Annotated in this window: 149 protein-coding genes, 2 tRNA genes and 1 pseudogene; 94 read left to right on the top strand and 58 right to left on the bottom strand. The window is 59.5% G+C overall.

What is annotated here, in order from left to right; translation table 11 throughout:
* Positions 1-98, top strand: a 98-nt coding sequence (locus JNB91_RS31705; protein ID WP_220326603.1) for an integrase core domain-containing protein, incomplete at its 5' end; no start/stop codon positions are given.
* Here the strand turns inward: JNB91_RS31705 and JNB91_RS19810 are convergent.
* Genes JNB91_RS19810 through JNB91_RS19820 form a run of 3 tightly spaced genes read right to left on the bottom strand, consistent with a single transcriptional unit; the run spans position 75 to position 2,127 of the window.
* Positions 75-1,235, bottom strand: coding sequence for a hypothetical protein (locus JNB91_RS19810; RefSeq protein WP_220327208.1), 1,161 nt, complete (start codon positions 1,233-1,235; stop codon positions 75-77). The two genes, JNB91_RS31705 and JNB91_RS19810, sit on opposite strands and share 24 nt — an antisense overlap.
* Complete coding sequence (locus tag JNB91_RS19815) at positions 1,232-1,612, bottom strand: hypothetical protein (protein WP_220327209.1); 381 nt, start codon at positions 1,610-1,612, stop codon at positions 1,232-1,234. Before JNB91_RS19815 ends, JNB91_RS19810 begins: the two co-directional genes overlap by 4 nt.
* Positions 1,609-2,127 (bottom strand): DUF805 domain-containing protein, encoded by a 519-nt coding sequence (locus tag JNB91_RS19820; RefSeq protein WP_220327210.1) that lies wholly within the window; start codon positions 2,125-2,127, stop codon positions 1,609-1,611. Before JNB91_RS19820 ends, JNB91_RS19815 begins: the two co-directional genes overlap by 4 nt.
* A 3-nt stretch (positions 2,128-2,130) precedes the next feature.
* Here JNB91_RS19820 and JNB91_RS19825 point away from each other — a divergent pair, with 3 nt between their 5' ends.
* Entirely contained in the window at positions 2,131-2,520 is a 390-nt protein-coding gene (locus JNB91_RS19825; RefSeq protein WP_430736326.1) for a helix-turn-helix domain-containing protein, read from the top strand.
* A gap of 59 nt (positions 2,521-2,579) precedes the next feature.
* Here JNB91_RS19825 and JNB91_RS19830 read toward each other — a convergent pair whose 3' ends face one another.
* The 7 genes from JNB91_RS19830 to JNB91_RS19855 all read right to left on the bottom strand — a co-directional run bounded on the left by JNB91_RS19830 (position 2,580) and on the right by JNB91_RS19855 (position 10,488).
* Entirely contained in the window at positions 2,580-2,981 is a 402-nt protein-coding gene (locus JNB91_RS19830) for a DUF3768 domain-containing protein (protein WP_220327211.1), read from the bottom strand.
* Positions 2,981-3,673, bottom strand: coding sequence for a hypothetical protein (locus JNB91_RS19835; protein WP_220327212.1), 693 nt, complete (start codon positions 3,671-3,673; stop codon positions 2,981-2,983). The genes JNB91_RS19830 and JNB91_RS19835 overlap by 1 nt, the downstream gene beginning before the upstream one ends.
* Positions 3,674-3,858: 185 nt before the next feature.
* Positions 3,859-4,641 carry a hypothetical protein gene (locus JNB91_RS19840; RefSeq protein WP_220327213.1) on the bottom strand — a complete coding sequence of 261 codons (783 nt, stop codon included), beginning with the start codon at positions 4,639-4,641 and terminating at the stop codon, positions 3,859-3,861.
* Between the two features lie 27 nt (positions 4,642-4,668).
* A complete protein-coding gene (locus tag JNB91_RS31210; RefSeq protein ID WP_262928018.1) occupies positions 4,669-4,797 on the bottom strand; it encodes a hypothetical protein in 129 nt (42 codons plus the stop codon).
* A 34-nt stretch (positions 4,798-4,831) separates the two neighbouring features.
* The gene (locus JNB91_RS19845) at positions 4,832-6,913 is read right to left on the bottom strand and encodes a phage/plasmid primase, P4 family (RefSeq protein WP_220327214.1); all 2,082 of its coding nucleotides are present in this window, start codon (positions 6,911-6,913) and stop codon (positions 4,832-4,834) included.
* A 421-nt stretch (positions 6,914-7,334) separates the two neighbouring features.
* Positions 7,335-8,045, bottom strand: coding sequence for a hypothetical protein (locus JNB91_RS19850; RefSeq protein ID WP_220327215.1), 711 nt, complete (start codon positions 8,043-8,045; stop codon positions 7,335-7,337).
* 493 nt (positions 8,046-8,538) lie between these two features.
* Positions 8,539-10,488: a glycosyltransferase family 2 protein gene (locus tag JNB91_RS19855; protein ID WP_220327216.1), complete on the bottom strand. Its 1,950-nt coding sequence runs from the start codon at positions 10,486-10,488 to the stop codon at positions 8,539-8,541.
* A gap of 80 nt (positions 10,489-10,568) precedes the next feature.
* On the opposite strand from JNB91_RS19855, the gene JNB91_RS19860 reads away from it, so the two are divergent.
* Positions 10,569-11,444 (top strand): transporter substrate-binding domain-containing protein, encoded by an 876-nt coding sequence (locus JNB91_RS19860; protein ID WP_220327217.1) that lies wholly within the window; start codon positions 10,569-10,571, stop codon positions 11,442-11,444.
* 46 nt (positions 11,445-11,490) lie between these two features.
* Here the strand turns inward: JNB91_RS19860 and JNB91_RS19865 are convergent, their stop codons facing one another.
* The 4 genes from JNB91_RS19865 to JNB91_RS31715 form a co-directional block, all read right to left on the bottom strand.
* On the bottom strand, positions 11,491-12,153 hold the full coding sequence (locus JNB91_RS19865) for a S24 family peptidase (protein ID WP_220327218.1): 663 nt from the start codon (positions 12,151-12,153) through the stop codon (positions 11,491-11,493).
* A gap of 194 nt (positions 12,154-12,347) precedes the next feature.
* Positions 12,348-12,995: a response regulator transcription factor gene (locus JNB91_RS19870; protein WP_220327219.1), complete on the bottom strand. Its 648-nt coding sequence runs from the start codon at positions 12,993-12,995 to the stop codon at positions 12,348-12,350.
* A gap of 208 nt (positions 12,996-13,203) precedes the next feature.
* A complete protein-coding gene (locus JNB91_RS31710; protein WP_430736327.1) occupies positions 13,204-13,374 on the bottom strand; it encodes a hypothetical protein in 171 nt (56 codons plus the stop codon).
* Complete coding sequence (locus JNB91_RS31715) at positions 13,371-13,613, bottom strand: hypothetical protein (protein ID WP_430736328.1); 243 nt, start codon at positions 13,611-13,613, stop codon at positions 13,371-13,373. The genes JNB91_RS31710 and JNB91_RS31715 overlap by 4 nt, the downstream gene beginning before the upstream one ends.
* A gap of 130 nt (positions 13,614-13,743) precedes the next feature.
* On the opposite strand from JNB91_RS31715, the gene JNB91_RS19880 reads away from it, so the two are divergent.
* Together JNB91_RS19880 and JNB91_RS19885 are read left to right on the top strand one after the other, a co-directional pair.
* Complete coding sequence (locus JNB91_RS19880) at positions 13,744-14,091, top strand: DUF952 domain-containing protein (protein ID WP_220327220.1); 348 nt, start codon at positions 13,744-13,746, stop codon at positions 14,089-14,091.
* Positions 14,088-15,191 (top strand): quinone-dependent dihydroorotate dehydrogenase, encoded by a 1,104-nt coding sequence (locus JNB91_RS19885; RefSeq protein ID WP_220327221.1) that lies wholly within the window; start codon positions 14,088-14,090, stop codon positions 15,189-15,191. Before JNB91_RS19880 ends, JNB91_RS19885 begins: the two co-directional genes overlap by 4 nt.
* Here JNB91_RS19885 and JNB91_RS19890 read toward each other — a convergent pair whose 3' ends face one another.
* Both JNB91_RS19890 and JNB91_RS19895 read right to left on the bottom strand, forming a co-directional pair.
* Entirely contained in the window at positions 15,192-15,677 is a 486-nt protein-coding gene (locus JNB91_RS19890; protein ID WP_220327222.1) for a CAP domain-containing protein, read from the bottom strand.
* 1 nt (position 15,678) lies between these two features.
* Positions 15,679-15,945: a DUF6460 domain-containing protein gene (locus JNB91_RS19895; protein ID WP_220327223.1), complete on the bottom strand. Its 267-nt coding sequence runs from the start codon at positions 15,943-15,945 to the stop codon at positions 15,679-15,681.
* Between the two features lie 142 nt (positions 15,946-16,087).
* Here JNB91_RS19895 and JNB91_RS19900 point away from each other — a divergent pair, with 142 nt between their 5' ends.
* From JNB91_RS19900 to pdeM, 5 genes are all read left to right on the top strand, one after another.
* Positions 16,088-17,017, top strand: a complete 930-nt coding sequence (locus tag JNB91_RS19900) for a class I SAM-dependent DNA methyltransferase (protein ID WP_220327338.1) — start codon at positions 16,088-16,090, stop codon at positions 17,015-17,017.
* 218 nt (positions 17,018-17,235) lie between these two features.
* Complete coding sequence (locus JNB91_RS19905; protein WP_183993127.1) at positions 17,236-17,796, top strand: YitT family protein; 561 nt, start codon at positions 17,236-17,238, stop codon at positions 17,794-17,796.
* A 1-nt stretch (position 17,797) separates the two neighbouring features.
* A complete protein-coding gene (locus JNB91_RS19910) occupies positions 17,798-18,442 on the top strand; it encodes a YitT family protein (RefSeq protein ID WP_220327225.1) in 645 nt (214 codons plus the stop codon).
* A 99-nt stretch (positions 18,443-18,541) separates the two neighbouring features.
* Positions 18,542-21,064 (top strand): ligase-associated DNA damage response DEXH box helicase, encoded by a 2,523-nt coding sequence (locus tag JNB91_RS19915; protein ID WP_220327226.1) that lies wholly within the window; start codon positions 18,542-18,544, stop codon positions 21,062-21,064.
* Between the two features lie 181 nt (positions 21,065-21,245).
* Positions 21,246-21,986: a ligase-associated DNA damage response endonuclease PdeM gene (gene pdeM, locus JNB91_RS19920; RefSeq protein ID WP_220327339.1), complete on the top strand. Its 741-nt coding sequence runs from the start codon at positions 21,246-21,248 to the stop codon at positions 21,984-21,986.
* Here the strand turns inward: pdeM and JNB91_RS19925 are convergent.
* The 5 genes from JNB91_RS19925 to JNB91_RS19945 all read right to left on the bottom strand — a co-directional run bounded on the left by JNB91_RS19925 (position 21,976) and on the right by JNB91_RS19945 (position 25,206).
* A complete protein-coding gene (locus JNB91_RS19925; protein WP_220327227.1) occupies positions 21,976-22,257 on the bottom strand; it encodes a hypothetical protein in 282 nt (93 codons plus the stop codon). The genes pdeM and JNB91_RS19925 overlap by 11 nt on opposite strands.
* A 42-nt stretch (positions 22,258-22,299) precedes the next feature.
* Positions 22,300-22,737, bottom strand: a complete 438-nt coding sequence (locus JNB91_RS19930; protein WP_220327228.1) for a universal stress protein — start codon at positions 22,735-22,737, stop codon at positions 22,300-22,302.
* Between the two features lie 76 nt (positions 22,738-22,813).
* Positions 22,814-23,752 carry an alpha/beta hydrolase family protein gene (locus JNB91_RS19935; RefSeq protein WP_346269372.1) on the bottom strand — a complete coding sequence of 313 codons (939 nt, stop codon included), beginning with the start codon at positions 23,750-23,752 and terminating at the stop codon, positions 22,814-22,816.
* 102 nt (positions 23,753-23,854) lie between these two features.
* Entirely contained in the window at positions 23,855-24,580 is a 726-nt protein-coding gene (locus JNB91_RS19940; RefSeq protein ID WP_220327230.1) for an anti-sigma factor, read from the bottom strand.
* Positions 24,577-25,206, bottom strand: coding sequence for a sigma-70 family RNA polymerase sigma factor (locus tag JNB91_RS19945; protein WP_223218288.1), 630 nt, complete (start codon positions 25,204-25,206; stop codon positions 24,577-24,579). Before JNB91_RS19945 ends, JNB91_RS19940 begins: the two co-directional genes overlap by 4 nt.
* A gap of 207 nt (positions 25,207-25,413) precedes the next feature.
* Between JNB91_RS19945 and JNB91_RS19950 the strand changes: the two genes are divergently transcribed.
* Positions 25,414-26,202, top strand: coding sequence for a DUF4394 domain-containing protein (locus tag JNB91_RS19950; RefSeq protein ID WP_220327231.1), 789 nt, complete (start codon positions 25,414-25,416; stop codon positions 26,200-26,202).
* A gap of 42 nt (positions 26,203-26,244) precedes the next feature.
* Here JNB91_RS19950 and JNB91_RS19955 read toward each other — a convergent pair whose 3' ends face one another.
* The 4 genes from JNB91_RS19955 to JNB91_RS19970 all read right to left on the bottom strand — a co-directional run bounded on the left by JNB91_RS19955 (position 26,245) and on the right by JNB91_RS19970 (position 34,133).
* Positions 26,245-28,074 (bottom strand): chloride channel protein, encoded by a 1,830-nt coding sequence (locus tag JNB91_RS19955; protein ID WP_223218289.1) that lies wholly within the window; start codon positions 28,072-28,074, stop codon positions 26,245-26,247.
* 81 nt (positions 28,075-28,155) lie between these two features.
* Positions 28,156-28,956, bottom strand: a complete 801-nt coding sequence (locus JNB91_RS19960) for a TIGR02186 family protein (protein WP_220327232.1) — start codon at positions 28,954-28,956, stop codon at positions 28,156-28,158.
* Positions 28,956-29,882 carry a sulfite exporter TauE/SafE family protein gene (locus JNB91_RS19965; protein ID WP_220327342.1) on the bottom strand — a complete coding sequence of 309 codons (927 nt, stop codon included), beginning with the start codon at positions 29,880-29,882 and terminating at the stop codon, positions 28,956-28,958. Before JNB91_RS19965 ends, JNB91_RS19960 begins: the two co-directional genes overlap by 1 nt.
* 333 nt (positions 29,883-30,215) lie before the next feature.
* Positions 30,216-34,133 carry a peptidoglycan-binding protein gene (locus JNB91_RS19970; RefSeq protein WP_220327233.1) on the bottom strand — a complete coding sequence of 1,306 codons (3,918 nt, stop codon included), beginning with the start codon at positions 34,131-34,133 and terminating at the stop codon, positions 30,216-30,218.
* 413 nt (positions 34,134-34,546) lie between these two features.
* Here JNB91_RS19970 and JNB91_RS19975 point away from each other — a divergent pair, with 413 nt between their 5' ends.
* The 8 genes from JNB91_RS19975 to JNB91_RS20010 all read left to right on the top strand — a co-directional run bounded on the left by JNB91_RS19975 (position 34,547) and on the right by JNB91_RS20010 (position 45,071).
* Positions 34,547-36,340, top strand: coding sequence for an acyl-CoA dehydrogenase C-terminal domain-containing protein (locus tag JNB91_RS19975; protein WP_220327234.1), 1,794 nt, complete (start codon positions 34,547-34,549; stop codon positions 36,338-36,340).
* Positions 36,341-36,540: 200 nt separating this feature from the next.
* Entirely contained in the window at positions 36,541-37,749 is a 1,209-nt protein-coding gene (locus JNB91_RS19980) for an acetyl-CoA C-acetyltransferase (protein ID WP_220327235.1), read from the top strand.
* Positions 37,750-37,892: 143 nt separating this feature from the next.
* Positions 37,893-40,109, top strand: coding sequence for an FAD-dependent oxidoreductase (locus JNB91_RS19985; protein WP_220327236.1), 2,217 nt, complete (start codon positions 37,893-37,895; stop codon positions 40,107-40,109).
* 64 nt (positions 40,110-40,173) lie between these two features.
* Positions 40,174-40,746 (top strand): DUF6680 family protein, encoded by a 573-nt coding sequence (locus JNB91_RS19990; RefSeq protein WP_220327237.1) that lies wholly within the window; start codon positions 40,174-40,176, stop codon positions 40,744-40,746.
* Between the two features lie 886 nt (positions 40,747-41,632).
* Entirely contained in the window at positions 41,633-42,418 is a 786-nt protein-coding gene (locus JNB91_RS19995) for an amino acid ABC transporter substrate-binding protein (RefSeq protein WP_220327238.1), read from the top strand.
* Positions 42,419-42,559: 141 nt separating this feature from the next.
* Positions 42,560-43,240 (top strand): amino acid ABC transporter permease, encoded by a 681-nt coding sequence (locus JNB91_RS20000; RefSeq protein ID WP_220327239.1) that lies wholly within the window; start codon positions 42,560-42,562, stop codon positions 43,238-43,240.
* Positions 43,237-44,010 carry an amino acid ABC transporter ATP-binding protein gene (locus JNB91_RS20005; protein ID WP_220327240.1) on the top strand — a complete coding sequence of 258 codons (774 nt, stop codon included), beginning with the start codon at positions 43,237-43,239 and terminating at the stop codon, positions 44,008-44,010. The genes JNB91_RS20000 and JNB91_RS20005 overlap by 4 nt, the downstream gene beginning before the upstream one ends.
* Positions 44,011-44,111: 101 nt before the next feature.
* The gene (locus JNB91_RS20010; protein WP_220327241.1) at positions 44,112-45,071 is read left to right on the top strand and encodes a bile acid:sodium symporter family protein; all 960 of its coding nucleotides are present in this window, start codon (positions 44,112-44,114) and stop codon (positions 45,069-45,071) included.
* 74 nt (positions 45,072-45,145) lie between these two features.
* On the opposite strand, the gene JNB91_RS20015 is transcribed toward JNB91_RS20010, so the two are convergent.
* Together JNB91_RS20015 and JNB91_RS20020 are read right to left on the bottom strand one after the other, a co-directional pair.
* Positions 45,146-46,387 carry an OpgC family protein gene (locus JNB91_RS20015; RefSeq protein WP_220327242.1) on the bottom strand — a complete coding sequence of 414 codons (1,242 nt, stop codon included), beginning with the start codon at positions 46,385-46,387 and terminating at the stop codon, positions 45,146-45,148.
* Between the two features lie 208 nt (positions 46,388-46,595).
* Complete coding sequence (locus tag JNB91_RS20020) at positions 46,596-50,108, bottom strand: hybrid sensor histidine kinase/response regulator (RefSeq protein WP_220327243.1); 3,513 nt, start codon at positions 50,106-50,108, stop codon at positions 46,596-46,598.
* A 209-nt stretch (positions 50,109-50,317) separates the two neighbouring features.
* On the opposite strand from JNB91_RS20020, the gene mscL reads away from it, so the two are divergent.
* From mscL to JNB91_RS20070, 10 genes are all read left to right on the top strand, one after another.
* Positions 50,318-50,749: a large conductance mechanosensitive channel protein MscL gene (mscL, locus tag JNB91_RS20025; protein WP_220327244.1), complete on the top strand. Its 432-nt coding sequence runs from the start codon at positions 50,318-50,320 to the stop codon at positions 50,747-50,749.
* A 115-nt stretch (positions 50,750-50,864) separates the two neighbouring features.
* Positions 50,865-52,040, top strand: a complete 1,176-nt coding sequence (locus tag JNB91_RS20030; protein ID WP_220327245.1) for a pyridoxal phosphate-dependent aminotransferase — start codon at positions 50,865-50,867, stop codon at positions 52,038-52,040.
* Between the two features lie 156 nt (positions 52,041-52,196).
* Positions 52,197-53,231, top strand: a complete 1,035-nt coding sequence (gene galE, locus JNB91_RS20035) for a UDP-glucose 4-epimerase GalE (protein WP_220327246.1) — start codon at positions 52,197-52,199, stop codon at positions 53,229-53,231.
* A gap of 99 nt (positions 53,232-53,330) precedes the next feature.
* Positions 53,331-54,137 carry a polysaccharide deacetylase family protein gene (locus JNB91_RS20040; RefSeq protein ID WP_220327247.1) on the top strand — a complete coding sequence of 269 codons (807 nt, stop codon included), beginning with the start codon at positions 53,331-53,333 and terminating at the stop codon, positions 54,135-54,137.
* Between the two features lie 132 nt (positions 54,138-54,269).
* Complete coding sequence (hutW, locus tag JNB91_RS20045) at positions 54,270-55,625, top strand: heme anaerobic degradation radical SAM methyltransferase ChuW/HutW (RefSeq protein WP_220327248.1); 1,356 nt, start codon at positions 54,270-54,272, stop codon at positions 55,623-55,625.
* Positions 55,626-55,652: 27 nt separating this feature from the next.
* Positions 55,653-56,183: a heme utilization cystosolic carrier protein HutX gene (gene hutX, locus JNB91_RS20050; protein WP_220327249.1), complete on the top strand. Its 531-nt coding sequence runs from the start codon at positions 55,653-55,655 to the stop codon at positions 56,181-56,183.
* Positions 56,176-56,856 (top strand): SDR family oxidoreductase, encoded by a 681-nt coding sequence (locus tag JNB91_RS20055; protein ID WP_223218290.1) that lies wholly within the window; start codon positions 56,176-56,178, stop codon positions 56,854-56,856. The genes hutX and JNB91_RS20055 overlap by 8 nt, the downstream gene beginning before the upstream one ends.
* 84 nt (positions 56,857-56,940) lie before the next feature.
* Positions 56,941-57,186 (top strand): hypothetical protein, encoded by a 246-nt coding sequence (locus JNB91_RS20060; protein ID WP_220327250.1) that lies wholly within the window; start codon positions 56,941-56,943, stop codon positions 57,184-57,186.
* A gap of 105 nt (positions 57,187-57,291) precedes the next feature.
* Entirely contained in the window at positions 57,292-58,584 is a 1,293-nt protein-coding gene (gene murA / locus JNB91_RS20065; protein ID WP_220327251.1) for a UDP-N-acetylglucosamine 1-carboxyvinyltransferase, read from the top strand.
* A 201-nt stretch (positions 58,585-58,785) separates the two neighbouring features.
* A complete protein-coding gene (locus JNB91_RS20070; protein ID WP_220327252.1) occupies positions 58,786-59,628 on the top strand; it encodes an oxidoreductase in 843 nt (280 codons plus the stop codon).
* A 54-nt stretch (positions 59,629-59,682) separates the two neighbouring features.
* On the opposite strand, the gene JNB91_RS20075 is transcribed toward JNB91_RS20070, so the two are convergent.
* Positions 59,683-61,500, bottom strand: a complete 1,818-nt coding sequence (locus tag JNB91_RS20075; RefSeq protein ID WP_220327253.1) for a putative bifunctional diguanylate cyclase/phosphodiesterase — start codon at positions 61,498-61,500, stop codon at positions 59,683-59,685.
* 212 nt (positions 61,501-61,712) lie between these two features.
* On the opposite strand from JNB91_RS20075, the gene JNB91_RS20080 reads away from it, so the two are divergent.
* Positions 61,713-62,288 (top strand): hypothetical protein, encoded by a 576-nt coding sequence (locus JNB91_RS20080; protein ID WP_220327254.1) that lies wholly within the window; start codon positions 61,713-61,715, stop codon positions 62,286-62,288.
* Here the strand turns inward: JNB91_RS20080 and JNB91_RS20085 are convergent.
* The 3 genes from JNB91_RS20085 to JNB91_RS20095 form a co-directional block, all read right to left on the bottom strand.
* Positions 62,285-63,538: an NAD(P)/FAD-dependent oxidoreductase gene (locus JNB91_RS20085; protein WP_346269373.1), complete on the bottom strand. Its 1,254-nt coding sequence runs from the start codon at positions 63,536-63,538 to the stop codon at positions 62,285-62,287. The two genes, JNB91_RS20080 and JNB91_RS20085, sit on opposite strands and share 4 nt — an antisense overlap.
* 99 nt (positions 63,539-63,637) lie before the next feature.
* On the bottom strand, positions 63,638-64,600 hold the full coding sequence (locus JNB91_RS20090) for a dihydrodipicolinate synthase family protein (protein ID WP_220327256.1): 963 nt from the start codon (positions 64,598-64,600) through the stop codon (positions 63,638-63,640).
* Positions 64,601-64,705: 105 nt separating this feature from the next.
* Positions 64,706-65,410 carry a GntR family transcriptional regulator gene (locus tag JNB91_RS20095; RefSeq protein ID WP_220327257.1) on the bottom strand — a complete coding sequence of 235 codons (705 nt, stop codon included), beginning with the start codon at positions 65,408-65,410 and terminating at the stop codon, positions 64,706-64,708.
* A 357-nt stretch (positions 65,411-65,767) separates the two neighbouring features.
* On the opposite strand from JNB91_RS20095, the gene JNB91_RS20100 reads away from it, so the two are divergent.
* The 3 genes and pseudogenes from JNB91_RS20100 (at position 65,768) to JNB91_RS20110 (ending at position 68,738) form a co-directional block, all read left to right on the top strand.
* Positions 65,768-65,856, top strand: a tRNA-Ser gene (locus JNB91_RS20100).
* A 105-nt stretch (positions 65,857-65,961) separates the two neighbouring features.
* Positions 65,962-67,160: pseudogene (locus JNB91_RS20105) on the top strand (DDE-type integrase/transposase/recombinase).
* A 675-nt stretch (positions 67,161-67,835) separates the two neighbouring features.
* Positions 67,836-68,738, top strand: coding sequence for a hypothetical protein (locus JNB91_RS20110; RefSeq protein WP_220327258.1), 903 nt, complete (start codon positions 67,836-67,838; stop codon positions 68,736-68,738).
* A gap of 144 nt (positions 68,739-68,882) precedes the next feature.
* Here the strand turns inward: JNB91_RS20110 and JNB91_RS20115 are convergent, their stop codons facing one another.
* Complete coding sequence (locus JNB91_RS20115; protein WP_220327259.1) at positions 68,883-69,608, bottom strand: invasion associated locus B family protein; 726 nt, start codon at positions 69,606-69,608, stop codon at positions 68,883-68,885.
* 134 nt (positions 69,609-69,742) lie between these two features.
* Here JNB91_RS20115 and JNB91_RS20120 point away from each other — a divergent pair, with 134 nt between their 5' ends.
* The 6 genes from JNB91_RS20120 to JNB91_RS20145 all read left to right on the top strand — a co-directional run bounded on the left by JNB91_RS20120 (position 69,743) and on the right by JNB91_RS20145 (position 76,185).
* Complete coding sequence (locus tag JNB91_RS20120; protein ID WP_220327260.1) at positions 69,743-70,090, top strand: hypothetical protein; 348 nt, start codon at positions 69,743-69,745, stop codon at positions 70,088-70,090.
* A gap of 244 nt (positions 70,091-70,334) precedes the next feature.
* Complete coding sequence (locus tag JNB91_RS20125; protein WP_220327261.1) at positions 70,335-71,183, top strand: CsgG/HfaB family protein; 849 nt, start codon at positions 70,335-70,337, stop codon at positions 71,181-71,183.
* Positions 71,184-71,439: 256 nt separating this feature from the next.
* Positions 71,440-74,799 (top strand): beta strand repeat-containing protein, encoded by a 3,360-nt coding sequence (locus JNB91_RS20130; protein ID WP_220327262.1) that lies wholly within the window; start codon positions 71,440-71,442, stop codon positions 74,797-74,799.
* A gap of 55 nt (positions 74,800-74,854) precedes the next feature.
* On the top strand, positions 74,855-75,277 hold the full coding sequence (csgH, locus tag JNB91_RS20135) for a curli-like amyloid fiber formation chaperone CsgH (RefSeq protein ID WP_220327263.1): 423 nt from the start codon (positions 74,855-74,857) through the stop codon (positions 75,275-75,277).
* A gap of 23 nt (positions 75,278-75,300) precedes the next feature.
* Positions 75,301-75,900, top strand: coding sequence for a hypothetical protein (locus JNB91_RS20140; protein ID WP_220327264.1), 600 nt, complete (start codon positions 75,301-75,303; stop codon positions 75,898-75,900).
* A 24-nt stretch (positions 75,901-75,924) separates the two neighbouring features.
* Positions 75,925-76,185, top strand: a complete 261-nt coding sequence (locus tag JNB91_RS20145) for a curli assembly protein CsgF (RefSeq protein ID WP_220327265.1) — start codon at positions 75,925-75,927, stop codon at positions 76,183-76,185.
* A gap of 87 nt (positions 76,186-76,272) precedes the next feature.
* On the opposite strand, the gene JNB91_RS20150 is transcribed toward JNB91_RS20145, so the two are convergent.
* The 10 genes from JNB91_RS20150 to JNB91_RS20195 all read right to left on the bottom strand — a co-directional run bounded on the left by JNB91_RS20150 (position 76,273) and on the right by JNB91_RS20195 (position 82,376).
* Positions 76,273-76,674 (bottom strand): hypothetical protein, encoded by a 402-nt coding sequence (locus tag JNB91_RS20150; protein WP_220327266.1) that lies wholly within the window; start codon positions 76,672-76,674, stop codon positions 76,273-76,275.
* Between the two features lie 325 nt (positions 76,675-76,999).
* Positions 77,000-77,075 (bottom strand) — tRNA-Phe (locus tag JNB91_RS20155).
* Between the two features lie 546 nt (positions 77,076-77,621).
* Positions 77,622-77,840 (bottom strand): DNA gyrase inhibitor YacG, encoded by a 219-nt coding sequence (gene yacG, locus JNB91_RS20160; RefSeq protein ID WP_220327267.1) that lies wholly within the window; start codon positions 77,838-77,840, stop codon positions 77,622-77,624.
* Positions 77,841-78,015: 175 nt separating this feature from the next.
* Positions 78,016-78,636, bottom strand: coding sequence for a Maf-like protein (locus JNB91_RS20165; RefSeq protein ID WP_220327268.1), 621 nt, complete (start codon positions 78,634-78,636; stop codon positions 78,016-78,018).
* A 25-nt stretch (positions 78,637-78,661) separates the two neighbouring features.
* Complete coding sequence (infA, locus tag JNB91_RS20170; RefSeq protein WP_004435948.1) at positions 78,662-78,880, bottom strand: translation initiation factor IF-1; 219 nt, start codon at positions 78,878-78,880, stop codon at positions 78,662-78,664.
* A gap of 142 nt (positions 78,881-79,022) precedes the next feature.
* Positions 79,023-79,514, bottom strand: coding sequence for an arsenate-mycothiol transferase ArsC (locus JNB91_RS20175; RefSeq protein ID WP_430736329.1), 492 nt, complete (start codon positions 79,512-79,514; stop codon positions 79,023-79,025).
* Between the two features lies 1 nt (position 79,515).
* The gene (locus JNB91_RS20180; protein ID WP_220327269.1) at positions 79,516-79,989 is read right to left on the bottom strand and encodes a UPF0262 family protein; all 474 of its coding nucleotides are present in this window, start codon (positions 79,987-79,989) and stop codon (positions 79,516-79,518) included.
* Positions 79,990-79,992: 3 nt separating this feature from the next.
* Positions 79,993-81,291 carry a histidinol dehydrogenase gene (gene hisD, locus JNB91_RS20185; protein ID WP_220327270.1) on the bottom strand — a complete coding sequence of 433 codons (1,299 nt, stop codon included), beginning with the start codon at positions 81,289-81,291 and terminating at the stop codon, positions 79,993-79,995.
* A 55-nt stretch (positions 81,292-81,346) separates the two neighbouring features.
* A complete protein-coding gene (locus JNB91_RS20190) occupies positions 81,347-81,778 on the bottom strand; it encodes a DUF2948 family protein (protein ID WP_220327271.1) in 432 nt (143 codons plus the stop codon).
* A 337-nt stretch (positions 81,779-82,115) separates the two neighbouring features.
* A complete protein-coding gene (locus JNB91_RS20195) occupies positions 82,116-82,376 on the bottom strand; it encodes a hypothetical protein (protein WP_220327272.1) in 261 nt (86 codons plus the stop codon).
* A 184-nt stretch (positions 82,377-82,560) separates the two neighbouring features.
* Between JNB91_RS20195 and JNB91_RS20200 the strand changes: the two genes are divergently transcribed.
* Positions 82,561-83,109 carry a DNA-3-methyladenine glycosylase gene (locus tag JNB91_RS20200; protein ID WP_220327273.1) on the top strand — a complete coding sequence of 183 codons (549 nt, stop codon included), beginning with the start codon at positions 82,561-82,563 and terminating at the stop codon, positions 83,107-83,109.
* Between the two features lie 5 nt (positions 83,110-83,114).
* Here the strand turns inward: JNB91_RS20200 and JNB91_RS20205 are convergent, their stop codons facing one another.
* The 3 genes from JNB91_RS20205 to bcsN are packed head-to-tail and all read right to left on the bottom strand — an operon-like array spanning position 83,115 to position 88,860.
* Complete coding sequence (locus tag JNB91_RS20205; protein ID WP_220327274.1) at positions 83,115-85,604, bottom strand: cellulose biosynthesis cyclic di-GMP-binding regulatory protein BcsB; 2,490 nt, start codon at positions 85,602-85,604, stop codon at positions 83,115-83,117.
* 9 nt (positions 85,605-85,613) lie between these two features.
* The gene (gene bcsA, locus JNB91_RS20210) at positions 85,614-87,791 is read right to left on the bottom strand and encodes a UDP-forming cellulose synthase catalytic subunit (protein WP_220327275.1); all 2,178 of its coding nucleotides are present in this window, start codon (positions 87,789-87,791) and stop codon (positions 85,614-85,616) included.
* 40 nt (positions 87,792-87,831) lie between these two features.
* Complete coding sequence (gene bcsN / locus JNB91_RS20215; RefSeq protein WP_220327276.1) at positions 87,832-88,860, bottom strand: cellulose biosynthesis protein BcsN; 1,029 nt, start codon at positions 88,858-88,860, stop codon at positions 87,832-87,834.
* Positions 88,861-89,120: 260 nt separating this feature from the next.
* Here bcsN and JNB91_RS20220 point away from each other — a divergent pair, with 260 nt between their 5' ends.
* From JNB91_RS20220 to visR, 14 genes are all read left to right on the top strand, one after another.
* On the top strand, positions 89,121-91,484 hold the full coding sequence (locus JNB91_RS20220) for a cellulose synthase (protein WP_220327277.1): 2,364 nt from the start codon (positions 89,121-89,123) through the stop codon (positions 91,482-91,484).
* A 368-nt stretch (positions 91,485-91,852) separates the two neighbouring features.
* Positions 91,853-93,469, top strand: coding sequence for a globin-coupled sensor protein (locus JNB91_RS20225; RefSeq protein ID WP_220327278.1), 1,617 nt, complete (start codon positions 91,853-91,855; stop codon positions 93,467-93,469).
* On the top strand, positions 93,469-93,762 hold the full coding sequence (locus JNB91_RS20230) for an STAS domain-containing protein (protein ID WP_220327279.1): 294 nt from the start codon (positions 93,469-93,471) through the stop codon (positions 93,760-93,762). Before JNB91_RS20225 ends, JNB91_RS20230 begins: the two co-directional genes overlap by 1 nt.
* Positions 93,763-93,764: 2 nt before the next feature.
* A complete protein-coding gene (gene cheY1 / locus JNB91_RS20235; protein ID WP_007753206.1) occupies positions 93,765-94,130 on the top strand; it encodes a chemotaxis response regulator CheY1 in 366 nt (121 codons plus the stop codon).
* Between the two features lie 16 nt (positions 94,131-94,146).
* Complete coding sequence (locus tag JNB91_RS20240) at positions 94,147-96,384, top strand: chemotaxis protein CheA (protein ID WP_220327280.1); 2,238 nt, start codon at positions 94,147-94,149, stop codon at positions 96,382-96,384.
* Between the two features lie 8 nt (positions 96,385-96,392).
* Positions 96,393-96,878 (top strand): chemotaxis protein CheW, encoded by a 486-nt coding sequence (locus JNB91_RS20245; protein WP_220327281.1) that lies wholly within the window; start codon positions 96,393-96,395, stop codon positions 96,876-96,878.
* Positions 96,875-97,783, top strand: coding sequence for a protein-glutamate O-methyltransferase CheR (cheR, locus tag JNB91_RS20250; protein WP_220327282.1), 909 nt, complete (start codon positions 96,875-96,877; stop codon positions 97,781-97,783). Before JNB91_RS20245 ends, cheR begins: the two co-directional genes overlap by 4 nt.
* Positions 97,780-98,829, top strand: a complete 1,050-nt coding sequence (gene cheB, locus JNB91_RS20255) for a protein-glutamate O-methylesterase CheB (protein ID WP_220327283.1) — start codon at positions 97,780-97,782, stop codon at positions 98,827-98,829. The genes cheR and cheB overlap by 4 nt, the downstream gene beginning before the upstream one ends.
* Positions 98,830-99,219 (top strand): response regulator, encoded by a 390-nt coding sequence (locus JNB91_RS20260; RefSeq protein ID WP_220327284.1) that lies wholly within the window; start codon positions 98,830-98,832, stop codon positions 99,217-99,219. It begins immediately after the preceding gene.
* On the top strand, positions 99,216-99,773 hold the full coding sequence (gene cheD / locus JNB91_RS20265; RefSeq protein WP_220327285.1) for a chemoreceptor glutamine deamidase CheD: 558 nt from the start codon (positions 99,216-99,218) through the stop codon (positions 99,771-99,773). The genes JNB91_RS20260 and cheD overlap by 4 nt, the downstream gene beginning before the upstream one ends.
* A gap of 31 nt (positions 99,774-99,804) precedes the next feature.
* Positions 99,805-100,194, top strand: a complete 390-nt coding sequence (gene cheT, locus JNB91_RS20270) for a chemotaxis protein CheT (protein ID WP_220327286.1) — start codon at positions 99,805-99,807, stop codon at positions 100,192-100,194.
* Positions 100,195-100,334: 140 nt separating this feature from the next.
* Entirely contained in the window at positions 100,335-102,008 is a 1,674-nt protein-coding gene (fliF, locus tag JNB91_RS20275) for a flagellar basal-body MS-ring/collar protein FliF (protein ID WP_220327287.1), read from the top strand.
* Positions 102,009-102,302: 294 nt separating this feature from the next.
* Complete coding sequence (visN, locus tag JNB91_RS20280; protein WP_220327288.1) at positions 102,303-103,040, top strand: transcriptional regulator VisN; 738 nt, start codon at positions 102,303-102,305, stop codon at positions 103,038-103,040.
* A 12-nt stretch (positions 103,041-103,052) separates the two neighbouring features.
* Positions 103,053-103,799 carry a transcriptional regulator VisR gene (visR, locus tag JNB91_RS20285; protein ID WP_220327289.1) on the top strand — a complete coding sequence of 249 codons (747 nt, stop codon included), beginning with the start codon at positions 103,053-103,055 and terminating at the stop codon, positions 103,797-103,799.
* Between the two features lie 11 nt (positions 103,800-103,810).
* Here the strand turns inward: visR and flhB are convergent, their stop codons facing one another.
* The 8 genes from flhB to flgF all read right to left on the bottom strand — a co-directional run bounded on the left by flhB (position 103,811) and on the right by flgF (position 111,625).
* Positions 103,811-104,893: a flagellar biosynthesis protein FlhB gene (gene flhB / locus JNB91_RS20290; protein ID WP_220327290.1), complete on the bottom strand. Its 1,083-nt coding sequence runs from the start codon at positions 104,891-104,893 to the stop codon at positions 103,811-103,813.
* A 271-nt stretch (positions 104,894-105,164) separates the two neighbouring features.
* Positions 105,165-106,208, bottom strand: a complete 1,044-nt coding sequence (fliG, locus tag JNB91_RS20295) for a flagellar motor switch protein FliG (RefSeq protein ID WP_220327291.1) — start codon at positions 106,206-106,208, stop codon at positions 105,165-105,167.
* 32 nt (positions 106,209-106,240) lie between these two features.
* Positions 106,241-106,837, bottom strand: a complete 597-nt coding sequence (gene fliN / locus JNB91_RS20300) for a flagellar motor switch protein FliN (protein WP_220327292.1) — start codon at positions 106,835-106,837, stop codon at positions 106,241-106,243.
* Between the two features lie 70 nt (positions 106,838-106,907).
* Complete coding sequence (locus JNB91_RS20305; RefSeq protein WP_220327293.1) at positions 106,908-107,861, bottom strand: FliM/FliN family flagellar motor switch protein; 954 nt, start codon at positions 107,859-107,861, stop codon at positions 106,908-106,910.
* A gap of 5 nt (positions 107,862-107,866) precedes the next feature.
* Positions 107,867-108,739 carry a flagellar motor stator protein MotA gene (motA, locus tag JNB91_RS20310; protein ID WP_220327294.1) on the bottom strand — a complete coding sequence of 291 codons (873 nt, stop codon included), beginning with the start codon at positions 108,737-108,739 and terminating at the stop codon, positions 107,867-107,869.
* A gap of 128 nt (positions 108,740-108,867) precedes the next feature.
* Positions 108,868-109,437, bottom strand: a complete 570-nt coding sequence (locus JNB91_RS20315) for a hypothetical protein (protein ID WP_220327295.1) — start codon at positions 109,435-109,437, stop codon at positions 108,868-108,870.
* Positions 109,438-109,439: 2 nt separating this feature from the next.
* Complete coding sequence (fliI, locus tag JNB91_RS20320; protein WP_262928019.1) at positions 109,440-110,777, bottom strand: flagellar protein export ATPase FliI; 1,338 nt, start codon at positions 110,775-110,777, stop codon at positions 109,440-109,442.
* Positions 110,778-110,890: 113 nt separating this feature from the next.
* Positions 110,891-111,625, bottom strand: a complete 735-nt coding sequence (gene flgF / locus JNB91_RS20325) for a flagellar basal-body rod protein FlgF (RefSeq protein ID WP_220327296.1) — start codon at positions 111,623-111,625, stop codon at positions 110,891-110,893.
* A 221-nt stretch (positions 111,626-111,846) separates the two neighbouring features.
* Between flgF and JNB91_RS20330 the strand changes: the two genes are divergently transcribed.
* The 10 genes from JNB91_RS20330 to fliP are packed head-to-tail and all read left to right on the top strand — an operon-like array spanning position 111,847 to position 117,980.
* Positions 111,847-112,248 (top strand): flagellar basal body rod C-terminal domain-containing protein, encoded by a 402-nt coding sequence (locus JNB91_RS20330; RefSeq protein WP_220327346.1) that lies wholly within the window; start codon positions 111,847-111,849, stop codon positions 112,246-112,248.
* 1 nt (position 112,249) lies between these two features.
* Complete coding sequence (gene flgC / locus JNB91_RS20335) at positions 112,250-112,663, top strand: flagellar basal body rod protein FlgC (RefSeq protein ID WP_220327297.1); 414 nt, start codon at positions 112,250-112,252, stop codon at positions 112,661-112,663.
* Between the two features lie 2 nt (positions 112,664-112,665).
* Positions 112,666-113,013 carry a flagellar hook-basal body complex protein FliE gene (fliE, locus tag JNB91_RS20340; RefSeq protein ID WP_220327298.1) on the top strand — a complete coding sequence of 116 codons (348 nt, stop codon included), beginning with the start codon at positions 112,666-112,668 and terminating at the stop codon, positions 113,011-113,013.
* A gap of 20 nt (positions 113,014-113,033) precedes the next feature.
* Complete coding sequence (gene flgG, locus JNB91_RS20345) at positions 113,034-113,822, top strand: flagellar basal-body rod protein FlgG (RefSeq protein WP_220327299.1); 789 nt, start codon at positions 113,034-113,036, stop codon at positions 113,820-113,822.
* Between the two features lie 21 nt (positions 113,823-113,843).
* A complete protein-coding gene (gene flgA, locus JNB91_RS20350) occupies positions 113,844-114,332 on the top strand; it encodes a flagellar basal body P-ring formation chaperone FlgA (RefSeq protein WP_220327300.1) in 489 nt (162 codons plus the stop codon).
* Entirely contained in the window at positions 114,329-115,450 is a 1,122-nt protein-coding gene (locus JNB91_RS20355) for a flagellar basal body P-ring protein FlgI (RefSeq protein WP_220327301.1), read from the top strand. The genes flgA and JNB91_RS20355 overlap by 4 nt, the downstream gene beginning before the upstream one ends.
* Entirely contained in the window at positions 115,447-116,004 is a 558-nt protein-coding gene (locus JNB91_RS20360) for a MotE family protein (protein ID WP_220327302.1), read from the top strand. Before JNB91_RS20355 ends, JNB91_RS20360 begins: the two co-directional genes overlap by 4 nt.
* Positions 116,001-116,720, top strand: coding sequence for a flagellar basal body L-ring protein FlgH (gene flgH, locus JNB91_RS20365; protein WP_220327303.1), 720 nt, complete (start codon positions 116,001-116,003; stop codon positions 116,718-116,720). The genes JNB91_RS20360 and flgH overlap by 4 nt, the downstream gene beginning before the upstream one ends.
* A 37-nt stretch (positions 116,721-116,757) precedes the next feature.
* Entirely contained in the window at positions 116,758-117,249 is a 492-nt protein-coding gene (locus JNB91_RS20370; protein ID WP_220327347.1) for a flagellar basal body-associated FliL family protein, read from the top strand.
* Positions 117,246-117,980, top strand: a complete 735-nt coding sequence (gene fliP, locus JNB91_RS20375; protein ID WP_220327304.1) for a flagellar type III secretion system pore protein FliP — start codon at positions 117,246-117,248, stop codon at positions 117,978-117,980. The genes JNB91_RS20370 and fliP overlap by 4 nt, the downstream gene beginning before the upstream one ends.
* Before the next feature lie 510 nt (positions 117,981-118,490).
* Here fliP and JNB91_RS20380 read toward each other — a convergent pair.
* Together JNB91_RS20380 and JNB91_RS20385 are read right to left on the bottom strand one after the other, a co-directional pair.
* Positions 118,491-118,952, bottom strand: a complete 462-nt coding sequence (locus JNB91_RS20380) for a hypothetical protein (RefSeq protein ID WP_220327305.1) — start codon at positions 118,950-118,952, stop codon at positions 118,491-118,493.
* A gap of 383 nt (positions 118,953-119,335) precedes the next feature.
* Positions 119,336-121,261, bottom strand: a complete 1,926-nt coding sequence (locus JNB91_RS20385; RefSeq protein ID WP_220327306.1) for an O-linked N-acetylglucosamine transferase, SPINDLY family protein — start codon at positions 121,259-121,261, stop codon at positions 119,336-119,338.
* Between the two features lie 388 nt (positions 121,262-121,649).
* Here JNB91_RS20385 and JNB91_RS20390 point away from each other — a divergent pair, with 388 nt between their 5' ends.
* The 3 genes from JNB91_RS20390 (at position 121,650) to JNB91_RS20400 (ending at position 124,924) form a co-directional block, all read left to right on the top strand.
* Positions 121,650-122,534, top strand: coding sequence for a flagellin N-terminal helical domain-containing protein (locus JNB91_RS20390; protein WP_220327307.1), 885 nt, complete (start codon positions 121,650-121,652; stop codon positions 122,532-122,534).
* Positions 122,535-122,857: 323 nt separating this feature from the next.
* Positions 122,858-123,742, top strand: coding sequence for a flagellin N-terminal helical domain-containing protein (locus JNB91_RS20395; RefSeq protein WP_220327308.1), 885 nt, complete (start codon positions 122,858-122,860; stop codon positions 123,740-123,742).
* A gap of 300 nt (positions 123,743-124,042) precedes the next feature.
* Positions 124,043-124,924, top strand: coding sequence for a flagellin N-terminal helical domain-containing protein (locus JNB91_RS20400; RefSeq protein ID WP_220327309.1), 882 nt, complete (start codon positions 124,043-124,045; stop codon positions 124,922-124,924).
* Between the two features lie 11 nt (positions 124,925-124,935).
* On the opposite strand, the gene JNB91_RS20405 is transcribed toward JNB91_RS20400, so the two are convergent.
* Positions 124,936-125,169, bottom strand: coding sequence for a hypothetical protein (locus JNB91_RS20405; RefSeq protein WP_220327310.1), 234 nt, complete (start codon positions 125,167-125,169; stop codon positions 124,936-124,938).
* Positions 125,170-125,236: 67 nt separating this feature from the next.
* Here JNB91_RS20405 and JNB91_RS20410 point away from each other — a divergent pair, with 67 nt between their 5' ends.
* From JNB91_RS20410 to JNB91_RS20440, 7 genes are all read left to right on the top strand, one after another.
* Positions 125,237-126,202 carry a flagellin N-terminal helical domain-containing protein gene (locus tag JNB91_RS20410; protein ID WP_220327311.1) on the top strand — a complete coding sequence of 322 codons (966 nt, stop codon included), beginning with the start codon at positions 125,237-125,239 and terminating at the stop codon, positions 126,200-126,202.
* 196 nt (positions 126,203-126,398) lie between these two features.
* Positions 126,399-127,046 carry a hypothetical protein gene (locus JNB91_RS20415; protein WP_220327312.1) on the top strand — a complete coding sequence of 216 codons (648 nt, stop codon included), beginning with the start codon at positions 126,399-126,401 and terminating at the stop codon, positions 127,044-127,046.
* On the top strand, positions 127,039-128,385 hold the full coding sequence (locus JNB91_RS20420) for a MotB family protein (protein WP_220327313.1): 1,347 nt from the start codon (positions 127,039-127,041) through the stop codon (positions 128,383-128,385). Before JNB91_RS20415 ends, JNB91_RS20420 begins: the two co-directional genes overlap by 8 nt.
* A gap of 12 nt (positions 128,386-128,397) precedes the next feature.
* Complete coding sequence (locus tag JNB91_RS20425) at positions 128,398-129,648, top strand: chemotaxis protein (RefSeq protein WP_220327314.1); 1,251 nt, start codon at positions 128,398-128,400, stop codon at positions 129,646-129,648.
* A gap of 6 nt (positions 129,649-129,654) precedes the next feature.
* Positions 129,655-131,130 (top strand): flagellar hook-length control protein FliK, encoded by a 1,476-nt coding sequence (fliK, locus tag JNB91_RS20430; RefSeq protein WP_220327315.1) that lies wholly within the window; start codon positions 129,655-129,657, stop codon positions 131,128-131,130.
* A complete protein-coding gene (locus JNB91_RS20435) occupies positions 131,063-131,659 on the top strand; it encodes a lytic transglycosylase domain-containing protein (protein WP_220327316.1) in 597 nt (198 codons plus the stop codon). The genes fliK and JNB91_RS20435 overlap by 68 nt, the downstream gene beginning before the upstream one ends.
* A gap of 267 nt (positions 131,660-131,926) precedes the next feature.
* Entirely contained in the window at positions 131,927-132,598 is a 672-nt protein-coding gene (locus JNB91_RS20440) for a response regulator transcription factor (protein WP_183992561.1), read from the top strand.
* A gap of 103 nt (positions 132,599-132,701) precedes the next feature.
* On the opposite strand, the gene JNB91_RS20445 is transcribed toward JNB91_RS20440, so the two are convergent.
* On the bottom strand, positions 132,702-134,948 hold the full coding sequence (locus JNB91_RS20445) for a DUF1217 domain-containing protein (protein ID WP_223218291.1): 2,247 nt from the start codon (positions 134,946-134,948) through the stop codon (positions 132,702-132,704).
* Between the two features lie 277 nt (positions 134,949-135,225).
* Here JNB91_RS20445 and flhA point away from each other — a divergent pair, with 277 nt between their 5' ends.
* From flhA to JNB91_RS20525, 16 genes are all read left to right on the top strand, one after another.
* A complete protein-coding gene (gene flhA, locus JNB91_RS20450; protein WP_220327317.1) occupies positions 135,226-137,316 on the top strand; it encodes a flagellar biosynthesis protein FlhA in 2,091 nt (696 codons plus the stop codon).
* Entirely contained in the window at positions 137,313-138,065 is a 753-nt protein-coding gene (fliR, locus tag JNB91_RS20455) for a flagellar biosynthetic protein FliR (protein ID WP_220327318.1), read from the top strand. Before flhA ends, fliR begins: the two co-directional genes overlap by 4 nt.
* 9 nt (positions 138,066-138,074) lie before the next feature.
* Entirely contained in the window at positions 138,075-138,485 is a 411-nt protein-coding gene (locus JNB91_RS20460; RefSeq protein WP_220327319.1) for a hypothetical protein, read from the top strand.
* Between the two features lie 139 nt (positions 138,486-138,624).
* A complete protein-coding gene (locus JNB91_RS31465) occupies positions 138,625-139,191 on the top strand; it encodes a rod-binding protein (protein ID WP_220327320.1) in 567 nt (188 codons plus the stop codon).
* Positions 139,192-139,217: 26 nt separating this feature from the next.
* Positions 139,218-139,586 carry a hypothetical protein gene (locus JNB91_RS20470; RefSeq protein ID WP_220327321.1) on the top strand — a complete coding sequence of 123 codons (369 nt, stop codon included), beginning with the start codon at positions 139,218-139,220 and terminating at the stop codon, positions 139,584-139,586.
* Positions 139,583-140,113 carry a hypothetical protein gene (locus JNB91_RS20475; protein ID WP_220327322.1) on the top strand — a complete coding sequence of 177 codons (531 nt, stop codon included), beginning with the start codon at positions 139,583-139,585 and terminating at the stop codon, positions 140,111-140,113. The genes JNB91_RS20470 and JNB91_RS20475 overlap by 4 nt, the downstream gene beginning before the upstream one ends.
* Positions 140,114-140,143: 30 nt before the next feature.
* Positions 140,144-141,292, top strand: a complete 1,149-nt coding sequence (locus JNB91_RS20480) for a UDP-galactopyranose/dTDP-fucopyranose mutase family protein (RefSeq protein WP_220327323.1) — start codon at positions 140,144-140,146, stop codon at positions 141,290-141,292.
* A 317-nt stretch (positions 141,293-141,609) separates the two neighbouring features.
* Entirely contained in the window at positions 141,610-142,281 is a 672-nt protein-coding gene (locus JNB91_RS20485; RefSeq protein WP_220327324.1) for a response regulator transcription factor, read from the top strand.
* Positions 142,282-142,503: 222 nt separating this feature from the next.
* Entirely contained in the window at positions 142,504-143,778 is a 1,275-nt protein-coding gene (locus JNB91_RS20490; protein WP_220327325.1) for a flagellar hook protein FlgE, read from the top strand.
* A gap of 18 nt (positions 143,779-143,796) precedes the next feature.
* Positions 143,797-145,257 carry a flagellar hook-associated protein FlgK gene (flgK, locus tag JNB91_RS20495; RefSeq protein ID WP_220327326.1) on the top strand — a complete coding sequence of 487 codons (1,461 nt, stop codon included), beginning with the start codon at positions 143,797-143,799 and terminating at the stop codon, positions 145,255-145,257.
* A 2-nt stretch (positions 145,258-145,259) separates the two neighbouring features.
* On the top strand, positions 145,260-146,294 hold the full coding sequence (locus JNB91_RS20500) for a flagellar hook-associated family protein (RefSeq protein ID WP_220327327.1): 1,035 nt from the start codon (positions 145,260-145,262) through the stop codon (positions 146,292-146,294).
* Between the two features lie 48 nt (positions 146,295-146,342).
* Positions 146,343-146,690 carry a flagellar biosynthesis regulator FlaF gene (gene flaF, locus JNB91_RS20505; protein ID WP_112456095.1) on the top strand — a complete coding sequence of 116 codons (348 nt, stop codon included), beginning with the start codon at positions 146,343-146,345 and terminating at the stop codon, positions 146,688-146,690.
* The gene (gene flbT, locus JNB91_RS20510) at positions 146,687-147,133 is read left to right on the top strand and encodes a flagellar biosynthesis repressor FlbT (RefSeq protein ID WP_220327328.1); all 447 of its coding nucleotides are present in this window, start codon (positions 146,687-146,689) and stop codon (positions 147,131-147,133) included. Before flaF ends, flbT begins: the two co-directional genes overlap by 4 nt.
* Positions 147,130-147,585 carry a flagellar hook assembly protein FlgD gene (gene flgD, locus JNB91_RS20515; protein ID WP_220327349.1) on the top strand — a complete coding sequence of 152 codons (456 nt, stop codon included), beginning with the start codon at positions 147,130-147,132 and terminating at the stop codon, positions 147,583-147,585. The genes flbT and flgD overlap by 4 nt, the downstream gene beginning before the upstream one ends.
* A gap of 49 nt (positions 147,586-147,634) precedes the next feature.
* Positions 147,635-147,901, top strand: a complete 267-nt coding sequence (locus JNB91_RS20520; protein WP_220327329.1) for a flagellar biosynthetic protein FliQ — start codon at positions 147,635-147,637, stop codon at positions 147,899-147,901.
* Positions 147,902-148,268: 367 nt separating this feature from the next.
* Positions 148,269-155,588: a beta strand repeat-containing protein gene (locus JNB91_RS20525; protein ID WP_220327330.1), complete on the top strand. Its 7,320-nt coding sequence runs from the start codon at positions 148,269-148,271 to the stop codon at positions 155,586-155,588.
* 68 nt (positions 155,589-155,656) lie between these two features.
* On the opposite strand, the gene JNB91_RS20530 is transcribed toward JNB91_RS20525, so the two are convergent.
* A complete protein-coding gene (locus JNB91_RS20530) occupies positions 155,657-157,705 on the bottom strand; it encodes an O-linked N-acetylglucosamine transferase, SPINDLY family protein (protein ID WP_220327331.1) in 2,049 nt (682 codons plus the stop codon).
* A gap of 289 nt (positions 157,706-157,994) precedes the next feature.
* On the opposite strand from JNB91_RS20530, the gene JNB91_RS20535 reads away from it, so the two are divergent.
* From JNB91_RS20535 to JNB91_RS20550, 4 genes are all read left to right on the top strand, one after another.
* Entirely contained in the window at positions 157,995-158,627 is a 633-nt protein-coding gene (locus JNB91_RS20535; RefSeq protein WP_220327332.1) for a hypothetical protein, read from the top strand.
* Positions 158,628-158,715: 88 nt separating this feature from the next.
* Positions 158,716-160,461: a GumC domain-containing protein gene (locus tag JNB91_RS20540; RefSeq protein ID WP_220327333.1), complete on the top strand. Its 1,746-nt coding sequence runs from the start codon at positions 158,716-158,718 to the stop codon at positions 160,459-160,461.
* A gap of 110 nt (positions 160,462-160,571) precedes the next feature.
* Complete coding sequence (folD, locus tag JNB91_RS20545; protein WP_220327334.1) at positions 160,572-161,471, top strand: bifunctional methylenetetrahydrofolate dehydrogenase/methenyltetrahydrofolate cyclohydrolase FolD; 900 nt, start codon at positions 160,572-160,574, stop codon at positions 161,469-161,471.
* 145 nt (positions 161,472-161,616) lie between these two features.
* A complete protein-coding gene (locus JNB91_RS20550; RefSeq protein ID WP_220327335.1) occupies positions 161,617-162,978 on the top strand; it encodes an ABC transporter substrate-binding protein in 1,362 nt (453 codons plus the stop codon).
* Positions 162,979-163,151 lie beyond the last annotated feature (173 nt).

Genomic DNA, 163,151 nt, shown 5'->3' on the forward strand with positions numbered 1-163,151 from the left:
TGCCATTGTGGTTCGAGCATTACAACATGCTTCACCCGCACAAAGCTTTGGGATATCGCTCACCGCGCGAGTTCTTAAACCGTCAAACAGAAAACTGATCCTGTCCGGTTTTTATGGGGCAACTCCACTCGGGCCATCGCCGCTGACGACGCAAGACCAATCGCCGTGGCGAAATCGCTATAGGTCATTGCCGCAGATCCTTCTGCGAAGCTACGGCTTGGCGGTGATACCTCCGCGCCCTCTACCGCGCGGTCACCAATGAAAAACTGCTTGTTATCGGCGTTAAAGGTGATGGCGACGCGGGTAACCTCGAAGCTGCGCATATAGGCCCGGTCGCTCATCATGCCGCGTGGTACGTTGGCCCCATCCACATCGCGGGCACGAAATGCACAGGCGTAATGCCTGCTGCCCGCCTGCTGCGGCATATCCGTAGCAGTTGGTGCGCCCGTGGACCGCTGTCTTCCGCTGACATCGGGCTGGCCACCGGTGCGACAAACATTGAAGCTTTCAATTGCATCGGCCGCGTTATTGAGGCTCAGCACAATCCGCTCTCCATCGGCACTGGTGACTGCCAACTTTCCGCCAGCGGCGACATCGGACAAAAACCCGGCCCGTAACGGCTGGGTCAGCCAAGCCCCGCCGCCTCCTATGTCGCCATCGACAGCGTACGGCAGGTTGTCATCGACACGCCACGCTGCGCGTTTCGATTTTTTGATAAGCCCGACGGCAAAGCCTCGGTATTCGCTGGTATCTACGGCAGTGAAACCGACGACGACCTCTCCGCTTCGAATGCCGACGGTGCACAAAGTGCCGCCCTCCACACTGTTGGAATGAAACCGCCATCCGTTTTCGGCAGGTGCGTCGGAATGTCGTGCCTGCCCGGCAGGCTCAAAAGGACCGCTTTCTTCGTTGCCGCAGTACGCATTCTTGACGACGCGGCAATCTACTAAAAGCTCATCCAGTTCGGGGTTGTACGCCGGATCTTGTTGATCATTCGTGCCGAGCGGACCGTAAAAGAATTCGCCGCGCTTTGTGACCCCCGCCTTGCGGCAGGCCGAAGAGTCCCAAGTCATGTCGGTGTAGCAATCGAGGATCTTCCAGCGCTGCTCGTTCGTCAGCTTGGGGTCGCCCTGTGCGGTCGCTGGCACGGCCATAGACGCCGACGCTAGTATCGCGCCGAGTGCTATCCCCATAAGCCGGTTGATGCTTCTCTCGTAATTGGCAACCACTCTCATTGCCCTGCCTCCCGCTGACCAGCTTCGATGTTAGCCGCCGATGAGGCTTGCCGTCTTTTTCGATCCGAGCGCCACGCGAACAGGGACATAGCTGCAAGCACCAGTGCGAGTACGGCCCAGACCTGAAGGTCGGGAAATTGATCGACGCCGGTGAAGGCGACCAGCGCGGCCACAAGCAACACCATCCCGCCGATCATTGGCAGGCCGAACGAAAAGGCCCCGCCGACAAACAGGAAGAAACCGGCTGTGATGCCAAAGGCACCGGCGTCAGCGGTTGCCTGATCTCCGAGCAAGCTTGAGCCTGCGCCGATGGCGCAGGATTGAAGCAGAACCAACAGGCCGAGCATGATGGCGATAATGCCTGTGGCGGTCTTCATTGACGGGCACACTTGATAGCATCGGCCTTGAGCCGGTCATATTCGGCAGCATCAATCGCCCCTGCGGCGCGCAGTGACGCGAGCTTTTCGAGTTGCTCGACCGTTGATGCACCCGAAGTGGCGTCTCGCATTACCGGTGCACCTGTGGCCTGCTGTGAGCCTTTGACGCCGACCGGCGCGCCGAACCGGTTTGCATCGGGCGTGGAAGCGAGGCAGCCGAACACGACGTAGCAAACCAAGTTCACCAACGGCACGAGCAAGAGCAGCACCAGCCAGCCTGATTTGTCGGCGTCATGCAGGCGGCGAACAGTGACGGCTAGGCTGGGGATCAAATGGGCAACGTAGACAAGCGCCGTGAACGCCGCCGGTTTGGGTGAGCCAAGGACGGCGGCGTCGAGCACCACGGCGATGATGCCGAGTACGACGACGGTGAGAGAGAAGAGCCAATACTGCGATCTGGTCGATCTGCCGCTGAAGCTGAAATAGCGGCGCATTCCATCGAAATAGGCGTTCATAAATTGTTCCTAAAATTCCCGTGGGCCGATGCGAGCGGTTTACACGTCGATTCACTGCAAGTTGTGGAATATGGGACTGACAGTCCGTCGATTGTCAAGCGCTCTATATGGCCTTTTCGCGTCATCATGGATGCACGCAAACTCATCGGCTGGAACGTTCGTAAGCTTCGAGTGGAACTCGGGCTCTCGCAGGAAAGGGTCGCCCACGAGGCGGATATCGACCGCTCGTATGTCGGTCGTATCGAGCGCGGCGAGGAGAACATGACCATCAGCGTTTTGGAGGCAATCGCGGCGGCCTTGAAGGTGCCGGTAAGTGCGCTTTTCCAAGAGTTCGAAACTGGTTCTGGGAAACCGCCACCCTTGCGGTCGGGCCGAAAGCCAAGCTCGAAATAAAAAAAGGCTGCGAGAGTATCGCAGCCTTGGAGGTGAGTTGGGCTTCACGGCGAGCATGATCAATACTCATCATCGCGCATGACGGTGATGACCCGGCGGGTTAGTGTTTCATCGGCGGGGTCCGGCGAGCCATGGACGAGATCGGCGTCATAGTAGTCGATCTTCCAGTAGTAGCTTGCGCCGCCGACATCGACACGACCGAAGTCGTGCTCACCAAAGGGGTCGTTATCGGTATCGAACTCTTGGTAGGCCTGCACTCGCCGCAATAGCTCAGCGCGGTCGGCCTCATCCAGCGCTTGGACACCCGCCGTGATGACGATACGCCCGCCGACGAAGTTCCGGCGTAACGTGTCATTGAGGGCACGAACGTGACGAGCGGCGGCAGTTTGATTAGCCTCCGGCGGGTTGCCGGTGACGCCGCTGGCGCCCGGTCCGGCGGGGCGATGAGTGGCCGCCGGCATCATTCCGGCGCCTCTGTCGCGAGCTCAGGGTGCAGAAGGCCGATGTCGGTGACGTAGCGCGTAAAGGATTCAACTTCCGGCCAGTCGCGCCATTGCAGCAAATAGTGACTGTCGGCCTGCACCTTGATCACCTTGCACTCGTACCAGCCTTCAGAGGGGCCGTCCGAAGCCAACACGACGTCGCCAACCGCTATCTTGCGCCAATCGAATAGCTTACGCGGCGGCGCTTCGCCCTTGCTGGCTTCCGCGTAGTCTGCGCTGGCGCCAGCTGCGTCGTGAACACGTTGGGCGGCGGCTGTCAGGTAGTCGTCGCTCAGGTGGGCCGCCAACACGTCGTATGTCGAGCGCTTCACGAACGGTACGAACGCCTTGCCGCTTTCGAACAATTTGCCCTGTGGCAACGTTACGGCGATCGCGGCAAGGTCGTCGGCGACCTCTACGAGGGCCATGCCCATGAGCTCGGCGGCGGCGGCGGCGGCGTCTGCATGGTCTGCGGCGAACCATGACGCGTGAGGTTTTCCCTTGTCATCAAGCCCTACCATGATGAAAGCTGGCGCACGGGTGCCAGACTCGGCAACAAGCTCGGAAACCTTGACGGCGTCTGAAGCGGGTAGTGGCGGTTGCCCGAGGATGGAAAGCGAAGGTAGCGAAATGCCAGGCTTCGTAGGTGAAGGGTACGAGGTGAGGTTCATGTTGCATCCTTAAACAAAAAAGAGCGCCACGAGGGCGCCCTAAGCGATTCAAAACGATAGTCGTTCAGCTGACCGACAGCCCAGCATCAGCCTTTGATTGACCGGTCGAACGATGTTGTTGTATGCAAAATATCGTTCTATGTCAATATCTTAGGTTGTGTTTGGACGCAGTGCTGAACTCGCGGTTAGCTTGATATCATCCGTTCGCCTTCACCCTCGACGAAGAGAAGTTGCTCGAAACTCCACTTTTTCAGGATTTCCTTCAACTCCATCTCCGCGCAGAAATCCAAGGCTATCGGATAGCACGTTGAGTATTCATGTTCGGTGTTGAGCTGGCGGTCCGGGACACTGAATGTTTCGAACAATGTTTCGATGAAATCCTCTGGGTTCACCTTCTGAAAGCGCATGACCGGCACGTTTCCCACCACCCGCTCGTACTCTCGTGCCAGCTTCAGCTCGAGGGCTTCCAGCTCTTTCCTGCCGCAGCCCCAGATCAGGAAATCCGCCTTGATAAGGAACATACCGCCTGAATTGAGAAATCTGTACGGCCTGAAGCTACCAGCGATATGCGCCTTCGGAAGCCTTCGGCGGACAGCTCCAGCGATAGCTACAAGGTCAGTTTCGTCGTCGAAGTTGTCGAACGGTTCCGCGACGAGCACATCAGCAGAGATGAAGACCCGGTATACCTGCTCCTCAGGCGGCTGTGCCTCCGAAGCCTTCAGGACGAACGGCAGGCGCTGGAGGAGCTGAGTGGGGTCCGGCCCGGAGGCGGCAACGGCTGTACGCCGATACCACTCGAGATCTGTCGCAGCGTCGCCTGGATGGACGTGGTCTGGCGCAAACCTCATACGATTCGCATGACGCTGATGGTTATCGATGAACTGCATGACCAGTTGTGATGTGTTCACTTCCTTGATCCTTTTGGACTTTCTGTCGATGAGGTGAAACCGGCGTGATGGCATGTACATGCCAGCCCAGCTAGTGAGGTCGTTCGATCAGTCCGGCGTGCCAATTCCGACAGTTGCTGTCGTCAGGTCGGTGGTGGTGACGGTAGTGAAGGCAAGGTTCAAAGGGTGATCAATAAACCCCATACCCAACTCGTAATTACCGAAATTCATCGTCACTTTTGACACCACCACCGCCGCCTAGTGGCTGGCGCTAGAGCGAGACGGATAGGCCGAGGAAGACCATGCCCTTGTTGCGCTTAACGGCCTTATGGCCGCACGACTCGACGTTACGCTGGAAGCTCTGGCGTTGCTGCGCCATGGTGATGCCCTGCTGACGGCACCAGGTCTCATACCGGCTATACAGATCGGCGACCAAAACGCTGCCACCAGCCTTCGTAGTCTCTTGAAGGAAGGCAGGAATGGGATTTGCGTCCATCAAGAAGCGCTCGGTCGCGCGCTTCACCGCAATCGGTTTGCTCAGCCGCCAACCAGCACGGATCAAACGACCGTAGCCTGAGATGGCGTGGTTCAGCACGCCAGAAAGCTCCGTCTGCTTGATCCGCTCGAACAACGTTCGGTCCTGTTGGCCCTCATCAAAATGGACAGTGAACGGCACGACCTGAAGACGGCGGCGCATCCCCTCGCTCAGGTCGATGATGGTGGGCGGATTGTTGCAGAGTAGCAGTGGAAACGCGCGGTTCAGGAAGTTGTACGGGTCGCCAAATTTTTTCTCTGCTGACAGGAGCTTTTCTTCGCTGATCTTCTTTAATTCACCGTCAGGCAGTCGGGTACCCGTGGGCACGTCATCATCAAGAAAAAGAAGACGACCGAACAGTGCATTCATGGAGAATTGGTTGTGGCCAAGGTTCTTGACGCTCATCGACGCTACGGCCTCGGTGCCGAGCATATGCGCGAGGAGCCCAGCCAGGGCTGACTTGCCGTTGCTGCCGAAACCTTTCCATATCATGACCAGGGCGATTGGGCGTCTTGGCTGCAGGACGTAGGCAAACACCTCGTGAAGGTAAGAAATCACGTCGGCGGTCTCAGCCGGAAACATCTCCTCGAGGGTTTTGTCGAACAACGGCGAGGTCGCCTTCGGATCGTAATCGATATCGAGATAGTGCCGAAGGTAAGACGCCGCCTGATGAGGCTTCAGTTCCACCGTGCCATCAGAGTTGAGCCATAACTCACCGTTACGAAGATTGAGTGCCGATAGTGGAGGGCTATTGAAACGTAGCGGGTCACCTGCAACGGTAGTCATCGCCACCAAGAGTTCTAACACCTGCTTCAGCAGCGACACTGTCGGCACACGGGCACGGTCGTTGCTTCTTTTGTATACCTCGTAGATTTTTTGCTTCAGGACAGCAGGCGGTAGAATGCACCATTTCTTGCCATCGAATTGCCAGAAGGAGCCGTTTGCTGCATGAAGCAAATGTTTGCCGCCCGCAAATTCTGTCTCGAGCACCAGTGATGCGTATGCCTCCCCTGGATCAGCGTCCCTGTCAACAGGCGAATAGCGCATGACGCTCTGGACGATCCTGATAACCTCCTGAGTGTCGAGAGGCGGATGGTATTTGCCGTTCTCAGCATTTGCCAAAAGAAGGAGTTCGCCCTCTTTCATGCCATTGCGGACGTGAAGGCCCAAATATTGCGTAAGCGCATCGTTGCGGCCGCCTTCAACCACCGATATCTCGGAAGGTGTAAGGCTGACGGCCTGTTCTACTCTAGCCGTACGTGTAACAAAGGCATCTCTCAACCAAGTAGAAGGCGGCAAGGCAACTGCCTCCATGGTGCGCCCCTTGAAGAAAATATAGCGTTGGCCACTTGGGTGTATGCTCTCTGGCCCGACGGCATAACCACCGTCCCCGCGGATATCCAGACCGGGCCCTAGCTTGCTTGCCGAATTACGGAAAAAGCCGTCTTCATCTCGAAAGTAGCGGTGGTAGCCATCAGCGGTTTTGACGGTTGGCATCATCGGAAAACCCGACACTTCCAGTCTAAGGCGCTTTAACGACTCTATGCCTACCTTGCCGTCCACGTCCAGGACTACCAGCTTCGATGGAGGTCCGGTTACTAAACCATAATTTGCGTCAGGGTTCTGGTTAAAGAACGCACGGAGCTCGCTTTCTTCTGTGATGAATTTGCGCGAACTGTAGCCGGGATAGGGCTGCTTCGAGCGAGGCTTCAGTGGAACGATAGCGATGCCCATAAGCAAGAATTTCAAAGCCATATCGAGGATCGGCACGATTTTTTTGTAAGCGTCGGGTAGGATCAGGCGAGGTTTTTCACTCACGGTTTTCTCCATTAAATTGGACGCAGTTTCACACTCGGAGAAGCGATGGCTCCGGCGGTTGCGGCTGCGATGAGGGGTTGGGAAATCGGGTGACGCCGTCGTTTACGAGGCAGCGTCACCCCTTTACTGCAGTCGTTTACTTCTGTTCAGGCTCGTAAAGAGCTCTGATAGCGCGCGCATCATAGCAAGTCGTTCGCGGTCCAAGGCGGATCGGTTGCGGATATACTCCCGCCTTGACCCCCAAATGCCACGCACTCTTACTTACCGGGATTGGACCATCAGGTCCGAGGACTTGGCTCAGTCGAACCAGACCTTCCTTCGGAAATGCCTTCATCGGCGTCGTCACTCCTTTCGTTTGACAAGGAGAGACGTAGATTGACAATTAGCTCAATAAAATTGGTGGGGAGACGAATGTGCCGAATTATGAATTCCGCTTACGAGGGCGGCCGCGTTTCTTCTTCTGGAAAGTCTCGATTATTTGCTCGACTTGTGATGTAGAGTAGTCGTGCTCAGGAGAAAATGGGACAGGAGTTACTCCGCTTGGTATCCGACGACCATTGAGCGAAGACAGCGATACTGGGTTCGAGAAATCATCCCAGTTAACAGGGCATCGATCAAGTACGGCTAACGCGAACGAAGCCATTCCTAACCAAGTTAGTAGGTGCTCTTCGCACAATTCCAGTCTTGGGTAATATCTCTCCATCTCCTCGAGTAAAGTTCTGTCATCGTCAATTTTCAAACTGTTCGCGGCGTACAACAATGCAATCCGATTCTTGTAGAATTGCCAATGTCTCTCAAGTTGGTCTGCGGCAACTCCCTGACCGCGCTTCAAAACGGATTGAACGACATAGGCAGCTTTGCCTAGGCTGAGTTCAGACCTGTCGCTCTCGAGCAGTCTCTCATGCGCGACGTGGAGACTTCTCATCATTTCCAAGCTGTTGGACAGCGTCTTTTTTCTCGAGAGTTCTCTGCCGTGTTCGGCGGTTGAGTGGGATCGTGCAAGGGTCGCCAGTCCACCTATGGGCCAGTAAGCGCACTCAAAAAACTCAGCCCCTGTGATTACCGGCACAGCCATATTCGCCGCCATGCTGTCTAAAAATGGGGATGCGGCCGCAAGCTGCAAGGTGCTCAATGTTTGTGATGATTTCGCAGAGGTTTGAGCGACTGCAGCGGCTTTCCTTTCGGCGGCTACGAGAGCAGACGTGATGCCAATGCAGATAGCGTGCTGAATTACCCCGGTCGCGCCTCCCCTAACCAACCATGCTGATACAGCACAAAACGAGATCTGCTTTTGACGGTAAAATAAGTCCTTACTATCGGTGAGTAGGAGCTTTAAGTTTCGTCGTGGCCTGAATCTCGTCCACGTATTCTCGTAAAAGAAAGTTCTGTCGTAAGCCATGAACACGATACTATTTGATATCACATGCGGTGGCGAGATCGTTGGCGTTCAGGGCTCTAACATCGTCCTGAAGTCATGATAATACGGTATCGATCTCGGTATTTTTTTACGTCGGAAAAATTTATCAATATTTATCAGTGTCATAGGGAGATAGGTGGATTCCCTTCACCCGCTCCAGCAACTTTCCTTCATGCAAGGCTTTCACGGCCCCCCGACTTCGCGCATCTCAGCTTTTTGACGTGGGTACATGCGGGGTCTTGTTCCAGTGGAACGGCTTGGTCTTGAGTTCGATCGCGGCTCGCCAGGCTGCAGCCGAGATCATTAGCCAATAGAAGGGCACCAATACCCATCGCCAGCCGATAAGCCGTTTTTCATGGTCGATCATCGAGCCGACCCCCAATCCGAGGAAGATCAGGTAGCTTCCGAGGATATTGACGAAATCCACGACGAACAGCGAGACGACGCCGAGCGGCAGATCGTCTTTCGGCGCGTCCAGCATCGCCGATAAGCCCATCCAGAGGAAGACGAAGATCAGCGGGTGAAGCAGTGCCGAGATCAGCATGCCTCCGACCAGCAACTGGAATGTCACGAAGGAGGCAAGCCCGATCTCTCGCAAAAGCCGGGTCGGGTCACGCATCAGCACCAGCCACGTCTGCAGCCAGCCTTTGTACCAGCGCGCCCGCTGTGCCATCCACACGGGGATACTGACCGGTGCATCCTCCAGCGTCTGGCGCGTCAGCACGCCAGATCGATAGCCAAGCCGGTGCAGCCGGAGCCCCATATCCGCATCCTCCGTCACGTTGAACGGGTCCCAGCCGCCCACCTCTTTCAGAATGGCGGTCTTGAAATGATTGGATGTTCCCCCGAGCGGCAGAGGCAGCCGTCTTTCGGCAAGCATAGGCAGAAGACCGCGAAACAGGGCGGAATATTCGAGCGAGAACAGCGCGCTGACGGAGGACTGCCGCATGTTCGCGATGATCAGCGGCGCCTGCAGGCAGGCAAGCTCGGCCGGTTCCCGTCGAAATCTCGCATGTGCCTCGCGCAATTGCTGCGGATGCGGCCTGTCCTCAGCGTCATAGATCGCCAAGAATTCTCCGCGTGCCGAGGCAAGTGCATAGGTCAGCGCCTTCGGTTTCGTCCGCGGCCCGATTGGCGGCACGGCGATGATCTCGTAATGCGGGCCGGGTGCGAGCGCTGAAATTGCAGCAATGGTCTCCACATCGTCCGCCTCGCAGACGAGTTTTATGTCGATCCTGCTTTTCGGCCAGTCCAGCCGGTCGAGGCTGGCAATCAGTTCTTGAACGACCGGCGCTTCCCTGTAAAGCGCCACCATCACCGTATAACGCGGCAACGGCGCGCACTGCGGGGCCTGTGGTTCGGCGACTACCGGCCGGTGGATTTTCACGACGAGCGCCGTCAGCCGCAGCATCAGCGATGCGAGATAGGTGAGCGACAAAGTAACGTGCAGGAAGACAAGCGTGTCGATCGGCGCCGCCAGAAATGCCGCGATCATGGCGCTGACAAGCGCACCGAAAAAGACGCCCTGGCTTCCCGTCAGCACGGTTCTTGCGGAAAAGGCAGGCTGCCGCTCGAAAAGTCCGTGCACCACGTCCCGGCTGCGGCGTTCAGCTCCGCTTGCCCACACCGCCTTGGCGATCGCGCCGGGCGTAGCGATTGCAAGGTCGCGGCCAAGCGGCGGCAGGGTTGCGAGCGCAGCTGCAAGTTCCGCCAATCGCCCCGCTTCCGGCGCGATCACCGTTTCCGGCGCCCGGTTGCGATGAACAAGCCGTACCATGGTCGGCCTTGTAAGCTGGATGTCCAGCGTCATTGCGTCCTGCACGAGACAGGCGTCGATCGTGTCGATGAAAGGCAGCCGTAAAAGCCGGGCGATCGCGCCGTAATAGGCCTCCTCGCGCACGTCGCCGGAACGCAGCAACTCCGCCTCGATCGATGTGCCATGACAGAGTGCCCGTTCGCGCATCCGCGCGATCAGCGGCTTCGAAAATCCGAGCGCGGCAAGCGCCTTGGCCTCTGCCTCCGGAAAATCCGGGTCGGCACCATCCCATGGCTCTCCGCTGCCGAGCCGGTGGTCCGGCAGGTTCTGGCCTTGCCCGCCATTGGCAGGCTCATCGTCACAAATCGCCGATCCCTGCGGCGGATATTCCCCGATGCGCATGGTTCTGTTACACCGTCCCCAAGGAGCGAACCGATAGGGGCGCCCCGCCTGTCCCGCAGATGATCATAATGAGGCACCGGATGATTACATCCCCAGTTTGGCGGGGGGCGCGCGATCTCTTTGCGGCCTTGATGATGATGACGGCTGCATTTGCAGCACCTGGAAAGGCGGTTGCCGCGGATGAAGGAGACAGCCTGCCGCTGATGTTCGATGCCCGCGAGCGTCTGGCTCGTCCCGATCTTTCGACGATCGTGCGCCTGCGTATTCTCACGACGGTCGATTTTCCACCCTTCAACTTCACCGATCAGACCGGCCGCATTTCGGGTTTCAATGTCGATCTGGCGCGGGAAATCTGCGCCGAGCTGAAGCTGGAGGCCAAATGCCAGATCCAGGCGCTTCCCTTCGATGAGCTGGAAAAGACGCTCGAGGCCAATGGCGGTGAAGCGGTCATGGCGGGCATCGCGGTCAGCCCCGAGAAGCGGGAGCGTTTCCTGTTCACGCGCCCCTATATCGGCATTCCGGCGCGCTTTGCGAAAAACCGCTCTGTCGACATCCCGGGAGATACCGCCGCAGCCCTTGCCGGCCGCAAGGTCGGCGTGATCAAGGAAACCGCGCATGAGGCGATGCTGAAGGCATTTTTCCCCAGAATTACCGCAGTCCCGTTCGAAACCGATGCCGAGATGACGACGGCTCTAAAGGACAAAAAGGTCGATGCGGTGTTTTCCGATGGCCTCAGATTGCCCTTCTGGGTCGCAAGCGAAGCCTCGCAAAAATGCTGCACGCTTTTCGATGGCCCCTATCTTTCGGAAAAATTTCTAGGCGAGGGCCTGTCGATCATGGTCCGCCGCACCGATCCGATCCTGGTCGCAGCCTTCGATCAGGCGCTTGCCGAATTGTCGCGTAACGGCAGGCTGCAGGATCTCTACCTCCGCTACTTTCCAAACGGGCTCTACTGATTACTTGGGAATTTGTTCCTGCGATCGTTACGCCAGGACGTGAAGCTTATTGGCTCGCCCAGATGATCCGGGCCATCCACTCCACATCGGCAAGGTCGAAAGCCCGGTTGGGATGTTCCGGATTGAGCGACATCACCTCGACGCTTTTCGGGCTCTGGCGTGCCAGAACCTTGGCCATCACTTCGCCCTCGCGGGTTTTTAGCACGATGCGGTCACCGCGTCTCACCTGCGCCCCCGGCTCGACGATCAAAACGTCGCCGTCGCGATAGAGCGGCATCATCGATTCACCCTGCACTTCAAGCGCATAGACGCCCGCCTTGCGTGATGGATCGGCGGGAAATTCGACCACGTCCCAGCCCTGACCGGCAGGAAAACCGCCATCGTCGAAAAAACCGCCCGCACCCGCCTGGGCAAAGCCAAGCAGCGGAATATTGCTGGCCTGCGGCGGAAAATTGCCGTCGGGAATCTGGTTGCCGCTTGTGGCCGGCAGATAGCTCATGAACTGATCGATCGTCGCGCCCGTCGCTTCGAGCACTTTAGAGATCGATTCCGTCGAGGGCCAGCGCAGCCGCCCGTCAGGTCCCAGCCGCTTGGAGCGGTTGAACGAGGTCGGATCCAGTCCTGCCCGTCTCGCAAGCCCGGAAGGCGTCAACTGGTGACGTTCGGCAAGCCTGTCGATCGCGTTCCATATGGCGTCATGTGACAGCATCGTCGCCCGTGCCCCGGTCTTTGCCCGGTTCCAATCCGCACCCCGCAGCAACGGGACGATAGGAAACCTTCGATCAGAGGTAATGCGCCTGGGCTTTTGAGCCTTGGCGCCAAGGCCGGAAAAAATATCCCCGGCTCAGATGATTTTAGCCGAAGGTCAAGAGCGCGTAAAGGAATAAAATCCTCTCGAAAGGCCTACGCCACCATGGCCATGTTGATCTTTCCGAGCTTGATGACCGCCTGCGTCCGGCTGTCGACATTGAGCTTCAGAAGGATTGCCGAGACATGCGCCTTGATGGTGGCTTCGGATACACCGAGCTCATAGGCGATCTGCTTGTTGAGAAGCCCCTCGGCGAGCATGGTCAGCACCCGGTTCTGCTGCGGCGTCAGCGTCTTCAGCCGGTCGAGGATCTCGACCAGTACCGGATCGTCCTCCGCCTTGCCGCTATCGTTGCCGGGCACGAAGACGTCGCCGTCGAGCACGGTTTTGACGGCGTTGCGGATGTCGTCGAGCCCGGATGATTTCGGGATGAAGCCCGAAGCGCCGAGTTCGAGGGACCGGCGCACGGTGCCACTGTCGTCGGTCGCCGAGACGATGACGACCGGAAGCGCCGCAAACTGCGCCCTGAGCGTCATCAACCCCGAAAACCCGCTGACCCCCGGCATGGCGAGGTCGAGCAGCATCAGGTCGGCATCGGGATGCTCGTCAGCGGCCTTGAGTGCGGCGGAAAACTCGCCACACTCGATGATGGCGACATCGGTCGCCATGGTCTGAAGCGTCTGGACCAGCGCGCCGCGAAACAGCGGATGATCGTCTGCGATAATGATTTTGAGTGTCTGCATTCCCACGCCTCCTCCCAAAGGCATAGTGGTGCTGGGACGCAAATCCCGGGCCCTCCTCAAGGCCTGCGTCAATTTGTAACGCCGTTGGCGGTGTGAAACAAGGGTGTCGTTCGCTCGGCCCACATCTTGAGCGAGCGGAATGTTCCGTGACTTGTATCGTTTATGCGACAGAGCGGCTTGGGGCCGGGCATGTTTTGCGGTGCCTGCCTCAGGTTCGGTCCGGCTGCGGTGCCGGATTGGGTTCACCGGTAAACTCGCGCACGATACCCATGAAAGTCCGCATGAAGCGCTCCATGATCGACAGTGAACGGTCGACTTCCGCATCGCTCGGTAGCCGTCCAGGCGGTGTCTGGCTCAGGCGTTCTTCCAGCGCAGTCACCCGTTTTCCAGAAGGTCGAGTTCCGTTTCGTAGGCCGCGCGCTCGTCCGGCGCCATTCGGCAGGTCAGTTCGTTGTTTTCCTGGGTGCAGGTGGTGATTGCCCCGGTCTCGGTATCCAGCCGCACAATGCCCTGATCCGTCCGCTCCAGCTGAAACCTCTGCTGCGCTTTTGCTCCCTCCGCAACGAGAAAGCCGCTGGCAAGAGACGCGGCGGCAATGACGATTGCAAAATTGCGCATTTTGTCTCCTCCGATAGTGATGGACATTTGATCGCCTTTGCGGCAAACGATCCGCAACGCCGCTTATCGGCATTAACGGTTCGCAGGCCCCACAGTTCTCACAAACTCGAAATCTCACTGGAGATGTGTGATGACGGATACCGTTTACAAGATCGTGCCCGAAACCATCTGGCGTCAAGCCAGGGCGAAGGGGGTCTTTGAAGGGGCCGAGATCGATCACCGCGATGGTTACATCCATTTCTCCACCGGTCCCCAGGCCCGCGAGACCGCAAGATTGCATTTCGCCGGCGTGACCGGGCTGATGTTGGTCGCGGTCGATCCGCGTCCGCTCGGCGAAGACCTGAAATTCGAGCCGTCGCGTGGCGGCGATCTCTTCCCTCATCTTTATGCCAACCTGCCGCTTTCGGCCGTGATCTGGGAGATGCCACTCCTGATCGGTGTTGATGGCCAGCATGCCTTTCCGGAGAAAATGCCATGATCGGCCGTCTCGCGGGGATTGCCTCCCGCAGCCTCTTCGTCTTTGATCCCGAAATCGCCCATAATCTGTCGATCACCGCGCTGAAAACCGGCATCTCGCCGGTCTGTCCGCCAAGGCCCGATCCGCGCCTGGCGCAGACGATCGCCGGCATCCGCTTCGAAAACCCGGTCGGCCTTGCGGCGGGATACGACAAGAATGCCGAAGTGCCGGATACATTGCTGAAGCTCGGCTTCGGCCATGTCGAGGTCGGCACGCTGACGCCGAAACCCCAGGCTGGCAACGACAAGCCGCGCCTCTTCCGTCTGGTCGAGGATCGCGCCGTCATCAACCGCTTCGGTTTCAACAATCAGGGTCATGAAGCCGTGTTTGCCCGCCTTAATGCCCGCGGCAACGCGAAGGGCATTGCCAAAGGGATTATTGGCGTCAATATCGGAGCCAACAAGGACAGCGCCGATCGCATCGCCGATTACGTCCTCGGCATCCGCAAGTTCTATTCCGTCGCAACCTATTTTACCGTCAACATTTCCTCGCCCAACACGCCTGGCCTACGCGATCTGCAGGCGCGTGAAAGCCTTGCCGCTCTTCTGTCCGTCGTGCTTGCCACCCGCAATGAAGAGGCCGACCGGGCCGGCAAGCGCCTGCCGGTTTTCCTGAAAATCGCGCCGGACCTGACCGAAGAAGGCCTCGATGATGTCGCCGCCGAAGCGCTGGTCCATGATCTGGATGGCCTGATTGTCTCCAACACGACCCTGTCGCGCGAAGGCCTGAAGGATCAGGTTCAGGCAAAACAGGCCGGCGGCATGTCCGGTGCTCCGTTATTCGCCAAGTCGACTGCGGTGCTTGCCCGCATGCGCAAGCGCGTCGGCCCTGATCTGCCGATCATCGGTGTGGGTGGTGTGGGAAGCGCCGAAAACGCACTGGAAAAGATCCGCGCCGGTGCTGATCTCGTGCAGGTCTATTCCTGCATGGTCTATGAGGGGCCGGCCCTTCCGGGCGATATCAACCGCGGCTTGTCAAAGCTTCTGGACCGCGATGGCGTGGCGTCGATCCGCGACCTGCGCGATACCCGCGTCGATCACTGGGCCACGCAGCCGATTTAATCAGCCGGAAAGGACCATGGCCCAATAGGGCCTGCCGTCTTTGGCCGGCGCCATGGCGACGCCGAGACCGCGATAGTTGCCGAGCATGTTCTCCAGATGCCTCGGGCTGTCGATCCAGGCCTGCACGGCGGCCTCCACCGATTTCTGGCCGGCCGCAATGTTCTCCGCAGCCGGCAGCGCCACATCGCTCTTTTTCATCCGTGCGCCGAAATCGTCGCCGAAGCCGATCAGGTGCTTCATCTCCTGCGCCTTCGCCATCCTGATCGCCTGAATGCCCGCCGCCTTGCGCGCCGACGTATCGAGCGTCAGCGCCGAAAGACCTTTGGACGCGCGCAGCGTGTTGACCATCGGCAGCGCTGCGACCGTATCGTCCTCAGAACCCGGCGTTGGCGTCATGACGGCAGTCGTCGAACAGCCGGCGAGGAACAGGCTGACGCCTGAGAGGACGAGAAAACCCCGTCGCGAAGGAATGGAAAACTCGGTCATATCAGCGACGATAGCTTATCAGGCGAAGAACCACGAAGACCGGGATGACCACGATCGCACCGAGAAGCAGGTAATTGCCGATATCGCCCAGCGCATCGAAGCCGTTATGCAGGATATCGTAGAAATGGTAGCGCAGGCTGCCGATGATATTGTTCGGCGTATAGCCGAAAAAGGCGAGCACGAAACCGACGATCAGGCAGACCACGATCAGCTTGACGATCGTCCGGCCGATCGAGTCGCCGAGAAACCTGTTCACACCATCCGCCATTCTTGACCGTCTCCGTTGCTTCAAAATGCCATAGCTGCGGTAAGCGCCGCCTGCAACTGTCAGATAGGCATTGACGTTCGCCTCTCAAATAGAACTTGAGTTTTTTTGTGGCTTCGGCGATGAGCGACGAGATTTCAGGACAATATCGATGAGCCAGTTCTCTTCCGGCGACGTGATCGCCGACCGCCGTGCCGATTATGCTCGCATGCTGGCGGAAGGCCGCGACTTCGCAGCAGCTGCCGAGCTCATGGAGCAGGCGCTCGAACTCGCGCCCGGCTGGGCCGCAGGCTGGTTTCGCCTCGGCGAATATCGCGAGAAGGCGGAACTCGAGACGGCGGAGGATGCCTATCGCCGCGCACTGGAACTCGAACCCGAAGACGTCTTCGGTGCGACGCTGAGACTGGCCGTCATCGGTGCGGAGGAAATTCCGGACCAGCCGCCGAGCCGGTATGTCGAAAGCCTGTTTGACGATTATGCCGAACGCTTCGATACGGCGCTGGTCGAGAAGCTCGATTACTCCGTCCCCGGAAAGCTGGCCGCACTCGTATCTCCCCATGCGCCTTTTGCCCTGACTGTCGACCTCGGCTGCGGCACAGGCCTTTTCGGCGCGGAGATAAGGGAGCATACACGACGTCTGGAGGGTTTTGACCTCTCCACCAACATGCTCGCCAAGGCGGACGAGAAGGGCCTCTACCAACATCTCGGCCAGTCCGACCTCAGCCTGCCAGCGGAAGAAAGCGGCCTGTTCGCCCCCGATCTCCCAAAATATCGCGCCGACCTCGTCTCGGCCGCTGATGTGCTGATGTATCTCGGTTCGCTGGAAACCGTCTTCCCGCTTGTGGACGATCTTCTGGCGCCCCAGGGGCTGTTCGCCTTCTCGGTGGAAGATGCCGGCGAAGAGGAGGGCTTCGTCCTGCGCGATAGCCTCCGTTATGCCCATTCGGAAGCCCATATTCGGCTGCTTCTTGCCCATCACCATTTCGAGCTTCTGGAAATCGAGCGCACCACCATTCGCATGGATGCCGGAAAACCGGTGAAAGGCATCTTGTTTCTGTCGCGTAAAACCGCCTGAACCGGCGTTTTCTTGCGATTTTGTTTGGGGCCTTCACGCGCTGTTGAAGAGGCTTGATGAAGCCGCTATCGCAATGCACAATCGCTGAAAAACGGCGCGAAAACCCGCAACGGACCAAGGGGAACAATTTGGCTGACGAACAGAGCGCGCAGAAGCGACGGCTGGGCTTTTACAGCCTCGATCCGGCCCGACACACCAAGCTGGAAGATGCGCAGGGCATGTTCATCAGCGCCATGGTCGCAGCCCTAGGCCTCTATTTCCTCAGTCAGGCCGGTTTTTTGACCAGCGGCACCGCCGGCGTCGCCTTCCTGCTTCACTACGCCTTCGACATCCCCTTCGGCGTCCTGTTCTTCGTCGTCAACCTGCCTTTCTACTATCTGTCGTTCAAACGCCTTGGCATAGGCTTTTCCTTCAAGACCTTCGTCGCCATCTTGATGGTCTCCTTCATCACCGAGCTGGAGCGAAAGTTTATCGTCATCCAGCATCTCGATCCGTTCTGGGCAGCGCTTCTTGGCGGCATCCTGATCGGCTTCGGTCTGCTCGGCCTCTATCGCCACCGCGCCTCGCTCGGCGGCATCGGCATTCTTGCGATCTATATCCAGGATCGTTTCAAGATCCCGGCAGGTCTCGTCCAGCTCGGTTTCGATCTCTGCGTCATGGCCGCCGCCTTCTTCGTCGTCAGCCCGATGACTGTCCTCTGGTCGCTGCTGAGTGCGGTTGTGCTCAATCTGCTTCTCACCATCAACCACCGGTCCGACCGGTATATCGCGGTGCGCTGACATGGCGGATGCGGCGGATAAGAAAAGCCCGATCGGTTTCTGGGCTTCGTCCACGGAAAAGCATTCGATCGTCGAGGATATCCAGGGCGTCGTTGCCGGTTCCATGCTGGCCGCACTCGGCGTTATCATGCTTTCCGCCGCTCACCTGATGATCGGCGGCACGGCTGGCCTCGGTTTCCTGCTGCGCTATTCGATCGACGTCAGTTTCGGCACAGCCTTCTTTATTTTGAATCTGCCCTTCTACTGGCTGGCCTATAAGCGACTCGGCCTTGTCTTCACGATCAAGACCTTTTCCGCTGTCGGGCTCACCTCGCTTCTGTCGGGCCTCCTACCCAAACTCATCGCCTTCGACAGCATCGAGCCGATCACCGCAGCCCTCTTCGGCGGCCTTCTGATCGGCTGCGGCATGCTGGTCCTCTTCCGCCACCGCGCTTCGCTCGGCGGCTTCGGCATTCTGGCGCTCTACCTGCAGGACAGGTTCGGCTGGCGCGCCGGCTTCGTCCAGCTTGGGCTGGATTGCGTCGTGCTCTTCCTGTCCTTCTTCGTCGCCAGCCCCTTTGTCATCGCCTGCTCTATTCTGGCGGCGGTGGCGCTGAACCTGACGCTTGCCATCAACCACCGCACCGATCGCTATATCGTCCGATAAGCCGTTCCAGGAAAAGTGTTGCGCGGTTTTCTCCATCCGGAATTGCGCATAAGGAAAGCCACTCTTCATTTCCGTCGATGAAAGCTTATCTTTCATCCCGTGGATCTCGTCGAAACCAAACCCCACGGCAATCAGGCCGCCACATTACCCACGCCGTTCCTCAAATGGTTCGGCGAAAAGGGCTGGCAGCCCCGCGCCCACCAGCTTGAACTCTTGGCGCGGGCGCAGGCCGGCGAGAACATGCTGCTGATCGCGCCGACCGGTGCCGGCAAGACGCTCGCCGGTTTCCTGCCCTCACTCACCGATCTCGTCGCCCGCGGAAAAATCCCGCCCGGTTCCGCCTTCACCGGCATCCACACGCTCTACATTTCGCCGCTCAAGGCGCTGACCGTCGATATCGAGCGCAACCTGATGAAGCCCGTCACCGAGATGGGCCTTTCCGTCACCGTTGAAAACCGCACCGGCGACACGCCGCAATCCAAGCGCCAGCGCCAGAAGCTCAAGCCGCCCGATATCCTGCTGACCACCCCGGAACAGGTGGCTCTTCTCCTCGCCAACAAGGAAGCCGGGCGCTTCTTCAAGGACCTGAAATACGTCGTCCTAGACGAGCTGCATTCGCTCGTAACTTCCAAGCGCGGCCATCTCCTCTCGCTCGGCCTTGCTCGTCTTCGCAAACACGCGCCCAAAATGCAGACGATCGGCCTCTCCGCCACCGTCGCCGACCCGATGGACCTGCAGCGTTGGCTGGTCCCGCAAGGTGAAGCCCCGGCACCTCCCGCAGGCCTCGTGCATGTGACGGGCGGTGCCGCCCCCGATATCACCATTCTGGGCACCGATACGCGCATCCCCTGGTCCGGCCACGTCTCCACCTATGCGATCCCTGAGGTCTACGAGGAGATCAAGCGCCACAAGACCACGCTGATCTTCGTCAACACCCGCTTCCAGGCCGAACTCCTCTTCCAGTCGCTCTGGACCATCAACGAAGACAATCTGCCGATTGCGCTGCATCATGGCTCGCTCGATGCCGGCCAGCGCCGCAAGGTGGAGGCCGCGATGGCGGATAACAAACTCCGCGCCGTCGTCGCCACCTCGACGCTCGACATGGGTATCGACTGGGGCGATATCGATCTCGTCGTCCATGTCGGTGCGCCGAAGGGCGCCTCACGGCTTGCCCAGCGCATCGGCCGCGCCAATCACCGCATGGATGAACCGTCGAAGGCCATCCTCGTTCCCGCCAACCGTTTCGAGGTGATGGAGTGCCAGGCTGCGCTGGATGCCAATTATCTCGGCGCGCAGGATACGCCGCCGGTGGGCGAGGGGGCTCTCGATGTTCTCGCCCAGCACGTGCTCGGCATGGCCTGCGCCGAACCCTTCGATCCGCTCGAGCTTTATGACGAAATCACCTCCGCCTCGCCCTATGCCGGGCTCTCCTGGGAGATGTTCGAACGCATCGTCGATTTCGTCGCCACCGGCGGCTACGCCCTGCGCTCCTATGAGCGCTACGCAAAGATCCGCAGACAGGAGGACGGACGCTGGCGTGTCTCCAACCCGCAGATCGCCCAGCAATACCGCATGAACCTCGGCACGATCGTCGAAGCCGCCGAACTCAATGTCCGCCTCGTCAAGCGCAATGCCAAAGGCACATTGGGGCGAGGAGGGATGTCGCTCGGCAAGGTCGAGGAATACTTTTTGGAACAGCTCGTCCAGGGCGACACGTTCCTGTTTGCCGGAAAAGTCCTGCGTTTCGAAGGCATCCGCGAAAACGAATGCCTCGTCTCCAACGCCTTCTCGCTCGATCCGAAAATTCCCGCCTATGCCGGCGGCAAGTTTCCGCTCACCACCTATCTGGCCGACCAGGTCCGCGCCATGCTCGCCGAACCCGAACGCCGCGCAAACCTGCCCGATCAGGTCCGCGACTGGCTTAACATCCAGCTCGAACGCTCCATGCTGCCCAAACAGGACGAACTCCTGATCGAGACTTTTCCGCGCGGCAAACGCTTCTTCCTGATCGCCTACTGCTTTGAAGGCCGTCTCGCGCACCAGACGCTCGGCATGCTGCTGACCCGCCGTCTCGAACGCCTCGGCGCCCGCCCGCTCGGCTTCGTCGCCACCGATTATTCGCTCGCCATCTGGGGCCTGAACGATATCGGCGCAATGATCGCCGATGGCGCCCTGAACCTCTCCGATCTCTTCGATGAGGACATGCTGGGCGATGATCTCGAGGCCTGGCTCGATGAAAGCTACATGCTCAAGCGCACCTTCCGCAATTGCGCCGTGATTTCCGGTTTGATCGAACGCCGTCATCCGGGCAAGGAAAAGACCGGCCGCCAGGTCACCGTCTCGACCGATCTTGTCTATGATGTCCTGCGCTCGCACGAGCCGGACCATATCCTTCTCGAAGCGACCAGACGCGATGCCGCGACCGGGCTTCTGGATATCGGCCGGCTTGGCGATATGCTGAAACGGATCCGAGGCCACATCACCCACCGCCCACTTGATCGTGTCTCGCCGCTGGCAGTGCCGATCATGCTGGAAATCGGCAAGGAACCGGTGCCGGGCGAAGCGCAGGATGCCGTGCTGCAGGAGGCGGCCGATGAATTGATTGCGGAGGCCGGGTTGTAGGACGACGATACGGGGCAGGGGCGGCAATATGGAACTCCCTCATCCCTGTGCTTGTCACAGGGATCCAGCCAGCCCAAGTCCTTGGGCTGAAAAGACTCTCTAACCGCGCAGACGCGCGGTTGCTGGATTCCTGTGACAAGCACAGGAATGAGGAATGATACAGAAAGACGAACCAACCGTGATGCACCGCCTGGGGCTCAATCCCCGCACCATAATCGCAGGACAAGCAACCGGAGCCGAGGAAATCCTCGTCCACGGCACCGCCGCCGTCTGCGATCCGCTTGGAGCCCTCTACCTGCCGGAAACGCAGACCATCATCGTCTCCGACCTGCATCTGGAAAAGGGCGCGGCCTTTGCCCGCCGCGGCATGCTGCTGCCGCCCTATGACACGCTTGCCACTCTCAACATCCTCAAAACTGTCATCACCCGCTACGAGCCAAAGTTAGTTATCTCGCTCGGCGACAATTTCCATGATCGCCGTGGCTCGGAGTTCCTGCCGGAAGACCTGAGGAAAATGATCGCCGACATGGCACGCGGCCGCGACTGGATCTGGATCAACGGCAACCATGATCCGGATGGCACGACGAATCTTCCGGGCATCTCGACCGACGAACTCGCGCATGGCGGTCTCGTGTTTCGCCACGAGCCGAGCCTCATCTTAGCTCATCAGAAATCGATGGGCGAGATCGCCGGTCACCTCCACCCGGCAGCAACAGTCCGCCGTCGCGAAAAATCAGTCCGTCGTCCATGTTTCGCCAGTGATGGCCACCGTCTCTTGATGCCGGCCTTCGGCGTCCTGACCGGAGGCCTCGACCTGCGTCACAAGGCAATCCAGGGCCTGTTCCGACAGGAAACCCTGGTCGCCCATCTGCTCGGCCGCGATCGCATCTATTCGGTGCGTTACGGCAGTCTCATGGGGTGAGGAGCGTCTGCCGCAGCTCCAGAGCCGTCTGCGTGGCCCGCTCTTCCGAGTCAGGCGACATACCAAGCGCCATGTGTTCGCTTTCGATGTCTACAAGCATGGCGATCACGTCCTGCAGCGATCTGCCGTTTCGAAGCATCCCAACCGCTTCAAGAAGATAGCTGTCATATTCGTCCATGGCTTCCGGTGGCGGACCGTCCGGCCCGCTGAGGCCGATCGGATCCCACAGACGCCAGCCGATGTCTCTCAAGATATTCAGGTCTTCGCTCATGCCGGGCATCTGCAGCGAAAACGCCCGGCTGATCAAGCCCTGTCAGCGATAAACCAGCACCGGCAGTTTTGATCCGGCCAGCACCTTGATCGTCACACTGCCAAGCATGAAAGCCTTGAAGCCCGAGCGACCATGCGAAGCCATGACGATCGCGTCGCAGCCCTGCTTTTCGGCCGTCTTGACGATGCAGCCGGCCGGGTCGACGCTCTGGACTTTCAGTGCCTCGCAGGCAAGCTCACGCCGCTCGGCCGCCGCTTTCGCATCGGCCAGAATACCGTCCGCCTGCTCGTTCGCGCGCTGTTCGTACTCGGCATAGGCGATATCCATGCCGACGGGATAGACGGTGAAGACCTGAAGCGGCTCGATCACCGCCAGCACCGTCACCTTCGCATTGCTTTCGCGTGCGAAGTCGAGCGCCTTTTCCAGCGCCTGGGTCGATAGCGGCGAACCATCGGTGGGAATGAGGATATGTTTGAACATTTTATTGACCTCTCTTGGGTGACCTCCCTGGTCGAGATCATCTTCGCACGGGCGCATTGTCGCACATTGACCTGTCTCAAAGAGAAATGCTTCCCCGATCGGCATTCGCCGTTTTGCACCAAGGGTTTACGCCATGCTTCAGCCAGCACAGCGTGTCTTGCCAGAAGCCACCTTCATGGCGGGAATGAAACAGGCTGAAATGCCCGATTGCATCAAGCCCGTAATGTGCTGGTGACAGGCTGGCCTCGATCCGCCCGGCGTTGCGGTAATAGGCAAGTGTGCGCCGCACCGCCGCAGCCGAGCCGATGTCGTCGTCAGTGACGGAAACGGCAAGGATCGGCGCCGTGACGGCGGCAAAACGCGCAAGCACAGCCTCGCGCTCATGCTTGGGATGCGTCCGCTCCATCCACGGCCCGCGAAAACTCCATTCATTGGCAACACCTGCCGGCAGATCTTCCAGCCAGCCCAGTTTCTTGCCGGGAAAATAGCCGTAGATCGCGGTCAGAACCGGCATCACCACATGCCAGCGCCAGAACAACCTCGATCGATGCCCTGCCACATAATCTCCCCACCAGGCATATTGCGCGCCCATCGTCAGCATCCGGTCGATCCGGTGTGCCTCTGCAGAAAGCCCCGGCAAATAGCCGCCGATACTGTGCCCCACCACCATCAACGGAAGTTCCGGCTCTTGCGCGTCCAGGAACCGCAGCGCCGCATCGAAATCCTGCTCGCCCCAATCCCGCCAGCGATACCCGCAGCCGGGCAGAGTTTCCGGTCGTGACAGGCCGATGCCGCGATAATCGTAGGTCAGCACCTCGAACCCTTCGCCGGCGAGGAAATCCGCATAATAGTGATAATAACGGGCAAGCACGCCGGTGGCCGGGTTGATGATCACACGCCCGATCGGCTGCTTTCGGGCAGGCCAGATATGGCCGTGCAGTTGCACGCCATCGCGGCAGATCAGGCTTGTCGCAATCCCGATCGGGCGCGATACCGGTTGCACGATCTCGTCCACGCACTCCTCCCCGACCACGCTTTAGACGTGGCAGAGAATAGTCGAGCATCGCGTCCATGCAATTATCCCAAGGCAGGGGTTGCACCCATTGCCGGACTGCCGTCAACGCGCCAGTTTTGCAAATCCCTTGGCGAGGATTGGCCCGGTTGGTCGCCCTGTCGGAGATCCGCCTGCCTGTTCCAGCGTGATTTCGTAAAGCTGCGCATCCTGTGGCTTCGGCAATGTCGATCCGCTTAGCCGCGCCGAATGCGCATCCTCCAGCAGGCCGAGCGACATCGGCCCCATCTCGCGGGAGGGAAGGGTCCACACCTGCATTGTCCTGTCCGCAGGCACATTGAAATCGGTCAGCAGCCGGATGCTGGCCGTGTCATTGCCGAAATCCTCGACCACGGCCTGCACTTCGCCAGCCTCGTTGAGAAGCACGGCCACCACCAGCGGCTCGGCCACCCGCGCCATGCTCCACACCAGCCCCACGGCAAGCATCAGCGAGGCGGCAACCGCCGAAATCGCCGTCGCCCGCCAGCCGGTGCGGGCATTGTCATTCCCGGCCATCGGAACTCTCGGAGAAACCGAGGCGATTGATGGTTCTGCCGCCGTCGCCTGTTCCGGTAGCCGCGTTGCAATGGAGTCCCACAGGTCCGGTGAAACCGCAGCCGGGTCGATATTGGTGTCGAGCGGCAGAAACCGTTCGCGCGCTTCCGCCACCGCATTGGCCAGTGCAGAATTGCGCTCGATCTCGTTTTCCACCTCGGCTGCCTCTGCTTCGCTGAGAAGGCCAAGTACATATTCATCAGCAATATGCGAAAGATTGTCGGCGCTCAGCTTCATGCCATGCACTCCCGCAATGTCAGAAGCCCGCGCCTGATCCAGGATTTTGCCGTGCCGAGCGGAAGCCGTAATCGCCCGGCGATTTCGCCATGGGTATAACCGCCGACATAGGCCATCAATATGCCGCGCCGTCTGGCCTCGTCGAGACGGCCCAGGCACTCTTTCAGCCGGCTGTTATGGTCGAGCCGATGCCAGGCCGCCATGATCTGTTCCAGCTGTTCGCCGTCCTGCATCGTCTCCAGCCGATCTTCCGCAACAAGGTCTTCGCGGCTGCCGTCCCGCAGCATGTTCAGCGCACGGTTGCGTACGATCGCATAGATCCAGCCGCGCGCCGATCCGCGTTCCGGCCTGTATTGATGCGCATGTGTCCAGATGCGGATGAAGGCTTCCTGCACCACTTCCTCGGCGAGTTCCCGTCGCTTGAGGATCCGCTGCGCCACCGCCACCAGCCTGCCGGCCTCCGCATCGAATATGTCACGCAACCCACTGCGGTCGCCCTTGGCGCAGGCGGCAAGCGCCGCCTCGAAATCCGTCGATTGGTCTGTCACCAAGGTCAGGCTGTCCTCTCTCCCCGAATACTCGCGCAGTTGCGAATATTCCATCTCTGCAGTTTTAGCGGCGGACATGCGCTCGTCCAGTGTTTCAGGTTTCCCGCAGCCATCCTGAGACTGCATATGGAAGACACGCCGGATGCGGAAATGGATGCGAGGCAAATAAATATTTTAGCCGGCTGCATCCAAAGGCGCCCTGCCATGTGTCTACACATCGGGAGTGCTTGAGGCCGTGCGCCCTGTCGCTCCCGATAATGCTGGAAACACCATGGGAGTAGACACATGAAAATCGCTCGCACCGCACTCGTCGCATCCACAATGCTCGTTGCCTCTGCCGCCGCAGCCTTCGCCGCCCCGGTCCTCGGCCTCACCGGCGACAAGACGCTCGTCATGTTCGACACCGCAAAACCTGAGGTGACGAAGACGATGGAAGTGACCGGCGTCGACAAGCTGGTCGGCATCGATTTCCGTCCCGGCACCAAGACCGTGATCGGCGTCACGCCCGATCACGCAATCGTCTCCATCAATCTCGAAACCGGTGCAGCCACCGAAGTCGCCAAGATGGACAAGATGCTGACCATGACGGAAGCCCCGGTCGTGGTGGATTTCAACCCGATGGCCGACCGTCTGCGCTTCATGACCGGCACCACCAATCACCGTGTCCACCCGGATACGGGCGCCGTCACGGTCGATGGCGTTCTGGCCTTTGAAGAGGGCGACATGCACAAGGGTGAGACCCCCAACATCGTCGCGGCCGCCTATACAAATTCCATCGGCAAGCCGGAAAAGACGGCCATGTACAATATCGATGCCACGATCGGTGCGCTGATCCAGCAGACCAAGCCGAACGACGGCACGCTGAAGGCGATCGGCAAGCTCGGCATCAAGGAAATGCCGGCGACCTACGCCTTCGATATCCAGGGTGAAGAGGGCGGCAAGAACACCGCCTATCTCGCCGCAAACAAGATGCTCTACACGGTCAACCTGGAAACCGGCGCGGCAACCGAAGTCGGCCCGATTTCAGGCGTTGAAAATGAAGTCCGCGACATCGCCATTCTTCCGGCCATGTAATGCTGGGGAAGGGGCGGAGCGTCCGGCTTTGCCCCTACCATCCTAGATTTCGCCCGAAACCTCGCGCCGCCGCCGGTCCAGTTCTTCCGTGTAGCGCCTCAGCGTATGGCTCTCCGAGAGCTGCCCCACCACCTTGCGCTCGATCTGGTTGTTGACCACCGCAAGCGCTTCCGCCTCCGTCCGGTCGAACATCGCGGCCGCCTGCTTGGCATTCATGCTTCGAAGCAGCACATCGTTCTTGTAGCGGATGAAGGAGGAAAGTTCCGGCTCCTCCTCGCCGCCTTCGGTCGGCGCGGCATAGACTTCCGGTGTCAGGATAATGCCGACATATTTTTCGTTCTCGTCGATCACGATCACCCGCTGCGTCGAGCCGATCGGAAAATCCTTGCGGAATTGATCGAGTGTCATGTCTGCCTTCGCCGTCTTCACGTCTGAGCGCATCAGCTTATCGACGGTCAGGTTGCGGATCCAGCCGATATCATGCGCGCTCCTGATCCCTTCACCGCGCAGGTGAAAACGCCATGTCGCGAACGAGTAGCCGAAGCTGGTCCGCACCACGACCGAGGAGGTGATGACGGCCGCCAACGCCAGTGCCGTGATTGGAAAGTCGCCGGTCACTTCGAGCGCCAGAAACGTCATCGTCAACGGCCCGCCGATTACGGCGACTGCCATCGCACTCATGCCGACGACCGCATAAATGACCGGCGTCAGTGTTGCATGCGCAAACAGGAACGGCGTCGCATAGGCAAACAGCTTGCCGAGCAGCGCACCGAGAAACAGCGAGGCGAAGAACAGGCCGCCACGGAAACCGGCGCCGATGGTGATCGCAGAGGCGACCGACTTGAGCAGCAAGAGCCCGACCACCGCGCCGATCGCCATATGCTGGTTGAGGCTTTCATGCAGCGCGCCGTGCCCCGCCGAAAGCACCCGTGTGTCGATCAACGCCAGCACTCCGACAATCAACCCTCCAAGCGCCGGGCGGAAGACGGGAGAGATCGAGCTTTTCCGCGCCTGTTCCTCCACCTGCGAGACGCCTTTCATCAGCAGGATACCGGCGCCCGCGCACAGAACCCCGAGCATGACGGCCGGCAGATAGTCGGCCGGGACGACCGTGCCGATCTCACCGATATCGATCATGAACTCCTCGCCGACGAAGAGCCGCGTCACGAAGGTCGCGGAGAGCGCTGCAACCACGACCGGCGCAAGGCTGACGATCGTATAGGTGCCGATGATCAGCTCGAAAGCATAGAAGGATCCCGTCAGCGGCGCATTGAAGGCCGATGCGATCGCACCCGCCGCACCGCAGCCGACGAGAATGCGCATGTCCGAGCGGCGCAATTGCAGAATGAGGCCGATCTTCGAGGCGATACCGGATGAAAGCTGCGTATAGCCGGCCTCCAGTCCGATAGAGGCGCCGAAACCGTTGGAAATCAGGTTCTGCACGGCAACCACGATACTGTCTGTCAGCGACAGCCGCCCGCCATGCAGCGCATTGGCCTCGATCGGGTCGACCATCGGCTTCTTGCGCCACTTCTTCAGGATCAGAAATACGGCCCCCATCAGCACGCCGCCCGCCGCCGGTGCCCAGAGCACCACCATCGGATTAAGCGTCGTGGCTGCGCTCAGCCTCTCATCCGGGCCGATCCCGAAGATCAGCACCTGGATCTCGTGCGCAATGAAACTCATCGCCGAAACCGCGAGGCCGGCGAGCACACCGATCACCGCCGCCATCGCGATCAGGCCGAATTCGCTGCGCCGGATTAATATGCGCAATTGCGTCGGATGCAGCAGGTGGCGCCAATCCGGCAATCGGGCGGGCAATCGTTCGGACAGGCGGGCTGGCAGGCGGTCGAGGAAGCGTTTCAACATCATGGCAGTCTGGGTTTGCGATACCTGTCGCTAACTAGAGTAGGGATCGCCGAAGCAAAGGCGTTGGGGATGGATCGGCAGGGATCAATCCTTGCGGAAGACGATGCTGGCACCCCAGCCGGTAACGAGCGCGATCAGCACGCAGAGCAGGCCATAGGCAAACGGCTGGTTATGCGCCGTGTCGGTAATCGCCTGTTCAAGGCCGGTCTTCACCACCCTGAGCGGGATCTCACGCTGGGTGATCAGCGTGCCGCTCTTGAACAGATAGGCGCGCACGATATGCACCCCGTCCGGCACATTGGCCGGCAGGCGCAGCGAGGCGCGGAACAGGCTGGAGGACACGAAGCGAACGCCGCTCGCTTCCTTCTGGTAAAGCCCGCCCGCCAGTTTCAGCCGCCGGTAAGCTTCACGAAAATCCGAAAGCTCGCCGACATCGCGGATATAACCGATCGGGTTGAGCGCCAGATGTTCGATCCCCACACCCGCCGTATTGATCGGCGGCAATTGCGTCGGGTCGTCGAGCTGGCGGGTGCTGGCGATCGAATAGCTTTCCGGCACCTGCTCGAAAATCATCGAATCCGTATTCACCCAGACCCCGAAGATCCGCTCCTTCTTGCGCACAGTGGCATAGTCGCGCGGGCCTTCGAGCGTGACGATGATGTCGTAATTGCCGATCGCCAAGAGCAGGTCGTCGGCATTGGTCATCGCCCCGAAAACGGTCAGGTCCGCCCCGCGGAAATCCGAGGTAATCGCGATCTCGTTTGTCGAAACCCCGATATCGAGCCCCTCCTTGCCGGTCGATGCCTCGCCCATCGGGATCTGCGCCACCGAATTGCCGACGGGCAGGAGAAGAAGCGAGAGGAGAAGGGCAAGCCGGGAAAACATCAGTAACCGATCCCCCCGACTGCCACCGAATAGAGATCCTGCGGCCGGATGAACAGACCGACAGCAAGACGGATGCCGACCGCCAGAACCAAAAGCGCCAGAAGCGCGCGCAACTGCTCGCCGCGCAGCTTCTGCCCCACACGCACGCCGTATTGCGCCCCGATAACGCCCGCCACCATCAGTATGAAGGCAAGCACGATATCGACGGAATAGTTGGTCGCCGCCTGCACCATGGTCGTATAGGCGGTAACGAAGATGATCTGGAACAGCGACGTCCCGACGACGACATTGGTTGGAATGCGCAACAGATAGATCATCGCCGGCACCATGATGAAGCCGCCGCCGACACCCATGATCGAAGTCAGGATGCCGATCAGGAAACCGAGCGTCACCACAGGAATGGCCGAAAGATAGATCTTCGACTTCTTGAACCGCATCTTCAAGGGCAGCCGGTGCACCCAGTTATGCTGGCCGGGACGCTTCAACGGAAGCGGCTGGTTGAGCTTCGCCTTGCGCATGGCGCGCAGGCTTTCCTGCAGCATCAGCACGCCGATCGTCGTTAAAAGCACGACATAGAGAAGCGAGATGAACAGGTCGAGCTGGCCGATGCGTCTCAGCCAGGAAAAGATCCACACACCGACCGTCGCCCCGACAAGGCCGCCGACAAGCAGCACCGTCCCGAGCTTCATGTCCAGCGTACCGCGCCGGAAATGCGTGATCGCACCGGAAACCGAGGAAGCGACCACCTGGTTCGCCCCGGTTGCCACCGCCACGACGGGCGGGATGTTGTAGAAAATCAGAAGCGGCGTGATCAGAAATCCGCCGCCGACGCCGAACATGCCGGACAGGAAACCGACGGCCGCACCCATGCCGAGGATGATGAAAATATTCACCGAAAGCTCTGCTATGGGCAGGTAGATCGTCACGGTTGACCCCGACAAGGCGAAACAGAACGACCTCGTCCGGCAGGCGATCTCTCGCTTGTCTGATGAGGTAGTGGGAAAGTGTCTCACATGCCGGGTGAACAAGGCATGAAGATGTCTGAGCCACATGCCCGCGCAGGCCTTGGGCTGTCAAACCCATGAAGCCGCGTCAGGGTACCGCAAGCCTTTGATTCGCCCGTTTTCTTCGCGGCGTGGCCAATATGCCGCGTCACCGTAAACCCGGTCGGTTTAGTCGTGATTGGAGATATGCTGAAGGCTCACCAAAAAAAGCCGGGCCGGAGACGAATGGATCGTCTTCGGCCCGGCGACTGGAGCTCATCCATTCCGCTTGAGAAGTTCGCGCACCATCGCGTCGTCCACCTTGCCGGTCGGCTCCTGGCCGATCGAGCTCTGGAAAGACTTGATCGCGGCAATGGTCTTTGCACCCATCTTGCCGTCCGGAGTGCCGGCATCGAAACCGTTCTTGTTGAGAATGGCCTGGATGTTGCGGATCGCCTTGGTCATGTCGATCGAAGCGGTCGTCAGCTTCTTGCCGGAAGCCCATTCGTCGGGAATGTTGACGGCATTGGCATTCGGGTCGAGCGGCTTGGCGGTCCAGGAGTTCAGCTTGGCGCGGGCGCTGTCCAGCTGCTCCTTGCGCATCGCCTTGCCCACTTCTTCCTGCTTCGTTGCGGCATCCGTGTCACCGCCCTTGGCAGCCACACCGAACCACTTGTAGCTCTCTTCGAGGTCCTGCTTCACCCCGTTGCCGCGGGCATAAAGGATCGCGAGGTTGAACTGGCTGTCGGCAACACCGAGTTCGCTTGCCTTGCGGAACCATTCGACGGCGGCCGCATAATCCGGCTGGCCGGCTGCACCCGAAGCAAAAAGAACCGCCAGATTGTGCATGGCGCTGGCGTTACCGGCCTGCGCGGCCTGACGATAATAGGAGATCGCCTCACCGAGATTGCGGTCGACGCCGGTTCCCTTTTCGAGCAGGTTGCCCATGCGGTACTGAGCCGGTGCAAGGCCGCGATCGGCCGCAAGCTTGTACCACTTGGCAGCTTCGCCCGGATCGGCGGAAACACCGCGGCCGTCGCTGAAGCGCGCACCGATTTCAAACAGCGCATTGGCGTCACCGGCTGCAGCCGCATCGGCCATCGACTGCGGCTCGATACCGGCCGGAACGACGATCGAAGCCTGTTCGACCGGCGCGATCGGAGTTGCGGGCAGGTCTTCCGCTGGTGCTTCTGCAACTGCTTCCGTGTCAGTCGTCTGTGGTGCGGCACCCTCCGGTGAATTTGCAGTTTCTTCTGCAGCCGGTGGAGCCGTCATCTCAGGCGCAGCGCTCTGCGGCGAGACCGGAGCCTCGGAAGCTACGGGTGTCTGCGGAACAAGCGCTGCAGGCGTCGGCGCGCTCGCCTCAGGAGCAGCCGCAATCACCGGCTGTTCCACGGAAGCGACCTGCGGAGCAGGGCTTCCGCTCGTCACGGTCTTGATCAGCGGCATTGCCATCAGCGCCAGAAGCACGGCGCCGACTGCCATCAGAATCGGGCGGCGATGGCGCGAAAATGCGGATGCACCCTTCGCCGTCTCGGTCTTGCCGACCGCAGGCTTGACCTTGCCCGGCTTCGCCTGGCTCTTGGCCATCGAACCCATCAGCGAAGGATCGACTTCCTGTGCCGCGGCCTTCGCGGCGCGGCGTGCGGCGGCAATATAGTCGGCCCGGTCGCCGGTGCGGTCGCTGCCTCTCTCGTTGCCAAACTCTCCGGCCGCCTGGCTTGCCCGAACTCTTTCAAGGATTTTCCGAACGTCCGGCGCGCCGGAACCCGGCTCCAGAAGGTCGTTTTCGCTTTCGCTCTCCAGCATGTCGCGTGCAACCACCGTATCGTCCGCCGAAGGATCGATCGAAGGGGTCGGGTCGACAAAGGTGCGCGTGCTCGCTGCCTTGTCCTGCTTCGAACCGGGGCGCAGCCGCTTGGCCAGCCCGCCGAGCAGGCTTTTCTTCGCGGGTTTTGGCTCGTCTTCGAGTTCCTGCTCCAAAGGCTGCAGAATTGCCGGAACGTGATCCGCCATGGTCGAGCCGATCGCGCTGGTCTCCCTCAATCGGGCTTCCGTGCGCGGCATGTCCATGCTGGCAAGTTCGTGTGCAACCTCGGCCGAAAGCGCCGGTACTGCGGCCGGTGCCGCCTCACGCGCAACCGGCATGTCGCGCTGCATCGGCGCGGCCGCAAAGGCGGGCTGGCGCACCGGCTCTTCGCTACGGTAGCTTGCAGCAAAAGAAGGGGCAGGAGCCTGAACCGACTGGCCTTCCAGCTGGTCCAGCCGCTCGGCGATCTGCACCAGTGTGCCGTGCAGCGCCTCGAAGGTCTGGTGCGTCCGGCTTTCCGAACCACGGGTCAGTTCTTCCAGATGCTTCAGGTCGTCGGCAAGGGCGGCAAGTGCTGCCATGTCGCTGCTGGTGCCGGGGGCGCCGGCGCTCAGATTGCGGGAATAGGCCTCGATCACGGCTTCAGCGGCCTGTCGTGCGGCCTCGACGATATATTCGTCATTGGTCGCCATATAGCCTTCGATCGCCGCCATCCGGCTGTCGAATTCCGGCGGCCATGCGGCAGGTGCGCTGCTCGGCTGCGAAATCAGCGTCGAAAGATTGGCGATCTGCGCTTCCAGTCCGCGCAGGGCCTCATCGTCATTGCGTGGAGCGGATGACGCTTCATCAAGTCGCGCCGCGATGTCGCTCAGCCGGTCCTCGATCCGTACGAAGGCAGCGCCGTCATCGGCATGCTGCGGCCGCGGCTGCTGTTCCATTTCCTCGATCCGGCGCGACAGATAATCGAGCCGCTCGCCAAGCCCTTCGGCGCCGAAACTCGTATCCAGCGCGTCGATCTTGCGGGAAATGTCGGAGAGATAATTGGTGACATCTTCCTGCTGGCCGGGCGCATGCATCTGCTGCACCAGCGCTGAAAGCTGTTCGATCCGTTCCTGAAGCTGGGCTGTTGCCTGCTCCTCGGCCATGTCCTCGATCCTGCCGGCAAGCAGTTCGATCCGTGCCGAAAGACCGTCGGTCGCGCTCTGGTCGGCGGTGTAGCGGCCGATCGTCTCGACCTGCTCCATCAGCCCGGCCAACCGGTCTGCTAGCCGATCTTCCAGCCGCTGCATTGCAAGCTCGTCCTGCGCATTGGCAGCGCTGGCGCGAGTATTGGCGGCAATCGCACGGCTGATCTCGTCCAGCCTGTGATCCAGCTGGCTGAACTGTTCGGTGATTGCCGCATCATTCGGCTTCATGCGAGAGCCGAGCTGTTCCATCATGCCGGCAAGCGCCAGCAGCTTCTGTTCCAGCGCGCGAATGGTCGGGCTGTCCGCCATCACGCCAAGCTGGTTGCGAATTTCGTCGACCCGGTAGGCGAGCGCCACCAGTTCCTCGCGCAATGCGCTCGTATCGGCGTCCTGAAGCCGTTCTTCAAGGCCAACCCACTGGTCCTGCATCTGCCGCAGCGATTCCTGCCGGGCAAGCCCGTCCATCACGGCGCGCATGTCTTCGAATTCCGAACGCAGGCCGGACGCACCGGGGGCGGATTGCATCGCAAGCTGGTCGATACCCTGCGCAAGCCGCGCAAGGTCTGACTGCACATCCTGGCTGAAGCGGGTGTCTTCGGCCTGTGCCCTGATCGCCCGCACTTCCTCGCGCAGCGCCCGCATTTCCTGCGAAACGCCTTCGGAAATATCGCGCTTCAGGTCGTGCCTCAGGCCGGAAAGCGTTTCGGTAAATTCGCGGATGTCGGCGCGGCGCTGGTTGGCCTCGGCCACGCGCGTGGAAACAGCCGGCTGGCGAATATCCTCGCGACGTGTTCCAGTCCGTTGTTCAAGACGCGGATCATTGCGCAAGTCCGGTCGTAGTTCCGCACGGGCCACGGGCGCAGCCGGCATCGCGGCGCTGCTCTCGTAACGGCGGTTGTTCTGTCCCGACTGCTCCAGCATGCGCTGACGCTCGCGGATTTCGCTCAGCGGGTCGCGCGGGCGTTCGGAATAGGCGGCAGCACCTGTTCTGGCGCGCGGATCCTGTACGGGCGGCATGCGTTGCGGCCGGCTGTCTTCGGTCGGTCTCTGCGCTGCGGCTGCCGGGGGTGGCGTGCGGCCGCCTGCCATCAGGCCCTGAATGCGTGCTTCCAGCCCCTCGATGGTGCGGCTCAGCGCATCCAGCGACGAGCGGTCTCGGTCGCCGTGACGGGGATGTGCCGATCGTGATCCGTTCATGTGCTCGCTCGTTTCGACGTTGATCCTGCCGGTCCGACTCTGAACGTTTCCCCCGGAGGCATTCCTCCATGAGTAAATCCGAATATTAGAGTAACCTTACGCAAGGCTTGCCATTGTGAAGGTTTGAGCCGCTTTCGCCTAAACGCTTCGCACCGTCACACCGTCCAATATGTCTGCAAACATGGTAAACAAGCCGTTAAGTTTGTCGCAAATTTTAACTATTTCATAACGTTCTAATATTGATTATCCGCCTGACGTCCCCAAAACCCGCCCTATCTTCGATCTAGAAGGCACCGAAATTTGAATCCGCTCGATGATTGACGTTTACGCGCACGTCAATTAAATGACGAGACAGGAGCGCGAGGAGCTGAGGAGCGGCGCCACGCGGATGATGACAGGGAGGATGCTCATCGATGCCAGTCTACAAGGCCCCAACCGCCGACACGCTTTTCATTCTGAACGATGTTCTGGGCCTTGAGCGCTACGGCAACCTTCCCGGTTTCGCCGATGCGTCGCCCGACATGATCGAGGCGATTGTCGGTGAAGCGTCGAAACTGGCCGAGACCACGCTCTTCCCGCTCAATCTCTCCGGCGATCAGGAGGGCTGCACCCGCCATGATGACGGTACCGTTTCCGTGCCGAAAGGCTTCAAGCAGGCTTACGACCAGTATTGCCAAGGCGGCTGGATCGGCCTCGCCGTGCCGAAAGAATTCGGCGGGCAGGGGCTTCCCTATACGCTGCATGCCGCCGTCGGCGAATACATGTCGTCTTCCAACATGTCGTTGATGATGTATCCGGGCCTGACGCAGGGCGCCATCGCCGCCATCCTCGTCCACGGCTCGGATGAGCAGAAAGCCACCTACCTGCCGAAAATGGTCGAAGGCACATGGTCAGGCACCATGAACCTCACCGAACCCCATTGCGGCACCGATCTAGGCCTCTTGCGCACCAAGGCCGTGCCGCAGGGCGATGGCAGCTACAAGATCTCCGGCCAGAAAATCTTCATCTCCGCCGGTGAACACGGCATGACCGACAACATCATCCATCTGGTTCTTGCCCGTATAGAAGGCGCACCGGAAGGCACCAAGGGCATCTCGCTCTTCATCGTGCCGAAATTCACGGTGGGCGAAGATGGCGCGCTCGGCGCCCGCAACGGTGTGACCTGCGGTGCGCTCGAAGAAAAGATGGGTATCCACGGCAATTCCACCTGCGTCATGAACTATGACGATGCGACCGGCTATCTCATCGGCGCGGAAAACAAGGGCCTCTCGGCCATGTTCGTGATGATGAACGAGGCCCGCCTCGGTGTCGGCCTGCAAGGCCTGTCGATCGCCGAGACCGCCTATCAGAACGCCGTTGCCTACGCCAACGAGCGCATCCAGGGCCGTTCGCTCTCCGGCGCCAAGGCACCGGATAAAAAGGCCGATCCGATCATCGTCCACCCCGACATCCGCCGCACGCTGATGACCATCAGGTCCTTCAACGAGGCAGGCCGCGCCTTCCTTCTCTGGACGGCGCTGAAATCCGACATCGCCCACCGCTCGCCGGATGAGGCGGAGCGCCAGAACGCCGACGATCTTCTCGGCCTCGCCACCCCGATCCTGAAGGGCGTGCTGACGGACAAGGGTTTCGACCACGCCGTCATGGCCCAGCAGGTTTTCGGTGGTCACGGTTATATCGAGGAACACGGCATGAGCCAGTATGTCCGCGATGCCCGCATCACCATGATCTATGAGGGCGCTAACGGCATCCAGGCACTCGATCTGGTCGGCCGCAAACTGGCTCTCAACGGCGGCCGCGCCGTGATGGCCATGTTCAAGGAAATCGGCGATTTCTGCGAGGAAAATCGCGCCGACGAAACCATGGCCCCCTACACCAAGGCCCTGAAAAAGGGCCTCAACGACCTGCAGGCCTCCACCATGTGGTTCATGCAGAACGCCATGGCCAAGCCGGACAACGCCGGCGCCGGCTCCACCGACTACATGCACCTCTTCGGCCTCGTGACGCTCGGCTACATGTGGGCGAAAATGGCAAAGGCGGCTCAAGGTAAGCTTGCCAGCGGTGATGCCCGCGAGGAGTATTTGAAGACGAAGCTCACGACCGCGCGCTTCTACATGGAGAAGATCATGCCGGAAACCACGCTGCGCAAGGTTCGTATAGAGGCGGGTGCAGATAGCGTGATGGAACTGGCGGCCGAGGCGTTCTGAGGAGAACACCCTCTCTGGCCTGCCGGCCATCTCCCCCACAAGGGGGGAGAAACCAAGCGTAAGTCGCGCCGCCTCGATTAAGCGTTGGCGGATGCGGCTGGGTTAAGCCCTCCCCCTTGTGGGGAGGGTTGGGAGGGGTCTTCTCTCCCGCATTGTTATTGAGGCAAGGTGAGTTGCCACCTAGGGAGAGAGACAACACCATGACCGAAGTCTTCATTTACGACCACGTGCGCACCCCGCGCGGTCGCGGCAAGAAGGATGGATCACTGCACGAGGTCCCCTCCGTCCGCCTCGCCGCGAAAACGCTGGAAGCCATCCGCGACCGCAACAATCTCGACACGGAAACCGTCGACGACATCGTCATGGGCTGCGTCGACCCGGTGATGGATAGTGGCGCCGTCATCCCCAAGGCCGCCGCCTTCGAAGCCGGTTATTCCACCAAAGCCCCCGGCATGCAGATCTCCCGTTTCTGCGCCTCCGGCCTCGACGCCATCAATTTCGGCGCAGGCAAGATAGCAGCCGGTTCCGACGACATCGTCATCGCCGGCGGTATCGAGAGTATGTCTCGCGTCGGCATGGGCATGTCCGGCGGCGCCTGGTACATGGACCCCTCGGTCAATTTCCCGGCCTATTTCATGCCCCAGGGCGTCTCCGCCGATCTCATCGCCACAAAGTACGGCTTCTCCCGCGATGACGTCGATGCCTATGCGGTGGAAAGCCAGAAACGCGCCGGCAAGGCCTGGGATGCCGGCTATTTCAACAACTCCGTCATCCCGGTAAAAGACCAGAACGGCCTGATCATCCTCGACCGCGACGAACACATGCGTCCGGGAACCGACATGCAGGCGCTGGCCTCCCTCAACGCCTCCTTCCAGATGCCGGGCGAAATGGGCGGCTTCGAAGCCGTCGGCATCCAGGCCCATCCGGAAATCGAGAAGATCAACTATGTCCACCACGCCGGCAATTCCTCTGGAATAGTCGATGGAGCCGCAGCGGTGCTGATCGGCTCGAAAGCGGGCGGCGAGAGCATGGGCATCAAGCCCCGCGCCCGTATCAAGGCCTTCGCCAATATCGGCTCCGACCCGGCCCTGATGCTGACCGGCCCCGTCGACGTCACCGAAAAGCTTCTCGCCCGCACCGGCATGAAGATTTCCGACATCGATCTCTTCGAACTCAATGAAGCCTTCGCCGCCGTTGTGCTGCGCTACATGCAGGCTTTCGACATCTCCCACGACATCATGAACGTCAACGGCGGCGCCATCGCCATGGGCCACCCCCTCGGCGCCACCGGCGCGATGATTTTGGGCACCGTGCTGGACGAACTCGAACGCCGCGACCTGAACACCGCGCTCGTCACGCTCTGCATCGGCGCCGGTATGGGCACGGCGACGGTGATCGAGCGGGTTTGAGGGGGTCTTAACCCTCCCCCTTGTGGGGAGGGTGGCCGGCAGGCGGGAGGGGTTTTCGCCCGGAACGAAGTCCCCTCCCCAACCCCTCCCCACAAGGGGGAGGGGCTTAACCGCCAGAATTTCAGGGAAGAGGAAATCCCACCATGAGCACCTACAAGAACTTCACCGTCGAAACCGACGCGGACGGCATCGCTCTCGTCACCTGGGACATGCCCGACAAGTCGATGAACGTCTTCACCGTCGAAGTGATGGACGAACTCGAAGCCATTCTGAAGGCCACCACCGGAGATACCGCCATCAAGGGCGTCGTCTTCACCTCAGGCAAATCCTCCTTCTCCGGCGGCGCCGATCTCACCATGATCCGCGGCATGTTCTCCATGCTTGCCGATGAGCGCGCGAAAGATCCCGCCGCTGCCGCGCAAAAGCTGTTCGAAGTCGCCGGCCGCATGACCTGGCTGTTCCGCGCCATAGAGACCAGCGGCAAGCCCTGGGTGTCCGCCATCAACGGCACCTGCATGGGCGGCGCATTCGAACTGTCGCTCGCCTGCCACGGCCGCGTCGTCTCCAATGCCAAGTCGGTCAAACTGGCGCTGCCCGAGGTCAAGGTCGGCATCTTCCCTGGTGCCGGCGGCACCCAGCGCGTCTCGCGCCTCACCGATGCCCAGTCCGCCCTGCAGATGATGACCACCGGCCAATCTCTCGCCCCGGCCCGCGCGAAAGCCATGGGCCTCGTCCATCAGGTCGTCGAACCGGACCAGCTCGTCACCGCCGCAAAGCAGATGATCAAGGATGGCCTCAAACCCGTCGCCCCCTGGGATGAAAAAGGTTTCAAGGCCCCCGGCGGCGGCATCTGGACGCCGCAGGCCGCCCAGCTCTGGCCCGCAGCCCCGGCGATCCTGCGCCGCGAAACCGCCGGCAATTATCCCGGCGCGCTCGCCATCTTGAAATGCGTCTATGAGGGCCTGCAATTGCCCTTCGATACGGCATTGAAGGTCGAGCAGCGCTATTTCACGGAAGTTTTGCAGACCACCGAAGCCTTCTCGATGATCCGCTCGCTGTTCATCTCCATGCAGGAGCTGGGCAAGGGTGCCCGCCGTCCGGCCGGTGTGGAGAAGAGCGAGTTCAGAAAAGTCGGCGTCGTCGGCGCGGGCTTCATGGGCGCCTCCATCGCCTATGTCACGGCCGCCGCCGGTATCCCGGTCGTCCTGATTGACCGCGATCAGGAAGCCGCGAATAAGGGCAAGTCCGTCTCCGAAAAACTGGTGGCAGACAGCATTGCCAAGGGCCGCATGACCAAGGAAGAGGGCGAAAAGCTGCTCTCCCTCGTCACCCCGACGCCCGATTACGCGACGCTGTCGGATGCCGATCTCGTCATCGAAGCCGTGTTCGAAGACCGCAAGGTAAAGAAGGCCGTCATCGAACAGATCGAGGCGGTCATTCCCGCCACCACCGTCTTTGCCTCCAACACCTCCACCCTGCCGATCACGGGCCTTGCGGAAAATTCGAAGCGCCCGGACCAGTTCATCGGCGTGCATTTCTTCTCGCCGGTCGAAAAGATGATGCTCACCGAAGTCATCCTCGGCAAGAACACCGGCGACAAGGCGCTCGCCGTCGCGCTCGATTTTGTCGCGAAAATCAAGAAGACCCCGATCGTCGTCAACGATACCCGCGGTTTCTTCGTTAACCGCTGCGTCTTCCGTTACATCAACGAGGCCTATGACATGCTCACTGAGGGCGTGCCGGCCGCGATGATCGAGAATGCCGCAAAAATGGCCGGCATGCCCGTCGGCCCGCTTTCCCTGAATGACGAGGTCGCCGTCGATCTCAGCCAGAAGATCATGAAGGCCTCGATTGCCGATCTCGGCCCCAATTCGGTCAAGCCGGAACACATGGCCCTCATCGACAAGATGGTGGATGTGCTGGACCGTCGCGGCCGCAAGAACGGCCAGGGCTTTTACGATTACCCGGCCAAGCCTGCCAAAAAATCCCTCTGGCCCGGCCTCAAGGATCTCTACCCGCAGAAGCCGGCCTCCGAAATCGACGTCGAAACCCTCAAGCAGCGGTTTCTCGTCACGATCGCGCTGGAAGCGGCCCGCACCGTGGAAGAAGGCATCGTCAGCGACCCGAGAGAAGCCGATGTCGGCTCCATCCTCGGCTTCGGCTTCGCCCCTTATACGGGCGGCACGCTGAGTTATATCGACGGCATGGGCGTGAAGAATTTCGTCGCATTGGCAGAAAAGCTGGCGGCCAAATACGGCGACCATTTTGCACCGACCCCGCTCTTGAAGGACATGGCCGCCAAGGGCGAAACCTTCTACGGCCGGTTTGATCCCTATGGAGAAGGCAGGGAGGCGGCGTGAGGCCGCCTTTCCATCACTGTAGTTTCGGGTAATAACTCTGCCCAACACCAACTCGGGATCTGTGATGAGTTTTGACTGGTCGAAAGTTGACTGGGCTGTCGTTTTGGCAACTTTCGTTGGCCCAATCGTGGCCGTTGGAATCACGCTCTGGTATCAGGAACGTTCATCAAGGAATAAATCTCGGGAAGATCTGTTCGTATCAATGATGCGAACTCGGCGAATGCCAACCAATATCGAATTTGTCGGTGCATTGAACTTGGTTCCGGTTCACTTCTGGAAAGACAAGCTCGTTATGCAGCGCTATTCCGAACTTATGGCCGTTTTCTCCGACCCCTCGTGGAACGTGATCGATGCGCGTTTGCGTCTGATTGAACAGGTTGAACTAAAAGTGGCCTATTTGTTATCTGAGCTTTCTAAAGCTGTTGGCCGCCCGGTTGAGCAGCTAGAAATTCTGCGTGGCGCTTACGCGCCGCAAGGCTGGAAAGATGAGGAGCAGGCGCAAGCTGATTTGCGTAGCGCACTTGCGCAACTCCTCAGTGGAGCTAGAGCCTTGCCCGTCTTTGTTTTATCTGGCACGCCATCCGTGGCTGTAGGCGCAGATGACGATGGTGTCTTCTCAGATAAATCGGATCAATAGTTCGCTGGCATTTGTATCTGAATCCTCGGGCTTGACCCGAGGATCCAGATACAAGCATTCCATCGTTTCCGTTCTCTATCCTCAAGCGCATCACCGCGGGGACGAATTCGACCTCTCCTTCAACAAAACCAATCCCTTACACATGTCTTCATCCCCGCCCTCCAATCTCATGCCTACAATCTTCCCGTTCCGTCACGGATACACCGGCAGTCGTGCCGGCGAGGCGGGATCGGTTCCGGTGGTGGAGGGAGGACGTAAACCGTCACCTCCGGGGTCCGTGTGAAAATGGTTGCCCTCCGGCGACGAGAGGCGTGGCATGGTGTCGGACCGACATGCCACATCCCCTCCCACTTAAGCGTCGGACGTGCCTGTGAGGCATTATAGGGTGACGGGATGGCGTCATGCGGCGTTCGCGGGCAGGCATCGGCTTGTCCGGAAAGCATGGCGCAGGTGGATGACGTCGTCCAAGGGTCGCCATGGCCTGGGCGGGGTTCCGAAAAAGGGCGGGCATGGCACTTCCTTGATAGAAGCCCCGCCCCCTGGCCCACCGTCCCGCCATCGCAGAGCAACCGGAGTCACGGATAAAAACTGCCGAACGGGGCGCTGAGAGGTGTCACCTATAAACTAACTTACGAGGCAGCTTTCAGCGCCCCGTCCGAACTCGAGAATTCCCGAGGATCGCCAAGGGCGCATTGCGTCCTCGTCCAGGATGTATCAGCCCCCGTCAACCACCTGATCCCCTGCGACAAATCGGCATTTCGAGCACCTGCCCGTGGATGGAGCAAAAAATATTCGCATTTGCTGCTTTCGACGGCAGTTTTCTTTCCTCACAACGCGCCTATTTTCTGCGATCTAAACGCCAACTCATTCGTTGGAGAATACCGAAATGAACCTCGTCAAAACCACTCTCAAGGCTGTTGCCGCCGCCCTGCTCGTGCAAGCCGCTTTTGCCGCTCCGGTCTTCGCCGGTGAAAACCTCGACAAGATCAAAAAGGCCGGTGTCATCCGCATCGGCACCGAAGGCACCTACGCGCCCTTCACCTTCCATGATGCGTCCAACAAGCTCGTCGGCTTCGACGTCGAGATCGGTGAAGCGGTTGCCAAGAAGCTCGGCGTCAAGGCGCAGTTCGTCGAGGGCAAGTGGGATGGCCTGATTGCCGGCATCGATGCGGACCGTTATGACGCCGTCATCAACCAGGTCGGCATCACCGATGCCCGCAAGCAGAAATACGCCTTCTCCGAGCCCTATATCGCTTCGAAAGCCGTGCTGATCGTCCGTGACGACAACACCGATATCAAGGGCTTTGCCGACCTGAAGGGCAAGAAGGCCGCCCAGTCGCTCACCAGCAATTACGGCAAGATGGCAGAAACCGCAGGCGCCGAACTCGTCGGCACCGATGGTTTCGACCAGTCGATCCAGCTGGTTCTCACCCGCCGCGCCGATGCGACGCTGAACGACAGCCTCTCTTTCTTCGATTTCAAGAAGCAGAAGGCCGACGCACCGGTCAAGATCGTCGCCGAACAGGCAGAAGCCAGCTATTCCGGCATCCTGTTGCGCAAGGGTGATGACGAGCTGGTCGCCGAGGTCAACAAGGCTCTGGCCGATATCAAGGCCGACGGCACCTACAAGACGATCTCCGACAAGTATTTCGGCCAGGACGTCTCCAAGTAAGAGATAGGAAAGAGATATTCGTCCGATCCTCGCGTGGCTAAACCGTGCTAGGATTTGGCGAAAGCTGAACCAGAACGTCCGGCCTTGGCCGGGCGTTTTCTCGTTCCTTGGATTGCAATCGAGAGAGTAAGGACTTCGCCCGTGCCGCATTGGCTTCAATTGATGATGGATTCATTCCCGACCCTGCTCTGGGCCGGCGTGAAATTCACTGTGCCGCTGACACTGCTCTCCTTCGCCTTCGGCCTGGCGCTCGGCCTCATCACCGCCGTCACCCGCCTGTTCGGCCCGGCTCCGCTGGTGCTGATCGCAAGGTTCTATGTCTGGGTCATCCGCGGCACGCCGCTGCTCGTCCAGCTCTTCGTCATCTTTTATGGCCTGCCCAGCGTCGGCATCCTGCTCGATGCGTTTCCGGCAGCACTGATCGGCTTCACGTTGAATATCGGCGCCTATTCGTCGGAAATCATCCGCGCCGTCATCGCCTCGGTGCCCAAGGGCCAGTGGGAAGCGGCCTATTCGATCGGCATGAACTGGCGTCAGGCCATGGCCCGCACCATCCTGCCGCAGGCGGCGCGTGTTGCCGTGCCGCCGCTCTCCAACACCTTCATATCGCTGGTCAAGGATACCTCGCTTGCCGCCGCCATCACCGTGCCGGAACTGTTTCAAGCTGCCCAGCGCATCGTCGCCACCACCTATGAACCGCTGATCCTCTATATCCAGGCGGCGATCATCTATCTGGCGCTAAGTTCTGTCCTGTCGGCGCTGCAGGTCAGATTGGAAAGGCGCTTTTCTAGATATGGCGGCATGCTGGAGGCCAACCGATGATCGAGCTCTCCCATATCCGCAAGAACTTCGGCGATCTTCAGGTCATTGATGATGTCAGCCTCAAGGTGAATGAAGGCAGCGTCACCGCACTTGTCGGCCCGTCTGGCGGTGGCAAGAGCACGCTGCTCCGCTGCATCAACCTGCTTGAAACTCCGACCTCCGGCACCATCCGCCTCGGTGATGCGGTCATCGATTTCGCTCCCGGCAAAAAAGTCGGCTGGGACGCAATTCAAAAAGTCCGCCGCCAGACTGGCATGGTTTTCCAGAATTTCCAGCTTTTCCCCCATCGCACGGCGCTCGAAAACGTCATGGAAGGTCTGGTCACGGTGCTGAAATGGCCGCGTGAAAAAGCCGATGCGCGGGCGCGCGAACTGCTCGCCAAGGTCGGCATGGCCCATAAGGTCGACGCATGGCCGGCAACGCTGTCCGGCGGCCAGCAGCAGCGCGTGGCGATTGCCCGCGCGCTCGCCATGTCGCCGCGCGTTCTGCTCTGTGACGAACCCACTTCGGCGCTTGATCCGGAACTGGCGACCGAAGTCGTCGAAGTGCTGAGCAAGCTTGCGGCCGAGGGCACGACCATGGTCATCGCCACCCACGACCTGCGCCTCGCATCCCGCGTCGCCGATCATGCGGTCTTCCTCGAGGCAGGCAAGGTCGTCGAGCAGGGGGCCGCCGACCGCGTCTTCGGCGCGCCGGAACACGAGCGCACCCGCCGCTTCGTCTCCTCCATCAGCGCCGCCGTACAGTCGGGTTATGGCGAAGGGATTTGATAGAGAGGTCAAGGCCGAACTGATATCCGTCAATTCGGCCTTGACAGAAAATTCTTGAGGACTAGACCGCGCGACACATTATTTCGTTCGGGAGTGAGTTCTTGAAATCCTTGGCAACCTTTTCCGCTTTTGTCGGGAAGACCTTCGCAATCTGGGTCATCGTCTTCGCCGTCCTCGGCTTCTTCTTTCCGGAAACCTTCAAGCAGGTGGCGCCGTGGATCGTCACGCTTCTGTCGATCATCATGTTCGGCATGGGTCTGACCCTGTCGGTCGATGACTTTCGCGAAGTGGTAAAACGCCCCTTCGACGTCACCATCGGCGTGCTCGGCCAGTTCATCATCATGCCGCTTCTGGCCGTCATCCTGACCATGCTCATCCCCATGCCGCCGGAAGTCGCCGCCGGCGTCATCCTCGTCGGCTGCTGCCCGGGCGGCACCTCGTCCAACGTCATGACCTACCTGTCGAAGGGTGACGTGGCGCTTTCGGTTGCCTGCACCTCGGTCACCACGCTGGCAGCCCCGATCGTTACCCCGTTCCTCGTCTGGATGTTCGCCAGCCAGTATCTGCCGGTTGATGGCTGGGCGATGTTCATGTCGATCGTCAAGGTCGTGCTGGTTCCGCTGGCGCTCGGTGCCCTGCTGCAGAAGATCGTGCCTTCGCTGGTCAAGGCCGCCGTTCCGGCCCTGCCGCTCGTCAGCGTTATCGGCATCGTTCTGATCGTCTCGGCCGTCGTCGCCGCATCGAAGGGCGCAATCGCGCAGTCCGGCCTGCTCATCTTCGCCGTTGTCGTCCTGCACAATGGCCTCGGCTACCTGCTCGGCTTCTTCGCCGCCAAGGCGTCCGGCCTGTCGCTTGCCAAGCGCAAGGCGATCGCCATCGAAGTCGGCATGCAGAATTCCGGTCTCGGCGCAGCATTGGCAACCGCCTATTTCTCCCCGCTCGCCGCAGTCCCGAGCGCCATCTTCTCCGTCTGGCACAACATTTCCGGCGCGCTCCTCTCCAACTGGTTCTCGGGCCGTCTGGACGAGGAAGACAAGGAAAAGCTCAGCCAGACCGCCTGAGATCCGAAGAAATCACGCAAACAAAAGGGCGGCTCTCGGGCCGCCCTTTGCAATTCATAAGTCCACTTGGGTCTTTACCGAACCACCATCTGCTGCTGGCCGGTGGAAGCGGCAGGCTTCGGATCGCGGGTCTTTGCCGGTGCAGGCTCCGCGGTGCCGAGATACTTGTCGCGTTCCCGCCAGATCGCCGGGATGGCAAGCAGCGCAACCGCCACGACTGCAATCGCCGTCTTGGTAAGCTCGTCCAGCTCCGGCGAACGACCGTCGAAATAATAGACGAAGTAAACGATCGCGACGTGCCACACATAAACATGCAGCGAATGGCGGCCGAGCAGGCGCAGGAAGCGTAGGGTGAACACCCAGGTCAGCGCTGCGGCAACATTGCGAACCCACGCAGCCTTGTGCTTGGGACCGGCAACCAGCAGCCAGGTGACCAGCAGGCCCATCGCCGCGAAGTTCAACAGATAGACCGGGCCGAAATCGGCGCGGATTTCCATCGATGCGAACTTGCCGATCATGTGCGGCGGCATCAGCTCATTGGCGGTGATCAGGCGCAGCGGCAGGAAGAACAGTACCAGCACCAGCGCCACCTTCGGGATGAAGGTGTTGTCGGGCGACAATACCTTGCCCCAGTCGATCTTGCCGGAAGAAGTCAGAGCGCCGAGTACCAGGCCCGAGAAGAACACGATCTGCCAACCGAACAGGTTGAACGACACGCGCAGGCCCTGATCGTCGGCACCCATGACCATTTCGTTGAGCGGAATGGTGAGCAACTGGTGCAGGCCAAGCTGACCGGCCATCCACAGCATGATCGAGGCAGCCACGACATAATGCCATTTGTCGTCCAGCACCAGCTTGATCAGCATCGGCGCAAACAGCATGTAGATGATGTATTGCGGCAGGATGTCCATGAAGGTCGGCTGGTACAGGAAAGTCGCGATCGCAGCGAGACGCAGCGGATCGTCGAAGGTCGTGTAACCCAGCCAGTTGAACCAGATCGAATAGGCGCCCGGCAGGATCATCTGCGCCACCATGACGGCGATCACGATACCCATCGCATAGCGATAAAGCTCGAAGGCGCGGCTATAGACCGCCGAACGGCCGGCCGCATAACCCGCCTTCATCATCTTGCGGGCATAGACCATGCCGATCATCAGGCCGGACAGGAATACGAAGCCCTGTGCGTCTTCCACGAAGGCGAGCTGGTTATGATTTATTTTTACAAGCAGGTATCCACCAGCAAAGATAAGGTGGTTGAGTACCATGAAGACGAGGAAGTACCCTCGCATTCCGTCAATGATTTCAAAGCGCTTCATCGGTCGCGGTCTCCGTCTCTGCCGGGTCCGATGGTGGGAGCCCCTCGGTCCGTAAGGCCTCTGCGGGCCAGGAAGTCACGCGCCTAAACGTCGCGAGAAGCCGGAGAGTTCCGGCCAGAATCGGTATTAGCCGACGTTCAGACATTTCAACCGTAAACAGTCCGTGATGACTGTCACATGAACGAGATTTGACGATGGGTGTGGAAAACTACTCGGCTGCGACCCGGCGCAAACCGGCGCTTTGCGTCAGATAGGCGCGGATTGCCGCAGGTTTTACCGGCTTGTGCTGCACGGCGATGCCGTGCCGTTCGGCTTCCGCCCGAACCTCCGGCGTCCGGTCGGCCGTGATCATCATCGCCGGTATTGCGGCCTGATAATGGGATCTCAGCGCAAGGATCGCTTCGATTCCGTAACCGTCGTCGAGATGATAGTCGGCAATCACGACATCCGGCGGCGGCTCGCGCCCCTTGATGATCGTGTCGATCTCGGCAAGCGAGCGGGCCTGTCCGACGGTGCAGCCCCAGCCGGTGATCAGCAGGCCCATGCCTTCAAGGATCTGCGGTTCGTTGTCGATGCAGAGCACCCGCAATCCGTTCAGCACATTGGCCGGTTTTGTCCGCTCGCGGCGAATTCTTGCCGAAGCGGCACTCGCGGCGACAAGGTCGCGCGGGATTTCGACACGAAACGTCGTGCCGCGTCCGGGTTGCGAGGCAAGCTGCACCGGATGGCTCAGCATCCGCGACAGCCGGTCGACGATGGAAAGGCCAAGCCCCAGTCCGCTCGCCGTCCGCGCGCCATCCTCCAACCGGGCGAATTCCTTGAACACGGTGCGAAACTTCGACGACGGAATGCCGATGCCGCTGTCCAGCACCTCGATGATCACCTTGTCGCCGCGCCGGCGCGCGCCGACGATCACCTTGCCGGAGACCGTATATTTGATCGCGTTGGAAACAAGGTTCTGAACCAGTCGCCGCAAAAGGTTGGCGTCGGACACGACTTTCAGCGAGGTCGGCATGACGACGAATTTGAGATCCTTCTCCCGCGCCATAGGCGAAAAATCCGTGTCGATCCGCTTGAACAGATCGTCCAGTTCGATCGAGCCGAAACGGGGCTTCATCGTACCGGTATCGAGCCGGGAAATATCGAGCACCGCACCGAGGATCGTTTCGACCGATTCCAGTGAACTGTCGATATTGCGGGCGATCGCGGCATTCTTGTCCGCGCCGGCCAGCCGTTCGACCAGCGTCGAGGAGTAAAGCCGGGCGGCATTGAGCGGCTGCAGGATGTCGTGGCCGGCGGCGGCAAAGAAGCGGGTCTTGCTGACATTCGCCTCGTCGGCCGAAGCCCGGGCCTCACCGAGCGCGCGGTTGACGCGGGTAAGCTCCGCCGTGCGCTCCCCGACCCGCTGCTCCAGCGTCTCGTTCGCCTGTTTCAGCGCCTGATCCGCGGCCACCCGCGCCGTGATATCGGTAAAGGTCGCAACGAAACCCGCATCCGGCATCGGGTTGCTGCGCACTTCGATGATCCGCCCGCCGCCCTGCAGCATGAGCGAAAAGGTCGTCCCGAGATCCTTGAACTGGTTGGTAATCGCTTGCTTTTCGTTCTCCTCCACATCGCCGCGTTCGGCCAAAAGCGCCACGATATCGGAAAGCTGGAAGCCCACCTGACCCGCCTGTTCGGGAAGATCCAGCAACTGACGGAACCGCCGGTTCCAAACGGTCAGCCGGTCGGAACTGTCGAACACGGCGATCCCCTGGTCCATGTGGGAAAGCGCCGTCTGCATCATGTCCTGGTTATATTGCAGCGCCTCGCTCGCCTGATCGAGCAGCCAGGCAGTGTCGGAATTGGTGTCCTCCACCTTCTGCAGCAGCAGCGAAAGCACCAGCCGCGCCGAAGACGAGCCGATTGCGCTTCCAAGCAACTGTTCGGAAAAATGGATCATCGCCATGTCGGCCTGCTGGTCGTCCCGGAAACGCCGCCCGGCGGTTTTCTCGTAATTGGAGAAGGAGCGCAGCATCCGCTCCTCGCCGAGATAACGGGCAATCACGGTCTTCAGGTCCCCGACGCTGATGCGGGTCTTCCAGCCGCGCGTGGCAAATTGCGAACGGGGCTGGCGCTTGACGAATATCCCCGCCTGCAGCCGCTCCACTGGCCGCGGATTGCGCGACAGGGAACCGAGCACGAAGGCGATGGTGTTGAGCGCCAGGCTGAAGATCGTCGTCGTGACGAAGGGATCGATCGCCACTCCGGAAAAGATTGTCGCGCCGGGAAAAATGAAATGCAGAACGGCCGCCGCGATATGCGAATTGTCCGGCCCGCCAAGGCTCGGCAGGAACAGCAGATAGGCCCAGGACAGGAAGCCGAAGGACAGGCCTAAAATGGCGCCGCGCGCATTGGCCCGCCGCCAGATCAGCCCGCCGAGCAGGGCAGGGGCAATCTGCGCGATGGCGGCGAAGGCGAGAAGGCCGATCGACGCCAGCCCCGACTGGCTGTCGGCCATCCGATAATAACCGTAGCCGAGCAGCATCACGGCAAAGATCGCCGCGCGGCGGATATTGAGAAGCGTGCGGGTAAGGTCCTGTTGTGCGCCGGCATGCGAGGCGAGCTTGCGGCGCAGGAAAAGCGGCAGCACGATATCGTTGGAAATCATGATCGACAGCGCCACCGATTCCACGATCACCATCGCCGTTGCCGCTGAAAACCCGCCGATGAAGGTCATCAGCGTCACGAAGGGAAGCCCGGCTTCGAGCGGCAGGGTCAGAACATAAAGATCGGCATCGCCCATGCCGCCGAAGGTGATGAGCCCCGCGGCTGCGACCGGGATCACGAATATATTGATAGCGATGAGATAGACCGGCAGCAGGAAAGCGGCAGCGCGGCGTTCCCGTGGCGTGCGGTTCTCCACCACCGTCACATGGAACTGCCGCGGCAGGATGACGATTGCAAATGCCGACAGAAGGATGATCAGCACCCATCGGCTGACCGGCGTCTCATAGGATGCGGCGGATGCGACGAGCAGGCTCTCGGATGCCTTGGCGGCCAGATCCGACCACCCGTCGAACATGAAGAACACGACGGCGATGCCGACTGTCGCAAAAGCTAAGAGTTTCACCAGCGATTCCATCGCCACGGCAAGAATGAGGCCGTCCTGATGCTCGGTGGCGTCGGTATGGCGGGTGCCGAACACGACGGCGAAACAGGCCATCAGCAGCGTGACGATCAAGGCGAGATCGATGAAATGCAGGTTACCACTGCCGATGCCGAAGTCGGACGGATTGACCATCACCGCGACGGAGCTGGAAACCGCTTTCAGCTGCAGCGCGATATAGGGCACCGTGCCGACCAACGCGAGCACGGCGACGATCGCCGCCACCGTGGCGTTCTTCCCGTAACGGGCGGCAATGAAATCGGCGATCGAGGTGAGTTTTTCCGCCTTGGCCAGTTCGACGATGCGGCGGATGATCGGCATGCCGAGCGTGAAAGCCAGGATCGGCCCGATATAGATGGCAGCAAATTCCAGCCCGCGCTGCGAGGCGAGGCCGACGCCGCCGAAATAGGTCCAGGAAGTGCAGTAGACGGCAAGGCTCAAGGCATAGACCAGCGGTCGCCCGCCTTTGGGAACACCCGAAAGCCGGCTCTTTCTGTCGCCGTAACTCGCCACTGCAAAAAGCAGCAGGATATAGGCAAATGCCGAGACAAGAATGACCCAGCCTTGAAGCATGTTTCCTCCCCCGCAGGCAGGCGCGGACAGGAGATGAGATTAAGCGAAAGACGAGGCGTTGGAAATCGGCGCGGCATCGTCAAAAAGTTCAATGCAGCCGAAGTGTCTCCGACGGGTTGTCATGTTTAAACCCTTGGCGTTTTGCACCTTTTCAGTATCTGATGAAACGCTATGTTAAGCACGACGGCAACCGAGAGAGGGGTCAAGTCATGTCTGTAGTCAGCGAGTTTCGTTCATTCATTGCAAAGGGCAATGTCATCGATCTGGCGGTCGGTATCATCATCGGCGGCGCCTTTACCGGCATCGTAAATTCATTGGTCAACGATATCGTCATGCCGGTCGTTGGCGCCATCACCGGCGGTGGCTTCGATTTTTCCAATTACTTCCTGCCGCTATCCAGCGCCGTGACCGCATCGAGCCTTGCCCAGGCGCGAGAACAGGGGGCCGTTTTCGCCTATGGCAGCTTCATCACAGTGATGATCAACTTCCTGATCCTCGCCTGGATCATCTTCCTCATGGTCAAGGGCGTGAACAGGCTGCGCGCCATGGAAGAAAAGAAGCCCGTCGACGAGGCACCGGCCCCGCCGCCGGCCGATATCGCGCTTCTGTCGGAAATCCGCGATATCCTGAAGACGAAGTAACGAGACGCCCTGAGCCTGCAACTCATCAGAACAATGAATTGCAGGCTCAAGGAAACTCATGGGATTTCCGGATTTTTCTGCGCTATGAAAGGTGCACGAAAAACAGGAAATCCGCATGTCTCTGCTTGCCTCGCTCAGCTCCCGCGCCCTTGCTGCTCCTGAAAGCGGCATTGTCGAGATCATCAACCACGCCCGCATCGGCGGCCGCGACGATCTCATCCCGCTCTGGGCGGGCGAGGGCGATCTGCCGAGCCCGGATTTCATCAACCGCGCCGCATCCGATGCGTTGCTCGGCGGCGAGACCTTCTACACCTGGCAGCGCGGCATTCCCGAACTACGCCAGGCGCTTGCCGATTACTACACCCGCCATTTCGCGGTTAACCTGCCGCCCGAGCATTTCTACGTCACCGGCTCCGGCATGCATGCCATCATGATGGCCGTGCAGGCGATCTGTGGACCGGGTGACGAGATGATCTATCTGTCGCCCACATGGCCGAACATCGTGTCGGCAATCGAGCTTTCAGGTGCTGTCGCAACCGGCCTGCCGCTGGAATTCATCGGCGGTAAATGGTCGCTTGACCTCAACAAGCTCGAAGCGATGATTACGCCGAAGACCAAGGGCCTTTTCGTCAACACCCCGTCCAACCCGACCGGCTGGACCGCGACGAAGGAAGATCTGGCCGCCATCCTCGGGCTTGCCCGTAAACATGGCCTCTGGATCATCGCCGACGAGATCTATTCCCGCTATTATTACGGTGGCGCGCTGCGTGCTCCGTCCTTCCTCGATTTGGCCGAGCAGAGCGACCGCATCATCTATGCGAACTCGTTTTCGAAGAACTGGTCGATGACCGGCTGGCGCGTCGGCTGGCTCGTCGCTCCGCCGGAATTGGGCCAGGTGATCGAAAACCTCATCCAGTATTCCAACTCGGGCGTTGCCCAGTTCATGCAGCGCGGCGCAGTCGTCGCACTCAATGACGGTGACGGCTTCGTTGAGGAAAACATCGAGCGTGCCCGCGTCTCCCGCGACATTCTCTGCGACATGCTGATCGCCACCAACCGCGTCCAGACATTGAAGCCGGAAGGGGCTATCTACGCCTTCCTGAAGGTCGACGGCATTACCGACAGTCGGGCTGCGGCACTCGATATCGTCGACAAGATCGGCGTGGCGCTGGCGCCGGGATCGGCCTTCGGTAAGGGCGGCGAGAACTTCCTGCGCGCTTGCTTCCTGCGCAATCCGAAACATGTCGAAGAGGCCGCCGACCGGCTCGCGGGTTATATCAAGGCACTCTGAGACCCGCCTCGGGGATATTCGCTAAAATTCGCAATATCCCCGAAAGCCTCCGTTAGGCACGTTTCCCGATATAGTTGATCTCTGGCTTCATAAGTAACCTGTGATCAAGCGCCGCAATGCTTTCCTGCAAAAAAACAAAAGTCAGGAAAGTAGATCATGGCAGTCCTGGTAACGGGCGGTGCAGGATATATCGGCAGCCATATGACCTGGGCATTGCTGGATGCCGGGGAAGACGTGGTTGTGCTCGATCGGCTGTCGACCGGCTTCCGCTGGGCGGTGCCGGATGCGGCGCGCTTCTATCTCGGCGATGTCGGCGATCAGGCGCTGCTTTCCCAGATCTTTGCGGAAAACCAGATCGAGGCGATCCTGCATTTCGCCGGCTCGATCGTCGTGCCACAGTCCGTCGCCCATCCGCTCGATTATTACGAGAACAATACCAGCAAGACCCGGCTTCTGGCGGCCGCCGCAATCGAGGCCGGTATCCGGCATTTCGTCTTCTCGTCGACTGCCGCCGTCTATGGCGACCAGAAGGACGACACGCCGGTGCTGGAATGTGCGCCGACGCTGCCGAGAAACCCATACGGCCAGTCCAAGCTGATGTCGGAACTGATGCTGCGCGATGCCGCCGCCGCTTACGACTTCCGCTTCGTCGCCCTTCGTTATTTCAATGTTGCGGGTGCCGATCCGCTCGGCCGCACCGGCCTGTCGACTGTCGGCGCGACGCATCTGATCAAGCTCGCCTGCGAGGCGGCCCTCGGCGAGCGGCCGGGCGTCGATATCTACGGCACCGACTATCCGAGACCGGATGGCACCGGTGTGCGCGACTATATTCACGTCACCGATCTGGTCGAGGCGCATCTGAAGGCTCTGAGCTATCTGCGCCGTGGCGGCGAGCCGCTGATTGCCAATTGCGGTTATGGCCGCGGTTACTCGGTGCTGGAAGTGCTGAACGCGGTAAAGCGCGTCAGCGGCCACTCGTTCGAGGTTCATTACGGCCCGCGCCGTCCGGGCGATGCCGCAAGCGTCGTTGCCAATTCGACGCTCGCTCGCAGGCTTCTCGAATGGCAACCCCGCCATGATGATCTCGACCTGATCGTCGAAACCGCGATTGCCTGGGAAGGGCAGTTGGCGAACCGGCGGATGGAAGATCTTCAATCGCTGCATCAGCGGCTGGCGGCTGCAAGCTTCTGAGCCGAGCGGCTTGGGCACGTTTGTCATGCCGAAATGAGGATGGATAAGCGATTGCTCAAGGAGTAAGAGGGGCGCACCCAATCGGATCCGACGGATATCATGCGCCTTTCTTTCACAGCCGGTCTCGTTCTTCTCAGTTGCGCTATCGCCGCCTTGCCGGCCCATGCATCGGACATCCCAAAGGCTCAGGCGCAATTGGCGGCAGGTCCCGAGGTGAAACTGGTCGAGCCGCGCCTGCATCTTGCCAAGAGCGAGGTGGCCAGCCGACCACGTGTCGCGCTGACCTTCGATGCCTGCATGGGCGCGGTGGACGAGCGTATTCTCTCGACGCTTCTCAAGGAGCGTATTCCGGCCACGGTTTTCGTCACCGCCCGCTGGCTGAGAAAGAACCCGCAGACCGTGGCTATTTTTCTCGCCAATCCGGACCTGTTCGAGATCGAGAACCACGGCGAGAACCACATTCCGGCAATCGATGTCGTCGTGCCCGTCTATGGCATCCCGTCCGCCGGATCGCCCGAGGCCGTATCGCGCGAAGTCGGCAAGGGTGCCGAGGCGGTGATCGCGGCGGGCTTTTCAGCACCGCGCTGGTTCCGCGGGGCGACGGCGAAATACGATGCGACGTCGATCGATGAAATCCGCAAGATGGGCTATCGCGTTGCCGGCTATTCGCTGAACGGCGATGACGGCTCGCTGCTAGGTGCCGGCGCTGCCGAAAAGCGCATTGCGGCGGCGAAGGATGGCGACGTGGTGATCTCTCACATCAACCAGCCGACCCATGCGGCAGGGCAGGGCGTCGCCAATGCCATCCTCAAGCTCAAGGCCCGCGGCGTCGAATTCGTCCGCCTGGCCGATGTCGAGACCATCGGCGACAACGATACGACCGCGCAGCGCCCCGGCCTGTTTTGAGCGTCGATGTCCTCCCGCCTGAAAACATGAGTTAAACTCTCAAGTCACTTGATCTGCAGCAAGTGGCCCGATCTCTCCAGCATCTAGATTGCCGTCATATTGACGATCGGTAATCAGCGGAGAAGTTTGGGCATGGCATCGAGTGAGGACTTGGCGCGCTATTTTGCGGCCGGAACCGGGCTCGATCCGCTGAGTGAGGCTTTCAGCCGGCGCGGCGCTGTCATGCCGTTTCGCGGCAAGCGGCGTCTGCCGTCGGAAGAGATGCAGGATGTCTGGCTTGAACTGCAGTCGCAGCAGGCAAAACCGGGCAAGCGGCTCGCCTATATCCATGTCCCCTTCTGTGCCAACCACTGCCTGTTCTGCGGCTTTTACCGCAATGCCTATGTGCCGCAGACGGGGGCGGATTATACCGAACTGGTGATCGAGGAGATCAGGCGCGAGGCGCAGACCAAAGCGCTGCGCTACAACCCGATCCACGCCGTCTATCTTGGCGGCGGCACTCCGACGGCGCTGAGCGCGGAGGAACTGTCGCGGATCATCACCACCGCCCGCACCGAGCTGCCGCTCGCGCCCGATTGCGAGATCACCGTCGAAGGCCGGATCATCCATTTCACCCCCGACAAGATCGATGCTTGTCTGGAGGCAGGCGCAAACCGGTTCTCGATCGGCGTCCAGACCTTCGATACCGATGTGAGGAAGCGGCAGGGCCGTCGCTCCAGCCGCGAGGAGGCCATCCGCTTCCTCGAATATCTGCGCGATCAGGATCGCGCCGCCGTGGTGATCGATCTCATCTACGGGTTGCCGGGGCAGACGCTGGAAGTGTGGCAGCGGGATCTGGAGACGGCGGTGGATATTGGCCCGGATGGGCTGGACCTCTACGGATTGAACCTCATTCCGACCACGCCGCTCTTCAAGGCGATCGAAGCCGGGAAATTTCCGGCAACCCCGAGCCTGAACCAGATCGGCGCGTTCTACCGAACCGGAGCGGATTTCTTCCGGCGCAGGAACTGGCGCCAGATCAGCAACAATCATTGGGCCCGCACCACGCGGGAGCGAAATCTCTATAACCTGCTGATCAAGGAAGGGGCCGATTGCATCGCCTTCGGTTCCGGCGCTGGCGGCTCCATCGGCTCGGTCGGTTACGGCTTGAATGGCGATCTGGCGGCCTATGGCGACGACATAAGGGCCGGTCGGAAATCGCTCGGCATGATGATGATTTCCGATGAACTTTCCGCCCTGCGCACCCTCGTGACCGCGGGTTTCGAAGTCGGGCATCTCGATCTCGGCCAGCTGGACCGCAGTTCCGGGCACGCCATGACGCCGGTGCTGGAACCGCTTCTCGCCCAATGGCAGGGAGCGGGCCTCCTGTCGTTTGCCGGCGGTGTCGTTGAACTCACCACTGCGGGCCGCTTCTGGTACTCGAACCTGATCGCTGCCCTCCACGACATTCTGACCCTTGAACTGGGCCCGTCACGGGATGCGGCCTGAACGAACTCATTGAAACGGAGCAGGGACATGTCCGATCTCGACCAAGCCGAAGCCATCACAAAGATCAAGCAGGCCATCGCCGAAAAGCCGGATGGCGTGCTGGAAGCGCTCTCGGCCCAATATGGCGTTCCGTTTCAGACGGTGCTCGAATGTCTGCCGGAAGGTGTCACCCGCATTGACGGGCGCCATTTCATCGATGTGCTGACGGATATCGCCAACTGGGGCGACGTGATGTTCATCTGCCATTCGAAGGACGCCATCATCGAGTTTTCCGGCCCATTGCCGAAGGGAGAGATGGGCCACGGCATGTATAATCTGCGTGGCGGTCCCGGCGGTCTTTCCGGCCATCTGCGCCCGGAAAACTGTGCCGCGATCTTCTTCGTCCGCCGCCTTTTCATGGGCATGGAAACCAGATCGATCCAGTTCTTCAATGCCGAAGGCGAAACCATCTTCAAGATTTATGTCGGCCGTGACAGGGAACGCAAGCTGAAGGCCGTACAGGTCGAGCGCTTCGAACGTCTTGCCATTCAGTTTGCAAAGCCGGCGGGCAATGCCTGACATGCGCCCGCTTCTGATCTTCGGCGCAAGCCGCGGCGTCGGCCTCGAACTGGCGCGGCTCGAGCGCGCCACCGGTCGTCCCGTTGCTGCGATGTTGAGGCCGCAATCGGATGCCGGGCATCTGCAGCAGATCGGCGTCGAGATCCTGCGCGGTGATGCCCTGTCGCGGCCGGATATAGAGCAGGCGCTGGCGCAGCTGTCCGGTCCGTTCGATACCGTCTCGACCTTGAGCGGGCGCGGTGAGGATGGCCGGCTCGCCGATGACGAGGGCAATATCAACGTCATCGAGACGGTCGCGGCGAGCGGCAGCGCGGGGCGTTTCGTCCTCATAACCTCCATGGGCTGCGGAGACATGGCACCCTATCGATCGGAAAGAGCGATCGCCGCCTTCGGTGCCGTCGTTGATGCCAAGACGCTTGCCGAAGACAGGTTGAGAAAGACCGGCCTCGACTGGACGATCCTGCGTCCGGGCGGACTTCTCTCCGAACCCGCCACGGGCAATGGGCTGCTGACGCAAAACCCGCAAGTCCACGGTTTCATTCACCGCGCAGACGTTGCGCTGCTTGCCTCCCGGGTTCTTCGTGACCCCGCGACATCCCGCCATGCGTTTGCCGCGGTCGATCGCAACCGGATGAGTTGCGACACGCCGGTCGAACCCTTTTCGCTCGCATGAGGCAGTCGGTCTGGGAATTATGCAGCCGGTGATAAAAGCACCGGCTGCGCTTTTGTTTTCCGGGCTTTTTGGTTATGGACATCCATGGCCGAAAATGACGACGTAAATAACGATGATAGCCCTGCAACGGGCGAAAGCCGGGGCGATCGCGCCCGCAAGGCTCAGGCGGCGCGAGAGGCCGATCGCAAGGCAAAGGCTGCTGCCAAACTTCGCGAAAACCTGATGCGTCGCAAGGGACAGGCCCGTGCCCGCCGCGCCGGCGAAGCGGACGATACACAGGGACTTCCGGCATCCACACCATCTGCCGCAAAATCGGACGAATCATCCTGACTATAGCTGTCACGGGACGTCACGAGATTTCAGAAACATTGAAGCGCCAGGGGTTTTCGTCTAAGGACGCGACCTTCCAAGCGTGAGAGGGAAAGTTTTTCAACCATGGATCGCATTCGCATTACCGGCGGCAACAAGCTGAACGGCATCATTCCGATTTCCGGCGCCAAGAACGCCGCCCTGCCGCTGATGATCGCCTCGCTTCTGACCAGCGACACCCTGACGCTTGAAAACGTGCCGCATCTGGCAGACGTCGAGCAGCTTCTGCGCATTCTCGGCAACCACGGCGTCGATATTTCTGTCAACGGCCGCCGCGAAGGCCAGACCGATACCTACGCCCGCACCATCCAGTTCACCTGCCGTACGATCGTCGATACCACCGCTCCTTACGAGCTGGTCTCGAAGATGCGCGCCTCCTTCTGGGTCATCGGCCCGCTTCTCGCGCGTGAAGGCAAGGCCCGCGTCTCGCTGCCCGGCGGTTGCGCCATCGGCACGCGTCCGGTCGACCTCTTCCTCGAAAGCCTTGCGGCGCTTGGTGCGGAGATCGAGATCGACGGTGGTTACGTTAATGTTTCGGCTCCCAAGGGCGGCCTCGTCGGAGCGCATTACACCTTCCCCAAGGTCTCTGTCGGCGCGACCCACGTTTTGCTGATGGCGGCGACGCTTGCCAAGGGCACGACCGTCATCGACAACGCCGCGCGCGAGCCGGAAATCGTCGATCTGGCGGATTGCCTGATCGCCATGGGCGCCAAGATCAACGGCGCCGGCACCAAGACGATCACCATCGAAGGCGTCTCCTCCCTGCATGGCGCGCGCCACCGCGTGCTGCCTGACCGTATCGAGACCGGCACCTATGCCATGGCCGTCGCCATGACCGGTGGTGACGTGACTTTGACCGGTACGCGCGCCTCGCTGCTCGATAACGCACTCGACACTCTGAAGCTCGCCGGTGCCGAAATCACCGAAACCGAAAGCGGCCTGCGCGTCGTCAGGAACGGCAACGGCATCCAGCCGGTCGATATCGTCACCGAACCCTTCCCGGGCTTCCCGACAGACCTGCAGGCGCAGTTCATGGCGCTGATGACCCGCTCGTCGGGCATTTCGCATGTCACCGAAACCATTTTCGAAAACCGCTTCATGCACGTGCAGGAACTGGCCCGCCTCGGCGCCAAGATCTCGCTCTCGGGCCAGATGGCGCGCATCGAAGGCGTTTCCAAGCTGAAGGGTGCCCCGGTCATGGCGACCGACCTGCGTGCCTCGGTGTCGCTCGTCATCGCCGGTCTTGCCGCCGAAGGCGACACGATGGTCAGCCGCGTCTACCATCTCGACCGCGGTTTCGAGCGCCTGGAAGAAAAGCTCACCCGCTGCGGCGCAATCGTCGAGCGCGTCAGCGACTGATCGTCGCCCAAATCACGAAGTCTTTGAAAGGACGGCAGGGAAACCCTTGCCGTCCTTTTTCGTATCCCTATGTTGAAGCGGCATCCCATTTATCTCCCGCCTCATATTTCATGATCCGGCTCTGTATCTTTCTTCCAACGCAATTCCGGGCGCAAAATCCGCGCCCACTTTTGCTGGAATTGCTTTCATCGGAGATTTCCCATGGCTGATACTTCTTCCCCCGTCTGGTTCATCACCGGCTGCTCGACCGGTTTCGGTCGCGACCTTGCCAAGCTGACGCTCGACCGCGGCTGGCCGACCGTCGTCACCGCCCGCGACAAGAGCCGGCTTGCCGATCTGGTTGCCGGTTACGACAATGCGTTGGCACTTGATCTGGACGTGACGGATCAGGGGCAGATCGATGCCGCCGTAAAGGCTGCCGAGGAAAAGTTCGGCCGCATCGATGTGTTGGTGAATAATGCCGGCTACGGATATCAGGCCTCGATCGAGGAAGGCGAGGAGAGTGAAATCCGCGCCATGTTCGACGCCAATGTCTTCGGCCTTTTCGCCATGACCCGCGCCGTCCTGCCCGGCATGCGCGCTCGCCGCAAGGGCCACGTCCTCAACCTTACCTCGCTTGCCGGCTTTATCGGCTTCCCCGGCTCAGGCTACTACGCCGCCACCAAACATGCGGTCGAAGGATTCTCCGATGCGCTTCTCGCCGAAGTCGCCCCGCTCGGCATCAAGGTGACCTGCGTGGCACCTGGCCCGTTCCGCACCGATTGGGCCGGCCGCTCGTTGAAACAGACGCCGGTCAGGATCGCCGACTATCAGGATACAGCGGGAGCCCGGATGACGACGACCGCCGGTTACAGCGGCAAGCAACCGGGCGATCCGGTCCGCGCCGGCGAAGCGATGATCAAGGCGACCGAAGCGGAAAAATCACCGCGCCATCTGGTTCTCGGCGAATTTGCCTATAACGGCGTGACCGGCAAGCTCGCAGACCGCCTGACCGAGATCGAAAGCTGGAAGGATGTCAGCCTCTCGGCCGACTTCCCGAAGTAAAGCTCGTAGATCCGATGTTGAAAGCCGGGGCTCAACCGTCCCGGCTTGTTGCCTTCAAGCTGAACGCTGACGGGCCTGACGGCGAAGGATTTCCGTTGTGATGTTGCGGTCTGCCGGTCGCCCGAACAGATAACCTTGCGCAAAGCCGCAACCGAGGCGCTGCAAGCGAAGCGCCTGATCAGTGGTCTCTACACCTTCCGCCACCATACGGACGCCGAGCCCGCTTGCCATGCCGAGCAGCGCCTTGATGATCACCTCGCCGGGGCCGCCCGACATGCGGTCGACGAAGGTCTTGTCGATCTTGACGATATCGACCGGGAAATTCAGAAGATGGGTGAGCGAGGCATAACCGGTGCCGAAATCGTCAAGCGCTACGAGCAGACCATCGGCCCGCATGCCTTCGATCGTCTGGCCGACCTTGCTGTCACGCTCGTCCATATAGACCGTCTCGGTGACCTCGACGACGACCTGTCCGGGCGGGACATCTTCCTGCGAGAAGACCTGTCCGATCCGCGCCCGTAGATCTCCCTGATCGAAATCCGCCATCGACACATTCACGCTGACATAGGAAAGCGGAATATCCTGATCGCGCCATGAGCGCATGTCACGGGCAACCTGCTTCAGCATGAGGTTGGTCAACTGATGGCCAAGCGAGGCATCCTGCAAGGCTTCTGCAAACATCCCTGCGGAGATAACCTGACCTTCCACCGTGCGTATGCGGCAAAGCGCTTCCAGCCCGACGATCTCCTTGGTGTCGAGCCGGACTATCGGCTGGTAATACGGCTCGATACGTCCTTTGATAAGTGCGCTTGTCACGGTTTGAAGCACACGAAAACGCTCCGTCACCGCACCGGCAAGCGCGTCACTGTAAAGAATGAAACTGCCGCGCGCGGTCTGCTTCGCATGATGAAGCGCAAGATTGGCATGCTGCAGATAGGATGGAACGCCGGAAGACTGTGACGGGTCGCAAATGGCGCCGCCGCAGCTTGCCGAGAGGCGTAGTGTGTGGCTGTTCTCCTGCAGGCTGCGCTCTGCCATCGCCTTCAGCATGTCTGAGCAGATCGTTGCCAAATCCGATGGGTCATTGTCGATCAATACCGCAAATTCATCGGCATCGACCCTGAAGCTTTTCTCGGATCCGACGATCTGCGTGATGGCATCCGACGCCTCCAGGATCAGCCTGTCGCCGACCGTATGACCGAAGGCCTCGTTGATCCGCCCGAGATGGTCGAGATCGATCAGCAGGATACCGAACGGCTCGGATTTTGTAGCCCGTTCCTCGACTGTCCGGATGAAATTTGCGCGGTTGCCGAGCCCGGTCAGAATATCGAAATAGGCAAGCCGCTGGTTCTCCGCCTTCACCTCTTCACGCTCAAGCACCAGCGAGCAGAGATCGACGCATTCGGAAACGATCATGCGCTCTTCTTCGGTCGGCCCGCGGTTTTCCTTGTAGTAGAAACCGAATGCACCGAGCACCCTGCCGTCGCTCTGCAGGATCGGACTGGACCAGCAGGCCTTCACCTCATGATCGCGTGCCAGAATGTCGGCGAGCGCCCGATAAGGCAGCCAGTAGGGATCGGTGAAGATATTCTCGACGGCGATTGCCTGACCGAGAAAGGCGGCCGTACCGCAGGACCCTACACCCGGCCCGATCGCGATACCGTCAAGCGCTGCCGAATATTCCTTAGAAATGGTGGGGCCGGCCAAGGGATGCAGATGGCCGCTGCGATCGACGGTGACCAGCGAGCAGACCACGCCGTCGGCCATCTGTTCTGCATGGGTGCAGATATGGTTGCCGGCCTCCTCAAGCGAGCAGCCGCGGGCAAGCATATCCAGTATTTCCTGTTGAAGTCGTCCCCTCGCGACTGCCATCCGTCAAAATTTCCCGGTTCTAAATGACTTTGATATTGAATGTTTCGATGATGTCCGTTCAAAGGTAAGTATAAGGTTATTCGGGCGGGCGTAATTCTTATAAAACTTCGAGATCGTTGAGAAATATGGTTGCGAAGGTGACGCAGGTCAATGTTTCGCACCTCTGCTCGCCCTAGCGTTCGGCGCAGCTCTCGGGGGAAACCTATCTGCTCATGACATATTTCGCCTTTCTCTCCGCGGTCCTGGCTCTTCTCCTGGCGCCGGGTCCGACGAATACGTTGATGGGCATTGCCGGCGCGCGCGGCGGCCTTGGTGCATCAGCGAGGCTTCTGCCTGCGGAACTTGCCGGTTACCTGACGATGATCCTGCCGCTGACATGGCTGGGTGCTGAGCTTCTCGCCCGTTTTCCCTCTGCTTCCGTCTCATTGAAGGTGGTTGCTGCCATCTGGGTCATGGCTCTCGCCGTCAGACTGTGGCGCATGCCGGCCGATCCGCAAAACGGCAGCGGGGTCACCTCGGGCCGCGTCTACCTCACCACCGTGCTCAACCCCAAGGCCCTGATTTTCGGCCTGGTGCTTTTGCCCGCACCCGCTGACAGCCAGTTCCTGCCGCGCCTTGCCGCATTCTGTGTCATGGTCGTCGCTGTAGCCATGCTGTGGGGCGGGTTCGGCCGGCTGACTCAGGCGGGGGATGGCGGCGATAGGCGGCTGCTTATGGTCCAGCGTGCCGCCTCCATCTGGCTGGCTGTCGTCTCCGTGACGCTGATTACCGGAGTCTTGCGCGCCTAGCCGAAGCGACCGGGCGAAAACGACTTGAGATCGATGGCGGGCGACTGATCCTGCAACAGATCCGCCACCAGTCGCGCCGTGCCGGCCGATTGGGTGAGGCCCAGATGACCATGGCCGAAGGCGTAGACGACATTTGCCGTCGCCTTTGCCCGGCCGATTGCCGGCAGGCTGTCCGGCATGGACGGCCGAAAGCCCATCCACTTTACGCCGCCTTCTGTCTTAAGCCCCGGCAGAAAACTCTTCGCCTTTTTCAGCATCGCTTCGGAGCGCGCATAATTGGGCGGCAGTGACAGGCCGCCGAGCTCCACCGCCCCGCCGACACGGATGCCGCTCGTCAGCCTTGTGACGACAAAGCCATGGCCGCCGAATGTGACCTGCGTGCGCAGATCGAGTGCATCGGAGGGGAGGGTGGTGTTGTAGCCCCGCTCGGTTTCGAGCGGAATGTTTTCACCGAGCGTGCGGGCAATCCGATGCGAGAATGCGCCGGCCGACAGAACGACCTTGCCGGCCGAGCGCGCCACGTTGCCGGCAAGCACGATCTCGACGCCATCCGAAACCGAGCGCAAAGCCTTGACCTCGGCAATCTCGATGACGCCACCGCGGGCGCGAAAATTCTCGGCGAGCGCCAGTGTGTAGAGTTTCGGATCGGCGATCGAATACCAACCCGGCGTGAACGTGCCGCGGATGAAGCGGGGGGCAATACCCGGCTGGATACCGGCCATCTCGGCGGCATCCATGTGCCGAAACTCGATACCGTGCTCTTCGCGCGCTTCCCAGCCGGGCAGCGAGGCGCGGAACTCGGCGTGGCTTTCATAGACCTGCAGATTGCCTTCCTTGCGCAGCATGGAGAGCGTGTCGGTGGCCGACAGGAAAGGCTCGAGCTCGGCCTTGGAAAGATCCATCAGCGCCGTCTGGGCGCTGGTCGAATGTGCCACGCGCGAAGCCGAACAGGCGCGCCAGAAGCGGAACATCCACGGTGCGATGTTGAGCGCGTAGGCCGGCGGAATGGAGAGCGGCCCAAGCGGATCGAGCAGCCATTTCGGCGCTTTTTTCAGAATGCCGGGCGAGGCGAGCGGCAGGATATCGGTAAAGGCAAAGGCGCCGGCATTGCCCGCCGAAGCGCCCGCCGCCGGGCCTTCACGGTCGATGACCGTAACGTTGAAACCGCGCATCTGTGCAGCGATGGCGACGGAAAGGCCGACGACCCCCGCCCCGATGACGACTATATCCGACCTTGCCATTTCCCTGATCGTCCCAACCTCACGCGGCCGTTTGCGGCTTCGCGCATATTCCCCTTATTCTGATGTGACAAAGCCCTCCGTGTCGGGAGGGCTTTGTGTGTTCGAATATCAGGCCTTGCAGGTCTGAACTGCGCCGGGCAGCTTGCTCCAATCGGCATACCAGCTGTCGAATAGCTGCAGCTGCGCCTCGACATAACCGCGCTGGCTGTCGGAAAGCACGTCGGTCTCGATGAAGTTCAGGGTAAACTCCTTGTTCCCCTTCAAGACCATCATATGCTTGAAATAGAGCACCAGATCCGGGCCTTCATCGAAGGAGGAGAGCACGCCGAGCGCCTCTTCCAGTTCCTTGGCGCGGACGCGTGCATCCGCATCGCCCTTGGCGGCTGCCTGGGCAAGATTGCACAGATGCAGCACTTCCTTCGGCAGAACATTGCCGATGCCGGTAATGGCGCCGGTTGCGCCGCAATTGATGTAACCATGGGTGACGGCGGTATCGACGCCGATCATCAGCGTCACGTCGTCGTCACGGCTGGTGATGTTTTCGGCCGCATAACGCATGTCTTCCGGGCCGCCGAATTCCTTGAAGCCGACCAGGTTGGGATGTTCTGCGCGCAGCGCGAAGAACAGGTCGGCGCGGGTGGCAAAGCCATAATAGGGGCTGTTGTAGATGACCGCCGGAAGATCCGGAGCCGCCGACAGGATCGCCTTGAAATGGGCCTTCTGGGCGGAGATCACCGAACCACGCGACAGCACGCGCGGGATAACCATCAGGCCCTGAGCGCCGACCTTCTGGGCGTGCGCGGCAAGCGCCACGGCCGAAGCGGAGTTGATCGCGCCGGTGCCGACGATGACCGGAATGCCGGCCCTCACCAGGCGCTCGACGCCTTCCATGCGCTGCGTGTCGGTCAGAAGCGGCCAGTCACCCATCGAGCCGCAATAGACGACCGCCGACATGCCGGCTTCGATCAGTTCCTTACCCTTGGCAACCAGCGCGTCGAAATCCGGCGTGCGGTCGCTTTTGCAGGGGGTCATCAGTGCCGGTACGACGCCGGAGAAAATCTTCGATTTCATCTTGCAAGTCCTCGATATCAAAACGGCCGGCGGAGACGATCCCTAGCCCTTAGATAAGGAGAATACTCCTTCCATTTTCTTTGTCGACAAAAAAAATACAAGATATCAAAGATCAATATCGAGGCGGTCGTTGCGGGTCAGAAGCCGGCCGATCTGTTCGACGATCTGCTCGCCATGCGCCTTTCCGAGACGGTCTGCCTCGGCAACATTGCGCGCCTCGACGGCAGCGATGATCTCCTCATGCTCGTCGACATAACGCGGCGGCAGGCGATCCTCGTAGGACTGGTAATAGAGCCGCAGCATGCGGCGCCCTTCTCCGAGGAGCCGGTCGAAGAAGCTGGCGTAATAGGCATTGCGGCCGGCAGCAGCGATCGCCGAATGAAAATCGGCATTGGTGGCGATCATCGCCAGCGCATCCTGCGCCGCCACCGCCGCGCTGAATTCCGCCTGTCGCTCGCGGATGAGAAGAAGATCGTCCGCCCTGTGATGCTGTGCCGCCAGCCGGGTGGTGACGCGGTACATCAGGACCAGCGCATCGAAATAGGCGGGCATACCGAGAAAATCGATATTCGACACCATGGTCGAGCGGTTCGGCAGGGTCTCGATCAGCCCTTCGCCGGCAAGCCGCACCAAGGCCTCGCGGATCGGCGTGCGCGACATGCCGAAACGCGCCGCAAGCTGCACCTCGTCGATGGCGCTGCCGGGCGAAAGCTTCAGGTCGAGAATTTCGTCGCGCAACAGATCATAGACCAGTTTGACCCCGGAGCCGCGCTTGCGTTCGGTGATCTGGCTCGAATCGTCATTGGTCATTTGTGCCTCGTTTGTCGACATGATGTCTTTTCCTACTAGCGCACGGGAAGGGATGCGTTAAGCCAAAGGCCAGCGATCTCTTCTGTTCGTTCGATCAGGAAGGTGATGGCGAGGTACGAAACCCCTGCGCAGGGCAGGGATACGGTGACTGGACGTGAAAGGACGGCAATTTCCGTCGCAATCCGAGGGCGGCCAGGCCTGTTTTACGGCCCGCTCGAAATCGAGAGGCATCTAATTTCGGATAAATGTCATTATCTCTTCATTTTTCTCAGATTGAGGTTGATCCTGCAAAATTCATCGGTATATATCGCGCCGTTCCAACGTTTTTGGGTCCGCAGCGACACAGAACATCCTGATGGACAGGTGGCCGAGTGGTTTAAGGCGCACGCCTGGAACGCGTGTGTACGTGAAAGCGTACCGTGGGTTCGAATCCACCTTGTCTGCCATTTTTCTCGCTAGGTTATTGCTTTTCGAGGTCGTGATCTGTCGTGGCTCTTATGTCTCTGGGCGCGATCTCCCGCTTGTTAGGTATGAGGAGTGATGTGTCCATTATGATCAGTCGCATCTCTAAGATTGGCGTGCTGTGCGGCTCTGTGTGTCGCCGTCGCTCGTCGACAGAGGAAAAGCTTGCGATAGTCCAGGAGATCTACGAGCCCTAATGTCACAGTCAGCTTCGTAGCCCGACGGTGTGGCATTCAGTCGGACTAGGTCTCGCCTGCGCAGGCTTGCGGCGCAGGGTATGCTGACGGCCACAGGATCGCAGGAGGAGGTCGCCCGGCATCCGAATACAGAGCGTTTCAGAACCAGATGAAAGAGCTAGCGCCTCCTCGGCAAGAAGACGATGGAAGGCGAATTCCTCAAAGAAGCAATTGAGATAGCATCGGGGGCAAAAACACCTGGTGTGCTCGCTCTCGTTGCCGAAGGATGGTTCGCGTTGACGGCGATGTGCGAGACCCTGGGGGGGGCGCCGCTCGACGAGCAGGAACTGTTGGAATAGATCAAGTCGAGCATCGACGATATGCCGACCTAAGGATATCGCCGGGTCTCGCGATCCTGGGCCATAAAGCCTGCAGCGCAAACCGCCCATGGCCGAATGCCAAGCCCGTCTACCGGGTGATGAGGATTCACGGCATGCTCCTTCAGCACCACGCCGGGGCAATCGATATAAGCCGTCAGAATGGCCGCGTGTCTGTCGAGCAACGGAACCTACGTTGGTGTTCAGGCGGCCTCTAAATCGGCTGCGGCAACAAGGAGAAGGTGCGTCGCCTTCGCTCTCGATTGCTGTGATCGCGAGGCCATCGCCCGTCGCGATAACCGAGGGCATCAAGAGCTAGGACGTCCAGGATCTTCTCATCACGGCTGTTGAGAACCGCTTCGATCTCGTCAACACTCTTCCAAAGCCAATCGAATGGCTGACGGACAACGGCTCCTGCTTCATCGCTAAGGAAACCAATCGCCTGCTCATCGATATCGGCATGGAGTCGTTTTCAATGCCCGTTCGCAGCCCACAGTCTAACGGAATGGCCGAAGCCTTCGTCAAAGCCTTCAAGTGCGATTGCGTCTCGGTGAACCCCTTGCCGGACGCCATAACTGTTATCGCGCAACTGCCCACATGGTTCGAACACGACAATACCCTTCATTCGCAAAAGCGTCGGGCTATTGGTCGCCTCATGAGTTCTTAAATCGTCGAACAGAAACCTTATCCTGTCCGGTTTTAAAGGAGCCGTTTCACGTCCGTTTGCGCTCCTGATATCAATGGGTGACGGTGCGCTCGCGTTATCCGGCTTTGTTACCGGGGGGAGGCGTGTTGGGCGGCCGACGTTTACGATCCATGGGGTCAATTGGCGGCAAAACAGTATGGCGCCCGGGTGGCAGATATTTCTGAACTTACCGCCTCGGATGGATTTCGGCGTTCCCGTTTTATGGCGATAGTCGCGCTCTATTCCAGGTTCCGCACCCAGATCGGCGCCCCTTCGGCGGCGCATTATGCCGGGCCGGACACCTTTGAGCTTCGAGCCGCAACAGCAACTTTGTAACTCATGGCTCGCTAAGGGTATTGCGAAGGGATCACGGCGCATCGAAGGCGCGCGATAAATAGATCTCATCGGTCGAGTTCTGGCCGCAGGATTTCGGTTTCAGCCATGCCACAGCGCGAGCTGGCGTCGCAGCCTCTATTCATAACCGAGAAAATAGCCGTTCTATTGGCAAGCAATTGTTGTTCGAGCTGCGCATCCGATAGTTCTATTCGATAAATGGAGGGTGATATTCCGATCGATAACCCAGTAAATAATGCTGATGATAAAATTGTGTGGCGAATTATGACGTGAAATTCATCGATTTTAGATCGGTTATATAATTGTATATTTCAGGATTTATGATATTTCGCGATAGTTAACCTTGTTGAATTTCGGATGACATTTGGACGATGTGTGATTACTTGTCAAATATATCGTCATCGCAGCATATCAGGCAGAATCCGGGGTTTTTATCCTTAATAAAGGGGCAGTCGGCATCCCTGCTGGGTGTGCATCGTGAGCAGCCGAGATTGGCGACGATATTTTCAAGCCAGGATCGTTGGCTCATGGGGCATGTCGGTCTGGCATTGCATTTTCGGAAGCTGACGGGATTGTCGGAAGAGGGGTTGAGTGCGGCGAGCTTCATAAGAGACGTCACGAAATATGCGATAACCAGCAAAAATACTGCCGCCGCCTTTCTTAATGAGATGACTCAGTATGGTGTGATCTCGCAACAGCCACACCCGAGTGACAAACGAGTGCGCGTGATCATTCCCGCGCCGGCGACGCTCGAGGCGATCGGTGGGTGGATGGCGCTCCATCTGAGAACCCTGGATGCGCTCGATGGGGGAGGGCGTGTTGCCTGGTATTTGGAGTCGCGTCCTTCTGTACTCGGCCTTTTGCAGCCGGAAATCGCAAATGGGCTCCTGCATGACGAGACGATCCGTAATCCGCATCATGCCTTTGCTCACTTCATGTGGATGAATAGCGGGTTTCTGGTGACCGAGCGGCTGATAGCCTCACTGGAGAGTGATCTTGAGGCAGGGGGGCGTCTTCCGACCAGCCTTGTTTCGGCCGCCGAGCTGACGGCCAGCTTCAATCTGTCACGCTCGCATTCCGCCAGGAAAATCAGCGAGGCAGAAGAGCTCGGAATAGTTGGCTGGAGTGGAGCCAAGGGGCGCTCGAAAATGTGGGTGTCGCGCGAATTCGTCTCCGGTTTCCTCGATATTCAGGCGGCAAAGCTTTCAATTATCGATCATGTTGTCGCGGTGCATCGCTCGGCAACGTCCTTGAAGCAGTTCGACCGGGTATAAGGATCATCCGATCCCATGTTGGGGCAAAGGCTGAACTGTCGGTATCATGCTTGAAAATGCCTGACGCGCGCATATGCGCTACTATCCGTCTGATGTGATGCCTGGATGGCGCGGGATGATGCAGGTATCCCGTCCTTCGAGGGGTTAGCGGACCGCGGTCTCGCTGGCCTTCAGCGCATCAAGGGCCTCAGAAAAGCCTTTCAGCCCCAATGCGATCGGGATGCGCTTTCCTTCGGGCGTGGCAACTGAGACGATCGCCTGCTCTCCCTCGCGCATGGCGGTGGTCAGAGCTGGCTCGACAACGCCTTCCACCAGGCATCCCTGCGGCGTGCAGCGGCTGACGGAGAGCGAGGTCTCGTAGTTCGGCGCAATGGCGACATTGACCTTCTCGGCAAGGGCTATGCCCAGCGGCACCGCCATCTGCATGCGGGTGACGTTGGCGCCGGCATCGTTTGCGATGCTCATCACCAGAATGATCTGGCTGCCGTCCGGAGATGTCACGCGGCTGGAGACCTGGCAGACACGGCTCGAAGCGGCAATGGCTTCGCACTGCAATTCCCAGCTGCCGAACCGGTCTGCAGCGGCCACCGCTTCGGGGGGGGCTGTTTTGTTCGCTGGAGCTTCTGCCCGGGCCGCAGGTTTTGCCGCGGGTGCTCCGGCGCTCGTGCCGCCGCCGGCGGAGTTGATGATGCCGCCGTTCGGGGCGGCCGAAGGATTGTTGAGAATCGGGGCGCCGGTCGTGGACCGTGACGCCGGCGTCGAGAACATCGGTCCGGATGCGTTGGACTGAGCCTGTGCCGCCGTAACGACTGCGGAACTCATGCCGGCAATCAAAAATACCGCGGCAGCGGATGAGACACGACGCGCCATGATATCCTCCAGACTCAATACACGTTTTCTCCTTCATGCTCTTAAAACACAAATAAAGTAAAGATGCCGGTTGAAATTTCCGTTCCCTTTATTTCTAGTGTCGATGAAAGAAAAACGGCATAGAGGTGGAAAATATGCGCTCTTGGATAGTAGCAGCTGCCTGCGGATACATTTGCAGCCTCGGGGCAGCTTTGTCCGGTGAGGCGCATGCGCAAGCTTTCGTCAATCAGGCGACACCGCCCAATGGCAGGTCGGTCTATGTCGACCAGGTTCCTCCGGGCGCAAAGCCGCGTGCGCCGCGGCCGCCGGCAAGGGCGCGTGCTGCGCAGCAAAGCAATGCAAAAACAAAAGCTTCGGTCGTCGAGGAGGTCTCTTCGGTGGCGCGGCTCATTCCGACCGTCGGTGCCGGCTCCAGTGCCGTCATCAGATCCGGCGAAGCGCGCGAGTGGCCTTCCGTCGGCAGCGGCACGGTTCGAAGGTAAGGTGAGCGGCATCCCAAGAACAGGTGATGCATTCCTGATACAGAAGTAACCATACAAATATTCACCCAGAAATGAGACATTGCGAAGAGTTGTTTGTTGTGTAGACAATCTTCGCAACGCCGCAATGAATTGTGGTCTGTATTAAGGGGTGTTGCTGCAGTATTTCTTTGTTGATCTTTATTGAGGTCGACGGGAAATTCCGCGCAGTGAAAGTGCATCTTCATGGGTGCCCGGGTGGGGAAAGATGAAAATTAAGATTGCTGCGCTATCTGTGGTGGCTGTTGTTCTTGCCGGCTGCCAGACCGGGCAGCAACTCGACACGCCGGCGGCGACATTGACGGCGCCGACGAAGACGACGTCGAGTGTCAAGCGGCTTCCCTTGCCGGCTGCTCCGGTTGATGTTGCCGTCTATGATTTTCCGGACCTGACGGGCCAGGCCAAGCCGAACGAGAGCTTTGCCGAATATAGCCGCGCCGTTACCCAGGGCGGTGGCGCCATGCTGATCGACGTGCTGAAAAAGACCGGTGGCGGGAACTGGTTCCGGGTTGTCGAGCGCACCGGGCTGAAGAACCTCGTCCAGGAGCGCACCCTGATCGAGAACACGCAGAAATCCTATGGCCGCCCGAGTGGTCTTCCTCCCGTTCGTTTTGCCGGGCTTATCCTCGAAGGTGGTATCGTCGGATATGATTCCAACGAACTGACCGGCGGCGCGGGCGCGAAATATCTCGGTATCGGCGGCGACATGCAGTATCGATCCGACGTCGTAACGGTAAACCTGCGCGCCGTCAGCGTGCAGACCGGCGAAATTCTTGCGTCCACAACCACGACCAAGCAGGTTTATTCCGTTCAGATACGCGGTGGTGCCTACAAGTTCGTGACGGCAGGGGAATTGCTGGAAGTCGAACTCGGCCAGTCGCGCAATGACCCTGGTTCTCTTGCTGTACGTGAGGGGATCGAGCTTGCGGTTTATTCGCTGGTTGTCGAGGGCGTGCGGCAGGGATTGTGGGGCTTGCAGGACAAGTCCCAGGAGAAGAGGTTGATTCAGGATTTCGATGTAAAATATAAAAATCCTGCAGTATCTTCGGCATCGTGATTCGAAGTTCAGAATAATAATCACTAAAAATTACGTAAATGTGATGGCTCGCAACTGACGTTGCGGGCCATTTTCATTTTTATTCTATTTTTTATTGTCTCATTTTTGGGTGTTTATCTTATCTGAATTAACTATTACTTAGTAATTGGCTTTGTCTGTCTTGATTGGCGACATTCGATAGTGGTATTAAATTTTTGTTAATCAATCTTAGCTTGGGGCTACCGTGTCCACGGAGCAGGCTAATGGGGAGACACTTATGAAATACTCAAGTAGACAGACCCTGCTGCTGACCGGCGTTGCGGTCGCAGCTCTGGCGGGCTCGGCGTTCGCGCAGGAAGGTAATTTCGGTTACATCGGCCAGCGCGACACCAGCAACTTCGCTTACCTCTCGCAGGTTGCGGCAACGGGCGGCGACGGCAATGCTGCGTTCATCTACCAGCACGGTGTCAACAACCACTTCCTGCCGCTGACCGGAGCAGGTGCTCCTGCCGATGCGCAGATTGGCACCAACTTCCTCGGCGTAGAGCAGCTCGGCTGGAACAACTTCATCGGTAACGACTTCCTGCAGGATGGCGGAAACATTGCCGGCCTCGCCCAGTTCGGTGGCAGCAACTTCATCGACCAGTTCCGCCAGACCGGCGTGAACCGCGCCGCAATCTTCCAGGGCGGCTTCAACAACCTTGCCCGCAACGTTCAGGATGGAACTGGCGCTGCTGGCGGCGGATTGAACGATACCGGCATCATCCAGCTGAATGGTGATCAGACCGCGGTCGGCAACTTTGCCTTCAGCCAGCAGGTCGCAGGAAGCAGTGAATCCTTCTCCGGCACCTTCCAGGCCGGATCGGGTAACTCGGCGCTGACCACGCAGGAGCGTGCCATCGGCTCTGATGCCAACATCCTTCAAGTCGGCAAGGGCAACTTCGCCTCCAACTCTCAGGTCGTCGATACCTATACCGATCCGGCAGTCATTGCACAGTATTCAATCGGTCTTGGAAACGAAGCCGGCATCGCCCAGTTCGGAACCGGCAACGGTGCGTTGAACAGCCAGGATTCCAGCACGCAGAGCTCGGTCGGCATCATCCAGGGCGGCGATAGCAACAGTGCCAGCAACCTCTATGTCGGCGGCACCAGCCATGAAGCCGTGATCGGTCAGTTCGGTGACAACAACTATGGTGTGAACACCAGCCGCGACGGCACGAACAATGCGGCCGGCATCCTTCAGGTCGGCAATGGTAACGAAGCTGCCAACGCCGTCGTTAACGGTTTCGGCAACACGGCGACGATCGGCCAGTTCGGCGAAGACAACGTTGCCAGCAACACGCAGCAGGGCAATTCCAACCTCGTGCAGCCGGATTCGGCGACCGTCGCAACGACGATCCAGATCGGCAAGGGCAACCGCGCTGCCAACACCCAGCTCGCACAAGGCCCGTCCAGCGAAAACCGCGCCGGCATCCTGCAGATCGGATCCGACAACGCTGCCGTCAACGGCCAGACGGCCGGCAAGGACCAGAACGCTCTGATCGTCCAGGGCGGCTCGGGCAGCACCGGCTACAACACGCAGTCGGCATCGACCAATTCCGATGCAGGCGTCATCCAGTACGGTAACGGCACAAGCCAGAACCTCGGCGCCAACACCCAGACGGCGACGCTCGACAGCAATGCCCTCATCATCCAGGGCAACAATGGCGGCGACCAGAACAGCGCCTACAACCTGCAGGACGGCGTGACCGGGGCCAACGGCCTGATCGCCCAGTTCGGCGCAGGCAACGTTGCCGGCAACGTCCAGCAGGCCGGCAGCTCAAACGTCAATGCCGCAATCCTTCAGGTCGGCAATGGCAACGAGGCCAGCAACACGCAGGGTGCGGATCATTCCTACGCTGCGGTCAATCTTCCTGGTCGTACCGAATATTCGGGTTTCCTTGGCAGGATCAAAACCGAATATCTTCCATTGAGCATTCCGGGTGGCACCGTTAGTGCGTCTGCGGTTGATAGCCAGGCCGCTATTGCACAGGTAGGCGATGGTAACACAGCCTCGAATATCCAGGTGGGCTCTTACGTAGCTGGAACGCCGGCAAAGCAGGGATACAAGGTATCCGAGTACAAGCTGTTCCAGGGCTGGAAGGAAGTTGAGAGTGTCGCAGCGGTTGCACCAGGCGCCGGTTCAGCACAGTCTGCAATTGCCTCCAACGCCATCATCGGCCAATTCGGTGACGACAACATTGCCGCCAATCAGCAGATCGCGACTTCGGGTGCGGATGCTGCTTCGGTTCAGATCGGTGACGACAACAAGGCGTTCAACATCCAGACGCTCGCTGGCAACAGCGCCGCTGCAAACCTGCAGATCGGTGACAACAACACCGCAAGCGTCCAGCAGAATGCTCTGACCGTCGGCTCCAATGCTGCAAACGTTCAGGTCGGCGACGACAACATCGCCGGTGCCGTTCAGACTGCGGCAGTCGACTCCAACGCGCTGAACATCCAGATCGGTGACGGCAACGAAGCCGCCAACATCCAGACCGCAACGCTGGAAGCCGACGCTGCGACCCTACAGGTTGGTGACGGTAACAACGCCGCCAACGTCCAGAGCGAATCCAACGGTGTTTCTGCTGCCATTGCCCAGTTCGGCGATGACAACGAGGCCGGCAACACCCAGGCTGGTGTCAGTGATGCTCTTGCCGGCATCGTCCAGGTCGGCTCCGGCAACACCGCATCGAACGTCCAGAAGTTCGGCAGCTCGCAGGTTGCAGCTCTGACCTTCCAGAACGGTAACGACAACAATGCCGTCAACGTTCAGGGTGCGGAAGCTGTCAGCACGGTATTTGGAGCGCCGGTCTCGGCAGAAAACGCCCCAGCAAGCCTTTCTGCTGCTGCGATCGTCCAGTCGGGTGATGACAACACCGCGATGAACGTCCAGGGTGGCTCTGTCAACGTGGTTGACCTCGGCATCATCACTCAGGTCAACGCACCGGCTCCTGCGGTTGCTTCCGTTGCTGGTATCGCTCAGTTCGGCGATAACAACGAAGCTGCAAACTTCCAGGTCGGTACCGCAGGTGCAATCGCCGGAACGGTTCAGATCGGTGACTTCAACGCCGCCGGAACCGCGCAGACTGCAGTGATCGGTGCGCTTGCCGCCACCGTTCAGGACGGAACCAGCAACACGGCCACAACCGTCCAGAAGAATGGCGCCCTGCTTGCAGCCGCCACCTTCCAGACCGGTGAACGCAACATGGCGGTAACGACACAGGGCGGTAGCAATATCCTGGCTCCGTCCACGCTCAACTCGTCGCTGATCGTTCAGGCTGGCGCGGACAATGGCGCTTACGTCACCCAGTCGGGCAGCACCAGCACCTCGCTGATCGTGCAGACCGCAAGCAACAGCATTGCAGTCGTGGGCCAGACGGGTGCCGACCATAACTCCGCGGTAATGCAGGCCGGAAACTATTCCAATGCCTGGATCTCGCAGAGCGGCAGCGGTTCGAACTCCGTCGTGCTCCAGATCGGTGTCGGCGAAGGTTCTGCGACCAACCAGGCGTTCGTCGACCAGCGCAACGCCAACCAGAACTCGCTGGTTACCCAGATCGGCCGTGGCAACGTGGCCTTCGTAACCCAGCAGTAAAATACCGGGTCGGGGCGCCTTACGGCGCCCCGCTCACAACCGGCGGAGCAAGGACATGTCTCTCTTCAAGACCCGAGTTGTTCTGCTGATCTCGTCCATGCTTCTGGGCGGCCTTCCTGTGGGGGGCGTTTCAGCCGAAGACAGGCAAATCTATCCGGGAACCCCTGCCGACGAACGGGTCGCAAGCTGCGGCATTATCGTTTCAGGAGATGAAATCGCCCGGATCGAGCCGTTTGTCGAAGCTGATGGCGACCTTGCGGGACGCCTGGAACTCGACGTGACGAAACGGAGCCCTTCAGGGCAAAGTCAGTCCCGGCAGGCCGCAAACTTCGTCAACGGAAGGCTGGGGACGACGATGATTTCGATGGAAGGACCGGCTGAGGTGGCAATCGTGCTCTCGGTAAAAGACCGGTCAGGAAAGACACTGTGTGCAATGCGCCGTTCGATCGTGCTCGGCAGCATCCCTTTGAAAATCTGACCCGATGGCGGTGTAGCATGACAATGACAGCAAGAATTCTGAAGACCCTCAAGGCGGCAGTCCTCGCCAGCGCAATGATCGCGGCGCCGGGCATCGCTGCCGCGGAAAACCTTCTGGTTTCGGATTACGATACGAATCCCGCCGCCGTGCAGGGCCTGATGCAGCCGATCATGCCTCTGCTTGGCGGCTCCACCGGTTCCAATACCGGCATCATCCAGATCGGCATCAACAACCATGCCAATTCCGGGATCGACGGCACGGGAAGCCTGGCGCTGATCCAGCAGGCGGGAAGCAACAACCGCGCCGTACAGGCGATTGAGGGCAGCAATTCCGCGCTTCTTCTGGTTCAGGGCGGCACCAACAATTCAGTGCTCCAGGCAAGTGTTGGCGACAATAATTTCCAGCTGGTTGGCGCCTCCGGCAGCAATAACCAGATCGCCTATATTCAAAAAGGCGACAATCTCGCCGGCGCACTTGATGTCCGGGACTCGGTAAACTCTACTGTTGTTGCAATCCAGACACCACAGAGCGGAAACTACATGATGCCGACCGGTTTGCGTGGCCTTGAAAACAAAACGGTTGTTGTCGTGCCCGGCCGGATGTACGTTCTTCCCAAACGCTAAACTGTGCTAACGCAGGAGTTTTACATGAATTTCACCAAAACTGTTCTTGTTGCCGCAGCCCTGATGATCTGCGGCAGTGCGCAGGCTTCGCAGCTCGTCTATCGCCCGACCAACCCTTCGCTCGGCGGTGATCCGCTCAACGGCAACTGGCTCCTGTCGCAGGCCAGCGCCCAGGGCGAAGGTGCAAGCCAGAGCCCGGGCTTCTCGATCGACTTTCCCGATTTCGGTGGCGTGGATCAGCCGACCCCGGATCCGACGGATCTGCCAGATGTCGACGCACCATAAGAGATAAAATCGGTTAGCAGGGGGCGGGGGCGCCAGACGCAGAGGCAGTGATTGCCTCTGCGTTTTTTTGTGCTGTCTCGGATGAGGTCAGCGCTGGCGGATGATCGCGACGTTGTTGCGACCTTGCTGCGAGACGAAAGCCTGGTGCCCGGTACCTGTCTGGGTGATGGTTGCCGAGTTGAAGTAGCCGATCTGCGAGATCAGGCCGACATTCCGGCTGCCGGTCTGTTCGATCGAGGCGGTATTGAAATCACCGCTCTGGTAGACGAAGGACAGGTTGCCTGTGAGGTTCGACGTGTCCACGCGCGGGACCGCCGCCATGATGTCCATCGACGGCTTGAAGATTGCGGCCGTATCGAGCGCACCGGCGCTGGCGCCGCTGCCCGAGGCCTGCTGGACATAGGCGGGCGACAGGAGAGAACCTGCCGTCGCGCCTGTTGCAAAAGTATTAATGATTACGACTGCCAGTGCGATTGCTTTGTTGTTCATTTTTTTCTCCCCGTTTGTCGGTGTGAGGGGAGTTATACATACGCATTCCTAAGTATCGGCTTATGGCGATAGTAAATTAATCTGAAATTTTCGAGGTTGAATTCTAGTTGTTTAGTCTGGGGGATGGGGCGGGATCTGTAATTTGCGGAGCTTGGTGGCATTGTCCCTTGTGGGGCTCAAGGATCTGTCCGCACTCATGGCTGCTGAACCGCCCTGGGTTTCTGGACCAGCGGAGGCTGGGATTTGCCGGCGTCATGCTCTGAGCCCCATCCTTCGAGCGCGGGAACCACCCAAAATCACATACTATTGATTTTCTTAAGGTAAATGGTGCCCGGAGGCGGATTTGAACCACCGACACGCGGATTTTCAATCCGCTGCTCTACCAACTGAGCTATCCGGGCATCCGAGGCTTATCTGAAGCCTGCCGGTCGTTTGAGACCGTCCGGAGGATGTAACCCCCGGGAGCGAGCGGGGTTATAACATCTTGTTCGGCCATGTCCAGCACCCCCAGGCGACTTTTTTGACAGGTTTACGAAAAATCCGAATTTCCCTGCGAAATCAGTCGGAAACCTGCGGTGTGGCGAGGCAGGAATCGGCCGCTGCTGTGGATAATTGCCAAGTTTTGCCGGGACGGCACGATCCGTGGGGAGCGTATTGCCGGAAGGCGGTTGCCGGTTTTGGGAGACAGCACGGAAACGAGACGTCAAAGCCTCATGAGCGTGTCTTGACGATGGTGATGCGTTTGGTCGTCAGCAGGGCGCGCTTCTGCCAGTCTTGGAAAGACGGATCACGCGATAACAGCAGGTGCTGAAGCCAGTCGGCGGTCGGAGGCGAAAAGGCTCAGGAAGAACAGACGCCGCTGTTGTGGGGCAGGGGGCGCGGGCGGCAGAGGCAGGCGTCGAGGCACCGGCACTGCAATCCACGTTCCTGATCTTAATGGAGAGCGATTACTCGCGCCCATCCCGATCGTCATCCGCCTTGCTCTCATCGTCGGCCACCGGAATGGCGTAGGAGCCTTTCAGCCAGCGTGAAAGATCGAGCGTGCGGCAGCGCTCGGAGCAGAACGGATAGTCTTCGCGGGAAGAGGGTTTGCCGCATTCCGGGCAGGGCCGGGCTTTCCTGAGCGGCTCGACCTTGCCGCCCGTCTTGATCGGTTCGGATGTCATGGGAGCAACTCCTTTTTTTCAAATCATTCGAGCAATGCGCGCAGAACGCCTTTAGGGCAATTCCAGCAAAAGTGGGAACCGGTTTTGCGTCCGGAATTGCGTTAAGGCAAAGAGATAGAGCGGTTTCGCGTTTCGAAGAAAGGCGGAAATGCTCTAGCGCCGTCGAAGCCTGATATCAGGCCTCGGGCCAGCCCTGCGCCACATCGAACCCTTCGCCAGCCAGCAGTGTCGTCACGTCATAAAGCGGCAGCCCGACGACATTGGTGTAGGAGCCGGAAAGTTTTTGCACGAAGGCGCCGGCAATGCCCTGGATGGCATAGGCGCCCGCCTTGCCGCGCCATTGGCCCGACGCAATGTAATTGTCGATCTCGCGGGTCGAAAGCCGTTTGAAGCGCACTTTCGTCTCGACCACCTTCTGGCGGAATTGCCCGCCGGGGGTAACGAGGCAGATGCCTGTATAGACCCAGTGGCCGCGGCCCGAAAGCAGATGCAGCGCGGAGAACGCTTCTTCCGTATATTCGGTCTTTTCAAGGATTCGGCGGCCGACGGCAACGACCGTATCGGCGGACAGAATATAGCTGTGCCGCCAGGTCGGGTCGTCCTTGATGGCGCGATAGGCGGCCTCGGCCTTTTCGCTCGACAGCCGACGGGCGAGCGAGCGGGGATGCTCGGCACGCTTCGGCGTCTCGTCGATATCCATCGGCATCAGCCGGGCAGGCTCTATGCCGATCTGGTTGAGAAGATCCAGACGGCGTGGCGAACCGGATGCCAGTATCAGCTTTTGCTCAAGCGCCATTTCAGGCCTTATCCCGCCGAAAAAACTACTTGAAGCGATAGGTGATACGGCCCTTTGTCAGGTCGTAAGGCGTCATTTCGACCAGAACCTTGTCGCCGGCGAGAACGCGGATACGGTTCTTGCGCATGCGGCCAGCCGTATGGGCAATGATTTCATGTTCGTTTTCGAGCTTCACCCGAAACGTCGCATTCGGCAGCAGTTCCGTGACAACGCCCGGAAATTCAAGGACTTCTTCTTTAGCCATTTTATCGGTTTTCTTTCTGTCTAAGGTCGGGCAGGCAGGAATTTTCGTCCGCCGCCTCGAAATTTGCGCGGAAACTACACAATCACGTCCGGTTTGTGAACCACGCCTAATAGCTATTCTTTTGCATGCACAATTTCGCCGTTCAGCCGCTTGCCGGCGGCGCGCGCCTGATAGGTTTCATTCTCTTGTCGATCAGCTTCCAAAGATGGTCTCTGACCTGGCGATAGGCATCCAGCCGCTGCTCCCGCGTTCCCGTCACCACTGTCGGGTCCATGGTCGGCCAGTAGACGACATCGACGGAATGCGAACGGGTCAGTTCCAGTGCCGTATGATGTGCCTCGGGCGCAAGCGTGACGATCAGATCGAAGAAGTCGTCTTCGATCTCCTCCAACGTGCGCGGCTTGTGCGGACGCTTCTGGCTGAGCGAAAGCCCCACTTCTTCCAGCACGACATCGACAAAGGGATCAGGCTCGCCCGAACGGACACCGGCTGACTGTATATAGATATCGGGTTGCAGCAGGCTTTTTGCAATGGCCTCGGCCATCGGCGAGCGGATCGAGTTCTGCCCGCACATGAACAGGATCGCCGTCGGAATGCCGATTTCCTGTTTCCGGTTCGGTGCGTCGGCGGTCATCTCAGCCACGCCAGTAGAGGACGCAGACAAGCGTGAACAGCCGCCTTGCGGTATCGAAATCGACGCCGATCTTGCCGTCCAGCCGGTCCATCAGGGTTTGCGAACCTTCGTTGTGAATGCCGCGACGGCCCATGTCGATCGCTTCGATCCGGCTCGGAGTGGCGGTCTTGATCGCCTCGTAATAGCTCTCGCAGACCATGAAATAGTCCTTGATGATCCGGCGGAACGGCGTCAGCGACAGGATATGGGTGGCGACATCCTGATCCGCTTCGGTCGTGATCGTCAGCACCAGCCGTGCATTGACCAGCGAGAGCCTAAGCTTGTAGGGCCCGCCCGCATGGCCGAGCGGGGTAAACGAGTTTTCCTCGACCAGATCGAAGATCGCGACCGCGCGCTCATGCTCCACGTCGGGGGTGGAACGCCCGATCGAGTCGTCCAGAACGACATCGCAAAGACGAAACTCCCCCTGAGCCATCCGTCATTCTCCGGGGTTGAGGCGAATGGAAACGGAACGGGCATGCCCGTCCAGCCCTTCGGATTTCGCGAGCGTGATCGCCGCCGGCGCAAGCTGGCGAAGCTGTTCGGCACCCAGACGCAGGATCGACGAGCGCTTGACGAAATCGAGCACGCCAAGGCCGGACGAGAAGCGAGCCGAACGCGCCGTCGGCAGAACGTGGTTCGAGCCGCCGACATAATCGCCGATCACTTCCGGCGTATGGCGGCCGATGAAGATCGCGCCTGCATTGATAATGCCGGGCATCAGCGCATCCGGATCGGCAACCGCAAGCTCCAGATGTTCGGCGGCAATGCGGTTGGCAAGCGGCAATGCGCTTTCGAAATTTTCCACCAGGATCACCGCGCCGAAATCACGCCAGCTGGCGGTGGCAATCTCGCTGCGCGACAATGTCTTAAGCTGCCGTTCGACGGCGGCTTCCACCGCGCGGCCAAAATCGGCATCATCGGTCATCAGGATCGACTGCGCACCTGCATCGTGTTCGGCCTGGGCCAGAAGATCGGCGGCGATCCAGTCCGGATCATTGTCCTTGTCGGCAATGACCAGAACTTCCGATGGGCCGGCGATCATGTCGATGCCGACCGTGCCGAAAACCTGGCGCTTGGCGGCGGCCACATAGGCATTGCCGGGGCCGACGATTTTTGCGACCGGCGCGATCGTATCGGTGCCATAGGCGAGTGCTGCAACCGCCTGCGCGCCGCCGACACGGTAGATTTCGGTAACGCCGGCAATCCGTGCCGCAGCCAGAACCGCGGGATTGATCTTGCCGCCGCCGGCCGGCACGACCATGACGAGACGCGGAACGCCTGCGACCTTGGCCGGCACGGCATTCATCAGCACCGAGCTCGGATAGCTCGCCGTACCGCCTGGCACGTAGAGGCCGACCGCTTCGATTGCCGTCCAGCGAGACCCGAGACCGACGCCGATCGCATCCTCGTAGATATCGTCCTTCGGCATCTGCCGGGCATGGTGTTTTTCGATACGCTCTGCCGCAAGCTTCAGCGCGTCGATGACGGCGGGATCGGTCTGCGCAATCGCGGCGTCCACTTCCGCTTCCGAGATACGAATGCCGTCTTTCGCAAGATCAACGCGGTCGAAACGCGAGGAATAGTCGATCAGCGCCGCATCGCCGCGGGCGCGCACGTCGTCGATAATGGCCTTGACCACGGCATTGACGTCTTCCGAGACCTCGCGTTTGGTCGACAGAAACGCCTTGAACTGCGCTTCGAAATCGTCGGATGTCTGTTCAAGCCAGAGTGCCACGCGGGTCGTCCTTCTTATGTCCTGCCATCATCGGGCCGGACACACCCAGGATTGGTCAGGGATGGCGCGGCCTTGTTGGGGTTTCCCACGCGCCGCCGATATCCGCAAGTGCGACTTCGATGCATTCGACATCCAATTCGATCGCGGCATTGCCGGAAAGCACCAGTTCGACCGTCCCTTCGGGGCCTTCGCCCTTCTGGGCAAAGCGGATAGCGAGAAGCGACATCACGTCCTCCTTGCGCGCGCGGTTGATGCCGTTCGAGCGCACGGCCTCGACGCGCTTCAAAACGAGGGCGGCGCGATGGCGCTCGAAACCCTTGCGCTTGCCTTCCGCCGCGGCCCAGTCGAACCGGTTGGCGGCGAGCGAAAACGCCTTCTCCGAAGCGGACCAGTGCAGATCGCCCACCTTGAAAACTGCATCCTGCATATGGGCGGATATTACATCCAGATCATCCGTATCGAGAGCCAGAAGCTTCAACTCGGTCATGCGTCTCGTCCATCCTTGCGGCACCGCCTTGCGCGGCTGTTGTTCCATGATCAGCAGATAGGATGACGGCTTGCCGTAAACAACCGTACTTGTCTATGTCTTGCTCAAGAATGATGCGGACGAAAGGTATCGCGGGATTTGAAGAATGGTCTGTGCCGGCAGCACGTAGGGTTGGATTTTTCCCATGACGTTCGTGCCATTGTCTTCGTAACGCCTCGGATACAGATTTTCGAGGTCGTGGCGGACGTGCTGGAGATTGATGAGAGCTGAGTGCGGTGGAAGCACTCTAGATACAATACGCTTACGCGCTTTAGGGTTGGTTTAAACGGGCTACCTGTCAGGTTGGGTTCACAACCACCTGTTCCCATCCGGGCGACCGCAGAGCCCTGTTGGTTTTGACGATCGTATGGATGAGCGCATCATCATCGCGAATGCCAAGTTGATAGAAACGGATAGCCATTGCCGCGAGCCGTTCGGCGGCCGGATCATGACGTGACATGCAGGCGATATAGCGCGCCGTCTCGAAAATCGTCTGCAGCCGCTCCAGTTCGTCGGGGCCGATCGGTTCGTAAGCTGCCGCCGTGTTGGACAATCCCATCCCTTGTCTCCTTCAAGGAGATTTTTTAGCTTGACCTAATAAATGTATTTTTCTCCGCGATGGGAAAGCCTGAATGCAAGATGGCGTTAGCAGAGGGTAAATATCTGCTCCCCCCGGAGCTTGTCTGAAAGACGAATGCTCTCCTATATCGGCGCTTTGCAGTCTCAAGCGACGGCGGGGGAAGATGGATCCGGTTTTCTTCGAACGCGATGCGGCGATCGTCGCACCGGAGCTGATCGGCGCGGAACTCTATCTCGATGGATCCGGTGGCATCATCGTGGAGACCGAGGCTTACGAGCCCGATGATCCCGCATCTCACAGTTTTCGCGGCCAGAATGCCCGAAACGCGAGCATGTTCGGCCCGGCCGGCCATGCCTATGTCTATCGTTCCTACGGCATCCACTGGTGCCTGAATTTCGTCTGCCGGCCGGGCAGCGCGGTTCTGATCCGCGCCCTACAGCCGCTTGCGGGTCTGGCGGATATGGAAGCCCGTCGCGGCACCGGCGATCCGCGCCTTTTGTGTTCAGGCCCCGGCCGGCTTTGTCAGGCACTCGGCGTCACCATCGAACATGACGGAATGTCTCTGCTGGAACATCCGTTCGGTCTGAGAGCGCCGGCAGAGCCGGTACGTGTCGTGATCGGCCCGCGCATTGGAATTTCCAAAGCCGTGGACAATCCCTGGCGCTTCGGCCTTGATGGCTCCGACTATATGAGCAAGCGTTTTCCCGGCTGAAGCCGTCACCGCCGGCCGAGCAGGCTGAGCAATCCACCTGTCGCAAGACCGAGCAGAACACTTCCGGCCGCAAGCAGCAGGGCGTAGGACATGATGTTGTCCGACAGCCAGTTTGCCGTGATCAGCCTTGCATTGGCGAAGCTCAGCTCCTGTGTCGGCATGAAGCGGAACCAGCTGACCGGGACGCTGCCCATCTCTTCCTCCGCACCGCTGTAGATTGCGATGCGTCCGCTCATTTTCTCCCACTCTTCGCGCGTGGAAATGTCCTTCATGCCGTCATTGAGCTGCGCGCTGTCCGGTGCCAGGACGGCAGTCCAGGTTCCCTGTCCTGTCGGATCGCTTTCCTGCGCCACGAGAAGATGGGCCGTTTTCGGCGGCTTGTAGAGCTCGTCCGTGGGAGGTGCGAAGCGGAGCGCCGAAAGTGAGAGATCGTAATTGTCCTTCGCCCAGCCGCTCAGCTCTTCGAATTGCCGGCTGAAGAAATTGCCGTCGGCGCGCTGCTGCCAGTCCTGCAGGCTGATGCTGGGCTGTGTCACGGTCTGTGGCGTGATGTCCGGGCTCCAGCTGTTGCGGCTGTCCTGATCGATCTTCAGTTGGGAAAGAACGTTGAGCGGCATCTCCGAGATCCCACCGACGAAGATCGCGTTACGCTCCGCCATCCGCGCAGCCGACATCGTCACATTGAGCGGGATCACCCGATGCGATGCGCTGGCGATCTTACCGGCAAAGGTGGCGGCAGCCGAAAGTGTCGGCTCGTCGATGCGGCCGAGGAACAGCGAAACCGGTTCCTGGCCCATGAAATAGGGAAAGCCGATGCCGGCCGTGGCCGCGACATTGGGAACCTGGGCTATGCGGGCAAAATCCGGCATGTGGAACTGCGATGTGCCGAAGATTGCAAAGCGCGGCTTTTCCTCGCTGCTCGCGCCGGGCGCGCAGGACGCGTCGGCTGCCGTGCGCAATGCGGCTTCGACGGTGATCGTGTTTACGCCCGGCCGGAAATGCCGGAGTGTCAGCTTGATCGGAAGCTGCCGAAGGATTGCACCGCCCGCAGACGTGATCGGTACTGTGGACGCGATATTGCCATTGACGAAAATGTCGAGATGGCTGCCCGGCAGAACGTCCGGTGTATAGGCGGCATCCAGCAGGATTCGCGCCTCGCCATAGGCATTGGCGTAGAAATCAGCCGGCACGCCGATGGTGAAGCTGGTCCTGAACAGTCTGCCGGTAAATTCCTGGCTGCCGACGCCGAGCGCTGCGAAGTCCAGTACGGTATCGGAAAACAGAAGCGGCGTATCCATGCCGCGCCAGCTTTCCGTCGAAAGCACGTTGAGCCTTTGTGTCGAACGGCCGTCGAGAGAGGCGACGAAGCTGTCGACAAGCCCATCGATCGAGGGCCAGTTCGGGCCGGAAAGCACGAGAGAAGAGACACCGTTGCTGCGCGGATAATCGACGAAGCTTGCGGCCGCCGAATTGCTGGAGGCCGCAAGATTGGGAACGACAGTCCTCAATTCATCGGTCGTCCCGATGAAGACTGCGACTTCACCGGGCTGGATTTCGCCATCAGCCTGTCTGCTGAAGGTGAACGACTGGTTCGGCATTCCGGCAAGCAAAGCAAGCCCCTGGGAAAGGCGCATCAAGGTGTCGGTCGCGCCAAGCTGGTCGAGGGCCGGGGCGATGATCCGGAAGCGGGTATTGCCCTTGCCGTCCACGCCGATTGCCCGCAGGTCGTCGAGCGTGCCAAGACGCCGGTCATTGGCGCCGTCGAAGGACAGATAGGTCTTGGAAGGATCGACATCCGTCCACAGTTCATAGGTGGATTCGACCGTGCAGTCGGTACGATGGCGCTGGTTGGTGCCGAAGCGAACCATGTTGCCGCCCGCCTTGAGCAGTCCGGCAGGTATCTCGAAGACCCGCTCGGCAGGTTGCTCGGCGGAGGCGATCGTTTCGGCGGCAACGACCACATCGTTGATCGTGATCGTCAGTTTCGAGGTTTCGGGCGCGACGAAGATCGAGTTTTGATAGGCGACATGCAGCTTTGCGGTGCGCCCGGCCTGATCGGCCGTCAGGTAGAAGGACCACGAGCGCTGCTCGATCTCGCCATTCAGCCGCATATCACCAAACGGAAGCAGATAACGCCGTGTCTGATCGACAGCGCCTGACACAGGGGCCGCCTGCGAGGACGCCGGAGCAAGGCCCGGTATTGGCGGCTGGGCGCTCCACTGTGCCGGCGTGTTCTGCTGTACAGGCGGTGTGGCCGGCCTTGCGAGCGGTGGCGTTGAAGCCGGCGCAGGAGCCTGACTGGTCGGTGCCGGCCGAACCGGAGCAACCGGCACGGGATTGACAGGCACAGGCGCAGCAGCAGGCGGGGAGGGCTGCGTATCCTGAATACCACGATCCCGGCGTTCTGTTCCCATATCGAACGGTGATGCACCCTGTTGGGCGAAAGCCGGAGCGGCCGTGCAGGCGACCAGTGCGAGGACGAGGAGCTTGTTCATGTCGATCTCCTAGCCTTTCTCTGCGCTGCGCGATTTGCTGAGATCCCGCATCAGATAACCGAGGCCGCGGCTTGTCTGGTAGACGGAGAGCCACAGGAACCACAACGTACCGCGGAACAGGCCAGGATTGTTGCGACGAGCCGTCTGGAACTGGGTCCACTGGGCGGAGTTGGCGAACATCAGGTCGGCGATCAGGCGGTGATCGAGCGTCTTCTGCGGCTGATAGCGGCAACCGATCGACGTGACATCGCCGGTGCGGTCGAAATTGCGGATATCGACCGGCAACTCGCTCACCGGCAGGTCGCTGAACGGCTGGAACCGGATATGGCCGATCGTATCCTTGGCAATACCCGTCGCGCCTTCGGTGTAGACCTCGAGCTGGGCGCCGTGGACCGAAACGTTGTTGATCGTAGCCGTGTACCACTTCCCATCGATGCCGAATTCGCAGCGTCGGCTGATCTTGACGCGACGAGACGCCTGACGTTCGCCGCGCTCGGAAACGACACCCAGCGCACAGCCGGCGATGATGATGTTGAGCACGTTCCAGCCGGCGACGACCAGCGTCACATCCGCCTTGAACGGCTCGGTATAGAGCTTGTAGATGCTCATTGCGAAGGCGATGATCAGGATGAAGAAGATCACGAAGAACGGCCGGCTGACTTCCGAAAGGCGGCTGACCGACACGGATTCGTCTTTCGCCGTCACCTTGAAGGTCGGCTTGCGCGGGTTGAGCATGACCGAGATGACCGCAGGCAGCAGATGCACCGTCTGCACATATTCATAAAGCTCGGAAATCCACGGCCAGCGGAATGATCCGTAGAGATAGTTCTGCATCATCATGTTCACCGCCATGTAGGTCAGCGAATAGACGAGAAACTCGCCGCCCGACGAGGTGAAGATTTCCAGATCGAAGAAGATGTAAAACAAGGGCGCGAACAGGAAGATCGTTCGCGGGAAGGGGAACAGCCAGAACAGCGTTGACGACATGTAGCAGAAACGCTGGGCAAGCGAGAGACCGCGTTTGAGCGGCGGGAAACGGAAGCGCAGGATCTGCATCATGCCCTGCGCCCAGCGAGAGCGCTGGCCGATGAAGCTGGCGAATGTCGCGGGCTGCAGGCCAGCGATCAGCGGGCGATCGACATAGATGCTGTTCCAGCCGAGCCCGTGCAGGTCGAGCGCGGTTTCGCAGTCCTCGGTAATGCTGACACCGGAAAAGCCGTTGGAAACTTCCAGCGCCTTGCGATTGAGCACGGCAGCCGAGCCGCAGAAGAAGGACGCATTCCATTTGTCCAGACCGCGCTGGATGATGCCGTAGAACATCTCGTTCTCGCTCGGCATCTTCTCGAATGTCTGCAGGTTGCGTTCGACCGGGTCCGGGTTGAGGAAGAAGTGCGGCGTCTGCACGAGAAAGAGCTTTTCGTCTTTCTCGAAGTAATGGACAGTCTCCAGAAGGAAGTCGCGCGTCGGAGCATGGTCGGCATCGAAGACTGCAATAAGGTCGCCGGTCGAATGCGCAAGCCCGTTGTTGAGATTACCGGCCTTGGCATGTTCGTTGCGCTCGCGGGTGAGATAGTTGACGCCCATTTCTTCGCAAAGCTGCTTCAGCTTCGCGTGGCGAGCTTCGGCCGCGCGCGCATCGGCAACATTGCTCGCCCTGCGCTTCTGCACGGTGCCGCCGTCATCGAGCAGCCACACGGTCAGCTTTTCCGGCGGATAATCCATGTTGCGGGCAGCGGCCAGCGTATTGGCCAGAAGCTGTTCGTCCTCGTTATAGCTCGGCACGAAGACATCAACGGTCGGAAGGTTCTCGTCGCTGCTGGAGCGGCTGCTGGGACGCGCCGGCGGCAGCGGCATGGCGACGACGAACAGGCTGAGCGACAGCATCAGCACGCTGTACATTTCGGCCAGATAGACGAGCATGCCGGGAATGAAATTTTCCAGCTGGTTGACCGGCGGCAGTGTGCTTGTCGTGCGCCAATAGACATAGCGCAGCACCATGCCGGTACCGAAGGCCAGCGCCACCAGGCGCCATTTCCCGCCGACATCCAGAAGCTTGATGATCGCCATGACGGTGACGATCAGAATGCTGGCGATCAGCTGCGTGCGCGTATTGATCGGCAAGGTCACCAGAAGGATGATCATGACCGTGGCAACGGCCCAGATGACGCCTGAATATAGTGTCCTCATGGCGGACTACCTCGATGAGAGCCGAATACGGGCAACAGGATCAGCGGCAGACAACGTCTGCTCCGTCGGTTGCCATGGTGCATGATGGAGACGGTACGGCAACCCGCTGGGCGGCCGGTACCGAGGCGCCGGAGGAAGATGCCCGCGCGGCATCGCCGCCGGACGGCTGGCCGGTGACCGCCGAATAGCCGCTGCCGAAAGGTGAGGGCACGCGCGGACCGCGCGGCTCAAGCTGTGGCGGAGCGACCGGTTGCGGCGCCACGGCCTGAGGGGCCGGTTGAACGCGACGCACCTGCACCCGCGGCGCATAGGATGTCGTCTGGCGCGGCGGCAGGGTCTGGACGATCGGCTCGGAAGAGGCCGGACGCGGATAGATCGGCGCGCCGGTGGTGCCGACTGCGGAGTTGAATTCTCGGTTGGAGCCATAAGGGTTCCAGCCGAGCGCATCGACCGAGGCGTTGATGGTGAAATTGTACATCACCGAAAGAAGCTTGGCTTCCGTCGCATTCGCCTCACAGGTCCTGAGCCTGATCTGGATCACGCCGTAATTCGCAAACGGCGTCCCCTGGTCGCGCGTGCGGATCTGCTGCCAGGCGTAAAGGCAAAGGTCGGAACCTCTGCCACGCCCGAAAGCATAACCGAACGGGCCATAGGCGTTCTGGACATAAAATTGCGACTTGGCCATCGCGACGCGCGGCAGCGACTGACGCATTTCAGACGAGATGCGCCCCTCGGTAATCGAGGACATGCCGAGACTGTTGTCTGCATGACGATAGGCGCTCTCGGTGCCGAACAGCTGCACCTTCAGCATGTTCTGGCCGGGGGTCGATGCGTCGGTCGCCAGATGAATGTCCTGGGAGATGGCGTTGTTGAAGCGCCGCTCAATGATGCTGACCACGGAAGGGCCTCCCGGTGGCGGCATGATCATCGCCTGCTCCGGCGGAACATTCTTTATGAAAGGTTCGGATTGGATCGGCTTTCCGCCGCATCCGGCAAGGGTCAGTGCGGCAAGCCCGACAAGAGCCAGCAGTGTCGTCTGGCCGCTCCGACGTCCTGGCTGCAAAGTCAAGAAGTGTCTGTCCGTCATCGAAATCCAGTCCTGGGGCAGACACTCACTACTCATTGCCCGCTTTCTGCGAGGGTCACCGGACGGGCATTCGCGGACGCCTGCCGGTTCGAGTCACCTTTGTGTATTTGTGATTTCTTAATAACTGACCAAATCTAAATTGTTCGTTAACCATATGCCCTCATTCTTTAACCAATTGCTGTCGAATGTGGGCTTGTGTGCACGGGCCGAAACGATCTGGATGGACAGGGACCGGGGTGCAAATGCGGTTTTCGCTGATCTCTTTAGCCGCTTTCGGCATGGCCGCGGTGGCATTGATCGCTTACAAACGAACGTCTGATGTCGATTTCAGCGAGATCACCGGCTCGTTGGCTGCCGTTGATTCGGACGTGCAGGGCACAGATGCCAACCGCACGAACCGGCTGCAGTCGTCATCGCCATCCGCAATACCGTCCGAACAGAGGGTAGGGCGCCCGTCGCTCGTCGTTTCCCAGGCACAGCCGGCATCTAAGGCCCCTCAGGAAAGCGCCCAGATCTCGCAGCAGTTCCAGAACCAGCCGGCTGCACAGAGTCAGACAAGACCGGCTGCACAAGCTTCCACTGCTGCTCCACAGGTAGATGAAAGCGCCCTTCGGTATTTTGCCGCACGTGGCGATACCGCCCGCCTGCAGGCCGAAATCTCCCGCCTGCGTGCACTCTATCCCAACTGGACGCCCCCGGCCGATCCGCTTGCCGCGCGCCCGACCACCGATCCGCAGCTGGAAAACATGTGGGCCCTTTATGCGCAGGCGCGTTATGCCGATGTGCGTAAGGCAATCTCCGATCGCCAGGCTGCCGAGCCCAGCTGGCAGCCGCCTGCCGATCTTCTTGACCGGCTGAAACTTGCCGAGGCGCGTAGCCGGCTGGCGGCTGCATCCGATGCCAAGACCTACGACGAGGTCATCCGCATTGCCGCTGAAAACCCGACGCTTCTGACATGCAGCGAAGTCGACGTCCTCTGGCGTCTTGCGGAGGCTTTTGCCGCTACCGACCGCAAGCCGCGGGCGCGCGATGCCTATCTCTACGTGCTCAGCAATTGCGAAAATCCGCCGGAGCGGCTGGCCACGGTGCAGAAGGCGAGCGAATTGCTGTCGCCTGATATGATCGAGGAATTGCTGTCGAAGGAGCGCACAGGCCCGGATGGCCAGCCCGAATTCGAAAGCCTGCGTGATGATCTCGCTCGCCGTCTGGTGGGAGAGGGCAATACCGACCCGAAGCTCGTCGTTGCCGACAAGTATCTGACCCGCCTGGAAAGACTGGCCGAGACGGATGAGCTGGCCTCCGACGCGCTGCTGCTCGGCTGGTATTATTATCGCCGTGACAATCTCGGCGGTGCCGAGCGCTGGTTCCGCAAGGCTTTCACCAAGGAAGAAACCGCGTCTGCGGCCGAAGGTCTGGCTCTGACCCTGACGCGGCAGAACTCGCCGCTCGAAGCTGAAAACGTACTCTACAAGTGGCGGGATACCTCGCCCGGCTCGAAGGCGGCCTATATGGCAGCCGTCGCAAACCTTCTGGCCCTCGATCCGCCGCCGATCCTGCAGGAAGAAGTTCTGGCGCGCATGGCGCCGGTTGTGATCGAGGCAAAGGATGCCGCCGCCGCCCAGCAGTTCGGTTGGTACGCACGTTATATGCGCCAGCCGGCAACGGCCGCTCAATGGTTCGCCGCAGCCCTGACCTGGAAACCGGATGACGAGCCCTCTGCCTATGGTCTGGTTTTGAGCCGTAATGATCTGGGCGACAGGGCAGGTGTTTCCGCAATCCAGCGCGCCTGGGCGGGCCGGTCAGATCGTATCGCCAATCTGGGCGAAGACGACCGCCGCCGTCTACAGGGGCAGGATTATCTGTCGCAGCTGACACCGCCGCAGCCGCAGACGCGGCAGTATTCGGCTCAACAGTCGCAGCAGATGCAAGCACCGCAATATCCGGTTCCGCAGCAAATCCAGCCGCAACCGCAGGCTCCCTACCAGCAGGCTTATGTCCGTCAGCCGGAACCCGTTGCTCAAACCTATCGCCCCGTGCCGGTTGAGAGGGCAGCACCACGTGTCGCGCGCGCAGCACCTGCCCGCACGGCTCCCGTTCACAGAGGATGCGCCTCCACGGTCGATCCGCGTCAGCTTTCGCCGGATCAGGCGCTGTCTCGTGGCTGGTGCCTGATGGATCTCAATCGTCCGCTGGAAGCGGCGCAGGCATTCGATGTCGCAACGATGGCCTCGTCGCAGGCAGCCCGCTCGGATGCAGCCTATGGCAAGAGCCTTGCCTATCTGCGGGTCGGGCTTACCGACAAGGCGGCAGCCGCCGCCACTCTCGCACCGCAGAACAACACGCGCGCTGTTGAACTTCAGGCCTCCATTCTCGCTGACCGCGCCGTGACCTCCTTCAAGTCGGCTCGCTATCGGGAAGCACTGATCGCACTCGACCAGCGCGCGCAGATTGTCCCGGAACAGACAGACCTGATGAGCCTGCGCGGATATGCCCTCATGAATATCGGTCGGCAGGCCGAAGCCATGCGTATATTCCAGGCCTTGGCCGATCTCGGTAACAAGGACGGGTTGAGAGCAATCGCCGATTACACCAGCCGCAATAATTGACAGGTTAAAACCCTGGCTTGCAGTTGCTTGGCGCGGTGCTCGGATACCGTCTTAATCTACTGCTGTTGTGTCGCAAATCGGCTGAGATCCACTGTCCATTAACCTTCGGGCAAGGAATTAACCATACAAATTGGACATACGGCGAAATGGGACGACTGCGGTCTGCTCACCAAGGCATGAAGCCGCCAAGCCCGTACCGGTTTGAATCCGGTATCCACTCTTGAAAAGTCAGAAAACTGCGATGACCGCTTTTGCACGGCACGGATAATTTTTCGTGGTCGAGGCAATCGTTGTTCATCTCCAGTCTCTGATCCGCATGGCTTCTCTCACGGCCAGTTTTCGGTTCGTGTGGTTTTTGGGGACGATTTTTGGTGCAGGACACGCCAAGCGAACAGGTACGACGTCGCCAGGCAGGCAGCCTTGGCGAGAGACTGGCTTTTGCCGGTCTCGACGGCGATCTGTGCGATCTGCTCCGCCGTTGTCGCCCCCAGCTTGAAGGTCATCTGAAGAACGGTCTGCGCGATCTCTTTACCCGCTTGCAGTCCTCTCCCGAAGCTTCCAGTCATTTCGAAACCGAACAGCAGGTCGTCCGCCTGAACGATCTTCAGGCGTCCCACTGGGCGGTGCTCACCGACGCGCGTTTCGACGCGCTTTATGCCGATCGCGTCAAGGTTCTGTCGGACACCGAGAGCCGCATGGGGCTTGATCCGCGCTGGCACATTGCCGGCCACTCTGTGATGCTCGAACATCTTGTTCTCGGTGCTGTCGAAGATTTCGCTCCGCGCTCTTTCCTTCCCGGTGCCCGCAGGCGCGAACAGGAACTGCGCGACCTGCTCGCCGCCATCCTGCGCCTGGTCATGGTCGACGTCGAAATCGCCGTCTCCATCCGCTTCAACGAACTGAGGCAGAAGCACCAGCGCGCGCTTGCCGATCAGCGTAGTGCGGATCAGGCCGAAGCCGTCGATACCTTTGCCGCCGTCATCGGCGCGCTCGCCGAGCGTGACCTGACCGCCGCGTTGCCGGATGACGTGCCGGACGCCTATCGCGAACTTGCCGAACTGTTGTCGAATGCAATTGGCGGCATGCGCACTTCCGTCGGCGTCATCGATAATGCCGGCATGCAGGCGATCGGTCTGACCGACGCCATGGCGCGCAACGCCTCTACCTTCGCCGCCGCTTCCGAAGAGCAGGCGCGTCGGGCGCAGTCGGTGCATAACGACCTTCATCAGCTCTCCACCCTCGTCAAGGAAAGCGTTACGGGAACTTCGGCTGCCGAAAACGCGGTCGTCGCAACCCGTCGTTCGGTCGAGGAAAGCGGCGAGATCGTCGGCCGCGCAATCAGCGCCATGACCGATATCGAGAATTCCGCCGAAAAGATCGGCGAGATCATCGGCGTCATCGATGAGATCGCGTTCCAGACCAATCTTCTTGCGCTCAATGCCGGCATCGAAGCCGCTCGCGCCGGCGATAGCGGTCGCGGTTTCGCCGTCGTCGCACAGGAGGTGAGGGCGCTCGCCCAGCGTTCTGCCGATGCGGCCCGCGAGATCAAGACGCTGGTCACCGGCACCAAGTCACAGGTCGGCGCAGGCGTCGACATGGTCCAACGCACCCAGGCGGCGATCGGCGGCATCGTCCGGCAGGTCGGCGAAATCAACGATGCGATCACAGGCGTCGCCCGCCGCACGGTCGAGCAGGCCGACGGCCTGAACCGCGTCACGTCCGAGATCGGTTCGCTCAGCCACGAGATCGGCGCGAATGCGAGCTTTGCCCGCAACACCGGCGAAAGCGCCGACGAACTGCATACCGTCATTCTCGAACTCGGCCGCACGGTGCGTGAATTCCGCATTGCCAGGCAACGGGATTTCGACAGCGGCTACGAGGACAGGCGCCCGGCAGCCCCGGTGGCTGGCGTACTGACCGACCGATATCACGCACCGGCTGAGCCTGAGGCACAGCTCTTTTACAAACGTCAAGGAACACGCTGATGGCAGCAAGGAAAGCCGCATCGGGAAAACTGGCGCTCTCGCCAATTCTCGACCTCAATGAAGCATCTGCGCTGCACGGCAAGCTCATGTCGATGCGCGGCAAGGACATCGTGATCGATGCTTCGGCGGTAGAACGCGTTGGCGTTCAATGTGTCCAGGTTCTGGTTGCCGGTGCCGCCGCATGGCAGGCCGACAAGAAATCGTTCCTCGTCGAGAAGGCATCGGACGCCTTTGAAAAGACTATTGCGCTGATTGGAATCAGCGAAACCCAGTTAATTGCTAAGGAGATCTAGCAATGAAGAAAAAAGTACTGACCGTGGATGATTCACGGACGATCCGGAACATGCTTCTGGTGACCCTCAACAATGCCGGCTTCGAGACGATCCAGGCCGAAGATGGCGTCGAAGGTCTTGAGGTCCTCGAAGGCTGCAACCCCGATGTCATCGTTACCGACATCAACATGCCGCGTCTCGATGGCTTTGGCTTTATCGAAGGCGTGCGCCGTAACGAAAAATACCGCGCCGTCCCGATCCTGGTCCTGACCACCGAAAGCGATGCGGAGAAGAAGAACCGCGCGCGCCAGGCCGGCGCAACCGGCTGGATCGTAAAACCTTTCGATCCGGCAAAACTCATTGATGCGATCGAGCGTGTAACCGCCTGAACCGGGAATTCCTCCGATGGATATGAACGAAATCAAAGAGATCTTCTTTCAGGAATGCGAAGAACAGCTCGCTGAACTGGAATCCGGTCTTCTCAAGCTGAACGATGGGGATCGCGATCCCGAGACGGTAAACGCCGTTTTCCGCGCCGTTCATTCCATCAAGGGTGGTGCCGGCGCTTTCGGTCTGGAAGAACTTGTGGCATTCGCCCACGTCTTCGAGACGACGCTTGACTGCGTACGCTCCAACAAGCTGGAGCCGAACCAGGATGTCCTGAAGGTCATGCTCAAGTCGGCCGACGTGCTCGCCGACCTCGTGACCTGCTCGCGTGATGGCGGCAGCGTTGAAGAGAGCCGTACACGCGGCCTGGTCAAGGAACTTGAGGCACTGGCCAACGGCGAAGCACCGCCGGCTGCCGAAGCGCCGAAGGCTGCAAAGCCTGCCGCTGCGGCTCCGGTCGCAAAGCCGACGGATGACAGCGGCTTCCAGCCGATCCCCTTCACCTTCGACGGTTTCGGCGAAGAAGAGGACGTGATCGAGCAGTTCACCTACGAAGTCACCTTCAAGCCGACGCGTGAACTCTATTCCAAGGGCAACGAAGCAGCCCTTCTGCTTCGCGATCTGTCCCGCCTCGGCGAGATGAGCATCGCCTGCGATATCGACCAGCTCCCGGCGCTCGAAAGCATTGACCCGGAAGCATCCTATTTCGGCTGGAAGATCTCCATCACCACGCCGAAATCCGAGGATGAGGTTCGCGCAGTTTTCGAATTCGCCGAATGGGACTGCGAGCTGGAAGTCAAACCGTCGGAAGCATCCGCAGATGAAGAACTGCCGATGATCCCGGTACCGTTCGATCTCTCCTCGCTCGACGACGAGCCGGTGGAGACCGTACAGCCACAAGCCGAGACAGCAGCCAAGGCCAGTGTACCGGAAGCAACGTCCAGTGTCGCCAAGGCGGTCAACGCCGCAGTCGAAAAGAAGGAAAGTGCAGCGGCGGCCGCCGCAGCTGCTGCTGCCCAGAACAATCCCGCCGCAGCCGCATCGTCGGCCGGCCAGACGATCCGCGTCGATCTCGATCGCGTCGACCGCCTGATCAACCTTGTTGGCGAGCTTGTCATCAATCAGGCGATGCTCTCGCAGAGCGTTGTCGAAAACGACACGAACGGCACATCCGCCGTCAACATGGGTCTCGAAGAGCTGCAGCAGCTCACCCGCGAGATCCAGGACTCGGTCATGGCTATCCGCGCGCAGCCGGTAAAGCCGGTCTTCCAGCGCATGTCGCGTATCGTCCGCGAAGTGGCCGATATGGTCGGCAAGCAGATCCGCCTCGTCACCGAAGGTGAGAACACCGAAGTCGACAAGACGGTCATCGACAAGATCGCCGAGCCGCTCACCCACATGATCCGTAATGCCGTCGACCACGGCATCGAGAGCCCGGAAAAGCGCGAGGCCGCCGGCAAGGATCCGGAAGGCACGATCAAGCTTTCGGCAAAGCATCGTTCGGGTCGCATCCTGATCGAGCTGATCGACGATGGCGGCGGTATCAACCGCGAGCGCGTCAAGCAGAAGGCGATCGACAACGATCTCATCTCGCCGGATGCCAACCTTTCGGACGAAGAGATCGACAACCTGATCTTCGCGCCGGGTTTCTCGACCGCCGACAAGATCTCCGACATTTCCGGCCGCGGCGTTGGCATGGACGTCGTCAAGCGTTCGATCCAGGCGCTCGGTGGTCGTATCTCGATCTCCTCGCGTCCGGGCCTCGGCTCGACCTTCACCATGAGCCTGCCGCTGACGCTCGCCGTTCTTGACGGCATGGTCGTCACCGTTGCCGGCCAGACGCTGGTCGTCCCGTTGACGGCGATCGTCGAGACCCTGCAGCCGGAAGCCTCCGCCATCCACTCCTTTGGCTCGAACCAGCGGCTCATCTCGATCCGCAACTCGTTCTGCCCGTTGGTCGATGTCGGCCGGATCCTCAATTTCCGCGCCAATCAGGCCAATCCGGTCGATGGTGTGGCGCTTCTGGTGGAATCCGAAGGCGGTGGCCAGCGCGCCCTGATGGTCGATGCGATCCAGGGTCAGCGTCAGGTCGTCATCAAGTCGCTTGAGGCAAACTACACTCACGTCCCGGGCATCGCTGCAGCAACCATCCTCGGCGATGGACGCGTGGCGCTCATCCTTGACGTTGATGCGGTTGTCGGCGCCTCGCGCGGTCAGTCGCTGAAGCCTGAAATGTCGCTCGCAGCAGCAGGATAACCGGGTCGATGAGCGTATCTTATGCCGTAAAGTCTCTGTCGCATGGAGCCAGAGAGCTGATCGCTTTCCGGATCGGTGATCAGGAATTTTGCGTGAACATCATGTCCGTCCGCGAAATCCGCGGATGGACACAAGCCACCCCGATGCCGCACGCTCCGCCCTATGTCATGGGCGTGATCAATCTGCGTGGCGCGGTTTTGCCGATTATCGATATGTCCGCGCGGCTGGGCATGAAGGTGGCGGAGCCGACGGCGCGCCATGTCATCATCGTTGCGCAGGTAAAGAGCAAAGTTGTCGGCCTGCTGGTTGAGGCCGTTTCCGATATCCTTACGATTACCGAGGATAATATCCAGCCGGTTCCGGAAGTTTCGTCGGATCTGGAAAAGCAGTACGCGAGGGGAATCCTGGCAATCGACACGCGGATGATCTGCCTGATCGAGCTGGATGCCCTCTTCCCCGAGAAAGCTCACGACAAGGAAAGTGAAGCTGCATGATGCCGTTGGGCGCGCTTGATAGCCGGCAGTCGCCGGATGAGGTCCTTGCGAGCGGAGAATATCCGCTGACACGTCGCGATCTCTCCGAGATCGCTGCAATGATCTATGCCGATGCCGGAATCTATCTCAATGATTCCAAGGCGTCTCTCGTCTATTCGCGTCTGTCGAAACACATCCGCAATCTGGGCCTGCGCGGTTTCCGGGAATATTGCACGCTCGTCTCCTCTCCTGAAGGTGCTGCGGTTCGTCGCGAGATGCTCTCGCATCTGACCACCAACTTCACGCGCTTCTTCCGCGAGAACCATCATTTCGAACATCTGCGTGACGACGTGCTGCCGGGCCTGATCAACCGCGCCAAGAGCGGTGGCCGTGTTCGCATCTGGTCAGCTGCCTGCTCCGATGGACAGGAACCATACTCGATCGCGCTCACCGTGCTGGCGATGTTCCCCAATGCCGCCGATTACGATTTCCGCATTCTGGCGACCGATATCGATCCCAAGATCCTCGAGACCGCGAGAGCCGGCGCCTATGACGAGAACGCTCTGGAAAGCATCTCGCCTGCCATGCGCAAGCAATGGTTCCGCGATGTCGACGTCAACGGCCGACGCAAGTGCCAGATCGACGACCGGGTCAAGAAACTGATCACCTTCAACGAACTGAACCTGATGGCCCAATGGCCGTTCAAGGGCGGTTTCGATGTAATCTTCTGCCGCAACGTGGTGATCTATTTCGACGAGCCGACCCAGGTGAAGATCTGGTCGCGTTTCGCATCCCTGCTTCCGGATGGCGGCCATCTCTATATCGGCCATTCCGAACGTGTGTCGGGTGATGCCAAGCATCACTTCGACAATATCGGCATCACCACCTATCGCTATATGGGCAAGCATGCGGGGAGGAAGGCATGAGCGCGCCCGCACGCGTCCTCGTTGTCGATGATAGCCCCACCATGCGGGGCCTGATCACCGCCGTGCTTAATTCCGATCCGGACGTCAGCGTCATCGGCCAGGCCGGCGATGCCATGGAGGCACGCGCCGCGATCAAGCAGCTCAACCCGGACGTCGTCACGCTCGATATCGAGATGCCGAACATGAACGGGCTCGAGTTCCTCGAAAAGATCATGCGCCTGCGTCCTATGCCGGTCATCATGGTTTCGACGATGACACATCACGGCGCCAACGCGACGCTGGCCGCACTCGAAATCGGTGCCTTCGACTGCGTCGGCAAGCCGGCTCCCGGCGATCGCCGCCCGTTCATGGATCTCGCTGAAAAGGTCAAGGCGGCTGCCCGCTCGGGCCGCAGGTTCACCGCAACATCTGCTCCGGCCCCGGTTGCGCCGCCGATGTCCGTGCATGATTACCGCGTCGGGCGAAAGGTTGTCGCCATCGGATCTTCTACCGGAGGTGTGGAAGCGCTGATCACGGTGTTGCAAAAGTTCCCGCAAAACTGCCCGCCGACAGTAATCACTCAACATATGCCTCCGACGTTTACGAAAAGTTTTGCTGAACGTCTTAATCGTATCTGCGCCCCTGTCGTGGAGGAAGCAACCGATGGCGCGCGCCTGGAGATCGGCAAGATCTATCTCGCGCCCGGTGGCGAACGACATTTGCAGGTGGCAAACCCGTCAGCACCATGCTGCCGACTGGTCGAAAAGGACCCCGTAAACGGCCATAGGCCGTCGGTTGATGTCCTGTTCGATTCTGTCGCGGAATTGGCCGGCCGCAACGCGGTTGGCGTCATTCTGACCGGCATGGGGCGCGACGGGGCTTCCGGACTTCTGAAGATGCGCGGCGCCGGCGCACGCACGATCGGACAGAACGAGAAGACCTGTGTGGTCTATGGGATGCCGAGGGTTGCCTATGAACTGGGTGCCGTCGAGCAGCAACTACCCTTGGGCTCCATTGGAGAAGAAATCTTGAAATTAACTGCCGCCCGAAAAGAAGGTACCGAATAAATGTCTCTCGCCGAAAAAATCAAAGTTCTGATTGTCGACGATCAGGTCACCAGCCGTCTGCTGCTCAGCGATGCTCTGACGCAGCTCGGTTTCAAGCAGATCACCTCCGCAGGCGATGGCGTTCAGGGCATGAAAATCATGACCGAACAGCCGCATCATCTGGTCATTTCCGACTTCAACATGCCCAACATGGACGGTATCGGCTTTCTGCAGGCTGTACGTTCCAATCCGAACACGAAGAAGGCGGCCTTTATTATCCTGACGGCTCAGGGCGATCGCGCGCTTGTCCAGAAGGCAGCCCAGCTTGGTGCCAACAACGTTCTGGCCAAGCCGTTCACCATTGAAAAGATGAAGGCCGCTATCGAAGCGGTGTTCGGAGCCCTCAAATGAATGATGCCGTCGCGGGCAGGCGCGTCCATATCATCCAGGGGGAGTACAAGGTCATCGACGACCCTGACGTCGTCCTGTCGACGATACTTGGGTCGTGCGTGGCCGCGTGTCTGCGTGATCCTGTCGCCGGTGTCGGCGGCATGAACCACTTCCTGTTGCCTGGCTCGGGCGGGGCCATGGCATCGGGCGGTGACGCGACACGTTATGGCGTGCATCTGATGGAACTGCTGATCAACGGTCTTCTGAAGAAGGGCGCTCGTCGTGACCGGCTGGAGGCGAAGGTCTTCGGCGGCGCCAAGACGATCGCGAGCTTCTCGAATGTCGGCGAACAGAATGCAGCCTTTGCAATGCAGTTCCTGAGAGACGAAGGCATTCAGGTCGTAGGCTCCTCCACCGGAGGCGAACATGGCCGTAAGCTCGAATACTGGCCTGTGCACGGTCGTGCCAGGCAATATCCACTGACGGGTGCGGAAACGCAGCGAACAGTCGCGCTGGAGCAGCGTCCTGTCCGTACGCCGCCCAAGCCGGTCGACAACTCCATCGAATTCTTCTGATCGTCACCTCAATTCATATCTTGGAATGGCTATGAACGATATTGTTACGCCGCCAACCTCTGCCCCGGAGGAGGCCCTGCCGGATGTTCTGATGCGGCTGGTTTCCGAGTTGCATGACGTTGCCTACCTGATCGAGCGTGTGGAACCGCAGATTCTCGAAGTCGGCGGGGAGAACGTCCTTCAGTCGCCCGACACGATGAAGATCCTGCAGGGCATCGACCTTGCCGTGCAGAAGACGCGTGGTCTGGCCGAATTCATCGACACCATCACCGGCTCCATTCCCAGCGAATGGAAGGTGGATGTTTCCACGGCACTCAGCCTGGTCAAGCTTGCCGACATGCAGCGATCGCTGGCCAGTGGTATGCGGCATGGCCATTCGCAGCCGCTGAGCAAGGCCGCGGGCGACTTCGACTTCTTTTAATTCTTGTCCGGAAGAGCAGGTCGCGATCCCTCGCGGCTTCTCCCACATTCCAAATTACGGAAACGCTCGCACAAGCTTCGGCTCTTAGGGTGCGGCTTGAGCAGTAGCTCTATAACCGTGTTCGGCGATGTGGGAACAGAATGAATCTGTTAGCTCAATTTTCACAAATTACTAAAAATCTGGCATCTCTAGGTCAGACGAAACTTATTGCCTTGGCTGCTACAGGTGCGATTTCGATCGCGATTGTCATTGCCGCAGCGATGTTTGTTAATAAGCCCGCCTACGAGACGCTCTATGTGAACCTTGAGTCCAGCGATCTCAATCAGGTCAGCATGGCGCTTGCCGAAGCCAATATGGCTTTCGAGGTTGGTTCTGACGGGAAAAGCATTCAGGTTCCGGTCGGAAACACCAGCAAGGCGCGCCTGATGCTGGCGGAACGTGGACTGCCGAACAGTTCCAACGCCGGTTACGAACTTTTCGACAATGTGGGCTCGCTCGGCCTCACCTCCTTCATGCAGGAAGTAACGCGGGTTCGCGCGCTGGAAGGTGAAATCTCGCGATCGATCCAGCAGATCAGCGGTGTTTCCGCCGCTCGCGTCCATATCGTTATGCCCGATGTCGGGAATTTCCGCCGCGCACAGCAGAAGCCTACGGCTTCGGTGATGATCCGCGCCGGGTCGTCGACCGGCCGCAAGGCAGCGCCTTCCATCCGCCATCTGGTTGCTTCGGCTGTTCCGGGGCTTGATATGGAAGACGTGACGATTCTCGATTCGACCGGCCAGCTGCTCGCTGCGGGCGATGATGGCGGTAACAGCCAGATCAGCCGTTCGCTCGGCATCGTTCAGTCCGTTCAGTCCGAAATCGAAACCAATATCGACAAGGCGCTGGCGCCCTTCCTCGGCATGGACAATTTCCGCTCCAGCGTCACGGCGGCCTTGAACACCGACACCCAGCAGACCCAGGAAACGGTTTACGACCCGAACTCTCGCGTAGAACGTTCGGTTCGCGCAACGAGAGAGAACGCGCAGTCGCAACAATCGGCTGAGAACAACGCGGCGACTGTCGAACAGAACGTTCCCCAGGCTGCGCCCGAGCAGGGCGGCAACAATGGTCCGAAGTCGTCCGATCAGTCCGACAAGCGCGAAGAACAGACCAACTACGAGATCAACCAGAAGACCATTGCCACGACCCGCAACAGCTATGTGATCGAAAAGGTCTCGATTGCCGTTGTCGTCAACAGGGGCCGTATCGCCCAGATGGTTGGCGAACCGGCAGACCAGGCCAAGATCGACGCCTATCTGGCCGAGATGCAGAAGATCGTCAGCTCGGCTGCAGGCATCAGTGCAGATCGTGGCGACGTCGTCACCCTCACGGCCATGGACTTCCTCGAAACCCAGCTGCTCGACGAAGCCGCGAACGGTCCGAGCATCACGGAAGTTCTTACCCGCAACCTGGGTGGCATCATCAACTCGCTGGCCTTCCTCGGCGTCGCCTTCCTGGTCATCTGGCTCGGCCTGCGTCCTTTGGTCCGCACGGTTGCAGGCAGCTCGGCATCGGGTGAGACGATCGGTGATGGCGCCGGCCTGGAACTGCCCGACTTCTCTCCTGCCGGCGGCAGCCCCGCCCTCATGGACGGCTTCGGCGCGGACTTCGGTTTCGATGGCAGCGGCGACCTCATGGGCGACGACGAAGGCGATGGTTTCAACCGCCGCGTCAAGGAAGGTCCGGAAAAGCGCCTCTCTCGCATGGTCGAGATCTCCGAAGAGCGCGCCGCAAAGATCCTTCGCAAGTGGGCCTTCGAAAAAGCGGCATAAGTCGAGATCACACAGATATGATCCAAAGGGTCGGATGCAAATCCGGCCCTTTTTTGCGCGAATTGGAACGAATTCAGCTGCGTCACTTTAATACCATATGTGACACTCGCGCAGCATCTGGGGAAATTCGAACGGCGCATGATGGCAATTGGGTGCGCTTCTCTTACACTGAAGATGATTCGTCGGCGGTTTCGAACTCCTGGGGGCAGGGGTGCAGCAGATGTCGGTAACGCGGAAACTCGGATAGGCTTCTTCAGGCGAGGTCTTAATCGACGCAGCAGGAGCAGATAACGAATGGAGTTATCGGGCAAGGATGTCTCGGCGCAAGGGCGCTCTCCTCAGGAGATTGATCACAACCGGATCATGTCTCGCGAAGAGCTTGTCCGTCGCCTTTCCGCGCTTGCCGGCTCCGAGAACCTGCAGGTAATCATGCGGCTGCTGGCAGATCATGTCGGCGCTTCCCATTTTCTTCTGGCTCGATACGACCTTATCCAGGAACAGGGCTTGGACTTCATCGTCACCTCGAACTGGCCTTTCGATCTTGTCCGGCGGCTCGGGTCAGAGCTCGCAAGCGCCTATGCGCGATCGACGGAACTCGAGAAATGCTTCTCCGTCCTGACGCCAAGCTTTGCGCTTTTGCCGGAAAACGTCGTCCTGCCCGATACGTTGAGCCGCCAATATTGCGCTCTGACATTTTCCGTCGGCCGCACACGGTTTTCGCTGATGTTGCTGTTTGCCGAAGGCACCCTTCTTTCGCAGGAACACCTGAAGGAGATCGGTCTTCTGGCCGCCTACGGAGCAAGCTTCGTCGAGAGTATTGAATCGCGCACCGAGCGGGATTTCGAACTGACCGAAAGGGAGCTCGAATGCCTGTTCTGGATTGCAGAGGGCAAGACGAGCGACGAGATCGCGGTGATCCTCGGGATCTCCCGCAATACGATCAACAACTACATCACCAGTGTGATGCGCAAGACTGCGACCAAGACCCGCTCAGAGGCGATTGCCTACGCGGTTCGCAACAATCTGGTATAAGGGCGCAACGGAATGGGCTATTCGCGAAGCGGCACAGCGGAGGGACCGGGCAGCGCTCAATACCTGCGCCTTCAGCGTGGTTCGAGCAGGTCGGATATTTTTCCCAAACTGATTGCCATGCAGAAAGGCCTGAAGGCCCGCAACTTTGCCGTTTTCCGGATCACCGGCGCCGGGCTTCCGAACAAGCGAAAGCTGGTCTGCGAGCTCGATAACTGGGGCGCTAACGCGGCAGAGTTCAGCAGCCAGATTCTCGGCGAGTTCGAGGAGACCCTGCTCGATCACGTCGAGATGTCGCTTCTTCCCTTGGTCTGGAGTGGTGCCCGCGAAGGCAGCATGCTGGATGCAGGGGAGTTCTCGCCGCTAGTAAGGCGGCTTGAGACAGCTGCCTTGTGTTTCTCGGGCGTGGTTTTCCCTGTGCGCCTGGGCGCACTCGGCAATGGTTATGTGGCGTTCTTCGCCGACCAGCTTTCCCTGACGGCAGGTGCCGTAATCGACCAGCACGTGGAAAGCTGCCAGATCATGATGGATCTGCTCGCATTGGACGAGCGGCGCAGCGTGCCTGCTGAATCGCTCAGCGAGCGCGAGATTGCCTGCCTGCAATTGGCAGGCGATGGCCGCATCAGCGAAGAAATAGCCGAAAAGCTGGGTCTCTCCGTGCATACGGTAAACGCCTATCTCGGCTCTGCGACAATCAAGCTTGATTCCGTCAACAGGATCCAGGCGATCGCGAAGGCGATCAGGCTCGGTTACATCACCTGATCCTGTAAGCCTTATCTAGGCCGGCCGCGCTTCGCCCGTGCGGCATAGACGCGATGGATGAGTTCCGCCACCGCCTTGTAGAAGGCCGGGGGAATGACGCCATCCACCGACACCTGTGCGAACATCGAACGCGCCAATGGTGGATCCTCGAAGATGGGGATGTTGTGCTGCTGCGCCAATTCTCGGATTTTGAGAGCGACCAGGTCCTGGCCTTTGGCGACGACCATCGGTGCTTCGCTCTCGCCCTGGGCGTACCGTAATGCGACTGCATAGTGAGTAGGGTTGGTGATGACGAGTGTCGCGCGCGGAACATTGGTCATCATGCGTCGTCTTGCGCGATCGCGGCCGATAGAGCGGATACGAGCCTTGATGAGCGGGTCACCTTGCGATTGCTTGAACTCGTCCTTCACTTCCTGCTTGGTCATTCGAATGTTCGAATACCAATGGTGCCGCGTCCACATATAGTCGACGATGGCGAGAACGCCGGTGGCGAAGAGGATGACGATCATGATCTTCTTCATCACGACCATCATCTCGACGAGCATGACCTGCGGATCGGAAAAGAGGGCGTCGAGCGAACGGAAATAATCCGCCTTCAGCACAATCACCATCACGATCGAGACAACGATGATCTTGAACATCGACTTGCCGAATTCGACCAGTCCCGCCATGCTGAAGAGACGTTTCCAGCCCTGCACCGGCGAGATCCGGTTATATTGAGGCGTGATGCGCTTCAGCACGAACTCGGGCATGTGCTGCGCAATATTGGACCCGAGCCCGAAAACTATGAAAAGAATGGCGACCGGCAAAAGCATTGCGCTCGCGTCCCACGCCAGCCTGACCGCCAGTGAGACAAGATCGTTGGCCGACTGAAGGCGCCATTGGTCGGGTTGTTCCAGGATATCGCGCAATGTTTCGGCCAGCTGCGCGGCGCCGGTTGGCAGGAAGAAGACAAGATAGATGTAGAAGGCGAGAGACGACGCGAAGATCGGGATCTCACGTGATGAGGGCGTGTTGCCCTCGGCCATCGTATCCCGAATCTTTTTCTCTGTCGGCTCTTCTGTTTTACTGTCCTTGTCCTGATCGTCGGACACGAGCGCCTTCCTGACGGCCCTGGAGCAGACCCCGCAAGTTACAGTCGGCCGTTCCGTTGTCTCCGCGGGAACAGGAACGCTGTAGAAACCTAGTGACGACGCACCGATCTGAAAACCAGTTTCCCGGACGGATGCGCAAGCTATTGTCGGACATTATGCGGGGGATCGAATAGGGGCAATCGCGCGCCCTGCCGGTATCGGGTTTATCAACAACGTCCGATACGGTGCCGCGCGCCTGAACTGGCGCGCGGAATTATTGGTCGGCCGTGTCTCAGGCGGCCGCACCTTCCGCCTGGGCTTCCGGATCCTTGAGGATGATCTGGCCCGAATTGGCAAGACGCAGCGCTTCCTGTGCGATGGCGCGGCGTGCAATCGCGATCTCGCGCGGGTTCGTGCCGGGCATTTCGACCTGAAGATCCGATTCGATCATGCGGCGCGAACGCGGGCTGATCGAGGACAGAACGCTTTCGCGCAGCTGCGCCGAAGAGGTCCTGAGCGCCATGGTCAGCACATCGCCGGAGATGTCGTTCAGCAAGAGCACGCGGCTGCGCTGCGGCATGAGGAGAATGTCTTCGAAGAGGAAGATCTTCGGACGAACCTTGGCGACCGCATCCTGGCTGATCTCCTCGAGAGAGTTGAGCAGCGTATCGACGTCGGGCTTGGTCAGTTCGTTCATCAGCTCCGCGACCTTCATCGGGCCGACAGAGTTCTTCTCGCGCTCGATCTCGGAGATCAGGTCGACGACCTTGTTCTCGATGATCTGGGCAGCCTTCGGATTGACGTTCTTCAGGTTAACCGTGCGGTTCATGATGTCGGCGCGCTGGCTGTCGGGCAGCTTCAGCAGCACCTTTGCACCGAAACCGGACGGCAGCATCGACAGGATATAGGCCACCGTCTGCGGATGTTCGCGCATCAGGAAAGCCGCGATGAAATCGGGATCGGCTTCCTGAAGCCTGTCCCAGATGGACTCTTCATAGGACTGGAATGCCATGCGGCGTCCAAGCAGGCTGTCGACCTCTTCCGGGGTGAGACCCGCCTCAAGGATGCTTTCGATGACCTTGGCGTTGTCCATAAGGCCTGCACCTTCGGTGAACAGGTCTTCGAACTCGTTGACGAGCTGCGCAAGTTCATTCGGCGGGATGGTGCGCAGGGTCTGCGCTGCGGCGATAATCGCCTGCAGTTCCGCCTGGGTGAAAAATTTGAGCAGCTTTCCGGCGACATTCTTTCCCATGGCGAGCAGCACCGCGGCTGCCTTTTCCGCCTGGGTAAGAGGTTTGTCTGTCAATGCCCCGCCGAAGTCTTCAAAGTCCATCATGGTCTTTTTCCTCTTTGCTTCCGACTTCCTGTTCAGGAAGTCTTGGAGCTCATGACTTCAATGAGCTTCACGCCGAAGCGGGTGTCGTCGTCTTCGAGAACCGTGATCTCGCCGCGGGCGATACGGCGCCCGTTGACGGTGATATCGACCGGTTCGCCGATCTTCTTGTCGAGCGCCACCACGGCGCCTTCCTGAAGGTTCATCAGATTCGACACCGAAATGCGACTTGTTCCGAGCACAACGTGAACATCGATGGGGATATCCATGATCAGGTCGAGGTTGCTGTTCAGCCCCGAGCCTGCAGTCGGCTTCATTTCAGGTGCTGAAAAGCCGAAATCGCTGCTCCCGCCAAAATCGCTGGATGTCCCGAAATCGCTGCTGCCGCCGAAATCGGAGGCCGCACCGAAGTCGCTTGTGGTCGCTGCGTCGCCGAATGGCGGCAACTCGGAGCCTGTTTCTTCTCCGGCCGGAAAGTCGAAGCCGAAGCTGTCGTCAGCCGCAGGCGCTGTGCCATCGGCGTCATGTTTCATCACACCACGGAGTTCACTGACCGCATTGTCGAAATCGAAGTCCGATTCCAAGGGGTTCAGTGCGTTTTCGTCCGTCGAAGCTGTTTTCTTTGTCGCCATGAAAGTAGCATTCCCGTTCTAAATCAATCGACTACTGGTCTCTCGCCGCAAGGCCCAGAGGTCCTTCGCTCTAGCCGAGCAAATGTTTCAAAATGTCGTTTTCGTTGCTCACATTGTCCTTGACGCGGACAGTGTAGTTTTCGCCGCTCCTGCCGAACTCGCAGTTGTACATTTCGCGGCCGTTGGCGCTGACATCGACAACAATCTCTTCCTTGTCGCGGAACGCGATCACGTCGCCGGCAACAAGCTTGGAAATCGTATTGAGTGTCAGTGCCTGAAGCGGAATTTTGGCTTCCAGCGTCACCCGCGACTGGCGCACCTGTTCGGACATGCTTTCCGACCAGGCGTCCTGCTCGCGCGAGAAGTCGCCCTTTGACTTCGGCAGGGTTATCGTCGTCTTCAAAAGATACTTCTGCGGAACGACGAGGTAAAATTCGGAGGCCACCTTGCCGAGTTTCAATTCCACGCGAATGGACATGGCGAAGGGATCGGAAGCTTCTTCTTCCAGCACCGGCCTTGCATCGGCATTGTGTGGCTTCTCAAGCGTGGTCTCGAAGCCGCCCGGAGCGTTCACTCCCGAGCGCAGCACCTGCGCGATCTTGTCAAAGATCACCGTCGAAAGATCGAGCTCGATCTGCGACAGCGCCCGGCGCGGGGGCTGGAAAATAGAGTCCGGTGTCGCACCGAGCATGTTCTCCATCAGCGTAATGACGAAGGCGTTGCCGCAGGCGATGACGAACTTGGGGCACCAGTTGCGCAAGCTTGCATCGGCCAGCACGACATTGTCGCCCAGCTTGCCGACCAACTCGCTCATCAGGCCGGATTTATATCCGTCGAAGGCCACATCGACCGAAAGTCCGAGTTCACTCTGCAGAACGTCGGGCAGGAAGCTCTGATAGAGGCTGCCGAAATCCTGGGCCAGGTGCTCCAGGGTCTTCTGGTCACCGAGCGAACCCGTCAGGCGGGCGAGGAGGGCCCGCTCCATGGCGGGCCGTGCTTGCGAAGCTTGGTTGCTGCTGCTCATCTTTGTCACGCCGCCTTTGTGTCGCCGCCGGGCTTCATCATTTCCTGCTCGACCGAGTCGATCGACGGACGGTCGGAGGAGGAGATCGTCTTGCGGCCGTATTCAAGCGCCACCTGCGGTACCGAGCCGTTCATGTAGGCAAGCAGCGTCTGCTTGACGATGATGTAGAGCCGGTGCTGCTTGGTGCGCACGACCTTGATCTGCGAAACGATCGGGTTGCAGAGGCAGTAGGAAAGGAAGATGCCGAGCATGGTGCCGACGAGAGCCGCGCCGATCAGGCCGCCGAGAACCTCGGGAGATTCGTTGATATGGCTCATCGCCTTGATGACGCCGAGGACCGCGGCGATGATACCGAGTGCCGGGAAAGCGTCACCCATCGACTGAATGGAATGATACGGCTTCATACGGTCATGAAGGATCGTCTCGATCTCTTCGTCCATCAGCGCTTCGATTTCATGCGAGCGCGCATTGCCGATGATGATCAGGCGCACGTAGTCGCAGATGAACGAGGTGAGTTCGACATCCTTGAGGACGGTCGGAGCGGACTGGAAGATCGGCGATTCCGCCGGGTTATCGATATGGGCTTCGATCTCGTTACGCGATTTGGTGCGCAGGTCGCGCATCAGCGAATAGAGCACGCCGAGCACTTCCAGATAGGCTCTTTCCTTGGGGACAGCGTTCTTGAAGATTTCGCCGATCGCCTTGCCGGAATCCTTCAAGACCTTCATCGGGTTCGCCATGATGAAGCTGCCGATGCCGGCGCCGCCGATGACGACAAGTTCGAAAGGCTGCATGAGGAGAGCGACATAGCCGCCCATGGCCATATAGCCGCCAATGATACAGCCGACCGTGATGACAAATCCGATAATAAGATTCATTGTAAGCTCGTATCCAACGCTTGTCTTAGACTATACCGATAAGGCCGCTGCCTTGCGTGAGACTGTTGTAGTCTGCCTGGCCGATGCGGCCGAATGGCCAGGAGAATAATTTGAAAGGCACGAGTGCCCTATTCGCCGTAGATCCTGCCTGTCGATGTGACAATTTCCCACTTGCCGTTGCGTTGCCGCAGGCCCGCAAGGCGTGAACTGTCCGGCAGCTTTGAGCCGATCTGCACGAGAAAAATGCCGGTGCCATTTTCGATCAGGGCACGGCCGTTGGCAACACGCAGCAGCTTGAATTCCGCCCCGCCGGGAAATGCCTGGTTTTCGAAGCCGCCTGCATCCGATCCGCCGCCGGATGGCGTTGTCGGTATGGCGGCGGTGGTTATCCGGTCAGTCTCCATCTCGCGCAAAAGCGGGCGTTCGGCTTCGTCCTGCTGTGGATCGCGCAAGGCGCCGATACCGGCTTCGCCGGCCGGACGTGCGTGGCGCACGTCGCGAAGCCGTTCCCATCCGGCCACATTGACCCCGAACTTGTCCTGATTGAAGAACACATACCAGGGGAAGGCGGCGCACAGCATGGAAAACCCGACCAGTGTGGCGACAAGCCAGCGGTCGATAGGCTTGTCTTCTGGTGCCACTGCCGCGGGATCCCGCTTCCTGCTGAGGCTGGTTCCGCTGAGGAGCCTGTTTTTCATGCTCATCTCTTTCCTGCCGGCATAGGGCGATTGTTATTCGTGAGAGATGCCTTCAGGGCATTGGCGAGTTCGGTATAGGCGTCGATGACGAGTGCATCGCCGGGCGACTGCTTCAGCACGTCGTAGATGATCGGTACCTGCTTGACGGCCATGTCGAGATCGGGATCCGCGCCCGGCCGGTAGCCGCCGATAAGCCTGAGATCCTTCGTCTCTTCGTAAACGCTGATCAGGCCTTTCAGCCTGGAGACCAGCCGTTCCTGGTCGGCGGTCCACGCCTTGCGGGCGAGACGCGAGATCGAGGACAGCGGATTGACCGGCGGATAACGGCCTTCGTCGGCAAGCGCACGATCGAGCACGATATGCCCGTCGAGAATACCGCGGGTCGAATCGGCAATCGGGTCGTTGTGATTGTCGCCATCGACAAGGATGGAGATGATCGCCGTAATCGTGCCCGTGCCTTCGATGCCGGGGCCGGCACGTTCCAGAAGGCGCGGCAGCTCGGTAAAGACGGATGCGGGATAGCCGCGCGCAACCGGCGGCTCGCCGGCCGCGATCGCAACCTCGCGGATAGCATGGGCAAATCGCGTCACGCTGTCGGCGATGAACAACACGTTCTGACCCTGATCACGAAAATGTTCCGCGATCGTCATGCCGACCAGCGGCGCCATCTTGCGCAGCATCGGGCTTTCGTCGCTCGTGGTGACGACGATCACCGCCTTGGCAACATTGTCACCCAGCGTGTCTTCGATGAATTCGCGCACTTCGCGACCGCGTTCACCGACCAGCGTGATTACCACGCGGTCGAAAGCGTCGGCCTTGGCCAGCATCGAAAGAAGCGTCGATTTGCCGACACCGGATCCGGCGAAAATGCCCAGACGCTGGCCGTAACAAATCGGGGCGAAGATATCGATCGCCTTCACTCCGGTGCGGAATGAGCTATCGACGCGCCTGCGGGTCATGGAAGGCGGCGGAAGGGTGTTGATCGAGCGAGCGACATTGCCCTCGCGCAGCGGTCCCTTTCCGTCGATCGGCCTGCACAGCGAATTGATCGTTCTGCCGCACCAGCTGTCGCTTGGCGATAGGCGGAATTCGCCGGTGCGCAAAACCAGATCACCGACGCCGATGGGCTCGCCCGGCTCGATCGGGCAGACATAGATAAGGTCGGGTTCGACGCGAACGACCTCGCCCATATGCTTGCCTGTGGCGCTTTGGTGCGACACGAATTCGCCGAGCCGCACATGTCTGGAAAGGCCGCTGACGGTATAATATCCGGCCGCAATCATTCTGACCCGGCCCCCCCAGGTAAGCACGCTCGCCGGGTTTCCGTAATGCACTGCCATATCGGAAAGCCGTTCCAGTCGCGGCATGCCGGTAGGTTGGGTAGCGGTCTGTTCGGCCGATATCTCGTCCGGCTGGAAATCAGGTTCGGCCGTCATCGTCATCGGCGCGTTTCCTACTGGCTACCGCCCAGTGTTCTCATCGCAGACGAGAAATTGTCTTCACTCGTGCTCATCAGCGAGGAAATGCTCTCGAAGGCCCGGTTCACCTGGATCAACTGGGTCATCTCACCGATGGCGTTGACATTCGACTGTTCGACGAAGCCCTGCATGACGCCGACGCCCATGGTGTCGACAATAGGCTGGGGTGCCTCTGTCGGCACGACGCCGCTATTGTCGGAGCGGTAGAACCCCTTGCTGAGGTCTGCGGAGAACACGCCAATCTGCCCGACCATCCGGTCGCCCTGCATGATGCGTCCGTCCTGGCCGACCTTCGGCGAACCGCCGCGCGGATCGAGCTGGATCGGTGCGCCGCCGGCATCAAGAACAGGGTAGCCCTGGGTCGAGATGAGTTCGCCGGCAAGTCCCATGGAGAAACGACCGTCACGCGTGAGCACCTGCCCCTGCGGGGTCTGGAGCTGGAACCAGGCATCGCCCTTGACGGCGAAATCCAGCGTATTGCCGGTCTGTTCGAGCTGACCGTTACGCATCGACAGATAGTCGTTGCCCTGGGAAACGAAGGCGATCTTGGTGTTGTTCTCGTTCTGGGTCTGGCTGAGAACCTGATCGAACTTCACCTCGGTCGCGCGAAAGCCGACGGTATTCATGTTGGCGATGTTGTCGGAGATCGTGGTGAGGCGACGCTCGAGAGCGATCTGCGAGGAAATGCCGACATAGATACCGGATTGCATGGATGTCTCCTGATTTACGGATACGGCGCATGCCCCCGCACGGGAGAGCTCTGGCGATTTGAAGAGACAGTTAAGAGCCCGGGCTTGCGCGAACCTGTTTGGCTCGGCGCATCGGAAAATGCCGGCTGCAGCGGCAAATCTGCTGGCGGTTTTTATCGCAAGTCCCGCGCAAGATTATCGCTCTAGCTTCCGGCACAACAAGATGGAGTAGACCCATGACCATGCAGCCGATCCAGTTGTTCGAACTTGCGTCCAGGCAAGCAGAATGGCTGTCCGTTCGACAGCAGGTGACGACGATGAACGTCGCTAACGCGAACACGCCGAAATACGTCTCCAAGGACCTGACCCCCTTCGACGCAGAGCTCAAGTCCGCAAGCGGTCTCGGCTCCATGGAAATGGCCAGGACCAATCCGGCGCACATGACGACGAATATCGCCGGCAATGGTCGGGTTGAACTGAAGGACACCAAGCTCAATCAGGAGATCGGCGTCCAGGAATCCGGCAACACCGTCTCGCTGGCGGGTGAAATGTCGAAAATGGGCGAGGTCAAGCGTCAGTACGAACTGAACACGCTGCTCGTACAGAACATCAACCGAATGATGCTGACGGCACTGGGTAAGTAAGATGGACTCACTGATCGCCTCCCTCAAGATCGCAGGCAGTGGCATGGAAGCCCAGTCCACCCGCCTGCGTATCGTTTCGGAAAACATCGCAAACGCGCGCACCACCGGTGATACGGCGGGTGCGGATCCCTATCGCCGCAAGATCATCACCTTCGCGGAAGAGATGGATCGCGCCAGCGGCTTCAATCTCGTCGACGTCAAGAAGATCGGCACTGATCAGGGCGACTTCGTCGAGGAATACGATCCGGATCATCCGGCCGCCAATGAACAGGGCATGGTCAAGTATCCGAACGTCAATGTGCTGATCGAGATGGCCGACCTTCGCGAAGCCAATCGCAGCTACGAGGCAAACCTGCAGAGCATCAAGCAGACGCGGGACATGATCTCGTCGACAATCGATTTGTTGAAAGGTTAATGATGATCGATAGCATTTCAAGCATCGGTTCGCTGACGAAGTCCAGCGGCCTCGACAAGACCGAAGCCACCGGCAGCAGCATGTCGAACATGCTCGGCGCAGCCGCTGGCGCGGTCGCAACCGGTGTTGCGGGACCGAGTTTCGGCAGCTTTCTGGCCGATGCCGCCAAGGGTGCGCTCGATAGCGTCAAGCAGGGCGAGGCCATGTCCTTCGCCGGCATTCAGGGCAAGGCGACGACGCGTGAAGTCGTCGATGCCGTCATGGAAGCTAATCGCACGCTGCAGACCGCAGTCGCTCTGAGAGACAAGGTTGTTTCGGCCTATCTCGAAGTCTCCAAAATGCAGATCTAGGATAGAGAGGTTTCACGTCCATGAGAGCACTTGCTATTGCTGCCACGGGTATGAACGCCCAGCAGACGAACCTCGAAGTCATCGCAAACAACATCGCCAACATCAACACGACCGCCTTCAAGCGCGGCCGGGCGGAGTTTACCGATCTTCTTTATCAGACCGAGCGCGCCGCAGGCGTTGCCAACCGCGCCAACCAGTCGGTCGTGCCGGAAGGCGCCAATATCGGTCTCGGTGTGCAGACGTCGGCTGTCCGCAAACTGTTCGAACAGGGTGAAATTTCCCAGACCAGCAACACGCTCGATGCAGCGATTGTCGGCAATGGCTGGTTCCAGATCGAAGGCTCGGACGGCACCACCCTCTATACACGCGCCGGTGCGTTCAATAAGGATGCCAACGGCCGCCTGGTGACGATCGATGGTTACGGCGTCATTCCCGCGATCACCATTCCGCAGGACGCAACCGAAGTCACCATCGCCCAGGACGGCACCGTCTCGGTCCGTATCGGCGAACAGGACAACATGACGGAAGTCGGTCAGCTCCAGCTGGCGCTCTTTGCCAACGATGCAGGCCTTCGCCCGCTCGGCGATAACCTCTTCGCGGTAACGGAAGCCTCTGGAGATGCCGTTGTAGGTCTGCCGGTGGATGCCGGTTACGGATACCTGAAGCAGGGCTATCTGGAGAGCTCCAACGTCGATTCTGTCAAGGAGATCACCGACCTGATCTCGGCGCAGCGCGCTTACGAAATGAATTCCAAGGTCATCACGACGGCAGACGAGATGGCCCAGATCGTCAGTAAGAACCTGAAGTAACGGATTGAGAGGCGGGCAAACATGATGTTTCCTAGTGTAAATGCACTTCGGTCGGTTGTCGGCGGGGTTGCCCTGTCGCTGCTGTTCATCGCGGGTGCCGGATCGCAGGTCGCGGTTGCTCAGCCTCTTTATGCCGTTGTTCCCACCTCGACGATTTTTCCCGGTGATCTGATTTCCGCAAGTCAGGTCATGGAAGTAGAGGTAACCAATCCCAATCTGGCTGGCGGCTACACGTCGAGCGTCACGGAAGTCATCGGCAAGGTGGCAAAGCGCACGCTTGTTCCTGGGCGGACCATTCCCTCGTCCGCTCTGAGGGAGGCCTACACAATCGAGCGGGGCAAGGCCGTCCGCATCATGTTCAATGTCGGCGGCTTGACGATTTCGGCCCCCGGATCGGCTCTGCAGGACGCCATGGCGGGAGATGCAATCCGTGTCCGTAACACCGAGAGCGGAGTTACCGTCACTGGTACTGTCAGGGCCGATGGAAATGTCGAGGTTGTCCAGAAATGATCGGTAGACTGCTTACAACGATCGCCGCCGGCCTGCTGGCGCTTTTTGCTGCGGCGTCCGTCGTGGAAGCGGCATCGAATGCGCGCATCAAGGACGTGGTCTCGCTTCAGGCCGGTCGCGACAACCAGCTCATCGGATATGGTCTTGTGGTCGGCCTGCAGGGAACGGGCGATGGCCTGCGTGCATCGCCGTTTACCGACCAGTCGATGCGCGCGATGCTCCAGAACCTGGGTATTTCGACGCAAGGCGGCCAGTCGGCCGCCAAAAACGTCGCGGCCGTCATGGTCACGACGAACCTGCCGCCGTTCACCAGCCCCGGCAGCCGCATCGATGTGACCGTCAGTTCTCTCGGTGATGCAACATCGTTGCGCGGCGGAACACTCGTCATGACGTCGCTCACCGGCGCCGATGGGCAGATCTATGCCGTCGCGCAGGGCGCAGTGGTGGTGTCCGGCTTCCTCGCAGAAGGAGCCGCAGCAACGATCACGGAAGGCATCACGACCGCCGGCCGCATTCCTGGCGGCGCCATCATCGAGCGGGAACTGCCGTCTCGGTTCAAGGATTCGGGCAACCTTGTCCTTCAACTGCGCAATCCGGATTTCTCCACAGCGATCCGCGTGGCCGACGTGATCAACTCTTTCTCCACCAGCACTTATCGCATGCCGATCGCCGAAGCCCGCGATTCCCAGGTCGTCTCCGTACAGAAGCCACCGCAGGAAGATCTGGCCCGTCTCATGGCGCGGATCGAGAACCTCGCGGTCGAGACCGATACGCCTGCCAAGGTCGTCATCAACGAGCGCACGGGAACCATCGTCATCGGTGCCGATGTTCGCATCTCTCGGGTCGCGGTCAGCTATGGAACACTGACGGTTCAGGTCACCGAAATGCCGCAGGTCATCCAGCCGCTGCCCTTCTCGCGCGGAGAGACCTATGTCCAGCCGGAAACGGATATCGTCGCTGAAAAGGCAGGCGGACCGGTTGCGGTTCTCGAAGGCCCGGATCTGCGTTCGCTGGTCGCCGGATTGAACAGCATTGGCGTCAAGCCCGACGGGATTATCGCGATCCTGCAGGGGATCAAGTCCGCAGGTGCGCTGCAAGCGGAGCTGGTATTGCAATGATTGGTCGAGACACTTCATCTCCGGCACGCCTACGGCCTTGGGAGCGCTCTTCGGTTGCTCTTCCCTTTCTGGCCCTTCTCGGTCTCCTTGTCGCCTTGCCCTCTGCTGATGCCCAGGAGCAGGTTCGCGACACGACCGGCCTGACGAGCGAAGCCGAAGTCCAGCAATATTGCAGCAACATCGCCGATGCTGCGCGTGACCGCCGTTATGCGTTGCAGAAACAGGATCTTGAAAAGCTCCAGGGCGATGTGAACGATCGTATTGCCCTCATGGAAACCCGCAAGGCCGAATACGAGGACTGGATCGGCCGGCGCAACGCCTTCATGAAACAGGCCGAAAACGGTCTCGTTGATATCTTCAAGACCATGAAACCAGACACTGCCGCTCCTCGTCTGGAGGAAATGCAGGCAGGGCTCGCCGCCGCCATCGTCATGCGGCTCCCGCCCCGCCAATCCGGTCTGATATTGAGCGAAATGGATGCCAAGAAGGCTGCCGCCGTTGCATCCATCATCGCCAGTGCAGCGGATCCCAACACGTCGAAAGATCCGTCATGACCAAATTCGCCCCCGCACTTCTCGCGACCGTCGCGCTTCTTTCAGGATGCTCGCAGACGCCCCAGACGATCCGTGAGATCGGCAACGCACCGTCGATGAGCCCGATCGGCAGCGGCCTGCAATTCAGCCAGGCACCGCAGCTCGCCTCCTATCCGAAACGCCCCCAGAACATGAACAACGGCTACTCCTTGTGGAGCGACAGCCAGGCTGCCCTGTTCAAGGACGCCCGCGCGCTCAACATTGGCGACATCCTGACGGTGAACATCCGGATCAACGACAAGGCGAATTTCGACAACGAAACGGATCTGGAAAAGACCAACAGCCGCAAGTCCGGATGGAATGCCGACGCGACGATTTTCGGATGGAACCCGAAGACGGAATCCACCTATGGATTTGACGGCACATCGGAGATGAATGGCAAGGGATCGACAACGCGCGCGGAGCAGTTGAACCTGCTTGTCGCGGCTGTCGTGACCGGCGTTCTGGACAACGGCAATCTCCTGATCAGTGGCTCGCAGGAAGTACGGGTGAACCATGAAATCCGTATTCTCAACGTTGCCGGTATCGTTAGGCCGCAGGATGTCGATTCGGAAAACGAAATCTCTTACGACAAGATTGCTGAGGCTCGCATTTCCTACGGCGGCCGCGGTCGTGTGACGGAAATCCAGCAACCGCCCGTCGGACAGCAGGTCCTCGACCTGTTCTCGCCGATCTGAGACGTTGGCCCGCGCCGAGGAGTGACATCACGTGGCTATGATCACTGAGGACGAAACCGTCCCGAAGAAAAAGAACACGCTCATTCCCATGGTCGGCGCCGTAGTATTGCTGTCGCTGGTTGGAGGCGGCGGCGGATGGCTGACCGGCAAGCTGATCGCCCCGGCGCCCAAGCCGGCCGAGGTTGCTGCAGCTGCGCCGGCTGCCGAGGGCGGGCATGGCGCAGCAGCGGAGAATGCCGCTGCCCTGCCCAATCTCCTGGAATTGGCGCCGATCCTGACCAATATCGGGTATCCGGCGGAAAACCTCATTCGTCTGCAGGTCGGGCTGGTTTTCGATGGACCGCCGGATCCAGCACTGGCCGAGACCGTCAACCAGAATATCATGACCTACTTGCGAACCCTGTCGCTCCAGCAGCTTCAGGGGCCGCGTGGATTCACATATTTGAAGGGCGATATTCAGGAGATTGCTAGCCTGCGTTCGCAGGGGCGTGTAACAAAGGTCCTGATTAGGACTTTTGTTGTCGAATGATTCGTTTCGCGATTTTCGTTGCCATCTTGGCTTTGGCGCCTGGCCTTGCGCATGCGCAGCAGTTGCAGGATCTGATCCAGGCCCCTGTCGATGGCTCTGCGGCCGCCTGGATCGTGCGCACCTTCGGTCTTCTGACCGTCCTTTCGGTCGCGCCCGGCATCCTGATCATGGTGACGAGCTTTCCGCGCTTCATCATCGCCTTCTCTATCTTAAGAATGGGCATGGGTCTTGCGACCACGCCTTCGAACATGATCCTCGCCAGCATGGCGATGTTCATGACCTTCTACGTCATGTCTCCCACGCTTGAGCAATCCTGGCGCGACGGCATCCAGCCGATGCTGCAGAACCAGGTGACGGAAGCGCAGGCGATAGAGCGCACTGCGGAACCCTTCCGGACCTTCATGATGGCGAATACCCGACCGAAGGATTTGGCGCTTTTCGTCGATCTGGCCACGGAACGCGGCCAGCAGACATCCGAGGGCGACAGGCCCTATTACCGCGTGCTCATCCCGGCCTTCATGCTCTCCGAGATCCGCCGCGGCTTCGAGATCGGCTTCCTGATCGTCCTGCCCTTCCTCGTGATCGACATGGTGGTTGCGACGATCACAATGGCCATGGGTATGATGATGCTCCCGCCGACATCGATCTCCCTGCCTTTCAAGATCCTGTTCTTCGTCCTCATAGACGGCTGGAATCTGCTTGTCGGTTCCCTCGTTCGATCGTTCTCCTGAAACCTTGCACCTGCAGTTCTGCACGCAGACCTGCAGGCTTGGAGAATGGGATGGCACTGCGAGCCGATAGAGCCTTGGCCCGTGCCGCTTGATGAGCCGCGCTCACAGTCAGCCATATTGAGTATGCCTGTAGCGTAGGTTCATCCTCGCGCTTGTGTGGCATGCGCGCAGAAATTCCAGCAAAGGTGGGATCCTGTCTCACCTGCGGCATTGCGCGAAACCAAGAACCCGTAGCGCCGCCGTGTATCCGTTCGGTAGCGCCGCGCTATCGCGATGTCGGTGGCAGGAAGCTTTTCTCCTCGTCGTCCCGAATGGACAACTCACTGTCACAGGGCTTCCGATCACGATCCGAGGGAGAAGGGATGAGGGCCTAAGGAGAGCAACTGACCGCTGGTCGCAATCGTCTCCAGACTTGTTTGCAGGCCACCACAAACGCCAATGCCGCGCAGGGCGCGGCATTGGAGCGTTAAGCGTCAATGGCCTTCCGGCGGCAGCCGAAAGGGCAGGGGATCAATGATGTGCCTGGCTGCTCAACTCCAGAGCGGCGCGCGCCTTGGTGTTCTGGAAGGTCACCTGCTTCAGGCTGTCTGCGAGAATGGACGTGTTCTCATGCGGGTCCGAAGACGGGCTGTGGAAGTTGATGTAGTTGATCGAGAGGCTGGCTTTTTCCGCTTCCAGCTTCAGGCGGCTATAGATGGTGACACCTGGCGGGGTGATTTCGAGGTCCAGCGTGATGGACGGATAAGCCGACCAATCAAGCGCATAGTCCCCGCCGACGCCGAAGCGGACGGTTCCCGGATGGAAATAGAGTTCGGCCGCAGAATCGACCAGATCAGCAATCGAGCTGTGATATTCGAAACGAAGAAGCGAAATGAGGTCCGCCGCGTCGAGCAATCTCAGCTCGGCCGCCAGGGGGCTGATGGCCTTGGCAAGAATCTCTTCGCGTTCGATGGAATATGGGCATGTTTTCATGGTGAGCTGTCTAGCCAGTTTTTTTGGTTAACGTTGTATTCGGGCCGTCACGAGATCCCTGAAACTTCAGAGGATCGCTCGATGATAAAGGTAGTGCACGAGGCTTGCGCAGAGATGGAATGTTGAATTTAAAGGGAAATTCTCTATTTCAGATCATGGTTGACCATAGGAGCGCATTGCCTGCACCGACCTTTGGTCGCAAGTCTCGATCAGGTTCCGTACCGTTCTGTCATGATGCGTCTTGCACGCATCTCGGCAATGCTCCGCTGTTCCCGACAAGTTATCGTCGCGGACGGAGTACTTCAGGGCAGCATCATGCTTGAATTGTATCGGGCGCAGCGTTCATTGCGCGTCCGGCCAGGCTTCGTGCCTGGCGGCGATTGTCAGTCGAGCTTTTCCATGAAAGGCTCGGTGCGTGGCGGCAGGCACGCGACATCGAAATGGTCCGGCTTCAAGCCCTGTCTGGCGCGATCGACCATCATTTCGTAAGCGGTCTCGATATGCCGCGTGAACCGCTCGGCGTCGAAGAGCGGGCTCTTGAGGCGATTGTCGTTCAGACGCTGCCGCAGCGGTTTGATGAGCTCGGGATTGCTGCCGAACTCGATCGCCTTGCGCAGATAGTCATCTGCGTCTTCCGCGATCAGTTCCGGCAGGTCGATTGCATTCAGCAGGCTTTCACTGACGCGCGAGGCAAAATTGGTGCCCTTGTAGGTCAGAACCGGCAATCCTGCCCAAAGCTGCTCCGAGGTCGTCGTGTGGCCGTTGACCGGGTAGGTGTCGAGGCCAAGGTCGGCGAGCGGAATACGGTTGATGTGATATTCGAAATGCAGCTTGCTCATGAAGAAGATGCGCTTGGCGGGAACGCCGCTGGCGACAAGCTTCTTCTGGATATTGGTCCGTCCCTCGCTGGCATGGCAGAGGATCCAGAGAATGCTGTTGGGCGTGGACTTGACCATTTCGGCCCACATATCGAGCATCTTCGGCGTTATCTTGCGGTTCGCATTGAATGACGCATAGATGAATGCGTCTTCGGGAAGGCCGACATCCTTGCGGGTCGGCGGCTTGGCGAGCGGCCGGTGGAACGGGTCGTTGGGCTGATAGGTTTCGGGCAGGCGGCAGAATTTCTCGTAATAATGCGGCTTCGAGCTGTCCGGCAGCACGTACCGGTCGCCTATCACATAGTCGAGATCGACGTTCAAGGTCGAACCGGGGAAGCCGAGCCATGCGACCTGGATCGGCGCCGCCTGCATATTGAAGACGGTGTTGCGTGTGCCCTTCGTATGGCCCTTCAGATCCACGAGGATGTCGATATTGCGTGCCTTGATCTCTGCCTGCAGCGTGGCATCGTCCATATCTCGAACGGTAACGATATCGCCCCATTCCGAGCGATCCGCATCATTGGTCTCAAGCATCGCCGAATCAGAATGGCACAGAAGCGTGATTTCGAAGCGGTCCCTGTCGTGCAGTTCCAGCACCCGGCGGATGAGCTTCATGGTGGCATGCTTGTCGAAAAGGTCGGAAGACAGATAAGCAATGCGGATCTTGTCGCCCCAGGCATGGGGAAGCTTGTGGCGGAGCGTAGTCATTTCCGGCGAAAAACGCGGCGTGTTGCTGCGCGCCAGTTGGTTCAAGTGTTCGTCGCCGGTCCAGTGAATGTTGAAGAACGGGCCGTCTCTCTTCAAGAAATCGAGTTCACCCGCAGCGATTGCTGCATCGATGATCGGCTGGTGGCGCTCGATGGCATCGTGCCGGCTGTGCTCGCGACTGAATGTGAGGTACATGAGCCGCACCGGATTGCTGTTGGGAATTCGGTTCAGCAGCACGCGAGCGGTCTCGACATCCGAAGGATCGAACAGATCCCAAGTATGCAGCGAGATCCTGGCGCCAAGCAGCATGTGCGGCAGCTCTTTGCTGTTGATGAGCATCGTCTTGAACACACGGGCAGTGCGCGCCTGGCCCTTCTCGACCAGCAGCGATGCTACAATGAAGCCAAGCTCGGGATCGCGGGTCAGCTTCGGCAGTATTCGGCTTGCCAAAGCAAGAGCCTTGTCCTTTTCACCGATTTCGAAATTCAACTTGATGGCATCGATGAGATTGTCGTCGGCGTGCTGGCCACCGAGTTCAGCGGCGAGCTGGAAGGCGCTGGCAGCTTCATTCTTGTGGCCCAGCTGCTTTAGTGTCCGGGCGAGCAGCATATAGGTTCGGGCATCGCGCTGCGCATCGAGCAGCTTGTTAATCGTTATCAGCGACTCGGTAAACTGGCCGTTGCGAAACAGCTGTGACGCGGCCTTGTAACTGATCTCGTTCAACTTTTGCTCCGTATATTCAATGCCGCGATCGGTCAGCCTGTCCGCGGTTATGCGTAATCCGGCAGACGATGCGGGAAATCCATCCGCATTTTCTAGCCATCGAAGCTTGCTTGAAACCGGTGTGGTGCAAGTGTCCTGTAAACCCGTGTTGTAGCAATCTTTAACGCCGAGAACCCGGGCTTAAACGTCTGTTCACTATGCCCGCACGTGTCCGGCGCGATGGCTGCAAAATTAAGATTCTGGCAACGGCTGACCGCCTAATTTCCTCCTGCGACGGGTTGGTGTCCTAAACGAAAATTGGAACCGAGTGGCATGATGTCGGACCGTCGCAGCCGAATAAACCCCGGCATGTCCTCACCGTTTGTTTTCAGTCTTTAGGGGACACTTCATGTCTAGCATCAACTTCAACGCCGGCGCGACTTCGGCTCTCGAAACGCTCCGCAACATCAACAAAGATCTCAACAAGACGCAGAATAACGTTTCCAGCGGCGAGCGCGTTTCGACCGCAGCTGACGGCGTTTCCTACTGGTCGATCGCAACGACCATGAAGTCGGACAACAAGGCGCTCGGCGCCGCTTCTGACGCCCTCGGCGTTGGCGCTGCAAAGGTTGATACCGCAACCGCAGCTGTTGAAAGCTCGATCGAAGTCGTTAACGAGATCAAGGCAAAGCTGGTCACCGCGTCCGAAAGCTCGGCCGACAAGGATCAGATCCAGCTCGAAATCACCAAACTTCAGGAACAGCTGTCGGCCGTTGCTCAGGCAGCTTCCTTCAACGGCGAAAACTGGGCTATCTCCGGTTCCAACACCGGCACCAGCGGCACGGTTGTTGACGGCTTTGTCCGCGAAGACAGCGGCTCCGTGAAGATCACCACGGCAGAAGTCACGCTCGCAAGCATCGCAATGTTCTCGACCCTGTCTGCAGCCGGCGCTGGCGAAGGCGGCATTCTGGGCACGGTCATGGATATCGAACTGACCTCTGGCTCGAGCCAGACCGACATCGACGGCTTCATGGACGATGTTGAAACCGCTCTATCGTCGCTGACGGATGCCGGCGCTGTTCTCGGCTCGCTGACCACCCGCATCAATCTGCAGGACGAATTCGCAGCCAAGCTTTCCGACGCAATCGACTCCGGCGTAAGCCGCCTCGTCGACGCCGACATGGAAGAAGAATCTGCCAAGCTTTCGGCTCTCCAGACCCAGCAGCAGCTCGCTGTTCAGTCCCTGTCGATCGCCAACTCTTCCGGCCAGAACATCCTGCGTCTCTTCCAGTAATCGCTGGCAGAAATCCGCAATCGGGGCCGCACCTTCAGGGTGCGGCCTTTTTGCGTTCTGGGATTGTCTGAAATCGATCAAAAAGTCACTGAAATTTAACCCGGATTAACAGGAAGTAAATGCTTAAAAATTAACGGGAAGTAAATGAAATTATTGAGATTTTTTCTTTGTTCGTTTGCATGTTGTTAACCTTAACCCTGTCTAATCGGCTCATCAAAACGACGGGCCGAAATTAACGATATTCGGCAAGCATGAAGCTGACCATCGTTCCCGGCGAAATCCGGAATGTCCCTTCAAATCACAGTGCCAAAGGGGCAACTTTCATGACCAGCATTCTGACCAACTCCTCCGCCATGTCCGCTCTCGCAACGCTGCGGAACATCAACACCGACCTCGCCAACACCCAGGACCGCGTTTCGTCCGGTTACCGCGTCGGTGAAGCAGCGGACAACGTTGCCTACTGGTCGATCTCCACGACCATGAACTCCGACAACAAGGCGCTCAACTCTGCCAAGGACGCTCTCGGCGTTGGCGCTGCAAAGGTCGATACGGCTTACGCAGCTGTTGAAAGCTCGATCGAAGTCGTTAACGAAATCAAGGCAAAGCTGGTCACCGCATCGGAAACCTCGACCGATAAGGACCAGATCCAGCTCGAAATCACCAAGCTTCAGGAACAGCTGTCGGCCGTTGCTCAGGCAGCTTCCTTCTCCGGCGAAAACTGGGCTATCTCCGGTTCCAACACCGGCACCAGCGGCACGGTTGTTGACGGCTTCATCCGCGAAGACAGCGGCTCCGTGAAGATCACCACGGCAGAAGTCACGCTCGCAAGCATCGCAATGTTCTCGACCCTGTCTGCAGACGGCGCTGGCGAAGGCGGCATTCTGGGCACGGTCATGGATATCGAACTGACCTCTGGCTCGAGCCAGACAGACATCGACGGCTTCATGGACGATGTTGAAACCGCTCTGTCGTCGCTGACGGATGCCGGCGCTGTTCTCGGCGCTCTGACCACCCGTATCGACCTGCAGGACGACTTCGCTTCCACTCTGTCTGACGCGATCGAATCGGGCGTAAGCCGCCTCGTCGACGCCGACATGGAAGAAGAATCGGCCAAGCTTTCGGCTCTCCAGACCCAGCAGCAGCTCGCTGTTCAGTCCCTGTCGATCGCAAACTCCTCTTCGCAGAACATTCTGTCGCTCTTCCAGTAAAAAAAATCCGGTTTCGGAAATCAGGGTCGCACCACGGTGCGGCCCTTTTTTATGCTTTGTTTTTATTGGTTAATTTTGTCTTCACACAATTGCAGGGTGTTATCTTTCTGTTCATTCGTGTTAACGGGGCGCAGTATCTGTTAACCTTGCGTTAACCGTGATCGGTTTTTCTCAGCCCCATAGAAACAGCGGGCCGGACATCAGCGAAGACGCGACACCCCGGCCAGGCATGAAGCTGATCGCGTTTACCGGTCCACGCCGGAATGTCCCTCCCAACCGAGAGCCAAGGGGCAATTTTAGATGACGAGCATTTTGACAAACACTTCCGCAATGTCTGCACTGCAGACGCTTCGCGCCATTGGTGCAGATCTCGCCGACACCCAGGATCGCGTCTCGTCTGGCTACCGCGTTAGCGAGGCTTCGGATAACGTCGCCTATTGGTCTATCTCCACCACGATGAATTCCGACAACAAGGCGATCAACGCCGCCTCAGACGCACTCGGCGTCGGTGCTGCGAAGGTCGATACCGCCTACGCAGCCATGGAAAGCGCCATCGATGTCGTCGACGAGATCAAGGCCAAGCTTGTAACCGCGACGGAAGATTCGACCGACAAGACCCAGATCCAGCTCGAAATCACCAAGCTTCAGGAACAGCTGTCGGCCGTTGCCCAGGCCGCGTCCTTCTCCGGCGAAAATTGGATGGTCGCCGCCGACGACGCTGACCCCGCCGTTGTTGTCGATGGCTTCATCCGCAACGCCGATGGCACCGTGAAGGTCACGACCGCGGAATTTGCGGTTGCCTCTTACGCCATGTTCGGCACCATGAATGATGGCGTCGGCGGCGAGGGCATTCTCGGCAGCGTTATGAATGTGACCCTGGAAAGCCAGTCCTCGGTTACCGAAATTCAGGGCTTCCTCGATGATGTCGAATCCGCGCTAGCTGGCCTGACCGATGCAGGTGCGGCACTCGGTGCGCTCATCACCCGTATCGACCTGCAGGACGAATTCGCCGCTACCTTGTCGGATGCGATCGAAACCGGCGTAAGCCGCCTGGTCGATGCGGACATGGAAGAGGAATCTGCCAAGCTCTCGGCGCTCCAGACGCAGCAGCAGCTCGCGATCCAGTCGCTGTCGATTGCCAACTCCTCCTCGCAGAACATCCTGTCGCTCTTCCAGGGCTAACGGGTCGGCGCTTACTGGAGCTGACAAGAGAATTCGGGCCGCGTTTCACCGACGCGGCCCGATCCATATGGAGCAATATCAACGGTTTCGGTCGAATTTCGACCATAGCAACTCAGGCCGATATCCTGGCGCAAGGTTGTTCGCGTCTTGTCCGAATCGTAGGTTTTCATTAACCTTTGCTCACAGGCGGGAAAATCCAGCCATAACAATTCAACGTGACGCGCTTGCCGGATGGCGGGCAGCATGAAGTCGAAGCGTCGCGGCCGGACCACATGCCGGCATGTCCTGATTCCGAACATAGGTGGTTAGAACATGTCAAAGATCATGACGGTAGGTTACGTGCAGAGCGCTCTGCAGACGCTGCTTTTCGCGAGTGACAATCTCGAAGAAACCCAGAAGCGTACAGCGTCCGGCCTCGCAGTCGCCTCCGCTGCGGACAATGCCGGCTACTGGTCTGCCGCCACCAACATGACATCTGACCAGAGTGTTCTCGGCAGTATCGGTGATGCGCTCAATCTGGGTGCCTCGAAGGTCGATACAACCTATCAAGCGGTCACATCTTCCATCGATATTCTCGACGAGATAACCGGCCAGCTGGTTACCGCCTATGAAGAAGGGACTGATCGGGATGCCCTGAATGGCCGGATAGGCTCGCTTAAGGAAAACCTCAAATCCGTCCTTCAGGCAGCCACGTTTTCCGGTGACAACTGGCTCTACAATTCCGATACGACGCTTGGCGCCTCGAAGACTATCCCGTCTTCTTTTGAGCGTAGCGTCTCAGGCGCGGTATCGCTCAACTACCTTTCTGTCGATACGGCAGACACGACACTGATCGATTCCGCCGACGCCGGTCGCGGCTTGCTGACCGCCGCAGTCGATGCCAACAAATTGAATCCTGACGGAACGACGACGCCGCGCAATTATTACCTGATCGACATGGACTCGACGATTGCCGCACCCGGCACCGAGATTGCCATATCGGATTCCACGACATCGGCCGAGCTGGCCGACATGATTTCTGTCGTTGGCACCCTGACAGATAGCCTTAACCGGCTGGCGAGTTCGCTCGGCACGGTCTCCGCCCGGATTGATCAGCAGAACACTTTCGTGAAATCGCTTCAGGACGTGTTGGACAAGAGCGTCGGTCGGCTGGTTGATGCGGATATGGAAGAGGAATCCACCAAACTGGCCGCCTACAAGACGCAGCAGTCACTCTCGGTCGAATTGCTCTCCATGCTGAACGGCCACCAGCAGAGTGCACGGGTTCTCTTTAGCTAACGGCAATTGGCGGGTCTTCATCTTCGCACAAGTTTGGCATCGTAGCTGATTTCAGGTGGTGATGCGTCCGTTCCCGGATGCGTCGCCCGATCGCTTCGAAGCGAAGCCTGCCAAACGCACGAAGGAAGGGTCAACTTGTTCATATTTAAGGTAAGCCTTTTCATCATCCGCAAGTCGGCTCGATAGGGATATTTCCATGAGTGTGCCGCTTGCCCGTTATTTGAAGGATTTTGGCGCTCCGCAGCCGCAGCAACTGCCGACCGAGCTCGTCTCCGATTTCGACTTTCCTGAAACCAACTTCGATTTTCAAGAAGTGGCCGCTGAGCCTGCTGTCGATATCGAAGAGGAAAAAAGCAAGGCGCGTAACGAGGGCTACGAGGCCGCGACCGCCGAAATGAAAGAGCGGCACGAAGAGCAGTTGGCGCAGATCTCCGCGAAGCATCGCGCAGAAATCGAGGCGCTGACGGCCAAGTACGAAGGCGCTGTCACTGAACGGGTGGAAAACTTTCTCAACGAGATGAAGGCAACGGTTTCGGTTGTTGTCGACGCCTCGGTGGCACGCGTCCTGTCGCCTTTCGTGCGGGAAGAAGTTGCGCGCGCCGCGGGTGCGAAATTTGCTGCCGATGTCGCCGAAGAGGTCGGGCAGGGCAGGACTGTTAAACTCTCGGTGAGAGGTTCCGAGGCATTTATTGAAATGATGCGTAAGCGGCTCGATCCGCTCGTGACCGAAGTCGAATACGAAGAATCGGCTGAAATCGACATGACGCTGGAAGTCGGAGACTCGATTCTTGTGACGCGTCTGAAGGCTTTTGTCGAAGCGATGGAAGAGCAGATAGATGAGTGAAAGTCATCATCACGGCAAGAACGAGATCATTGTCGTCAAACGCCACAAGGGTGACCACGACGGCGCTCATGGCGGTGCGTGGAAGATCGCCTATGCGGACTTCATGACGGCAATGATGGCATTCTTCTTGGTCATGTGGCTCGTCAACGCCTCCAACGAAGAAACCAAGGCCTCCATCGCAAGCTACTTCAACCCGATCAAGCTGACGGATGAAAACCCGAGCTCGGATGGAGTGAAGGAACCGGCCAAGGAAGCGGAAGGCGAACACGACGCTCAGAAGTCCGACATTGCCGCAGACAAGACGCAGGATGGATCGGCGGCTGCTTCCGGTGAAGATCTTACGGCGTCGTCGGGTGAAAACACGAGCTTCTCCGAAGAGGCATTCTTCGAGAATCCCTATGCCGTGCTTGCAGAAATCGCGCAGGAAGTCGGCCAGCAGGCCAATGTCAGCGTGAAGGGTGAGGGCGGTGCGGCCAATTCGGGTCCGTCGACCGGCGCTTCCGGCGGCGAGGCCTATCGCGATCCGTTTGATCCGGATTTCTGGAGCAAGCAGGTTTCCGCGCCGCAGACAGGCCAGAGCGGTGCCATCGCCGTAACCCAGGATAGTAGCCTGCCGCCGTCTCCGGATGCCAAGCCGGCTGAGACCGCAGCCGCCCAGACCCAGCCGAACACCCAGACACCTGCCGGCGCCCAAAGCCAGTCTCCGTTCGAGGCGCAGCCGCTCACCCATGCCGATCCTTCCTCCCAGCAGGAAGTTGCAGCTCTTCAATCGCCCAACTCCGCCGCCGCCGAGGCGAATAGTCAGGCCGAGGAAAAGCCCTATGACGGTATGCCCGAGCCTGATCGGCCGCAGCCCGTGGCAAAGGCTTCTGCACAGCAGACCGAGAAGGCCGAGGAACTGAGGGAAGAACTTGTGAAGGCCTTGACCGGCGTTCCCGGTCAGCTTTCCGAGGGCATTATCGTCACCCGGTCCGAAGGTGGCATGCTCGTCACCATTTCCGATCAGGCGGCGACCCCGATGTTCGATCTCGGGTCGGCCGTTCCCCGCAGGGAGACGGTTCTGGCCATGGAGAAGGTTGCCGAAGTCCTGAGGGAAAAGGCAGGCTCGATCGTCATTCGCGGCCATACCGATAGCCGGCCCTATCGAGGCGGCAATGCCGACAACTGGACGCTCTCGATGGAGCGCGCCCATGCCGCCTATTTCATGCTTCTGCGCGGCGGTCTTGAAGAAACCCGCGTCAAGCAGCTGTCCGGCTTCGCCGATCGACGCCCGCAGGTTGAGGATAATCCCGAGGATGGAGCCAATCGTCGCATCGAAATCCTGATTGCCGATGGTTGAAGGTAAGCGCTGATGTTTGCTCGTAGACACTGGTTTGTCCGCTCCACGTTTCTTGCAGCCGCACTGGCTGCCGGGACCGTTGAAACGCGCGCTCAGGACCAGTCGCTCGACGCCTACAAGATCCTGAGATCCCTGCAATTCGTGCAGGATTCTCTCGTGCTTGGAGATCACTCCGCGTCCGACCTTCAGCGCTATCTGCTCGATTCTCTCGATCAGCGGCTGCGATCGGCGGATAACGGCACGCTTGCCGATACCCGCAATGCCGACGCGGTTTTCGTCTACGTGATGAGCGGCGGTAATCCGGCAACGTTGAATTTCCTCGCCTCCCGCGACACCCAGGGGTATCTCGACGCGCGTGTCGTCAACGTTCTGCAAAAATATCTCGACGGGCGCGGAGCGCAGGTCGCAAGCTCGATTGCCTCTCTGTCCGAGGAATATCAGGGCTCGCCGATCGGTCCCTATCTCAATCTGGTCGCCGGCAACGTCAATTATCCGACAGATCCGACCGCGGCGCTGATCTTCTATGATCGCACGCGCGTCGATGCCCCCGGCACTATCCTGGAGGAGGCCGCTCTACGCCGCTCCATCGTCGCTGCGGCAGGCATAAAGGATGTTGACCGTGCTCATGGTTACTCCGTGCGTTATGCGCGACGCTTTCTTCATTCTCCTTATGCCAGCCAGTTTGCCGATCTTTTCGTCGATCTGGCTGTGACGAATGACGCAGCGCTGGGACACGAGCGGATTTCCGAAGTGGCGGCGTTGATGGATCCGGACCGTGCTCAGGAGCTTTACCTGCGCATATCCCGGCTGGCGACGCTGAAGGGCAAGTTCGAGTTGGCGAGCTATACCGCGGAAGAGGCCCGAAAGCTCAACGGTGCGCTCAGCGGCAAGGGCCGGGAAGTTCTCTCGGGCCTATACGAACACATTGCCAAGGTTCCGTCGCCGAACGTCTCCGAAGTGGTGGACCAGCTTTCCTCGATTTCGCGAGAAGGGCTTTCCGATCGTGACCGGGCGCTTTTGGACGCCGCGCAACGAGTTGGCGAAGAGATCGTCAGGCCGGTGAACGTGAGCAGCGATGCTGCCGCAACGGATACGAACGACAATAACAGCGAAACAGCTGCTGCAACGCCGGATCCGACCACTGCGGGGTCGGTCGTACCGAATGCTTCGACCGCGACAAATGCAGCCGTTGACGACTTCGTCACGCAAGGTCGAAACAAGCTGGGCGATATAGATTCGCTGCTTGCTGAGGGGGAATGGTGACCAATGATGAATGTAGTGAATAACGCCCTGCCGGTGAGCGCGGATGTATCGACCGCAGTTTCCGCCAATTCGGCCAAGGGAGCGCGGACCGGCAAGGATGATGGTTTCGCCAAAACGCTGAATTCCTACGGAGACGGACAGAGCCAGCGTGGCAAGGCCGACGCTTCGGCGGGCAAGGACGGCGCGGTGGATGCTGCCGCTGCCGGTGAGAGCCACGCCGGAGAGGCCGTCACCGCCGAGCAGGCGACGCCAACCCGTTCTTTCGCCACATCGGTCAATTCCATGCTTTCGAAAGCCGCTGGCCAGGGGGCGGAAGCGGCTGCGCCGGAAGACGTCATCAACACGCCGGTCATCGAACTGCCGGAAACAGAACAGCCAGTCGTTGTCGATGGTACCGATGGCGCCGATCTCGACACCGCGACCGACCTTCTGGCCGATCTGCAGGCGGCCATTCCTTCCAATACGAAGGGGCAGGCAACGCCCGCTCGCAACACCACGGACCAGACAAAATCCACCCCGGCAAACGCAGACGCCACGGATGCGGCAGATCCTGACGCGGCCGACGATGCCTTGGCATTGCTTCAGGCGCTTGCTGATCCATCAGCAGCCCAGGCATCGCAGTCTGATGTGACGGGCGATCAGCAACCGGTACAGACGCCGGACGCCGGGATCGATGTAGATGCCATCGCTCCGCAGACCGGTAATGCCGGTCAGGCCATCAAGGACCGGACGTCCGCAAACATGCCCGCAACGGATATCGGCAAGACCGCCCAGAATGTCACTTCGAAGGCTGCTGATGTGGCGGCGGCTGTTCATGATGCCTTGCCGCAGGACAGTGAAGTGTCGATGGACACTGACACGATGACGGTCCAGGTTACCGAGAACCGCCGTTACATCGGTATCGCGCCAAGTTCGAATGCCGTTTCCGTGGCAACAGCATTCAGCCAGGACCCGGATTGGTCAGCTGCCATGAACCCGAGCGCAAGACTTTCCAATGAGGCGCTTTACGCCAGCACCGGCAAAGTGGTGAACACGCTGAAGATCGAGCTCAACCCGAACGATCTCGGGCATGTGACGGCAACCATGCGCATGGTCGGCGAAGAGCTGAACATCCATCTGACGGTCGAAAGCAGCAAGGCCTATCGGCAGCTCATGCACGATAGCTCGTCGATGCTCGATAACCTGAAGGCGCAGGGCTACAGCGTTGACCAGATCTCGGTCAGCATCGCCAGCGGAAGCGGTTCGACGTCCTCCGACAAGGGCAGTGATACATTTGCCAATAGCCGCCAGTCTTCCGACATGGGACAGGCGCAGCAGCAACAGCAACAGAACGGCCGCCAGGGCGGCAGCACGGGTGGCAGCCTGACGGATACGTCGGATATGGGCGCGCGTGGCAGCTCTTCTGGAGGTAAGGATGAAGGCTCGGCTCAGAACGCGGCTTCTAGCGGTGCTGGTGCTCGTCCCGACACCGTTTATCTCTGATAAGGGAGAAGCCGCGGCTAGCGCCAGTCTTGCCTGCGAGCGGCAAATTCAGAACGCCGCCGCACAATACGGCATTCCCGAGGGCATACTTTATTCCGTCGGGCTGACGGAAACGGGGCGCAAGGGCTCACTCAGCCCTTATGCCCTCAATGTCGAAGGCAAGGCGTTTTTCCCTGGTTCCATTCAGGAAGCATTTGCCCAGGTCGCTGCGTCGCGGGGGCAGGGGGCCAAGCTTATCGATATCGGTTGCATGCAGATCAACCTGATGTATCACGGCGCCGAATTTGCCTCATTGCAGGATATGTTCGATCCGGCTCAGAACGTCGCCTATGCCGCGCGCTTCCTGCGCCAGCTTTATGATCGGCACGAGACCTGGACGATGGCGGTTGCGCGTTACCATGCGGGGCCGAACAACGATCCCGCACAGCAGCGCTATGTCTGCCGGGTGATCGCAAACCTCGTCGCGTCAGGTTATGGGCAGTGGACGCCCGGAGCCACGAGCTTCTGCGCCGGCGGCAACTGGAAGTAGTTTCTCCGCTTGAATTTCCCCATGCCCTTGATCCGGCAATAATGAGGCATGTCAAATATACGTCAGTCGAATCCTGTTATGAATCTGTAGCATTCCACCGAAAAAATTGTGCCTCTATGAATTTGACCTACTAGATATAGGGCAAATCGGAGCGTCGTGGTTAATCAATTATTAATTAGTCCCCACAAGTTCCTATAATTGTGGCTGAGTCTCGCGATTCGTACTCATGTCCCAGCACATGAAGGCTGCTGATTCGGAGATACATGGATGATCGTCGTGGTTGATGAGCGAGAGCTCGTAACGGAAGGTTACACATCCCTGTTCGGCCGCGAGGGCATTCCCTCGGCGGGCTTCGATCCCGTCGAATTCGGCGAGTGGGTCAACTCCGCAGCCGATGCCGATATCCGCGCCATCGAGGCTTTCCTCATCGGCCAGACCAGAAACGCCTGCGATCTGCCGCGCACCATCCGTGATCGTTCCACCGCACCCGTGATCGCCGTTTCCGATCAGCCGTCGCTCGATGCAACGCTTGCGCTGTTCGATGCCGGCGTCGATGATGTGGTGCGCAAGCCGGTTCATCCGCGCGAGATCCTGGCCCGTGCCGCCGCCATCCGCCGTCGCCTGACTGCGATCGCCAACTATACCGATATCGGTTCGATCCGCGTTTATTCCGACGGTCGCGATCCCGAGATCGGCGGCGAAGTCTTTCCGCTGCCGCGCCGCGAGCGCCGCATTCTCGAATATCTGGTCGCCAATCGCGGCCGCCGCGTGTCCAAGGCGCAGATCTTCTCCGCCATCTACGGCATCTTCGACGAGGACGTCGAGGAGAACGTCGTCGAAAGCCATATCAGCAAGCTTCGCAAGAAGCTGCGCAAGAAGCTCGGAACCGATCCGATCGATTCAAAGCGCTTCCTCGGATATTGCATCGACTGGAATTGAGAGCGGCGATCTGCGGCATCATCAGTCTTCAAACGAAAACACCGCCCGAGCAATCGGGCGGTGTTTTCGTTTGCAATGGGAAAAATTGGCGAAGGTGTTTTCGTCAGCGTGACGAAAGCTGTGCTACGGCCAGAAGCGTGTCGGGACTGATCGAGTAGGAACTACCCTGCAGGATCGAAAGAGCCGCCGAGTTCGTCGCGCCATTCTGGCTGTCGTAAAGGGCGGTAAAACGCTGGATGACCTTCTGCACATAGTCCGGATCGGACAACTGGTCGAGTTCGATGAATTTCTCGACCGTCGAGGCCTGTTTCTCAAGGTCCTGACTGGAGAAGTAGGACGACATATTGTAGGCGGTCTTGAAGAAATTAAGCAGCGCGCTGTCTCCGAGGATATCGTAGGCGCTGGTGATCGAAGAGGCCTTACGCTCGAAATAGAGAGCCAGCCGGATGCCCTCGTTGCTTTCGCCCTGCTCCTCTTCGAGCGTCTGTCGCATGTAGTTGTTGACGGTCTGCAGGACGTCGCCCCGCTGCTGTACAGTGCCGACTGTGTCGGACGTGAGATTGCCCTCGCTATCGAAATTGAACGAGGCAACGATCTTGGCGAAGCCCTTGTCGGAAAGCTGGTTCACATAACTCTTCGGATCATCGAGATCCGAGGTGAACATCTGCTTCAATTCATCTGTTGTGACGCTTTTTGGGTCGATCCTCTGGCTTTCCAGCAGGAAGGTGACTAGCCGGTTATCAGACAACAACTCGTCGACCGTCGTGATCCCTTGCATCTTCTTCTCGAAATACTCGATTTCCTCCGTCGCGGTTTCCCCCGCCTTCTCTCGCTCGGTGCCGGTCAGGAAGCGTGTCTTGAGGCTAAGATAGTCTGCGGTGAAATCCTGAGTCACGTTTTCCGACTGCGCCAGCAGAGGTATATCTGCCTCTCCCTTGCTATCGAAATTGAAGGCCTTCACCAGCGCCACATAGCGCTCGTCATCCAGTTGGTTGACATAGCTGTCCTTCGCGTCGAGATCGCTGGACAGGATCTTGCGCAACGCGGTCATCGAAATCTCGCCGGGGTCGATGCCATGGGCGCGCAGCGCCACATCCCATATCTCGGTCACATCGTCATTGTTGGCGTCGTCGTCATCCGCATTGGACTTGAAGAAATCGTCGATGCTCTTGATGTCGGCGATCCGCGTTTCGAAGTTGGAGACGGCGTTCGCCACCGCGTCCTTCTGGTTTTCTTGGAACACGGTCTTGTATTTGGCCGCGAGAGCCGTCGTCTGTGCGGCTGTCTGCGCCGATCCGCCGGCTGCAACCGTTCCGTCGCTCTGGAACGTGAAATAATCCAGCAGCTCCGTATTGCCGATCGTCTCGGCGAATGTGCGGCTATACATCATGCTGGCGACGCTCGACGGCATCATCGTGTCACGCAAGCCGAAAGCGGTCTTTGCATATTCCAGCAGTCGCTCATCCGATGTGATCTCGGTGGCGCTTCCGGCTTCAGCGACGTGCTTTTCCCAATATTCCTGGTTCGCTTGCAAAAGCAGATCGGAAGGGAAGGTCGACTTGTTGTAGATATATTCGAGGCGAAGGTCGGACGTCTGCTCTGCGCTTTGCGCGGTTTCTCCAGCAGCGACCGTGCCGTCCGCACTGAAATTGAACGCTGCGGCAAGCTTCCGCCAAGCGTCACTGCTTGCCTGGTTGGCAACGCTGTCGGGATCGTCAAGGTCGCTGGTCAGGACCTTGCTGAGATAGCTCTTGGATGTATAGGTCGGATCGAGCCCGAAGGATTCCAGCACATAGGTGCGCAGCCGATCATTGCCGATGATGTCGTTGACATTATCGACGCTGCCGATCTGCCCCTGGAAATAGGATATCTCGGACTTGATGTCCGTCTGTTCCTGCGTGAACGAATCCTCGTAGGCCGTCACGAGGTTTTCTGTCTGTGCCGATGTCTGCGCCTTGGCGGCGTCGCCGGAGAAATTGTAGGCCTTGGCGAAGTCTGCGTATCGCGTATCGGTGAGCGAATTTGCGAAGCTGGACGAATCGTTTGGATCGCTTTCCAGAACCTTCTTCATGAAGGCCTTCGCGTAGGTCATTTCTTCCAGACCGTAAGCCTTCATCGCATAGGAGAAAAGCCTGTAGTCGTTGACGAATTCCTCGGCCGTGGTGACCTTGCCGATATTCTCTTCGTAATAGGCGGTATTGACGGCAACATCGCCTTGCTTCGCAACGCGCGACAATGACGAGTTGATATCCCTGTTGAGGACAAGATAGCTCGTATATGTGGAGAATGCGCTCGAAACCATGCGTATGGAAGCCTCTTGCTTGCTGCAAAGGCCGATCTCATGGCCCATGACCTGCGCTTCCATCGCGCAAACGCCCTCAGGGCTAACAAGCGCCCGGGACTAATTTGGCTGGGACAATAGCCGAAAATTGCGCTTATGTCATCCCCGACGGACGACCAATTCCGCCATTGGCTTAACGCGCCGTCACTCTCACGCAAGCTTCGTTTTCTAGATTTTCCCCAAACCGGCCGGCTGTCCGATGTTGCGATGGCTGTCCGAATTTAAGGACTTTTGAAGCGAAAGCGCCTCAGGCGGTTTCCGCATCTCATGACGAGACGGAGCAGAAATGGCCACCCCACAGAGTATCTTGCCGCTGCCGAAGGCTGCGCCGAAGGGCAGAGACATCGGCTTTGCCGCCGGCATAGTGATGATCCTGTGCATTCTCTTCCTGCCAATCCCGGTCTTCATGATCGATATTGGACTGGCGTTTTCCATTGCCTTCTCGGTTCTGATCCTGATGGTTTCGCTCTGGATCCAGCGCCCGCTCGATTTCTCGTCCTTCCCGACCATCCTGCTGATCGCCACTATGGTCAGGCTGGCGCTCAATATCGCGACGACCCGTGTCATTCTCTCCCACGGTCATGAAGGTCATGATGCAGCCGGCGGCGTTATCGCGGGCTTTTCCAGCCTCGTCATGTCCGGCGATTTCGTCATCGGTCTGATCGTCTTCCTGATCCTGATCGTCGTCAACTTCATCGTCATCACCAAGGGCGCCACCCGTATCGCGGAAGTCGGCGCCCGCTTTACCCTCGATGCCATTCCCGGCAAGCAGATGTCCATCGACGCGGACTTGTCCGCCGGTACGATCGACGAGAAGGAAGCCCAGCGCCGCCGCAGCGAGCTCGAAGAGGAAAGCTCCTTCTACGGCGCGATGGACGGTGCCTCGAAATTCGTTCGTGGTGACGCGGTCGCAGGCCTGCTGATCACCGCGATCAACATTTTCGGCGGCATCATCATCGGCTATTTCCGTCACGGTATGGAAATCGGCGAGGCCGCAGACGTCTTCGTCAAGCTGTCGGTTGGTGACGGTATCGTCACCCAGATCCCGGCTCTTATCGTTTCGCTCGCAGCCGGCCTTATCGTTACCCGTGGCGGCACTCAGGGCTCGACCGACACGGCCGTTATCGGCCAGTTGAGCGGTTACCCGAAGGCGATGTCGGTTGCGGCGGGCCTGATGTTCATTCTGGCGCTCATCCCCGGCCTGCCTTTCCTGCCGTTCACCGCTCTCGGCGGTCTGCTTGCCGCTGGCGCCTGGTTCATCCCCAAGCAGATCGAGGCTCAGAACAAGCTCCTGCGCGAAGAGGAAGAGAAGAAGGCCGTCCGCAATCAGGAAGTCGAGAAGGACACGGTCAAGAACGTCCTCAAGACCACCGAGATCGAACTGGCGCTCGGCAAGCTCGTCTCGCCGCGCCTGCTCGGGGCACATCAGGAGCTCGCCTTCCGCGTCAGCAAGATGCGCAAGAAGTTTGCGGTTCAGTATGGCTTCGTCGTGCCCGAGATCAAGGTTACCGACGACATCGCCATTCCTGACAAGTCCTATCAGATCCGTATCCACGGCACGACGGTTGCCGCAAGCACGCTGCGCGTCGGCGAAGTGCTGGTCATCACCGGCAAGCGCCACAAGCCGTCGGTCCCGGGTGACGAGGTTCGCGAACCCGCTTTCGGCATGCCGGCTGTTTCGGTGCTCGAACATTTCGTCGAAGACCTGAAGCGCGAAGGCTTCCACCCGATCGACAATATCTCGGCACTGCTCACCCATGTGAGCGAGGTGATCCGCAACAACCTGCCTTCGCTCCTGTCCTTCAAGGACGTGAAGATCCTGATCGATCGTCTGGACCCGGAATACAAGAAGTTGGCCGACGAGATCTGCTCGTCCCACATGTCCTATTCGGGCCTGCAGGCGATCCTGAAACTGCTGCTGGCCGAGCGTGTCTCGATCCGCAACCTGCATCTCATTCTCGAAGCCGTAGCCGAACTTGCGCCGCATCTGAAGAAGGCGGAGCAGATCGTCGAACACGTGCGCGTCCGCATGGCGCAGCAGATCTGCGGCGACCTTTCCGACAACGGCGTGCTTCGCGTGGTGCGAATCGGAACCAAGTGGGACCTGATCTTCCAACAGGCTCTCAAGCGCGACGCCAAGGGCGAAGTCATCGAATTCGACATCGATCCGCGCCATCTGGAGGAGTTCAGCAACGAGGCTGCCAAGGTTATCCGTGAATTCATGGATGAGGGACTGCCTTTTGTACTTGTGACGCTGCCCGAAACGCGCTCCTATGTCCGCATGATCACCGAGCGCCTGTTCTCGACGCTTCCGGTGCTCTCCCACGTCGAGCTGGCTAAAGGCACGGAAATCAAGATACTCGGTTCGATTTCATGATCCCCGATCCCCAAGGCGCCATCATGGCGCTTTTCCTGGCGTTTTGCCGAATAGGCGGCTGTCTGATGGTCATGCCAGGTTTCTCATCGGCGCGTCTGCCGATGCAGATAAGGCTTTTTCTGGCGCTGGCGTTATCGCTGGCGCTTTTGCCTATGTTCTGGGATATCCTTTATCCGCCGGCTTCGGCTGCGCCTGAAATCTATCTGGTGACGATTTTCTGCGAGACGATGACTGGCGTCATCTTCGGCCTTGTTGCGCGCATCTATGTCCTCGGCATCCAGTTCGCTGGCGCCGCCATCAGTATGGCGATTTCGTTCAACGCAACGCCTTCGGGAGACGTATTCGAGGACAGTTCCGACAACTCGTTGACCAGTCTTCTGACGACCGGCGCGCTACTCATTCTCTTCGTCCTCGATTTTCACCACTACATGATCAAGGCGCTGGCCGATTCCTACCAGAGCATTCCGATCGGCTCGCTCATTAACGCGCAGCGTTCGCTAGTCAGCCTCACGGATACGCTCTCTGCCTCTTTCATGATCATGCTGCGGCTGGCGAGCCCCTTCATTCTTTACGGTCTTCTGTTCAACGTGGTTGTCGGCCTGATCAACAAGCTGGCGCCGCAAATCCCTCTCTACTTCATCTCGACGCCTTTCGCGCTCGCGGGCGGCATCCTTCTGCTCTATTTCGGCATAGCGGCCATGCTCGATCAGTTCGCCAATGGCTTCTTCGTGATCTTCAGCAATCTATAGGAACGGGCAATGGCTGATGTTGACAGATCGAAGAAACTGAAACGCCTCGTCGGCGTTCAGCGGCATATGGAAAAGATGATCGAGAACGAGCTGTCGGTGATCGTTCGCCAGCGTGAGGAAGTGAATGCCGCAATGGAATTGACGGCTGATGTCATGACCTCGCTTGATCCTGTCCATCGTGGTCTCTCACGCCACTATCTCGGCCGTTTCTCGAGGCTGGCGACGGAAGAAAAGCAGCTCATGGCGGCCCGCCGCGCGCAGGAAACGCGCCTGGCCAAGGAACGCAGCAAGGGTGACCGGCTGGACGAGCGGCGCAAGGAAGCCCTCGAGCAGGAACAGCGCGTGCGCGACGACGATGCCGTCATCAACTTGATTGAGATGATGATCACATTGAAGGACGCCAGCTTCCAGCAAGGTTAGGCTGGCAAATTCCCCTCGATTTCGCAGCATTGTGCGCCCGGTCGGGTCACGAAAGCAGCTGCGACACTGAGGTCTGCGTATCCATGGATTCGAAAACCCGAGCGGTTTCCGGTTGGTGCGCAAACAAGAGGGAAACGACGTGGCCATATCTCCCCCCAGCGATCTTGTGCTCGACGTAGTCAGGGCAGCCGATCCGAACAGCATGCTGGCAGCGCGCGAAAAGCTGCGCTCGGTCAGCGCTGAACATCAGGCATCCGTTCTGACGGCAAGCAATGCCGGTTTTGCCGACGTTCTGGGTGCCGGTGCAAGCGATGCCGCCAAAGCCGGCGTGGGCAACATCCAGCATGCCTCGGGCAAGGAGGCTATTCCCGAAACCTACCGGAAATTCGAGGCTAGCGTTCTCACTACCTTCCTCAAGGATATGATGCCCTCCGACAGTGAGGCCGTTTATGGCAAGGGTTCTGCCGGCGAGTTCTGGAAGAGCATGATGGCCGAACAGATGGCTGATTCCGTTTCCAGACGCGGTGGCATTGGTATTGCCGAACAGGTCTTCGCACAGGCGCTGAACAAGCAGCGTCTCGAAGTGCCCAACAATACGACTGACGGAAACGACAAGGCCAAGGCTGTCAGCATGATTACGGATTTCGAGCGCCGTACGCTGATATCGCCGGGCGCCATCAACAAGACTGATAACGACGCGGCGTGAAGAAAATGCCGAGGGAGAACGATTCTATGGAAGTGTTGAACAGCGAGTACCGCATCAAGGCGGTGCTTGGTCGTCTTGACGTGATCATCGAAAACGAAAACCAGCGGATCGGCACCGATCCGGACTTCGATTTCAAGCTTTCGAATGCGCACAAGAGCCGTTGCCTCTACGAACTGACGATGTTGTTCCGTGACAGCGACCGCAATGAAATCACCGCGGCCCATCTGGAGCAGTTGCATGCGCTGAAGGCCAAGCTGAAGCTGAACGAGCGTCGTGTCGAAGCCCATATGCGGGCAGTGCGCGCCGTCGCCGAACTGCTGAAAAATGCCGTTCGCAGCGCTGATGACGACGGCACCTATTCCCAGGAACAGTTCCTCGTCCGGGCCGATAGATGATCAAGATTATCCTGATCGGCGTCTGGGTATGCATTCTCTCGCTTGGCGGAGTATATGCGGCTGTGACCCTGTCCGCTTCTTCCGGCGTGGAGGCTGCCAAGCCAGTCATACCGCCGGCCTATGTGGCAGGCGAAACTCTGAGCATACCGGTCGTGGCGGAAGGTGCCGTGAACGGCTATTTCCTCACCAAAGTCTCGGTCATGGTCGATCAGAAAAAGGCTGCGACAACACACATTCCGATCGCGCCCTACATCACGGACGAACTCTACACCATTCTGGTGGGCAACAAGATGATCGACCTGCCGAAGGCCGGTGATCTTGACGTCGAGGGGCTGCGCAACAAGATCAAGGACGATCTCAACGCGCGCGCCGGAGATGCGCTGGTGACTGCGGTGATTTTTGAGCAGCTTGATTATCTCTCCAAGGCCGACCTGAACGGCAAGTCGAACCAGAAGATGGCATCGAAGAAAATCATTCCGCCCGAACCTGCTCCAGCCAGTGCCGCTGCCCCGGCTCCGTCCCACTAGCGGGCTTAAAAGGGATCGGGGGAGGCTGCGGTGCGCAAACCAGTTCTGATCGTCGGTGCCGGCCTGTCCGGCGCCGTCATCGGCCGGGAGCTGGCGGAGGCCGGTCATCAGGTCAGGATCATCGATCGGCGCTCTCATATCGCCGGCAATTGCCATGCCGAGCGGGATGAAGCGTCCGGCGTAATGGTGCACGTCTATGGGCCGCATATATTCCATACCAATGACGACGAGGTCTGGGCTTACGTCAACCGGCACATGGTGTTCATGCCCTATGTGAACAGGGTGAAGACGACCAGCAACGGCCAGATCTATTCGCTGCCCGTCAACCTGCATACGATCAACCAGTTCTTCGGAAAGACGTTCAGCCCGGATGAGGCGCGCGACTTCATCTCGTCGCTGTCCGATCCGTCGATCGGGGAACCCGTGACATTCGAGGAGCAGGCGCTCAAATTCGTCGGGCGCGAGCTCTACGAAGCTTTTTTCGAGGGTTACACCCGCAAGCAATGGGGATGCTCGCCCAAGGATCTGCCCGCAAGCATTCTCAAGCGGCTGCCGGTGCGGTTCAATTATGACGACAACTACTTCTCCCATCGTTTCCAGGGCATGCCGGAGAACGGTTATACCGAGATGGTCGCAAGCATCTTGTCGCACGAAAACATCTCGGTCGAACTCGACCGGAATTTTGTCCGCACCGATGCCGATGATTTCGGGCACGTCTTCTATTCCGGACCGCTCGATGGCTATTTTGATTACGAGCTTGGCCGTCTTGGATATCGCACCCTCGATTTCGAGGAGTTCCGCTACGAGGGAGACTATCAGGGCTGCGCGGTGATGAATTACGGCAATGCCGACATACCCTTCACGCGGATCACCGAGCACAAGCATTTCTCGCCCTGGGAAACGCACGAGAGCAGCCTGTGCTATCGCGAATATTCGCGCGAATGCGGCCCGGACGATGTGCCCTACTATCCGATCCGACTGAGCGGCGAGCAGGCGTTGTTGACGCAATATGTCGCGCGTGCCCGCCTGGAGGAGGGGGTGACATTCGTCGGCCGTCTCGGCACATATCGCTATCTCGACATGGATGTAACGATCCGCGAGGCGCTCGATACGGCGCGCTCCTATATCGCTTCTCTGGCCAACGGCTCGCGGCCAGCAATCTTCAGCAAGGAACCCTGACCCGGCCTCGGGCGACGAAACCAATCGAGATTTACTACAATCTTTGGTTGCTCCGCAGGTGGCGAAGACTCGCCTGCCACGAGTCCGGCAAGAATGAGGCGTGTCAAACGGACTTATGCGGGAGTTCTTTCAGGCGGCAGCATATCCACTGAAAAATTGTGCCTCCATGAATTTGACCTACTAGATGTAGGGCAAATCGGAGCGTCGTGGTTAATCAATTATTAATTAGTCCCCACAAGTTCCTATAATTGTGGCCGAGTCTCCCGATTCGTACTCATGTCCCAGCACATGATGGCTGCTGATTCGGAGATACATGGATGATCGTCGTGGTTGATGAGCGAGAGCTCGTAACGGAAGGTTACACATCCCTGTTCGGCCGCGAGGGCATTCCCTCGGCGGGCTTCGATCCAGTCGAATTCGGCGAGTGGGTCAACTCCGCAGCCGATGCCGATATCCGCGCCATCGAGGCTTTCCTCATCGGCCAGACGAGAAACGCCTGCGATCTGCCGCGCACCATCCGTGATCGCTCCACCGCACCGGTGATCGCCGTTTCCGATCAGCCGTCGCTCGATGTAACGCTTGCACTGTTCGATGCCGGTGTCGATGATGTGGTGCGCAAGCCGGTTCATCCGCGCGAGATCCTGGCCCGCGCCGCCGCCATCCGCCGTCGCCTGACTGCGATCGCCAACTATACCGATATCGGTTCGATCCGTGTCTATTCCGACGGTCGCGATCCCGAGATCGGTGGCGAAGTCTTCCCGCTGCCGCGCCGCGAGCGCCGCATTCTTGAATATCTGGTCGCCAATCGCGGCCGCCGTGTGTCCAAGGCGCAGATCTTCTCCGCCATCTACGGCATCTTCGACGAGGACGTCGAGGAGAACGTCGTCGAAAGCCATATCAGCAAGCTTCGCAAGAAGCTGCGCAAGAAGCTCGGAACCGATCCGATCGATTCAAAGCGCTTCCTCGGATATTGCATCGACTGGAATTGAAATTTGTGAGGGGCGATCCGGATCGCCCCTTTTTTGTAGGTCGGCCGGGCGTGTTTGTCCGGCCGTTTGTGTCTGTCCTGATTTCTTGTGTTCCGACGCTCACGCCTGGCGTCGGTTCCGCCTTCGAAAATAGTTTTTCAAATTTTCCACCCACCGTTTTCAGACAGCTTCACGCAAGGACCGGCACCTAATGTGGAGCAACTATCACAGCGAGGATTCGAAATGAGCATTTTTGGAACCATGAAAACCGCCGTATCGGGCATGAATGCTCAGGCGAACCGCCTGGGGACGGTTGGTGACAATATCGCGAACTCGAGCACGACCGCCTACAAGGGTGCATCGACCTCGTTTTCGTCACTGGTTCTTCCTTCCACCTCCGGCAACTATAATTCCGGCGGCGTAGAGACCAAGGTTCGCTACTCGGTTTCCGAGCAGGGTGCGCTTGAATATACCACGTCCGGATCTGACCTCGCGATCCAGGGTGAGGGTTTCTTCATCGTCCAGGACACCGCCGGCAACATCTTCCTGACGCGTGCCGGTTCCTTCGTACCGGACGAAGAGGGCTACCTCGTCAACGCTGCAGGCTACATGCTTCTCGGTTATAACGCCGATGGAGGCACGCCGACCACGGTCGTCAACTCTTACGATGGCCTGGTTCCGGTAAAGGCTTCGAACTCCGCGATTACTGCTGTCGCAACCACCAACGGTTCGCTGACTGGTAACCTCAACAAGTCAGCTGATGCTGTTGCGATTGGCGGTTGGGCAAGCGACAACTCTGCGACGACCGATGTTGACATGGACAGTATCCTGAAGACCTCGGTGACCACGTATGACGAATACGGCGCGTCCGTCACCTACGATTTCTACTTCACCAAGACCGGTGACAATAGCTGGGAAGTAGCCGCGTACAATGCCGCAGACAAGAGCACCACTGGTAGTGGAAGCTTCCCTTACTCGAGCACGGCCATCCGCGCTGACATGGTATTCGATTCGAAGGGCCTGGTGAGCATGAGCGGCACCGGGGCCGGGGCCGATGGTAAATCGTTGATGGTCAATGGCATCTCCTTCGATCTTTCGGGCATGAACCAGCTCTCGAGCGAATCCCTCATCTCCGAGGGTAGCGCCAACGGCAGCCCCGCGGAATCGATGACCGGCATCCAGATCGATTCGGACGGTACCGTCTACGCCACCTACGCCAAGAGCGATCCGAAGGCTCTCTATCAGGTTGCCATGGCAACGGTTCAGAGCCCGGATAATCTCAAGCTTTTCTCGGGCAACGTTTACAAGCCGACAGCCGACTCCGGCGTCGTCACCATCGGTTTCGCCGGCACCACCGGCTTCGGTGAGATCGTGGCCGGCGCGCTGGAAACATCCAACGTCGACCTCGCAAGCGAGCTGACCGAAATGATCGAATCGCAGCGCAGCTACACCGCGAATTCCAAGGTATTCCAGACCGGCTCTGACCTGATGGATGTTCTCATCAATCTCGCCCGTTAAGGCGTAGGAGTTAAGTGAATGTCCATCGCGTCCGCAATCAACACGACCAAGTCGATCCTGAGCAACACCGCGACTCAGACGGCAACGGTGTCGACCAACACGTCCAACACCACCAATGAGGATTATAATCGGCGTACAGCAATTACGACGACAAATCCTTATTCGGGTGCGACGACGGTCAAGATCGAGCGGACCGAGGACGCGGCTCTCCTGAAGCAGACATTGTCGGCGATTGCCGACAATGCCGGTCAGCAGGCCTTGTTGGAGGGGCTTGTATCGCTTGATGCGGTGATGGGCGGCAACCAATCCTCCGCGACGCCTTCCCAATATCTTGCGGCTCTGGTCGAGTCGCTGGACACATATGCCACGTCGCCGAGTGATGTGACCCTGGCCGCCGCCGCCGTTGCTGCAGCCGGCGATGTTGCCAAATCCCTCAACCAGCAGACGTCTGCGGTCCAGAACCTGCGCGTCGAGGCGGATTCGCAGATCTCGTCGACCGTCGACAAGTTGAACCAGCTCCTGAAGGACTTCGAGAAGGTCAACGACAAGGTCAAGGAGAAGACCGCAAGGGGTGAAGACCCCAATGATGCACTCGACACGCGCGAAAGCCTCGTAAAGCAGATCTCCGAAATCATTGGCGTCACGAGCACCGTTCGCGATGGCAATGACATGGTGCTCTACACCAGCGGCGGCATCACGCTGTTCGAGACCGTGCCGCGTGCCGTGACATTCGAACCCCGTGCGGCCTTCGATGCGGAGACGACCGGCAACGCCATCTATATCGACGGCGTGGCACTCGCTGCCGGCAAGGGCAGCAGCACAAGCGCCAACGGTTCGCTTCAGTCGCTGTTGCAGCTGCGTGACGAAGTCTATCCCGGCTACCAGAAGCAACTGGACGAGATCGCCCGTGTGACGATCAATGTCTTTGCCGAACTGGATGCCACCGATAGCCGGATACCTGGCCTGTTCACTGTCAACGGCATGAACCCCGACGATCTGTCGCTTGATCCTGCCGATGCGACAATCGTGCCCGGCCTGGCCGGCCTGATTACCGTCAATCCGAATGCCCAGGCAGATCCGACAAGGCTGAGAAACGGCAACGTCAACGACGACAGCGTCAGTCCGAATACGGGAAATGCTGCGGGTTTCTCGGACCTTCTCTACAAATATCTCGCTGGCTTCGAGGAGACAGTAAGCTTCGACGGTGAGGCCGGAACGACGACCAACGCCACGCTTCTGGCCTTTTCGACAGACTCCGTCGGTTGGGTCCAGGAATATCGAAGCAATGCCAGCACGGCTGCGGAAAGCACTTCGGCCATGCAGATGCGGGCAAAGGAAGCTTACGCCAATGCGACCGGCGTGAACCTTGACGAGGAACTCATTCTCCTGCTGGACATCGAGCAATCCTACAAGGCGGCAACGAAGCTGCTTTCGACGATTGACGAGATGCTGGCTTCACTGATGCAGGCGGCTAGCTAGTCATGAAAACAACGTCAATCTCATCCCTCGCCATTAGTCAGTCGATGCAATCCACCGTCTCCAGCGCGATGACGGAGATTGTCAAGCTGCAGGACGAAGCGGTTACCGGCACCTATTCGGATGTGGGCCTGGAACTGGGCACCCGCACATCGACAAGCCTGGATTATTCGCGTGAAAGCAGCCGGCTCCAGTCGGTCATCGACTCGAATTCCTTCGCCGAGACGAGAATGGAAGGGTCACAGCTTGCGTTGACCAACATCTCCAATGCCGGACAGACGCTGCTGGACGCCCTGACCGCCTTGAGCGGCAACACCGACGTCAACAGCCTGAAGGTTTCCGCCGACAGCGCACAATCGGTTCTCGAGAATTTCGTCAGCTACGCGAACACTGCCGTAAACGGAGAATACCTGTTCTCCGGCACCGCGACAGATGTTCAGACCTTCGGTGACGATTTCATCGATAACGTGACGGACGACTTCAACACCGCGTTTCGGGCGTTTATGGATGCCACAAACGGTGTGACGTCGACGGCTGCCGATGTTACCGCTGATCAGATGAAGACATTTTTGTCCGATTACGAGACAGGATTCGACTGGCCGACCTGGAATAACGCGTCTGACAACGTAATGATGACGCGCATAAGCTCTTCGGAAACCGTAGCGACATCCACCAGCGCCAATTCCGAAGGTTTCAAGAACCTTGTCCTCGCGTCTGTGGTAGCCTCGCAATTGACGAATGCCGGGCTCGGTAGCGGAGCCCTGTCCGTAGTGAGCCAGAAGGCGACGCAATATGCCGGCACAGCAATCTCCGGCGTGACTGCTCAGCAGTCGGCACTTGGTTTGTCGCAGGAACGCATCGACAAAGCGAACACGTACATGAGCAACCAGATCACGATCATCGATACGCAGCTGACGAGCTTGGTGGGTGTGGATACGGAAGAGGCTTCGGTTCGCCTGTCGACGCTGTTGAACCAGGTTGAGACTTCTTACTCCATCACCTCTCGAATCTTAGGCATGAGCCTCGCTGATTATATCTAGTCATCGTCATGTAAGGACGATGCGCGCTCTACCATGAAGGGTAAATGAATGTTTCAGTTTTCATACGCGGAGATCATGGAGGATGATCTCACTGTCGCCCGCGAACGAGAACGCCAGATCCTGACAAGATCGATTGAATTGTTGGAGGTCGCGAAGCAGAGCGACAAATACGACAAGGATTCGATCGAGGCCGTCTACTACACGAGACGGGTATGGATAAGGTTGATTGAAGATCTCCGGAGCGCCGACAATCAGCTTAGTGTGGAAGTCAGAGCCAATCTAATATCGATCGCAATATGGATACTGAAAGAGTTGGAGAACATCCGCCGACGGACCTCCACCAACTACCAAGGTATCATAGACATAACCATCATCATTCGGGATGGACTTAAATGAAAAGTACGCTACGCCTTTCGCTGAAATCCGGGGAAAAGATCTTCGTCAACGGTGCCGTCCTTCGGGTGGACCGGAAGGTTTCGATTGAATTCCTCAACGACGTCACATTCCTGCTGGAAAACCATGTTCTTCAGCCCGAACAGACCACGACGCCGCTTCGGCAGCTCTATTTCATCGCCCAGATGATGCTGATCAATCCCGAAGGCAAAGAGCACTCCATGGCGCTCTTCCGCAAGTCGATCACCATGCTGGTGGCCTGCTTCCAGAACGAGGAAGTTCGCTCCGAATTGAAGCGGATCGACGGCATGGTCTCGTCGGGTCGCCCCTTCGATGCATTGAAGGCCATCCGCGCCCTCTACCCGGTCGAGGAAGCCATTCTCAACAAGAACGAAATCACGCCGGCAGCCGTTATGGAACTGCGAAAGGAAATCGCGCTATGGTGACGATCACGGCTACCAGTTCGTCTACGCAGACGACAACGACGACGGCGGCCCAGACCGCCTCGACGTCCGACGCTGCCAAGGCGTCTCTCGACTATAACAGCTTTCTCAAGCTGCTGATCACGCAGATGCAGAACCAGGATCCGACGGATCCCATGGATGCGACCGAGCAGGTCTCGCAGCTTGCGACATTCTCGCAGGTCGAGCAGACGATCAAGACCAATACCAATCTTGAGAACCTGATCAGCCAGTCGAACCTGTCGAACGCGTCGAATTATGTCGGCAAGACGATCACCAGCGCGGATGGCAAGACGACCGGCGTGATCGAATCCGTCGACGTGACGTCTGACGGGCTGACCGCCGTGACGGAGGAAGGCAAGCTGATCAAGATTCAGTCCGGTATCACAATTTCGAGTACGAATTCGACTGACGGCGAGTACACAATTCAGATTTAGTGTGTCAGAGGCATATGACCATCTATATGCCGATGAAGGGTAGAATGTCATGAACGAGGCCGATGCGCTGGACATTATGCGCAACGCCATCTGGACGATCCTTGTCGCTGCGGGACCGGCTGTTGGTGCGGGCATGATCGTCGGGGTTTCGATCGCGCTGATCCAGGCACTGACACAGGTGCAGGAAATGACGTTGACCTTCGTGCCAAAGATCATTGCCGTCATGATCGTTATCGGCCTGTCGGCATCCTTCATCGGTGGACAGATCGGTTTGTTTTCGGATCTGGTTTTCTCACGCGTGCAAAGCGGGTTCTGATACCCGCATCATTTCGTCTCCGACATTCGGAAACCGGCGAAGATCACTCTGCGCGCAGGCCGGCGCCACACTGGCCTGTTCAGTCCCGCACAGCCGATCGATCTATTCTGGTTTGAAGCGTTTCGGGCATATACTCCCGTAAATCGATACTCAATCAGATTTTCTGTGCGCTGGAACAAAACTTCAGCTTCGCACAAGTCCGTCTCCCTACAGCTTCTGATGTCATCGGCGTGAATGCCGGTTGTAGCTCGCCATTTTCGGGGGGATGGGGCGGCAGGATCATGCTTCCTCACATTGTTCGCCATACCGGAGAAGCTGTTCTCCGGGTTTGTCTTTAAGCATTTGATCAAGCGTCAAGGCTCTGTACATGACTACGACCATTTCCTCGCTCAGCGTTACCCAAATCAGGTCGCTTTCGACGGCGGCAGTTGCGGCATGGACGACCGATGACGTGGCGTCATTGTCCACGGCCCAGATCAAGGCCCTGTCTTCCGAGCAGATTTCTGCGATGGATACGGAAGACATCGAAACGATGAATTCCCAACAGCTGAGCGCAATTGCGACAAATGCGATCGTCGGCCTGACGATGGATCAGCTTGCCGTTCTCAGCAAGATTGCAATCGAAAGCCTGAGCACCGGCCAGGTCGCAGCACTGACGACAGCCCAGTTGCAGGCATTCTCTACCGATCAGGCCGAGGCCCTGACCTCGTCGCAGGTAGGCTCCTTGACCTCGGACCAGCTTGCCGCGCTGACACCTGCTGATCTTGCAACCTTCTCGACGGAGGACATGGCGGCTCTCAATCCGTCAGCAATCGTCGGCCTTAGAACCGAAGTCATGGCCTCCTTGACGACCGCGCAGGTCGCCGCACTCTCCGCCGGCTCGATTACCAGGCTGACGACTGACCAGGTCATGGCGCTTTCCACCGGTCAGATTGCCTCCTTGACGACGGCCCAGATCGGTGCCCTTCGGTCTCATCAGATAGCGGTTCTCGGAACCAACGATATCGCCGCGCTTTCGACCGCAAGTATCGCCGCGCTCAGCAATGGCGCGGTTCTCGGCTTCTCCAGTGCCCACATCGCCGCCCTTACGTCCGCCCAGATTGCGGCCGCCAATACGGCATCTATCGTAAGCCTGACGACCGCGCAGATCTCGGCATTCTCTACTGGACAGATCGCGGCTTTGACATCGACACAGATCGGTGTGCTGAAAGCAGTGCAGGTTGCAGCGCTGAGTACGGAGATGGTTGGCGCGCTGACCACCAGGCAGATCTCCGCCCTCAGCACCTCAAGCGTATCGGTTCTGAGCACGGATCAGATCAATGCACTGTCGGCCAGACAGATTGCGGCGCTGACGACGGACCATATGCAGGCCTTGAAGGCAACGCAGATCGTCGCCTTCTCCACGGATGACATCTCTAGCCTGACACCGGAGCAGGTTGCCGCCCTGAGTACCAGGGCGATCCTTGGCCTCACAACCGATCAGGTTGCAGCCTTCTCGCCCCGTCAGGTCGAAGCATTGACCGCTCTCCAGATCAGGGTGTTGTCATCGGATCAGGTCGGCGCTCTTGGCGCCGATGATCTGGCGACATTCTCGACTGATGAAATCGCTGTCCTCAGCAACAGGGCCGTGGCCGGGCTGTCGACTGAGGTCATGGCATCGCTCTCCGCCGCTCAGGTCGCATCCTTCAGCACAAGCGCAATCGCTGCCTTGTCCGCGGGGCAGGTCGATGCGCTTAAAACTGACCAGATCGCCGCTCTGACGACGGGTCAGGCTGCGGTGTTGACGTCCCAACAGCTCGCCGTGCTCAGCGCGGCGGACCTTGCAGCCTTCTCCACGGCCAACATAAGCGCGCTCTCCAGCCGCGCCATTTCAGGCCTCAGCACCAGTGCCATGGCCTCTCTGTCCACGGCGCAGATCGCTGCATTGAGCACCTCAGCCGTCGGACGGCTTTCATCCGAACAGATGGAGGTTCTGTCCGTTGATCAGGCGAGGGCCCTGACCGCCGCGCAGGTAAAGGCGCTGACTGCAGCGCAGCTCGCAATGCTGACACCGGCAAAGCTTGCCACGTTCTCGACCGAGGACATGGCGGCGATCACGAGCTCTGCAATCGGCGGCCTGAGTGCAAATGCTATCGCTTCTCTTACCACCGATCAGATCGCGGCCCTGGCGCCCGGCGCTGTCGGGGGAATGAACACCGAGCAGCTCGACAGGCTTTCGCTGGCACAGATCAAGGCCCTGACCACTGATCAGATCGGCGCGTTGAAGACGTCGCAGATCGCAGGTATCGGGACTGACGGCATCGCCGCCCTGACGACGTCGCAGATCGCCGCTCTTTCCGCCGCAGCGATTTCTCGCCTGACCGTTGCCCAGGTCGCGGTCTTGAGCTCGAGCCAGGCCGAAGCGCTGACCACCGCCCAGGTGAAGGCGTTGACGTCCGCCCAGATCGCAGCACTTGATCCGGAGGACGTGAAAACATTTTCGACGGCTGAAATGGCCGCTCTCGCGACCGCGGCAATCGGGGGAATGAGCACGGCGACGCTGAAGGCATTGTTGCCGGACCAGATCGCCGCGCTGACTGCGGCCGTCGTCGGAAAGATGACGACGGAGCAGGTGGCGGCCCTGAGCGGCAAGCAGGTTGCCGCGTTGACCACCGCTCAGATCGCGGCCCTGTCGTCATCCCAGCTGGGGGCAATTGACTCTGAAAGTGTGCTTGCCCTTTCCGCAAAATCTGTTGCGGCGATCAGTGCAAGGGCTATGGCTGGGCTGTCGGCCAGCACGATAGCAGCCTTGTCGACAGATCAGATTGCAGCCTTGAATGCGGGAGCGCTTGCCGCCCTGTCGACGGATCAGATCGCAGCGCTGTCGAGCGATCAGGCGTCTGCTCTGTCCACGACCCAGATCAAGGGACTGACATCCAAGCAGATTGCAGCTCTTTCCACCGCAGCGCTGGCATCCCTTTCGAGCAGCCAGGTGGCTGCGCTGTCGACGCCGGCTTTTGCAGCGCTCACGACAGATCAGATCGCGTCACTTTCGTCGTTGCAGCTTGCGGCTCTTTCCACGGCGCAGATTGCAGCGCTGACGTCGCTTCAGGTAGGAGCGCTTTCGCCCGAAACCATCGCGGCCTTCACGCCTGCTCGGTTTGCCGTGATGAATGCCGGTGCCATTGCAGCATTGTCGACCGACGTGATTGCAGCACTTTCGACGGCCCAGATTGCAGCGATCAATACCGCCGGGGTTGCAAGCCTGACGACCGACCAGATCGCCGCACTTTCGACGGCCCAGGTCGATGCCCTGACGACGCTTCAGATCGGCGTATTGAAGACCTCCCAGATCGCCGCCTTGAGCACCGCGGACCTCGCGACCTTCTCGACAGCCGATATCGCGGCGATCAACGCTAAGGCCATCGCCGGCCTGAGCAACAGCGCGATCTCTTCGCTGACCGGCGAGCAGCTCGGCGCGATCAGCGCAACGGCAATCGCCAATCTGACCAGCGACCAGATCGAATCGCTCAACTCGGCCCAGATCGGAGCTTTGACGAACAAACAGGTCGCAGCCCTGACCTCGGCGCAGATCGCGGCATTGAGCGGGACGGCAATCGGGCATTTCAGCTCTGCGCAGATTGCAGCGCTGAGCACCGCGGGTCTGAGGGGCCTGAGCGAAAATCAAATTGCCGCGCTGACGACAGGCCAGATCGCAGCCCTGTCCACGCTCCAGATGTCGGCGCTAAGCTCGCTGCAGATCTCGGCATTCGGCACGAATGATATCGCGGCGCTTTCCACCGCACAGGTTGCGGCATTGAGCACCGCCGGTGTGACAGGCCTGTCGACGGCGCAGATAGCGGCTCTTTCGACGGCTCAGGTCGATGCCCTGACCGCAACGCAGATCGCGGTTCTAGATATCGACCAGATCGAGGTCCTCTCCTCGGCCGATCTTGCAACCTTCTCGACAAAGGAGATGGCGGCAATCAGCTCGGCCGCCATTTCCGGCCTGTCGACTGCGGTACTGACTTCGTTGTCCACCGCGCAGATCGCGGCGCTCAGCGCCAGCGGTGTCAGCGGTTTGACGACAGGCCAGATCTCGGCGCTTCTGTCCACCCAGGTGGCTTCATTGACGACCAGGCAGATATCCTCGCTGAGCGCTGCCCAGGCAGGTGCGCTCGGCACGGATGATATTGCCGCTCTGTCCACGGCTCAGGTCTCGTCGTTCAGCACGGCCGGCATTTCGGGCCTGACGACCGGGCAGGTGGCCGCACTGTCCAAGGCGCACGCCGGCGCCTTGACCAGCGTGCAGGTAGCAGCCTTGAGTTCCGCCCAGATTGCCGTCATCGGAACGGAGAATATCAAGACCTTCTCCACCTCCGACGTCGCTGCGATCAATACCGACGCCATCTCCAGTCTGACGACGGCCGCCATTGCCGCGCTTTCGGCAGACCAGATCGCCTCCTTGAGCACCGCCGCGATCGCGTCTCTCACGACAAAGCAGATCAACGCGCTGAGCACCGGCCAGATTGCGGCTCTTTCCAGCAAGCAGGTCGGCGCCCTGACCTCGCAACAGATTGCGGCGTTGGGTGCAGATGATATCGGGGCGCTCTCGACCTCCGCACTCTCGGCGATCAGTTCTACCGCGATCACCGGCCTCACGACCGATACGCTGGCTGAGCTTTCGCCGGAATTGATCGCCGGTCTGGGAACCTCGGCAATAGCCGGTCTTACCACAAGGCAGATTGCAACACTGAGCACCGACCAGATCGGAGCCTTGAGCACCCGCCAGATGGGCGCGCTGAACTCGTATCAGGCTGCAGCCCTTTCGACCGAAGATCTAGCCGCGCTGACCACCGGTCAGATTGCCGCACTGAGCACTGCCGGTATCTCAGGGCTTTCCGAAAGCCAGATCGAGGCTCTGACGACGGCCCAGACCGAAGCCCTGACCGCAACGCAAATAGCTTCGCTATCGTCGAAGCAGGTCGCAGCCCTTGGAGCGGATGATCTCGCTCTTTTTGCAACCAGGGAAATCGGTGCCCTGAGCTCCGGCGCTGTTGCCGGACTGTCATCTGCCACTCTGAAATCCCTGTCTAACGAGCATGTCGCGGCCTTCAGCACGGCTGCGATCACCAGCCTGTCCACCGGGCAGATGGCCGCATTCTCGACAGCCCAGCTTGCCGGGATGACCAGCAGCCAGGTCAGCGCATTGAACGCAAAGCAGCTCGAAGCGCTTGGCACGACCTATATCGCGTCCCTTTCGACGGATGAGATCGCCGCTCTCAGCACCTCTGTCATCGCTGGTCTATCGACGGCGCAGATCGCTACACTGACGCAGGCGCAGGCGCAGGCCCTGACCAGTTCGCAGGTCGCAGTCCTGAGCTCAAGCCAGGTTGCGTCGCTGGGCAGCGATGATCTGGCGCTCTTTACGACCAGAGAGATCGCGGCCCTCAGCGCCAGCGCCATGGCCGGGCTTTCGACGGAGGTCCTCGCATCCCTGACGAGCGACAAGATCGAGGCATTGAGCTTCTCGAGCATAGCCGCCCTTTCGACCGCTCAGGTGGCAGCCCTCAGCAGCAATCAGCTGACTGCCCTTACGACGGGCCAGATCGGGGTGCTGTCATCGAGACAGATAGCAGCACTCGGCACGGCCGGCATATCGACACTGTCGACCGGACAGATCGCCGCCATGGCGACTGCCGGTGTAAGCGGCCTGACCTCGGCGCAAGTCGCGGCGATGTCGACGGGCCAGGTGGAAGCGCTGACGAGCACGCAGGTCGCAGTTCTGACCTCGGCACAGGTTGCCGCACTCGGCGCGGATGATCTGGCCGTCTTCTCGACCAAGGAGCTTGCAGCTCTCGGCTCCGGCGCCATCACAGGTCTGTCCACCGCTGTCCTTGCCGCATTGTCGACCGAACAGGTCGCCTCGCTAAGCTCGGCTGCAATCGGCGAACTGACAACCGGCCAGGTGGCGGCACTGAGTAGCGCCCAGATCGATGCCTTGACGACAGCTCAGATGGGCGCTCTCGGTTCGAAGCAGATCGCGGTGCTCAGCACCGACGCGATTGCAGGTCTGTCGACCGGCCAGATCGCGGCGCTCGGCACGGCCGGCATCGCAGGCCTGAGCGCAGCCCAGATTACCGCGCTGACCACCAGCCAGGTCGAGGCTTTGACCGCAACGCAGGTCGGTGCACTGAACTCGGGTCAGGTTGCGGCTCTCGGCACAGACGATCTGGCCGTCTTCTCAACGGCCGATATCGCGGCCCTGAGTTCCAGCGGTGTGGCGGGATTGACGACCACCGTTCTGGCGGCACTTTCCACCGAGCAGATCGCGGCCCTGAGCGCCGCGGGCATCGCTGGCCTCAACAGCAGCCAGATCGCGGCTCTGAGCACGGATCAGGCTGAAGCTCTGACGGCGACGCAGATTGCGGCTCTAAGCTCGAAACAGCTCTCTGCATTTGGTCTTGATGATCTTGCGACCTTCTCGACCGCAGAAATCGCAGCCATAAGCTCGGCCGCCATTTCCGGTCTGTCGACTGCGACGATTGCGGCCCTGACGACGGAGCAGATAACGGCTCTGGGAACCGCCGCCATTTCCGGCCTGACCACCGGCCAGGTCGCGGCGCTCAGCCTCGACCAGCTCGAAACGCTCTCTACGGCGCAGATCGGCGCTCTTTCATCACGCCAGGTCGCAGTGCTGACCACGGCGGAGATTGGTGCGCTGAGACCGGAGCAGATTGCGGCCCTCTCGACGGCGGGCATTGCGGGCCTGACCAGCGAACAGACCGGTGTGCTGACGCTGGACCAGATTTCCGCACTGTCCACGGCGCAGATTGCGGCGCTGACATCGACGGCCATATCCGGCCTCACGGTGGATGATCTGGAATCCTTCTCGCCCGAAAAGCTTGCTGCCATCTCGTCAGCGGCGATACCGGGCCTGTCGACCGGCTTTATCGCAGCCCTGTCGACGCAGGAGCTTGCCGCTCTCGGCACGGCCGGTATCTCCGGTCTTACCAGCGCGCAGGTTGCGGCCCTGACGAGCGAGCACCTCGACTCGCTCTCGACGGCGCAGATCGCAGCCTTCAGCGCAACCGGACTTGCCGGCTTGACCACGGAGGACATGGCGTCCTTCTCGACGGCAGATCTTGCCGCCATCGGTACCGCCGCGATCAAGGGCCTGTCGACCGCGATCATCGCATCGCTGACGACGGAACAAATCGGCGCGCTGTCCGCCGGCCAGGTCGGCGGTCTGAACTACAATCAGATCGTGGCGCTTTCCACGGCCCAGGTCGCGGAGCTTACGACCGCGCAGATCGGCGCTCTCAACGCGCTTCAGGCCGCAGCACTGGGTGCCGATGACCTTGCCGTCTTCACGACGGAAGAGATAGCGGCCCTCGGCACAGGCGCAATTTCCGGCCTCACCCCGTCGGTCGTCTCTTCGCTGACGACAGCGCAGGCGGAAGCCTTGACCCCGACCCAGGTCAATTCGCTTACCTCGGGCCAGCTCGCGGCATTGTCGAATGAGGGACTGGCGACATTCTCTACGGCCGATATCGCAGCCCTTAACAACGCTGCCCTTCCGGGCCTGTCGACGGAAAGCATCGTGGCCATGTCGAGCGCTCAGCGCGACACGCTGATCGAGACCCATATGGCGGCATTGAGCCCGGAACAGATATCGACAATCATCTCTCTTTACATGGCAGCGTAAGCTGAAGAGAGAGACGACAACACAGATTACAACGCCGGCTTGATCAGGCCGGCGTTGTCGTTTTGGGCCTATCGATCCGACCCGGTCCATAGACGGTTGTCGGCCGGGATCGGCGACTGGTTGTCCCATTCGGCAAGCTTTTCGAGGTAATGCTGGCGATAGTCGCCATCATCGCAATAGTCGACATGGGCCTGAACGAGCTCGGCACCGATCTCGTAATAGACCTCCATGTTGCGCAGGTCCGGTACCGGTGTCTCGCCACGCTCGCACTCGCCCTGCATCTCCCAGAAGATCTCTTCCAGCCGGCGGGCAAGGCCCGGAATGTCGCGAAGCACGCTGGTCTCGCGGCGGGCGGCAAGCTGGTCCCTGATCAGCTTCAGGCTGGCCGGGTTTTTCGCGTAACCGATAGCCTTTGCCACATAGTTTTCCGGATCGCTGCACAAAAGCTCCGCAACACCGGCGGCATGCACGATGCTGTGGCAGAAACGGGCGGCAAAGCTGCGGCCGGGGAATGTCAGAACCGGCAGTCCCATGGTCAACGCGTCGGCTCCGGTGGAATGCGCACCGTAAGGGAACGTGTCGAGGAACAGGTCGGCCACAGCGATACGCGCCAGATGCTGCGCATTGGCAGCCTTCGGAGCAAAGATGATCCGGTCGCTGGTAACTCCAGCCTTTTCGGCAATCTCGCGCAGCCGCTGATCCACCTTGTCGCCGCCCGTCAGAAGCCAGAGCACGCTGTTTGGCGCTTCCCGCAGGATTTGCATCCAGTGTCCGAACGTGGTGTCGGTAATCTTCTGCATGCCGTTGAAGCAGGCAAAGACGAACTTGTCCTTCGGCAGCCCTGCCTCTGCGCGTGACGGCTTGTTTGCGATAGTCCGCTTCCGGTCGATCGGCTGGTTGCAGGCGATGCGGAAAACCTTTTCCGAGAAATAAATCTCGTTGTCTTCAGGCACGATATGCTCGTCGGCGATCATGTACTGATGGAACAGGCTGCCCATCGAACCCGGATAACCGCAGAAATTGACGATGACCGGTGCCGGCCGGTAGGCGAAGATCCGCGTCCGGGCGTGTTTCGTGTAGCCGTTGACATCAACGAGGATGTCGATCTCGTCATCGCCGATCAGCTTTGCGGCTTCGGCGTCGGTCAAGGTGGCGATGTCGCGCCAGCAATCGACAGCCGCCTTCATCCGCGTCTGTGTTTCGTCCCGCAGCACCGGATCGCCGCAATAATAGGCGTAAATCTCGACGCTTTCCTTGTCATGCAGTTCAAGCACTTCCCTCAGCGCAAACCCGACGGCGTGGTCTCTGAGGTCGGAGGAAACATAGCCAACCCGCAGGCGTTCCCCCGTTCCCGTCTTCTGCTTCGGAATGCGGCGCTGCAGGTCTTTCGTCTCGACGTGCCCGACCAGCGACCTGTTGTAGCGATAGGCCTTGGCCAGCTGGAAGATCGGATCGTCCGAATAACACGCAAGCGTGAGAGGCGACATGGCGTCGATCATTTGCCGCTGTGTGGCATGGGTCGATGGCGTCAGAACCGGCCATTTGCACTGGCGCTGGCGCAGCGCACTCCAGTGCTGCCCTGCCTCCGGCTTGTCGGGACGAAGCTCGATCGCCTGCCACAGCGCGGTTTCGGCCTCTTCGAGCAGGCCGGCATTTTCCATCACGCGGCCGATATGCTGAAGCGTCATCAGCCGGTGGCTGACCCGGTCGGCGGTGCTTTCGGCGGTAAGCGCAGTATAGGCCTGCCATTGCTGGATCGCCTGCACGGCAAGCCCGCCGTCTTCGAACGCACGGCCGAGGTTGATATGTGCCGGTCCGAAGGCGGGATCGAGCTTCAGGCAGGCGCGCAAGGCGTTGATCGCGCCGGCAAGGTCGTTCAATTGCCTTAGCGTAACCGAATAATTGAAATAGACGAGATGCAGGAAAGGATTGCTGTCGTTGAAGGCGATCCATGCCTTGTAGATCTCGGCAGCCTCCGCTTTCTGGCCCAAAGCGCTGCGGCTTTCGGCAACGGTGAAGAGATCGGTGAAGGCAAGCCGCTGGGTGCGGGCAAGTTCCAGAATTTCGGCGAGCGGGGCGTTGGGAGATAAGCTCATCTTGTCGACCTTGGCATCCATAAAGTTCTGCAATTTATGATGTAGGCAATAACGTCGCCGGCCTTGCCTGGACATGCGCCGGCATCATGCCGGACACCTCTGGTCTTATCGCCTCGGAACAATCATCGGCAAGGCCGCACAAATATGTGTCCCCATCGGATTCACAGAACTCTGGTTGCTGTGCGGCCCCATATCCGCCCGCGTGACGCATAACCGCGCAAAGGTTGCATTTTAACGTCTTGCTTAAATGCTGCTTGAGGACACGATGTTATAGGATCGGACAGATAGGAATTCTTCGACAGAACCGGTCATGAGCGCAGGCAAAAAATCCTCCAAAGCACTGTCATCCCGAACATTCCTGGGCTTGCCGATCTCCACTCTTGGTTGGAATGCGGCGCTTGCCCGTGCGGAAGAGCTTGCCTTGTCAAAAGGTAACCCTGCGACGCTCTCCTTTCTCGATGAAGCAACGCTCGCAGGCGTCATGCTCGGCCTCGGTCGCCGCGATATGTTGAAGCACCATCTGCTTTTGCCGGCCGGCGGCGCGTTGATGCGCCTTTTGCTGAAGCTCGTCCCAGGGCATTCTAGTGATGCGAGATTTTCTTCCGCCGGCTTAGTCTCCGCCTTGCTGACCTATTTTGCGCAGCCTCGCCGTATCGGCATTTTCGGTGATGACATGAAGCGCCTGGAAGCGCTCCGTGCGCATTTCGGCCGTCATGCGCCCTGGCATGAATTTGTCGCCATTTCCCCTGACGCAAACCCGCTTGGCCGCCTGGATCTGGTAATCGTTGAAGGCAATTCAGGCGAACAGGTCGAACATCGTTTGCGCGGTGCCGATATCGGGCTGGTTATCATGACGGGCAGGGGCCTTCGCCGGCTCGCCCGCCCGCAACCGGTTTCCACTGCCGGTGCCAAACCTTCGACATCCCAGCCATCTCTGGCCTGACGGTTAACCTTTTGTTTGCCACAAAAATTTAAGCTGCGTTAATGACTGCGGGCAATCTCGGCTCCGCTGTCGGCAGAGGTGGTGAACGATGTATGGGCAGATCGATGCCGATGCAAAAGACAGGCAAGCGCTTGACGAGACGCCGTCGATGTTTCGCCGGTTCCGTTCGGCTTGGCTTGCGCTTGGTTCGGCTGTTGTCCCCACGCTTGCTATCACCGCCGCCTTCGGAATCACCATCCCTTTTGCAGCCCTGCAACTGAGCGGCACCCAATTCAGAGCCGAGACGCAGATCGCGGTGACCACGCAAAGCGGGGCTGCTGTTCATTCGGCCATTGAGGGGCTTGGGTCCAAGGCGGCTTTGGACAATGTTATCCGCACACTCAATCTCGCAAACGGCGAGGAAAATCGCCCGACGATCATTCGCGTCATCTCCGAAGTCCTGTCGGGGGACATGACGACGGTTTCGCAAGCCGAGGAAGCTGCACGTCAGCGGCTGCGGGATGCGATCTCCATCAATTATGATGCTGCCGGTAGCCGGATCGTGCTCGATGCGAAAGCCGATGATCCGCAGACGGCGGCCGCGATCGCAAATCAGCTGGGGCGCGAACTTCGGCGTGCGCTTGTCACAAGTGTCGGCGAAATGCCGAGTCCGCAGGTGGATGCCATGCGCAAGGCCGCCGACCGCGCCGAATCCGCGCTTGCAGGTTTCGTCGGCAAGCTGGACGAAGAGACACGCAAAAAACTTCAGTCGCTTCATGACGATCGCCGCACGCTCGATGCCGACATCGCTGACACCGAACATCGCCTGGCCGAACTGGGCGACAAGCAGCAGATGGCATCGGGTATGAAACTCGCCGATGTACTGGCCAAGCCGCTGCCCGACAGCCTGGAATTTACCGGCCTGGAATACGAGCGCCAGCGCTATGTGCAGGCGGAGCTGACCACGCAGCAGCTGGCTGTCAATCTCGGGCCGCTCCACCCGCGGCTGATCGCCGCCCAGGGCGCGCTGGATGGTGCAAGGCGTGATGTCGGCAGCGCGCTGCGCCAACTCGTTTCCTCGCTCAAGGATGATTTCGCGGCGACCACGAAATCCTTGGCTGAGCTCAACAATCGCAAGGCCGCGCTGGAAGCGGACAAGCCGCTGACCGAAACGGCTGCGCAGCTGTCATCCCTGCAGGTGGCCGCGGAAGAGGCGCGCCACAATCTCGAAAAGATCGAGGTAACGTCTTCGTCCTCCAGACAGGTCATGACGTCCGCTCCGCCGGTCCTGCGTGCTGCATCGCCGACTGCGGCCGTGCAGCTTGGGCCGGATGTGTTAAGGCTCGCGGGCCTCGGCGCGCTTGTCGGCCTTCTCGCCGGTCTCACTATCGCGGCATTGCGTTATCGCCGTCAGACACGGCTGGCGGTGGAATTCGAAGAGATGCCAGTTCAACTGGATTTGCCCGAGCACGATCTTCTGCCCGAGCCGGCTGCATCGGTCGTCAGCGCCGACGAGCGCCGACTTCATCATTATGACGAGAATGAACACCTCTTCGATAACGAACCGGAGCAGCGTTTCGCCGCCAATGACACGACCTTCGGTGACAGGATGCGCTCGCTGCTGATCGAAAACCGTTTGCCGGTAAAGGCGACGTATCTGCCGCCGAATGTCGGTGCATTGGTGGAAGAGTCCTTTAGCCGTCGCGGTGAGGAAAGCTGGCAGCGTTGGGAAGACGCGGCTGCGGATGTTCCTGAATACGACCAGGAGGAGCTGCTGCAATTGCAGCGTGAACTGGCGGAGCTTCGCGAATTGGTGGCTGAACATGCAGCGCGTAAGCTGAAGGCAACCGGCTGATCCGGCACAAACTCCTTGCATTTGCCCGATCTGGACAGCATAGGGCGTGCACGGGCAATCGGCCGTCCGCCGATCCCCTCATTTTACGCTTCAGAAGCGAGGAGTTCACCGTGGCATTTGTGATCGATGGCAAGGAAGCAGCCGCTTCCGTGATTTCCGCCGTAACCGAGGCATCCGCATCGCTGGAAGGCAAGACCGGTATCAAGCCGGGCCTCGCGGTCATCATCGTCGGCGAAGATCCGGCAAGCCATGCCTATGTCAATTCCAAGGGCAAGATGGCCAAGCAGTGCGGCTTCAACTCCATCCAGCACACGCTGCCGGAAGAGACGACGCAGGAAGATCTGCAGGCGCTCGTCGACACGCTCAACGCCGATCCGGCCATTCACGGTATTCTCGTCCAGCTGCCGCTGCCGAAGCATTTCGATAGCGACGCGATCATCCAGTCCATCCTGCCGGAAAAGGACGTCGATGGCCTGAACATCGCCAATGCCGGCAAGATCGCCACGGGCGACCTCGAGACCGGTCTCATCTCCTGCACCCCGGCTGGCTCCATGCTGCTCGTCAAGCGCGTTCACGGTGAGGATCTGTCAGGCCTCAACGCCGTCGTCATCGGCCGCTCCAACCTGTTCGGCAAGCCGATGGGGCTACTGCTCTTGGCCGCTAACGCCACCGTCACCATGGCGCATTCCCGCACCAAGGATCTCGCCTCCGTCTGCCGCAATGCCGATATTCTGGTCGCAGCCGTCGGCCGGGCCGAAATGGTCAAGCGCGACTGGGTCAAGCCGGGCGCAACCGTCATCGATGTCGGTATCAACCGCGTGCCGGCTCCCGAAAAGGGCGAGGGCAAGACCAAGCTCGTTGGCGACGTCGCTTTTGCCGAAGCTTCGGAGGTTGCGGCCTCGATCACGCCCGTTCCGGGCGGCGTCGGGCCGATGACGATTGCCATGCTGATGGCCAATACCGTTATCGCCGCACACCGCGCCTGCAGCCTGTCCGTGCCAAAATTCTAAAATTTGCACATTTGTCGCGCCATGGTTGCGCGATAGCCCCTTGATTCCTCAGCAGGAGCGTTAAATCATCACTCCGGTTGCCACGTCGTCGCATGTGGCAATCTTTCAGGTCGACTTAAACGATTTTGAGAGGGAGGAGGATTTGATGAGGACGTCTGTATGGATCGGCACCGCTATGGTTGCCTTGATCGCGGGCATGGCACATGCGCAGGAACTGAAGTTTCCGCCGGGTGAGGATGCCAAATTCAACTGGAAGAGTTTTGAGGATTTCAAGGCGGCGCATGCTGATCTCAAAGGCCAGAGCCTGACGCTGTTCGGTCCCTGGCGCGGTGAGGACGAAGTTCTCTTCAACAGCGTACTTGCCTATTTCAACGCCGCCACCGGCATTAACGGCAAATACTCCTCGTCGGAAAACTACGAGCAGCAGATCGTCATCGACACCCAGGCAGGCTCGCCGCCGAATATCGCCATCATCCCGCAGCCTGGCCTTCTGGCCGACCTTTCCACCAAAGGGTTCCTCACTCCGCTCGGCCAGGAAAATGCCGATTGGGTGAAGACGAATTACGGCTCCGGCGAGGACTGGATCCGCTATGGTACCTACAAGGGCAAGGATGGCAAGGAAGGGTATTTCGGCTTCCCCTTCAAGGCCGATCTCAAATCGCTGGTGTGGTATGTGCCGGAAAACTTCGAGGAAGCCGGTTACGAAATTCCCAAGACCATGGAGGACCTTGTCGCGCTGACCGACCAGATCGTCGAGGATGGCGGCGTGCCGTGGTGCATCGGTCTCGGCTCCGGCGGCGCCACGGGCTGGCCGGCAACCGACTGGGTCGAGGATATGATGCTGCGCACCCAGACGCCGGAAACCTACGACAAGTGGGTGTCGAACGAGGTGAAGTTCGATGACCCGGCCGTCGTCGGCGCAATCGAGGAATTCGGCAAGTTCGCCAAGAACGAAAAATATGTCGCCGGCGGCGTGCCCGCCGTTGCCTCCACCGATTTCCGCGACAGCCCGAAGGGTCTCTTCGACATTCCGCCGAAATGCTACCTGCACCATCAGGCCTCCTTCGTCCCGTCCTTCTTCCCGCCGGACAAGGAACTCGGCGTCGATGCTGATTTCTTCTATCTGCCGACCTACGCCTCCAAGCCTGAGCTAGGCACCCCGGTTCTCGGTGCCGGCACGTTTTTCGCTATCACCAAGGATAGCCCCGCCGCCAAGGCCTTCATCGAGTTCGTGAAGACGCCGATCGCTCACGAGGTCTGGATGGCGCAGGCCTCGTTCCTCACGCCCTTCAAGGGCGTCAACCTGGACGCCTATGCCAACGACGTCCTGAGGAAGCAGGGCGAGCTCCTCACCAACGCCACGACCTTCCGCTTCGACGCTTCCGACCAGATGCCCGGCAAGATCGGCGCCGGCGCCTTCTGGACAGGCATGATCGATTATGTCGGCGGCAAGGACGCCAAGACGGCGGCAGGGGAGATCCAGAAGGCCTGGGATGGGTTGAAGTAACGCTGCTCAGGTATGAAACACCCCCTCTGGCCTGCCGGCCATCTCCCCCACAAGGGGGGGAGAGGAGCATCGGCGACCGCTCACCCCGTCTTTGAGTTTCGGTGGGTGCGGCAAGGTTAAGCCCTCCCCCTTGCGGGGAGGGTTGGGAGGGGACTTTCTTGATTGGCCGCGAT

Source organism: Aliirhizobium wenxiniae (assembly GCF_019511445.1).
GTDB classification, from domain to species: Bacteria; Pseudomonadota; Alphaproteobacteria; order Rhizobiales; family Rhizobiaceae; genus Neorhizobium; species Neorhizobium wenxiniae_A.

Coding starts and splice junctions, on each gene's coding strand:
- JNB91_RS19810 (WP_220327208.1), bottom strand. CDS start 1,235: ATGAGAGTGGTTGCCAATTACGAGAGAAGCATCAACCGGCTTATGGGG.
- JNB91_RS19815 (WP_220327209.1), bottom strand. CDS start 1,612: ATGAAGACCGCCACAGGCATTATCGCCATCATGCTCGGCCTGTTGGTT.
- JNB91_RS19820 (WP_220327210.1), bottom strand. CDS start 2,127: ATGAACGCCTATTTCGATGGAATGCGCCGCTATTTCAGCTTCAGCGGC.
- JNB91_RS19830 (WP_220327211.1), bottom strand. CDS start 2,981: ATGCCGGCGGCCACTCATCGCCCCGCCGGACCGGGCGCCAGCGGCGTC.
- JNB91_RS19835 (WP_220327212.1), bottom strand. CDS start 3,673: ATGAACCTCACCTCGTACCCTTCACCTACGAAGCCTGGCATTTCGCTA.
- JNB91_RS19840 (WP_220327213.1), bottom strand. CDS start 4,641: ATGTACATGCCATCACGCCGGTTTCACCTCATCGACAGAAAGTCCAAA.
- JNB91_RS19855 (WP_220327216.1), bottom strand. CDS start 10,488: ATGCGCATCGGGGAATATCCGCCGCAGGGATCGGCGATTTGTGACGAT.
- JNB91_RS19860 (WP_220327217.1), top strand. CDS start 10,569: ATGATTACATCCCCAGTTTGGCGGGGGGCGCGCGATCTCTTTGCGGCC.
- JNB91_RS19865 (WP_220327218.1), bottom strand. CDS start 12,153: ATGCTGTCACATGACGCCATATGGAACGCGATCGACAGGCTTGCCGAA.
- JNB91_RS19870 (WP_220327219.1), bottom strand. CDS start 12,995: ATGCAGACACTCAAAATCATTATCGCAGACGATCATCCGCTGTTTCGC.
- JNB91_RS31715 (WP_430736328.1), bottom strand. CDS start 13,613: ATGCGCAATTTTGCAATCGTCATTGCCGCCGCGTCTCTTGCCAGCGGC.
- JNB91_RS19880 (WP_220327220.1), top strand. CDS start 13,744: ATGACGGATACCGTTTACAAGATCGTGCCCGAAACCATCTGGCGTCAA.
- JNB91_RS19885 (WP_220327221.1), top strand. CDS start 14,088: ATGATCGGCCGTCTCGCGGGGATTGCCTCCCGCAGCCTCTTCGTCTTT.
- JNB91_RS19890 (WP_220327222.1), bottom strand. CDS start 15,677: ATGACCGAGTTTTCCATTCCTTCGCGACGGGGTTTTCTCGTCCTCTCA.
- JNB91_RS19895 (WP_220327223.1), bottom strand. CDS start 15,945: ATGGCGGATGGTGTGAACAGGTTTCTCGGCGACTCGATCGGCCGGACG.
- JNB91_RS19905 (WP_183993127.1), top strand. CDS start 17,236: ATGTTCATCAGCGCCATGGTCGCAGCCCTAGGCCTCTATTTCCTCAGT.
- JNB91_RS19910 (WP_220327225.1), top strand. CDS start 17,798: ATGGCGGATGCGGCGGATAAGAAAAGCCCGATCGGTTTCTGGGCTTCG.
- pdeM (WP_220327339.1), top strand. CDS start 21,246: ATGCACCGCCTGGGGCTCAATCCCCGCACCATAATCGCAGGACAAGCA.
- JNB91_RS19925 (WP_220327227.1), bottom strand. CDS start 22,257: ATGAGCGAAGACCTGAATATCTTGAGAGACATCGGCTGGCGTCTGTGG.
- JNB91_RS19930 (WP_220327228.1), bottom strand. CDS start 22,737: ATGTTCAAACATATCCTCATTCCCACCGATGGTTCGCCGCTATCGACC.
- JNB91_RS19940 (WP_220327230.1), bottom strand. CDS start 24,580: ATGAAGCTGAGCGCCGACAATCTTTCGCATATTGCTGATGAATATGTA.
- JNB91_RS19945 (WP_223218288.1), bottom strand. CDS start 25,206: ATGTCCGCCGCTAAAACTGCAGAGATGGAATATTCGCAACTGCGCGAG.
- JNB91_RS19950 (WP_220327231.1), top strand. CDS start 25,414: ATGAAAATCGCTCGCACCGCACTCGTCGCATCCACAATGCTCGTTGCC.
- JNB91_RS19955 (WP_223218289.1), bottom strand. CDS start 28,074: ATGATGTTGAAACGCTTCCTCGACCGCCTGCCAGCCCGCCTGTCCGAA.
- JNB91_RS19960 (WP_220327232.1), bottom strand. CDS start 28,956: ATGTTTTCCCGGCTTGCCCTTCTCCTCTCGCTTCTTCTCCTGCCCGTC.
- JNB91_RS19970 (WP_220327233.1), bottom strand. CDS start 34,133: ATGAACGGATCACGATCGGCACATCCCCGTCACGGCGACCGAGACCGC.
- JNB91_RS19975 (WP_220327234.1), top strand. CDS start 34,547: ATGCCAGTCTACAAGGCCCCAACCGCCGACACGCTTTTCATTCTGAAC.
- JNB91_RS19980 (WP_220327235.1), top strand. CDS start 36,541: ATGACCGAAGTCTTCATTTACGACCACGTGCGCACCCCGCGCGGTCGC.
- JNB91_RS19985 (WP_220327236.1), top strand. CDS start 37,893: ATGAGCACCTACAAGAACTTCACCGTCGAAACCGACGCGGACGGCATC.
- JNB91_RS19990 (WP_220327237.1), top strand. CDS start 40,174: ATGAGTTTTGACTGGTCGAAAGTTGACTGGGCTGTCGTTTTGGCAACT.
- JNB91_RS19995 (WP_220327238.1), top strand. CDS start 41,633: ATGAACCTCGTCAAAACCACTCTCAAGGCTGTTGCCGCCGCCCTGCTC.
- JNB91_RS20005 (WP_220327240.1), top strand. CDS start 43,237: ATGATCGAGCTCTCCCATATCCGCAAGAACTTCGGCGATCTTCAGGTC.
- JNB91_RS20015 (WP_220327242.1), bottom strand. CDS start 46,387: ATGAAGCGCTTTGAAATCATTGACGGAATGCGAGGGTACTTCCTCGTC.
- JNB91_RS20020 (WP_220327243.1), bottom strand. CDS start 50,108: ATGCTTCAAGGCTGGGTCATTCTTGTCTCGGCATTTGCCTATATCCTG.
- mscL (WP_220327244.1), top strand. CDS start 50,318: ATGTCTGTAGTCAGCGAGTTTCGTTCATTCATTGCAAAGGGCAATGTC.
- JNB91_RS20030 (WP_220327245.1), top strand. CDS start 50,865: ATGTCTCTGCTTGCCTCGCTCAGCTCCCGCGCCCTTGCTGCTCCTGAA.
- galE (WP_220327246.1), top strand. CDS start 52,197: ATGGCAGTCCTGGTAACGGGCGGTGCAGGATATATCGGCAGCCATATG.
- JNB91_RS20040 (WP_220327247.1), top strand. CDS start 53,331: ATGCGCCTTTCTTTCACAGCCGGTCTCGTTCTTCTCAGTTGCGCTATC.
- hutW (WP_220327248.1), top strand. CDS start 54,270: ATGGCATCGAGTGAGGACTTGGCGCGCTATTTTGCGGCCGGAACCGGG.
- hutX (WP_220327249.1), top strand. CDS start 55,653: ATGTCCGATCTCGACCAAGCCGAAGCCATCACAAAGATCAAGCAGGCC.
- JNB91_RS20055 (WP_223218290.1), top strand. CDS start 56,176: ATGCCTGACATGCGCCCGCTTCTGATCTTCGGCGCAAGCCGCGGCGTC.
- JNB91_RS20060 (WP_220327250.1), top strand. CDS start 56,941: ATGGCCGAAAATGACGACGTAAATAACGATGATAGCCCTGCAACGGGC.
- murA (WP_220327251.1), top strand. CDS start 57,292: ATGGATCGCATTCGCATTACCGGCGGCAACAAGCTGAACGGCATCATT.
- JNB91_RS20070 (WP_220327252.1), top strand. CDS start 58,786: ATGGCTGATACTTCTTCCCCCGTCTGGTTCATCACCGGCTGCTCGACC.
- JNB91_RS20075 (WP_220327253.1), bottom strand. CDS start 61,500: ATGGCAGTCGCGAGGGGACGACTTCAACAGGAAATACTGGATATGCTT.
- JNB91_RS20080 (WP_220327254.1), top strand. CDS start 61,713: ATGACATATTTCGCCTTTCTCTCCGCGGTCCTGGCTCTTCTCCTGGCG.
- JNB91_RS20090 (WP_220327256.1), bottom strand. CDS start 64,600: ATGAAATCGAAGATTTTCTCCGGCGTCGTACCGGCACTGATGACCCCC.
- JNB91_RS20095 (WP_220327257.1), bottom strand. CDS start 65,410: ATGACCAATGACGATTCGAGCCAGATCACCGAACGCAAGCGCGGCTCC.
- JNB91_RS20110 (WP_220327258.1), top strand. CDS start 67,836: ATGTGTGATTACTTGTCAAATATATCGTCATCGCAGCATATCAGGCAG.
- JNB91_RS20115 (WP_220327259.1), bottom strand. CDS start 69,608: ATGGCGCGTCGTGTCTCATCCGCTGCCGCGGTATTTTTGATTGCCGGC.
- JNB91_RS20120 (WP_220327260.1), top strand. CDS start 69,743: ATGCGCTCTTGGATAGTAGCAGCTGCCTGCGGATACATTTGCAGCCTC.
- JNB91_RS20125 (WP_220327261.1), top strand. CDS start 70,335: ATGAAAATTAAGATTGCTGCGCTATCTGTGGTGGCTGTTGTTCTTGCC.
- JNB91_RS20130 (WP_220327262.1), top strand. CDS start 71,440: ATGAAATACTCAAGTAGACAGACCCTGCTGCTGACCGGCGTTGCGGTC.
- csgH (WP_220327263.1), top strand. CDS start 74,855: ATGTCTCTCTTCAAGACCCGAGTTGTTCTGCTGATCTCGTCCATGCTT.
- JNB91_RS20140 (WP_220327264.1), top strand. CDS start 75,301: ATGACAGCAAGAATTCTGAAGACCCTCAAGGCGGCAGTCCTCGCCAGC.
- JNB91_RS20145 (WP_220327265.1), top strand. CDS start 75,925: ATGAATTTCACCAAAACTGTTCTTGTTGCCGCAGCCCTGATGATCTGC.
- JNB91_RS20150 (WP_220327266.1), bottom strand. CDS start 76,674: ATGAACAACAAAGCAATCGCACTGGCAGTCGTAATCATTAATACTTTT.
- yacG (WP_220327267.1), bottom strand. CDS start 77,840: ATGACATCCGAACCGATCAAGACGGGCGGCAAGGTCGAGCCGCTCAGG.
- JNB91_RS20165 (WP_220327268.1), bottom strand. CDS start 78,636: ATGGCGCTTGAGCAAAAGCTGATACTGGCATCCGGTTCGCCACGCCGT.
- infA (WP_004435948.1), bottom strand. CDS start 78,880: ATGGCTAAAGAAGAAGTCCTTGAATTTCCGGGCGTTGTCACGGAACTG.
- JNB91_RS20175 (WP_430736329.1), bottom strand. CDS start 79,514: ATGACCGCCGACGCACCGAACCGGAAACAGGAAATCGGCATTCCGACG.
- JNB91_RS20180 (WP_220327269.1), bottom strand. CDS start 79,989: ATGGCTCAGGGGGAGTTTCGTCTTTGCGATGTCGTTCTGGACGACTCG.
- JNB91_RS20190 (WP_220327271.1), bottom strand. CDS start 81,778: ATGACCGAGTTGAAGCTTCTGGCTCTCGATACGGATGATCTGGATGTA.
- JNB91_RS20195 (WP_220327272.1), bottom strand. CDS start 82,376: ATGGGATTGTCCAACACGGCGGCAGCTTACGAACCGATCGGCCCCGAC.
- JNB91_RS20200 (WP_220327273.1), top strand. CDS start 82,561: ATGGATCCGGTTTTCTTCGAACGCGATGCGGCGATCGTCGCACCGGAG.
- JNB91_RS20205 (WP_220327274.1), bottom strand. CDS start 85,604: ATGAACAAGCTCCTCGTCCTCGCACTGGTCGCCTGCACGGCCGCTCCG.
- bcsA (WP_220327275.1), bottom strand. CDS start 87,791: ATGAGGACACTATATTCAGGCGTCATCTGGGCCGTTGCCACGGTCATG.
- JNB91_RS20220 (WP_220327277.1), top strand. CDS start 89,121: ATGCGGTTTTCGCTGATCTCTTTAGCCGCTTTCGGCATGGCCGCGGTG.
- JNB91_RS20230 (WP_220327279.1), top strand. CDS start 93,469: ATGGCAGCAAGGAAAGCCGCATCGGGAAAACTGGCGCTCTCGCCAATT.
- cheY1 (WP_007753206.1), top strand. CDS start 93,765: ATGAAGAAAAAAGTACTGACCGTGGATGATTCACGGACGATCCGGAAC.
- JNB91_RS20240 (WP_220327280.1), top strand. CDS start 94,147: ATGGATATGAACGAAATCAAAGAGATCTTCTTTCAGGAATGCGAAGAA.
- JNB91_RS20245 (WP_220327281.1), top strand. CDS start 96,393: ATGAGCGTATCTTATGCCGTAAAGTCTCTGTCGCATGGAGCCAGAGAG.
- cheR (WP_220327282.1), top strand. CDS start 96,875: ATGATGCCGTTGGGCGCGCTTGATAGCCGGCAGTCGCCGGATGAGGTC.
- cheB (WP_220327283.1), top strand. CDS start 97,780: ATGAGCGCGCCCGCACGCGTCCTCGTTGTCGATGATAGCCCCACCATG.
- JNB91_RS20260 (WP_220327284.1), top strand. CDS start 98,830: ATGTCTCTCGCCGAAAAAATCAAAGTTCTGATTGTCGACGATCAGGTC.
- cheD (WP_220327285.1), top strand. CDS start 99,216: ATGAATGATGCCGTCGCGGGCAGGCGCGTCCATATCATCCAGGGGGAG.
- cheT (WP_220327286.1), top strand. CDS start 99,805: ATGAACGATATTGTTACGCCGCCAACCTCTGCCCCGGAGGAGGCCCTG.
- fliF (WP_220327287.1), top strand. CDS start 100,335: ATGAATCTGTTAGCTCAATTTTCACAAATTACTAAAAATCTGGCATCT.
- visN (WP_220327288.1), top strand. CDS start 102,303: ATGGAGTTATCGGGCAAGGATGTCTCGGCGCAAGGGCGCTCTCCTCAG.
- visR (WP_220327289.1), top strand. CDS start 103,053: ATGGGCTATTCGCGAAGCGGCACAGCGGAGGGACCGGGCAGCGCTCAA.
- fliG (WP_220327291.1), bottom strand. CDS start 106,208: ATGATGGACTTTGAAGACTTCGGCGGGGCATTGACAGACAAACCTCTT.
- fliN (WP_220327292.1), bottom strand. CDS start 106,837: ATGGCGACAAAGAAAACAGCTTCGACGGACGAAAACGCACTGAACCCC.
- JNB91_RS20305 (WP_220327293.1), bottom strand. CDS start 107,861: ATGAGCAGCAGCAACCAAGCTTCGCAAGCACGGCCCGCCATGGAGCGG.
- motA (WP_220327294.1), bottom strand. CDS start 108,739: ATGAATCTTATTATCGGATTTGTCATCACGGTCGGCTGTATCATTGGC.
- JNB91_RS20315 (WP_220327295.1), bottom strand. CDS start 109,437: ATGAAAAACAGGCTCCTCAGCGGAACCAGCCTCAGCAGGAAGCGGGAT.
- fliI (WP_262928019.1), bottom strand. CDS start 110,777: ATGGCAGTGCATTACGGAAACCCGGCGAGCGTGCTTACCTGGGGGGGC.
- flgF (WP_220327296.1), bottom strand. CDS start 111,625: ATGCAATCCGGTATCTATGTCGGCATTTCCTCGCAGATCGCTCTCGAG.
- JNB91_RS20330 (WP_220327346.1), top strand. CDS start 111,847: ATGCAGCCGATCCAGTTGTTCGAACTTGCGTCCAGGCAAGCAGAATGG.
- flgC (WP_220327297.1), top strand. CDS start 112,250: ATGGACTCACTGATCGCCTCCCTCAAGATCGCAGGCAGTGGCATGGAA.
- fliE (WP_220327298.1), top strand. CDS start 112,666: ATGATCGATAGCATTTCAAGCATCGGTTCGCTGACGAAGTCCAGCGGC.
- flgG (WP_220327299.1), top strand. CDS start 113,034: ATGAGAGCACTTGCTATTGCTGCCACGGGTATGAACGCCCAGCAGACG.
- flgA (WP_220327300.1), top strand. CDS start 113,844: ATGATGTTTCCTAGTGTAAATGCACTTCGGTCGGTTGTCGGCGGGGTT.
- JNB91_RS20355 (WP_220327301.1), top strand. CDS start 114,329: ATGATCGGTAGACTGCTTACAACGATCGCCGCCGGCCTGCTGGCGCTT.
- JNB91_RS20360 (WP_220327302.1), top strand. CDS start 115,447: ATGATTGGTCGAGACACTTCATCTCCGGCACGCCTACGGCCTTGGGAG.
- flgH (WP_220327303.1), top strand. CDS start 116,001: ATGACCAAATTCGCCCCCGCACTTCTCGCGACCGTCGCGCTTCTTTCA.
- JNB91_RS20370 (WP_220327347.1), top strand. CDS start 116,758: ATGATCACTGAGGACGAAACCGTCCCGAAGAAAAAGAACACGCTCATT.
- fliP (WP_220327304.1), top strand. CDS start 117,246: ATGATTCGTTTCGCGATTTTCGTTGCCATCTTGGCTTTGGCGCCTGGC.
- JNB91_RS20380 (WP_220327305.1), bottom strand. CDS start 118,952: ATGAAAACATGCCCATATTCCATCGAACGCGAAGAGATTCTTGCCAAG.
- JNB91_RS20390 (WP_220327307.1), top strand. CDS start 121,650: ATGTCTAGCATCAACTTCAACGCCGGCGCGACTTCGGCTCTCGAAACG.
- JNB91_RS20395 (WP_220327308.1), top strand. CDS start 122,858: ATGACCAGCATTCTGACCAACTCCTCCGCCATGTCCGCTCTCGCAACG.
- JNB91_RS20400 (WP_220327309.1), top strand. CDS start 124,043: ATGACGAGCATTTTGACAAACACTTCCGCAATGTCTGCACTGCAGACG.
- JNB91_RS20405 (WP_220327310.1), bottom strand. CDS start 125,169: ATGCTGCCCGCCATCCGGCAAGCGCGTCACGTTGAATTGTTATGGCTG.
- JNB91_RS20410 (WP_220327311.1), top strand. CDS start 125,237: ATGTCAAAGATCATGACGGTAGGTTACGTGCAGAGCGCTCTGCAGACG.
- JNB91_RS20415 (WP_220327312.1), top strand. CDS start 126,399: ATGAGTGTGCCGCTTGCCCGTTATTTGAAGGATTTTGGCGCTCCGCAG.
- JNB91_RS20420 (WP_220327313.1), top strand. CDS start 127,039: ATGAGTGAAAGTCATCATCACGGCAAGAACGAGATCATTGTCGTCAAA.
- JNB91_RS20425 (WP_220327314.1), top strand. CDS start 128,398: ATGTTTGCTCGTAGACACTGGTTTGTCCGCTCCACGTTTCTTGCAGCC.
- fliK (WP_220327315.1), top strand. CDS start 129,655: ATGAATGTAGTGAATAACGCCCTGCCGGTGAGCGCGGATGTATCGACC.
- JNB91_RS20435 (WP_220327316.1), top strand. CDS start 131,063: ATGAAGGCTCGGCTCAGAACGCGGCTTCTAGCGGTGCTGGTGCTCGTC.
- JNB91_RS20440 (WP_183992561.1), top strand. CDS start 131,927: ATGATCGTCGTGGTTGATGAGCGAGAGCTCGTAACGGAAGGTTACACA.
- JNB91_RS20445 (WP_223218291.1), bottom strand. CDS start 134,948: ATGGGCCATGAGATCGGCCTTTGCAGCAAGCAAGAGGCTTCCATACGC.
- flhA (WP_220327317.1), top strand. CDS start 135,226: ATGGCCACCCCACAGAGTATCTTGCCGCTGCCGAAGGCTGCGCCGAAG.
- fliR (WP_220327318.1), top strand. CDS start 137,313: ATGATCCCCGATCCCCAAGGCGCCATCATGGCGCTTTTCCTGGCGTTT.
- JNB91_RS20460 (WP_220327319.1), top strand. CDS start 138,075: ATGGCTGATGTTGACAGATCGAAGAAACTGAAACGCCTCGTCGGCGTT.
- JNB91_RS20470 (WP_220327321.1), top strand. CDS start 139,218: ATGGAAGTGTTGAACAGCGAGTACCGCATCAAGGCGGTGCTTGGTCGT.
- JNB91_RS20475 (WP_220327322.1), top strand. CDS start 139,583: ATGATCAAGATTATCCTGATCGGCGTCTGGGTATGCATTCTCTCGCTT.
- JNB91_RS20485 (WP_220327324.1), top strand. CDS start 141,610: ATGATCGTCGTGGTTGATGAGCGAGAGCTCGTAACGGAAGGTTACACA.
- JNB91_RS20490 (WP_220327325.1), top strand. CDS start 142,504: ATGAGCATTTTTGGAACCATGAAAACCGCCGTATCGGGCATGAATGCT.
- flgK (WP_220327326.1), top strand. CDS start 143,797: ATGTCCATCGCGTCCGCAATCAACACGACCAAGTCGATCCTGAGCAAC.
- JNB91_RS20500 (WP_220327327.1), top strand. CDS start 145,260: ATGAAAACAACGTCAATCTCATCCCTCGCCATTAGTCAGTCGATGCAA.
- flaF (WP_112456095.1), top strand. CDS start 146,343: ATGTTTCAGTTTTCATACGCGGAGATCATGGAGGATGATCTCACTGTC.
- flbT (WP_220327328.1), top strand. CDS start 146,687: ATGAAAAGTACGCTACGCCTTTCGCTGAAATCCGGGGAAAAGATCTTC.
- JNB91_RS20520 (WP_220327329.1), top strand. CDS start 147,635: ATGAACGAGGCCGATGCGCTGGACATTATGCGCAACGCCATCTGGACG.
- JNB91_RS20525 (WP_220327330.1), top strand. CDS start 148,269: ATGACTACGACCATTTCCTCGCTCAGCGTTACCCAAATCAGGTCGCTT.
- JNB91_RS20530 (WP_220327331.1), bottom strand. CDS start 157,705: ATGGATGCCAAGGTCGACAAGATGAGCTTATCTCCCAACGCCCCGCTC.
- JNB91_RS20535 (WP_220327332.1), top strand. CDS start 157,995: ATGAGCGCAGGCAAAAAATCCTCCAAAGCACTGTCATCCCGAACATTC.
- JNB91_RS20540 (WP_220327333.1), top strand. CDS start 158,716: ATGTATGGGCAGATCGATGCCGATGCAAAAGACAGGCAAGCGCTTGAC.
- JNB91_RS20550 (WP_220327335.1), top strand. CDS start 161,617: ATGAGGACGTCTGTATGGATCGGCACCGCTATGGTTGCCTTGATCGCG.